This window comes from Pantoea sp. USHLN256, from assembly GCF_037149875.1.
In the GTDB taxonomy this organism is placed as follows: Bacteria; Pseudomonadota; Gammaproteobacteria; order Enterobacterales; family Enterobacteriaceae; genus Pantoea; species Pantoea nemavictus.
Genome location: NZ_JBBCQO010000007.1, coordinates 1 through 213,488, shown reverse-complemented (window position 1 = coordinate 213,488; position 213,488 = coordinate 1). Strand labels below are relative to the sequence as shown.

At 55.2% G+C, this 213,488-nt stretch carries 222 protein-coding genes and 1 riboswitch; of the genes, 74 read left to right on the top strand and 148 right to left on the bottom strand.

The features are described 5' to 3' along the window. The first annotated feature begins 310 nt into the window (after positions 1 to 310). The gene (locus WFL93_RS17965; protein ID WP_007891703.1) at positions 311 to 865 is read left to right on the top strand and encodes a gamma carbonic anhydrase family protein; all 555 of its coding nucleotides are present in this window, start codon (positions 311 to 313) and stop codon (positions 863 to 865) included. Between the two features lie 9 nt (positions 866 to 874). On the opposite strand, the gene aroE is transcribed toward WFL93_RS17965, so the two are convergent. The 5 genes from aroE to dprA are packed head-to-tail and all read right to left on the bottom strand — an operon-like array spanning position 875 to position 4,423. After that, a complete protein-coding gene (gene aroE / locus WFL93_RS17960) occupies positions 875 to 1,696 on the bottom strand; it encodes a shikimate dehydrogenase (RefSeq protein WP_049850728.1) in 822 nt (273 codons plus the stop codon). A gap of 3 nt (positions 1,697 to 1,699) precedes the next feature. Next, on the bottom strand, positions 1,700 to 2,275 hold the full coding sequence (tsaC, locus tag WFL93_RS17955) for an L-threonylcarbamoyladenylate synthase type 1 TsaC (protein ID WP_007891701.1): 576 nt from the start codon (positions 2,273 to 2,275) through the stop codon (positions 1,700 to 1,702). Beyond that, positions 2,272 to 2,826, bottom strand: coding sequence for a DNA topoisomerase family protein (locus WFL93_RS17950; RefSeq protein WP_072093385.1), 555 nt, complete (start codon positions 2,824 to 2,826; stop codon positions 2,272 to 2,274). The genes tsaC and WFL93_RS17950 overlap by 4 nt, the downstream gene beginning before the upstream one ends. 27 nt (positions 2,827 to 2,853) lie before the next feature. Next, complete coding sequence (gene smg, locus WFL93_RS17945; RefSeq protein WP_007891699.1) at positions 2,854 to 3,327, bottom strand: DUF494 family protein Smg; 474 nt, start codon at positions 3,325 to 3,327, stop codon at positions 2,854 to 2,856. Continuing rightward, positions 3,299 to 4,423 (bottom strand): DNA-protecting protein DprA, encoded by a 1,125-nt coding sequence (gene dprA / locus WFL93_RS17940; protein ID WP_336778698.1) that lies wholly within the window; start codon positions 4,421 to 4,423, stop codon positions 3,299 to 3,301. The genes smg and dprA overlap by 29 nt, the downstream gene beginning before the upstream one ends. A 115-nt stretch (positions 4,424 to 4,538) precedes the next feature. Between dprA and def the strand changes: the two genes are divergently transcribed. The 5 genes from def (at position 4,539) to mscL (ending at position 9,281) form a co-directional block, all read left to right on the top strand. Next, positions 4,539 to 5,051 (top strand): peptide deformylase, encoded by a 513-nt coding sequence (gene def / locus WFL93_RS17935; protein ID WP_007891697.1) that lies wholly within the window; start codon positions 4,539 to 4,541, stop codon positions 5,049 to 5,051. A 21-nt stretch (positions 5,052 to 5,072) separates the two neighbouring features. Continuing rightward, complete coding sequence (gene fmt, locus WFL93_RS17930) at positions 5,073 to 6,017, top strand: methionyl-tRNA formyltransferase (RefSeq protein WP_336778697.1); 945 nt, start codon at positions 5,073 to 5,075, stop codon at positions 6,015 to 6,017. 45 nt (positions 6,018 to 6,062) lie between these two features. Continuing rightward, positions 6,063 to 7,349: a 16S rRNA (cytosine(967)-C(5))-methyltransferase RsmB gene (gene rsmB, locus WFL93_RS17925; RefSeq protein ID WP_336778696.1), complete on the top strand. Its 1,287-nt coding sequence runs from the start codon at positions 6,063 to 6,065 to the stop codon at positions 7,347 to 7,349. 31 nt (positions 7,350 to 7,380) lie between these two features. Further along, entirely contained in the window at positions 7,381 to 8,757 is a 1,377-nt protein-coding gene (gene trkA / locus WFL93_RS17920; RefSeq protein WP_007891694.1) for a Trk system potassium transporter TrkA, read from the top strand. Between the two features lie 110 nt (positions 8,758 to 8,867). Beyond that, positions 8,868 to 9,281 (top strand): large-conductance mechanosensitive channel protein MscL, encoded by a 414-nt coding sequence (gene mscL, locus WFL93_RS17915; protein ID WP_007891693.1) that lies wholly within the window; start codon positions 8,868 to 8,870, stop codon positions 9,279 to 9,281. On the opposite strand, the gene WFL93_RS17910 is transcribed toward mscL, so the two are convergent. From WFL93_RS17910 to fkpA, 42 genes are all read right to left on the bottom strand, one after another. Then, complete coding sequence (locus WFL93_RS17910; protein ID WP_007891692.1) at positions 9,266 to 9,517, bottom strand: alternative ribosome-rescue factor A; 252 nt, start codon at positions 9,515 to 9,517, stop codon at positions 9,266 to 9,268. The genes mscL and WFL93_RS17910 overlap by 16 nt on opposite strands. Before the next feature lie 50 nt (positions 9,518 to 9,567). Then, positions 9,568 to 10,005, bottom strand: coding sequence for a Zn(2+)-responsive transcriptional regulator (gene zntR / locus WFL93_RS17905; protein ID WP_336778695.1), 438 nt, complete (start codon positions 10,003 to 10,005; stop codon positions 9,568 to 9,570). A 1-nt stretch (position 10,006) separates the two neighbouring features. Then, positions 10,007 to 10,378 (bottom strand): DnaJ family domain-containing protein, encoded by a 372-nt coding sequence (locus tag WFL93_RS17900; protein ID WP_180822596.1) that lies wholly within the window; start codon positions 10,376 to 10,378, stop codon positions 10,007 to 10,009. A 113-nt stretch (positions 10,379 to 10,491) separates the two neighbouring features. Then, positions 10,492 to 10,878 (bottom strand): 50S ribosomal protein L17, encoded by a 387-nt coding sequence (rplQ, locus tag WFL93_RS17895; RefSeq protein WP_007891689.1) that lies wholly within the window; start codon positions 10,876 to 10,878, stop codon positions 10,492 to 10,494. A gap of 40 nt (positions 10,879 to 10,918) precedes the next feature. Continuing rightward, a complete protein-coding gene (locus tag WFL93_RS17890) occupies positions 10,919 to 11,908 on the bottom strand; it encodes a DNA-directed RNA polymerase subunit alpha (RefSeq protein ID WP_007891688.1) in 990 nt (329 codons plus the stop codon). 25 nt (positions 11,909 to 11,933) lie between these two features. Continuing rightward, positions 11,934 to 12,554 (bottom strand): 30S ribosomal protein S4, encoded by a 621-nt coding sequence (rpsD, locus tag WFL93_RS17885; RefSeq protein ID WP_007891687.1) that lies wholly within the window; start codon positions 12,552 to 12,554, stop codon positions 11,934 to 11,936. A 31-nt stretch (positions 12,555 to 12,585) separates the two neighbouring features. Then, complete coding sequence (gene rpsK, locus WFL93_RS17880; protein ID WP_004160563.1) at positions 12,586 to 12,975, bottom strand: 30S ribosomal protein S11; 390 nt, start codon at positions 12,973 to 12,975, stop codon at positions 12,586 to 12,588. Positions 12,976 to 12,991: 16 nt separating this feature from the next. Beyond that, a complete protein-coding gene (rpsM, locus tag WFL93_RS17875) occupies positions 12,992 to 13,348 on the bottom strand; it encodes a 30S ribosomal protein S13 (RefSeq protein ID WP_034830736.1) in 357 nt (118 codons plus the stop codon). A 146-nt stretch (positions 13,349 to 13,494) separates the two neighbouring features. After that, positions 13,495 to 13,611, bottom strand: coding sequence for a 50S ribosomal protein L36 (gene rpmJ, locus WFL93_RS17870; protein ID WP_004160566.1), 117 nt, complete (start codon positions 13,609 to 13,611; stop codon positions 13,495 to 13,497). Between the two features lie 32 nt (positions 13,612 to 13,643). Further along, positions 13,644 to 14,975: a preprotein translocase subunit SecY gene (gene secY, locus WFL93_RS17865; RefSeq protein WP_007891686.1), complete on the bottom strand. Its 1,332-nt coding sequence runs from the start codon at positions 14,973 to 14,975 to the stop codon at positions 13,644 to 13,646. A 7-nt stretch (positions 14,976 to 14,982) separates the two neighbouring features. Beyond that, positions 14,983 to 15,417 (bottom strand): 50S ribosomal protein L15, encoded by a 435-nt coding sequence (rplO, locus tag WFL93_RS17860; protein ID WP_007891684.1) that lies wholly within the window; start codon positions 15,415 to 15,417, stop codon positions 14,983 to 14,985. A gap of 3 nt (positions 15,418 to 15,420) precedes the next feature. Then, complete coding sequence (rpmD, locus tag WFL93_RS17855) at positions 15,421 to 15,600, bottom strand: 50S ribosomal protein L30 (protein ID WP_007891681.1); 180 nt, start codon at positions 15,598 to 15,600, stop codon at positions 15,421 to 15,423. Positions 15,601 to 15,605: 5 nt separating this feature from the next. Next, positions 15,606 to 16,106: a 30S ribosomal protein S5 gene (gene rpsE, locus WFL93_RS17850; RefSeq protein WP_007891679.1), complete on the bottom strand. Its 501-nt coding sequence runs from the start codon at positions 16,104 to 16,106 to the stop codon at positions 15,606 to 15,608. A gap of 14 nt (positions 16,107 to 16,120) precedes the next feature. Beyond that, complete coding sequence (gene rplR / locus WFL93_RS17845) at positions 16,121 to 16,474, bottom strand: 50S ribosomal protein L18 (protein ID WP_336778694.1); 354 nt, start codon at positions 16,472 to 16,474, stop codon at positions 16,121 to 16,123. A gap of 9 nt (positions 16,475 to 16,483) precedes the next feature. Next, positions 16,484 to 17,017: a 50S ribosomal protein L6 gene (rplF, locus tag WFL93_RS17840; protein WP_007891676.1), complete on the bottom strand. Its 534-nt coding sequence runs from the start codon at positions 17,015 to 17,017 to the stop codon at positions 16,484 to 16,486. 12 nt (positions 17,018 to 17,029) lie between these two features. Next, a complete protein-coding gene (gene rpsH, locus WFL93_RS17835; protein WP_007891668.1) occupies positions 17,030 to 17,422 on the bottom strand; it encodes a 30S ribosomal protein S8 in 393 nt (130 codons plus the stop codon). A gap of 32 nt (positions 17,423 to 17,454) precedes the next feature. Then, positions 17,455 to 17,760, bottom strand: a complete 306-nt coding sequence (gene rpsN, locus WFL93_RS17830; RefSeq protein WP_007891666.1) for a 30S ribosomal protein S14 — start codon at positions 17,758 to 17,760, stop codon at positions 17,455 to 17,457. Positions 17,761 to 17,774: 14 nt separating this feature from the next. After that, the gene (gene rplE, locus WFL93_RS17825) at positions 17,775 to 18,314 is read right to left on the bottom strand and encodes a 50S ribosomal protein L5 (protein ID WP_007891665.1); all 540 of its coding nucleotides are present in this window, start codon (positions 18,312 to 18,314) and stop codon (positions 17,775 to 17,777) included. Positions 18,315 to 18,328: 14 nt separating this feature from the next. Next, positions 18,329 to 18,643, bottom strand: a complete 315-nt coding sequence (rplX, locus tag WFL93_RS17820; RefSeq protein WP_007891664.1) for a 50S ribosomal protein L24 — start codon at positions 18,641 to 18,643, stop codon at positions 18,329 to 18,331. 10 nt (positions 18,644 to 18,653) lie between these two features. Next, entirely contained in the window at positions 18,654 to 19,025 is a 372-nt protein-coding gene (gene rplN / locus WFL93_RS17815) for a 50S ribosomal protein L14 (protein WP_006120590.1), read from the bottom strand. A gap of 169 nt (positions 19,026 to 19,194) precedes the next feature. Then, positions 19,195 to 19,449: a 30S ribosomal protein S17 gene (rpsQ, locus tag WFL93_RS17810; RefSeq protein WP_007891663.1), complete on the bottom strand. Its 255-nt coding sequence runs from the start codon at positions 19,447 to 19,449 to the stop codon at positions 19,195 to 19,197. Continuing rightward, positions 19,449 to 19,637 (bottom strand): 50S ribosomal protein L29, encoded by a 189-nt coding sequence (gene rpmC, locus WFL93_RS17805; RefSeq protein ID WP_007891662.1) that lies wholly within the window; start codon positions 19,635 to 19,637, stop codon positions 19,449 to 19,451. Before rpmC ends, rpsQ begins: the two co-directional genes overlap by 1 nt. Beyond that, positions 19,637 to 20,047, bottom strand: coding sequence for a 50S ribosomal protein L16 (rplP, locus tag WFL93_RS17800; protein ID WP_002438716.1), 411 nt, complete (start codon positions 20,045 to 20,047; stop codon positions 19,637 to 19,639). The genes rpmC and rplP overlap by 1 nt, the downstream gene beginning before the upstream one ends. A gap of 12 nt (positions 20,048 to 20,059) precedes the next feature. Continuing rightward, positions 20,060 to 20,758 (bottom strand): 30S ribosomal protein S3, encoded by a 699-nt coding sequence (gene rpsC / locus WFL93_RS17795; RefSeq protein WP_007891660.1) that lies wholly within the window; start codon positions 20,756 to 20,758, stop codon positions 20,060 to 20,062. Between the two features lie 17 nt (positions 20,759 to 20,775). After that, a complete protein-coding gene (gene rplV / locus WFL93_RS17790; RefSeq protein WP_007891659.1) occupies positions 20,776 to 21,108 on the bottom strand; it encodes a 50S ribosomal protein L22 in 333 nt (110 codons plus the stop codon). A gap of 13 nt (positions 21,109 to 21,121) precedes the next feature. Further along, the gene (rpsS, locus tag WFL93_RS17785) at positions 21,122 to 21,400 is read right to left on the bottom strand and encodes a 30S ribosomal protein S19 (RefSeq protein ID WP_001138115.1); all 279 of its coding nucleotides are present in this window, start codon (positions 21,398 to 21,400) and stop codon (positions 21,122 to 21,124) included. A 16-nt stretch (positions 21,401 to 21,416) separates the two neighbouring features. Further along, the gene (gene rplB, locus WFL93_RS17780) at positions 21,417 to 22,238 is read right to left on the bottom strand and encodes a 50S ribosomal protein L2 (RefSeq protein WP_007891654.1); all 822 of its coding nucleotides are present in this window, start codon (positions 22,236 to 22,238) and stop codon (positions 21,417 to 21,419) included. A gap of 17 nt (positions 22,239 to 22,255) precedes the next feature. Continuing rightward, a complete protein-coding gene (gene rplW, locus WFL93_RS17775) occupies positions 22,256 to 22,558 on the bottom strand; it encodes a 50S ribosomal protein L23 (RefSeq protein WP_007891652.1) in 303 nt (100 codons plus the stop codon). Next, positions 22,555 to 23,160: a 50S ribosomal protein L4 gene (rplD, locus tag WFL93_RS17770; RefSeq protein ID WP_007891650.1), complete on the bottom strand. Its 606-nt coding sequence runs from the start codon at positions 23,158 to 23,160 to the stop codon at positions 22,555 to 22,557. The genes rplW and rplD overlap by 4 nt, the downstream gene beginning before the upstream one ends. A gap of 10 nt (positions 23,161 to 23,170) precedes the next feature. Further along, on the bottom strand, positions 23,171 to 23,797 hold the full coding sequence (gene rplC / locus WFL93_RS17765) for a 50S ribosomal protein L3 (RefSeq protein WP_007891647.1): 627 nt from the start codon (positions 23,795 to 23,797) through the stop codon (positions 23,171 to 23,173). A gap of 32 nt (positions 23,798 to 23,829) precedes the next feature. Then, positions 23,830 to 24,141 (bottom strand): 30S ribosomal protein S10, encoded by a 312-nt coding sequence (gene rpsJ, locus WFL93_RS17760; RefSeq protein WP_006120582.1) that lies wholly within the window; start codon positions 24,139 to 24,141, stop codon positions 23,830 to 23,832. A gap of 322 nt (positions 24,142 to 24,463) precedes the next feature. Continuing rightward, positions 24,464 to 24,946: a bacterioferritin gene (gene bfr, locus WFL93_RS17755; protein WP_007891646.1), complete on the bottom strand. Its 483-nt coding sequence runs from the start codon at positions 24,944 to 24,946 to the stop codon at positions 24,464 to 24,466. 103 nt (positions 24,947 to 25,049) lie between these two features. Next, a complete protein-coding gene (gene bfd, locus WFL93_RS17750; protein WP_007891645.1) occupies positions 25,050 to 25,244 on the bottom strand; it encodes a bacterioferritin-associated ferredoxin in 195 nt (64 codons plus the stop codon). Positions 25,245 to 25,422: 178 nt separating this feature from the next. Further along, positions 25,423 to 26,607: an elongation factor Tu gene (tuf, locus tag WFL93_RS17745; protein ID WP_180822597.1), complete on the bottom strand. Its 1,185-nt coding sequence runs from the start codon at positions 26,605 to 26,607 to the stop codon at positions 25,423 to 25,425. Between the two features lie 69 nt (positions 26,608 to 26,676). Next, positions 26,677 to 28,791 carry an elongation factor G gene (fusA, locus tag WFL93_RS17740; protein WP_007886247.1) on the bottom strand — a complete coding sequence of 705 codons (2,115 nt, stop codon included), beginning with the start codon at positions 28,789 to 28,791 and terminating at the stop codon, positions 26,677 to 26,679. A 93-nt stretch (positions 28,792 to 28,884) separates the two neighbouring features. Next, entirely contained in the window at positions 28,885 to 29,355 is a 471-nt protein-coding gene (rpsG, locus tag WFL93_RS17735; RefSeq protein WP_007886246.1) for a 30S ribosomal protein S7, read from the bottom strand. A 96-nt stretch (positions 29,356 to 29,451) separates the two neighbouring features. Further along, positions 29,452 to 29,826 carry a 30S ribosomal protein S12 gene (rpsL, locus tag WFL93_RS17730; protein WP_006120575.1) on the bottom strand — a complete coding sequence of 125 codons (375 nt, stop codon included), beginning with the start codon at positions 29,824 to 29,826 and terminating at the stop codon, positions 29,452 to 29,454. 126 nt (positions 29,827 to 29,952) lie between these two features. Continuing rightward, positions 29,953 to 30,240 (bottom strand): sulfurtransferase complex subunit TusB, encoded by a 288-nt coding sequence (gene tusB, locus WFL93_RS17725; RefSeq protein WP_007886244.1) that lies wholly within the window; start codon positions 30,238 to 30,240, stop codon positions 29,953 to 29,955. A gap of 9 nt (positions 30,241 to 30,249) precedes the next feature. Beyond that, on the bottom strand, positions 30,250 to 30,609 hold the full coding sequence (gene tusC / locus WFL93_RS17720) for a sulfurtransferase complex subunit TusC (protein ID WP_007886242.1): 360 nt from the start codon (positions 30,607 to 30,609) through the stop codon (positions 30,250 to 30,252). Continuing rightward, positions 30,609 to 30,995 carry a sulfurtransferase complex subunit TusD gene (gene tusD / locus WFL93_RS17715; protein WP_007886241.1) on the bottom strand — a complete coding sequence of 129 codons (387 nt, stop codon included), beginning with the start codon at positions 30,993 to 30,995 and terminating at the stop codon, positions 30,609 to 30,611. Before tusD ends, tusC begins: the two co-directional genes overlap by 1 nt. After that, positions 30,995 to 31,717 carry a helix-turn-helix transcriptional regulator gene (locus tag WFL93_RS17710; protein WP_007886240.1) on the bottom strand — a complete coding sequence of 241 codons (723 nt, stop codon included), beginning with the start codon at positions 31,715 to 31,717 and terminating at the stop codon, positions 30,995 to 30,997. The genes tusD and WFL93_RS17710 overlap by 1 nt, the downstream gene beginning before the upstream one ends. A 174-nt stretch (positions 31,718 to 31,891) precedes the next feature. After that, positions 31,892 to 32,722: an FKBP-type peptidyl-prolyl cis-trans isomerase gene (gene fkpA, locus WFL93_RS17705; protein WP_007886239.1), complete on the bottom strand. Its 831-nt coding sequence runs from the start codon at positions 32,720 to 32,722 to the stop codon at positions 31,892 to 31,894. Between the two features lie 280 nt (positions 32,723 to 33,002). On the opposite strand from fkpA, the gene WFL93_RS17700 reads away from it, so the two are divergent. Then, the gene (locus WFL93_RS17700) at positions 33,003 to 33,221 is read left to right on the top strand and encodes a protein SlyX (RefSeq protein ID WP_007886237.1); all 219 of its coding nucleotides are present in this window, start codon (positions 33,003 to 33,005) and stop codon (positions 33,219 to 33,221) included. A 45-nt stretch (positions 33,222 to 33,266) separates the two neighbouring features. Here WFL93_RS17700 and slyD read toward each other — a convergent pair whose 3' ends face one another. The 4 genes from slyD to kefG all read right to left on the bottom strand — a co-directional run bounded on the left by slyD (position 33,267) and on the right by kefG (position 36,614). Next, on the bottom strand, positions 33,267 to 33,827 hold the full coding sequence (gene slyD / locus WFL93_RS17695; protein WP_336778693.1) for a peptidylprolyl isomerase: 561 nt from the start codon (positions 33,825 to 33,827) through the stop codon (positions 33,267 to 33,269). 193 nt (positions 33,828 to 34,020) lie between these two features. Continuing rightward, positions 34,021 to 34,215 (bottom strand): YheV family putative zinc ribbon protein, encoded by a 195-nt coding sequence (locus tag WFL93_RS17690; protein ID WP_007892203.1) that lies wholly within the window; start codon positions 34,213 to 34,215, stop codon positions 34,021 to 34,023. Positions 34,216 to 34,260: 45 nt separating this feature from the next. Further along, positions 34,261 to 36,063: a glutathione-regulated potassium-efflux system protein KefB gene (gene kefB, locus WFL93_RS17685; protein WP_007892204.1), complete on the bottom strand. Its 1,803-nt coding sequence runs from the start codon at positions 36,061 to 36,063 to the stop codon at positions 34,261 to 34,263. Then, the gene (gene kefG / locus WFL93_RS17680) at positions 36,063 to 36,614 is read right to left on the bottom strand and encodes a glutathione-regulated potassium-efflux system ancillary protein KefG (protein WP_007892205.1); all 552 of its coding nucleotides are present in this window, start codon (positions 36,612 to 36,614) and stop codon (positions 36,063 to 36,065) included. The genes kefB and kefG overlap by 1 nt, the downstream gene beginning before the upstream one ends. A 115-nt stretch (positions 36,615 to 36,729) precedes the next feature. Here kefG and WFL93_RS17675 point away from each other — a divergent pair, with 115 nt between their 5' ends. Beyond that, positions 36,730 to 38,634: an ABC transporter ATP-binding protein gene (locus WFL93_RS17675; protein ID WP_180822601.1), complete on the top strand. Its 1,905-nt coding sequence runs from the start codon at positions 36,730 to 36,732 to the stop codon at positions 38,632 to 38,634. Between the two features lie 150 nt (positions 38,635 to 38,784). Here WFL93_RS17675 and tauD read toward each other — a convergent pair whose 3' ends face one another. From tauD to tauA, 4 genes are read right to left on the bottom strand one after another with little or no spacing between them, the layout of a single operon-like run. Continuing rightward, positions 38,785 to 39,624: a taurine dioxygenase gene (gene tauD / locus WFL93_RS17670; protein WP_049851960.1), complete on the bottom strand. Its 840-nt coding sequence runs from the start codon at positions 39,622 to 39,624 to the stop codon at positions 38,785 to 38,787. After that, on the bottom strand, positions 39,621 to 40,448 hold the full coding sequence (tauC, locus tag WFL93_RS17665; protein WP_336778692.1) for a taurine ABC transporter permease TauC: 828 nt from the start codon (positions 40,446 to 40,448) through the stop codon (positions 39,621 to 39,623). Before tauC ends, tauD begins: the two co-directional genes overlap by 4 nt. After that, complete coding sequence (tauB, locus tag WFL93_RS17660; RefSeq protein ID WP_336778691.1) at positions 40,445 to 41,212, bottom strand: taurine ABC transporter ATP-binding subunit; 768 nt, start codon at positions 41,210 to 41,212, stop codon at positions 40,445 to 40,447. Before tauB ends, tauC begins: the two co-directional genes overlap by 4 nt. 11 nt (positions 41,213 to 41,223) lie before the next feature. Next, positions 41,224 to 42,204 carry a taurine ABC transporter substrate-binding protein gene (gene tauA, locus WFL93_RS17655; RefSeq protein WP_442955893.1) on the bottom strand — a complete coding sequence of 327 codons (981 nt, stop codon included), beginning with the start codon at positions 42,202 to 42,204 and terminating at the stop codon, positions 41,224 to 41,226. Between the two features lie 234 nt (positions 42,205 to 42,438). On the opposite strand from tauA, the gene WFL93_RS17650 reads away from it, so the two are divergent. Then, positions 42,439 to 43,419 (top strand): LacI family DNA-binding transcriptional regulator, encoded by a 981-nt coding sequence (locus WFL93_RS17650; protein WP_049851957.1) that lies wholly within the window; start codon positions 42,439 to 42,441, stop codon positions 43,417 to 43,419. 1 nt (position 43,420) lies between these two features. Here WFL93_RS17650 and WFL93_RS17645 read toward each other — a convergent pair whose 3' ends face one another. Beyond that, entirely contained in the window at positions 43,421 to 44,023 is a 603-nt protein-coding gene (locus tag WFL93_RS17645; RefSeq protein WP_336778690.1) for a LysE family translocator, read from the bottom strand. Between the two features lie 60 nt (positions 44,024 to 44,083). Between WFL93_RS17645 and WFL93_RS17640 the strand changes: the two genes are divergently transcribed. From WFL93_RS17640 to WFL93_RS17630, 3 genes are all read left to right on the top strand, one after another. Beyond that, positions 44,084 to 45,100: a hydrolase gene (locus WFL93_RS17640; protein WP_336778689.1), complete on the top strand. Its 1,017-nt coding sequence runs from the start codon at positions 44,084 to 44,086 to the stop codon at positions 45,098 to 45,100. Positions 45,101 to 45,102: 2 nt separating this feature from the next. Next, the gene (locus tag WFL93_RS17635) at positions 45,103 to 45,321 is read left to right on the top strand and encodes a YheU family protein (protein WP_007892223.1); all 219 of its coding nucleotides are present in this window, start codon (positions 45,103 to 45,105) and stop codon (positions 45,319 to 45,321) included. 61 nt (positions 45,322 to 45,382) lie between these two features. Continuing rightward, a complete protein-coding gene (locus WFL93_RS17630) occupies positions 45,383 to 46,252 on the top strand; it encodes a phosphoribulokinase (RefSeq protein ID WP_049851955.1) in 870 nt (289 codons plus the stop codon). A 96-nt stretch (positions 46,253 to 46,348) separates the two neighbouring features. On the opposite strand, the gene WFL93_RS17625 is transcribed toward WFL93_RS17630, so the two are convergent. Continuing rightward, positions 46,349 to 46,753, bottom strand: a complete 405-nt coding sequence (locus tag WFL93_RS17625) for an OsmC family protein (protein ID WP_049851954.1) — start codon at positions 46,751 to 46,753, stop codon at positions 46,349 to 46,351. A 304-nt stretch (positions 46,754 to 47,057) separates the two neighbouring features. Here WFL93_RS17625 and crp point away from each other — a divergent pair, with 304 nt between their 5' ends. Next, entirely contained in the window at positions 47,058 to 47,690 is a 633-nt protein-coding gene (crp, locus tag WFL93_RS17620; protein WP_003852956.1) for a cAMP-activated global transcriptional regulator CRP, read from the top strand. 58 nt (positions 47,691 to 47,748) lie between these two features. Beyond that, on the top strand, positions 47,749 to 49,827 hold the full coding sequence (locus tag WFL93_RS17615; RefSeq protein ID WP_007892235.1) for a YccS/YhfK family putative transporter: 2,079 nt from the start codon (positions 47,749 to 47,751) through the stop codon (positions 49,825 to 49,827). Here WFL93_RS17615 and argD read toward each other — a convergent pair. Both argD and WFL93_RS17605 read right to left on the bottom strand, forming a co-directional pair. Continuing rightward, on the bottom strand, positions 49,824 to 51,044 hold the full coding sequence (gene argD, locus WFL93_RS17610) for a bifunctional acetylornithine/succinyldiaminopimelate transaminase (protein WP_336778688.1): 1,221 nt from the start codon (positions 51,042 to 51,044) through the stop codon (positions 49,824 to 49,826). The genes WFL93_RS17615 and argD overlap by 4 nt on opposite strands. An 87-nt stretch (positions 51,045 to 51,131) precedes the next feature. Beyond that, the gene (locus tag WFL93_RS17605) at positions 51,132 to 51,707 is read right to left on the bottom strand and encodes an aminodeoxychorismate synthase component II (protein ID WP_049851951.1); all 576 of its coding nucleotides are present in this window, start codon (positions 51,705 to 51,707) and stop codon (positions 51,132 to 51,134) included. Positions 51,708 to 51,856: 149 nt separating this feature from the next. On the opposite strand from WFL93_RS17605, the gene WFL93_RS17600 reads away from it, so the two are divergent. Further along, on the top strand, positions 51,857 to 52,228 hold the full coding sequence (locus WFL93_RS17600; RefSeq protein WP_336778687.1) for a type II toxin-antitoxin system RelE/ParE family toxin: 372 nt from the start codon (positions 51,857 to 51,859) through the stop codon (positions 52,226 to 52,228). Further along, entirely contained in the window at positions 52,212 to 52,535 is a 324-nt protein-coding gene (locus WFL93_RS17595) for a helix-turn-helix domain-containing protein (RefSeq protein WP_049851949.1), read from the top strand. Before WFL93_RS17600 ends, WFL93_RS17595 begins: the two co-directional genes overlap by 17 nt. Here the strand turns inward: WFL93_RS17595 and WFL93_RS17590 are convergent. The 3 genes from WFL93_RS17590 to ppiA form a co-directional block, all read right to left on the bottom strand. Further along, complete coding sequence (locus WFL93_RS17590) at positions 52,530 to 53,129, bottom strand: putative adenosine monophosphate-protein transferase Fic (protein WP_336778686.1); 600 nt, start codon at positions 53,127 to 53,129, stop codon at positions 52,530 to 52,532. The genes WFL93_RS17595 and WFL93_RS17590 overlap by 6 nt on opposite strands. Further along, on the bottom strand, positions 53,119 to 53,289 hold the full coding sequence (locus tag WFL93_RS17585) for a YhfG family protein (protein WP_007892241.1): 171 nt from the start codon (positions 53,287 to 53,289) through the stop codon (positions 53,119 to 53,121). The genes WFL93_RS17590 and WFL93_RS17585 overlap by 11 nt, the downstream gene beginning before the upstream one ends. Positions 53,290 to 53,387: 98 nt before the next feature. Then, positions 53,388 to 53,960 carry a peptidylprolyl isomerase A gene (ppiA, locus tag WFL93_RS17580; protein WP_007892242.1) on the bottom strand — a complete coding sequence of 191 codons (573 nt, stop codon included), beginning with the start codon at positions 53,958 to 53,960 and terminating at the stop codon, positions 53,388 to 53,390. 263 nt (positions 53,961 to 54,223) lie between these two features. On the opposite strand from ppiA, the gene tsgA reads away from it, so the two are divergent. Continuing rightward, positions 54,224 to 55,402: an MFS transporter TsgA gene (gene tsgA / locus WFL93_RS17575; RefSeq protein ID WP_007892246.1), complete on the top strand. Its 1,179-nt coding sequence runs from the start codon at positions 54,224 to 54,226 to the stop codon at positions 55,400 to 55,402. A gap of 33 nt (positions 55,403 to 55,435) precedes the next feature. Here tsgA and WFL93_RS17570 read toward each other — a convergent pair whose 3' ends face one another. Beyond that, a complete protein-coding gene (locus WFL93_RS17570) occupies positions 55,436 to 56,719 on the bottom strand; it encodes a cytosine deaminase (protein ID WP_336778685.1) in 1,284 nt (427 codons plus the stop codon). 243 nt (positions 56,720 to 56,962) lie between these two features. On the opposite strand from WFL93_RS17570, the gene nirB reads away from it, so the two are divergent. From nirB to WFL93_RS17545, 5 genes are all read left to right on the top strand, one after another. Continuing rightward, positions 56,963 to 59,503, top strand: coding sequence for a nitrite reductase large subunit NirB (nirB, locus tag WFL93_RS17565; RefSeq protein ID WP_336778684.1), 2,541 nt, complete (start codon positions 56,963 to 56,965; stop codon positions 59,501 to 59,503). Continuing rightward, positions 59,500 to 59,826, top strand: coding sequence for a nitrite reductase small subunit NirD (gene nirD, locus WFL93_RS17560; protein WP_336778683.1), 327 nt, complete (start codon positions 59,500 to 59,502; stop codon positions 59,824 to 59,826). The genes nirB and nirD overlap by 4 nt, the downstream gene beginning before the upstream one ends. A gap of 30 nt (positions 59,827 to 59,856) precedes the next feature. Further along, the gene (gene nirC, locus WFL93_RS17555; RefSeq protein ID WP_336778682.1) at positions 59,857 to 60,660 is read left to right on the top strand and encodes a nitrite transporter NirC; all 804 of its coding nucleotides are present in this window, start codon (positions 59,857 to 59,859) and stop codon (positions 60,658 to 60,660) included. 44 nt (positions 60,661 to 60,704) lie between these two features. Further along, positions 60,705 to 62,069: a siroheme synthase CysG gene (cysG, locus tag WFL93_RS17550; protein WP_336778681.1), complete on the top strand. Its 1,365-nt coding sequence runs from the start codon at positions 60,705 to 60,707 to the stop codon at positions 62,067 to 62,069. 75 nt (positions 62,070 to 62,144) lie between these two features. Beyond that, positions 62,145 to 62,591 (top strand): hypothetical protein, encoded by a 447-nt coding sequence (locus WFL93_RS17545; RefSeq protein ID WP_007892259.1) that lies wholly within the window; start codon positions 62,145 to 62,147, stop codon positions 62,589 to 62,591. A gap of 49 nt (positions 62,592 to 62,640) precedes the next feature. Here the strand turns inward: WFL93_RS17545 and trpS are convergent, their stop codons facing one another. The 12 genes from trpS to pilM all read right to left on the bottom strand — a co-directional run bounded on the left by trpS (position 62,641) and on the right by pilM (position 72,625). After that, positions 62,641 to 63,645: a tryptophan--tRNA ligase gene (gene trpS, locus WFL93_RS17540; RefSeq protein WP_007892261.1), complete on the bottom strand. Its 1,005-nt coding sequence runs from the start codon at positions 63,643 to 63,645 to the stop codon at positions 62,641 to 62,643. 15 nt (positions 63,646 to 63,660) lie between these two features. Continuing rightward, a complete protein-coding gene (locus WFL93_RS17535) occupies positions 63,661 to 64,338 on the bottom strand; it encodes a phosphoglycolate phosphatase (RefSeq protein WP_007892264.1) in 678 nt (225 codons plus the stop codon). Next, positions 64,322 to 65,005: a ribulose-phosphate 3-epimerase gene (rpe, locus tag WFL93_RS17530; RefSeq protein ID WP_007892266.1), complete on the bottom strand. Its 684-nt coding sequence runs from the start codon at positions 65,003 to 65,005 to the stop codon at positions 64,322 to 64,324. Before rpe ends, WFL93_RS17535 begins: the two co-directional genes overlap by 17 nt. Positions 65,006 to 65,070: 65 nt before the next feature. Further along, positions 65,071 to 65,883 (bottom strand): adenine-specific DNA-methyltransferase, encoded by an 813-nt coding sequence (gene dam / locus WFL93_RS17525; RefSeq protein ID WP_336778680.1) that lies wholly within the window; start codon positions 65,881 to 65,883, stop codon positions 65,071 to 65,073. 96 nt (positions 65,884 to 65,979) lie between these two features. Then, a complete protein-coding gene (locus tag WFL93_RS17520; RefSeq protein ID WP_336778679.1) occupies positions 65,980 to 67,020 on the bottom strand; it encodes an SPOR domain-containing protein in 1,041 nt (346 codons plus the stop codon). 64 nt (positions 67,021 to 67,084) lie between these two features. Beyond that, the gene (aroB, locus tag WFL93_RS17515; protein WP_049851940.1) at positions 67,085 to 68,173 is read right to left on the bottom strand and encodes a 3-dehydroquinate synthase; all 1,089 of its coding nucleotides are present in this window, start codon (positions 68,171 to 68,173) and stop codon (positions 67,085 to 67,087) included. Positions 68,174 to 68,212: 39 nt separating this feature from the next. Then, the gene (gene aroK / locus WFL93_RS17510; protein ID WP_008107887.1) at positions 68,213 to 68,734 is read right to left on the bottom strand and encodes a shikimate kinase AroK; all 522 of its coding nucleotides are present in this window, start codon (positions 68,732 to 68,734) and stop codon (positions 68,213 to 68,215) included. A 481-nt stretch (positions 68,735 to 69,215) separates the two neighbouring features. Continuing rightward, positions 69,216 to 70,475, bottom strand: coding sequence for a DNA uptake porin HofQ (hofQ, locus tag WFL93_RS17505; RefSeq protein ID WP_072093422.1), 1,260 nt, complete (start codon positions 70,473 to 70,475; stop codon positions 69,216 to 69,218). After that, on the bottom strand, positions 70,417 to 70,797 hold the full coding sequence (locus WFL93_RS17500) for a HofP DNA utilization family protein (protein ID WP_336778678.1): 381 nt from the start codon (positions 70,795 to 70,797) through the stop codon (positions 70,417 to 70,419). The genes hofQ and WFL93_RS17500 overlap by 59 nt, the downstream gene beginning before the upstream one ends. After that, positions 70,787 to 71,281, bottom strand: a complete 495-nt coding sequence (locus WFL93_RS17495) for a HofO family protein (RefSeq protein WP_336778677.1) — start codon at positions 71,279 to 71,281, stop codon at positions 70,787 to 70,789. Before WFL93_RS17495 ends, WFL93_RS17500 begins: the two co-directional genes overlap by 11 nt. Then, a complete protein-coding gene (locus WFL93_RS17490) occupies positions 71,274 to 71,816 on the bottom strand; it encodes a PilN domain-containing protein (RefSeq protein WP_336778676.1) in 543 nt (180 codons plus the stop codon). The genes WFL93_RS17495 and WFL93_RS17490 overlap by 8 nt, the downstream gene beginning before the upstream one ends. Further along, positions 71,816 to 72,625 carry a pilus assembly protein PilM gene (gene pilM, locus WFL93_RS17485; RefSeq protein ID WP_049851936.1) on the bottom strand — a complete coding sequence of 270 codons (810 nt, stop codon included), beginning with the start codon at positions 72,623 to 72,625 and terminating at the stop codon, positions 71,816 to 71,818. The genes WFL93_RS17490 and pilM overlap by 1 nt, the downstream gene beginning before the upstream one ends. 248 nt (positions 72,626 to 72,873) lie before the next feature. Between pilM and mrcA the strand changes: the two genes are divergently transcribed. Next, a complete protein-coding gene (mrcA, locus tag WFL93_RS17480; RefSeq protein ID WP_180822615.1) occupies positions 72,874 to 75,420 on the top strand; it encodes a peptidoglycan glycosyltransferase/peptidoglycan DD-transpeptidase MrcA in 2,547 nt (848 codons plus the stop codon). 52 nt (positions 75,421 to 75,472) lie between these two features. Here the strand turns inward: mrcA and nudE are convergent, their stop codons facing one another. Beyond that, complete coding sequence (gene nudE, locus WFL93_RS17475; protein WP_007892292.1) at positions 75,473 to 76,039, bottom strand: ADP compounds hydrolase NudE; 567 nt, start codon at positions 76,037 to 76,039, stop codon at positions 75,473 to 75,475. A gap of 397 nt (positions 76,040 to 76,436) precedes the next feature. Between nudE and WFL93_RS17470 the strand changes: the two genes are divergently transcribed. The 5 genes from WFL93_RS17470 (at position 76,437) to pckA (ending at position 82,508) form a co-directional block, all read left to right on the top strand. Next, positions 76,437 to 78,578: an intracellular growth attenuator family protein gene (locus tag WFL93_RS17470; RefSeq protein ID WP_007892294.1), complete on the top strand. Its 2,142-nt coding sequence runs from the start codon at positions 76,437 to 76,439 to the stop codon at positions 78,576 to 78,578. A gap of 53 nt (positions 78,579 to 78,631) precedes the next feature. Beyond that, positions 78,632 to 79,300 carry a GMP/IMP nucleotidase gene (gene yrfG / locus WFL93_RS17465; protein ID WP_007892297.1) on the top strand — a complete coding sequence of 223 codons (669 nt, stop codon included), beginning with the start codon at positions 78,632 to 78,634 and terminating at the stop codon, positions 79,298 to 79,300. Between the two features lie 13 nt (positions 79,301 to 79,313). Beyond that, positions 79,314 to 79,715, top strand: coding sequence for a ribosome-associated heat shock protein Hsp15 (gene hslR, locus WFL93_RS17460; protein WP_007892299.1), 402 nt, complete (start codon positions 79,314 to 79,316; stop codon positions 79,713 to 79,715). Between the two features lie 24 nt (positions 79,716 to 79,739). Continuing rightward, entirely contained in the window at positions 79,740 to 80,612 is an 873-nt protein-coding gene (gene hslO / locus WFL93_RS17455) for an Hsp33 family molecular chaperone HslO (protein ID WP_007892300.1), read from the top strand. 276 nt (positions 80,613 to 80,888) lie between these two features. Beyond that, positions 80,889 to 82,508 (top strand): phosphoenolpyruvate carboxykinase (ATP), encoded by a 1,620-nt coding sequence (gene pckA / locus WFL93_RS17450; protein WP_336778675.1) that lies wholly within the window; start codon positions 80,889 to 80,891, stop codon positions 82,506 to 82,508. Positions 82,509 to 82,614: 106 nt separating this feature from the next. Here pckA and envZ read toward each other — a convergent pair whose 3' ends face one another. Then, positions 82,615 to 83,979, bottom strand: a complete 1,365-nt coding sequence (envZ, locus tag WFL93_RS17445) for a two-component system sensor histidine kinase EnvZ (RefSeq protein ID WP_007892307.1) — start codon at positions 83,977 to 83,979, stop codon at positions 82,615 to 82,617. Next, positions 83,976 to 84,695, bottom strand: a complete 720-nt coding sequence (gene ompR, locus WFL93_RS17440) for an osmolarity response regulator transcription factor OmpR (protein ID WP_001157751.1) — start codon at positions 84,693 to 84,695, stop codon at positions 83,976 to 83,978. The genes envZ and ompR overlap by 4 nt, the downstream gene beginning before the upstream one ends. 512 nt (positions 84,696 to 85,207) lie before the next feature. Between ompR and yjbE the strand changes: the two genes are divergently transcribed. Beyond that, positions 85,208 to 85,450, top strand: a complete 243-nt coding sequence (yjbE, locus tag WFL93_RS17435) for an exopolysaccharide production protein YjbE (RefSeq protein WP_007892310.1) — start codon at positions 85,208 to 85,210, stop codon at positions 85,448 to 85,450. A gap of 124 nt (positions 85,451 to 85,574) precedes the next feature. On the opposite strand, the gene greB is transcribed toward yjbE, so the two are convergent. Further along, complete coding sequence (gene greB, locus WFL93_RS17430; protein WP_007892311.1) at positions 85,575 to 86,063, bottom strand: transcription elongation factor GreB; 489 nt, start codon at positions 86,061 to 86,063, stop codon at positions 85,575 to 85,577. Between the two features lie 203 nt (positions 86,064 to 86,266). Here greB and WFL93_RS17425 point away from each other — a divergent pair, with 203 nt between their 5' ends. Both WFL93_RS17425 and WFL93_RS17420 read left to right on the top strand, forming a co-directional pair. Then, positions 86,267 to 88,594, top strand: coding sequence for a Tex family protein (locus WFL93_RS17425; protein WP_442955894.1), 2,328 nt, complete (start codon positions 86,267 to 86,269; stop codon positions 88,592 to 88,594). Positions 88,595 to 88,722: 128 nt separating this feature from the next. Next, complete coding sequence (locus WFL93_RS17420) at positions 88,723 to 90,450, top strand: alpha-amylase family glycosyl hydrolase (protein ID WP_336778674.1); 1,728 nt, start codon at positions 88,723 to 88,725, stop codon at positions 90,448 to 90,450. Here WFL93_RS17420 and bioH read toward each other — a convergent pair. Further along, a complete protein-coding gene (bioH, locus tag WFL93_RS17415; protein ID WP_336778673.1) occupies positions 90,389 to 91,162 on the bottom strand; it encodes a pimeloyl-ACP methyl ester esterase BioH in 774 nt (257 codons plus the stop codon). The genes WFL93_RS17420 and bioH overlap by 62 nt on opposite strands. Before the next feature lie 35 nt (positions 91,163 to 91,197). On the opposite strand from bioH, the gene gntX reads away from it, so the two are divergent. Continuing rightward, positions 91,198 to 91,875, top strand: coding sequence for a DNA utilization protein GntX (gene gntX / locus WFL93_RS17410; RefSeq protein ID WP_336778672.1), 678 nt, complete (start codon positions 91,198 to 91,200; stop codon positions 91,873 to 91,875). A 58-nt stretch (positions 91,876 to 91,933) separates the two neighbouring features. Further along, positions 91,934 to 92,509 (top strand): Fe-S biogenesis protein NfuA, encoded by a 576-nt coding sequence (nfuA, locus tag WFL93_RS17405; protein ID WP_007892316.1) that lies wholly within the window; start codon positions 91,934 to 91,936, stop codon positions 92,507 to 92,509. A gap of 41 nt (positions 92,510 to 92,550) precedes the next feature. Here the strand turns inward: nfuA and malQ are convergent, their stop codons facing one another. The 5 genes from malQ to glpE form a co-directional block, all read right to left on the bottom strand. Continuing rightward, positions 92,551 to 94,605: a 4-alpha-glucanotransferase gene (gene malQ / locus WFL93_RS17400; RefSeq protein ID WP_336778671.1), complete on the bottom strand. Its 2,055-nt coding sequence runs from the start codon at positions 94,603 to 94,605 to the stop codon at positions 92,551 to 92,553. 133 nt (positions 94,606 to 94,738) lie between these two features. Next, on the bottom strand, positions 94,739 to 97,144 hold the full coding sequence (malP, locus tag WFL93_RS17395; protein WP_336778670.1) for a maltodextrin phosphorylase: 2,406 nt from the start codon (positions 97,142 to 97,144) through the stop codon (positions 94,739 to 94,741). A 183-nt stretch (positions 97,145 to 97,327) separates the two neighbouring features. Beyond that, complete coding sequence (locus WFL93_RS17390) at positions 97,328 to 98,086, bottom strand: DeoR/GlpR family transcriptional regulator (RefSeq protein WP_007892319.1); 759 nt, start codon at positions 98,084 to 98,086, stop codon at positions 97,328 to 97,330. 41 nt (positions 98,087 to 98,127) lie between these two features. Next, positions 98,128 to 98,952 (bottom strand): rhomboid family intramembrane serine protease GlpG, encoded by an 825-nt coding sequence (gene glpG / locus WFL93_RS17385; protein ID WP_049851968.1) that lies wholly within the window; start codon positions 98,950 to 98,952, stop codon positions 98,128 to 98,130. 32 nt (positions 98,953 to 98,984) lie between these two features. After that, positions 98,985 to 99,311: a thiosulfate sulfurtransferase GlpE gene (gene glpE, locus WFL93_RS17380; RefSeq protein ID WP_336778669.1), complete on the bottom strand. Its 327-nt coding sequence runs from the start codon at positions 99,309 to 99,311 to the stop codon at positions 98,985 to 98,987. 228 nt (positions 99,312 to 99,539) lie between these two features. Between glpE and glpD the strand changes: the two genes are divergently transcribed. Then, complete coding sequence (gene glpD / locus WFL93_RS17375; protein ID WP_007892322.1) at positions 99,540 to 101,048, top strand: glycerol-3-phosphate dehydrogenase; 1,509 nt, start codon at positions 99,540 to 99,542, stop codon at positions 101,046 to 101,048. A gap of 131 nt (positions 101,049 to 101,179) precedes the next feature. Here glpD and iolE read toward each other — a convergent pair whose 3' ends face one another. The 3 genes from iolE to iolD form a co-directional block, all read right to left on the bottom strand. Continuing rightward, positions 101,180 to 102,076, bottom strand: coding sequence for a myo-inosose-2 dehydratase (gene iolE / locus WFL93_RS17370; protein ID WP_049851926.1), 897 nt, complete (start codon positions 102,074 to 102,076; stop codon positions 101,180 to 101,182). A 62-nt stretch (positions 102,077 to 102,138) separates the two neighbouring features. Then, on the bottom strand, positions 102,139 to 103,152 hold the full coding sequence (locus WFL93_RS17365) for a Gfo/Idh/MocA family protein (protein ID WP_007892325.1): 1,014 nt from the start codon (positions 103,150 to 103,152) through the stop codon (positions 102,139 to 102,141). Between the two features lie 132 nt (positions 103,153 to 103,284). Then, the gene (gene iolD / locus WFL93_RS17360; protein ID WP_336778668.1) at positions 103,285 to 105,219 is read right to left on the bottom strand and encodes a 3D-(3,5/4)-trihydroxycyclohexane-1,2-dione acylhydrolase (decyclizing); all 1,935 of its coding nucleotides are present in this window, start codon (positions 105,217 to 105,219) and stop codon (positions 103,285 to 103,287) included. A 549-nt stretch (positions 105,220 to 105,768) separates the two neighbouring features. Here iolD and WFL93_RS17355 point away from each other — a divergent pair. Together WFL93_RS17355 and WFL93_RS17350 are read left to right on the top strand one after the other, a co-directional pair. Continuing rightward, the gene (locus WFL93_RS17355) at positions 105,769 to 107,682 is read left to right on the top strand and encodes a bifunctional 5-dehydro-2-deoxygluconokinase/5-dehydro-2-deoxyphosphogluconate aldolase (RefSeq protein WP_007892328.1); all 1,914 of its coding nucleotides are present in this window, start codon (positions 105,769 to 105,771) and stop codon (positions 107,680 to 107,682) included. A gap of 461 nt (positions 107,683 to 108,143) precedes the next feature. Continuing rightward, the gene (locus WFL93_RS17350; protein ID WP_007892332.1) at positions 108,144 to 108,989 is read left to right on the top strand and encodes a MurR/RpiR family transcriptional regulator; all 846 of its coding nucleotides are present in this window, start codon (positions 108,144 to 108,146) and stop codon (positions 108,987 to 108,989) included. An 80-nt stretch (positions 108,990 to 109,069) separates the two neighbouring features. On the opposite strand, the gene iolB is transcribed toward WFL93_RS17350, so the two are convergent. Beyond that, positions 109,070 to 109,888, bottom strand: a complete 819-nt coding sequence (iolB, locus tag WFL93_RS17345; protein WP_336778667.1) for a 5-deoxy-glucuronate isomerase — start codon at positions 109,886 to 109,888, stop codon at positions 109,070 to 109,072. A gap of 24 nt (positions 109,889 to 109,912) precedes the next feature. Continuing rightward, the gene (locus WFL93_RS17340) at positions 109,913 to 111,418 is read right to left on the bottom strand and encodes a CoA-acylating methylmalonate-semialdehyde dehydrogenase (protein ID WP_049851924.1); all 1,506 of its coding nucleotides are present in this window, start codon (positions 111,416 to 111,418) and stop codon (positions 109,913 to 109,915) included. A 423-nt stretch (positions 111,419 to 111,841) separates the two neighbouring features. Here WFL93_RS17340 and WFL93_RS17335 point away from each other — a divergent pair, with 423 nt between their 5' ends. Next, positions 111,842 to 112,657 carry a TIM barrel protein gene (locus WFL93_RS17335; protein ID WP_336778666.1) on the top strand — a complete coding sequence of 272 codons (816 nt, stop codon included), beginning with the start codon at positions 111,842 to 111,844 and terminating at the stop codon, positions 112,655 to 112,657. A gap of 226 nt (positions 112,658 to 112,883) precedes the next feature. Here WFL93_RS17335 and WFL93_RS17330 read toward each other — a convergent pair whose 3' ends face one another. Beyond that, a complete protein-coding gene (locus WFL93_RS17330) occupies positions 112,884 to 114,107 on the bottom strand; it encodes an MFS transporter (protein ID WP_336778665.1) in 1,224 nt (407 codons plus the stop codon). 229 nt (positions 114,108 to 114,336) lie between these two features. Here WFL93_RS17330 and WFL93_RS17325 point away from each other — a divergent pair, with 229 nt between their 5' ends. The 4 genes from WFL93_RS17325 to WFL93_RS17310 all read left to right on the top strand — a co-directional run bounded on the left by WFL93_RS17325 (position 114,337) and on the right by WFL93_RS17310 (position 118,905). Then, positions 114,337 to 115,050: an ABC transporter ATP-binding protein gene (locus WFL93_RS17325; protein ID WP_336778664.1), complete on the top strand. Its 714-nt coding sequence runs from the start codon at positions 114,337 to 114,339 to the stop codon at positions 115,048 to 115,050. Continuing rightward, positions 115,028 to 116,014, top strand: coding sequence for an ABC transporter substrate-binding protein (locus WFL93_RS17320; RefSeq protein ID WP_161804878.1), 987 nt, complete (start codon positions 115,028 to 115,030; stop codon positions 116,012 to 116,014). Before WFL93_RS17325 ends, WFL93_RS17320 begins: the two co-directional genes overlap by 23 nt. Before the next feature lie 2 nt (positions 116,015 to 116,016). Beyond that, positions 116,017 to 117,666, top strand: a complete 1,650-nt coding sequence (locus WFL93_RS17315; RefSeq protein ID WP_336778663.1) for an ABC transporter permease — start codon at positions 116,017 to 116,019, stop codon at positions 117,664 to 117,666. 192 nt (positions 117,667 to 117,858) lie between these two features. Continuing rightward, positions 117,859 to 118,905, top strand: a complete 1,047-nt coding sequence (locus WFL93_RS17310) for an AI-2E family transporter (RefSeq protein WP_049851918.1) — start codon at positions 117,859 to 117,861, stop codon at positions 118,903 to 118,905. Positions 118,906 to 118,996: 91 nt separating this feature from the next. On the opposite strand, the gene WFL93_RS17305 is transcribed toward WFL93_RS17310, so the two are convergent. Both WFL93_RS17305 and WFL93_RS17300 read right to left on the bottom strand, forming a co-directional pair. After that, positions 118,997 to 119,947, bottom strand: coding sequence for an ABC transporter substrate-binding protein (locus tag WFL93_RS17305; RefSeq protein WP_336778662.1), 951 nt, complete (start codon positions 119,945 to 119,947; stop codon positions 118,997 to 118,999). An 11-nt stretch (positions 119,948 to 119,958) separates the two neighbouring features. Continuing rightward, complete coding sequence (locus WFL93_RS17300; protein ID WP_336778661.1) at positions 119,959 to 120,723, bottom strand: class II aldolase/adducin family protein; 765 nt, start codon at positions 120,721 to 120,723, stop codon at positions 119,959 to 119,961. A gap of 239 nt (positions 120,724 to 120,962) precedes the next feature. On the opposite strand from WFL93_RS17300, the gene WFL93_RS17295 reads away from it, so the two are divergent. Beyond that, complete coding sequence (locus WFL93_RS17295; protein ID WP_180822634.1) at positions 120,963 to 122,567, top strand: EAL domain-containing protein; 1,605 nt, start codon at positions 120,963 to 120,965, stop codon at positions 122,565 to 122,567. After that, positions 122,542 to 123,501, top strand: coding sequence for a D-2-hydroxyacid dehydrogenase family protein (locus tag WFL93_RS17290; protein WP_336778660.1), 960 nt, complete (start codon positions 122,542 to 122,544; stop codon positions 123,499 to 123,501). Before WFL93_RS17295 ends, WFL93_RS17290 begins: the two co-directional genes overlap by 26 nt. Here the strand turns inward: WFL93_RS17290 and WFL93_RS17285 are convergent. From WFL93_RS17285 to WFL93_RS17275, 3 genes are all read right to left on the bottom strand, one after another. Further along, a complete protein-coding gene (locus WFL93_RS17285) occupies positions 123,490 to 123,972 on the bottom strand; it encodes a hypothetical protein (protein ID WP_336778659.1) in 483 nt (160 codons plus the stop codon). The two genes, WFL93_RS17290 and WFL93_RS17285, sit on opposite strands and share 12 nt — an antisense overlap. Positions 123,973 to 124,083: 111 nt before the next feature. Further along, on the bottom strand, positions 124,084 to 124,554 hold the full coding sequence (locus tag WFL93_RS17280; protein WP_049851912.1) for a hypothetical protein: 471 nt from the start codon (positions 124,552 to 124,554) through the stop codon (positions 124,084 to 124,086). Beyond that, complete coding sequence (locus WFL93_RS17275) at positions 124,547 to 125,347, bottom strand: hypothetical protein (RefSeq protein WP_336778658.1); 801 nt, start codon at positions 125,345 to 125,347, stop codon at positions 124,547 to 124,549. The genes WFL93_RS17280 and WFL93_RS17275 overlap by 8 nt, the downstream gene beginning before the upstream one ends. 357 nt (positions 125,348 to 125,704) lie before the next feature. Between WFL93_RS17275 and proP the strand changes: the two genes are divergently transcribed. The 3 genes from proP (at position 125,705) to WFL93_RS17260 (ending at position 129,387) form a co-directional block, all read left to right on the top strand. Further along, the gene (gene proP, locus WFL93_RS17270) at positions 125,705 to 127,210 is read left to right on the top strand and encodes a glycine betaine/L-proline transporter ProP (RefSeq protein ID WP_049851910.1); all 1,506 of its coding nucleotides are present in this window, start codon (positions 125,705 to 125,707) and stop codon (positions 127,208 to 127,210) included. Positions 127,211 to 127,326: 116 nt separating this feature from the next. After that, on the top strand, positions 127,327 to 128,304 hold the full coding sequence (gene hemB, locus WFL93_RS17265) for a porphobilinogen synthase (RefSeq protein ID WP_336778657.1): 978 nt from the start codon (positions 127,327 to 127,329) through the stop codon (positions 128,302 to 128,304). Between the two features lie 108 nt (positions 128,305 to 128,412). After that, entirely contained in the window at positions 128,413 to 129,387 is a 975-nt protein-coding gene (locus WFL93_RS17260; protein ID WP_007889869.1) for a sensor domain-containing diguanylate cyclase, read from the top strand. Positions 129,388 to 129,435: 48 nt separating this feature from the next. Here the strand turns inward: WFL93_RS17260 and WFL93_RS17255 are convergent, their stop codons facing one another. Further along, positions 129,436 to 130,458: an alpha/beta fold hydrolase gene (locus WFL93_RS17255; RefSeq protein WP_007889870.1), complete on the bottom strand. Its 1,023-nt coding sequence runs from the start codon at positions 130,456 to 130,458 to the stop codon at positions 129,436 to 129,438. A 316-nt stretch (positions 130,459 to 130,774) separates the two neighbouring features. Between WFL93_RS17255 and WFL93_RS17250 the strand changes: the two genes are divergently transcribed. Then, entirely contained in the window at positions 130,775 to 131,266 is a 492-nt protein-coding gene (locus WFL93_RS17250) for a helix-turn-helix domain-containing protein (RefSeq protein WP_007889871.1), read from the top strand. A gap of 123 nt (positions 131,267 to 131,389) precedes the next feature. Here WFL93_RS17250 and yfaU read toward each other — a convergent pair whose 3' ends face one another. The 6 genes from yfaU to WFL93_RS17220 all read right to left on the bottom strand — a co-directional run bounded on the left by yfaU (position 131,390) and on the right by WFL93_RS17220 (position 137,418). After that, entirely contained in the window at positions 131,390 to 132,190 is an 801-nt protein-coding gene (gene yfaU / locus WFL93_RS17245; protein WP_180822638.1) for a 2-keto-3-deoxy-L-rhamnonate aldolase, read from the bottom strand. Between the two features lie 13 nt (positions 132,191 to 132,203). Next, positions 132,204 to 133,490 carry an MFS transporter gene (locus WFL93_RS17240; RefSeq protein ID WP_007889876.1) on the bottom strand — a complete coding sequence of 429 codons (1,287 nt, stop codon included), beginning with the start codon at positions 133,488 to 133,490 and terminating at the stop codon, positions 132,204 to 132,206. Positions 133,491 to 133,539: 49 nt separating this feature from the next. Continuing rightward, positions 133,540 to 134,742 (bottom strand): L-rhamnonate dehydratase, encoded by a 1,203-nt coding sequence (gene rhmD, locus WFL93_RS17235; protein WP_336778656.1) that lies wholly within the window; start codon positions 134,740 to 134,742, stop codon positions 133,540 to 133,542. 13 nt (positions 134,743 to 134,755) lie between these two features. Continuing rightward, on the bottom strand, positions 134,756 to 135,538 hold the full coding sequence (locus tag WFL93_RS17230; protein ID WP_007889878.1) for an IclR family transcriptional regulator: 783 nt from the start codon (positions 135,536 to 135,538) through the stop codon (positions 134,756 to 134,758). A gap of 178 nt (positions 135,539 to 135,716) precedes the next feature. After that, entirely contained in the window at positions 135,717 to 136,253 is a 537-nt protein-coding gene (locus WFL93_RS17225; protein WP_336778655.1) for a DUF1640 domain-containing protein, read from the bottom strand. A 163-nt stretch (positions 136,254 to 136,416) separates the two neighbouring features. After that, positions 136,417 to 137,418 carry a GlxA family transcriptional regulator gene (locus WFL93_RS17220; RefSeq protein WP_007889880.1) on the bottom strand — a complete coding sequence of 334 codons (1,002 nt, stop codon included), beginning with the start codon at positions 137,416 to 137,418 and terminating at the stop codon, positions 136,417 to 136,419. 100 nt (positions 137,419 to 137,518) lie between these two features. Here WFL93_RS17220 and WFL93_RS17215 point away from each other — a divergent pair, with 100 nt between their 5' ends. Beyond that, positions 137,519 to 138,214, top strand: coding sequence for a cysteine hydrolase family protein (locus WFL93_RS17215; RefSeq protein ID WP_007889883.1), 696 nt, complete (start codon positions 137,519 to 137,521; stop codon positions 138,212 to 138,214). Here the strand turns inward: WFL93_RS17215 and WFL93_RS17210 are convergent, their stop codons facing one another. Both WFL93_RS17210 and WFL93_RS17205 read right to left on the bottom strand, forming a co-directional pair. After that, a complete protein-coding gene (locus tag WFL93_RS17210) occupies positions 138,215 to 138,562 on the bottom strand; it encodes a hypothetical protein (RefSeq protein WP_007889885.1) in 348 nt (115 codons plus the stop codon). A 74-nt stretch (positions 138,563 to 138,636) separates the two neighbouring features. Continuing rightward, entirely contained in the window at positions 138,637 to 139,821 is a 1,185-nt protein-coding gene (locus tag WFL93_RS17205) for an NAD(P)/FAD-dependent oxidoreductase (protein WP_071531058.1), read from the bottom strand. 241 nt (positions 139,822 to 140,062) lie between these two features. On the opposite strand from WFL93_RS17205, the gene pitA reads away from it, so the two are divergent. Then, positions 140,063 to 141,562 carry an inorganic phosphate transporter PitA gene (pitA, locus tag WFL93_RS17200; RefSeq protein WP_152929126.1) on the top strand — a complete coding sequence of 500 codons (1,500 nt, stop codon included), beginning with the start codon at positions 140,063 to 140,065 and terminating at the stop codon, positions 141,560 to 141,562. A 69-nt stretch (positions 141,563 to 141,631) separates the two neighbouring features. Here the strand turns inward: pitA and uspB are convergent, their stop codons facing one another. Next, entirely contained in the window at positions 141,632 to 141,967 is a 336-nt protein-coding gene (gene uspB / locus WFL93_RS17195) for a universal stress protein UspB (protein ID WP_007889890.1), read from the bottom strand. A 417-nt stretch (positions 141,968 to 142,384) separates the two neighbouring features. On the opposite strand from uspB, the gene uspA reads away from it, so the two are divergent. Beyond that, on the top strand, positions 142,385 to 142,822 hold the full coding sequence (gene uspA / locus WFL93_RS17190) for a universal stress protein UspA (RefSeq protein ID WP_007889892.1): 438 nt from the start codon (positions 142,385 to 142,387) through the stop codon (positions 142,820 to 142,822). Between the two features lie 79 nt (positions 142,823 to 142,901). Here uspA and rsmJ read toward each other — a convergent pair whose 3' ends face one another. From rsmJ to WFL93_RS17170, 4 genes are all read right to left on the bottom strand, one after another. Beyond that, on the bottom strand, positions 142,902 to 143,651 hold the full coding sequence (gene rsmJ, locus WFL93_RS17185; protein WP_336778654.1) for a 16S rRNA (guanine(1516)-N(2))-methyltransferase RsmJ: 750 nt from the start codon (positions 143,649 to 143,651) through the stop codon (positions 142,902 to 142,904). A gap of 8 nt (positions 143,652 to 143,659) precedes the next feature. Next, entirely contained in the window at positions 143,660 to 145,702 is a 2,043-nt protein-coding gene (gene prlC, locus WFL93_RS17180; protein ID WP_336778653.1) for an oligopeptidase A, read from the bottom strand. A 140-nt stretch (positions 145,703 to 145,842) separates the two neighbouring features. Further along, the gene (locus tag WFL93_RS17175) at positions 145,843 to 146,733 is read right to left on the bottom strand and encodes a hypothetical protein (protein ID WP_336778652.1); all 891 of its coding nucleotides are present in this window, start codon (positions 146,731 to 146,733) and stop codon (positions 145,843 to 145,845) included. A gap of 127 nt (positions 146,734 to 146,860) precedes the next feature. Beyond that, the gene (locus tag WFL93_RS17170) at positions 146,861 to 147,310 is read right to left on the bottom strand and encodes a hypothetical protein (RefSeq protein ID WP_007889901.1); all 450 of its coding nucleotides are present in this window, start codon (positions 147,308 to 147,310) and stop codon (positions 146,861 to 146,863) included. Positions 147,311 to 147,640: 330 nt separating this feature from the next. Between WFL93_RS17170 and WFL93_RS17165 the strand changes: the two genes are divergently transcribed. Both WFL93_RS17165 and WFL93_RS17160 read left to right on the top strand, forming a co-directional pair. Then, on the top strand, positions 147,641 to 148,483 hold the full coding sequence (locus WFL93_RS17165) for a 23S rRNA (adenine(2030)-N(6))-methyltransferase RlmJ (RefSeq protein WP_007889903.1): 843 nt from the start codon (positions 147,641 to 147,643) through the stop codon (positions 148,481 to 148,483). Positions 148,484 to 148,522: 39 nt separating this feature from the next. After that, on the top strand, positions 148,523 to 149,335 hold the full coding sequence (locus tag WFL93_RS17160) for a CPBP family intramembrane glutamic endopeptidase (RefSeq protein WP_007889905.1): 813 nt from the start codon (positions 148,523 to 148,525) through the stop codon (positions 149,333 to 149,335). Here the strand turns inward: WFL93_RS17160 and rnz are convergent. Beyond that, positions 149,332 to 150,243 carry a ribonuclease Z gene (gene rnz, locus WFL93_RS17155; RefSeq protein ID WP_336778651.1) on the bottom strand — a complete coding sequence of 304 codons (912 nt, stop codon included), beginning with the start codon at positions 150,241 to 150,243 and terminating at the stop codon, positions 149,332 to 149,334. The two genes, WFL93_RS17160 and rnz, sit on opposite strands and share 4 nt — an antisense overlap. A gap of 249 nt (positions 150,244 to 150,492) precedes the next feature. Here rnz and gorA point away from each other — a divergent pair, with 249 nt between their 5' ends. Further along, positions 150,493 to 151,845 (top strand): glutathione-disulfide reductase, encoded by a 1,353-nt coding sequence (gene gorA / locus WFL93_RS17150; RefSeq protein WP_336778650.1) that lies wholly within the window; start codon positions 150,493 to 150,495, stop codon positions 151,843 to 151,845. A gap of 72 nt (positions 151,846 to 151,917) precedes the next feature. Here the strand turns inward: gorA and dinD are convergent, their stop codons facing one another. Continuing rightward, positions 151,918 to 152,778, bottom strand: coding sequence for a DNA damage-inducible protein D (dinD, locus tag WFL93_RS17145; RefSeq protein ID WP_336778649.1), 861 nt, complete (start codon positions 152,776 to 152,778; stop codon positions 151,918 to 151,920). A 372-nt stretch (positions 152,779 to 153,150) separates the two neighbouring features. On the opposite strand from dinD, the gene WFL93_RS17140 reads away from it, so the two are divergent. After that, positions 153,151 to 154,083: a nucleoside recognition domain-containing protein gene (locus WFL93_RS17140; RefSeq protein WP_336778648.1), complete on the top strand. Its 933-nt coding sequence runs from the start codon at positions 153,151 to 153,153 to the stop codon at positions 154,081 to 154,083. Between the two features lie 260 nt (positions 154,084 to 154,343). Beyond that, a complete protein-coding gene (locus WFL93_RS17135) occupies positions 154,344 to 155,123 on the top strand; it encodes an L-threonylcarbamoyladenylate synthase (RefSeq protein ID WP_007889920.1) in 780 nt (259 codons plus the stop codon). A 42-nt stretch (positions 155,124 to 155,165) separates the two neighbouring features. On the opposite strand, the gene WFL93_RS17130 is transcribed toward WFL93_RS17135, so the two are convergent. Further along, complete coding sequence (locus WFL93_RS17130) at positions 155,166 to 156,182, bottom strand: zinc-dependent alcohol dehydrogenase family protein (protein WP_336778647.1); 1,017 nt, start codon at positions 156,180 to 156,182, stop codon at positions 155,166 to 155,168. Positions 156,183 to 156,345: 163 nt separating this feature from the next. After that, the gene (locus tag WFL93_RS17125) at positions 156,346 to 157,167 is read right to left on the bottom strand and encodes an SDR family oxidoreductase (protein WP_336778646.1); all 822 of its coding nucleotides are present in this window, start codon (positions 157,165 to 157,167) and stop codon (positions 156,346 to 156,348) included. A 95-nt stretch (positions 157,168 to 157,262) separates the two neighbouring features. Here WFL93_RS17125 and WFL93_RS17120 point away from each other — a divergent pair, with 95 nt between their 5' ends. Then, the gene (locus tag WFL93_RS17120) at positions 157,263 to 158,165 is read left to right on the top strand and encodes a LysR family transcriptional regulator (RefSeq protein ID WP_336778645.1); all 903 of its coding nucleotides are present in this window, start codon (positions 157,263 to 157,265) and stop codon (positions 158,163 to 158,165) included. Between the two features lies 1 nt (position 158,166). Here the strand turns inward: WFL93_RS17120 and WFL93_RS17115 are convergent, their stop codons facing one another. Further along, the gene (locus tag WFL93_RS17115) at positions 158,167 to 158,808 is read right to left on the bottom strand and encodes a hydrolase (protein WP_007889925.1); all 642 of its coding nucleotides are present in this window, start codon (positions 158,806 to 158,808) and stop codon (positions 158,167 to 158,169) included. 253 nt (positions 158,809 to 159,061) lie between these two features. Between WFL93_RS17115 and WFL93_RS17110 the strand changes: the two genes are divergently transcribed. Next, on the top strand, positions 159,062 to 159,979 hold the full coding sequence (locus tag WFL93_RS17110) for a bestrophin family protein (RefSeq protein ID WP_336778644.1): 918 nt from the start codon (positions 159,062 to 159,064) through the stop codon (positions 159,977 to 159,979). Between the two features lie 124 nt (positions 159,980 to 160,103). Here WFL93_RS17110 and WFL93_RS17105 read toward each other — a convergent pair whose 3' ends face one another. The 4 genes from WFL93_RS17105 to WFL93_RS17090 all read right to left on the bottom strand — a co-directional run bounded on the left by WFL93_RS17105 (position 160,104) and on the right by WFL93_RS17090 (position 164,175). After that, positions 160,104 to 161,000, bottom strand: coding sequence for an alpha/beta hydrolase (locus tag WFL93_RS17105; protein ID WP_336778643.1), 897 nt, complete (start codon positions 160,998 to 161,000; stop codon positions 160,104 to 160,106). Between the two features lie 191 nt (positions 161,001 to 161,191). Next, complete coding sequence (locus WFL93_RS17100) at positions 161,192 to 161,539, bottom strand: hypothetical protein (protein ID WP_049851888.1); 348 nt, start codon at positions 161,537 to 161,539, stop codon at positions 161,192 to 161,194. Positions 161,540 to 161,565: 26 nt separating this feature from the next. Further along, positions 161,566 to 162,915 carry a cation:proton antiporter gene (locus WFL93_RS17095; protein WP_336778642.1) on the bottom strand — a complete coding sequence of 450 codons (1,350 nt, stop codon included), beginning with the start codon at positions 162,913 to 162,915 and terminating at the stop codon, positions 161,566 to 161,568. A 54-nt stretch (positions 162,916 to 162,969) separates the two neighbouring features. Beyond that, positions 162,970 to 164,175, bottom strand: coding sequence for an MFS transporter (locus WFL93_RS17090; protein WP_007889935.1), 1,206 nt, complete (start codon positions 164,173 to 164,175; stop codon positions 162,970 to 162,972). Positions 164,176 to 164,267: 92 nt separating this feature from the next. Here WFL93_RS17090 and WFL93_RS17085 point away from each other — a divergent pair, with 92 nt between their 5' ends. Then, positions 164,268 to 165,200 (top strand): LysR family transcriptional regulator, encoded by a 933-nt coding sequence (locus WFL93_RS17085; protein WP_336778641.1) that lies wholly within the window; start codon positions 164,268 to 164,270, stop codon positions 165,198 to 165,200. 119 nt (positions 165,201 to 165,319) lie between these two features. Here the strand turns inward: WFL93_RS17085 and WFL93_RS17080 are convergent, their stop codons facing one another. The 10 genes from WFL93_RS17080 to WFL93_RS17035 all read right to left on the bottom strand — a co-directional run bounded on the left by WFL93_RS17080 (position 165,320) and on the right by WFL93_RS17035 (position 176,660). After that, a complete protein-coding gene (locus tag WFL93_RS17080; protein ID WP_007889937.1) occupies positions 165,320 to 165,829 on the bottom strand; it encodes a TIGR00645 family protein in 510 nt (169 codons plus the stop codon). 54 nt (positions 165,830 to 165,883) lie between these two features. Beyond that, on the bottom strand, positions 165,884 to 168,556 hold the full coding sequence (gene kdpD / locus WFL93_RS17075) for a two-component system sensor histidine kinase KdpD (protein WP_336778640.1): 2,673 nt from the start codon (positions 168,554 to 168,556) through the stop codon (positions 165,884 to 165,886). Between the two features lie 89 nt (positions 168,557 to 168,645). Beyond that, a complete protein-coding gene (kdpC, locus tag WFL93_RS17070; protein ID WP_336778639.1) occupies positions 168,646 to 169,218 on the bottom strand; it encodes a potassium-transporting ATPase subunit KdpC in 573 nt (190 codons plus the stop codon). Positions 169,219 to 169,229: 11 nt separating this feature from the next. Beyond that, the gene (gene kdpB / locus WFL93_RS17065) at positions 169,230 to 171,278 is read right to left on the bottom strand and encodes a potassium-transporting ATPase subunit KdpB (protein WP_007889940.1); all 2,049 of its coding nucleotides are present in this window, start codon (positions 171,276 to 171,278) and stop codon (positions 169,230 to 169,232) included. Positions 171,279 to 171,285: 7 nt separating this feature from the next. Continuing rightward, positions 171,286 to 172,965 carry a potassium-transporting ATPase subunit KdpA gene (gene kdpA, locus WFL93_RS17060; protein WP_007889941.1) on the bottom strand — a complete coding sequence of 560 codons (1,680 nt, stop codon included), beginning with the start codon at positions 172,963 to 172,965 and terminating at the stop codon, positions 171,286 to 171,288. After that, positions 172,965 to 173,054 carry a K(+)-transporting ATPase subunit F gene (gene kdpF, locus WFL93_RS17055; protein ID WP_180822654.1) on the bottom strand — a complete coding sequence of 30 codons (90 nt, stop codon included), beginning with the start codon at positions 173,052 to 173,054 and terminating at the stop codon, positions 172,965 to 172,967. The genes kdpA and kdpF overlap by 1 nt, the downstream gene beginning before the upstream one ends. Positions 173,055 to 173,162: 108 nt before the next feature. Next, a complete protein-coding gene (locus WFL93_RS17050) occupies positions 173,163 to 174,326 on the bottom strand; it encodes an HD-GYP domain-containing protein (protein WP_336778638.1) in 1,164 nt (387 codons plus the stop codon). Positions 174,327 to 174,460: 134 nt separating this feature from the next. Then, positions 174,461 to 174,793: a HigA family addiction module antitoxin gene (locus tag WFL93_RS17045; protein WP_336778637.1), complete on the bottom strand. Its 333-nt coding sequence runs from the start codon at positions 174,791 to 174,793 to the stop codon at positions 174,461 to 174,463. A 43-nt stretch (positions 174,794 to 174,836) separates the two neighbouring features. Continuing rightward, complete coding sequence (locus tag WFL93_RS17040) at positions 174,837 to 175,145, bottom strand: type II toxin-antitoxin system RelE/ParE family toxin (RefSeq protein WP_071531057.1); 309 nt, start codon at positions 175,143 to 175,145, stop codon at positions 174,837 to 174,839. 123 nt (positions 175,146 to 175,268) lie between these two features. Beyond that, on the bottom strand, positions 175,269 to 176,660 hold the full coding sequence (locus WFL93_RS17035; protein ID WP_336778636.1) for an MFS transporter: 1,392 nt from the start codon (positions 176,658 to 176,660) through the stop codon (positions 175,269 to 175,271). A gap of 423 nt (positions 176,661 to 177,083) precedes the next feature. Between WFL93_RS17035 and WFL93_RS17030 the strand changes: the two genes are divergently transcribed. Next, positions 177,084 to 177,998, top strand: coding sequence for a sugar ABC transporter substrate-binding protein (locus WFL93_RS17030; protein ID WP_336778635.1), 915 nt, complete (start codon positions 177,084 to 177,086; stop codon positions 177,996 to 177,998). 77 nt (positions 177,999 to 178,075) lie between these two features. On the opposite strand, the gene WFL93_RS17025 is transcribed toward WFL93_RS17030, so the two are convergent. Next, the gene (locus WFL93_RS17025) at positions 178,076 to 178,573 is read right to left on the bottom strand and encodes a GNAT family N-acetyltransferase (RefSeq protein WP_007889956.1); all 498 of its coding nucleotides are present in this window, start codon (positions 178,571 to 178,573) and stop codon (positions 178,076 to 178,078) included. Between the two features lie 64 nt (positions 178,574 to 178,637). Between WFL93_RS17025 and WFL93_RS17020 the strand changes: the two genes are divergently transcribed. Next, a complete protein-coding gene (locus WFL93_RS17020; RefSeq protein WP_007889957.1) occupies positions 178,638 to 180,470 on the top strand; it encodes an ABC transporter ATP-binding protein in 1,833 nt (610 codons plus the stop codon). On the opposite strand, the gene WFL93_RS17015 is transcribed toward WFL93_RS17020, so the two are convergent. Beyond that, positions 180,467 to 181,591 carry a GNAT family N-acetyltransferase gene (locus tag WFL93_RS17015; protein WP_336778634.1) on the bottom strand — a complete coding sequence of 375 codons (1,125 nt, stop codon included), beginning with the start codon at positions 181,589 to 181,591 and terminating at the stop codon, positions 180,467 to 180,469. The genes WFL93_RS17020 and WFL93_RS17015 overlap by 4 nt on opposite strands. A gap of 226 nt (positions 181,592 to 181,817) precedes the next feature. Here WFL93_RS17015 and WFL93_RS17010 point away from each other — a divergent pair, with 226 nt between their 5' ends. Together WFL93_RS17010 and WFL93_RS17005 are read left to right on the top strand one after the other, a co-directional pair. Further along, on the top strand, positions 181,818 to 182,759 hold the full coding sequence (locus tag WFL93_RS17010) for a glutathione S-transferase family protein (RefSeq protein ID WP_336778633.1): 942 nt from the start codon (positions 181,818 to 181,820) through the stop codon (positions 182,757 to 182,759). Positions 182,760 to 182,770: 11 nt separating this feature from the next. Continuing rightward, positions 182,771 to 183,376 carry an alpha/beta hydrolase gene (locus WFL93_RS17005; RefSeq protein ID WP_336778632.1) on the top strand — a complete coding sequence of 202 codons (606 nt, stop codon included), beginning with the start codon at positions 182,771 to 182,773 and terminating at the stop codon, positions 183,374 to 183,376. Here WFL93_RS17005 and WFL93_RS17000 read toward each other — a convergent pair. The 5 genes from WFL93_RS17000 to WFL93_RS16980 all read right to left on the bottom strand — a co-directional run bounded on the left by WFL93_RS17000 (position 183,373) and on the right by WFL93_RS16980 (position 186,638). Beyond that, a complete protein-coding gene (locus tag WFL93_RS17000) occupies positions 183,373 to 184,170 on the bottom strand; it encodes a sugar phosphate isomerase/epimerase family protein (protein ID WP_336778631.1) in 798 nt (265 codons plus the stop codon). The genes WFL93_RS17005 and WFL93_RS17000 overlap by 4 nt on opposite strands. 106 nt (positions 184,171 to 184,276) lie before the next feature. Beyond that, the gene (crcB, locus tag WFL93_RS16995; protein ID WP_007889962.1) at positions 184,277 to 184,654 is read right to left on the bottom strand and encodes a fluoride efflux transporter CrcB; all 378 of its coding nucleotides are present in this window, start codon (positions 184,652 to 184,654) and stop codon (positions 184,277 to 184,279) included. Between the two features lie 90 nt (positions 184,655 to 184,744). Further along, positions 184,745 to 184,820: riboswitch (Fluoride riboswitch) on the bottom strand. Positions 184,821 to 184,862: 42 nt separating this feature from the next. Beyond that, on the bottom strand, positions 184,863 to 185,204 hold the full coding sequence (locus WFL93_RS16990; protein ID WP_007889963.1) for a hypothetical protein: 342 nt from the start codon (positions 185,202 to 185,204) through the stop codon (positions 184,863 to 184,865). 9 nt (positions 185,205 to 185,213) lie between these two features. Continuing rightward, positions 185,214 to 185,441, bottom strand: a complete 228-nt coding sequence (locus WFL93_RS16985; RefSeq protein WP_007889964.1) for a type II toxin-antitoxin system Phd/YefM family antitoxin — start codon at positions 185,439 to 185,441, stop codon at positions 185,214 to 185,216. Between the two features lie 168 nt (positions 185,442 to 185,609). Beyond that, a complete protein-coding gene (locus WFL93_RS16980) occupies positions 185,610 to 186,638 on the bottom strand; it encodes a zinc-binding alcohol dehydrogenase family protein (RefSeq protein ID WP_049851990.1) in 1,029 nt (342 codons plus the stop codon). 135 nt (positions 186,639 to 186,773) lie between these two features. Between WFL93_RS16980 and WFL93_RS16975 the strand changes: the two genes are divergently transcribed. Further along, positions 186,774 to 187,676, top strand: coding sequence for a GntR family transcriptional regulator (locus WFL93_RS16975; RefSeq protein ID WP_336778630.1), 903 nt, complete (start codon positions 186,774 to 186,776; stop codon positions 187,674 to 187,676). A gap of 174 nt (positions 187,677 to 187,850) precedes the next feature. After that, a complete protein-coding gene (locus WFL93_RS16970) occupies positions 187,851 to 189,203 on the top strand; it encodes an MFS transporter (protein ID WP_336778629.1) in 1,353 nt (450 codons plus the stop codon). Between the two features lie 105 nt (positions 189,204 to 189,308). On the opposite strand, the gene WFL93_RS16965 is transcribed toward WFL93_RS16970, so the two are convergent. After that, on the bottom strand, positions 189,309 to 190,217 hold the full coding sequence (locus WFL93_RS16965) for a LysR family transcriptional regulator (protein ID WP_007893746.1): 909 nt from the start codon (positions 190,215 to 190,217) through the stop codon (positions 189,309 to 189,311). A 2-nt stretch (positions 190,218 to 190,219) separates the two neighbouring features. After that, on the bottom strand, positions 190,220 to 191,275 hold the full coding sequence (locus WFL93_RS16960) for a dipeptidase (RefSeq protein WP_336778628.1): 1,056 nt from the start codon (positions 191,273 to 191,275) through the stop codon (positions 190,220 to 190,222). A 198-nt stretch (positions 191,276 to 191,473) separates the two neighbouring features. Here WFL93_RS16960 and WFL93_RS16955 point away from each other — a divergent pair, with 198 nt between their 5' ends. From WFL93_RS16955 to WFL93_RS16930, 6 genes are all read left to right on the top strand, one after another. Then, positions 191,474 to 193,069: an ABC transporter substrate-binding protein gene (locus WFL93_RS16955; RefSeq protein WP_336778627.1), complete on the top strand. Its 1,596-nt coding sequence runs from the start codon at positions 191,474 to 191,476 to the stop codon at positions 193,067 to 193,069. After that, the gene (locus tag WFL93_RS16950; RefSeq protein ID WP_007893733.1) at positions 193,069 to 194,079 is read left to right on the top strand and encodes an ABC transporter permease; all 1,011 of its coding nucleotides are present in this window, start codon (positions 193,069 to 193,071) and stop codon (positions 194,077 to 194,079) included. Before WFL93_RS16955 ends, WFL93_RS16950 begins: the two co-directional genes overlap by 1 nt. Beyond that, positions 194,076 to 194,975 (top strand): ABC transporter permease, encoded by a 900-nt coding sequence (locus tag WFL93_RS16945; RefSeq protein ID WP_007893731.1) that lies wholly within the window; start codon positions 194,076 to 194,078, stop codon positions 194,973 to 194,975. The genes WFL93_RS16950 and WFL93_RS16945 overlap by 4 nt, the downstream gene beginning before the upstream one ends. Then, on the top strand, positions 194,976 to 195,803 hold the full coding sequence (locus tag WFL93_RS16940; RefSeq protein WP_180822665.1) for an ABC transporter ATP-binding protein: 828 nt from the start codon (positions 194,976 to 194,978) through the stop codon (positions 195,801 to 195,803). Between the two features lie 136 nt (positions 195,804 to 195,939). Continuing rightward, the gene (locus WFL93_RS16935) at positions 195,940 to 196,680 is read left to right on the top strand and encodes an ABC transporter ATP-binding protein (protein ID WP_336778626.1); all 741 of its coding nucleotides are present in this window, start codon (positions 195,940 to 195,942) and stop codon (positions 196,678 to 196,680) included. After that, positions 196,677 to 198,188 (top strand): serine hydrolase domain-containing protein, encoded by a 1,512-nt coding sequence (locus WFL93_RS16930; protein WP_336778625.1) that lies wholly within the window; start codon positions 196,677 to 196,679, stop codon positions 198,186 to 198,188. The genes WFL93_RS16935 and WFL93_RS16930 overlap by 4 nt, the downstream gene beginning before the upstream one ends. 68 nt (positions 198,189 to 198,256) lie before the next feature. Here the strand turns inward: WFL93_RS16930 and WFL93_RS16925 are convergent, their stop codons facing one another. From WFL93_RS16925 to mntP, 10 genes are all read right to left on the bottom strand, one after another. Continuing rightward, positions 198,257 to 199,093: a fumarylacetoacetate hydrolase family protein gene (locus WFL93_RS16925; RefSeq protein WP_336778624.1), complete on the bottom strand. Its 837-nt coding sequence runs from the start codon at positions 199,091 to 199,093 to the stop codon at positions 198,257 to 198,259. A gap of 163 nt (positions 199,094 to 199,256) precedes the next feature. Beyond that, positions 199,257 to 200,078: a M55 family metallopeptidase gene (locus tag WFL93_RS16920; protein ID WP_336778623.1), complete on the bottom strand. Its 822-nt coding sequence runs from the start codon at positions 200,076 to 200,078 to the stop codon at positions 199,257 to 199,259. Positions 200,079 to 200,181: 103 nt separating this feature from the next. Continuing rightward, positions 200,182 to 201,240: a DmpA family aminopeptidase gene (locus WFL93_RS16915; protein WP_336778622.1), complete on the bottom strand. Its 1,059-nt coding sequence runs from the start codon at positions 201,238 to 201,240 to the stop codon at positions 200,182 to 200,184. Between the two features lie 2 nt (positions 201,241 to 201,242). Beyond that, a complete protein-coding gene (locus WFL93_RS16910) occupies positions 201,243 to 202,127 on the bottom strand; it encodes an ABC transporter permease subunit (RefSeq protein WP_007891891.1) in 885 nt (294 codons plus the stop codon). Further along, positions 202,127 to 203,056 carry an ABC transporter permease gene (locus tag WFL93_RS16905; RefSeq protein WP_007891892.1) on the bottom strand — a complete coding sequence of 310 codons (930 nt, stop codon included), beginning with the start codon at positions 203,054 to 203,056 and terminating at the stop codon, positions 202,127 to 202,129. The genes WFL93_RS16910 and WFL93_RS16905 overlap by 1 nt, the downstream gene beginning before the upstream one ends. A 282-nt stretch (positions 203,057 to 203,338) precedes the next feature. Then, entirely contained in the window at positions 203,339 to 204,880 is a 1,542-nt protein-coding gene (locus WFL93_RS16900; protein WP_336778621.1) for a glutathione ABC transporter substrate-binding protein, read from the bottom strand. Positions 204,881 to 204,901: 21 nt separating this feature from the next. After that, entirely contained in the window at positions 204,902 to 206,764 is a 1,863-nt protein-coding gene (locus WFL93_RS16895; RefSeq protein ID WP_336778620.1) for an ABC transporter ATP-binding protein, read from the bottom strand. An 18-nt stretch (positions 206,765 to 206,782) separates the two neighbouring features. Next, positions 206,783 to 207,748: an N-acetyl-D-Glu racemase DgcA gene (gene dgcA / locus WFL93_RS16890; protein ID WP_336778619.1), complete on the bottom strand. Its 966-nt coding sequence runs from the start codon at positions 207,746 to 207,748 to the stop codon at positions 206,783 to 206,785. Position 207,749: 1 nt separating this feature from the next. Then, positions 207,750 to 208,757 carry an N-acetyltransferase DgcN gene (dgcN, locus tag WFL93_RS16885; RefSeq protein WP_007891896.1) on the bottom strand — a complete coding sequence of 336 codons (1,008 nt, stop codon included), beginning with the start codon at positions 208,755 to 208,757 and terminating at the stop codon, positions 207,750 to 207,752. Between the two features lie 525 nt (positions 208,758 to 209,282). Then, positions 209,283 to 209,855: a manganese efflux pump MntP gene (mntP, locus tag WFL93_RS16880; RefSeq protein WP_007891897.1), complete on the bottom strand. Its 573-nt coding sequence runs from the start codon at positions 209,853 to 209,855 to the stop codon at positions 209,283 to 209,285. Positions 209,856 to 210,140: 285 nt separating this feature from the next. On the opposite strand from mntP, the gene WFL93_RS16875 reads away from it, so the two are divergent. The 4 genes from WFL93_RS16875 to WFL93_RS16860 all read left to right on the top strand — a co-directional run bounded on the left by WFL93_RS16875 (position 210,141) and on the right by WFL93_RS16860 (position 213,325). Beyond that, positions 210,141 to 210,380 carry a DUF1158 domain-containing protein gene (locus tag WFL93_RS16875; RefSeq protein ID WP_007891898.1) on the top strand — a complete coding sequence of 80 codons (240 nt, stop codon included), beginning with the start codon at positions 210,141 to 210,143 and terminating at the stop codon, positions 210,378 to 210,380. A 535-nt stretch (positions 210,381 to 210,915) separates the two neighbouring features. Further along, positions 210,916 to 212,526 carry a malate dehydrogenase (quinone) gene (mqo, locus tag WFL93_RS16870; protein ID WP_007891899.1) on the top strand — a complete coding sequence of 537 codons (1,611 nt, stop codon included), beginning with the start codon at positions 210,916 to 210,918 and terminating at the stop codon, positions 212,524 to 212,526. Positions 212,527 to 212,657: 131 nt separating this feature from the next. Beyond that, on the top strand, positions 212,658 to 212,960 hold the full coding sequence (locus WFL93_RS16865) for a type II toxin-antitoxin system HigB family toxin (RefSeq protein WP_336778618.1): 303 nt from the start codon (positions 212,658 to 212,660) through the stop codon (positions 212,958 to 212,960). Beyond that, positions 212,960 to 213,325 carry a helix-turn-helix domain-containing protein gene (locus WFL93_RS16860; RefSeq protein WP_336778617.1) on the top strand — a complete coding sequence of 122 codons (366 nt, stop codon included), beginning with the start codon at positions 212,960 to 212,962 and terminating at the stop codon, positions 213,323 to 213,325. Before WFL93_RS16865 ends, WFL93_RS16860 begins: the two co-directional genes overlap by 1 nt. The last annotated feature ends 163 nt before the right edge of the window (positions 213,326 to 213,488 follow it).

Here is a 213,488-nt window from a genome sequence, read left to right as displayed (position 1 = left end):
AACCGCCTGTCGCGAGGTGGCGTATATTACGCTTTCCTCCTTCAGAGTCAAACACTTTTTTCAGCGCTTTCATCCGGCGGGATGAATTTCTTCACTCCCTGCTGAGCCGCCCGCGTTGCCGCTTTGCCGTCTCAGTGGTGGCGCATTATAGGGATCCGAATTTTTTGCACAACCCCTTTTTTCGATCTTTTTAATCGACTGGCGAGTTTTCATTCTTTTCGCTGCGATCGCGAGCGATCTGTTCAAAAATCATCTTGTTTATCCGGCTTTTAAACCGCAGGCTTGGGTACAAATGTAAAAGGAGAAGATCATGTCTATAGCCCTACGACCTTACAAGAACCATTTTCCGCAAACCGGCGATCGCGTCATGATCGATAGCAGCAGCGTGGTGGTCGGTGAAGTACAACTTGCTGATGACGTCAGCATTTGGCCGCTGGTCGCGATTCGCGGTGACGTGAATAAAGTGATGATTGGTAAAAGAAGTAATATCCAGGACGGCAGCGTACTGCACGTCACGCATAAATCCACCAGCAATCCGGAAGGTTTCCCACTCATCATTGGCGAAGACGTGACGGTGGGTCATAAAGCCATGCTACACGGTTGTACCATTGGCGATCGTGTGCTGGTTGGTATGGGATCGATTCTGCTGGACGGCGTAATTATTGAAGATGACGTGATGATTGGCGCTGGCAGTTTGGTGCCGCCGGGCAAACGTCTGGAGAGTGGCTATCTCTATTTAGGCAGCCCGGTTAAACAAGTACGACCGCTAAGTGAAGCTGAAATCGCCGGGCTGCTCTATTCATCCAACAATTACGTTGGTTGGAAGAATGAATATCTCGATCAAGAAAGCAAAGCTCCTTCCTGATCGTCAAACTCACTCCTGTTGCATTGCCTGCTTTAGTTTAGTAATCACTGGCGTGATCTCTGGCATCACGCCATGCCACAGTTGGAAAGCATGAGCGGCTTGCCCCACCAGCATGCCAACACCATCTGCCAGCTGCTGCGCACCCTGCTGCTGGCACCACAGCAGAAATGGCGTTAAACCTTGTTGATAAAACATGTCATAGCAACGCGTTTGCTGGTTAATAAGAGAGGCGGTTAGTGCAGGCACCTTGCCATCGACACCACTCGAAGTGGCATTAATGATCAGATCAAACTCCTGATCCTCTAATTGCCCGAAGCCACTAGCTTGAATATCTCCGCTCTGGTGGAAAATTTCTGCCAGCATTGCTGCTCGTTCAACGGTGCGATTGACCACAACCAGTGAACATCCAAAAGAAAGAAGCGGCAGGATCACACCACGCGCTGCTCCGCCGGCACCCACCAGCAGCACACGATCGCCGGGATGGATCAGCTGCAGTCGCTCCAGATCGCTGAGTAAACCAATGCCATCCGTGTTATCGCCGAAGATCTTGCCCTGCGCATCTTTCTTTAAGGTATTAACAGCGCCGGAGAGTGCCGCTCGCTCGCTGAGCTCATCAGCAAACTCCCACGCTTGCTGCTTAAAAGGCAACGTTACGTTGGCGCCTTTACCACCCTTAGCAAAAAAATCCGCTATTGCCTGAGGAAACCCTTCTAATGGCGCACACTCTCTACCATATTGATGCTCAATACCGGTTTGCTCAGCAAACAGAGAATGAATAAAAGGTGATTTGCTATGCGCGATGGGATTACCAAAAACAGCAAAGTTTTCCATACATTAACCCTGACGAATAAGTTCACCGCTAATAACGTCGCGGATTTCAGAAGGATTCAGGCGTCCACCGGTTTCAGCGTGTAACACTGGAAACTGAGCACCAAATTGCTGAACAACTTCTTCCGCATTACGGCAAGGCGGTTCACCAGAAAGATTGGCGCTGGTCGAAACCAGGGGTTTTCCAAAACCACGGCATAGCGCCTGCACTTCAGGGTGATCGCTAACGCGAATTGCTAAAGAATCAAAACGTCCAGTGAGCCAGCGCGGTGTGTGTGGCGAAGCTGGAACCACATAGGTCACCGGGCCAGGCCAGCTGGCAAACATGCGCTCGCGCTGTAGTACAGTCAGCTCACGGTCAGCGATATAAGGTTCAAGCTGCGCGTAATCAGCTGCAATAAGAATAAGACCTTTGTCGACTGGACGCTGCTTGAGCGCAAGAAGCGCCATTACGGCATTTTCGCTATCAGGATCGCAACCCAAGCCGAATACGGCTTCAGTTGGGTAGGCGATAACTTCCTGCTGCTGAAGTTGCTCAATACAAAAATCGAGGCTTCCTGCTGAATACTGACTTGGTTTCATGATAACTCTTCGTCCTGAACAATAGGCTTACCGCAGCGTTTGCTGGCGCAGAAGCGCTTCATGCCCTGTGCGGTTTTCTTCTCTATTAATAAAGGGAACTGACAATGTGGGCAAACACCTTCAACCGGCGTTGCATTGATTGCAAACTGACACTCTGGATAGCGGTCGCAAGAGTGGAAGGTTTTGCCATAACGCGAGCGCCGTTGTACGAGTTTGCCGTTCTGACATTGCGGACAGCTGATAGCTGTTTCGTCAGGTTTGTCGATGGTTTCTGTGTAATCACACTCTGGATAATGGCTACACCCCACGAACATGCCAAATCGTCCCTGGCGCAGAACTTTATCTGCTCCACATTTTGGGCATGCGTGGCCTTCCAGTACTTTTACGACGTGACCATCGCCCTGACTCTTCAGCGGGCGGATATAGTCACAGGTTGGATAGTTGATACATCCAAGAAAGGGACCGTGTTTGCCGGAGCGTATAACTAATTCTGCCCCGCAAGCGGGGCAGGGATCGTGTTTAGGCACGGAGAATAGTGCTGGTTTACTCATATTACCGGTTGCATCAAGCGCAGATTATTAATGCAGCATACCTTCATTGACGTCGAATAGCAGTTCTTCCATTTGCTGATAGGCATTTTCACATCCTGGAATGTTAAACAACACCATCAACACCACCCATTTGAGATCTTCAAGATCGAATTCCAGGGTATCAAGGGCCATTACGCGTTCAATAACCATCTCGCGTGTTTCCATATTCAGCACCTGGACCTGTTCCAGGAACAAAATAAAACCGCGACATTCGGCATCTAAACGCTGGTTTTCCTCTTCCGTGTAGATTCGCATGGAGAGCGGATCGTTTGCCATGAGTACAGGCGCAACCAAGCCTTCCTGGTAATCCGCTAACCGTTCAAGCCAATTCAACGCATTGTAGATATCTTCACGATGGAAACCGGCATCGGTTAAATCATCTGTCAATTTATCCTGATCAACGCGCATTTCGGCTTCGTTGTGGATATACGTCTCAAACAAGTACATAAGTACGTCGAACATGGCATGCCCTCCTCAATCGGACATAGCCGCCGGGTACAGCTGCGATCCATCCTGCTAACTCCAGCTCCAGCAAGTGAGCTGCGATAACTGGCACAGGTTGGCCGGCACGTTCAGCGACGACGTCAACAGGTGTAACCTCATCACCTACGTTAGCCAACACAGTTGCAAATGGCAATGGAACATCGTCACTGTCTTGTGAATATATTGTTTCTGAAGTGCTATCAGGCAGCCATTGCAACGTTGAATGTAAATCTTCAAGAATATTGTTGGGATGCGCCACCAGCAGCGCCCCTTGCTGGATAAGCCAGTGCGTTCCTTCACTACCAGGATTACCTAAAGCACCGGGTAAGGCATAAACGTTGCGATTTTGTTCCAAAGCATAGCGTGCAGTAACTAGCGAACCGCTTTTGAGCGTGGCTTCTATCACCAACACACCCAGGCTTAAACCACTAATGATACGATTACGTCGAGGAAAGTTAACCGGATGCGGGGCCATATCAAGTGGGAACTCAGAGACCAGCGCGCCGCCACTGTTCATGATTTCGCGCGCCAGGGATTGATGGTTTTTCGGGTAGATATATTGCAGGCCACTGCCTAACACTGCCACGGTTTTGCCCTGTACTTCTAACGCGGCGCGATGTGCCACACCATCTATCCCGCGCGCTAAACCACTGGTAATAGTTAAACCACTTAGTGCCAATTGCTGCGTAAACCAGCTTCCCCATTGTTTGCCGTAATGGGTGCAATGGCGGCTGCCCACCACGCCCAGTTGGGGTGTTTGTAGAGCATCCAAACTTCCGGCGACATACAGTAATGACGGACGTCGGCTAATTTCCGCTAACGCCGTAGGATAATGTTCATCTATACATGCCACTAAATGATGCTGTTCATGCGCCAGCCATGCATGCGTTCTCTCTAATTGGCGCGGGCACAGCTCCCTGAACTGCTGTCGCTGTATTTCGCTCAATCCGTGATCCAGCAAAAGGTCATCATCAATATGAGCGTTATCCTGCAGTGTTACCGCTAAATGTCTGACAAGCCGACTGCTTAATCCTTTCACGTTTGCCAACCTGAGCATCCATTCAATTCTCTCCATGCCGCACTCCTTGTCAGCCGCGCTATCATGCGGTGCAATGCTGTCAATCGGGCATCAGAAAGTCTACAATATGCGGCAATAATCTTTTCTTTAACGCATACAGATCTGGATATTTATGTCAGTTTTGCAGGTATTACATTTCCCTGATGATCGCCTCCGCAAAATCGCTGCGCCGGTGGCAACCGTAAACGCAGACGTTCAGCGTATTGTCGACGACATGTTCGAAACCATGTACGCCGAAGAAGGTATTGGCTTAGCGGCGACTCAGGTCGATATTCATCAACGCATCATTGTCATTGATGTTTCAGAAAATCGTGACGAGCGTTTAGTACTGATCAATCCGGAATTGCTGGAAAAAAGTGGTGAAACCGGTATTGAAGAAGGATGCCTTTCCATTCCTGAACAACGTGCTTTTGTGCCGCGTGCAGAATGGGTCAAAGTGCGTGCACAGGATCGCGATGGCAACAGCTTTGAGCTGGAAACTGACGGTCTGCTGGCGATTTGTATCCAGCATGAAATCGATCATCTCGATGGCAAACTTTTCATTGATTATCTGTCGCCACTTAAACGTCAGCGTATTAAACAGAAACTGGAAAAATTGGCCCGCCTTAACGCACGCGAAGATTAAGCGCTAATAGAAGGTTAAACTGTGTCTGCACCGCTCAAAATTATCTTTGCCGGTACACCTGACTTTGCAGCGCGTCATCTTGATGCGCTGCTTGCTTCTCAGCATCAGGTAGTTGGCGTCTTTACCCAGCCCGATCGTCCCGCTGGACGCGGTAATAAACTTACGCCAAGCCCGGTAAAAGTTCTGGCGCAGGCACATGATATTCCCGTGTTTCAGCCGAAATCCCTGAAGCCTGAAGAGAACCAGCATCTGGTTGCCGAATTGCAGGCCGATATTATGGTGGTCGTAGCTTATGGCTTGATACTGCCGAAAGCCGTGTTGGCGATGCCGCGTCTGGGTTGTATTAATGTGCATGGTTCGCTGTTGCCTCGCTGGCGCGGCGCGGCGCCGATTCAACGCGCGCTCTGGGCTGGCGATAGCGAAACTGGCGTGACCATCATGCAAATGGATGTTGGTCTTGATACGGGTGACATGCTGCATAAGCTTTCATGCCCAATTACGCCTGAAGACACCAGCGCGTCTCTGTATGAAAAACTGGCGCAACTTGGTCCCCAAGGCATGTTGCTAACGCTGGATCTGCTGGCAAGTGGTCATGCCAAGCCAGAAGTTCAGGATGAAGCATTGGTCTCTTATGCCGAGAAACTGAGTAAAGAAGAAGCGCGTCTCGATTGGTCGCTTTCTGCTGTGCAGTTGGAGCGTTGTATCCGCGCCTTCAATCCATGGCCAACGAGCTATTTCATGGTAGATGAGCAACCGGTTAAAGTCTGGCAGGCAAGCGTTTTACCGCACCAAAATAAGCATCCCGGTGAAATCGTGCATGTTGATAAACAAGGCATTCAGATCGCTACAGCCGATGGCGTACTAAATCTGGAGTCACTGCAACCTGCTGGTAAAAAAGCCATGTCTGCGCAGGACCTGCTCAATTCGCGTCGCGAATGGTTCGCTCCTGGAACCGTTCTGGCCTGATCCTCCAAGCCCGGTTTAACCGGGCTTTTTGTTTGATAAAAGAAAATGAAAAAAAACACCAATTTGCGTAGCCTGGCTGCGCAACTCATTGAACGTGTTGTGGATAAGGGCGAATCACTGAGCGCCATTCTGCCTGCTGCACAAAAAGCGTTATCGGATAAAGATGGCGCACTGCTGCAAGAGTTGTGCTTTGGCGTGATGCGCACGTTGCCACAGCTGGAAGCCTTGATTGGCAAATTGATGGAACGTACGTTAACGGGTAAGCAGCGAGTGCTGCATTATCTGTTGATGGTTGGGCTTTATCAGCTGCTCTACACCCGCGTGCCAGCACATGCCGCACTGGCGGAAACTGTCGCAGGTGCCGAGGTACTGAAACGCGCAAATTTGAAAGGTCTATTAAACGGTGTGCTTCGCCAGTTCCTGCGCCAACAAGAAGCGCTTTTAGCGGAAGTTGATCAAGGTACGCAACGTTACTGGCATCCCGGTTGGTTACTCAAACGTCTGCAAGCCGCATGGCCAGAACAGTGGCAGCACATTGTAGAAGCCAATAATCAGCGCCCGCCGATGTGGCTGCGCGTCAATCGCCAGCATCATAGCCGGGATGCATGGTTAGCATTATTGCAGGCAGCAGAGAAACAGGCTTTCCCGGGCGATGCACCCGATGCTTTGCGTTTGGACTCCCCCGCTCCCGTGAGTCATCTGCCTGGTTTCGAACATGGTTGGGTAACGGTTCAGGATCTCTCCGCACAGCGCTGCGCGTTACTGCTTGAACCGCAGAATGGCGAATCCATTCTCGATCTTTGCGCAGCACCCGGCGGTAAAACCACGCATATCCTTGAAATTGCCCCGCAGGCCAAGGTATTAGCCGTCGATATTGACCAGCAACGCCTGCTTCGCGTACACGAAAATCTACAACGCCTGGATATGCAGGCTGAAGTACGTCAGGGTGATGGTCGTACACCGGCAGAATGGTGTGGCGAAATGCAATTTGATCGTATCCTGCTAGATGCTCCCTGCTCAGCGACTGGAGTGATTCGCCGCCATCCAGACATCAAGTGGCTGCGTCGCGATCGTGATATTGCCGAGCTGGCTATTTTGCAGCGTGAAATTCTTGAGGCTGTTTGGCCGCGTCTGAAGTCTGGCGGGACAATGATTTATGCAACCTGCTCAATTCTGCCTGAAGAGAATCATCAACAAATCAGTACCTTTTTGGCGGCGCACAATGATGCAGTGGCGGAGACAATACCGCAGGGACAGGCCAATGGCTGGCAGGTTTTCCCGACCGTCGATGGCGGTGACGGTTTCTTCTACGCTAAGCTGATGAAAAAATAGTGCAGCGCAATCTGACAAGAGCATCTAAGCCATGAAAATCATTATCCTCGGCGCCGGTCAGGTCGGCGGAACCCTGGCAGAGAATCTGGTGGGGGAAAATAACGATATTACGGTCGTCGATAGCGATGCCACCCGTTTACGCGTGCTGCAGGACAAATTTGATCTGCGCGTTGTGCATGGCCATGGATCACATCCACGCATCTTGCGTGAAGCCGGTGCTGAAGACGCCGATATGTTGGTGGCGGTGACCAACTCCGACGAAACCAATATGGTAGCGTGTCAGATTGCCTATTCACTTTTCAATACGCCAAACCGCATCGCCCGTATCCGCGCCGCCGAGTATTTACGCGATGCGGAGAAACTGTTTGTGCCGGAAGCCGTACCGATTGACCACCTGATATCACCGGAACAGTTGGTGATAGACAATATTTATCGGCTGATCCAATATCCAGGCGCTCTTCAGGTAGTGAATTTTGCCGAAGGAAAAGTGAGCCTCGCGGTGGTTAAAGCCTATTATGGCGGCCCACTGGTAGGCAATCCGTTATCGATTATGCGCGAACATATGCCACACATCGATACACGTGTAGCCGCGATTTTTCGTCAGGATCGTCCCATTCGCCCGCAGGGTTCCACAATTGTCGAAGCCGGTGATGAAGTCTTCTTTATTGCAGCGAGTCAGCATATTCGCGCGGTAATGAGCGAGATGCAACGCCTGGAAAAACCGTATAAACGTATCATGCTGGTTGGCGGCGGCAATATTGGCTTTGGCCTGGCGCAGCGTCTGGAAAAACAGTACAGCGTGAAGTTGATTGAACGTAATCAACAGCGCGCGGCCGAACTCGCTGAACGCCTGCACGACACCATTGTGTTTTACGGGGACGCTTCAGATCAGGAGTTGCTAGCAGAAGAGCACGTGGATCAAGTCGATCTCTTTATCGCAGTAACTAACGACGATGAAGCCAACATTATGTCGGCCATGCTGGCTAAAAAGATGGGGGCCAAAAAGGTGATGGTGCTGATCCAGCGCCGTGCCTATGTTGATCTTGTACAAGGCAGCGTGATCGACATTGCTATCTCACCACAACAGGCCACGATATCGGCCCTGCTGAGCCACGTACGTAAAGCTGATATTGTTGGCGTTTCATCGTTACGCCGCGGTATCGCAGAAGCCATCGAAGCTATCGCACATGGCGATGAAACAACTTCGCGCGTTGTTGGCCGTTTAATCGAAGATATTAAGCTCCCCCCAGGAACCATTATCGGCGCCGTTGTACGCGGTGACGAAGTGATCATCGCGAATGACAATGTGCGCGTCGAACAAGGCGATCACGTAATTATGTTCCTGACAGATAAGAAGTTTGTCCCGGATGTTGAACGCCTGTTCCAGCCTAGTCCTTTCTTCCTGTAATTGCTGCGGGCGATAGCCCGCCGTGAAAGTTTTGCTTAATCCATTGTTATAATGGCAATTGCACAAAGGTTTGTTAGACTTTAGCCATTGGCCAAGGCAAGGAGATAACAATGAGTTTATTCAAAGAGTTTCGTGATTTTGCAATGCGTGGGAACGTGGTTGACCTGGCAGTCGGTGTCATCATCGGTGCTGCTTTTGGTAAGATTGTTTCTTCACTGGTCGCGAATATCATCATGCCACCACTTGGCTTGTTGATTGGCGGCGTTGATTTCAAGCAGTTTAAATGGATACTTAAACCAGCAGAAGGTGATATTCCTGCAGTGGTAATGGAGTACGGTAATTTTATTCAGACTGTTTTCGATTTCGTTATTGTTGCTTTCGCTATCTTCCTGGCAATTAAAGTAATGAATAAGCTGTACCAGAAAAAAGAAGTCGAAAAAGCAGCACCTAAACCAACGAATGAAGAGTTACTGCTGACTGAAATTCGTGACCTTTTAAAACAACAAAATCACGATAAATTATGATGAAAAAGCCGCCCGAATAAGGCGGCTTTTTTTACTTTAGAGCTGAAGGCCAGTGATAAACTTTTCTGCTTATCACTGGCCTCCCAGTTACGTCCTTTCGCATGTTTTTCTTTACGCTGATAGCTACCCTTACCTTTCTGATTCTTCTCAATACGCTGTCGAAACAGTGGATCATGCAGTAATGCTTCGAGTGCATTATCGTTTATTTTACCTTTTTGATGCTGATAGCGGCTCATCTTGTCCTCCAGTTAGTTACGGCGCAACTATAGTCCTTACAGTGCAAAATTCAATCTTTGCTACAACAAATTTCAGGATGCGGCTCTTCACCTTTTTCTAGCGCCTCGAGAATTGAGCAGCAAGTGCTGCTATGTATATCACCGCAGCAGGTTTCGGCGAGACGATGCAATGAATGCTGGATGGTCTGTAGCTCAGCGATCATGCCATTAACTTCTTCCAGGCGTTTCGCCACAATCGCCTTTGATTCCTGACAGGTATGATGTTCAGGATCGATGCGGATCGACAATAGTCCGCGGATAGAATTTAAGCTGAAGCCCAGTTGCCGTCCGTAGCGAATAAAACGTAAGCGTTGTAAATCATCTTCGCTATAAAGACGAAAACCGCCCTCAGTACGTACCTCATGATTCATCATCTGCTGTTTTTCATAAAAGCGGATGGTATCAGGCGTAACATCCGCCATCTTTGCGAGCTTGCCTATCTTGTACATACTATTTTTCCTGCTGCAAACGCTGATGAATGACGTCGCTGTAATCGCCACGCAAAAAGTCGGTGCTAATTCCTGCCTGTTGCAGTTTTAACTGCAGCAACGCTAAACGTTTCGAGAACTCGCGCGCTTTTTCATCATTTGGATCTAACTCTTGCAACAAATCATTGAGTGCTAATGCTTCGCGGCGCATCTCCAGTTCTGGTGGCAAATAGCCGGCGTTTTTTAACAGACGATAAGCAGTGCGCAGTTCGACCGGTACTCCGCTATCGTCTTCGATGTGTAAAGGTGCACCTTCACCAGGTAGGTTACTCAGTTCACCTTTTTCTTGAGCCTCACGGATATGCTGCTCAACAAGTTGATCAATTAGCCACATCAAGGAGCTCCTGACAAATGTATCTGCCATCAGCATAGCGAAAGGGGAGGAAATGGGAAGAAATTACGGACAATAAAAAACCCGCCGAAGCGGGTTTTCTACGATACTACAAATTACTCTGCAGTAACTTCTGCTTGAGCTTCTGGACGATCAACCAGCTCGATGTAAGCCATCGGAGCGTTGTCACCAGCACGGAAGCCACACTTCAAAATGCGAGTGTAACCACCGGCACGGCTCGCGAAACGCGGGCCCAGCTCGTTAAACAGTTTTGCCACGATCTCGTTATCACGAGTGCGGGCGAATGCCAGACGACGATTAGCTACGCTGTCGGTCTTGGCAAGAGTAATCAGCGGCTCAACTACGCGGCGCAGCTCTTTGGCTTTCGGCAGAGTCGTCTTAATGATCTCATGACGAACCAGAGAACCAGCCATGTTGCGGAACATAGCCTGACGATGGCTGCTGTTGCGGTTCAGTTGACGACCACTCTTACGATGGCGCATGACCTTATCCTTCTCAGTGAAACCTTAACCTGTGATCGGGTTATTCATCAGCAATGCTTGCTGGTGGCCAGTTTTCCAGGCGCATGCCCAGAGACAAACCACGTGAAGCAAGCACATCTTTAATCTCGGTAAGAGATTTTTTACCCAAGTTAGGCGTTTTAAGCAGCTCAACCTCGGTACGCTGTACCAGATCACCGATGTAGTGGATAGCTTCTGCCTTAAGGCAGTTAGCAGAGCGGACAGTCAATTCCAGATCGTCAACAGGGCGCAGCAGGATCGGATCGAATTCTGGTTTCTCTTCTTTCACTTCCGGCTGACGTACATCACGTAAGTCAACGAAAGCTTCCAGTTGTTCTGCCAGGATGGTTGCCGCACGACGAATCGCCTCTTCAGGATCGATTGTGCCGTTGGTTTCCATTTCGATGACCAGCTTGTCCAGGTCGGTACGCTGTTCTACACGCGCTGCTTCAACATTGTAGGCGATACGGTCTACAGGGCTGTAGCAAGCGTCAACCAACAGACGGCCGATTGGGCGCTCATCTTCTTCCGAATGAATTCGGGCAGAAGCCGGCACATAACCACGACCACGTTGAACTTTGATACGCATACTAATAGATGCGTTTTCATCGGTCAGGTGGCAGATCACATGCTGCGGCTTGACGATTTCAACATCACCGTCGTGGGTGATGTCGGCTGCAGTCACAGGGCCAATGCCAGATTTATTCAGAGTAAGGATGACTTCATCTTTACCTTGAACTCTTACCGCCAACCCTTTCAGGTTAAGCAGGATTTCCAGGATATCTTCCTGTACGCCCTCTTTGGTGGAGTACTCATGAAGCACACCATCAATCTCAACCTCGGTCACCGCGCAACCCGGCATGGAAGAAAGCAGAATACGGCGCAGTGCGTTACCAAGAGTATGGCCAAAGCCACGCTCTAACGGCTCAAGGGTCACCTTGGCGTGCGTCGAACTCACTTGCTCGATATCTACCAGGCGCGGTTTTAGAAACTCTGTCACAGAACCCTGCATTGTGTCCTCTCTTTGGTACTAAGCTTTACTTGGAGTAAAGCTCGACGATCAGGTGTTCGTTAATGTCCGCAGACAGATCGGTACGCTCAGGAATACGCTTGAACACACCTTCCATCTTAGTAGCATCAACTTCCAGCCAGGTTGGCTTTTCACGCTGCTCAGCCAGCTCCAGAGCGGCCTTCACGCGAGATTGCTGTTTGGCTTTCTCACGGATGCTTACGACATCATTCGGAGATACCTGATAAGAAGCGATGTTAACAACGCGACCGTTCACCAGGATAGATTTATGGCTAACCAACTGGCGTGCTTCTGCACGAGTTGCACCAAAGCCCATACGGTAAACAACGTTATCCAGACGACCTTCCAGCAGAGCCAGCAGGTTTTCACCTGTGTTGCCTTTCAGACGTGCTGCTTCTTTATAGTAGTTACGGAACTGACGCTCCAGCACGCCGTACATACGACGAACTTTCTGCTTTTCACGCAACTGGCCGCCGTAGTCAGACAGACGCGGTTTACGCGCACCATGCTGACCAGGTGGTTGTTCAATTTTGCACTTGGTATCGATCGCGCGAACGCCAGACTTAAGGAATAAGTCGGTACCCTCACGACGGCTCAGCTTGAGCTTAGGACCCAAATATCTTGCCATTTTCTTTCTCCAACTAACCTAAAAACGGGCGTTAAACGCGACGTTTTTTCGGCGGACGACAACCGTTGTGAGGGATTGGAGTCACATCAGTAATATTAGTGATGCGGAAACCAGCAGCGTTCAGAGCACGAATTGTTGATTCGCGACCTGGACCTGGACCCTTAACCATAACTTCCAGATTCTTAATACCGTAATCTTTCACTGCTTCTGCACAGCGCTCTGCAGCTACCTGAGCAGCAAACGGAGTAGATTTACGTGAACCGCGGAAACCGGAACCACCGGCGGTTGCCCAACCCAGTGCGTTACCCTGACGATCAGTAATGGTAACGATGGTGTTGTTAAAAGATGCATGGACATGAGCCACGCCATCTGAGACTTGTTTTCTTACACGCTTACGTGCACGAACTGGTGCCTTTGCCATTATTTACTCACCCCGATTATTTCTTGATCGGTTTACGCGGACCCTTACGGGTACGTGCATTGGTCTTAGTACGCTGACCGCGAACTGGCAGACCACGACGATGGCGTAAACCACGATAGCAACCAAGGTCCATCAGACGCTTGATGCTCAGGGTGATTTCACGGCGCAGATCACCTTCAACAACGAATTTACCAACTGCTTCACGCAGCTGTTCAATTTGTTCTTCAGACAGCTCTCTGATCTTAACATTTTCAGCAATACCCGTTGAAGCGCAGATGGCTTTAGAACGAGTTTTACCGATACCGAAAATCGAAGTTAATGCGATAACGGTATGTTTTTGATCAGGAATGTTAATGCCTGCTATACGGGCCACTATGCACTCCTATAATTAAACAAATGCGTCCCATGCTGAAAAGCCCGTTTTCAGGATACTCAAATGGTAACGCATCGACATACAAAAGATTGGCTGGCTAATCTAGCCAGCTCAACCCGACTTTGCAAGAAAAATATGTGACAATATCAGCCTTGGCGCTGTTTATGCTTTGGCTCGGCGCTGCAGATCACACGCACGACACCGTCGCGACGAATGATTTTGCAGTTACGACATAATTTCTTGACGGAAGCACGAACTTTCATTTTTACTCTCCGTAACTTCTCAAGCACCCAAATTAACGGCCATAGCCCTTCAGGTTTGCTTTCTTCAATGCAGACTCGTACTGACTCGACATCATCAGAGTTTGCACTTGAGCCATAAAGTCCATGATGACGACCACTACGATGAGCAGCGATGTACCGCCAAAGTAGAATGGAACTTTCATAGCATCACGCATGAACTCCGGGATCAGGCAGATAAAAGTAATATACAGTGCGCCGATTAAGGTCAGACGTGTCATTACTTTATCGATGTACTTCGCCGTTTGCTCTCCCGGACGAATTCCCGGTACGAATGCACCAGACTTCTTCAGGTTATCTGCTGTTTCACGTGGGTTGAATACCAACGCCGTGTAGAAGAAACAGAAGAAGATGATTGCAGTCGCATAGAGTAGCACATAAAGCGGCTGTCCTGGTTGCAAATACAGCGAAATTGTTGTCAGCCAGTTCCAACCGGTTCCGCCCCCGAACCATGATGCTATGGTCGCTGGGAACAGAATAATGCTGGAAGCAAAAATAGCTGGGATTACGCCCGCCATGTTCACTTTCAACGGTAAATGTGTGCTCTGTGCAGCATATACACGACGACCTTGCTGACGTTTAGCGTAGTTGACCACGATGCGGCGCTGGCCACGCTCAACGAAAATAACAAAGAACGTCACTGCAAATACTAGAACTGCAACCAACAGCAACAGAAGGAAGTGCAGGTCACCTTGCCGCGCTTGCTCAATGGTATGGCCAATGGCCGGCGGGAGACCCGCAACGATACCAGCGAAGATAATGATCGAGATACCGTTACCGATACCTCGTTCAGTAATCTGTTCGCCCAGCCACATCAGGAACATTGTCCCGGTAACCAGACTTACAACAGCGGTAAAGTAGAATGCAAAGCCTGGATTCATAACCAGCCCCTGCATTCCAGGCATATTCGGTAAACCGGTAGCTATACCGATCGACTGGAATACAGCCAGAACCAGTGTGCCGTAGCGAGTGTACTGGCTAATCTTACGACGACCAGCTTCACCCTCTTTCTTAATCTCAGCTAACGCTGGATGAACCACCGTCAGCAGCTGGATAATAATAGATGCCGAAATGTACGGCATAATTCCCAGCGCGAAGATTGAGGCACGACTGAGAGCACCACCAGAGAACATGTTAAACATTTCAATGATGGTGCCACGCTGTTGCTCAAGCAGTTTGGCAAGTACAGTGGCATCGATACCGGGGATTGGAATAAAAGAGCCAATGCGGAAGACAATGAGTGCACCGATTACAAACAACAGTCTGCGCTTCAGTTCACCAAAGCCACCTTTGGCACTTTGAAAATCTAATCCCGGTTGCTTTGCCATCTGCTACTTATTCCTCGATTTTACCGCCAGCAGCTTCGATTGCAGCACGAGCACCTTTGGTGACACGCAGACCGCGAACCGTTACCGGTGCAGAAACTTCACCAGAAAGAATCACTTTCGCGAATTCAATCTGAACACCGATAATATTGGCCGCTTTCAGCGTATTCAGGTCAACAATACCGCCTTCAACTTTCGCCAGATCAGACAGACGAACTTCTGTAGTGATCATTGCTTTGCGAGAGGTGAAACCGAATTTCGGCAGACGACGATACAGAGGCATCTGACCACCCTCGAAACCGCGACGTACGCCACCGCCAGAACGAGAGTTCTGACCTTTGTGACCACGACCACCAGTTTTACCGAGGCCAGAACCGATACCACGACCCAGACGCTTAGAAGCGTGTTTAGACCCTTCGGCCGGAGACAGAGTGTTTAAACGCATCTCTTACTCCTCCACTTTCAGCATGTAGGAAATCGCGTTAATCATACCGCGTACTGCTGGCGTATCTTCACGCTCAACGGTGTGATTGATGCGACGCAGACCCAAGCCAACCAGAGTCGCTTTATGCTTAGGCAAGCGGCCGATTGAACTACGAGTTTGTGTAATTTTAATTGTCTTAGCCATCGTGATTACCCCAGAATTTCTTCAACGGATTTACCACGCTTGGCAGCGACCATTTCCGGAGAATTCATATTGCCCAGGCCATCGATAGTTGCACGAACCACGTTAATCGGGTTAGTAGAACCATACGCTTTAGCCAGAACGTTATGTACTCCAGCGACTTCTAAAACGGCGCGCATTGCACCGCCGGCAATGATACCGGTACCTTCAGAAGCCGGCTGCATGAACACACGAGAACCTGTGTGCGCACCTTTAACAGGGTGCTGCAGGGTGCCGTGAGTCAGCGCGACGTTAATCATATTGCGACGGGCTTTCTCCATCGCTTTCTGGATCGCTGCTGGAACTTCACGCGCTTTACCGTAACCAAAACCAACGCGGCCGTTACCATCACCCACTACAGTCAGTGCGGTGAAGGAGAAAATACGACCACCTTTTACAGTTTTAGATACACGGTTTACCGCGATCAGTTTTTCCTGCAGTTCGCCAGCTTGTTTCTCGATGTTTGACATCTTAGACCTCTACCTTAGAACTGAAGGCCAGCATCACGGGCAGCATCTGCCAGTGCCTGGACACGACCATGATATTGGAACCCGGAACGGTCGAAAGAGACATTTTTGATGCCTTTCTCAACAGCGCGCTCAGCCAGAGCTTTACCTACAGCTGCAGCGGCGTCTTTGTTACCGGTATACTTCAGTTGTTCGGCAATAGCTTTTTCTACAGTAGAAGCAGCAACCAGAACTTCGGAACCGTTCGGGGCGATCACCTGTGCGTAGATATGACGCGGGGTACGATGTACCACCAGGCGAGTAGCACCCAGCTCTTTGAGCTTGCGACGTGCACGGGTCGCACGACGGATACGAGCAGATTTCTTATCCATAGTGTTACCTTACTTCTTCTTAGCCTCTTTGGTACGCACGACTTCGTCGGCGTAACGAACACCCTTGCCTTTATAAGGCTCAGGACGACGGTAGGCGCGCAGATCAGCTGCAACCTGACCAATCAGCTGTTTATCAGCGCCTTTCAGCACGATCTCAGTCTGAGTTGGACATTCAGCAGTGATGCCGGCCGGCAGTGCATGGTCAACAGGGTGAGAGAAGCCCAGGGCCAAGCTCACAGAGTTGCCTTTAACAGCTGCACGATAACCAACACCAACCAGTTGCAGCTTCTTGGTGAAGCCTTCGGTAACACCGATAACCATGCCGTTCAGCAGCGCACGAGCAGTACCTGCTTGTGCCCAACCATCCGCATAACCTTCGCGCGGGGCGAAAGTCAGGGCGTTGTCTGCATGCTTAACTTCTACAGCACTGTTGATAGTACGAGTCAGCTCGCCGTTTTTGCCTTTAATCGAAACTTCCTGACCGTTGAGTTTTACCTCTACGCCCGCAGGAACAACGACAGGTGCTTTTGCAACACGAGACATTTTATCCTCCGATTACGCTACGTAGCAGATAATTTCGCCACCAAGACCAGCTTGGCGCGCTGCACGATCAGTCATGACACCTTTAGAGGTAGAGATTACAGCGATGCCCAGACCAGCCATTACTTTTGGCAGCTCATCTTTTTTCTTATAGATGCGCAGACCTGGACGGCTAACACGCTGAATGCTCTCTACCACAGCCTTGCCCTGGAAATACTTAAGTGTTACTTCCAGTTCAGACTTGATGTCGCCTTCGATTTTAAAATCTTCAATATAGCCTTCTTCCTTCAGCACGTTGGCAATTGCCACTTTCAGCTTGGAGGAAGGCATAGAGACCGCAACTTTGTTCGCGGCCTGACCGTTACGGATACGGGTCAGCATATCCGCGATCGGATCTTGCATGCTCATCTGTGTTACTCCCGTGATTCAAATGGTGACAATTACCAGCTAGCCTTTTTAAGACCCGGGATTTCACCGCGCATTGCGGCTTCACGGACCTTGATACGGCTCAACCCAAACTTCCGCAGGAAACCGTGCGGACGACCTGTCTGACGGCAGCGGTTACGCTGACGTGAAGGGCTGGAATCACGCGGCAGACTCTGCAGCTTGAGAACGGCATCCCAACGGTCTTCGTCGGAAGCGTTCACATCAGAAATGATCGCTTTCAGTTCAACACGTTTAGCGAAGAACTTGTCTGCTAATTTCACACGCTTAACTTCGCGTGCTTTCATAGATTGCTTAGCCATTAAGTAACCCTGCCTTACTTGCGGAACGGGAATTCAAAGGCAGCCAGCAGAGCACGGCCTTCATCATCAGATTTCGCAGTAGTGGTAATGGTGATATCCAAACCACGAACGCGATCGACTTTGTCATAATCGATTTCTGGGAAGATGATCTGCTCACGAACGCCCATGCTGTAGTTACCACGACCGTCGAAAGACTTCGCAGATAAACCACGGAAGTCACGGATACGAGGTACAGCAATAGTGATCAGACGCTCAAAGAACTCCCACATGCGCTCGCCGCGCAGAGTTACTTTACAGCCGATCGGATAGCCCTGACGGATTTTGAAGCCTGCAACTGATTTGCGTGCTTTGGTGATCAGCGGTTTTTGACCGGAGATTGCTGCCAGGTCAGCTGCTGCGTTATCCAGCAGTTTCTTGTCAGCGATCGCTTCACCAACACCCATGTTCAGGGTGATCTTCTCGACCCGAGGGACTTGCATGACAGAATTGTAGCCGAACTCTGTCATGAGTTTCTGGACTACTTCGTCTTTGTAGTAATCATGCAGTTTCGCCATCGTACTACTCCAAATTACTTGATAGTTTCGCTATTAGACTTGAAGAAACGGACTTTTTTGCCGTCTTCGAATCTAAAGCCTACACGGTCAGCCTTGCCGGTTGCCGCATTGAAGAGTGCAACGTTGGAAGCCTGAATAGCTGCTTCTTTTTCAACGATGCCACCTGGTTGGTTCAGGGCCGGGACCGGCTTCTGATGTTTCTTAACCAGGTTGATACCTTCAACGATGACCTTACCAGAAGTCAGGACATTCTTTACTTTACCGCGTTTACCTTTGTCTTTGCCGGTAAGCACGATAACTTCGTCGTTACGACGGATTTTCGCTGCCATTGCTCGCTCCTTAGAGTACTTCTGGTGCCAGAGAGATAATTTTCATGAACTTTTCAGTACGAAGTTCACGAGTTACCGGCCCAAAAATACGCGTACCGATAGGTTGCTCGCTGTTATTGTTTAAAATAACGCATGCATTACCATCGAAGCGAATGACAGAACCGTCCGGGCGACGAACACCCTTCCTGGTGCGCACCACTACCGCTTTCAGGACATCACCTTTTTTCACCTTGCCACGAGGAATTGCTTCCTTGATGGTCACTTTGATGATATCGCCGACGCCTGCGTAGCGACGGTGCGAGCCACCCAGAACCTTGATACACATTACGCGACGTGCACCGGAGTTGTCGGCGACGTTCAGCATAGTCTGTTCTTGGATCATTTTAGTGCTCCGCTAATGTCAACTACTACTTCGGGACCCAAACCTCAGGTCGTTAAAAAGCCCCATAATTGAGGGCGCGGCATTATAACACCGGTTCTCGCACATGGGTAGAAAAAATGAACGGCTCAGACGAGCCGTTCATTTTATTTTTTAGAGGAAGCGGATTCTATTACAGAACCGCTTTCTCTACAACGCGAACCAACGTCCAAGACTTAGTCTTAGACAGCGGACGAGTTTCGCGGATTTCAACCACGTCACCAATACCGCATTCGTTGTTCTCGTCATGGATGTGCAGCTTAGTCGTACGCTTGATGAATTTACCGTAGATCGGGTGTTTCACGACACGTTCGATAGCAACAACTGCAGATTTCTGCATTTTGTCACTAATAACACGACCCTGCAGAGTACGGATTTTATCGGTCATTACGCCGCCTTCTCAGTCAGTAAAGTCTTAACACGTGCAACATTACGACGCACTTCTTTCAGCAGATGGGTTTGCTGAAGTTGGCCGGATGCTGCTTGCATGCGCAGGTTAAACTGCTCACGCAGCAGGTTAAGTAGCTCAGTGTTCAGCTCTTCAACGCTTTTTTCACGCAGCTCATTTGCTTTCATTACATCACCGTCTTAGTAACAAAGGTGGTTTTGATAGGCAGTTTTGCTGCTGCCAGCTTGAAGGCTTCACGGGCCAGCTCTTCCGGAACGCCGTCCATTTCATACAGGACTTTACCCGGTTGAATGAGGGCAACCCAATACTCCACGTTACCCTTACCTTTACCCATACGCACTTCCAGCGGCTTCTCGGTAATTGGTTTGTCCGGGAATACACGGATCCAAATTTTACCTTGACGCTTAACTGCACGGGTCATAGCACGACGTGCTGCTTCGATCTGACGAGCAGTCAGACGACCACGGCCAACAGCTTTCAGACCGAAAGTACCGAAGCTGACATCCGTACCTTGCGCCAGACCACGGTTGCGGCCTTTGTGCACTTTACGGAATTTCGTACGCTTTGGTTGTAACATCAGCGACTCTCCTTACTTACGGCCTTTACGCTGCTGCTTTTTAGGTTGAGCAGCCGGTTCCGGTTGTTCAACAGCAGCCATACCACCCAGGATCTCGCCTTTGAAGATCCATACCTTAACGCCGATTACACCATAAGTGGTGTGCGCTTCAGAGGTGTTGTAGTCAATGTCTGCACGCAGTGTGTGCAACGGTACGCGACCTTCACGGTACCATTCGGTACGTGCGATCTCGGCTCCGCCCAAACGGCCGCTGACTTCAACTTTAATACCCTTCGCGCCCAGACGCATTGCGTTCTGTACAGCACGCTTCATAGCACGACGGAACATCACACGACGCTCCAGCTGTGAAGTGATGCTATCAGCAACCAATTTAGCGTCCAGTTCCGGCTTACGGACTTCGGCGATGTTGATCTGTGCAGGAACGCCAGCGATTTTCGCGACGACCGTACGCAGTTTTTCTACGTCTTCACCTTTCTTACCGATAACGATACCCGGGCGAGCAGTGTGAATAGTCACACGGATGCTCTTAGCCGGACGCTCGATAACGATACGAGATACAGACGCTTTAGACAGTTCCTTAGTCAGGAACTGACGGACTTTAAAATCGCTGTCCAGGTTGTCAGCGAATTCTTTGGTGTTCGCAAACCAGGTAGAGTTCCATGGTTTTACAATACCCAGGCGAATACCATTAGGATGTACTTTCTGACCCATTGCTAGTCTCCAGAGTCTCAGCGATCGGACACAACCACAGTAATGTGGCTGGTGCGCTTCAGGATGCGATCTGCACGACCTTTCGCACGCGGCATAATGCGCTTCATGCTTGGGCCTTCGTCTACGAAGATTTTCGCGACTTTCAGATCGTCGATATCAGCGCCATCGTTGTGTTCGGCGTTCGCAATGGCAGATTCCAGGACTTTCTTAACCAACACAGCAGCTTTCTTGTTGGTGTAGGTCAGAATATCCAGAGCCTGCGACACTTTCTTACCGCGAATCAGGTCTGCCACCAGGCGAACCTTCTGAGCAGAAGAACGAGCATGGCGATGTTGAGCAATAGTTTCCATCTCTTCCTCCTACTTATTTCTTCTTGGCTTTCTTATCTGCAGCATGGCCGCGATAAGTACGTGTCGGTGCAAATTCACCCAGTTTGTGGCCGACCATTTCGTCGGAAACAAAGACAGGAACGTGCTGACGACCATTATGGACAGCGATGGTCAAACCGATCATGTTAGGGAAGATCGTTGAACGACGGGACCAAGTGCGCAGGGGCTTCTTGTCACCGCTTTCCACCGCTTTCTCTACCTTCTTCAGCAAGTGCAGGTCAATAAAAGGACCTTTCTTGAGAGAACGTGGCATGGCTTATCCTCTAAAATTATTTGCTACGGCGACGTACGATAAATTTATCAGTACGCTTGTTGCTACGGGTCTTCTTACCTTTGGTCTGAACGCCCCACGGAGTTACCGGGTGCTTACCAAAGTTACGACCTTCACCACCACCGTGCGGGTGATCGACTGGGTTCATCGCAGTACCGCGAACGGTAGGACGAACACCACGCCAACGGGTTGCACCAGCTTTACCCAGCACGCGCAGCATGTGCTCAGAGTTGCCGACTTCGCCGAGAGTTGCACGACATTCGGATTCAACTTTGCGCATTTCGCCTGAACGCAGACGCAGGGTTACGTAGGAACCTTCACGCGCAACGATCTGCACGTAAGTACCAGCTGAGCGAGCAATCTGACCGCCTTTGCCTGGTTTCATTTCTACGTTATGAACGGTAGAACCCACCGGGATGTTACGCATCGGCAGAGTGTTACCTGCTTTAATCGCAGCATCAACGCCAGATTGAATCTGGTCGCCGGCTTTCAGGCCTTTAGGGGCCAGGATGTAACGGCGTTCGCCATCTTTGTACAGAACCAGTGCGATGTTCGCAGAACGGTTCGGATCGTACTCAAGACGCTCAACAACTGCTGGGATACCATCTTTGTTGCGTTTGAAGTCAACAATACGGTAAGCCTGCTTGTGACCACCACCGATATGACGGGTAGTGATACGACCATTGTTGTTACGACCACCGGATTTGCTGTTTTTTTCTACCAGCGGGGCAAATGGTTTGCCCTTGTGCAGCTCTGGGTTCACCACTTTAACTACGTGACGACGACCCGGAGATGTCGGTTTACATTTAACAACTGCCATTGTCTTTCTCCTCCGACTTACTCAGCGCCGCCGACGAAGTCCAGATTCTGGCCTTCCTTCAGGGTGACGTAAGCTTTTTTCCAGTCGCTACGACGACCGATACGCTGTCCGTGACGCTTAACTTTCCCTTTAACTACCAGGGTGTTTACGTCTTTAACTTCTACTTCGAACAGTTTCTCAACAGCAGCAACGATCTCTGCTTTGGTCGCGTCTTTAGCAACTTTGAGAACGATGGTATTGGTTTTTTCCATCGCAGTAGATGCTTTTTCTGATACGTGCGGTGCACGCACTACTTTCAGCAGACGTTCTTCACGGATCATGCCAGCATCTCCTCAACTTGCTTAACTGCTTCCGCAGTCATAACGACTTTGTCGAAGGCGATCAGGCTAACTGGGTCGATACCCGCTGCATCACGCACGTCAACCTTGTACAGGTTACGCGCAGCCAGGAACAGATTCTCATCCAGTTCACCGGTGATGATCAGCACATCTTGCAGCGCCATGTCTTTCAGTTTCTGTACCAGCAGCTTAGTTTTAGGCGCTTCTACAGAGAACGTCTCGACAACGATCAGACGGTCCTGACGTACCAGTTCGGACAGAATGCTTTTCAGCGCGCCGCGGTACATCTTTTTGTTAACTTTTTGACTGTGGTCCTGTGGACGCGCAGCGAAGGTCACGCCACCTGAACGCCAGATCGGGCTCTTAACAGAACCTGAACGCGCACGGCCGGTACCTTTCTGGCGCCAAGGCTTTTTGCCTGAACCAGTTACTTCAGCACGAGTTTTCTGCGCACGAGTACCCTGACGAGCACCAGCGGCATAAGCAACAACAACCTGGTGAACCAGCGCTTCGTTGAAATCACGACCGAAGGTAGTTTCGGAAACAGTCAGCGCGCTCTGCGCGTCTTTCAGTACTAATTCCATTGCTATCCCCTTACGCCTTCACAGCTGGTTTAACAATCAGATCGCACCCAGTTGCACCCGGGACGCCACCTTTGACCAGCAGCAGGTTGCGCTCAGCGTCAACACGTACTACTTCCAGGCTCTGAACGGTTACACGCTCATTACCCAGCTGACCAGCCATTTTCTTGCCTTTGAACACTTTGCCCGGAGTCTGGTTCTGACCGATAGAACCCGGAACGCGGTGTGACAAGGAGTTACCGTGTGTAGCGTCCTGGGTACGGAAGTTCCAGCGCTTAACGGTACCTGCGAAACCTTTACCTTTAGAGGTACCGGTAACGTCTACTTTTTTAACGTCAGCGAAAATTTCAACACTGATGCTCTGGCCAACAGAGAAATCTTCACCTTCGGTGCGGAATTCCCACAGACCACGGCCAGCGTCAACGCCAGCTTTAGCAAAATGACCTGCTTCAGGCTTGCTCACACGGCTTGCTTTTTTAGCACCGGTGGTAACCTGGATAGCTTGGTAACCATCGTTGTCCAGGCCTTTGACCTGAGTAACGCGGTTTGCTTCAACTTCGATAACGGTTACTGGGATTGAAACGCCATCTTCAGTGAAGATGCGGGTCATACCCACTTTTTTACCGATTAAACCAATCATTGTATCAACCTCTCAATCGCTCGATGACCTGATTAACCCAGGCTGATCTGCACGTCAACACCGGCAGCCAGGTCCAGACGCATCAGAGCATCAACGGTTTTTTCAGTTGGCTCAACGATGTCTACCAGACGCTTGTGAGTGCGGATTTCGTACTGATCACGCGCGTCTTTGTTAACGTGCGGAGAGATCAGAACGGTAAAACGCTCTTTGCGGGTTGGCAGCGGGATCGGACCACGTACCTGCGCACCAGTGCGCTTGGCAGTCTCAACGATTTCCGCGGTTGATTGATCGATCAGGCGATGATCAAACGCTTTAAGACGGATACGGATTCTTTGGTTCGACATGAGACCAAGGCTCCAAACATTTTATAAACGAAAAGAATTACTACCCGCATCCATTACGATTGATGGAGGAGTGTAATCGTTCAGCATATAACTCCACAATTGGGAGTATTGTTAGGCGATACATCAACTGCTATCCCCTGCGATTCTGCTCGAATCGCGCCGCACCAATATCGGCAGGCCCGCGCATTATACTTAGATCTGTTTAGGAAGCAACCCGTGTTGTGTTTTTAACCACATCAATCTGGCTTTTGACCTAAAAAAGCCCGCGACATTCCATTTTGATTGTGGCGGGCTTGCACGAGATTGCATGTTGGTCATAAGGCTAATGTTCGTTCTGCTCTTTTAGTTGAGACTGAAGATAATTTTGCAGACCGAGCTTTTGCACCAGGTCGAGTTCAGTTTCCAACCAATCTATGTGCCCCTCCTCTTCCGCAAGAATCTCAATCATCATGTCTCTGCTGACGTAATCATGCACCCTGTCGGCATAGGCTATCGCTTCGCGTAAATCCTTTGCGCCTTCCAGTTCTAATGCAAGGTCAGACTGCAGCATTTCCGGTACATCTTCACCAATACGTAATCGACCGAGGTCTTGCAGATTAGGAATCCCTTCGAGAAAAAGAATGCGTTCAATGTACTTATCCGCATGCTTCATCTCATCGATCGACTCATGATATTCAACGTCATTGAGTCGAGTCAGTCCCCAATTTTTGAACATACGCGCATGAAGGAAGTACTGATTAATTGCAACCAGTTCATTCCCCAGCAATTTATTGAGATGACTTATGATTTTACCATCGCCCTTCATTTTGCTTCCTCCGCTTCCAACTAAATAGAGCGTAGATGCGGATGAAAGGAAGTCAAAAAAACGCGACAGTTATTGTGGTTATTGCAGACGTACAATTAGGCGGTCATGCAATTTCTTTGTAGAGAGGCACCTGCTGTAATTCATCTTCCATAATTTCTCGTGCAAAGCGCACACATTTCCCGCACTGCTTGCCAATGGGAACCAGCTGGCGCAGCTGCTGAATTGATTTAGGTTGATAGCGGCGTACCACTTCGCGGAGGGTTTTATCACTCACGGCATTACACAAGCAGACGTACATTTACTGCGGACCTCCGTACAATTTATGATCAAATTGTAAATGAGAATGGTTTTTATTTCAAACGCAGCTTTTATGTGGGATTAATCGAAACGGCAGGATTCAGACATAAAAAAAGAGCACCGAAGTGCTCTCTTTTGTGCTGCGGAGGCTACCTTGGCAGCCTCCGACATTAACGCAATTAAGCGATAATTGTAGCAACAACACCCGCACCAACAGTACGGCCGCCTTCACGGATAGCGAAGCGCAAGCCTTCATCCATCGCGATTGGGTGGATCAGCTCAACGGTCATCTGAACGTTGTCGCCTGGCATTACCATCTCAACGCCTTCTGGCAGCTCAACGTTGCCGGTCACGTCAGTAGTACGGAAGTAGAATTGTGGACGGTAGCCTTTGAAGAACGGAGTATGACGGCCGCCTTCATCTTTAGACAGAACGTACACTTCTGAAGTGAACTTGGTATGCGGCTTGATTGAAGCCGGCTTAGCCAGAACCTGACCACGCTGGATATCTTCACGCTTAATACCACGCAGCAGAACACCACAGTTCTCGCCAGCCTGACCCTGGTCCAGCAGTTTGCGGAACATTTCAACGCCGGTACAGGTAGACTTAACAGTCGCCTTGATACCCACGATTTCAACTTCGTCGCCCACTTTAACGATACCGCGCTCAACACGACCGGTAACAACAGTACCACGGCCTGAGATTGAGAATACGTCTTCGATTGGCAGCAGGAACGGCAGGTCGATTGCACGTACTGGCTCTGGGATGTAGGTATCCAGATGCTCAGCCAGTTCAATGATCTTAGCTTCCCACTCAGCTTCGCCTTCCAGCGCTTTCAGAGCAGAACCGCGTACGATTGGAGTGTCGTCGCCCGGGAAGTCATATGCTGACAGCAGGTCACGTACTTCCATCTCAACCAGTTCCAGCAGCTCTTCATCATCAACCATGTCGCACTTGTTCAGGAACACGATGATGTAAGGAACGCCAACCTGACGACCCAGCAGGATGTGCTCACGGGTCTGAGGCATTGGGCCGTCAGTCGCAGCAACAACCAGGATCGCGCCGTCCATCTGCGCAGCACCGGTGATCATGTTTTTCACATAGTCGGCGTGGCCTGGGCAGTCAACGTGCGCATAGTGGCGAGTCGGGGTTTCATATTCAACGTGAGAAGTGTTGATGGTGATACCACGCGCTTTCTCTTCTGGCGCTTTATCGATCTCATCGAACTTGCTTGCTTTACCACCGTAGGTTTTAGCCAGAACGGTAGTGATTGCTGCAGTCAGGGTGGTTTTACCGTGGTCGACGTGACCGATGGTGCCCACGTTTACGTGCAGTTTGTTACGCTGAAATTGCTCTTTCGCCATGGCGATAATTCCTTACGTTGTGCCTTCATGAGTCATGAAGGCATCAGTTCACAATTTTTAAACCGTAGCTTATTTGCTACGAGCTTCAATAACGGCCTGAGCGACGTTGTTCGGCGCATCATCGTACTTCAGGAACTCCATGGAGTAAGAAGCACGGCCTTTGGTCAGAGAACGCAGCTGGGTTGCATATCCGAACATTTCAGACAGCGGAACTTCAGCATGGATCTGAACGCCAGTAGCGTTAGATTCCTGTCCTTTGAGCATACCACGACGACGGCTAAGGTCACCGATAACGTCACCGGTGTTCTCTTCCGGAGTCTCTACTTCAACCTTCATGATTGGCTCAAGCAGCACAGGTTGTGCTTTCTTAAAGCCATCTTTAAAGGCCAAAGAAGCAGCCAGTTTAAACGCCAGCTCAGAGGAGTCGACATCATGGTATGAACCGAAGTGCAGACGAACACCCAGGTCTACTACCGGATAACCGGCCAGAGGACCTGACTTCAGCTGCTCCTGGAGGCCTTTATCAACCGCAGGGATGTATTCAGTTGGAATCACACCGCCTTTGATATCGTTGACAAATTCGTAGCCTTTCGGGTTAACGCCCGGCTCCAGTGGGTACATGTCGATAACAACATGACCGTACTGACCACGACCACCAGACTGCTTGGCGTGTTTACCTTCGATATCGGTAACTTTCGCGCGAATTGCTTCACGGTAAGCAACCTGAGGTTTACCGACGTTCGCTTCAACGTTGAATTCACGCTTCATGCGGTCAACGATGATGTCGAGGTGCAGCTCACCCATACCAGCGATGATGGTCTGGTTGGTTTCTTCATCAGTCCAAACACGGAATGATGGATCTTCTTTCGCCAGACGACCCAGAGCCAGACCCATTTTTTCCTGGTCAGCTTTGGTTTTCGGCTCAACGGCGATAGAGATTACCGGCTCAGGGAATTCCATACGCTCAAGAATGATGACGTTGTCTGGGTCACACAGGGTGTCACCAGTAGTCACGTCTTTCAAACCGATCGCTGCGGCGATATCGCCCGCACGAACTTCTTTAATCTCTTCACGTTTGTTAGCGTGCATCTGAACGATACGGCCCAGACGCTCACGGTTTGACTTAACCGGGTTGAACACGGTGTCACCAGTGTTAACAACACCAGAGTAAACGCGGAAGAAGGTCAGGTTACCAACAAACGGGTCGGTAGCAATTTTGAACGCCAGTGCAGCAAACGGCTCTTTGTCATCGGAATGACGCTCAGCCGGGGTGTCTTTACCGTCGTCCAGCATACCGTTAATCGCGGTAACGTCAGTCGGTGCTGGCAGGTATTCAACTACCGCATCCAGCATCGCCTGAACACCTTTGTTCTTAAATGCAGAACCACAGGTAACCAGGATGATTTCGTTTTTCAGAACGCGCTTACGCAGAGAAGTTTTGATCTCTTCTTCTGTCAGCTCTTCACCGCCGAAGAATTTCTCCATCAGCTCGTCAGAACCTTCAGCTGCGGCTTCAACCAGATTCGCACGCCACTCTTCAGCCAGTTCCTGCATATCAGCTGGGATATCTTCGTAAACGAAGGTAACGCCCTGATCGGCATCGTTCCAGTTGATCGCTTTCATTTTCACCAGGTCAACAACACCGGTGAAGCCTTCTTCTGCGCCGATAGCCAGCTGAAGTGGAACTGGGTTTGCACCCAAGCGCACTTTCATCTGGTCAACAACTTTCAGGAAGTTAGCACCCATGCGGTCCATTTTGTTAACGAACGCGATGCGTGGAACTTTATATTTGTTAGCCTGGCGCCATACGGTTTCAGACTGTGGCTGAACACCACCAACTGCACAGTAAACCATTACTGCGCCATCAAGCACACGCATAGAACGCTCAACTTCGATGGTGAAGTCAACGTGTCCCGGGGTGTCGATGATGTTTACGTGGTGTGGTTCAAACTGCTTAGCCATACCAGACCAGAAACAGGTAGTTGCAGCAGACGTGATGGTAATACCACGTTCCTGCTCCTGCTCCATCCAGTCCATGGTTGCTGCGCCGTCATGTACTTCACCGATTTTGTGGTTTACACCGGTGTAGAACAGAACACGTTCGGTAGTTGTAGTCTTACCGGCGTCGATGTGGGCACTGATACCAATGTTACGGTAGCGCTCAATGGGTGTTTTACGAGCCATTTGATTCCTCTGATTCTTAGACGTTCTAAGTTAAAAAAGCCCAGCAGGTGAGTCACTGGGACGCCCGCTGGGTTAATAACAACTACGTTGCTGTTACCAGCGGTAGTGTGCGAACGCCTTGTTGGCTTCAGCCATGCGGTGAACGTCTTCACGTTTCTTAACTGCAGTACCTTTGTTTTCTGCAGCATCAGAAAGTTCGTTCGCCAGGCGGAGAGCCATAGATTTATCACCGCGTTTACGAGCAGCTTCTACGATCCAACGCATTGCCAGGGCATTACGACGAACCGGACGGACTTCAACTGGAACCTGGTAGGTAGAACCACCAACGCGACGTGACTTAACTTCGACAGTCGGACGTACGTTTTCGAGAGCAACCTCGAACGCTTCCAGGCCATCTTTACCAGCGCGTTGAGCCAGGGTATCAAGCGCGGTATAGACGATAGATTCAGCAGTAGATTTTTTACCATCTACCATCAGGATATTTACAAATTTAGCCAGCAGCTCTGATCCGAACTTAGGATCCGGCAGAATTTTACGCTGACCAATGACGCGACGACGTGGCATGGAAATACTCCGTTGTTAATTCAGGATTGTCCAAAACTCTACGAGTTTAGTTTGACATTTAAGTTAAAACGTTTGGCCTTACTTAACGGAGAACCATTAAGCCTTTGGCTTCTTCACGCCGTACTTGGAGCGTGACTGCTTACGGTCTTTAACACCTGAGCAGTCCAGCGCGCCACGAACGGTGTGGTAACGCACACCTGGCAAGTCTTTAACACGACCGCCACGAATCAGGATCACTGAGTGCTCCTGCAGGTTATGACCTTCACCGCCGATGTAGGAGGTAACTTCAAAACCGTTAGTCAAACGCACACGGCAAACTTTACGCAGTGCTGAGTTTGGTTTTTTAGGGGTAGTGGTGTACACACGAGTACATACACCACGTTTCTGCGGGCAAGCTTCCAGCGCAGGCACGTTGCTCTTTGCAACTTTGCGTACGCGTGGTTTGCGAACCAGCTGGTTAACTGTTGCCATTAAATAGCTCCTGGGATTTAGCTTTTTGCTTCGTAAACACGTAATAAATCGCCTCGTATTACTACGAGGAGGCAGAATTTTAGGGCTGTGTCAAAAGGGTGTCAAGAAATAACCAGGTTTTCGCTCTTACCAGGCCACTTGTTGTTGATGCTTCGCCGTCAACGCAACGAAACCAGTATAGTCCAAACGTGCTACTTTGGTTGAAATTTGCTCAACCAGGCCGCGCGCCGCCACATCTTCTTCTAATACCCAAAGCGTGGCCGGCGATGCGCTCAGCTTAACTAACATCTGGCTGCCGGCCAGTGCCGCGGTCACGCCATCCTGTAATAAAAGCAGGTCGTCGCCTTCCTGTAATAGCAGCAGCAGGCTATCAATGTCGCATTGCCAGGGAGATTGCAGCAGCGTGTAGAGCATGATCGGTTCTCAGAATCGTATAATACGATGGTAGCTGGCTAGCTTCTCACGAAGCGACGAGGCATCAAGCACTTCTGCTGCCATCACGCGTTCGGCAGTCAGACTTTGCCCGCGCGCTAATAGGGAATCAGCACAAACAAAACACTGATCGATGTCGTAGAGTGCCAGCACGCCGAAGGTGGCGATATAGTTGCGCGCCAGGATCTTCTCGGGCTGTTGGTCACGATTAAGTTGCAGCACGCCATCACCAATAAAGAACAGACCGATATCTTCGCTTAACGCACCGGTCGCGAGAACCGCATCCAGCCCTTCCCTGCCCGCGCTGCTGCCGTGCGGAGCCTGAGTAAACAGAAAAGCTACGCGATTCATCAGAATTGCACCAGACGATCGCAGCTGAGCGCGGCTTCCGCCAGTGCGCCCAAGCCGCTAAGTTCAAAACCCGGCTGCAAATTGCTACCCGCCAGTTGTAGACGCGTCGCTTCCTGTGCATCCGTTACGCCACGCCGTAACGCAGCGGCTACGCAGATGTTCAGTGCGGTGCCGCTCTCATCGCGCAGCCGCTGCCATTCACGCACCATATCGACTTCATCACTGGCCGGCGCGCTCAGTTGGTTAGCATTCAACACGCCTTCGCGATAAAAGAATACGCTTTCAAGCTGATGCCCCGCCTGCACTAGCGCACGGGCAAACAGCAGCGCGCTGCTGGCATGTTGGGTGCCATATGCCGGTCCGGTGACCAGCAAGCTGTAGCGCATTAGCGATCCTGCCCCTGAAAATCGCCGCTTTTAAACTGGCGAATGTAGAGGTAAACCGTGTGCTTAGAGATATTGAGACGATCGGCCACCTGGTTGATAGCGTCTTTAATATCGAAAATACCTTTCTCGTACATATTGAGGACGATCTGACGATTCTTGGCATTATTAGAAACGTTACGGTCAGCGCTCACTTCTTCTATTGCGAACTCTAACGTCTGCATCACCAGATCTTCCACCGAGCTGGCAAAGTTAACGTTGGAGTCAACCTGCTGCATTTCTGGCGGCATAAAGGTCGACATAATCTGCGAGAACGGCACGTCGAGGTTCATGTTGATGCACAGCAAGCCAATGACGCGCTGCTGGCGATTACGAATCGCGATGGTGACAGATTTCATCAGCACGCCACTTTTCGCGCGCGTGAAGTAGGCCCTGGAAACATTGCTATCGGCGCCATGCATATCGTGCAGCATGCGCAGTGCCAAATCGGTAATCGGTGAACCCACTTTACGTCCGGTATGTTCGCCGTTAGCGATGCGCACCGCGGAACATTTCAAATCTTCCAGCGAGTGCAGCACGATTTCGCAGTGCGAGCCGATAAGCATCGCCAGACCATCAACGACAGCTTCGTAGGATTTGAGAATATCGTAATCAGCTTGTTCGAACGGACGTTGCTCCAGTAAATCGAAGTCAGTCAGTTCACCGGGATTGAATGGATTAGACATCGAAGACATTACCCTAAATGGCTGGAGCCTGTCTCGACAGCATTGGGGCAGACTCATATTGTGATAATTGTGCAGGCGCTAGTCTGGCAAATGTCATGGTCTTTAGCCAGACCTTTACTCTGTTCTCAGAAATAAAAACGCCGCCCGGAGGCGGCGTAATACAGCAAGTGCAAATTACTGCGCTTTCTGATCGGCAGCGACTGGCGCCTGCGCTTTCTCATCGGCTTTAGGCGCGGGTTTGATGTCGAGCAGTTCAACATCGAACACCAGCGTAGAGTTAGCTGGAATACCCGGAACGCCATTTTTGCCGTAAGCCAGGTTTGGTGGAATCACCAGCTTGATCTTACCGCCTTTCTTCACGTGCTTCAGACCTTCAGTCCAGCCAGGAATCACACCGTCAAGACGGAATGACAGCGGCTCGCCACGGGTATAAGAGTTATCGAACTCAGTACCGTCGATCAGCGTACCTTTGTAGTTTACTACCACAGTGTCGCTGTCTTTAGGCGCGCTACCGGTACCTTCTTTCTCTACCTGATACAGCAGACCCGATTCGGTTTTCTTCACGCCTTTTTCTTTAGCGAATTTGTCGGCGTAAGCTGAACCCTTATCGGAGTTCTCTTTCGCGTCTTTTTCCATCTTCGCCTGAGCGGCGCCTTTTACGCGGCCTTCAAAGGCCTGCAGAGTTTGCTCAATCTCTTGATCGGACAGTTTGCTCTTACCGCCAAATGCGTCCTGAACACCTGCGATCAACTGATCTTTATCCAGTTTGATGCCCAGCTTCTCTTGTTCTTTCAGAGAGTTGTCCATGTAGCGACCAAGGGACGCACCAAGCGCATAAGCTGATTGCTGGTCTTCGTTTTTGAAAGCAGCATTCTTCGGTGCTTGCGGCGCGGCCTGAGCAGCGTCTGCTGGAGCAGCGGTAGTTTCTGCTGCCATTGCCAGCGGTGCATTCAGCGCGAAGGCCATGGTGGTAGCTAACAATGTGACTTTAAACAGTGAATTCATCCTTTCTCCAAAACCGAAGCCTCTCACCTCGGGAATCATTGCGGACTGAGGCCCACACTATAACTTTACGTGGCAGCGGCGAACACTCCCACAATGTAATTACCCGGTCAACCTCCGACCTTTTTTGCTTCAGGAAGTTTCATCAGAGATATAGGCGTTATGCGCCATTTCAATGTAGCGTGCCGCGTAAAGGTAAAATATCAGGTGATTCTGAAGCGAAAGGCCGTAGAATCACGCCCGAAACAGATTAACGCGCCGCACCGGAAGATGAGGAAAGATCATGCAGCAAACAGAATGGGAACAACGCCTTGAGGCGCTGGAGAGCAAGCTGGCTTTTCAGGAATACACCATCGATCAGCTCAATCAAACGGTGGTTCAGCATGAGCTGGAGATGATCAGACTGCGTGAGCAGGTCCGTCTGTTAGTGGATAAAGTGAAAGATAGTGCGCCGTCGATGATCGCCTCGCAATCAGAAGAAACACCCCCGCCGCATTATTAAAAAAGAAAGGCCACCCGAAGGTGGCCTTGCCAGACATCACACCGCTTAGTGGCTGCAGCCGCAACCGCCAGTGCCACAGCCGCCCTGACCGTGATCGTGATCGTGACCATGGTCGTGGTCATGATCGTGATGATGACCATCCGCGCCATGCACGTGACCGTGCGCCAGCTCTTCTTCGGTCGCTGCGCGAATCGCGACAACTTCCACGTTGAAGTTCAGGTTCTGACCCGCCAGCATGTGGTTACCATCAACCACGACGTGCTCATCTTCAACTTCGGTGATTTCTACCGGTACTGGACCCTGATCGGTTTCTGCCAGGAAGCGCATGCCAACCTGCAGTTCGTCAACGCCCATAAACACGTCTTTTGGTACGCGCTGTACCAGGTTGTCATCGTACTGACCGTAAGCGTCATTTGCCGGAATATGCACGTCAAACTTATCGCCTACATCATGATTTTCCAGCGCTTTTTCCAGACCAGAAATCAGGGAACCATGACCGTGCAGATAGTCCAACGGTGCACTCACCGGTGACTCGTCAACCAACACACCGTCTTCGGTACGAACCTGATACGCCAGGCTCACCACCAGGTCTTTTGCTACTTTCATGATATCTCCTAACCGTTGAGAACTAAGATCCCGTCCCATTGGTCAATTTTGCGAGCAATAACCAACCAGAAAGGTTCAAGACTGAGGATGCCAACAAATGTGTTGCTGCATACTGCTCAGCGTTAATGGCGCCGATTGTAGCGGAATTCAATCCCGCTGTAAGTTCAAGCTTAAAAAAAGCTGAGCCATTGCGCTACTCAGGATGAAAAATGCCGATCACTTGCTCATTGCTGCGCACCTGATCGCGCACCTGCTTATCCGCTTCGCGCATTTGATGGCCGCACTCGACGCATTCCACCACATCAACATTGTTTTCACGCCACAACGCTAACGTGTCTTTCTCCTGGCAGTGTGGGCAAACCGCACCGGCAATAAATTGTTTACGCATACTGTTTCCTGCCGTCGTTAATGAACGGATATCTTAAGTGTAGCCCTACTCGTCATCCCAGCCGTCAATCTGGCGTTTTTCGTGCTGCATCTCGCGCTGGAAGATATCCTCCAGCTCACGTCGCGCCTCACGCACACGCGAAGCCTGCGCGTTGTCATCATGGCTTGGCACCAGTTCGCGCAGCATGCGCATATCCAGACGGCGGAAGTGTTGCTGTGCACGCTGCGCCTGGTGCGGATGCATCCCCAGCGTAATGAGCGCCTTGCGGCCCAACTCCAGCGCACTGGAGAAGGTCTCACGTGAGAACAGCGTAACGCCTGCCTGCAACAGTTCGTGTGCTTCAACACGGCCTCGGGCACGCGCAAGGATTTCCAGCTGCGGGAAGTGCTGCTGACACAGATGTACGATGGTCATCGAATCTTCCGGGTCATTACAGGTGATCACGATGGATTGCGCATTCTCCGCACCCGCCGCTCGCAGCAGCTCCAGTTCGGTGGCATCACCATAGTAAACCTTGTAGCCATATTTACGCATCAGGCTCACCGCAGAGATATCGCGCTCCAGCACCGTAATGCGCTTGTTGTTCGCCATCAGCAAACGACCGACCACCTGACCAAAACGACCAAAGCCCACCACAATTACCTGCGGCCGATCGTCCTCAACAAAATGCTTCTCGGCATTCTCATCGGGCTCATTAAAGCGACGCGCCAGTAAACGGTCGATACCGTTCATCAGCAGCGGCGTGGTCATCATCGACAGTGTTACCGTCACCAGCAACAGCGGCATTTGGTCACCGCTAAACATTTTCGCCGATGACGCCGCAGAGAACAGCACAAAGGCAAATTCCCCGCCCTGGCTTAACACCCCGGCAAACTGCTGCCGCTCTGAACTGCGCAGGCCGTAAATACGACCCAGCACATACAGCACCAGCGTTTTCACCGTGACCAGAATCACCACGCCCAGCAAAATTTCAACAATGTGGGTGTAAAGTACGCCGAGATTCAGCGCCATACCTACCGAGATAAAGAACAGCCCAAGCAGCAGCCCTTTAAACGGTTCGATGGCCACTTCCAGCTCGTGACGATACTCACTTTCCGCCAGCAGAATACCGGCGATAAAGGTACCCAGCGCCATCGACAGGCCCAGCGCGTCCATAAACAGTGCCGAACCCAGCACCAGCAGCAGTGACGCCGCAGTAAACACCTCACGCACGCCAGATGCGGCGATAAAGCGCAGAATGGGACGCAGCAGATAGCGCCCACCCACCAGCATCCCGGCAAACGCCAGCACTTTCATGCCAATTTTCAACCAGTCAACGTGACCGCTGTCGCCGCCCGCCAGCAGTGGCACCAGCGCCAACGCGGGAATCACCGCTAAATCCTGGAATAACAGCACCGAGAAGCCGAGCTGGCCAGATTCACTGCGGTTCATGCCTTTATCACGCATCAGCTGCAGCGCCATCGCCGTCGACGACATCGCCAGGCCAATCCCGCCAATCACCGCTGCCTGCCAGCTAAAGTCGGTTAGCCACAGTAATCCGCCCAGAATCGCCGCGGAAATCAGCACCTGGGCCGCGCCCACACCAAATATTGAACGGCGCAGCGACCAGAGTTTCGACGGGTTAAGTTCCAGGCCGATGATAAACATCAGGAACACCACGCCAAGTTCAGAGAAGTGTAGAATCTCCTCAACGTCGCTGATGAAACCCAAACCCCACGGGCCAATCGCGATACCCGCCAGCAAGTAGCCCAGCACCGCGCCAATGCCCAGTCGCGCCGCAATCGGCACAATTAGCACCGCCGCGACCAGATAAATGACGCCGGCCGTCAGTAACGTTTCCCCCTCCATCACACCCCTCCTTGCGGCAGCGGTGAAGCCAGCCAGTCGCCGTACGCCCGCGCAAAATTGCGCATCACTTCCGGCGTCTGCCGACGCGCCCAGTGAATCACCATCGGCGTCATCCAGTGCATGCGGCACATCTGCGCCGTGAGCTCAAACGGCCGCATGATGTCACTCATCGGATAGCGATTCAGGCCGCTATGGTGATAAGCCGCTTCCGGCTCACCGGTGGTCACCACGCTGCGCCAGTATTTGCCTTCCAGCGCATTACCATCAGGACCGCTGGCAAAACCGCGCGACAGCACGCGATCCAGCCACTCTTTCAGGAGCGCCGGGCAACTGTAGGTATAAAGCGGATGTTGGAATACGATGATTTGGTGCTCGCGCAGCAGCTGCTGCTCATAGTGAATATCAATAAAAAAATCCGGATAGTGGGCGTATAAATCGTGCACCGTGACGTGGTCAAGTTCCATAGCCGACTGCAGCAAAACCCGATTAGCAATCGAATCCTGTGATTCCGGATGGGCGTAAAGCAGCAATATTTTAGGTGGCTGCGACATCGTTCCCCTCCAAAGCGTCGTCACGGCACAGGAATTCCGCTACCATGCTCGACGCAACAAATCATTCTCGAATTATGTTGCCGATAAATTAACATATTCTGACGATACGGCGCTTATGATTGTCTTTTCAGCATTACAAATTCGCCGCGGCACTAACGTGCTGCTGGATAACGCAACGGCTACCATTAACCCCGGCCAGAAAGTTGGCTTAGTGGGTAAAAACGGCTGCGGTAAATCGACGCTGCTGTCATTGCTGAAGGGCGAAATCAGCAGCGATGCAGGCAATGCCACTTTCCCCAGTAACTGGGCGCTGGCATGGGTCAATCAGGAAACCCCGGCGCTGAGTAAACCCGCGCTGGAGTATGTTATCGACGGCGACCGCGAATATCGTCAGCTTGAATCTGAATTAGCCGACGCCAATGCGCGCAACGATGGCAACGCCATCGCGCTGCTGCACGGCAGGCTGGATGCGATTCAGGCGTGGAGCATACCCGCTCGCGCCTCCAGTTTGTTGCACGGTTTGGGCTTTAGCCAGGAACAATTAATGCGGCCGGTAAGTGATTTTTCCGGTGGCTGGCGCATGCGCCTCAACCTTGCCCAGGCGCTGGTGTGCCGTTCCGACCTATTGCTGCTGGATGAACCCACCAACCACCTCGATCTTGACGCGGTAATCTGGCTGGAGCGCTGGCTGAAAAGCTACGAAGGCACGCTGGTGCTGATTTCGCACGACCGCGACTTCCTCGATCCGGTGGTCGATAAGATCATCCACATCGAACAACAGACGATGTTCGAATACACCGGCAACTACAGCTCGTTCGAACGTCAGCGCGGTGCCAAGCTGGCGCAGCAGCAAGCACTGTTCCAGAGCCAGCAAGAAAAAGTCGCACACCTGCAGAAGTATATCGATCGCTTCCGCGCTCAGGCGACCAAAGCTAAGCAGGCACAGAGCCGCATTAAAATGCTGGAGCGCATGGAGCTGATTGCGCCCGCACACGTCGATAATCCGTTCAGCTTTAGCTTCCGCGCGCCGGAAAGCTTGCCCAATCCGTTGCTGAAAATGGAAAGGGTTACTGCGGGTTATGGCGAACGCATCATTCTCGACGCCATCAAACTCAATCTGGTGCCGGGTTCGCGCATCGGTTTGCTCGGCCGTAACGGCGCGGGTAAATCTACGCTGATTAAACTGTTAGCCGGTGAGCTTGAGGCGCTGGATGGCAAAGTCGGCCTGGCGAAAGGCATTAAACTCGGTTACTTCGCTCAGCATCAGCTGGAGTACCTGCGCGCTGATGAATCGCCACTGCAGCATTTGTCACGCATTGCGCCAAAAGTGCTCGAACAGCAGCTGCGCGACTATCTGGGTGGCTTCGGCTTCCAGGGCGATAAAGTTAGCGAAATCACTGAACGTTTTTCCGGTGGTGAGAAAGCGCGGCTGGTGCTGGCCCTGATTGTCTGGCAGCGCCCCAACCTGCTGCTGCTTGATGAACCGACTAACCATCTCGATCTCGATATGCGTCAGGCGCTGACCGAAGCGTTGATAGATTTCGAAGGCGCGCTGGTGGTGGTCTCGCACGATCGCCATTTATTGCGTGCCACCACCGACGATCTCTATCTGGTGCATGACGGCAAGGTCGATGTGTTTGAGGGCGATCTGGAGGATTACCAGCAGTGGCTGAGCGATCTACAGAAGCAGCAAGCCCAACAGGATGCCGCGCCGAAGCAGGATAACGGCAACAGCGCGCAGTCGCGCAAAGATCAGAAGCGCCGCGACGCCGAACTGCGTGCGCAAACTCAGCCGCTGCGTAAAGAGATCGAGAAGCTTGAGAAGCAGATGGCGAAGTGGCAGAGCCAGTTGAGCGATGCTGAAGCGCAATTGGCCGACAGCGCGATTTACGATCAGAGCCGCAAAGCCGATTTGAATGTGGCATTACAGCGCCAGGCGGAGAGTAAGGCCGCGCTGGAAGAGGTCGAAATGGCGTGGCTGGATGCGCAGGAACAGCTGGAGCAGATGCTGGCGGGTTGAGTGTGCGCGCTGTCCCCCATCCCGGCCTTCCCCCGCAAGCGAGGGAAGGAGACTCTGCCACATGCAGCTTCATCACTGACATGTGGCAGCATCTTCCTCCCCCATTTATGGGGGAGGAACGTGGAGGGGGAATGCGAGCACTATTCCAAATCAAACCGGCTTATCCCCCAACACCGTCGCGCGATGCATCACCCGCCGCGCCGGATAATAATCTGCATTCGCATAGTGCTGCGTTACGCGGTTATCCCAGATCGCCACATCATTCTCCTGCCAGCGCCAGCGCACCTGAAACTCCGGCTTCGCGGTGTGCCAGAACAGGAAGTTCAGAATCGCATCGCTCTCTTTCTCGCTCAGTCCCAGCAAGCGCGTGGTAAAACCTTCGTTCACAAACAACGCCTTGCGTCCACTGACCGGATGCGTACGAATCACCGGATGCTGCACCGGCGGATTCTTCGCAACCGCCTGCTGCCAGCGCTGATGCTCTTCCTCAGTTTTGCGGTATTTGTACTCCTGGAACGACTTCTTAAAGTCGTGCTCCGCCTGCAGCCCGTTCAACAGCTGTTTAAACGGCGCGGACAGCGCCTCATACGCCGCAATTCCGCTTGACCACAAAGTATCACCGCCGCTTGCTGGCAGCAGTTTCGAAGCCAGAATGGCAATCGCCGGCGGTGTTTCAATAAAGGTGACGTCGGTGTGCCAGTTGTCGTTGTCCGGCGGATTGTCCTGATGCGTATCCAGCACGATGATCTCCTCCACACCTTCCGCATGCGGATAGACCGGGTGAATATGCAGATCGCCAAAGCGAATCGCCAGTGCACGCTGCTGCTCCGGAGTAATCACCTGATTACGCAGGAAAAGCACCTGATGGCGCAGCAGGCCATGATAGAGCTGTTCAAACTGAGCATCGCTCAGCGGACGGCTGAGATCGACATCGCTGACCTGCGCCCCGATATTCGGGCCCAGAGCGGTAAAAGTAAGACGTTCGTTCATTGCTGTTCTCCATTCCAGGGCGTCAGTCGGCGCTGCAAGGCGCGCAGACCCAGTTCTAAGCTAAAGGCAATCAGGGCAATGACGGCGATCCCGGCCAGCACGACGTCGGTGGCAAGAAACTCACCGGCCGACTGCACCATAAAGCCCAGTCCACGCGTAGCGGCAATCAGTTCCGCTGCCACCAGCGTTGACCAACCGACACCCAGACCAATACGCAAGCCGGTGAGGATTTCCGGCAGCGCGCCAGGCAAAATCACAAAGCGCAGTAGCTGCCAGCGCGAGGCGCCTAACGCCTGCGCGGCACGAATCCGCACCTGCTGCGCATTCTTCACGCCAGCCAGCGTCGATAAGGTCACCGGTGCGAAAATCGCCAGATAAATCAGTAAAATTTTTGAGGTTTCGCCGATGCCAAACCAAATCACCATCAACGGTAGATAGGCCAGCGGTGGCACCGGGCGGTAGAGTTCAATGAGGGGATCAAGCAGGCCGCGAATCGCCGGGCTTAAGCCCATCGCAATGCCAACCGGAATGCCAATCAGCGCAGCAAAGAATAGCGCGACCAGCATACGCGCCAGGCTGGCAGCTAAGTGCTGCCATAAAGTGGCATCCATAAAGCCTTGCGGGCTGGCGATCAAGATCAGCTTTTGCAGTACCACCTGCGGCGGCGGTAAAAACAGCGGCGCAATTAAGCCCAGCGCCGTGATACCCCACCACAACAGCAGCAGTAAGCCAACGCTCAGCAAGCTGAGTGAGAACTGGCGGGAGAACGGCCAGCGCATTCCACGACGACGCGTTTGGGTTTTCTCATCCATTACCTCACTCATATAAATGCCTCACGCTGGGAAAAGACCTGATTCAGAACATATTCACGCCGTTCAATAAACGCCGGATCGGATTTAATACTGCGACACGGTTCTCCGGCAGCATAGCGCTGACCAAAATCGAGATTCAGGCGTTCGACTACGCGGCCCGGCCCCGGCGATAGCAGCACCAGTTCGCTGGCGAGGAACACCGCCTCTTCAATGTCATGGGTGATCAGCAGAATCTGTTTGCCGGTATCACGCCACAGCGTCAACAGCAGGGTTTGCATCTGTTCACGGGTAAACGCATCCAGCGCGCCAAACGGCTCATCTAACAGCAGCAACTGAGGATCAGCCGCCAGCGCACGCGCTATGCCCACGCGCTGACGTTGACCCCCAGAGAGCTGCCAGATAAAACGCTGCTCTGCACCTTCCAGTCCTACTTTGCGGATTAAACGACGTGCAATGGTATGGCGTTCCGCTTTCGCCATGCCCGCCAGTTGCAAACCGAACGCAACGTTATCAATCACGTTGCGCCACGGCAGCAATCCTTCATGTTGAAATACTACGCCGCGCTCAGCGCCCGGCCCTTGCACCGCTTTGCCATCCAGCGTGATGCTGCCGGATTCCAGCGGCAGAAAGCCGGCGATTAAGTTCAGCAGCGTGGTTTTGCCACAGCCGGATGGCCCCAACACCACCAGCAGATCGCGGCTGCCCAGCTGCAAGTTAATGTCCTGCAGCGCGGGTTGACCGGCGTAACGCGCATTGAGGTTGGTGATGTTGAGCATACGGCCTCCGGTTATTTCGCTAAGGGTGCAACGAATCGCGTGGTGACGAAGCTGCTGTAATCGTTGTCCGCTTCCGGCACTTTTCCCTGTTCTTTCAGGAAGTTAGCGGTATCAACAATCGCTTTGTTCACTGGCTTGCCGAGCTGCTCGACCTGCTGTTGCGCCGTCAGGTAAGTGTTGCCTTTCACCAGCACTGGCACATCCGCTTCCGGCACACCGCTCAGGCGCGCCAGCTTGCTCAGATTATCTGACTGCTTCAGCCATTGATCAGGATTGGCGATATAAGCCTGCTGCGCTTCTACGGCGCTGCGGGCAAACGCGGTGACAATTTCCGGATGCTGCTGCGCGAAGTCTTTACGCACGACCCATACGTCCAGCGTCGGCGCGCCCCATTTACCCACCTGCGAGGAGTCGGTCAGAACGTTGCCGTCTTTCTCCAGCTCATTCACTGCCGGAGACCAAACGTAGGCGCCGTCAATATCGCCACGCTTCCAGGCAGCAATAATCGCCGGTGGCTGCAGGTTAACTAGCGTCACCTGGGAAGGTTTGATGCCCCAATGCTTCAGCGCCGCGAGGAAACTGTAATGGGTGGTAGAGATGAACGGCACAGCGATGCGCTTGCCGATCAGGTCTTTAGGATCCTTGATGGTTTTCTTCACCACCAGCGCTTCAGAGTTGCCTAGCTGCGAGGCGAGCAGGAAAGCTTCAATCGGCAGCTTTTGCGTGGCGGCCACGGCCAGCGGACTGGAACCGATATTACCGATCTGGACGTCGCCCGACGCCAGTGCACGCAGCACGCTGGCACCGCTATCGAATTTACGCCAGTCCACGGTGGCACCGCTCTCTTTGGCGAAGGTGTTATCCGCCTGCGCCACTTTGGCCGGTTCAGCCGAGGTTTGATACGCCACGGTCACGTTGACCGCCTGCGCCTGGAACGCCATCAGGGCCAGAGCCGCTGCGACCGCCGTTATTGTTTTTTTCACTGCCATCATCGTTCACCCCAATGTGTTTTTGTGGTGGCAGTTTCTCCAGCAGCAGTAATTTCATAAAGGAATTAAAAATTATCCCTAATGACGATCCGTTCTTAGATCAACATCGGGCAAGGCTATGCAAAAAGTGCAAATGGAAAGAACCGGTAAATCGGTAAATATGTCACGCGCTCACAATAGGACTGTGATATTGATAGACTTCTCATTTTTCACCCCTCTACTAACGGTCCCAAATCCATGTCGATTGAGAAAGTCGCGCATTTAGCTGGCGTGTCAAAAGCCACAGTTTCACGGGTTTTGAATCACAATCCGGGCGTGCGTCCGGATACGCGTGCCAAAGTGCTGGCGGCGATCGACATCTGCGACTATCAACCCAATTTGCTGGCGCGTCAGTTACGTACTGCTCAAAGCCATATGCTGCTGGTGCTGATTCCTGACATCACCAATCCGTTCTGCTCGCGCGTGGTTCAGGGCATTGAGGCAGAAGCTGAAGCGCAGGGTTATCACATTCTGCTGTGTAACTCAGGATCACAGCTGCGGCGCGAAGCGGCCTATATTGCGCTGCTCACCGGTAAAGTCGTGGATGGCGTGATCACCATGGATGCCGCTGGCTGTTTGCAGGAATTGAAGGAGCTGATTGGCGACGCGCCTTGGGTGCAATGTGCCGAATACGATCCGTCAATCGAGGCCTCCAGCGTGGCGATTGATAATAAAGAAGCGGCGTTTGAAACCGTGCGTTATCTGGCGGGCAAAGGTCGTCGCCGCATTGCGCTGGTCAACTGTGATATGCGCTACCTCTATTCACATCAGCGCGAAGAAGGTTATCGCGATGCGCTGGAACAGCTGGAACTAAACTGGGGCAGCGTAGCGTACGCCGAGAATATTACCTGCGAGGCCGGCAGCGCGGCGTTGCGCGAACTGCTGGCGCAGTCAGAACCGCCCGATGCGGTGTTTGCGGTATCGGATGTATTGGCAGTGGGCGTAATACACGCAGCGCTGGAAGCGGGTTTGCGCGTCCCGGAAGATTTAGCGGTAGTAGGATTTGATGGCATTAACTTTACCAGCAGCCTGAATCCACCGCTGACAACCATTGAGCAGCCGATGAATCGCATGGGCGCGCGTAGCGTACAACTGCTGCTGCAGCGCATTCGTCAGCCAAACTCAGCGATGGTGCATGAAGTATTGCCCTGGAAGCGCGTCGAGCGCGCTTCCAGTTAACTCAGTGCCAGATCAGCAACACGCAGGCTGCAGTAAGCAAGCCCATCGCCAGATTGAAGATTTTCCATGCGCGTGGGCTGCGCAGCAAACGTCCAATCATTGAGCCAAAGCCCATCCAGATCACGCCGGAAACCACGTTCACCATCAACATGCCGAGACTAATCGCCACCACCGAATGAAGATAGTCCGTGCCCGCCAGGCTGAAGCTGGCCACAGCACCGAGCGCCATTAGCCAGGCTTTCGGGTTGATCAGCTGCAGCAAACCGCCTTGCCAGAATGGCATCTGCTTCACCGTGACATCGTCAGTTTCCAGCTTTTCATACGCGGCGGTAGCGATTTTCCACGCCAGCCACAGCAGATAGAGGCTACCGGCAATCTTGAGGATCAGATGTAGTGAGGGATAAAGCAGGATAAGACTGCCGATACCAAATGCCACCATCAGCAACATGACTTGCATACCAATCATGATACCAATGAGCAGCGGAATGGTGCGCAGGAAGCCAAAATTAGCACCAGAGGCGGTAAGTAACATATTATTGGGCCCGGGCGTGATGGCTGCGACCCAAAGAAAACCTAACATTGATAAAAAAAGACTCAGTTCCATGTATATTCGGGTGCTCCTCACCCAGTAAAGCGAACAACCCATCGAAGCTATCAGCGACTTATGCATCAGACAAGCCTTTACCCAAGCTATTTTGATCGCCCCAGCGGCGAGCGCTTTAAACCACTGCGCGGATTCACTAACGCGCACCTGCAAACGCTGCTGCCGCGCATTCTGCGCCGCCGCGTCACCTTACGTCCGCACTGGCAGCGTCTTGACTTGCCGGACGGCGATTTTGTTGATTTAGCGTGGAGCGAAGATCCGGCGCAGGCGCGTCACAAGCCGCGCATGGTGATGTTTCATGGCCTGGAAGGCAGCTTTCGCAGCCCCTACGCGCACGGCTTGATGCAGGCGTGTCAGGCACGTGGCTGGCTGGCGGTAGTGATGCACTTCCGCGGCTGCAGCGGCGAACCGAACCGCCGGGAGCGCATCTATCACTCCGGTGAGACCGAAGATGCCACCTTTTTCCTGCACTGGCTGCAGCGTGAATGGGGCACGGTGCCGACGGCTGCGGTGGGTGTTTCGCTCGGCGGCAACATGCTGGCCTGCCTGCTGGGATTGCAAGGTAACGATGCGCCCATTGATGCCGCCATCGCCATCTCAGCACCGCTGGCGCTCGAGCCGTGCAGCACCAAACTGGATGTCGGCTTCTCGCGTTTCTATCAGCACTATTTGCTGACGCGGCTGAAGAAGAACGCCACGCGTAAATTACACGCCTGGCCCGGCACGTTGCCGGTCGATCTCAGCCAACTGCGCGCTTTTCGCCGCTTACGCGAATTTGATGATGCGATAACCGCACGTGCGCACGGTTTTATTGACGCGAACGACTATTATCAACGTGCTAGCGCCATGCCGCTGCTGACCGGCGTGCGCAAACCGTTATTGATCATCCATGCGCAAGACGATCCTTTTATGACCGATGCCGTGATCCCGCGCCCCGAACAGCTGTCAGCCTCCACGCAGTATCAGCTGACGCAGCACGGTGGCCACGTTGGCTTCGTCGGCGGCAGCTTGCTTAAACCAAAAATGTGGCTGGAACAGCGCGTACCCGATTGGCTCTCAACGTATCTGGATGTGTAATTGTGATTATTCCCTGGCAAGAACTCGAAGCGGACACGCTGGAAAATCTGATTGAAACCTTTGTGTTACGCGAAGGCACCGATTACGGCGAGCAGGAGCGCAGTCTGCTGCAAAAAGTTGCCGATGTGCGGCGTCAGCTGGAGCGCGGTGACGTCGTGTTAGTGTGGTCAGAACTGCATGAATCCATCAATATCATGCCGAAGGGTGAATTCCGCGGCTGATGCACCCAAGCGCAATTCGTGGTAACAATGCTCATCGCCGGACCTCACAGGGAGCTCTGTTATGTCAGCCAGGCATCCAATTATTGCCGTCACCGGTTCCAGCGGTGCCGGAACCACCACCACCAGCCTCGCCTTCCGCAAGATTTTCCAGCAGCTTAATCTGCATGCGGCGGAATTAGAGGGCGACAGTTTCCATCGCTTCACGCGCCCGGAAATGGACATGGCGATCCGCAAAGCGCGCGATCTCGGCCGCCACATCAGCTATTTCGGCCCGGAAGCCAACGACTTTGGCTTACTGGAGCAGACGTTCAAGCATTACGGTAAAACCGGCCTGGGCGAATCGCGGAAATATCTGCACACCTACGATGAAGCCGTGCCGTGGAATCAGGTGCCCGGCACCTTCACGCCGTGGCAACCGCTGCCGGAAAACACCGATGTGCTGTTCTATGAAGGCTTACACGGCGGCGTGGTCACACAGCAGCAGAATGTGGCGGAGCATGTTGATCTGCTGGTGGGCGTGGTGCCGATTGTTAACCTTGAGTGGATTCAGAAGCTGGTGCGCGACACCGGCGAGCGCGGCCATTCACGTGAAGCGGTGATGGATTCGGTGGTGCGTTCGATGGAGGATTACATCAACTTCATCACGCCACAGTTTTCACGCACGCATATCAACTTCCAGCGCGTGCCAACCGTTGATACCTCAAACCCGTTTGCCGCACGTGAAATTCCGTCACTCGATGAAAGCTTCGTAGTGATTCACTTCCGCGGTCTGGAAGGTATCGCCTTCCCCTATTTGCTGGCGATGATTCAGGGATCGTTTATTTCCCACATTAATACGCTGGTGGTGCCGGGCGGCAAAATGGGATTGGCGATGGAGCTGATAATGCTACCGCTGGTTCAGCGACTAATTGAAGGAAAACGGATTGAGTGAGGGTTACTCGCCGGTATGGAACCGGTCGCCATGAATGGCGACTCTACAAAAACGCGATGATTTCGTAGGGTGCGCATTGATGCGCACCTGGAAGCATTAAAGCTCGATCACTTCATAGCTGTGGGTGATTTCCACGCCCTTGCCCAGCATGATCGCCACCGAACAGTATTTTTCCGCAGAGAGATCAACCGCGCGCGCTACAGCTTTGTCACTCAACGCTTTGCCGCTGACGATAAAATGCAGGTTGATATGGGTAAAAATGCGTGGTGCTTCTTCGCGGCGTTCTGACGTCAGTTTGACTTCGCAATCGGCGACATCGCTGCGCCCTTTTTGCAGAATCGACACCACATCAATGGCGCTACAACCGCCGGCGGCCATGAGCACCATCTCCATAGGACTTGGCGCTTTATCACCGGAATTACCGTCCATTAATACCTGATGACCGGATGAGGATTCTCCGAGAAAGGTAAGACCTTCCACCCATTTCACTCGTGCCTGCATGATTCTTTCTCCTGAAGCGGCGGTTTTGCCGCCAGATTACGCTTTCACCTGATAAACAGCAATCCAGACTATTCCCCCGTTTGCTGAAGCGAGACAACACAAGACAGCTCGCAAAAGCTGTGCTACAAACAGTGCTGAAAATATTTTCGTCGTTACAGACGAAGGCGGGAAGAATCAAAAGCGTAGCTTAAGAATGACCCGGAATAATTTTTCCATTACTGGAAACGCTCGACGATTAAACCGCCTGACAGGGAAAAAATGCCCCCTGTATTTTGGGCACGATTACAACAGAGGATAATAGCGAATGGTTCTCGGCAAACCGCAAACAGACCCTACACTCGAATGGTTCCTGTCCCATTGCCATATTCACAAATATCCATCCAAAAGCACGCTCATCCATCAGGGTGAGAAAGCGGAAACGCTGTACTACATCGTTAAAGGTTCCGTAGCGGTACTGATTAAAGATGAAGAAGGCAAAGAGATGATTCTCTCCTACCTCAATCAGGGAGATTTCATCGGCGAACTCGGTCTTTTCGAAGAAGGCCAGGAACGTAGTGCCTGGGTGCGTGCGAAGTCTGCCTGCGAAGTGGCTGAAATTTCATACAAAAAATTCCGTCAGCTGATTCAGGTAAACCCGGATATTTTAATGCGACTTTCGTCGCAAATGGCGCGTCGTCTGCAAGTGACATCGGAGAAAGTGGGCAACCTCGCTTTCCTTGATGTGACAGGACGTATTGCGCAAACGCTGCTTAATCTGGCTAAACAGCCAGATGCGATGACTCACCCAGACGGCATGCAAATCAAAATCACCCGTCAGGAGATTGGTCAGATCGTGGGCTGCTCACGCGAAACTGTGGGCCGTATCCTGAAAATGCTGGAAGATCAGAATCTGATCTCCGCACACGGTAAAACCATCGTCGTTTACGGCACCCGCTAATTTCTTCTCACCCACGGCGTGATGGCAACATCGCGCCGTTTCTATTTGCGATGAGCTGATGTGGCGCCGAATCATCTATCATCCTGAAGTTAACTATGCGCTGCGGCAAACGCTGGTGCTGTGCCTGCCTGTGGCTCTCGGCTGGCTGTTTGGCGATCTGCAAAAAGGTCTGCTGTTCTCGTTAGTGCCTGCCTGCTGCAATATGGCGGGTCTGGATACGCCGCATAAACGCTTCTTCAAACGCCTGATTGTCGGTGGTTCGCTGTTTGCCACCGGCAGTTTCCTGATGCAAATTTTGACCGCTTACCAGATTCCGCTGCCGCTGATCCTGCTGGCGCTGCCGCTGCTGATCGGCGTAACCGGCGAAATCGGCCCGCTGCATGCGCGGCTGCTGCCCGCCACTTTAATCGCCGCCATCTTTACGCTCAGCCTGGTTGGGCGTATGCCGATATGGGTGCCGCCGCTGCTCTATATTGGCGGCACGCTGTGGTACGGCTTATTCAACTGGTTCTGGTTCTGGCTGTGGAAAGAGCAGCCGATGCGCGAATCACTCAGCCTGCTGTTCCGCGAACTGGCCGATTATTGCGATGCCAAGTACACCTTATTGACGCAGCTAACCGATCCGGAAAAAGCGCTGCCACCGCTGCTAGCACGTCAGCAAAAGGCGGTCGATCTCATTACCACCTGCTACCAGCAAATGCATATGCTGTCGGCCAGCCGCGATAACAGCCACAAGCGCCTGACGCGCGCCTTCCAGGTAGCGCTGGATTTACAGGAACACATCTCGGTCAGCCTGCATCAGCCTGAAGAGGTGCAGAAGCTGGTGGAGGAGAGTCACGCTGAAGCGGTGATTCGCTGGAACGCCAAAATTATCTCCGCACGGTTACGCGTGCTGGCCGATGCCATTCTCTATCATCAACTGCCGGATCGCTTTCATATGGAGAAACAGCTCGGCGCACTAGAGAAAATTGCCCGCCAGCATCCGGATAATCCGGTCGGCAATTTCTGCCTCTACCACTTCAGCCGCATCGCCCGCGTATTGCGCACGCAGAAACCGCTCTACACGCGCGACCTGATGGCCGATCGTCAACGTCGTTTGCCACTGCTGCCAGCACTGCGCAGTTATCTGTCGTTCAAATCCACCGCCTTACGCACTGCGGCCCGCTTCGCCGTGATGCTGATGTTTGGCAGCTCGCTGGCACTGTTCTTTAATATCCCTAAACCGTACTGGATTTTGATGACGATAATGTTCGTCAGCCAGAACGGCTATAGCGCCACGCGCGTGCGTATCCAGCACCGTGCGCTGGGCACCTTTGCCGGTTTATTGATTGCCGCGGCCTCGCTGCAGCTGGCGGTGCCAGAATCGATCACCTTGCTGTTTATGCTGGGCATCACGCTGGCGAGCTATCTGATCACGCGGAAATATTATGGCTGGTCGATGATTGGCTTCACCGTCACTGCGGTGTATTCGCTGCAGCTGCTGTCGCTCAACGGCGCGCAGTTCTTGTTGCCGCGCATGATGGATACCTTGATGGGCTGCCTGATTGCTTTCGCCGGCATGATTTGGCTGTGGCCGCAGTGGCAAAGCGGACTGCTGCGCAAGAATGCGCACGATGCGCTGGAAGCATATCAGGAAGCGTTGCAGCTGCTGCTTGGCCCGGAGCAGTCGCCGGAGAAGCTGGCGTATCAGCGTATCAAGGTTAACCAGGCACACAATGCGCTGTTCAACTCATTGAACCAGGCGTCGAGCGAGCCGGGCTTTAACCTGAAATATCTGCAAGATATGCGCATGTGGGTGACCCACAGCCAGTTTATCGTTGAGCACATTAACGCCATGACGATTCTGGCGCGCGAGCACACCATGTTGACGGCGAAGCTAGCGGAACGATATCTGCAATCTTGTGAAATTGCGCTGCAGCGTTGTCAGCAGCGGCTGGCGTATGACGGGCCGGGCAACGACAGCAATATTCTGGAAGCGCCGGAGAATCTTAACGAAGGGCCGGTTACGATTGTCGAACAGCACGTGAAGCGGATTTTGCAGCACCTTAACGTCATGCACACCATCTCTTCACTGGCGTGGAGCCAGCGACCGCATCATGGCCGCTGGCTCAAGGTGTTACGTCCGAAAGCGGATTAAGCGGCCAGCACCTTTTCAATCGCCGTCGCGAAACGCGTCATGCCTTCGGCAATATCGGTTGGCTCAATTACCAGCGACGGCACAAAACGAATCACATCGGTGCCAGCGGTGAGAATCATCAGCCCTTCCGCTGCAGAAGCATTGAGGATGTCGCGCGCCTTGCTGGCGAACTGCGGCTTCAGCGCGGCACCTATCAGCAGGCCTTTGCCGCGAATCTCGCTGAAGATATCGAATTTTCTGTCGATGGCTTGCAGCGCTTCAACAAATTGCTGACGGCGCGCTTCCACACCCTCCAGTACTTCCGGTGTGTTGATGATATCCAGCGCGGTTTCAGCAATCGCACAGGCCAGCGGATTGCCGCCGTAGGTGGTGCCATGTACGCCTGGCGCCATCACCGATGCAATGTCGTTGGTGGTTAACATCGCGCTCACCGGGAATCCGCCGCCCAGCGCTTTTGCGCTGGTGAGAATATCGGGCTTGATGCCGTAATGCTCGTAGCTAAACAGTTTGCCACTGCGGCCCATGCCGCTCTGCACTTCATCCAGCACCAGCAGCGCGTTATGTTCATCGCACAATGCGCGTAAACCCTGCATAAACGCCTGCGTAGCGGGCACTACGCCGCCTTCGCCCTGAATCGGCTCCACCACGATGGCGCAGGTGTGATCGTCAATCACCGCTTTTACTGCGTCGAGATCGTTGAAGGGCACATGCACGATATCCGCCGGTTTTGGCCCAAAGCCATCGGAATATTTCGGCTGCCCGCCAACCGAGACCGTGAACAGCGTGCGACCGTGGAAGGCGTTATGGAAGGCGATGATTTTGCTCTTAAACGGGCTGTGTTTTTTACAGGCGTAATAACGTGCCAGCTTGAAGGCTGCTTCGTTGGCTTCTGCGCCGGAGTTACCAAAAAACACGCGGTCGGCAAAAGTGGCAGCAATAAGTTTGCTGGCCAGACGCAGCGCCGGTTCGTTGGTGAACACATTGCTGGTATGCCACAGTGTTTCGCCCTGGGTTTTCAGCGTCTCCACCAGCGCCGGATGACAATGGCCCAATGCAGTTACCGCGATACCGCCTGAGAAATCGATATACTCTTTGCTCTGCTGATCCCACACTCGGCTGCCTTTGCCCTTAACCGGCACAAACTGCGCAGGTGCATAAACAGGCAAAATAACGTTATCGAACGTTTCCCGGGTTACCGCTAGTTTTTCCGCTGCCATTGATGACCTCATCGGGTTATATGTTGAGCTAATGTGAAAATATAATCACAAAATATGCATAAAAAATCATACGAAGGCAAACATAAGTTACGCGCTGAGGAAATTAGCCAGCAGTTGGTGGCCTTGTTCACTGAGGATGCTTTCCGGATGGAACTGCACGCCTTCCAGCGGCAAGGTGCGATGGCGGAAGCCCATAATCTCATCCGGCTCGCCGTCGCGCAGGCTCCACGCGGTGATTTCAAACTCAGCGGGCAGCGTATCACGCGCCACAATCAGCGAATGATAGCGCGTTACGGTAAGCGGGTTATTCAGGTTGCGGAACACACCTTGATTGCTGTGTTGTATGCGCGAGGTTTTACCGTGCATCACCTGCCGCGCACGTACCACCTGCGCACCGTACGCTTGGGCGATGGCCTGATGCCCAAGGCAAACGCCGAGAATCGGTACGCGCCCGGCAAAGTGGCGAATGGCGGCAAGCGAGATGCCGGATTGATCTGGCGTGCACGGGCCTGGCGAAATCACCAGATGCGTTAGCGGCAACGCTTCAATCTCTTGCAGCGTAATGGCATCGTTGCGCACCACGCGCACATCCGCGCCAAGTTCGCAGAAGTATTGGTAAAGATTCCAGGTGAAGGAGTCGTAGTTATCGATTAGCAGCAGCATAGTAGATCGTAGCACTGAGTCATTACGGGCAACCGGTGCAAGAAAGGTCGCAAAAAAACCATGTTAACACCTCCAAACTTAATACCCGCTAGCTGATAAAAAAGATTCTGATTACTCTCACACCCAGTGCTATATTTTGGAGAGTTGCTATGCCAGCTACAACACGAGTATTCAAAACCAAATGGTTCAGTAAGCAAGCTCGTCGTCATTTGATTGGCGATGATGAACTTTGTCAGGCTATTGCAGCAGTAAAGCTCGGTCATGCTGATAACTTAGGTGGTGGCGTTTTTAAAAAACGTCTGCAGCAAAATCGTGAGCGCGCCATTATTCTGGCGAAAGGGGGAAAGAATTGGATTTATACCTTTTTATTCGCCAAACAGGATCAGGCCAACCTCAGTGAAAGCGAGCTTGAGGGCTTCCGTGACCTGGCAAAGCATTACTCGCGAATTTCAAACGAGACGCTAAATCGGTTAATAACCGTTCAAGAATTGGTGGAGATATGTCATGACCAAAGCGCATAAATTTAACAGCCCGGCTTTTGCAGCCATCCATAGCGCAGCGTCGGGTCTGTTTGAAGCGGGTGCACTTAGCAAACAGAGCATGCGTGACTTTGATGAACGTTGCCTGAGTGAAGTAACAGCCTTGGATGCGCAGGCAATAAAAAACCTGCGCGAGAATTTAAATGTGAGTCAGCCTGTCTTTGCCCGCTATCTCAACACCAGCGTGTCAACCGTGCAAAAGTGGGAAACTGGCGCTAAACGGCCAGGTGGTATTTCTCTCAAGCTGTTGTCGGTGGTGCAAAAACATGGGCTGCAAATCCTGCTATAAAATTTTTGCCGGGCTCACCACTTTCGCAAACTGGGCAGTAAGCGGATCCAGATCGCCCGCAACGCCAGCCGAGATCGCGGCGCGCCACGCCTCGCGTTCAAGTGTTTCCCACGACAGCTGATAACCGGCGTGCAACGCCAGCTGTTCGAAGAAGATGCGCTGCGCGCGTCCGTTGCCAGCGCGGAACGGATGCAGGACGAAAATCTCACAATAGTAATGGGCGATGCGCGCCGTGAACGTTTCCACTGGCAGGTCGGCTAAACCGCGCTCCTCTTCCAGCGCCTGCATCAGCGTATTGCCCTCTTTCTCGATGTATTCGCAGTGGCAATAGGGCGTTTCATCACGCCAGATATCGATAGTGCGCAGCTCTCCCGCCCAGCTGTAGAGATCCTGAAACAGCGTGCGATGAATATGGCACAACCGCGGCAAGCCGATGCTGCGCGGCCCCAGTTCTAACGTCGCCAGACGCGCGCTGCTGAAGGCCAGTTCGGCTTTACGCAGCTGCGCTTCGTCGTGAATGTCGAGGCGATTCTTCAGCACGCTGTCGTTATGCCACAGGTAGGGATCGCGCACCGCTAAGCTGTTATCCGCCATATTGTCTCCTCAGCGACGCCAGTCGTTCTTCGGCGTGTTCTGCATCGATTAAAGGTTCACTCGACGTGTAACCGGCCAGGCGACAGCTGGCTTGATAGCTCGCAGCACGGCGCTGCTGCCACAACGTGGCTTTCTGTTTCTCGGTGAGTTTGCTGGTCATAGCGCCTCCGGCAAGCAATGAGCCCTAAGTATAAGCAGCAATTTTTTGCTTTGCCGGAGATGAAATGACGCGCCAATAGAATATGGCGCGTTACGCGATTAAGGCAGGACTTTGGCGGAGAGGATAACAATCGGTTTTGACGGCACATTTTGGTACGGGCCCACATCTTTGGTCGGCACCTGAGCTATCTTATCGACCACATCCTGGCCTTTCACAACTTTACCAAACACCGCATAACCAAAATCACGCTGACCGTGATCGAGGAACGCGTTATCTGCCACGTTGAGGAAGAATTGGCTGGTGGCGCTATCTTTATCTGCGGTACGCGCCATTGAAATGGTGCCGCGCAGATTACGCAAGCCGTTATCGGCTTCGTTTTTGATTGGTGCAACAGTTTGCTTCTGCTGCATATCCGTCGTGAATCCGCCGCCCTGAATCATAAAGCCAGGAATAACGCGGTGGAAAATGGTGTTGTTGTAGAAACCATTGTTGACGTAATCGACGAAGTTTTTCACCGAAACCGGGGCTTTCTGGTTGTTCAGTTCGAGTTCAATATTGCCCGCAGACGTGGTGAGCAGCACATGTGTATCCCCTTTGGCTGCCAGAGCGGCAGAAGATACAGAAGAGAGCGCTAACAGGGCAACGGCCGCTGTCAAAGTACGTTTAAGCATGAAAGATTCCTTACCATGGAGAGCTAGCTCAAAAACGAGATTGATTGTAAAGAGCATGTGATCCAAGAGCCAGCGTTTTACCGATATTTACGTGGATGTTGCGATTGTCATACTTTTGCCGCCACGCAATCATTTGCGTGATTAAAATCACACTCTTAGTGAAATAGTTCCTGCTTGTTTCACTCGTTGTTTATTAAGATCACAGTTGCACTTACAATTCATGACACTTTTTTGCCAATCTCGGCGCTTCACAGGTTCAGAACATGACAAACCGTAATCGGCTCGGCCTTACCTGGATTAGCTATTTCTCCTATGCGCTCACCGGCGCACTGGTGATCGTAACCGGTATGGTGCTGGACAATATCGCGCAGTACTTCCAACGCCCTATCTCAGAAATGAGCAACACCTTTACTTTCCTTAATGCGGGCATTTTGGTGTCAGTGTTTCTGAACGCCTGGCTGATGGTGATTGTGCCGCTGAAGCGTCAGTTGATTTTTGGCTTCGTGCTGATGATCCTCGCCGTCGCTGGCCTGATGACCAGCCACGATCTCACCGTCTTCTCGCTGTGCATGTTCGTACTCGGCGTGGTCAGCGGAATTACCATGTCGATCGGCACCTTCCTGATCACCCATCTGTACGACGGTCGTCAACGCGGCGCACGTCTGCTGTTCACCGATTCATTCTTCAGCATGGCGGGCACCATTTTCCCGATTATCGCCGGTATCCTGCTAGCGCGTGCGCTGCCATGGTATTGGGTCTATGCCTGCATCGGCGTGATTTATGTCGCGATCTTTGTGCTAACGCTGTTCATCGAGTTCCCGGTATTGAAAAGCGAGGCGGCTAAGCCAGGCGTGGAGAAAGAGAAGTGGGGCATTGGCGTACTGTTCCTGTCGATTGCGGCGCTGTGCTACATCCTTGGCCAGCTCGGCTTCATCTCCTGGGTACCGGAATACGCCACCAAATCAATGGGCATGGATATTGCCGCTGCCGGTCAACTGGTCGGTAATTTCTGGACCGCGTATATGGTCGGCATGTGGGTGTTTAGCTTCGTGCTGCGCTTCTTCGATCTGCAACGCATTCTGATGGTGCTGGCAGCACTGGCAACGGGTTTGATGTATTGGTTCGTCACGTCCAAAGATGCTGGCATGCTGCACTGGATCATCATGACGCTGGGCTTCAGCTCTAGCGCCATTTACACCACCATCATCACGCTGGGCTCGCTGCAAACCAAGGTCTCTTCACCGAAGCTGGTGAACTTCATCCTGACCTGCGGCACCGTCGGCACCATGCTGACGTTCGTGGTGACCGGCCCAATCGTGGCAACCGGTGGCGCACATGCGGCGCTCTCTACCGCCAACGGTTTGTACGCCGTGGTGTTTGTGATGTGTGTTCTGCTGGGCTTTGTGACCAAACATCGCCAGCATGGCCACGTTACTCACTAAGTTTGACGGGCGGACTTCGGTCCGCCCTGCTCTTCACCGCTTAAACGTTACCGCTTCTTTTTCCGCTAAATAGATTTCACTGCTGGCTGGCTGCGTCGCTGCCACTAATACCCCTTTGCGCAGCGAATAACGCACCGGCACCTGACGCCGCACGGCATCAAATCCGCTCTCCGCCGGCAGAATAATCAAACTGGCCTCGTGGCCCGGTTGAATACCGTAATTCGCCAGCTGCAGGGTTTTGGCGCTGTTCGCTGTAATCAGCTGTAATCCGTTATCGATCTGCTCGTAACCCATCAGCTGACAGACGTGCAGTCCCATATGCAACACCTGCAGCATGCTGGCGGTGCCAAGCGGATACCAGGGATCGAACACGTCATCGTGCCCGAAACAGACGTTGATATTGGTCTCCAGCAGCTCTTTCACCCGCGTGATGCCGCGACGTTTGGGATAGCTATCAAAGCGCCCTTGCAGATGGATATTCACCAGCGGATTGGCGATGAAATTGATATTGGAAAGCTTGAGCAGGCGAAACAGCCGCGACGTGTAAGCATTGTTGTATGAGTGCATCGCCGTGGTGTGGCTGGCGGTGACGCGTTCGCCGTTGCCATCGCGATGCGCCAGCGCCGCCACCGTTTCGACAAAGCGCGACTGCTCATCATCAATCTCATCACAATGCACATCCACCAGCCGATCGTAGCGATTGGCCAGCGCAAACGTCTTATGCAGCGACTCGACGCCATATTCGCGGGTAAATTCGTAATGCGGAATCGCGCCAACCACATCCGCGCCCATGCGCAGCGCCTCTTCCAGCAAGGCTTCACCGTTGGGATAAGAGAGAATGCCCTCCTGCGGAAATGCCACAATCTGGATATCGATCCACGGTGCCATTTCCGCTTTCACTTCCAGCATCGCTTTTAACGCGGTAAGCGTGGGATCGGAGACATCAACATGCGTGCGCACGTGCTGAATGCCGTTGGCGATTTGCCACTTTAGCGTTTGCTGCGCGCGCTGTTTAACATCCTCATGGCTGAGCAACGCTTTGCGCTCCGCCCAGCGTTCAATGCCTTCAAACAGCGTGCCGGATTGGTTCCACGACGGTTGACCGGCGGTTTGCGTGGTGTCGAGGTGTATGTGCGGCTCGATAAACGGTGCGCTCGCCAGTCCGCCCTCAGCATCCAACGTGTCAGGCTGTGCTGCGGTTTGCGACGGCTGCGGGCGAAGGTGCGCAATTTTGCCGTTGTCGATTTCGATTTGCCACAAGCCTTGCTGTCCTGCTAAGCGCAGGTTGTTAATCCACTTCAGTGACGGGTTTGCCATGCCGTTCTCCGCTAAAACACAAAATCTAAAGCTAGCATGAAAACCAATGTCACCGCGGGCACATTCCGTAGCGGCGAAGAAAATGATTGGGTAATTATCAACCAAATAAGCCACTTAACTTATTTGTTCAAAATCAGTTACATACCTCTAAATAGGTATATAAGGGCGCGCTTGATGTATATCAATAAGCGCCTAAAGCGGGGCGTTAAGGTAGCCGCAGATACCGCAATTTTTGAGGCAAGCATGAGCAAGCACAGTGTCGTTATTATTGGCAACGGCATGGTCGGCCACCGCTTTATAGAAGAACTTATCGACAAAGATGTTTCGAATCAGTTTTCGATAACCGTTTTCTGTGAAGAACCCCGGGTCGCCTATGATCGCGTCCACCTTTCCGCCTATTTCTCCCATCACACCGCTGAAGAACTTTCACTGGTTCGCGAAGGTTATTACCAGAAGCATCAGGTGAATGTATTGCTTGGCGAACGCGCCATCACCATTAACCGCGACGAAAAACTGATTCACTCCAATACCGGTCGCGCGGTGCATTATGACACGCTGATTTTCGCCACCGGATCCTACCCATGGATTCCCCCCATCAAAGGTGCGGAAGGCAGCGACTGCTTTGTCTATCGCACCATTGAAGATCTGAACGCCATTGAAGCCTGTTCCCGTCGCAGCAAACGCGGCGCGGTAATTGGTGGCGGCTTGCTGGGGCTCGAAGCTGCAGGCGCGCTGAAAAACCTCGGCATTGAAACCCACGTGATTGAGTTCGCACCCGTGCTGATGGCGGAGCAGCTCGATCCGCAAGGCGGCGAGCAGCTGCGACGCAAAATCGAGCAGATGGGCGTGCGCGTCCACACCGGCAAAAACACCCAGCAAATCGTTCATCATGCCAAAGGCGGTAAAACGCTGGAGTTTGCCGACGGCAGCGCGCTGGATGTGGATTTCATCGTCTTCTCTACCGGCATTCGTCCACAGGACAAACTGGCTAAGCAGTGCGGTCTGACGCTAGGTCAGCGCGGCGGCATCGCCATTAACGATCATTGCCAAACCAGCGACGCGGCCATCTACGCTATCGGCGAATGCGCCGCCTGGCAGAACCGTATTTATGGCTTAGTTGCGCCGGGCTATAAAATGGCACAGGTCGCCAGCGATAGGCTGTTGGGCCGCAATAATGCCTTTGCCGGTGCAGACATGAGCGCCAAGCTGAAACTGCTGGGCGTGGATGTCGGGGGCATTGGTGATGCACATGGCCGCACGCCGGGCGCGCGCAGCTACCTGTGGCTCGACGAACAGAAAAATATCTATAAGCGGCTGATTGTCAGCGAAGATAACCGCACATTGCTGGGCGCGGTACTGGTGGGTGACACCAGCGATTACGGCAATCTGCTGCAACTGGCGCTGAATAACATCACGTTACCCGAAAATCCCGAATTGCTGATCCTGCCTGCAGGCAGCGGCGAGAAACCGGCAATGGGCGTTGATTCGCTGCCGGATAGCGCACAGATCTGCTCCTGCTTCGACGTGAGTAAAGGCGATATCGTCAAGGCCGTGCAGGGCGGTTGCCACACCGTAGCGGCGCTGAAAGCCGAAACCCGCGCCGGAACCGGCTGCGGCGGCTGCATTCCCTTGATTACGCAGGTACTGAACGGTGAACTGAGCCGTCAGGGCATCGAAATCAACAATCATCTGTGTGAGCACTTCCCTTACTCGCGTCAGGAGCTGTATCACCTGATTCGCGTAGAAGAGATCAAATCGTTTGACGCGCTGCTGGCCAAATATGGTCAGGGCTACGGCTGCGAAGTGTGTAAGCCCACCGTGGGTTCGCTGCTGGCCTCGTGCTGGAACGAGTACGTACTGAAGCCACAGCTGGCACCGCTGCAGGACAGCAACGATCTGTTCCTCGGCAATATTCAGAAAGATGGCACTTACTCGGTGATCCCGCGCTCAGCCGGAGGTGAAATTACCCCGGAAGGGTTGATGACAATTGGCGCCGTGGCGCGCCAGTACAATCTCTACACCAAAATCACCGGCTCGCAGCGTATTGGCCTGTTTGGCGCGCAGCGTGACGATCTGCCTGCCATCTGGACACAGCTGATTGAAGCCGGTTTTGAAACCGGACAGGCGTATGCCAAAGCGCTGCGCATGGCGAAAACCTGCGTCGGCAGCGTCTGGTGCCGCTTTGGCGTTGGCGACAGCCTTGGCTTCGGCATCGAGCTGGAGAATCGCTACAAAGGCATTCGTACCCCGCACAAGATGAAGTTTGGCGTCTCCGGCTGCACCCGTGAATGCGCGGAAGCTCAGGGCAAAGACGTAGGCATTATCGCCACCGAAAAAGGCTGGAACCTATATGTGTGCGGCAATGGCGGCATGAAACCTCGTCACGCCGATCTGCTGGCTGCCGATCTCGATCGCGACACGCTGCTGCACTATCTGGATCGCTTCATGATGTTCTACATCCGCACCGGCGACCGCCTGCAGCGAACTTCGCTGTGGCTGGAAAGCATGGATGGCGGTATCGACTATCTGCGCAGCGTCATTGTTGACGACAAGCTTGGCCTCAATGCGCAGCTTGAAAGCGAGCTGACTCGCCTGCGCGGCGAAGTTGAGTGCGAATGGACCGCAACGGTGCAACATCCGCAGCAGCACAATCACTTCAACACCTTTATCAACAGCGATCAGCGCGATCCGCTGGTGCAGCATATTAACCAACGCGATCAGCATCGCCCGGCGCGTCCCGACGAGCGCATTGCGATCACCCTGATTGAGGAGATCGACGCATGAGCCAGTGGCATCCGGTGTGTGAACTCAACCAAATTCTCCCGGCGACCGGCGTTTGCGCCCTCGTCAAAGGCCAGCAGATTGCCATTTTCCGACCGCGCGATGATGAGCAACTCTACGCATTAAGCAATATTGATCCTTTCGCCCAGGCCAGCGTGTTATCACGCGGTTTGATTGCTGAGCACCAGCAAGCGCTGTGGGTGGCAAGCCCACTGAAAAAGCAGCGCTTCCGCCTGAGTGATGGCTTTTGTCTGGAAGACGAAGCGCGTTCCGTGGCGAGCTATCCGGTGCGCGTCAGCGCAGGCAAGGTTGAGATAGGTGCCTGACCGCATTCCTTCACTTTATGAGACGTCACTATGTTTACTGACACCCTTAATAAATGCGCCGCCAATGCGGCGCGCATTGTGCGTACTGCACAGCACAGTCCGCTGGCTTTTTGGATCGGTTCAGCAATGGCCGGCGCCTATGTGGGCCTGGCAATTATCCTGATCTTCACGCTCGGTAATCTGGTCGAAGCGGCATATCGTCCACTGCTGATGGGAGCGACCTTTGGGATTGCGCTGACGCTGGTGATCATCGCCGGTTCCGAGCTGTTCACCGGTCATACCATGTTCCTCACCATTGGCGTGAAAGCCGGCACCATCAAACAAGGTCAGATGTGGTGCGTGTTGCCGCAAACCTGGTTAGGAAATTTGGTCGGCTCGGTGCTGGTGGCACTGATTTATTACTATGCCGCGGGTCCGCTGCTGCCAAATGCTGGCTCGCTGATCCACAGCGCAGCGCTGGCGAAAACCACGCAGCCGGCCATGGCGCTGTTCTTTAAAGGCGCACTGTGTAACTGGCTGGTGTGCCTGGCGATTTGGATGGCGGTGCGTACGGAAGGGACGGCGAAGTTTATCGCCATCTGGTGGTGTTTACTGGCGTTTATCGCTTCCGGCTATGAGCACTCGATTGCCAACATGACGGTCTTTGCGCTGTCGTGGTTTGGTCAGCATAATGCAGACCTCACAATGAGCGGTATCGGCCACAATTTGCTGTGGGTGACGCTGGGCAATATGTTCTCTGGCATGGTGCTGATGGGCCTTGGCTACTGGTATGCCACGCCGCAGGCGCAACGCCCGCAGCCCGAAGCGCAAGCCGCGCCGCTCAAAGCGGTATAACACTTTTTTAGCCCGCCCCGTGCGGGCTTTTTTCAGGATGAGCTATGGACTACTTTCCGCTGTTTTGCCGCCTGCAGGGCAAACGTTGTTTATTGGTTGGCGGTGGTGATGTGGCAGAGCGCAAAGCGCGTTTGCTGCTGGATGCCGGTGCCGATCTGCACGTGGGCGCGCTGGATTTCTCCCCTGCCTTCCAGCAGTGGGCACAACAGGGAAAGTTGACTTTACTACCCGGCGCGTTTGATGAGCGCTGGCTCGACGGCTGCTGGCTGGTGATTGCCGCCACCGACGATGACGCGGTCAATCAGCAGGTTGGCGATGTGGCTGAGCAGCGTCGCATCTTCTGTAATCTGGTGGATGCACCACAGGAAGCCAGCGCCATTATGCCATCGATAATTGACCGCTCACCGCTGATGATTGCGGTGTCATCCGGTGGTCGTGCGCCGGTGCTGGCGCGTTTACTGCGGGAAAAACTCGAAGCAATGCTGCCACAGCATCTCGGTGAGCTGGCTGCACTAGCCGGTTCGTTGCGTAGTCGTGTGAAGCGCACCTTCGCCAGCATGGCGCAGCGCCGCGCGTTCTGGGAACGTTTTTTTGTTAGCGATCGTCTGGCACAAACCCTGGCAAATAATGATCGGCCGCGCGCGGAGCATATCGTCGAGACCTTATTCGATGCACCGCTGTCGCAGCAAGGCGAAGTGGTGCTGGTGGGCGCCGGGCCGGGCGATGCCGGATTGCTGACGCTGAAAGGCCTGCAGCATATTCAGCAGGCCGATGTTGTGGTGTATGACCGCTTAGTCTCCGAGCCGATTCTCAATCTGGTGCGCCGCGATGCTGAGCGTATCTTCGTCGGCAAACAGGCGGGCCATCACTGCGTGCCGCAAGCGCAGATCAATCAGGTTTTGCTTGAGCAGGCGCAGAGCGGCAAGCGCGTAGTGCGACTGAAAGGCGGCGATCCCTTTATCTTTGGTCGCGGCGGCGAAGAGCTTGAACTGTTGGCGCAGCACCATATTCCGTTTAGCGTGGTGCCGGGCATTACTGCCGCATCGGGCTGTGCTGCCTACAGCGGCATTCCGCTTACGCATCGCGACCACGCGCAAAGCGTGCGCTTCGTGACCGGCCATTTGCAGCAGCACGGGGAAATCGAATGGCGCAAGCTGGCCGCCGAGCAGCAAACGCTGGTGTTCTATATGGGACTGGCGCAGGCGCCTGAGATCCAGCAGCAGCTGTTGCAGCACGGCATGGATGCGACCATGCCAGTCGCGATTGTGCAGAATGGCACCACGCCGCAGCAGCGGGTCGAAACCGCAACCCTGGCTGATCTGGCGACGTTAGCGCAGCAGTTTGTCAGTCCAGCTCTGATTATTGTTGGTCGCGTTGTGGAACTGCGCTCACAGTTACGCTGGTTCTGAAGCGGCAAAAAACTGTACAGCGCTGCGCTTTGTCGCCAGACTAATAGCCATCTTTCTCATTGATAAGGAGTTTCCATGCGCGTTGCTTCACTGGTTTGCGCGTTGCTATTGCCGCTAAGCGCGGTTGCCGCTGCTGCACCCGTTACCTGGTCGAACGTCGTCGGCGAATGGCAGGTGGTGGCGGTAACACCTAAGAAGGAGATGGGTCAGATCTACATTAAGAATGACCCGCAGTTTATGGGTGCGCGCGTGGCGTTTAAGCCGAATGCGATCAACTGGACGCGCGGTACCGCCGAACGCAGCATCAATCCTTCGGTCGATAACTGCGCAACTAAACCGCGTCTCACTGCCGCCAATGGCGCGGGGCAAGATCGTGATTTCACTTTCCGCTACGGTTTCAACGTGAGCTGTGGCAATAAGTCGTGGGGACCAGCACCGGGTGCCGTGCTGAGCGTGCTGGCTGACGGCAATGCCCGTCTGTTCTGGGATGGCGCCGAACTGGCGTTACATCGCATCAAATAAAAACGGCGGGTCATGATGACCCGCCGTTCTGCTCTATGCTGCAAGCCGTTTATGGCTGTGCGACAAAACCTACCGCTTCGTACACTTTCTTTAGCGTTTCCTGCGCATGCGCTCGGGCTTTCGCTGCGCCATCGCGCATCACCTGATTGAGCAGCTCTTCATCGTTGCGGAAACGATGATAACGCTCCTGCAAATCGGTCAGCATGCCTGAAACTGCATCCGCAACCGCGCCTTTCAGATGGCCATACATTTTGCCTTCAAACTCCTGCTCCAGCTCGGCAATGGTTTTGCCTGTGACGCCAGCGAGAATGTCCAGCAGGTTAGAAACACCGGCTTTCTCTTTGATGTCGTAGCGCACCACGGGCGGCTCGGCAGAGTCAGTCACTGCGCGTTTGATCTTCTTCACCACCGCTTTGGTGTCTTCCAGCAGACCAATCACGTTGTTACGGTTGTCGTCTGACTTGGACATCTTTTTTGTTGGCTCAAGCAGCGACATCACACGCGCGCCCGATTTCGGAATGAACGGCTCAGGCACTTTGAACACGTCGCCATACAGCGCATTGAAGCGCTGCGCGATATCGCGGCTCAGTTCCAGATGCTGCTTCTGATCTTCGCCCACCGGCACCTGATTGGTTTGATACAACAGGATGTCTGCCGCCATCAGCACCGGATAATCAAACAGGCCGGCAGTGATGTTTTCCGAGTAACGCGCTGATTTATCTTTGAATTGCGTCATGCGGCTCAGCTCGCCGAAATAGGCGTAGCAGTTCAGCACCCAGCTCAGCTGCGCATGCTCTGGCACATGCGACTGAACAAAGATGGTACTTTTGGCCGGGTCGATGCCGCAGGCAAGGTACAGCGCTAAGGTATCCAGCGTGGCTTTACGCAGCGCAACCGGATCCTGACGTACGGTTATGGCGTGCAGATCGACGATGCAGTAAATGCAGTGGAAATCATCCTGCATCTGCACCCACTGACGCAGCGCACCCATATAGTTGCCAATGGTCAGTTCACCGGAAGGCTGGGCGCCGCTGAAAACGATGGGTTTGCTCATGTTATGTCCTGATAATCACAGCCCGATAGCGGGCAAAAGTTCGTCAAAAGAGTCGAGAGTTAAATCGGGTTGGCTTGTCGCAATCGGCTCGCCGTAGTTGTAGCCAAATGTCATGCCGATATTCGGCACGCCTGCTGCCTGGGCCGCGAGAATATCATTGCGCGAATCGCCGACAAACAGCAATTGTCCGGGAAGCACGCCAAAATGGCCAAGCACGAGGAAGATAGCCGCCGGGTGGGGTTTTTTCACCACCACATCATCGCCGCCGATAATCTGCGTAAAGTAATCAGCAATACCGAGTGACTTAAGCAGCGGCGCAACAAACGGCGTCGGTTTGTTGGTGACGATCGCCAGCGGCAGGCCTTGCGCCTGCAGCGCTGCCAACGTCTCTTTCACCTGCGGGAACAGCGTGCTGCCCGCTTCCACCGTTTGGGCGTAATATTTATCGAACAGTGCACGCGCATCACGTTGCTCTTCGGCATGCGGTTCGCGTCCCAGCGCCCACGTCAGCGCGCGGGTCATCATCACGTCGGCACCGTTACCAATCCAGGTGGAGGCTAATGCCAAACCCGGCGGCGGCAATTGCAGATCGGCCAGCGCATGATCGATGGCCTGCGCCAAACCCGGCGCGCTATCGACCAGCGTACCGTCAAGATCGAACGCCAGCGCGCGGATATCAGTGAAATGAGCCATTAACTTTCTCCAGTTCGCCACGCATCTCGTCGATTACTTTCTTGTAATCCGGATGACCAAAGATCGCAGAGCCCGCGACAAACATGTCTGCACCGGCAGCAGCAATCTGGCCGATGTTGTCGATTTTCACGCCACCATCCACTTCCAGACGAATGTTATAGCCGCTTTGATCGATCAGGCGACGCGCTTCGCGCAGTTTGTCGAGCGTACCGGGAATGAAGGATTGACCACCAAAACCAGGGTTCACCGACATCAGCAGAATGATATCCAGCTTATCCATTACGTAGTCGAGGTAGTCGAGCGGTGTCGCGGGGTTGAATACCAGACCCGCTTTGCAACCGTGCTCTTTGATCAGCTGCAGCGTGCGATCAACATGCTCGCTGGCTTCCGGGTGAAAAGTAATAAAGGTAGCGCCCGCTTTAGCGAATTCCGGGATCAATGCATCCACTGGTTTTACCATCAGATGCACATCAATAGGTGCAGTGATGCCGTAATCGCGCAGCGCTTTCAGCACCATCGGCCCCATGGTCAGATTAGGAACGTAGTGGTTATCCATTACATCGAAATGGACCACATCACCACCTGCCGCCAGCGCTTTGGCTGTGTCTTCGCCCAGACGAGCGAAATCAGCAGCAAGAATTGAAGGGGCCAGTAAAAATTGTTTCATCCGAATCTCCCAATTTTGTGCGCCAGCCGGAGCTGGCGTAATGCGTTGGTCGCGGACGAAACAGACTAGCGGAAAAGCGCCAGCAGTTCGTCGACCTGAGTGCGACCACTTATGCTTCGGCTGATGGAACGCCGGGCTTTGACTACGTGTAAATCCGCATTCTGATACCACTCGCGCGTGAGCACTGTATCGTGGTTAGAAATCAGTACCGGGATGCGATTTTGCTGCGCCAGCTTATTGGCCAGTTCCGCCAGATGCTGCTGCTCGCGCAGGCTAAAACTGTTGGTGTGATACGCGGTAAAATTCGCCGTTGCCGAGAGCGGCGCATACGGCGGATCGCAATAAACCACTGAGCCTTCAGCGGCGTTGTTCAGAGTAACATCGTAAGATTCACAGACAAAGGTCGCTTTTTGCGCCCGTTCGGCGAACCACAGCAGCTCCGCTTCCGGGAAATAGGGCTTACGATAGCGACCAAAAGGGACGTTAAACTCCCCACGCAGATTGTAGCGGCACAGCCCGTTGTAACCATGGCGATTGAGATACAGGAACAGTACCGCGCGCTGATATTCATCTCTGCTGGCATTGAATGCGATACGCTGCGCGTAGTAGGTTTCCGCCGTGTTACCGTCGGCGTTGAAAAGCTGGCGCGCGTCTTCAATGAACGCTGCGGTACGCGTTTTGACGATGTTATAGAGATTGATGAGATCACCGTTGATGTCCGCCAGGTGATAGCGGTCATAATCGGTATTGAGGAATACTGAACCGGCGCCGACAAAGGGTTCGATTAGACAATCACCTTGTGGCAAATGACGACGGATGTCATCAAGGAGCGGGTATTTCCCTCCGGCCCATTTCAGGAAAGCGCGATTTTTTTTCATGCTGTCGTGGTTATTACATCTTAATTATTGGCTGTGGTGAAACCGACAGCAGCTCTGCGCTTTAAACGGGGCCACATCTGCGCAGCCCCACATCAATTACTGACTTTCTTTCTTCACCTGACTAAGCGGTTTCACCCAAGGATTCGCCGCACGCACTTCTGCTGGCAGCGATGCCACCGCGCGTTTCGCATCGGCTGGCGTGGCGTAAGCACCACTCACCAACACGTACCATGGCTGACCGTTGCGCGTGGTTTTATACACGTGATAACCGCTCAGGTTCTGTTTTCTCGCCCAGGCGTTCAGGCTCTCTTCTTTCGACGCACCGCTCAACTGCAGCGTGTAGTTGCCGCCCGATGGCAACGATTTGCTGGCGCTGCTGCTCGCAGGCGCCGCATTACGCGCTGGCGTAGTGTGCGTGTTGTTCTCTTTCACCGGCGTCGATTTAGTCGCTGCCGGAGCTTTGTGCGTGGTGGTGCTAGCAGCGTGCGTCTCGCGTGCACCGTTGCTGGCATTACGCGGTGGGGTTTCCGCACGCATCGCTGGCGGCGTCATCGCCTTACCGTTGCCACTCACCGTTGCCGGTGCGGTTGGCAGCGAACTGTTACCCTGTGCGCCTTGTGCCGCAGCATCAACAGAACCCTGCTGATTGTTCAGCGCGGTGTTGAGATCGCCCGGCAGCGTGACACGCTGTTGGTTTGCTGGAGTATCAACGGTTTCGGCCTGAGTGGGCGTTGAGGATACCGGTGGCATCGAGATGGACTGGGCGTCGTTGCCCGCAGGTGCAGCCGCTCCCGCTGTAGTTTGCGCAGCGCCGCCATCAGCAGACTGTGTGGCATTTTGCTGGCCGCTCATGGACGTCGAACCTGAAAGGTCGATGTTCTTTTCGCTGCCACCGGCTGAAGGTGCCGCGCCATTATTTGCGGTATTGGTTGCTGGTTTCTTCTCATCTGGACCGGTTAACGCCGAACCAATTCCCAGCACCACCAACAGCAGAACTAAAATACCAATGCCCATCATCATATGCTGACGAGAAACCGGTACTTTCACTTTCGGCGCAGAAGACGATTTGCGTGACCGCGTCGGACGGCGGTCACTGGCGTCAGGTTTTAACTCGTCTTCCGGTTTGAACTCATCCATTTAGCCTCCTCCGTAAAACGACGCGCTTCCCACACGCCGCATCACCACTCATCACTTCTAATAATCAGGGTTTCTGGCAATCATTGATTGCTGCCAGCACCATATCATGAGCCACACCTGCACGCACTTCAGAGCGGCCAATAGCGAGAGGCAGCACCAGACGCAACTCGCCGGCCAGCACTTTTTTATCGCGCATCATGTGAGGCAGATAATCTTCCGCCGCCATGCTCGCCGGGCCATGCACCGGTAAACCGGCGCGCAATAGCAGCGCGATAATGCGATCGGTTTCAGCTGAAGTGAACTGCCCCAAACGCTCGGCGGTACGCGCGGCCATCACCATGCCAGCCGACACCGCTTCGCCGTGCAGCCAGTTGCCGTAACCCATATGCGCTTCAATCGCATGACCAAAAGTATGGCCCAGATTAAGCAGTGCACGCACACCGGTTTCGCGCTCATCAGCCGCGACCACTTCGGCTTTAAGCTCGCAGCAGCGACGAATGCAGTAAGCCATGGCTTTTTCATCCAGTGCCAGCAGAGCATCAAGATTCTGCTCCAGCCACAGGAAAAATTCGCCATCAAGAATAATGCCGTATTTGATCACTTCCGCCAGACCCGACGCGAGTTCGCGCGGCGGCAGAGTGGCCAGGCAATGGGTATCCACAACCACAGACGCGGGCTGGTAAAACGCCCCAATCATGTTTTTGCCAAGAGGATGGTTTACCGCGGTTTTGCCACCCACGGAGGAGTCAACCTGAGACAGCAACGTGGTCGGCACCTGAATAAAGCGCACACCGCGCTGATAGCTGGCCGCAGCAAATCCGGTCAGATCACCAATCACTCCACCGCCCAGTGCAATCAGCGTGGTATCACGACCGTGCGGCTTTTTCAGCAGCGCGGTGAACACCTCGTCCATTACAGCCAACGTTTTGTACTGCTCACCATCAGGCAAAATGACCTGATCTACCTTCACTCCAGCCTTGCTGAGTAGCGCTGCCAGGGGTTCCAGATAGATCGGCGCCAGTGTCTGGTTTGTTACCAGCATGGCATTGTCGCCTGCTTTGAGCGGCCAAAAAGAAGCCGGATCGTTAAACAGTCCGGCAGCGATGGTGATGGGGTAACTGCGATCCCCGAGTGAGACAGTGATCTTCTCCATGATGACCGATACCTATTACTGAGCCCTCAGGGCGCTGGATTAGTTCTTTTCCAGCATGTTGATAATCTGATTGGCCACCACTTTTGCACTCTGATCGTCAGTGCGAATAGTGACATCAGCGATCTCTTCATAAAGCGGATTACGTTCACCTGCTAGCGCTTCCAGTACTTCGCGCGGCGGTGATTCAACCTGCAACAGCGGACGCTTTTTATCACGCTGGGTACGAGCAAGCTGCTTTTCGATGGTGGTTTCTAGGTATACGACCACACCACGGGCGGAGAGACGATTACGGGTCTCGCGGGATTTGACGGAGCCACCACCGGTCGCCAGGACAATGCCCTGCTTCTCGGTCAGCTCATTAATGATCTTTTCTTCACGATCGCGGAAGCCTTCTTCGCCTTCCACATCAAATACCCAGCCTACATCCGCTCCGGTGCGTCGCTCAATTTCCTGATCGGAATCGAAAAATTCCATATTGAGTTGCTGAGCCAACTGACGACCAATAGTGCTTTTGCCGGCACCCATCGGCCCAACCAGAAAGATATTGCGTTTCTCTGCCATTTTATCGGTATTACTAAGAATTCGTTGATGATACCCCGCGTTCAGCATAGCTGGCGGGACAGGAACTGAGACCTCATGAGCGTTAACAAGAGTCAGACGGAAAATTATCTCAACACTCATGGCCGTTTGGCAACCGAATAAATTGCCCCCGGCGACCTCTTAACAGGACCGGTCTGTGGTTCGCGAGACGGTAACGCACCTCCGCTAATCCGCTATATTTCGTGCTACAGGCACGCTGGCCGGGGTCATCCACCGTAATCGCTTACCAATGTAAGCACAGTGAATTCACTCATTTAACGTCCTACTGGAGCTCGAATTATTTTGGAGATATTTCTTTTGACGTCAGTATCGCTTGTGACCGACGTCATTCGGAAGGTTATTCTGCCGCGTTCCGTTACACCGTTTTGAAAATCGCTAAACCTTGTAAGCTAATTCCAGCCCTGCGTCAACGCAGTTGGCCTCACAGAACGAATTTTCCGCTTTATCCGGCAGTAAGCGCTGCTTCCCTGACCAGTCTGGGGGTAATAAAGATAACCAGCTCCTTTTTTTTCTGCTCGTCGGTCTGCTGACGGAACAAATTCCCCAGCAGCGGCAATTCACCCAGCCAGGGAACGCGTTTTTCGCTCTGCGTACGCTGCTGCTGAAAAATGCCGCCGAGCGCTAAAGTTTCGCCATCTCGAAGCGTTACCTGAGTTTCAATCTCCTGCTTGTCAATACTCAGTACCTGATTATCGCCAATGTTAACGCTCCTTCCCGGCAGGTTCTGACTCAATCTGAGTTTTAGCTGGATGCGTCCATTACCTAACACCACGGGTGTAACCTCCATGCCCAGCACCGCTTCTTTAAATTCAATCGCCGTCGCCCCGCTATTACCTGACTTCACCTCATAGGGGATTTCCGTTCCCTGCTTGATAGTGGCGGTCTGTTGATGCGCGGTAAACAGGCGCGGGCTGGCGATAATTTCGATTTGGTTCTCCTGCTCCAATGCGCTTAATTCGAGGTTCAACAATTCGCCACTCACCTGGCCCAGCGTCACGCCGGCACGAAACGCCGGATTGCCCACCGCCAGGGGAATATCCAGCAGTGGATTACGCAGCGCCTGGGTCACGACTTCTGCGGGTGAAGTGCCCCAGTTAACGCCCAGCTCGCGCAGATGCTCTTCATTGATGGTGACGATGTGTGCAGCCAGCTCAACCTGCTCCAGCGGTAAATCTAATGCTTTTAACCAGCGCTCAGTGTCACGCAGCGCCTCGGTCGTATCGCGCAACAGCAGACTGTTGGTGCGACTGTCCACCGTCACGCTGCCACGTGGCGTCATCAAGGATCGCTCGGCTTGTAAGCTACGATAAATATCGCTGGCGCTGGCGTAATGCAGCGTCACGGTTCGTTGTTCCAGAGGCGTTTGCTGTTTTTCCTCCTCACGCTCTGCCTGCGCTTGTTGCGCCTGCAACTGTTGCCAGCTTTCTGGGTAGACCAACAGCACGCCCTCTTCCTGTACCACGGTAAGTTTTGCCAGCTGTGTCACCAGGGCGAGCGCGCGCTCCCAACCCACATTATCTAAGCGCAGCGAGAGGCGGCCCTCAACACCCGGTGCAATCAGCAGGTTGGTCTGCTGATAATCCGCCAGCGCCTGTAAAATGCGTTCAACCGGCGCATCATCAAACGTCAGGCTCAGGCGATCGTCACTGGCGCGCAGCGGGGCGCTCAGAGACAGCAGTATCAGTAACGTCATCCATTTCATAAAAACCTCCTTTTATTACCCATGTGATTTGCTGGGGCGAACAACTTTGTGCCGCGTTCAGCACCAGCGTGCGTGCCGTAAGCTGCACGACTTGCCAGGGCGGCAGCGGAAAGGGTGTTTGCTCGGTCAGCCGATGACTTTTTCCCTGCGGAGAAACCAGCCACGCCACATAGTGCGGCGCTGCACCAATGATGCCCTGCAAACGCCAGCCTTGCGGCGCGGCAACCTGTGCCTGGCAAAGCGTTTCTGTCAGCGGCTGGAAAGGATCGCGCGCTAGCGCAAGGGAGCTGCAGAGCAGCAACAGCAGCGCGCTACTCCGCATCGTCACTCTCCAGCCAAAGTTGCGTGTTCAGCACGCCCTGCTCGGCTTGCAGCTGAAAACGCTGTGGCACGGCTAAGCGGGTCGTGGCGAGCTCGCTAAACAGCGGCAGAAACTGTGGCCAGATGAGCCGCAGCTGTAGCTGTTGCGGCTGGCTGTCCGGATGCCAGGCTTCCAGCTGGCTACCCCGTGCAGCAACAATTGTCTCCAGCGTTTGCTGCGCCGCCATGTCCGGCTCAGGTTGCTGCAGCGTGGCGATCTCATCTTGCAACAGCTCAATGGTTGGAAAGAGTGCCAGCTGTTGCAAACGCTGTTGCTGTTGTTGCCTCATTTTTCCCAGCTGTTGCTGTTGCGCTTCATGCATCTGCTGCTGCGGACGAAGCACTACCCACCACATCAGCGCGAACAGCAGCAGCGATAACAACAGTAATGCTACGATGCGTAGCGGTAGCGTTAACATCAGCCAGCGTTGCAGCAGATCATTCATCGGCCAACTCCTGTATGCGCGCATGCAGGGCGAAGCGATAATCGCCGCCGGACTGGCGCTGCACACCGCCCTGCTTCACGCTGCTGAACAACGGCTGCGTTATCAATTGATGACGAAAATCACTCACTGCCGCCATGCTCTGCGCCTGCCCCTCCAGCACCAACTGCCCCTGCCGCCGCTCAAGGCGATGTAGCCATAAGGTTTCAGGCATTAGTTCCGGCAATTGCTGCCAGAAATGCTGCCAGCGATGGTGCTGATCTTGCCGCTGTTGCTGGGCGCGCTGCGCCTGAAGAAGTGACTCACGCAACTGCAGCAGCGATTGCTGCTGCTCAAGCTGCTGTTGCAGTGTGTTGAGGATGAAGGTGATATCCATCAGGGCTTCCGCCTGTAGCTGCCGTGCGATTGCGCCACGCCACCACAGCGCTGAAAGGATCAGCAAGGTGCAAACCAACGTCAGTGCCAGCAGCGTGATGCTCTGCTGGCGCCGCCGCTGCCATTGCTGGATGCGCCAGGGAAGCAAGTTGACCGCCAGCATCAGGCATCCTCCGGGCGCAGTGCCAACCCAAGCGCGATAGCAAACTCACCCTCCTGCTCGGGCAAAGGCGGTTGCAGATAGTGCAGCAGCGTAAACGGCTTGCAACGTTTCACCTGCTCCTCAGGCAAGACCTGGGGTGACGTGCAGAGTACGCTCTCCATCTGTGGAAAGGTGTCACGCAGTTGCGCGAGAGTGAGGGGTTCGGTGGCTGCGCCTGAGGTGGTGCTTTCACCTGCCAGCGTCCATAGCCAGTGATCGCTAAGCGGATGAATCAACAGCTGGTTGTGGCGTAAAGGCATACGCATGCCGATTTGCGTCAGCGCCAGGCTACTCAGCTCAAATACGTCAGGTCTCAGACCCGCCTGTTTGAGCGGCGTCAGCCATTGGCCGATCACCTCGCGCCGCGCCGCAGTGACGCAAAGCTGCGAAGCCTTACCCGGCGATCGATAATCCAGCGATAGCGAAGCCGGCTCAACCGGGAAAAGACGCTGTGCGGAAGCCGCCACATAACGCCCTAATGCTGGTTCACGCAACGAGGTTTCCGGCAAGGGTAAGGTTCGTTGCAACACCAGCTGTGGCGGCAGACCAACACGCAGCGAATAACGTTTCGGCAGATGGCGCTGCCAGCGTCCTAACATATCCAGTAACGCAGGCGTGGTTTGCAGCACACCGTTTCTTAACGTATCTTGCGGCAGCGTTTGTTGCCACCAGTGTCGCAACTGCCAACCATGACGACGGCGTTCAATGCCAAGGGCACAGATCTGCCCATTTTGGATGTCCAGTCCGATTTGCCAGCGCTCAAAAGCCATGCGCGCGATCTCCTTATCATTACCATTGAAGGGAATTAGGCCAATACTCGAAAGAATTGGCGTTGCAGGAAGTCGGCAAGTGCATGAATCTCCAGCCGCTTACATGAGTTAGTGACTAAGGTGAGTACACCTGGCCAACGCACCGGCAACTTCAAGTCTGACGGGTATATCAAAGCGTCAGGCTTGTCTTTATACTACCGCGCGGTTGCTTATAAACTGCTCAAACGACAACAGATGGGAATTCTCAGGTGAAGTTCGTAAAGTATTTATTGATCCTTGCAGTGTGTTGCATTTTGCTGGGAGCCGGCACGGTTTATGGTTTGTACAAATACATAGAGCCGCAGCTGCCCGATGTGAACACATTGAAAGATGTGCGCCTGCAAACGCCTATGCAGGTTTACAGCGCGGATGGCGATCTAATCGCCCAATACGGTGAGAAGCGCCGTGTGCCGCTGACCCTAAAGCAGATGCCGCCTGAGTTAATCAAAGCGTTTATTGCCACCGAAGACAGCCGTTTCTACGAGCATCACGGTGTCGATCCGGTGGGGATTTTCCGTGCTGCCAGCATTGCACTGATGTCGGGTCACGCATCGCAGGGTGCCAGTACCATCACCCAGCAGCTGGCGCGTAACTTCTTCCTCAGTCCAGAGCGCACCTTAATGCGTAAAATTAAGGAAGCGTTCCTGGCAATCCGCATTGAGCAGCTGTTAAGCAAAGATGAAATTCTTGAGCTGTACCTCAACAAGATTTATCTCGGCTATCGCGCGTACGGTGTGGGCGCTGCGGCGCAGGTCTACTTTGGAAAATCCATTGATCAGCTGTCGCTGAGCGAAATGGCGGTGATTGCCGGGTTGCCAAAAGCGCCTTCCACCTTCAACCCGCTCTATTCTCATACGCGTGCACTGTCGCGTCGTAATGTGGTGCTGGCACGTATGCTGGATCAAAACTACATCACGCAGCAGCAATATAACGAAGCGCGTAATGCACCGTTGACGGCCAGCTATCACGGCCCGGAAATCGCCTTCTCCGCACCTTATTTAAGTGAAATGGTGCGACAGGAGATGGTGAAGCGTTACGGCGATAAAGCGTATGAAGATGGCTATAAGGTTTACACCACCGTGACCCGCCACCTGCAGGAAGCCGCACAGCAGGCGGTGCGTAACAATGTGATGGCCTACGATATGCGTCACGGCTATCGCGGTCCGACTAACGTGCTGTGGAAAGTGGGTGAAGCTAGCTGGGATCAAACCCGCATCCAGAGCGCGCTGAAAAACTTGCCAACTTATGGCCCGTTGAATGCCGCAGTGATCACCAGTGCCAGCGCCGATCAGGCCACGGCTATGCTGAAAGATGGCAGTAGCGTCTCATTGAGCATGGCGGGCGTGCGCTGGGCGCGCCCTTACAAATCTGACACGCTGCAAGGCCCAACGCCGCGTAGCGTGACGCAGGTGCTGCAAGCCGGTCAGCAGATTTGGGTGCGTAAAGTGAATGATGATTGGTGGCTCGGCCAGGTTCCCTTGGTGAACTCCGCGCTGGTGTCTCTCAATCCTGAAGATGGTGCCGTACGCGCCCTGGTCGGCGGTTTCGACTTCAACCAGAGCATGTTTAACCGCGCTACCCAGGCGCTGCGTCAGGTCGGCTCCAATATCAAACCGTTCCTGTACACCGCAGCGATGGATCGCGGTTTAACGCTGGCATCGATTCTCAATGACGTGCCGATTTCGCGCTGGGATGCGGGTGCAGGCGCCGACTGGCGTCCGAAGAACTCGCCACCTACCTATGCCGGTCCTATCCGTTTACGTCAGGGCTTGGGCGAATCGAAAAACGTGGTGATGGTGCGTGCGATGCGTGCAATGGGCGTAGATTACGCGGCGGAATACCTGCAACGTTTCGGCTTCCCGGCGCAGAACATCGTACATACCGAATCGTTAGCGTTAGGCGCGGCTTCGTTCACGCCAATGCAGGTGGTGCGCGGTTACGCGGTGATGGCAAACGGCGGCTTCCTGGTCGATCCGTACTTCATCACCAGAATTGAGAACGAACAAGGCGGCGTAATCTTTGAAGAGAAACCGAAAATTGCCTGCCCGCAGTGCAACTTGCCGGTGATCTATGGCGATACCAAAAAGTCGGTGGCGCTGAACGAAGAGAGCATTGAGAATGTCGCCACTTCCGAGCAATCGCAGAACCAAACCGTGCCGCAACCGGAGCTGGAGCAAGTCCCCGCGCAGCCGCAGCCGGGTGGCGATCAGCAATATGCACCGCACGTGATCAACACGCCACTGTCATTCCTGATCAAGAGCGCGCTAAACACCAACATCTTCGGCGAACCCGGCTGGATGGGAACCGGTTGGCGTGCAGGTCGTGACTTAAAACGTAACGATATCGGCGGTAAAACCGGTACCACCAACAGCTCGAAAGATGCGTGGTTCTCCGGTTACGGTCCGGGCGTAGTGACCTCAGTGTGGATTGGCTTCGATGATTCACGTGCGCTCGGTCGTTCAACGATGTCAGGCGCGATTCCGGACCAAATCTCCGGTTACGAAGGCGGTGCCAAGAGTGCTCAGCCAGCGTGGGATGATTATATGAAATCCGCGCTGGAAGGCGTGCCGGTTCAGCCGCTGACACCGCCAGATGGCGTAGTCACCGTTAATATCGATCGCGGTACCGGTAAACTGGCCAACGGCGGCAACTCGCGTCAGGAGTACTTCATCAACGGCACGCAGCCAACGGAATATTCGGTGCATGATGTAGGAACCACCATCATGGACAATGGCCAAAGCCACGAACTGTTCTGATCAAAAAAGCCGGCAACTCTGCCGGCTTTCTTTTTTAAGCGATACTCAAAGATTAGTAGCTTAAACGTCCCTGCTTCACCAACCATTCGCGCACCATAAACAGGGCGCTGACGTTACGCGCTTCGCGGAAATCAGGTTCCTCCAGCAGCGCCAACAGGTTATTTAACGGCCAGCGATGAACAATCAGCGGCTCCGGCTCATCACCTTCCAGCTTCTCTTCGTACAAACCTTCCGCGACCACAATGTTCATCTTGCTGGAGAAGTAAGAGGGCGCCATGGTCAGCTTGCCGAGCGCTTCCAGTTTAGTGGCACCAAATCCCGCCTCCTCTTTCAGCTCGCGGTCGGCGGCTTCAAAGGCACTTTCACCGGGATCGATCAGCCCTTTCGGGAAACCGAGTTCATAGCTTTCCAGACCCACGGCGTACTCCTGTATCAGGATCACGTCATCGCCGATAATCGGCACAATCATCACCGCTTCCCGATCGGAAGGCTTCATGCGTTCATAGACGCGACGCGCGCCATTGCTGAAAGCGAGATCGACCGCTTCTATGGTGAACAAACGGGAGCGGGCAACCGCTTCCACATTGAGGATGTCAGGTTTTTTCATTGGGGTTTTCATATCAGCCTCAAACTTAGCACAACCCTGTGAAACGTGATGACGCCAGCATACCGAAGCCCGAACTATTGTGCGAGACGCGGTGTAGGTAAACTATGGTGACATACATTCACTCACTGCCGCTAACAACTTCTTGTTATCTATGCAGTTAAAAATTCACAATAAGTCAACGATGTTGTGCACAATTCAGATAATGCCGATATTTAATTGAGTTTTATCTGGTTAACATCCCGTTAAGGAATAATCTACCAAACTATAATCAAATGATTTTGCGCGTTATTTTATCTGACTTTTCCCTTGTCAGAATCACTTCTGCTCGCCAAAATTGACTTGTATTGATGGATTCACCGGGAGTACATCGTTAACGTGAAGGCAGTTTTTTGGCTGGATTGAGCAAAGCATGAGCACTTACATTGTCATTCTGGCAGTCATGCTCGCCTGTTCGTTACTCGCAGGTATCGGCTATTGGTACGCTATGCGGCATCGTCCGCCGTTGGCGAAACCTCTGCCGTTTATCAGTCCGCCTCATCGCAAGCTTACTGACGAAGAACGTGATGCCGTTGAAAAGTACATTGCGTTGCTGGCCAAACAGCAGCAACACAGCAGTACCCGTTCTGCAAAGAAGTCACGCGAACCCGAAGCGCTGACGCTCACCGCGCAAAGCAGTAACGTTTATCCTGTCACTCGTTCCATCACCCGCTATGGCCTCTCCACCGACGATCCGCAGAAATGGCGCTACTATCTCGACGAAGTCGAGGTGCATCTGCCGCCGCTGTGGGAGCAGTACATCGCCGATGAAAACTATGTTGAGTTGATCCGTACGCAAACGCTGCCGCTGGTGATTTCGCTCAACGGTCATTCACTGGTGAGCTACGCCGTTGAACAACCGGCGCTGCCGCCGCTGGTACGACCGATGTCAACCAACGCCTCTATTCGTAAAGAAGAGAGCGAGAACGTTGAACTGCTGCAGGTGCGCAAAGAGACCTCGGAAGAGTATCAACTGTCACGCGCCGACGGCACGCGTGAAGCGGTCGCCATCTGTTTCGCTTTCCTCTTGTTCTTCCTTAGCCTGGTGCTGCCCGGCAGCCTGATGGTATGGATTGCCCTGCTCGGCTGCCTGATGATTGCCGTCAGCCTGTGGTTCCTCTACCGCTTCCCGGGTGCGAATGGTTTGCGTGACGTCCACTGCCTGCGCGGTGCGCCCAAGCGCTGGGGATTGTTCGGCGAATCAAATCAGGAGCAGAGCAACATCTCGCTTGGCATTATTGATCTGATCTACCCTGCACACTGGCAGCCTTATGTGGCGCATGATCTAGGCCAGATCACCGATGTTGAGATGTACCTCAATCGTCAGGTGGTGCGTCAGGGCCGCTTCCTGTCGCTGCAGGACGAAGTGCGTAACTTCCCGGTGCAGCGCTGGCGTAAAAACCTGGTGCTGGCGTGTGGTTCGCTGCTGGTGCTGGTAATGCTGTTCACCTGGATTCCGCTCAGCATGCCGATCAAACTCAGCCTCGCGTGGGTAAAAGGCACCGAGAGCATCGAAGTGAACAGCGTTGATAAGCTGAATGCGCTGCCACTACACATCGGCGACAGCCTGAAAGTGGGCGGCACCGGCATGTGTTCGGTGCCAGGCAACTACCAAAGCAATCGCAGTTACGCCTACATGCCGTTTGACTGCTCAGCCATTTACTGGAACAACGCCGCGCCGCTGCCACAGCCGCAATCGGATATCATCGATAAAGCTTCCGCGTTGCTCGACACCACCACGCGCCAGCTGCATCCGGAAACCAACACCGATCCGAAGCTCAACCCGCAGCTGGCCTCGGCGATTCAAAAATCCGGCATGATTCTGCTGGATGACTTCTCCGATCTGGTGCTGAAAACCCAGGAGCTGTGCAGCCAGCAGCAGGATTGTGTGCGCCTGAAAAATGCGCTGGTAAATCTGGGCAACGCCAAAGATTGGGATTCGCTGATCCATCGCGCAGATTCCGGCAAGCTGAATGGCATGAATGTGCTGCTGCGCCCGGTTAGCGCTGAAGCGCTGGAAAATCTGGTCAACACTGCTACTTCTACTTTCTTCGCACGCGAGACCCGTCGCGCGGCAGAAAACCTCAATAGTCCGCCGCCGGGTGGTTTCCTGATCATCAGTGATGAAGGTCGCCAGATGGTGACGCAGCCGCAGCCGTCAGTTTCGCTGTTTGATCTCGATGCCCCTTCGCAATGGCGTGAGCTACAGCGCATGTCTGAAATGCTGCTGCATACGCCGTTCGCCGCCAGCGGCATCATCACCAGTATTACCACTGATGCTAACGGTACCCGTCATATCGCGCTGCATAACGAGCCAGATGCGATGGCGCAATGGCGCTATCTAGGCACCGCGTTGCTGATGCTGGTACTGATTGCCAGCGCGGTGATCAACGGCTTGCTGGCGCTGCGTCGTATTCACCGTAATCGTCTGCGTATGGCGGAAATTCAGCAATATTACGACAAGTGCTTCAACCACAATCTGAACACTATGCAGAGCGTGCGCTCGCTGTTCTGAGCCCTTCCCTTCTGTGCTACCCTGTCGCCCACTTTTTTGCGGCGAGAAAGAAAATGCAGGTTACGCTTAACTGGTCAGAGATTGATACCGTGCTGCTGGATATGGACGGCACGCTGCTCGACCTCGCCTTTGATCGCCACTTCTGGCTGGAACACGTTCCTGAAACCTTAAGCCGTGAACGCGCGATCACGCTGGGTGAAGCCCATCAGCTGATTGAGCAGAAGTATCAGGCCGTGATGCATACGCTAAACTGGTATTGTCTCGATTACTGGTCGCAGGAACTGGCGCTGGATATTCGCGCCATGACGTGGGAAAAGCGCCATCGCGCCGCAATGCGTGAAGATACGCTGCCGTTATTGCAGGCGCTACGCGCCGCAGGCAAACGCACCATTCTGCTGACCAATGCGCATCCTTATAATCTGGATGTCAAACTGGAGCAGACCGGATTAGCTGCCCACCTTGATTTATTACTTTCCACCCATACCTTTGGGTATCCGAAAGAGGATCCGCGTCTCTGGCAGGCTGTTCAGCAGCACACTGCGTTTGAGCGTTCGCGCACGCTATTCATTGATGACAGCGAAGCGATTCTGGATGCAGCGACAAGCTGGGGCATTCGCTGGTGTTTAGGCGTCAGCAATCCGGATTCCGGTCGGCCCGATCAATCTTTCCAGCGTCATCCGGCGGTACGAGATTATCGTCAGCTGTGTGAGACGCTGCGTTAAAGCAGGAGCCGCAATGAAAGAGAAAATCAGCGAAGGCGTCCGCCTCGACAAATGGCTGTGGGCCGCGCGCTTCTATAAAACCCGTGCGCTGGCTCGCGAGATGGTGGAAGGCGGCAAAGTGCATTACAACGGTCAGCGCAGCAAGCCCAGTAAACTGGTGGAGCTGAACGCCGAGCTGACGCTGCGTCAGGGCAATGATGAGCGCACCGTGGTGATCACCGCGGTCACCGATCAGCGTCGTCCCGCCACCGAAGCGCAAGCGCTGTATGCCGAAACCGACGCCAGTATCGAAAAGCGTGAGAAAACCGCGCTGGCGCGCAAGATGAATGCGTTAACCATGCCGCACCCCGATCGTCGCCCGGATAAGAAAGAGCGCCGCGATCTGATGAAATTTAAATTGTCGGGCGATAAATAACGCGCCCCCAACGAGAGAAACACTATGTCTGCAAACGATCAACTGCACCGCTACCTATTCGAAAATGTCGCCGTGCGCGGTGAGCTGGTTAACGTGACGGAAACCTGGCGTGAAATTGTCAAAAATCACGACTACGTTGAGCCGGTAAAAACCTTGCTTGGCGAGCTGCTGGTGGCCACCAGTCTGCTGACGGCAACGCTGAAGTTTGACGGTGATATCACCGTACAGTTGCAGGGCGATGGTCCGCTGACGCTGGCGGTGATCAACGGTAACAACCGCCAGGAGCTGCGTGGCGTGGCGCGCGTCAAAGAAGATGCCGAGATCGCACCGGGCAGCAGCCTGAAAGAGATGGTCGGTAACGGCTATCTGGTGATCACCATCTCGCCAGAGAAAGGCGAGCGTTATCAAGGCGTGGTGGGCCTGGAAGCGGATACGCTGGCGGGTTGCCTGGAAGATTACTTCATGCGCTCTGAGCAGCTGCCAACGCGCCTGTTTATCCGCACCAGCGAAAAAGGCGCGGCGGGCATTCTGCTGCAGGTGCTGCCAGCGCAAGAGCCGAGCCCGGATGATTTCAATCATCTCGCCACGTTGACCGAAACCGTGAAGAGCGAAGAGCTGATCGAACTGCCCGCCACCGACGTGCTGTGGCGTCTGTATCATCAGGAAGAAGCCACGGTGTTTGATCCGTCGCCGGTTAGCTTCAAATGCACCTGCTCACGCGAACGTTGCGGCGAAGTCCTGAGTACGCTGCCGATTGAAGAGGTGGACGAAATCCTCGCAGAGGATGGCAAAATCGATATGCATTGCGACTACTGCAATTCGCACTATGTGTACGATGCGGTGGATATTGCCGCCATTCGTAACGCGCCAACCAACAACAGCGATCAAGTGCATTAATTTCCTGCCGGGCGGTTCAGCCGCCCGCATTTCCCTCTGAACGTATCCCTATCATTTATCACGGTTATTAGCTAAATAACGCTGACTTTAATTACATAAGTGGCAGATTTCTCTACTTGTCACGTTCCAGCTCGCATTTCTGACTATCTTCTCTTTTCCGCTGTGCTCATAAGAGTACACTGCGCGCGATCTGCCCTGTGTGGCTATGCACGGCAGGCAGCAGAATCCCCCCATAAAAAATACGCAGTAACAGATACCGATTAAAGGAGCAGTCACATGCGCGTTAACGGCCTGACATCGCAAGACCTCGCCTCTATGGGCATCAGCGGCACCACCGAAGTGGTGTACAACCCTGACTTCGACACGCTATTTCAGGAAGAGACCCGCCCAGAGCTGGAAGGTTATGCGCGAGGCATTCTGACGCAGAGCGGCGCCATTGCCGTGGATACCGGCATCTTTACGGGTCGCTCGCCCAAAGATAAATACATCGTTCGCGATGACACCACGCGCGACACGCTGTGGTGGAACGATGTTGGCAACGGCAAAAATGATAACCAGCCGCTGTCGCAGGAAACCTGGCAGGCGTTGAAAGATCGCTGCACCCAGCAGCTTTCCGGCAAACGTCTGTTTGTGGTTGATGCGTTCTGCGGTGCCAATCCCGACACGCGCCTGAGCGTGCGCTTCGTGATGGAAGTGGCCTGGCAGGCGCACTTCGTCAAAAACATGTTTATCCGTCCGAGCGAGAGCGAGCTAGCTGACTTCAAGCCAGATTTCGTGGTGATGAACGCCGCGCAGTGCACCAATCCGGACTGGCAGGCGCAGGGTCTGCACTCTGAGAACTTCGTCGCCTTCAACCTGACTGAGCGCATGCAGTTGATTGGCGGCACCTGGTACGGCGGCGAGATGAAGAAAGGCCTGTTTGCCATCATGAACTACCTGCTGCCGCTGAAAGGTATTGCGTCGATGCACTGCTCGGCTAACGTCGGCAAAGCGGGCGATGTGGCAGTGTTCTTCGGCCTCTCCGGCACCGGCAAAACCACCTTATCCACCGATCCGGATCGCCAGCTGATCGGTGATGACGAACACGGCTGGGATGACGATGGCGTGTTCAACTTTGAAGGCGGCTGCTACGCCAAAACCATTAATCTGTCTGAGCAGGCAGAGCCGGAAATCTACCGCGCTATCCGCCGCGATGCACTGCTGGAAAACGTGGTGGTGCGCGCCGATGGCAGCGTGGATTACGCCGACGGCAGCAAAACCGAAAACACCCGCGTCTCCTATCCTATTGAGCATATCGAAAACATCGTGCAGCCGGTTTCCAAGGCGGGCCATGCGAAGCGGGTGATTTTCCTCACCGCCGATGCTTTTGGTGTGCTGCCGCCGGTTTCGCGCTTAACGCCGGAACAGACGCAGTATCACTTCCTGTCGGGCTTTACCGCCAAGCTGGCCGGCACCGAGCGCGGCGTAACCCAGCCGACGCCAACCTTCTCCGCCTGTTTTGGCGCGGCGTTCCTGACGCTGCATCCCACGCAATATTCCGACGTGCTGGTGAAGCGCATGGAAGCGGCGGGTGCGCAGGCCTATCTGGTCAATACCGGCTGGAACGGCAGCGGCAAGCGCATCTCACTGAAAGACACACGGGCCATCATCAACGCGATTCTGGCCGGTGAACTGGATAACGTGGAAACCGAACAGCTGCCGGTGTTTAACCTGCAGATGCCAAAGCATTTACCGCAGGTGGATAGCGCGATTCTCGATCCGCGCCGCAGCTGGCCAACGGAAGCGGCCTGGCAGCAAGCCGCGCAGGATCTGGCGCAGCGCTTTATCACTAACTTTGAGAAGTATACCGATAACGACGCCGGGAAGGCGCTGGTGCAGGCCGGTCCGCAGCTGTGATGTGACGTGGTTGAGGCCATAAAAAAGCCGCTATCCTGCGAGGGATAGCGGCTTTGTTGTTTCTGCATCGACGGGTTTTGTAAGGTGATTTGTGCCCACATGGCCATCACGCGCTGTGGTTAATGCTCACCACTGCGCTGCTACTGCTGCCTTCGGGGATCGGCAGCCACGCGCGAATACGCAATCCGCCGCGATCGCTCTCACCAATCTCCAGCGAACCTTCATGGGCATCGATAATACGCTGCACAATCGCCAGGCCCAGGCCGGTTCCGCTGGTGCTGCGAGCGCTGTCGCCACGCACAAACGGCTGGAACAGATGTTGCAGCTGATCCGGTTTGATGCCGGGACCATCATCTTCCACCTGGAACCACGCGCGGTTCAGCTCTTTGCCGCTGCTAACCTTAATCCAACCGTTGCCGTAACGCGCCGCATTGACCACCAGATTCGCCAGCGCGCGCTTAATCGATAACGGGTTGATATCCAGCATCACATCTTCGGACATCACCGCATTCTCAATCTCGCGCTCGTAGCCGCTTTCAGCCGCCACCACTTCGCCCAGCACGCTGTTCAGGTCGGCACGTTCGGTCTGCATCTCCTGTCCGGTGCGCAGATAATCGATGAACTGCTCGATAATGGCGTTGCACTCTTCGATATCTTTGTTGATCGACTCCGCCAGATAACCATCCTGCTCACCCATCATTTCGGTGGCAAGGCGGATACGCGTCAGCGGCGTACGTAAGTCGTGGCTGACACCGGCCATCAACAAGGTACGATCGTCGGCCAGCTGCTTCACCCCGGCCGCCATTTGGTTAAAGGCGCGCGTCACTGAACGCACTTCAGACGCACCGTATTCGCGCAGCGGCGGCGGAATGATGCCTTTACCCACCTGCAATGCCGCATGTTCCAAATCCACCAAGGGTCGGTTTTGGATGCGGATAAACAGCCAGGCGCCGCCTATCGCCAGCAGCATAATCGCGAGCGTGTAGCGGAACAGCGGTGAGAAGTCGCCCTGATGGATTTCGGTGAGCGGTACGCGCACCCAGATATCCGGCGACAGCCAGGTTTTCAGCCACACCACCGGCGAGTTTTTATTCACCTCGACCCGGACATCGGTGGGGCCGCCCAGCTGTTGGCCCATCTGTTCACTGAGGAATTCGTAATGCTGCGCCCAGCGCAAACCGCTCTCTTCCGCCGCCGCGTTGGTATACAACGAGATGCCCAGCTCACGATAAATTTCGCGTCGGAAGGCCGGCGGCACTTCCAACTGTGTTCCATCTTCCAGCTGCAGCCGGTCAGTCATCAACATACGCACTTCGTACGCGAGGACCTTATTGAACTGCTGCAAACTGGGAAGAATGGCGAAATTGAGCACCACCAAATAGGTCGTTACCAGGCTGACGAACAGCAAGGTAACGATCAATAACAAGGTGCGGGCAAACGAACTGCGGGGTGAGAAGCGCAATCGCCTCATGCTTTGCTGCCGTCCGGAACGAATACGTAGCCAAGGCCCCAAACGGTCTGGATATAGCGCGGATGCGCCGGATCTTCTTCCACCATGCGACGCAGACGGGAAATCTGCACGTCGATGGAGCGTTCCATGGCGCTGTATTCACGACCACGCGCCAGGTTCATCAGCTTATCGCGCGACAGCGGCTCACGCGGATGGCTCACCAGCGCTTTCAGCACGGCAAACTCACCGCTGGTCAGCGGCATCGGCTCATCTTCACGGAACATTTCGCGAGTGCCGAGGTTCAGCTTAAATTTACCGAAGGCGATAACCGCTTCTTCCTGCGAAGGTGCGCCTGGCAGTTCATTGGCCTGACGACGCAGCACGGCACGAATTCGCGCCAGCAGCTCACGCGGGTTGAACGGTTTTGGAATGTAGTCATCCGCGCCGATCTCCAGACCAACGATACGATCCACTTCTTCACCCTTGGCGGTGACCATAATGATCGGCATCGGGTTACTTTGACTGCGCAGACGACGGCAGATAGATAAACCATCTTCGCCCGGCAACATCAAGTCGAGCACCATCAGATGGAAAGATTCGCGGGTTAACAGTCGATCCATTTGCTCGGCGTTGGCAACGCTACGCACCTGAAAGCCCTGCTCGGTGAGATAGCGCTCCAGCAACGCACGCAGACGCATATCGTCATCGACGACCAGAATTTTGTAGTTCTCTTGCATGTTCAACTCCCAAAGGCGCCATTGCCTGAGCCAATATTGTTAAAAAAAGAGGCCTCAGTGTGACAGTCATTAATGGTTTATATTCTAGCCGAAATTGTTACAAAGCATATTAAACAGCAGCTTATATTTATTTTTAGCCCCGAAATGCGCTTCGCTTCGCGTTTTTTATCTGTGCTTTCAAGCCGCTTAGCGCTTATCTGAAAATTTGGCGCATATTCTTTCTGTTACTGGAACATTACACATTAAATCGCGGCCAGGAAGGCGCTCAGCGCGATTTGGCTTAAGGTAACGGTGCAGAATATGCCAGTACCAGCTGAAGGGCAGCATAAAATATTGTGCTTTCGCCATCAGCCGCGTATCTGCTCTCGGAACAATTCCACGCCAGGAAAAAACAAGGCCAGCATTAAATAAAGGCTGATAAATCAGGCAATAAACACGTCTTTCTTATCGCAGCGCGATCTCCGACACTGCATGCGTACCTGCTGTTATTGAGTTCATGTGGAGAGAGAAAGATGAAAAAAACCGTAATTCTGCTGGGCGCACTGGTACTGACCAGCATCACTCAGGTTCAGGCGGCCACCAGCGCGGGCGAAGCGGCTGGCGCACAGGCGTCCACCACGGCGAAAGGAAACTCTGACGCTATCGGTATTGGCGCGGTTGGTGCGTTGCTGGGTGTTGCACTGGCGACCATGAGCGGCGGCGACAAAGGTGGCAACAGTACCTCAACCACCACCGCGACCACGCCAGGCAAATAATTCATACTATTGATGCGCGGCAAGGCTGCGGCGCTTTCCCCTCTTTTACTGTCAGCCCATTTCGCCACCGGAGAATAAGTTGCGCCCCGGCCTCGTTATCCAGGCCATTATTCTCCGACTCTTTTTAGGGCGTCTCTTTTACATAGTCGATGCTGTTCACAAACCAGATTTTCTGGCCTTCCGGCGTGTTCACCACCACTTCGTCATCCACTTCTTTCTTGATCAGCGCGCGCGCCATCGGCGAATCAATCGAAATGTACTCTTTCATCGTCTCGCCATAGATTTCATCCGGGCCGACAATGCGAAACCGCTTCACGTCGCCCTGCTCGTTCTCCACCTGCACCCACGCGCCAAAAAACACTTTGCCTTCCTGCTGCGGTGCGTAATCGACAATTTTCAGGTCGGCGAGGCATTTACGCAGATAGCGTACGCGGCGATCGATCTGGCGCAGCAGACGTTTGTTGTAGGTGTAATCGGCGTTTTCCGAACGATCGCCGAGGCTGGCCGCCCAGGAGACAATTTTGGTCACTTCGGGACGCTTTTCGTTCCACAAATGGTCGTGTTCGGCGCGCAGCTTGTTATAGCCTTCGCGGGTAATCAGTTGGGTTTTCATGACATCAACTCGTGGTAACGGCGTTTCTTCGCAGCAAAGAGGCTAACAATAAGCGACCGATTCGCCATCAGCAAGAAGCAGACTTTAAAGCGCGCGCTGCATTCAGAAAAAGACGGATTCACTGGCCCCCGGCTGGCAATTTTCGCCCTCAGCCCGTATAACTGTCCCCTATTTCTAACCCTGTGTAAGCATTGTTAATGATGATGAAAGATTCGCTGAGCCAGATTATCGCAAGTGAGCTAAAGGCACGCGCCGACCAGGTTGATGCCGCCGTGCGCTTACTTGATGAAGGGAACACCGTGCCGTTTATCGCACGTTATCGTAAGGAAGTGACCGGAGGCCTGGACGACACCCAGCTGCGTTTACTGGAGAGCCGTTTAGGTTACCTGCGCGAGCTGGACGATCGTCGCCAGTCGATTCTTAAATCTATCGACGAACAGGGCAAACTTACCCCTGAACTCGCTACCGCCATCAACAGCACGCTGAACAAAACCGAGCTGGAAGACCTGTACCTGCCGTACAAACAGAAGCGCCGCACACGTGGACAGATCGCGATTGAAGCCGGTCTCGAGCCGCTGGCCGAGACGCTGTGGCAGGATGCGTCGCAGGATCCCGAGCAGCTGGCCGCGGGCTACGTTGACGCCGACAAAGGCGTTGCCGACGTACGCGCCGCGCTGGATGGCGCACGCTACATTCTGATGGAGCGCTTTGCAGAAGACGCCTCGCTGCTGGCGAAAGTGCGTGAGTATCTGTGGAAGAACGCGCATGTGGTTTCTCGCGTGGTGGAAGGCAAAGAGGAAGAAGGCGCGAAATTCCGCGACTACTTCGATCATCACGAAGCGCTGAGCGGCGTGCCATCGCACCGCGCGCTGGCGATGTTCCGCGGCCGTAACGAAGGCGTGCTGCAGCTGTTGCTAAATGCCGATCCCCAGTTTGAAGAAGCCCCGCGTGAAAGCTATGGCGAAACGCTGATCGCCGAACACCTCAACCTGCGCCTGAATAACGCCCCGGCGGACAGCTGGCGCAAGGCGGTGGTGAGCTGGACCTGGCGCATCAAAGTGCTGCTGCACCTCGAAACCGAATTGATGGGCACCATTCGTGAACGCGCCGAAGATGAAGCCATCAATGTGTTTGCCCGCAACCTGCACGATCTGCTGATGGCCGCACCGGCGGGAATGCGCGCCACTATGGGTCTCGATCCCGGTTTGCGTACCGGTGTAAAAGTCGCGGTGGTGGATGCCACCGGCAAACTGGTCGCCACCGACACCATTTATCCGCACACCGGTCAGGCAGCGAAAGCGGCCGCGGCCGTCGCGGCACTGTGCACCAAACATCAGGTTGAACTGGTGGCGATTGGTAACGGCACCGCTTCGCGCGAGACCGAACGCTTCTTCCTCGACGTGCAGAAGCAGTTCCCCCACGTTAACGCGCAGAAAGTGATTGTGAGTGAAGCGGGCGCATCGGTTTACTCTGCGTCGGAATTGGCGGCGCTGGAGTTCCCGGATCTCGACGTCTCGATTCGTGGTGCAGTTTCCATCGCGCGCCGCCTGCAGGATCCGCTTGCCGAATTAGTGAAAATCGATCCGAAATCCATCGGCGTGGGCCAATATCAGCATGATGTCAGCCAAAGCCAGCTGGCGAAGAAACTGGATGCGGTGGTAGAAGACTGCGTAAACGCCGTGGGTGTTGATCTCAACACCGCATCGGTAGCGCTGTTAACCCGCGTAGCCGGTTTAACCCGCATGATGGCGCAGAATATTGTCAGCTGGCGCGATGAGAATGGACGTTTCCAGAATCGTCAGCAGTTATTGAAAGTCAGCCGCCTGGGACCGAAAGCCTTTGAACAGTGCGCCGGCTTCCTGCGTATTAACCACGGCGATAACCCGCTGGATGCCTCAACCGTGCACCCGGAAGCTTACCCGCTGGTCGAGCGCATTCTGGCCGCCACCGAGCAGGCGCTGAATGAGTTGATGGGCAATCCGGGCAGCCTGCGCGATCTCAACGCACGTGAATTCACCGATGAGCGCTTCGGCTTGCCAACGGTGACGGACATCATCAAAGAGCTGGAAAAACCGGGTCGCGATCCGCGCCCTGAGTTTAAAACCGCGCAGTTTGCTGAAGGTGTGGAAACGCTCAACGATCTGTTTCCGGGCATGGTGCTGGAAGGCGCGGTGACCAACGTCACCAACTTCGGCGCGTTCGTTGATATCGGCGTGCATCAGGACGGTTTAGTGCACATCTCTTCCCTTTCCGACAAGTTCGTCGAGGATCCCCATCAGGTGGTGAAAGCCGGCGATATCGTCAAAGTGAAGGTGATGGAAGTGGATATGCAGCGTAAACGTATTGCGCTCACCATGCGTCTGGATGAGCAGCCAGGTGAAAGCAATGCGCGCGGGAACAACCGCAGCGCGGGCAAAGAAGCAGCGCGTCCGGCGGCCAATAACAAAGGCCGTGGCAAACCGGCCAGCGCTTCCGCCGGCAACAGCGCGATGGGCGATGCGCTTGCCGCAGCCTTCGGTAAAAAACGTTAAGATCCTGCCCTAAAAACGCGCGGAGATAACGCTATCTCCGCGCGTATAAGCCTTGATAAATCTCCTCGCCCAACTACGCTAAAAATTCTGTGTGAAAAAATGACGCTTCCGCGTGGCCCAGCGATCCAATGGATATTATCAACGCCTTAATCGATGAGATTTATCACGGCAGCTTTCCTGCCCCAGCGCGTGAACGCCTGCTTTCACACATTCGAGCCGCGCGCGATACGGTTAAACTGCCGCGCAAGGCGCACTGGGATGAGAAAGATGTGGTGCTGATCAGCTACGCAGATCAGTTTCGCGAACCGGAACAACCCACCCTCGCCAGCTTTTCACGCTTTTATCAGCAGCATCTGCAATCCACTTTCAGCCTGGTGCATCTGCTACCGTTCTTTCCTTATTCATCCGATGATGGCTTCTCGGTTATCGACTATCACCAGGTCAATCCGATCTGCGGCGAGTGGCAACATATCAGCGCGCTACATACTGAAACCCGCCTGATGTTCGATTTTGTCTGCAATCACATGTCGGCGCACAGCGCGTGGTTTCGCCATTTTTTGGCGCAGGATCCCGGCTGGGATGATTTCTTTATCAGCATGCCGCCCGCTACCGATCTCAGCGCGGTCACGCGCCCACGCACTTCACCCTTATTAACACCGTTTGAGATGGCCAACGGCGAGACGCGCTACATCTGGACCACCTTCAGCGCCGACCAAATCGACCTCAACTTCGCCAACCCGGAAGTGTTGATTCGCATGGTCGACGTGCTGCTGGATTACCTGATCAAAGGCGCGGATTATGTGCGGCTCGACGCCGTGGGCTACATGTGGAAAACGCCCGGCACCCACTGCATTCATCTGCCGAAAACCCATCAGCTGGTGAAACTGTTTCGCGCCATCGCCAATGAAGCGGCGCCCGGCACGGTGATCGTCACCGAAACCAATGTGCCACACAAAGACAACATCAGCTATTTCGGCAACGGCAAAGATGAAGCGCAGATGGTGTACCAGTTTTCACTGCCGCCGCTGGTGCTGCACGCCATACACTCCGGTTCGGCGCGTGCGCTGCGTCAATGGGCCAGCACGCTGGATTTAGGCGGCGGCACCACCACCTTCTTTAACTTTCTCGCCTCGCACGACGGCATTGGGCTGAATCCGGCGCGCGGTATTTTGTCGGAAGTGGAGATTGTGGCGCTGGTACGTGATTTAGCGCTGGAGGGCGCGCTGGTCTCCTACAAGAACAATGCCGACGGCACCACCAGCCCTTACGAAATTAACGTCACCTATTTCGATGCGCTGAATCAGCAGAACGACGACGATGACACGCGTTTGCGCCGCTTCCTGCTGGCACATGCAATTCTGCTGTCGTTTCCCGGCGTGCCCGCCATCTACATTCAAAGCATTCTCGGCTCACGCAACGATAACGAAGGCGTGCGTGCCGCTGGCCACAACCGCGCCATCAACCGTGAGAAGTACAGCCTGCGCGAGATGGAGGCGTGGATTAGCGGCGGCAATCCGCTGCGACAGCAGGTGTATGAACGTCTCAGCGCGCTGATTCAGCTGCGCACGCGCCAGTCCGCGTTTCATCCGGACAATCCGATGACGCTGCTGGAGAGCGAGAATACCTTGCTGGTATTGCGTCGCCATAAACCGGATAGCGAAGGCTTACTGTGCGTGTTTAATCTCAGCAACCATGATGTAACCACACAGCTGCCGCTGGCGGGCCAGGTGCAGGATCTCATTAGCGGGGAGAAGCTGGATGGCAGCCAGCCAATAACGCTGGCTGCGTGGCAGTTTATGTGGCTGCGCGGACAAAATTCAGCACCTGCTGACAGAAAGCATCCGGATGGGAAATAAATGGCGCATGCGCCGCTTTCTCCATCACCACCGATGAAGAAGATGGCCAGCGCGTATCCAGCTCCTGTGCGATACCACGCGGCACCAGCCCATCAAGATAACCATAAATGCGTAGAAACGGCAGAGTGAGGTCGTCGAGCGAAGCCCGCAAATCGTCCTGACGCAGAATCTCCAGCCCGCCTTCTAATACCTCGACCGATGGCATCGGCTGCGACAACACCACCTCTTTCAGCTGACGTGCATCTTGTCGCGCATGCTCGGTGCCCATGGTTTGCAGCGCCAGAAAACGCTCCACGGTGCGTTGGAAATCTGTGCTCAGCTGTTGCTGGAAACTCTGTAGCGTCTCGGGCTTGATGCCCGGCCACGCATCACGTGCGGTAAAGCACGGCGATGATGCCACGGAGATCAGTGCTGTAACACGACCGGGCTGGGTTAAAGCCAATTGGCTGGCGACTAATCCGCCCAGCGACCAGCCGAGCAGCACCGCGCGCGGCGGTAACTGCGGTAACAGTTGCTGCGCCATTTCCGCTAAGGTCAGCGGGCCAAAACCCTGGCTGCGACCAAAGCCCGGCAGATCCACCAGGTGCAGGCGAAAATGCGAGCTGAGTCGAGGAACAATGTTTTGCCACACTTCGGCGTTCAGACCCCAGCCGTGCAGCAGCACAAGATCGCAATCGCCCGTGCCTGTGGTGTGCCAGTAAAGCGAACTCATCGGTTACACTCCCGAAAAGTGAAAAGGAGGTCGCTATGCTACCAATCCCGGCACTGTGTTGGCTATGCCGCCTGCCGCTGCAGATTGCCGGCCACGGTTTGTGCAGTCGCTGCGTGCAACAAATTCCACGGCTGCCGGCGCTATGCCCATGCTGCGGTTTACCGGCCAGTGGCGCCCAACCCTGCGGGCGCTGCATCCGCCATCCGCCGCCGTGGCAAAGTCTAACCTGCGTCAGTGATTATCTGCCGCCGCTGAGTGATTGGGTGCAGCAGCTGAAGTTTTCTCGCATTACCGCACTCAGGGTGATGCTGGCGCGGCTGATTTTGTTAAAATTATTAACAATGCGTCGTGATTACCGGCTGCCGCGTGTAGATTTGGTGCTGAGCGTGCCGCTGCATCGTCGGCGCGCCTGGCAACGCGGCTATAATCAGGCGGCGCTGCTGGCAAAACCGCTGGCACGCTGGCTGGGCTGCGACTATCGCGAAGGGGTAAAACGCGTGCGGCACGGCGCAGTGCAGCATTCATTAAGCGCTAGCGCACGTAAAAAGAACCTGCGCGGTGCCTTTCGCCTTGAAATGCCGGTGCGCGGGCGCCATATCCTGCTTATCGACGATGTTGTGACTACCGGAAGTACCGTGGCGGAAATTAGCCGCATCCTGCTGGCGCAAGGCGCGGCCAGCGTACACATTGGTTGCCTGTGCCGTACCTTGTAGAGCGTCGGTGTTGGGCGTATTATAACCAAGTAATTTAGTCAACTATTGAGCAATCGCCATGATCGTTATTACTGATGCTGCGCAAGAGCACTTCTCAAAATTGCTGTCCAAACAAGAAGATGGCACTCAGATTCGCGTATTCGTCATTAATCCGGGTACGCCAACCGCTGAATGCGGTGTTTCTTACTGCCCACCCGATGCAGTAGAAGCTTCCGATACCGAATTTAAGTTCGAAAAACTGTCAGCCTTTGTTGATGAGCTGAGCGCACCGTACCTTGATGACGCGGAAATCGACTTTGTAACCGACAACCTCGGTTCGCAGCTGACGCTGAAAGCGCCCAACGCCAAAATGCGTAAGGTCTCTGACGATGCGCCAATGGTTGAGCGCGTGGAATATCTGCTGCAAGCGCAGATTAACCCGCAGCTGGCTGGCCACGGCGGTCGCGTATCGCTGATGGAAATCACCGATGACGGCATCGCCATTCTGCAATTTGGCGGCGGCTGTAACGGTTGTTCGATGATCGACGTCACCCTGAAAGATGGTATCGAGAAAGAGCTGCTGGCAGCCTTCCCTGAGCTGAAAGGCGTGCGTGATTTAACCGAGCACCAGCGCGGTGAGCACTCGTACTACTGATTCAGCACGCGGCAGCAACCCGATGCTGCCGCGCGTTTTAACTACGCTTTCCGCCCTTCATTTACTGCTTTTAATACCTTCTGCACCTCAGGCGTGAACATCGTTTCCAGCGTGACATTCAACTTGCGACGCCAGTTAGGATATTCATTGACCGTGCCCGGTACATTGACCGGCGAAGAGATACCGAGCCAATCTTCCGGCTGCAGCCCAAGTAGTGCGCTATGAGTGCGCGCCAAATAACGGTGAAACGCCAACGTCAGCGCAGGAGATAAAGCCATGCCATCAGCTCGTTTGCCGCTACGTGCAGGCAGCGCACCGGCCTGATGCAGTGCATCCAGCAGCGCTTGTTTTTGTTTCACCCGCTGTTGCTGGAGAGATTGCAGCACGCCGTCGCGAGCATAGATGCCCAGCTTGTCACCCAGCGTTAAGTCATCCGCATGCCAGAATCCGCTCAACGTCGGTAGATCATGCGTGCTGGCACTGGCAATCGACTGGCGCGGATACGCGTGCGGCTGGTGATAGCTGCCGTCGCCGTGCTGCTCGAAGAACAGCACTTTCCACGAGAAAATGCCGCTGTTGCGCAGCAGGCTGACGATCTCTTGCGGTACCGTACCGAGATCTTCGCCGATCACCATGCAGCGATGGCGCTGACTCTCCAGCGCGAGGATCGCCAGCAGATCGTGCACCGGATACGCCACGTAAGCCCCTTTATCGGCACTTTCGCCGTAGGGAATCCACCATAAACGCAGCAGCGCCATCACGTGATCGATGCGCAGTGCGCCGCAGTCGCGCATGTTGGCGCGCAGCAGATCGATAAACGGCTGATAACCGCGCGCGCGCATCACATGCGGATCGAGCGGCGGTAACGCCCAGTTTTGTCCCTGCGGACCGAGGCGATCCGGCGGTGCGCCGACTGATGCGCCAAGCTTATAAAGTTCCGGATCTTGCCAGGTTTCGGCACTGCCCTGCGCCACGCCGACCGCCAAATCGCGGTATAACCCTACCGCCATGCCCAGCTGCTGACTGTATTGCCAGCAGGCCGCAAACTGCTGCTGCGCCAGGTACTGCAACCAGCTCCAGAACTGAATCTCCTCTTCGTGTGCAGCACACCATTGCTGCACTTCCGGCAACAAGGCGTTACGCCAGCCTTCCGGCCAGTTTGCCCAACCCCACTCATCGGGATGTTGCTGGCTGCGCTCGGCGAGAATGCCGTCAAAGGCGGCCTGATAACGCAGATGCTCGGCACCGTCGGCGATAAATTGCTGGAATTCGACGTCGGCTGCCGCGCGTGGCTGATAGTTTTGCCAGGCAAAACGCAGCGCGGCTAATTTCAGTTCAGCCACCGCGCTGTAATCGACAAACTCGCTGGCGCGCACTTGCTGCAGAGCCTTGCGCGTTTTAGCGCTTTTCCACCAGCGCTGGCCGTCCTGACTGTGCTGGAAATCCGCCACCTGATTGATGTCGAGATACAGCACATTGAGCCAGCGACGCGACGTGGGGCTATAAGGGCTGGCATGTTCTGGCAGCGCCGGATAGAGCGCATGCAGCGGATTAAGGCCAACAAAATCGCCGCCATGTTTAGCAATCTGTTCCAGCATCAGCCTCAAATCACCGAAATCGCCAATGCCCCAGTTGCTTTCTGAACGCAGCGTGTAGAGCTGCACTAATGCACCCCAGCGTTTTTCGCCCTGTTCCAGCGGCGCTGGCAGATAGCAACTGCGCGGGGCAATGATGATGCGCGTTTGCCACTGCTGGCGACCTTTGCGCAGAGTCAGCTGATGATAGCCCTGCGGCAGACGCGGCGGCAGCGTGAGCGGTTCGCCGGCCTGCACCTCGCCGCTGAAGCTTTTGCCCTGTTCGCTGTGCAACTGCCAGGAAAAGCTGCCGCTGCCTTGCGGCGTCAGTTGGCGTTTGGCGCGGGCGGCAAACACCTGCACCGGCGGTAGCGGTGGAGCCTTGCCGACTGGGGTTTCCATCACCGCCAGCAATGCGCGTTTGGTGGCATCACTGATCGTTTCCGGCTCGCCATGGGCATTGATAAAGCGCAGCGCGATGCCGGCATCCTGTGCCGCCTGATCCAACTTATTGAGCGTCATCCTTTCTCCTGATCATGAAATTTGCACTTACCGTAGCGGCGCGATTTATCGCGCGTTTTGATGGCAGCACCGCGCCCCTCCAGGCGTTGCGCAATAAATTGCGCCGCTACACAGCGCTGACGGATGTAATACATCAACGCGCCGCCTGCCAAATCAACTGCTGATAATCACGAATCGATCGGTCAGAGCTAAAACGGCCGGTGTGCGCGGTATTCAGGATTGCCGCGCGCGTCCAGGCTTCCGGGTTTTTCCACAGCGCTTCAACCTGCTGCTGGGCCGCGATGTAGGCATCGAAATCGGCCAGCACCAGCCAGGGATCGCCACTCTTCGTCAGGCTGTGCAGCATCAGATTAAACGCGTGTTTATCACCCTCGCTGAACTTGCCCTTCTCCAGCTCCTTCAGCAAACCATCGAGGTAAGGATGGTGCTTACGTAGCTTTTTCGGGCTGTAACCGCCCGCCTTCAGCGCTTTAACCTCGTCCACGCTATTGCCGAAGATAAAGATATTCTTCTCGCCCACCGCTTGCGCAATCTCCACGTTGGCGCCGTCCAGCGTGCCAATGGTCAGCGCACCGTTTAGCGCCAGTTTCATGTTGCCGGTACCGGAGGCTTCATAACCGGCGGTTGAGATCTGCTCAGAGAGATCGGCGGCCGGGATCATTAATTCGGCGGCGGTAATGCGGTAATCCGGAATAAACACCACTTTCAGGCGATCGCCGATCCGCGGATCGTTGTTGATCACCTCCGCCACTTTGTTAATCGCATAGATGATGTTTTTGGCAAGGTAGTAGCCGGGCGCGGCTTTGGCGCCAAACAGAAATACACGCGGCACGAAGTCGGGATTATCCGGATTATCGCGCAGCTGACGATAGCAGTGCAGCATATGCAGCAAGCTCAAATGCTGACGTTTGTACTCGTGCAGACGCTTGATCTGCACGTCAAACAGCGCATCCGGATTGATATCAATACCGGTCACGCGTTTGACGTAAAGCGTCAGCCGCTGCTTATTTTGCTGTTTGATGGCGCGAAACTGCTGGCGGAACGCTTTCTTGCGCGCGAACGGCGCCAGCCATGCCAGCGCATCGAGATCGTTAGCCCATTCCACCTGCAGACTGTCATCAATCAGCGTCGACAGCAGCGGGTTACACTGCTTTAACCACCGGCGCGGCGTAATGCCGTTGGTGACGTTATGGAATTTGTTCGGCCACAGCTGGTGATATTCCGGAAACAGATCTTTCACCACCAGCTCGGAGTGCAGCGCCGCCACGCCGTTCACCGCGAAGCAGCTCACCACGCACAGATTCGCCATCCGCACCTGGCCTTCAGCTACCACCGCCAGCTTGTGCCACATCGCCTTATCGCCCGGCCACTGCTGTTTCACCCGCTTTTTAAACCGGCGATTAATTTCGCGGATGATCAGCCAGTGGCGCGGCAGCAAGTCGCGCACCAGCCGTTCGTCCCAGCGCTCCAGCGCTTCCGGCATCAGCGTGTGATTGGTGTAGGCAAAGGTGCGGCTGGTGATGTGCCACGCGTCGTCCCAACTCAACTGATGTTCATCCAGCAGCACGCGCAGCATTTCCGGAATGGCGATGGTGGGATGCGTGTCATTGAGCTGAATCACTTCGAAATCAGGCAAGCTGCGAATGGCGCGCCCGGCGAGATGATGACGGCGCAGAATATCGCCCACCGCGCATGCGCACTGGAAATATTGCTGCATCAGGCGCAGGCGCTTACCTTCCGCATGATTATCATTGGGATAGAGCACCTTAGTCAGCTTGTCGGCCTCGATGCCTTGCTGCTCGGCCTGCAGGAATAGGCCGTTGTTAAACGCGGTGAGATCGAACGGCTGCGCGCTGCTGGCTTTCCACAATCGCAGCGGCAGCGTGATGCCATTGCGATAACCCACCACCGGTAAATCCCAGGCTTCTCCTTTCAGCAGGATGTTGGGACGCCACTGAAGGCTGCCATCGTGATTCTCTTTTACCTTGCCGCCGATGCCGACCTGCACATCCAGCGCCGCGTTGTAACGGAACCATGGATAGCGATCGCGCTGCCAGTCGTCCGGCGCTTCCTGCTGCTGCCCGTCGGCAAACGTCTGACGAAACAGACCATATTGATAGTTGAGGCCGTGGCCCATCGCAGCCTGGCCGACGGTTGCCATCGAATCCATATAGCAGGCGGCTAAGCGCCCCAACCCGCCGTTGCCGAGTGCCGGATCCACTTCCTCCTCCAGCAGTTCGCTCAGCTCAACCTGATGTTCCGCTAGCGCGGCTTGCACGTCGTTGTACCAACCAAGGTTGAGCAAGTTATTGCCGGTCAGGCGACCAATCAAAAACTCCATCGACAGATAATTGACGTGGCGCTGCCCTTGCTTCGGCGGTGCCGGTGGCTGGGTCGCCAGCATTTCGGCCAGCACGCTGCTCAGCGCTTGCCACCATTGATGCGGTGTCATTTGCTGGGCGGAAGTGAGTCCAAGGTGCTGCCATTGGCGGGTGAGAGCGGCGTCGAAACGTGTTTTATTGAATTTTTGCTGCGACATATCAATCCCTTCGTGTCCGTTAACGGTAAAGCCGGGGCGAGCGCAAGAGGTGAATGGATAAGTAAAGCTGCGGGTGCAGAAAAAAGCGACAGGGAAATGCGCGTGTTAAGAAAAAAAACGGTGCGTATAAATGCGCACGCTACATCGTAGGGTCGCCATTCATGGCGACCTGGCTATGCAACATCAACAGAGCTCGAGATGAACTTCGTGCTGTTCAATCACTTTCAGCACGCTGGCCGGCGGGCTTTGATCGGTATACATGTAATCAATCAGGCTCATATTGCCGAGGTTAACCATCGCATTACGGCCGAACTTCGAGTGATCCACCACCAGCATCACGCAGCGCGAGTTTTCGATAATCGCGCGTTTGGTGCGCACTTCGTGATAGTCGAACTCCAGCAGCGAACCGTCCATATCGATGCCGCTGATACCGAGAATGCCGTAATCAAGCCGGAACTGCGAGATGAAGTCCAGCGTCGCTTCGCCCATGATGCCGCCATCGCGTGTGCGTACTTCACCACCGGCGATGATCACGCGAAAATCCGGTTTCGCCATCAACAGAATCGCCACGTTGAGGTTGTTGGTGACCACGCGCAGATTGTTGTGATTAAGCAGCGCGTGCGCCACCGCTTCCGGCGTGGTGCCGATATCGATAAACAGCGTGGCGCCATCCGGGATCTGGCTTGCCACACGCTCGGCGATGCGCGCTTTCTCCGCTGACCACATCATCTTACGATCCTGCCAGGCGGTGTTCTCGGAACTGGACGGCAACGCCGCCCCGCCGTGATGGCGCATGATTTTATTCTGATCGGCCAGGTCGTTGAGATCGCGCCGAATGGTTTGCGGGCTGACCTCGAAGTGCTCTACCAGCTCTTCGGTACTGACATATCCCTGACGCCGGACCAGATCGATAATGGCGTCATGACGTTGCGTCTGCTTCACATCTCTCTCCTCGGCTCGAAGCCGCTGTTTTATTCGCGCTGCTAACGACGCGCGATGTTGCGCGTATCAACAAATGCCATCGCTAAACCGACCAGCAAGCCGGTAACGTGCGCCGCGTTGGCAATCGCCAGGCCAAACGCGCCGTAAAAACCAATCACCAACCACACCACCGCGAAGCCAATCAGGCCACGCTCCAGATAAATACCACTTTCGGGATCGCGCTCACCGCGTAACCAGCAATATCCCATCAGCGCGTACACTACGCCCGACAAACCACCAAACAGCACGCCGCTAAACTTCGCCTGCATCCAGCCGGTGAGCAGCGCCGAGATCAACATAATCACAAACAGTTTGCCGGTGCCGAGACGTTTCTCGACCGCACCGCCGAGGTACCACCACCACATCAGGTTAAACAGGATATGCAGCAGCGAGAAGTGCAGCAGCGCATGACTGAACCAGCGCCACACCTGGAAATATTGCGACGCATCCGCCGGCCACGCCAGCCAGTCCAGCGCCACGTCATCGCCGACGATCTGCATCACGATAAACACCGCGATACAGGCAATCATGATGCTCATGGTGAGCGGACCGGCGCGCTGGCGAATGTTCGCCCAAATGTGGGTGCGCTCATAGCGCAGGCCGCTGGCGGTATTACCGCTATGCCAGCTGGCAGCTTGATAACGCGGATGGTTGGGATCGCGCACGAACTGCGCGAGTTCGTTTTCGACCATCTCCAGCTTACTTTCATCATCCAACATAATGACAAAGTGGCTTTCGCGCTCAATACGTAACTTCACGCCGCGCGTCGCCATGTAGTCGACAAACGCCTGCGCCATGCGCGGATTATTAAACTGGGTGATGCGCATCATGCGGTGCTCTCCTTCCTTATGCGATGGGCTTAGGCGTCGCCGGTGGCAACCTGCGCCGGGAATGCCGCGCGCCAGGCGTCAAAGCCGCCGTCAATGCTATAGGCCGCGTTAAATCCCTGTGCAAGCAGGAACTGCGCCGCGCCTTTACTGCTGTTGCCGTGATAGCACATCACCAGTACCGGTAAATCCTGATTGGCCTTGGCGATGAAGTCCGCCAGGTTATCGTTGGTCAGATGCTGCGCGCCCGCGGCGTGGCCCATCATGAAACTTTGCGGATCGCGGATATCCACCAGCTGCGCACCTTGTGCCAGATGCTCTTGCGCCTGCAGGACATTAATACACTCGAAGGTTTCCATGGTGTCTCTCATTACTTCGTCACAATTAGCGCCTAGTTTACCCTGAGAATCGGTCGCGATAACCTGACAAGTCCTGTGGTTATGTGATTTTTTTCCTGTCGGAATGTTAGCTATATCACGCAAAAATGTTTTTATTCAGTTAACCGCTGGCGTCGATGTTGGTTTCCGATTATTATTACGCTCGAAAACGAACATTTTAGAACTATTCCGAACATCGGAGGAGATGACGTGGAAACCAAAGACCTGATCGTGATCGGCGGCGGCATTAACGGAGCCGGCATTGCAGTGGACGCTGCAGGACGCGGACTGTCGGTGCTGATGCTGGAGGCGCGGGATTTGGCCTGTGCAACCTCCTCCAACAGCTCGAAGCTGATTCACGGTGGCCTGCGCTACCTTGAACACTATGAATTCCGCCTGGTTGGCGAAGCCTTAGCCGAGCGTGAAGTGCTGCTGAAAATGGCACCGCATATCGCTTTCCCGATGCGCTTCCGTCTGCCGCACCGCCCGCACCTGCGTCCGGCGTGGATGATCCGCATGGGCCTATTTATGTACGATCGCCTCGGCAAACGCACCACGCTGCCGGGCAGTAAAAGCCTGCGTTTTGGCGCGGATTCGGCCCTCAAGCCGGAAATCACGCGCGGTTTCGAATATTCCGACTGCTGGGTTGATGATGCACGCATGGTCGTGCTCAACGCGCAGGAAGTGGAAAAACAGGGCGGCGAAGTGCGCACCCGTACTCGTGTGACCCGCGCCTGGCGTGAAGCTGGTTTGTGGATGGTGGAAGCCGAAGATATTGATAGCGGCAAAACCTATACCTGGCGCGCCAAAGGTCTGGTCAACGCGGCTGGTCCATGGGTAAAAGAGTTCTTCGACGACGGCCTGAAGCTGAAATCGCCGTACGGCATTCGTCTGATCAAAGGCAGCCACATCGTGGTGCCGCGCGTCCATCGCGAAAAGCAGGCGTATATCCTGCAAAACGAAGATAACCGTATCGTATTTGTCATTCCGTGGATGGATGAGTTCTCCATCATCGGCACCACCGACGTGGAGTACAAAGGCGATCCAAAAGACGTGAAGATTGATGACAACGAAATCAGCTACCTGCTGAAGGTGTTCAACGGACACTTCAAACAGCAGCTGAGTAAAGATGACATCGTCTGGACTTACTCGGGCGTGCGTCCGCTGTGCGATGACGAATCGGATTCGCCGCAGGCCATCACCCGCGATTACACGCTGGATGTGCATGATGACAACGGCCAGGCACCGCTGCTGTCGGTGTTCGGTGGCAAGCTAACCACCTATCGTAAGCTGGCGGAACACGCGCTGGAAAAACTGACTAAGTACTACCCGAATATCGGCCCAGCCTGGACCAAAAGCGCGGTATTGCCGGGGGGTGATTTCTCCGGTACGCGTGAAGATTACGCTGCGGGCCTGCGTCGTCGCTATCCGTTTATCAGCGAAGGTATGGCGCGCCACTTTGCCCGTACCTACGGCAGCCGTACCGAAGTGCTGCTGGAAGGTGCGAAGAGCATTGATGATTTGGGTGAGAACTTCGGTCACGAGTTCTACGAAGCCGAGCTGCGCTACCTGGTGAAAAACGAATGGGTGCGCGAGCTGGATGATGCGATTTGGCGTCGTACCAAACAAGGTATGTGGCTGAGCGAAGCTGAACAGGCGCGCATTCGTGAGTGGCTGGCGGTCAACGCACAGAAACCGGCGCTGTCGTTAGCATCGTAATCCGAGCCAATTAAAAGGCCGTTATTCCAAATTGGATAACGGCCTTTTTTATGGAAAAACGCGCGATGAATCGCGCCGCTACGAATGTGTGCACATACTGTAGCGGCGCAATTTATTGCGCGTCGTTAAGCTTACAGCCCCGCATTCTCACGGATGTACTTACGCGCTTTCACCGCATATTCGAACGGATTGGCCAGCGCCGGATCCTGCTCCGCTTCCACCACCATCCAGCCTTTATAGCCGTAATCGTCGAGAATTTTGAACACCGGTTTGAAATCGATCACGCCATCGCCAGGCACGGTGAAGGTGCCCTTCTTCACGCCATCCAGGAACGACAACGATTTTTCGCGCACTTCCGCTACCACGCTGTCGCGCACGTCTTTCAGATGCACGTGGAAAATACGCGGCAGATATTTAGTCAGCACGTCCAGCATCGCCTGCTGTGACCCTTCGGAGTAGTAGATGTGGCCGGTGTCATACAGCAGGCCGACATTGTCATTGGTCGATTCCATAAAGCGATCAATCTCGGCGGGCGTCTGGATGCCGGTGCCCATGTGATGATGCAGCGTTAAACGCATGCCCTTTTTCGCGGCGATCTCGGCCAGCTCGTTGTAGCCTTCCGCCGTCAAGCGCCACTCTTCATCACTGAAGATTGGCTTCTGCTCCAGCACCGCCAGCGTGGTGCCCTGAATACTTTTGCTCTGCTCAGAGCAGCCAATCACGCGCGCACCCATGGCATGCAGGAAGTTCATGTGATTGGTGAATTCGTCGATGGTTTTCGCTTTGTCGCCGTTGGCGAAGAAGGTGCTGAACCACGCGTTGCAGATCTGAATACCACGGATATCCAGCATCGGCTTGAGAATCGCCGGGTCGCGCGGGTATTTGCTGCCCACTTCACTGCCGGTAAAGCCGGCCAGTGCCATCTCACTGACGGTTTGCTGGAAGGTGTTTTCGCTGCCCAGCTCCGGCATGTCATCGTTGGTCCAGCCGATTGGCGCAATCGCCAGTTTTACGTTGTCTTGGTTCATCTTCAGTTCCCTGATTCACAGAGGCGGCCGCTGAGCCGCCGAGGAGTTAGCGCACAGCTCAGTTATTTGGCGTAGAAATCCGGACGCGGCGGCATGGTTACCGGCTCAATCGCGCCGCTGTTCTGCGCTTTCTGGCAGGCATCGGCGGCCACGGAGGCAGCAAAGCCATCCCAGGCCGAAGGACCGGTCAACTCGCCGCTTTTTACGTCATTAATGAACGCCTGCAGCTCAACGTCGTAGGCATCAATGAAACGGTCTTTCCAATCGGTCAACAGCGGAACGCCGAGACGCGCGTTTTTGCGCGTTTGAATAGCAGAAGGTTCAGGCAGTTTCGCGATGCCCTCTTCACCCACCACTTCACACTGGATGTCGTAGCCGTACGCGCAGTTAACGAAAATCTCTACATCAATACGGATGCCTTTCTGCGTTTCGAACAGCACGATTTGCGGATCTTTCAGTTTGGCATGAGACTTCGACGTGGTACGCGGGAACACCACCTGCACGGTTTTATAATCGTCTTCCGTCAGCCAGCGCAGCACGTCCAGCTCGTGAATCAGGGTGTTGGTGATCGCCATATCGGTGGTGTAATTCTCGCCGACGCTCTGGTTGCGGTGCGCGCAGTGCAGCATCAGCGGTTCGCCGATTTCACCGTCGGTAATCACTTTTTTCAGCGCGCGATAGCCGGAATCATACGGGCGCATAAAGCCCACCTGCACCAGACGTTTGCCGTGTTTGATCTCGGCATCGACGATGCGACGGCAGCCTTCGGCGCTCAGTGCCAGCGGCTTTTCACAGAACACCGGTTTGCCCGCTGCGATGGCCGCCAGCGTGAACTCTTCGTGGGTCGGATCCCAGGATGTCACCAGCACGGCATCGACTTCTGGCGAGTTGATCACCTGATGGCCATCCTGATACACCTCGGCGTCGATATTCAGGCGTTGCAGCGCGGCACGCGCTCCTTCAACGTTGATATCAGAAACTGCCACCACTTTCGCACCCTGCAAGACGTTATTGCAGCGGCGAATGTGTTCCTGACCAATTGCACCGGTACCAATTACACCGAGTTTGAGCGTCATAATTACACCTGTAGAGTCGGATAAGTATCCCCTTCATACTTGAGGATGCAGGTACGTTGCCGCCTTCCTGCATCTCGAATTATGTTGGGAATAGGGTTAAACAAAGCCGGAGAAGCCGGCCTAAAAGAGGATTTAGTACTTACGCGCCTGTTCGATATGCACGTTAAGGTTGTCAGCCACTTCCTGCGTACGGGACGAAGTTGAGGTCTGCGCCACGCCCACGTGCCACCAGCTGAAGTACTTATGCACCATGGTTTTTGGCAGCACTTTGATGTCGAACAGCGTCGAAACGGTCTGCTGCTGCGCGTCAATCAGCGCGGCCTCCAGCTGCTCCAGCGTGGTGATGCGGTAAGTTTTGCAGCCGTAGCCGCCAGCAATCGCCGCGAAGTCCACCGGCACAAAGCCGCCATCCAGTTTGCCGCCTTCCGGATTACGGAAGCGGAACTCGGTGGTGAAACTGTCCATGCCGTGTTCCATCTGCAGATTGTTGATACAACCGTTAGTCATGTTATCCAGCAGCACCACGTTGATTTTGGCCCCTTCCTGAATCGAGGTAACCAGCTCGGAGTGCAGCATCATGAACGAACCGTCGCCGACCATGACGTAGACTTCACGCTGCGGCTGCGCCAGCTTGACGCCCAGCGCGGCATTCACTTCATAGCCCATACAGGAGTAGCCGTACTCAACGTGGTACGAGTTGTAATCTTTGGTGCGCCACACGCGCTGCAGGTCGCCCGGCAGGCTGCCCGCTGCCGCGACAATCACCGCATCCTTTGGGAGCTGCTCGTTTAAGGTGCCCAGCACGCTGCTCTGCGTCAGCACCGATTGTGTCAGGCGCTCAAATTCGGCGAATAGCGCTTCACGATCGGCGTGGTCGGCGATTTCTGGAATGAAGTCGTCGGTGTTATAGGTCGCCGCGTACACGCGCTGCGTCTCTTTCAGCAGCTTGCTTTGCGACAGCTCAATCTGGCCGCCCCACTGATTTTCGAAACCTTTCAAGCCGCTTTCCAGCGCCGTCAGGCCTTCACGCGCATCCGCCAGCAGCTGCACCGCATCCAGCTTGTAACTGTCGAAGTTGCTGACGTTGAGGTTCAGATAGCTGACGTCCGGATTCTGGAAAATCCATTTCGACGCGGTGGTGAAATCGGTGTAGCGCGTACCAATGCCAATCACCAGATCGGCCTCTTTCGCCAGCAGGTTAGCCGCCAGACAGCCGGTTTCGCCCACGCCGCCGACGTTCAGCGGGTGGTCGGAAACGATGGTGCCTTTACCGGCCTGGGTTTCAGCAAACGGAATATTGAAGCGCTCGGCAAACTTCAGCAGCGCATCACCGGCGTCGGAATATTTCAGACCGCCGCCGACAATGATCAGCGGTTTGTGTTTACGCGCAATCAGCGCCAGCGCATCGTCTAACTGCGCAGCGGTTGGCAGGCGACGATCCAGACGATGCACACGCTTCTGGAAGAAGTACTCCGGGAAGTCCCAGGCTTCAGCCTGCACATCCTGCGGCAACGCGATGGTTACTGCACCGGTTTCTGCCGGATCGGTCAGTACGCGCAGGGCGTTAATGCAGGCGGTCATCAGCTGCTCTGGGCGGCTGACGCGGTCCCAGTATTTGCTCACCGCACGGAACGCGTCGTTGGTGCTGATGCTGAGATCGTGACTCTGTTCGATTTGCTGCAATACCGGATCCGGCTGGCGCGTAGCGAACACATCGCCCGGCAGCAGCAATAACGGAATGCGGTTAGCGGTTGCCGTCGCAGCGGCCGTGATCATGTTGGCCGCGCCAGGTCCAACAGAGGAGGTACAGGCAATGATCTGACGACGCAGCGACTGTTTGGCAAAACCAATGGCAGCATGCGCCATGCCCTGCTCGTTACGGCCCTGATGCACTACCAGATCGCCGCTGTCCTGCTCCAGCGCCTGTCCCAATCCCAGCACGTTACCGTGACCGAAAATGGCAAAAATGCCCTTCACGAATTTGGTTTCCACGCCGTCAACGTTCAGGTACTGATTATCAAGGAATTTTACCAGCGCCTGTGCTGTGGTGAGTCTGATTGTGCCCATATGCTTCTTCCTTTACATGCTGGTACCTGCGGTGAGGTACATCGCGGTTCGGGTAAAAACTGCCGTTCACGGCGCCCGCGGATTAAGTGAAACGTGAGGCGATTATAAACAAATATTTTTTTCATTAAATACGATTACAGAAGAAACATTTCATTTTGCGATGGAGATCAAATTCAGCGATGAAACGTGCGCTGCCTGAGCGCCGAAAGGCGGGAAAGTGGAACAATAAAAGGTCATTTGCCGGTCATAACGAAATTTCATTTCACTTCAGTAGCTTCCTTGATTCATCGCCACTTTCCTGAGACCTGGCTCACAAGCCTGACTATCACTGAAACGCCCGGTTTATGCGATGCCACATTGCGCCCTGGCCAGAGTTTTACCTGGCTCACAAAATCGTGATGGATGTTTCATTTCATATTGAAATTGGAATTTTTATTCCTCATACTGCGACCAAAGCCAATCAGGCACCTTGAGAACCCGGAAGCAAAGCGCTCGATGTTGGGCGGCAGCGCTCGCAGTGTCTGCTTATCACAGAAGGAAACAACAGGTATGAGTACACAACAGAAGCGGCTTGATGTGATTTGTATCGGACGCATCGCCGTCGACCTTTACGGTCAGCAAATTGGATCACGTCTGGAAGATATGACCAGCTTCAATAAGTATCTGGGCGGTTCTTCCGGTAACGTGGCTTACGGCACAGCCATTCAGGGCCTGAAATCTGCCATGCTGGCACGCGTTGGTGACGAACATAATGGCCGCTTTTTGCGTGAAGAACTGCAGCGTGCAGGCTGCAATACCGAAGGGCTGATCACCGATAAACATCGCCTCACCGGCCTGGTGATCCTCGGTATCAAAGATGAAGAGACTTTCCCGCTGATTTTCTACCGCGACAACTGCGCGGATATGGGCCTGGTGCCGGAAGATATCAACGAAGCGTTTATTACCTCTTCACGGGCGGTGGCGGTCACCGGCACGCATCTTTCGCATCCGCAAACCCGCGCGGCAGTGCTGAAAGCGCTGGATATCGCCAAACGTAACGGGCTACGCACCGCGCTGGATATCGATTATCGCCCGGTGCTGTGGGGTCTGACTTCACTCGGCGACGGCGAAACGCGTTTCATTGAATCGGGCGAAGTGACGCAACAGCTGCAGGAAGTGCTGCACTATTTCGATTTGGTGGTCGGGACGGAAGAAGAGTTCCATATCGCCGGCGGCAGCACCGATACGCTGACTGCGCTGAAAAATGTGCGTAAAGCGAGCCAGGCCACGCTGGTGTGCAAACGCGGTCCGATGGGTTGCGTGGTATTTGAAGGTGATATCCCGGATAGCTGGGAACAGACCAAATTGCAGAGCGGCGTGCGCGTTGAAGTCCTGAACGTCTTGGGCGCGGGCGATGCCTTTATGTCTGGCCTGCTGCGCGGCTGGCTGAATGACGAAAGCTGGGAGCAGGCGTGCCGTTACGCGAACGCCTGTGGCGCACTGGTGGTTTCCCGCCACGGCTGTGCACCGGCGATGCCAACCAAAGAAGAGCTGGATGATTTCCTCAGTCGCGATAAAGAGGTGCAACGCCCGGATCTGGATGCGCGTCTGAACCATCTGCATCGCGTCACCACGCGTAAACAGCAGTGGCCAGAGCTGAATGTGTTTGCCTTCGACCACCGTAAGCAGCTGGCCGATATGGCGCGCGAAGCGGGCGTTAGCGAAGAGCGCATTCCGCAACTGAAACTGCTGCTGCTGCGCGCGGCAGAAGAAGCGGCGAATGAAGCCGGTTTGAATGAGAAGAGCGGCATCCTCGCGGATACCACTTACGGCCAAAAAGCCCTCAACGCGATTACCGGTAAAAACTGGTGGATTGGGCGTCCGATTGAACTGCCCAGCTCACGCCCACTGCGCCTTGAGCACGGCAACATTGGCTCGCAGCTGGTCGACTGGCCTGCCGAGCACGTGGTGAAATGCCTGGTGTTTTACCATCCGCACGACAGCGCTGAACTGCGTAAAGAGCAGGATGATCTGGTTCTTGATGTGTGGAATGGCTGTAACAAAAGTGGACATGAACTGCTGCTGGAGCTGATTCTGCCGGAGAGCAATCCGGACCGTAATGAATCCTACTATTACGAGATGCTGAGCCATTTCTACAGCCTCGGTATTCAGCCAGACTGGTGGAAACTGCCGCCGCTGTCAGCGGAGAGCTGGCAGGCCATTAGCGGATTGATCGAACAGAACGATCCGCACTGCCGCGGCATTCTGCTATTGGGTCTGGATGCGCCAGAAGAGACGCTGAAAGCCGGTTTCGCGGCAGCAGCACAAGCGCCGTGGGTGAAAGGTTTTGCCGTGGGCCGCACCATCTTCGGCCAGCCGTCACGTCAGTGGCTGCAGGGCGAACTGGACGACAAAGCGCTGATCGAAACCGTGAAAGGTAATTATCTACGCCTGATCGGCTACTGGCGTGCGGTGCGCGGTTGAGTTGTTGAATTAGCCTGAGAGAAGCGGCCGATGGCCGCTTTTTTTTGGCACTGTGCGCGCTGGCCCTCATCCTAACCTTCTCCCGCAAGCGGGAGAAGGAACTGCCCTCTGCGACCTGATGCCCTCACCCCGGCCCTCTCCCACGGGAGAGGGAGACACTGCCACATGTGAGTGATAGATAAAACGTTCACTCGATCGGTTCCCTCGCCCGCTTGCGGGAGAAGGAACTGTCCTCTGCAATTTTGCAGAACGAATGCTCTCTTCCACCGACTCTGGATCGGTTCCCTCGCCCGCTTGCGGGAGAGGGTTAGGGTGAGGGGAAAACATGCACATTCTGTGAGGCATTTCATAAACCGATGAAATAACCGTCACGAAGATGTCAAACGAATGAAATTTTCCATCCATCTGGTACTATAGCGCTCATTATCCAGCCATATTTTCTTTTTTAGCGGGCCGAAGTAATGACCAATAATCCAACACAACTTACCCTGTTACAGGACGATATCCGTCGTCGCTATGAGACGCTGAGTAAACGCCTGAAGCAGGTGGCTCGTTATATTCTTGATAACAGCAACAGCATTGCGTTCGATACCGTTGCCTCCATCGCGCAACATGCCGATGTACCGCCTTCAACGCTGATCCGCTTTGCCAACGCCTTTGGCTTTAGCGGCTTCAACGAAATGAAACAGGTTTTCCGTCAGCACCTGATGGAAGAGACGGTTAACTACACCGAGCGCGCACGTCTGTTCCGTCAAACCGCCACCGACGACAGCGCAACCTCACCCGAGAGCCCGGCCGAGATCCTCAACGTCTTCACCATGGTGAACAGCCAGGCGCTGCAACAGCTGGCGATGCAGGTGAATCCGGACCAGCTCAACCGCGCGGTGAAAATGCTCGATGAAGCCGAGAACATCTACATTATCGGCCTGCGCCGCTCGTTCAGCGTGGCCTCCTATCTGGTCTATGCGCTGCGCCATCTGGAGCGCCGGGCATTCCTGATTGACGGCCTCGGCGGCATGTTCACCGAGCAGCTCAGTATGGTAAATCCCAAAGACGTAGTGATTGCCATCAGCTATTCGCCTTACGCGCGTGAAGCGGTGGAGTTGGTTGAATTGGGTGCTAAGCGTGGCGCGCATCTGATCGCCATCACCGATAGCCAGGTGAGCCCGCTGGCCGCCTTCAGCGATGTGTGCTTTGTGGTACGTGAAGCGCAGGTGGATGGCTTCCGTTCGCAGGTGGCGTCGCTGTGCCTGGCACAGACGCTCGCCGTGTCGCTGGCGCTGAATAACAACGTTATTAGCGAATAAATACCTCGTAGAGTCGCCATTGATGGCGACCAGCCAGCAAAAAGGGCAGCCACATGGCTGCCCTTTTGCATTGGTGCGGCTTACTTGCTGCGCGGATACTTATCGCTGTTCACCCAGGCGTGATCTTGCTCCCAGGTAAATTTCCATAGACGTTTTGGACCCGCCATCACGTTCAGATAGTAGTTATCGTAACCGGCAATCGTTGCCACCGGATGATAACCACGCGGCACCGTCACCACATCGCGATTGTACGGCGCCATGCACTCGTCGAGCGAACGATCGTCGGTATAAACGCGCTGCATGGCGAAGCCTGGCTCAGGATCGAAACGGTGATAGTACGTCTCTTCCAGATAGGTTTCGTCCGGGCTGTTTTTCTGGTCGTGCTTGTGGCTTGGATATGAACTGGTCGCGCCTTCGTCGGTATACACTTCCACCACCAGCAGGCTGTCGGCCTCTTTGTCATCCGGCAGAATGTTGTGCACCAGACGCTGGTTGCGGCCTTTGCCACGCTGCTCAACGCCAACATCTTCCGGCGCAATCAGGCGCGCCGGCAGGTTACCGCTGCTCGGTGCATTACACACCGCCAGCTCCAGATCGCTATCCGCATACACTTCAATGTCATCGTTATGCGGCACATACACCGAGTAAGGCGGAGTGCGTTCAAACGGCGAGAGACGCTTACCGAGATTCGGGAACTCGGCGTGGCGGGTTTTCACCGACGCAAAGCCCGCCACCAGCACCAGACACAACTCTTTGTCGCCGCTGCTCAGTTTCAGGCTCTGCCCTTTTTTCAGCAGATAGGCATCAAAGCCAACATATTCCCAGCCCGCGCTGTCAGGCGTGACGTGTTGAATTCGACCGTTGCTGTCGGGTTTTTGCGCTTTCGAAATCAGAGACATCCTGTTCCTCCTTGTTGAGCGAAATTAGCCCAGCGTCGGCATGCTGAACTCAGATACGGTTTGCTGACCGCTCGGCCAACGCACGGTTGCGGTTTTCATGCGGGTGTAGAAACGCACGCCGTCTGGACCGTGCACGTTCAACGCACCAAACACCGAACGCTTCCAACCGCCGAAGCTGTGGAACGCCATTGGCACCGGAACCGGTACGTTCACGCCAACCATGCCAGCTTCGACGTTCTGCACGAATTCACGCGCGGTGTGGCCATTGCTGGTGAAGATGGCGCTGCCGTTACCGAATTCGTGGCTGTTAACCAGTTGCAGTGCGCTGTCGAAATCAGTGGAACGCATGATGCTCAGCACCGGTCCGAAGATCTCTTCGCGCCAGATGGTCATCTCTGACGTCACGTTGTCGAACAGCGTGCCGCCCACGTAGTAACCTTCGGCATGGCCGGCCACCTGGATGCCGCGACCATCAACCACCAGCTTCGCGCCTTCCTGCTCGCCTTTGTCGATGTAGCCCAGCACTTTCTTCTGGTGCGCAGCAGACACCACCGGCCCCATTTCATTCTCTTCGGCACCTTTCTGAATACCAGGACCGACGCGCAGCGCTTTGATCAGCGGCGTTAAACGGGCAATCAGTTTGTCGGCCGTGTCGTCGCCGACCGCAACCACCACCGGCAGCGCCATGCAGCGTTCACCGGCAGAACCAAACGCGCCGCCCATAATGGCGTTCACGGTGGCATCGAGGTCGGCATCTGGCATCACGATGGCGTGGTTTTTCGCCGCGCCGAATGCCTGCACACGTTTGCCGTGGGCGCTGGCGGTTTTGTAGATGTGCTCAGCCACACCGGAAGAACCGACGAAGCTGACTGCCGCGATACGCGGATCTTTGTACAACTGCTCGGCATCTTCATTAGACGAGTGCACCACGTTGAATACGCCATCTGGCAGGCCCGCTTCTTTCAGCAGTTCGGCCATGCGCACCGAGGCTGACGGATCCAGCGCCGGTGGCTTGAGGATAAAGGTGTTGCCGCACGCCAGCGCGATCGGGAACATCCACAGTGGCACCATCGCCGGGAAGTTGAATGGCGTGATGCCCGCCACCACGCCGACCGGCTGCATCAGCGAGTAGCTATCTACGCCGGTGCCCACGCTTGGTGAGTTTTCACCTTTAATCAGATGCGGAATACCGCAAGCAAATTCAATCACTTCAATACCGCGCGTCAGTTCACCCAGCGCATCCGACCACACTTTACCGTGCTCAGAAACAATCAGCGCTGCCAGCTCTTCGCGATGCTTTTCCATCAAGGCTTTAAAGTTGAACATCACACGGGCACGACGTAACGGAGCGGTTTTCGACCATTCCGGGAACGCAGCGTGAGCGACTTCAATCGCCTTCTCCACTTCAGCAGAGGTGCTCTGCGTCAGTTCACGCACAACTTTGCCGGTCGCCGGATCGTACACGGGAATGGTTTCATTGCTGGCGCTGTGGGTAATTTTGCCGCCGATAAAGTTTCCTACGATAGTCATGTCGTTGCCTCTTAGATGTGAAGTTCCCTGCAGACAGCCGGTTCAAACCGCAACGCTGCGTGTGCAGGCAATACTTAAAGCGTGCTATGAAGCTATAGCAATGAAATAAATTTTTCAAATACTTCTTTTTGGAAAATTTCCTTTTAGCGGCATGGATCGCATTTTTTCCCTGTACGCTGACAGCCAGGTAAAAATCAGCCAGTAGCGCTTCCCTGCGGGCGATAAGCCCTTATCAAATCACACCGTCGCTAAGCCGTTGTGAGCAGAGAAATTGTGTCTGAAATCCTGCATCCACATGTAACGCGAAACGAAATATGAAATTTTTGCGAGGCAGATCCAATATCTGATATTTCATAATTCAACAATTATGAAATAAATGTTCTCTTTGCAGCACCTTATCCGTACCCTTTACAGGAGCCGCAAATGGCCATCGATCCAACCCGTTTCTGTATTAACCGTAAAATCGCGCCTCAGCTGTCGCTGGAAGCCTTCTTTCAGCTGGTGCAACGCTTAGGATTAAGCAAGGTTGAACTGCGTAATGATATGCCGAGCGGCAAGGTAACCGATGATCTCAGCGTAACCGAGCTGCGGGCGCTGACGGATAAGTATCATATTGAGATCGTGACGATTAACGCGCTTTACCCGTTCAATCGTGCCGATGACACGCTGCTGGCCAAAGCCGATGCGCTGCTTGAAGAAGCGCACGCCATTGGTGCGCAGGCGCTGGTGATGTGTCCGCTCAATGAAGGCGTTGAGGTTACGCCCGAGCAGACGCTGGAAGCGCTGCAGGTGCTCGCACCGCGCTTTGAGAAGTATGGCATTCAGGGATTGGTGGAACCGCTGGGTTTCCCGGTGAGTTCACTGCGCTCGGCGGTGCAGACGCAAAAGCTGATTCAGCAGGCAAACGTCCCGTTCAACGTGCTGCTCGATACCTTCCATCACCACCTGTATGAGAACGCCGAGCACGAGTTCCCGCAGGAGATTGATATTAATTACATTGGCCTGGTGCATCTTTCCGGCGTGGAAGACACCCGCCCAACGGCGCAGTTGACCGATGAAGAACGCATCATGCTCAGCGACCACGACGTACTCAACAGCGTGGCGCAGGTGAAACGTCTGGAGATACTCGGCTACAAAGGGATCTACGCGTTTGAGCCGTTTTCGTCGGAACTGGAGACGTGGAACACCGCAGAGATTGAGCGCCAGATTCGCCACAGCATCGAATTGCTGCAAGCCTGAAAGAACCCTTATCTGTGTCTTTTAGACACTTTTGCTAGTGTTAGGCCTCGGTCGGAGGCCCTTTTTTATCCCCGTCATAATTTACGTGATAGCTGCGTTGGCTGCGCGTGCTCACCCCAGTCACTTACGGGCGTAAGCTCCTGGGGATTCTCACGCTTGCCGCCTTGCTCTGACGTAAATTATTTAAGGGATACCTGAGTTATTGTGCCTGAGTTATATAGAACATTTACGCACTCTCTTTAATCTCTGCTGCGGCGGTTTCCGGCATTCTTTTGATCATGCGCAGCGTGCAGAACAGCGCTAAACACACCAGCAGCGCGGTGAGGAAATAGACCAGCGACACGCCGGCATAGCTCATGATGAAACCGGCGATTGGCCCGGTGATGCCGAGGGATAAATCCATAAACGCGGTATAGGTGGCGAGCGCGCTGCCCTGATTCTGCTGTGGCACCACTTTCACCGCCACCACGCCAATCGCCGGGAACACCAGCGAGAAACCCGCGCCGGTGAGGAATGCGCCCATCTTCGCCATCCACGGATCGAACGAACCGGCCACCAGAAACAGACCAATCGCCTCCACCACAAAGCAGATACTCGCCACGCTTAATCCGCCCAGCTTATTAATGGCATTGGGAAACAGCAGGCGCGTGCCAACGAACGCGGCGCTGAACATGGTCAGCGCGAAGGCGGCACCATCCCAACCTTTATCCTGATAGAACAGCGTGATAAAGGTGGCGATGACACCAAAACCGGCGGACCCCATCGCCAGAATCAGGCCAAAACCGTACACCTTGCTCAGCACGTCCCGGAACGGCAGCGGCTTGGCTTTGCTGCCTTTTACCGGCGCACGCGGCAGCGCCAGCGCAATCGCCAGCAGACAAATGGCGATGATAATGCTGGAGAGCAGCAGCAAACCGCCGCTGCGGAAAATCACCACGCCGAGCGGCGCGCCGATCGCCATCGCGCCATAAGTGACAATGCCGTTCCACGAAATTACCCGACCAATATGCAGCGAACCGACGCGCGCCACGCCCCACAGCGAAGTGCCGGTGCCGGAGAAGCTCTGCCCTACGCCCAGAATTACGCGGCCCAGACACAGCAATACCAGACTCAGCACGCCCTGCCCTTCACTCAGCGCTGATAGCAGAATACAGATGCCGCTCAGCAAGCAGCCCACCAGCCCCAGCACCACCACTTTTTTCGGTCCCCACAGATCGGCGAAGCGCCCTGCGTGCGGACGACTCAGCAGCGTGGCGATGTATTGCAGGCTGATCACTAATCCGGCCCAGAAAGCGTTGTAACCCAGCCCGTCATGGACAAAACCCGGCAGCACCGCCAGCGGCAAGCCGATGGTGAGATAGCTGGCAAAGTTGAACTTCACGATGGAGAGGATCAGTAAATTAAGGCGGAAACGGCCATTTTCAGGTGCGGCGGCGGGCAGGTCAGGCATGAGTGATTGCGCTCGTGGGTGACGGAATTTTTATAACACAAGGATAACTATACGTCATTTGGCGTACAGCGCATCAGTGAAATGCCCAGTTTTACGGTCATCATTTCGTCATATCGCGCTCGTAGACTCGCCCCCTATCAAATCCCAAAGAGGATAAAAATCTGATGACGCTCCTGATTTCACCTCAGGCGCGCGTGCGCAACGCCTACTCTCTTGCCGGAGGTGGCCGATGATGCATGCGGCGCTGCCTATTGAACTGAAAAATCTCAGATGGTCGGTGGGTAACCTGACTATTCTGCACGATCTCTCCCTGACGATTCCCGCCGGTGAAATCCTGGCGCTACTCGGCCCGAGCGGCTGTGGCAAAAGCACGCTGCTGAAACTGCTGGCAGGCTTACTGCAACCGACAGAGGGCGAGCTGTGGATCGGTGAGCGCTGTGTGGCGTCGGCGCACCACTGTGACGCGCCAGAGAAGCGTAACCTTGGCATGGTGTTCCAGGATTACGCGCTGTGGCCGCATATGTCGGTGGCACAGAACGTCGCCTTCCCGCTGCGCATGCGCGGCATAAAAAAAGCCGCCGCACATCAACAGGCCGATGCCGCCCTGGCGCAGGTTGGCCTTGCTGATTTTGGCGCTCGTAAACCGGCGCTGCTCTCCGGCGGCCAGCAGCAGCGCGTGGCGCTGGCGCGCGCGTTGGTCGCGAAACCGGCGATTCTGCTGTTCGACGAACCCCTTTCCAACCTTGACCGCGACCTGCGTGAAACGCTGGTTCACACCATGGCCGATCTGCTGCGCACGGCGGGCATCACCGCCGTTTACGTTACGCACGATCGCGAGGAAGCCAACACCCTCGCGGACCGTATCATTCACCTGGCGCAGGGCCAGATTGTTTCCGTTACTCACCTCTCAGGGGACCGCAATGCCATCTCTCAAGTCAGTTAAACGAGCCATTAGCCAGAAAGGAGCCATCAGCGCGATGATTTTGACTTCCGCCATGATGATGAACGATGCCCAGGCGTTAACGGTGTATACCGCCGGTCCGGGATCGCTGTCGAAAAGCCTCGCCGCCGGGTTTGAAAAGCAAACCGGCATCAAAGTGAATATCTTCCAGGCCACCACCGGTAAAGTGATGGCGCGCCTGGAAGCCGAACAGGCCAATCCGCAGGCCGATGTGCTGATCTCAGCCTCGTGGGATACCGCCGAAGATCTGCAACAGCGCGGTTGGCTGCTGCCGTTCCACAGCGCCAACGCGGCGAACGTACCGGCTCAGTTCAAAACCGCCCACTACGTGGCGCAGGGCATCTCCGCGCTGGGCATCGTGTGGAATACGCAAAGCAACACGCCAGAGCCAAAAACCTGGCAGGATCTCACCGCACCCGCCTTCAAAGACAAGGTCACCACGCCGGATCCGGCGCTGTCAGGTGCGTCACTCGATCTGCTGATTGGCCTGCAAAATAGCGAAGGCGAAAAAGCCTGGCAGCTGTTTGACCAGCTAAAAGCTAACGGCATGGTCATGAGCGGTCCGAATGCGCAGGCGGTAACGCCGGTGCTGCAAGGCGCCAAGGCGGCGGTGTTTGGCGCGGTCGATTACGTCACCTATAACAACATTGCGCAGGGCGAGAGCGTGAAGGTGATCTTCCCGGAGAACGGCACCGTGGTGGCACCGCGTCCGATGATGATTCTGAAAAGCAGCCAGCACGCCGCAGACGCCAAAGCCTTCGTTGATTACGTGCTGTCGGATGAAGGCCAGCAGCAGGTGGCGAAAGCCTGGCTGATGCCAGCGCGTACCGATATCAAAGCCCAGCGTCCGCTGATTACCGAGATTAAGCTATTGCCGACCCAGCAGGACGGCAGCAGCGAGCGCTCGGCAGTCCTGAAGCGCTTCGGCGCGCTGTTCGGGCAATAACAATGTCCCGTGCCTTGAACGGATTGATTCTGCTGGCGTTACTGCTGCTGGTGGCGCTCCCGCTGCTGTTTATCGTGCTGCAGGCGCTGTTTCCACACTTTAGTGAAGGCAGCTGGCATGGCGCTCTGAGTACCTTACCGGCGCTGCTGGACGATCCGCAGCTACTCTCCATGTGGCTGGGCACGCTGAAAATCGGCGGCGGCGTGGCGCTGTGCAGTTTACTGCTGGGCTTACCGCTCGGCGCACTGCGCGGCCTGTTCCGCCTGCCGGGCGCGGCGCTGTGGGATCTGCTGTTCCTGATCCCCTTCCTCACGCCGCCCTATATCGTGGCGCTGTCATGGACGCTGGCGCTGCAACGCAACGGCTACATTGAACAACTTACCGGTATTCATTTCGTCAGCCTGCTGTTTAGCAGCAGCGGTATGATTCTGGTGATGACCCTGAACATCTTCCCGGTAGTCTATTTCGCGGTGTCACGTTCGCTGCTGGCGAGCGGACAGCGCCTCGCCTGGGTGGCGCGGGTACACGGCGCATCGGCGTGGCGCAGCTTCTGGCATATCACGCTGCCGCTGACGTTACCGGCGCTGGCGGGCGGCGTGCTGCTGGCGTTCACCCTGGCGATTGAGGAGTACGGCGTGCCCGCCGCGCTCGGCGCGCAGGCGAAGCTGACGCTGATGACCGTTGGCATTGAAACCAAACTCGCCGATTGGCCTATCGATCTGCCCGGCGCGGCGTCATTGTCGCTGATGCTGAGTGTGGTAGCGCTCGCGGCGTGGTTGCTGCAGCGCAAACTGACCGGCAGCAGCGATGTGACGGCGGTGAGCGGCAAACCGGTGAATCAGGAACTGGCGCATGCCGGTCGCTGGCAGATATTGCTGCTGCTGCCGTTTGTGCTCACGCTGCTGCTGGCGGTGGTGCTGCCGCTGGGTGCTATGGCGTTGAGCGGCCTGCTAAATACTCTCTCCGGCGGATTACGGCTCAATAACCTGACGCTGCGCCACTTTAGCGCACTGTTTAGCCAACAAGGCGATGCGCTGGCCGCCTTCTCCACCAGCATCGGACTGGCGCTCGGCGCGGCGTTGCTGACCGGCGCGCTAGGGTTTCTCATCGCCTGGCGCGTATCGGAAGGTAAAACCCGCATGCTGGCGATGATGGATGGACTGGCGTTGCTGCCTGCCGCGATGCCCGGCGTGGTGGTTGGCGTGGGGTTGATTCTGCTGTGGAATCGCGGTTTCTGGCCAGTTTCGCCCTATAACACGATGTTTATTCTGCTGTTATCGTACAGCTGTTTGCTGCTGCCGTGGCCGGTGCGCTATGTCAGCAGCGCATTGCGCCAGCTGGCCCCGACGCTGGAACCGGCTGCGCGCGTGCATGGCGCCTCACGCCTGCAGGCGCTGCGCCTGATTGTGCTGCCGCTGGTGGCACCCAGCCTGCTGGCGGCAATGATGATGGTGTTCGCGGTGGCCTCACGCGAGTTGGTCACCTCGCTGCTGCTGGCACCGGCCGGCACACAAACCGTGGCGATCTTTATCTGGCGCCAATTCGAGCAGGGCTCTGTGGGGCAAGGCATGGCGATGGCGACCTTAACGCTGCTCGCCAGTTTGAGTTTGATGTTAGCGGCCACCGCATTGCTGAGGCGTCAGGGAAAATGAATAGCTGCAGATACCGTAGCGGCGCGATTTATCGCGCACATCAATGCAGGCACCACGCCCAACTAAGTAATGCGCAATAAATTGCGCCGCTACGAATGTTACGAAATGGATGCTTTCTCTTTATCTTAAAATACAGAGAGTTAATTTTAATCAGCTACACTTGCCTGAGCAAAATATGTCTCAGGAGAGAGAATGAATAACCTGCTACAGGAAAAAATTGGCCAGAACATCCTGGTAAAACTGGCGATGCTGGTGATTATTCTGGCGGGCATTCGCGCCGCCTCGGACATCCTGGTGCCCTTCTTATTAGCCAGCTTCCTGGCGATTGTGTTGAATCCGCTGGTGACGATGTTGATGCGCCGCGGCGTCAAGCGCAGCCTGGCGATTACGCTGGTGATCACAGTGATTTTCATTGTGTTACTGCTGCTGGTCGCGGTGCTCGCCAGCTCGGCGAGTGATTTCAGCGATACCTATCCGCAAATTCGTACCATGCTGGAACAGAAGCTCGCTGTGGTTCAGCACTTCGCCGGACGTTTTCACATCAACATCTCTACCGATGCGCTGGCGGCACGCCTCGATCCCAACGTAGTAATGAATATGGCCACCACCATATTAACGCAGCTATCAGGCGCGATGACCAACGTGCTGCTGCTGATTCTGACGGTGGTGTTTATGCTGTTTGAAGTGCGCCATCTGCCCTACAAAATGCGTAACGCGATGGTCAATCCGCAGATCCGTATTGCCGGTTTACACCGCGCGCTAAAAGGGGTGACGCACTACCTGGCCCTGAAAACCCTGGTGAGCTTGATTACCGGCGTGGCCGTTTGGCTGTCGCTGCTGCTGCTCGGCGTGAAGTTTGCGCTGTTCTGGGGCGTGGTGGCGTTCATCCTCAACTTTATCCCTAACATCGGGCCGATCATCGCCGGCATTCCACCGTTTATTCAGGCGCTGGTGCTGAACAACATTTATGACGCCATGCTGGTGGCCGCGCTGTTCAGTGCAATTCATATGGTGTTTGGCAATATGCTCGAGCCGCGACTGATGGGGCGCGGGCTGGGACTCTCAACGTTGGTGGTGTTTCTGTCGTTGATTTTCTGGGGTTGGCTGCTGGGCCCGGTTGGCATGTTGCTGTCGGTGCCGCTCACCAGCGTGACCAAGATTTTGATGGAGACCACGCCGGGCGGTAGCCGGTTAGCGATTATGTTGGGTAATGGGCGGCCGGGTAAACGGGCGCGATAACGCCTTTTTACAACACATCGCGCAATAAATTGCGCCGCTACAAATGGTTGCACAGGTTCCGTAGCGGCGCGATTTATCGCGCGGTTTTCGATCAGTGCGTTTGGAACACGCTGTTATCGGTAATCGCCTGGACATCGACTTTGTTTGGCAAGATTTTCAACTCGCTGAACAGATCCGATACCTTCTGCACTTTCGCCACATCATCCGCCGTTACGCCGCGCACGCCGTGTGAAATTCGCGCGGTAATCTGCTGCGCATCCGCCGGTTGCAGCCGCGTTAGCTGCGCATACACCGCGTTATACTGCTGCGGATGGGCCAGCGCCCATGCGCGCGCTTTGGCCAGACGATGCGTAAAATCGGCAATCGCCGCCCGCTTGCCAGGATCGTCAAGCGAGCTTTGCGTCGCGGTAACAAACGACAGCGCGGTGGTGAGCCCTTTGCCGTCACGCAGCAGGCGCGCACCGTGCTGCTCAGCAATGCCCAGATAAGGATCGAAGGTCGCCCACGCAGCAATCTGCCCAGAATTGAACGCTGCGCTGGCGTCGGTTGGCAACACAAAGCGCACCGGCACCGTATCGCGCGGCACCTGTGCCTCTTCCAGCGCTTCATACAACAAGTGCTGCGAGATACTACCGCGCGCCGATGACACCACCACCTGCTTGCCCGCCAGATCCTTCACGCTGTGGATCGGCGAATCGGCGGGGACGATCAAGCCATTCGAACCACCATCGCCGACATTGGTGGCGATGATTTTGAGCGGCACGCCGCCCGATGCGGCCATCAATACCGGCAAATCTCCGGCGTAGGAGGTATCTACCGCGCCGGCACGCTGCGCTTCAAACAGCGGTGCAGCGCCCTGGAAGTTCGCCCAGCGATATTGATAGGGCGCATCTTTCATCACATCCGCCGCTTCGATCAGCGAGCGCAGATTGCGCGCCTGATCGCCCAGCACAAGCGTGACCTTACTCAAATCAGGCGCGGCCTGGCTGCCAAACGCCGCGCACAGCAGCAGCGCAGTAACCACCGGTTTCATCCATTTCATCAGGTCAGCTCTCAGAGTGCGTTGCGGTTGAGCTGGCGGATGTAAGCATCCCAGTGCAGCTGATATTTGTGATGACGGATGCTGTTATCAAATGCCTGGGCGGCTTTCTCGGCGACCGCATCCGGCAGGATGATCAGCTGCGCGCCGCCGGATTGCGCCGCCAACTGGGCTTGGCAGGCACGCTCGAGATAATAGAGGTTGTAGAACGCCTCTTCGATACTGCCGCCGCTGGTCAGCAAACCGTGATTACGCAGAATCAGCGCGTTGCGATCGCCGAGATCGGCGACGATGCGCTGCTGCTCATCAAGATCCAGCGCGATGCCTTCATAATCATGATAACCAAGGCGATTATGAAAACGGGTGCTGTGCTGCGAAATCATCAGCAGGCCATTTTTCTGCGCCGAAACGCCAATGCCTGCGGCCGTGTGCGTATGCAGCACCGCATGCGCATCGGGACGCGCGCGATGAATCGCGCTGTGAATCACAAATCCAGCAAGGTTAATTCCCAGCCCGGTTGGGTCGTCAATAATGTTGCCGTCGATGTCGATCTTCACCAGCGTTTCCGCCTGAATTTCATCGAAGGTTTGGCCAAAAGCATTGATGAGAAAGTGCGGCTTATCGCCCGGCACGCGCAGGGAAAAATGGGTGTAGATATGATCGGTCCAGCGCAGTTTCGCCGCCAGATGATAGGCCTGAGCCAGCTTCACGCGCGCCTGCCATTCGCCTTCGCTAATACGCTGCCGTAATGACGCGACATCCAGTGTTTCAGTGCTCATTTCCGTTCCTCATTTCAGGTCAATATGCTTGCCTAACATCGTGGCATAGCGATTTTGCCGCTGGGAAATGCCAATAACGGCAAAACATTGTCATTAAACGCAAAGTGAGGTTGATAATTGACCTATATCAGATCGGTTAATTCTTAAATCGCTAACATGCAGCGCCCGATGAAAGTGGTATGCTGCTGACGCCGCTGTTTGCCTGCTTTCAACTGCTTTAACCGACCGAGGAATGCCTGGTGCCTCCGCAAAAACGAAATCGCGATTTTGGCTGGCTATTAATTATCTGCGCCGGATTATTACCGCTGGTGCTCGGCATCCTTTGTACCGCCATCGAAGCACGCCATACCGTCAGCCAGCAGCAGATTTCCACCGCCAATGCGTTGCTCACCCAGGCCGAAAAGATGAGCGACACTGCGTGGGATATGATTACCGAATTGCGCCAGTATCATTACCAATCCTGTGCGCAGATTGAGGACAAATTGCAGCGCGCCGGCACCCTCAATCCCTATTTTCGCTCGATTGGCATGCTGAAAGGCGATGATATCAGCTGCTCTTCCGCCTTCGGCCTGGCGCCCGGCACGCTGACCGAAATGATGATGCAGCCGCCGCCGATTACCGGCAAAGCCTGGTGGAGCATCTCGGTGCGCGGCACGGTGGGCGTGCCCAATCGTCCGGCGGTAGTCTTTGTCCGTCAGCTGCCGGATACCACCGGTTTTTGGGCGGTGATTGATGGCCAATATCTGCTGGACTTTATGCACGCGATTGGCGAATCGCGCGATTATCAAATGAGCCTGCAGTTTAGCGGCGGCACGGTGATCAGCAGCGGACCAAACGACAACACGCCTGAGCTGTATCTGCAAAGCGAGACCTTCCAGACCGAATCCAGCCGCTATCCTATTAGCGTTACTGTTACGGCGCCCGCCTCCGAATTGCTCAAAGCCTGGCGTCAGGCGCTGTTCATCTTCCTGCCCATGGCGGCAATTTTCTCGATTCTGCTGATGATCCTCACCGCTAACTGGCTGCGTCGCCGCATCTCCTGGCACGATGAGATTGCCCGCGCCATCCGTGCCCGCCAGTTTTCAGTGCACTATCAACCGGTTTACAGCAATAAGTTACAGGCCTGTTCCGGTGCAGAAGCTCTGCTGCGCTGGCAACTGCCGAACGGTGAGATGATTCGTCCTGATATCTTTATCAGCGCTGCCGAAACTGAAGGAATGATTGTGCCGTTGACGCAGCATTTGCTGGAGCTGATGGCCGAAGATATTCAGAGCTGGCAGGTAAAACCCGGTTTTCATATCGGGCTGAACCTGGCAGCGGAACACCTGCAGCATGCTGATTTTGTGGCAGATATCGAGCTATTTGCGGCGCGCATTAAAGATAAACAGATGTCCATTACGCTAGAGCTGACCGAACGTAGCCTGATTGAAGATGGCGAAATGGTGGCCGAGAAACTGCGCCATTTGCGCGCGCAGGGCATGAAAGTGGCGATCGATGATTTCGGTACCGGCCACTGTTCCTTAACGTATCTGATGAAGTTCCCGCTGGATTACCTGAAGATCGATCGCGGCTTTATCAACGCCATCGAAGGTCTCGAGATTGAGACGCCGGTGCTGGATGCCATTATTAATCTGTGCCACAAGCTGGAGCTGGATGTGCTCGGTGAAGGCGTCGAAACCGCGACACAATTTGAGTACTTACGCCGGCGTGGTGTGATATTTATTCAGGGCTTCTATTATGCCCGTCCATTGGATAATGACCGGCTACGTGCCTGGCTCAATGAGCATGGGCACCAGCCGATTCTCGTTGAGGAACATCATGAACCTGAACTGCATCATTCTTGATGATTATCAGAACGTCGCCCTAACGCTTGCCGATTGGGCGTCTCTCGAACCGCTGGTTCACACCACTTCCCTCACTGAACATTATGCCGACCAGGATGAACTGGTTAAGAAAATCGCCCATGCTGACATTTTGGTGGTGATGCGTGAGCGCACGCCGCTCAGCGCCGAGCTCATTGGCCGCCTGCCTGATCTGAAAATGGTGGTCACCTCCGGCATGCGCAACGCTTCAATTGATTTGGATGCCTGCGCCGAACGCTATATCGCGGTATGCGGCACCGCCAGCAGCAGCGCCGCGCCGATGGAGCTCAGCTGGGGATTGCTGCTTGGACTGGCGCGTCACATCGTGCCGGAGAACCAGGCGCTGCGCAGCAACGGGCCGTGGCAGCACACCTTAGGGATGAGCCTGCATGGCAAAACGCTGGGCTTACTCGGCTTGGGTAAAATTGGCGGCGAAATGGCCAAAGTGGCGCAGGCGTTTGGCATGCAGGTGTGCGCATGGAGCCAAAATTTAACCGCGCAACGTGCGGCAGAGTGCGGCGTGAAACGCATGCCGTCGCTGACTGCGCTGCTGAATACAAGTGATGTGGTGTCGATCCATCTGGTGCTCAGCGATCGTACGCGCCATTTGCTGGACGAAGCTGCGCTGGCGCAGATGAAGCCGGACGCGCTGCTGATTAACACCTCACGCGCGGGTATTGTCGATCAAGCCGCGATGATCGCCGCGCTGCAATCCGGACAGTTGGCCGGTGCGGGATTAGATGTGTTTGAACAGGAGCCGCTGCCCGCGGATCATCCATTGCGCCAGCTACCTAATGTGCTGGCCACGCCGCATCTCGGCTATGTTGCCGACAGTAACTATCACAGCTACTTTACTCAGGCGGTGGAGGATATTCAGGGATGGTTAACGGGTGCGCCGCTGCGCTCACTGCTCTGAGCGGCCCGCGCGACGTTTTTCGGCGATGCGTAGTGCCACTTCAAGGCTGTCTTCCGCCAGTGCGCTGGCCGGCAGATCGCGCTGCGCGTTAAGACGTTGGTTGATGCGTTCCAGCGTGGGCGTTAATTGCCCTACCAGCTGTTGATATTCATCAAGCTGCGTGATGGGTTGGTTGCGTGCGATGCTGGTTTGCGTCAGCCGTTGTAGCTGGCGCACGCTTTCCAGCGCCTGACTGGAGAGTAATCCCGCCTGGCGCCAGCTTTTCAGGCGCAGCAACAGCTCATCCGGTTGTTGCGCCAGTAATGCCAGCTGCGCATCCGCACGCTCACCACAGTTTATCCATTCGATCGAGGCAGCAGGAACGGCAGCCGTACGCGGTGCCGCAGGCACAAGATTGATAAGATTCCTTTCTACACTGTCAATCATCGACAGCCAGGGATTATCAAAAAGCTGGGCGTTTTTCCTCGACATGAACACTCCACCAAAGCAAGGCGGCAGAGTATTACTGAATGTTTTAGAGCTGGCAAGCAGTGGTTACCGCCTCGCTTAATGGTAAGTTTTTCTTATTTATTTGCGCAACAATCAGGTATGGCAATAAAGCCGCGGCATACCAGCATAATTGATTATTTGGTCACCATTCGGCAGTTGATACATCTGATAAAAATCATTATTTGCTTCACGGGCCGAGGTGAAAAGGATGATGGGTGCGAGGGCCGCAGGTAAGGTATCGTCGCCCATGACCTGGACTTTTTGCGTATAGACCCGCATGAAATCCCCCTGGCGATGCCATGTGCCGCTGGAGATGCGGTGCAGCCGATAGTGGCTATCGCTTGAAGTTACCGTGCCAAGCAGCATGGCACTGCCGCTGCCATCAGCTTTATAGCGATTACGTGAAGTCGCCTCAATCGTTCCTGCTGGCTTTCCTTCATTATCAATGCGGTAGGGAAACTCACACCATTCCGGCACCGGCTCAGCGGGACGAATGAGCAATACCAGCGCCCACGGCAAGATAAAGGCGACAAAAATAGCGCTGCCCAGCAAAGATTTACGCATCCGGTAACTCCTGGAAAAAAACCATCCACGACATGCATTCGTTATTCTTTTGCGCCATCGGTTTAGCGCAGAGGAAGGCGCTGGTAAATACGCGGGTGCGCGAGCGGTTGATATACAACAACTGCGGGACGGAGCCATCGGGCAAATGCGGTTTTAAGGCACGGAACCGGGTGAGTGCATCTTTCACCACGTACGAATCTGCGGAGAGGCTTTCGGTAATAAACACCTGCGTCTGCTGCTCCTGCCCATAAGATTTGTAGCGCGTACCTTCATGGTCGGTTGGCACAAACTCCTGTCGTGCCATCAATGCCAGGCCTGCATTGAGCAGCAGCGCTGCCGCCAGCACGCCGCGCAGCCGCCAGGATTTTTTCTTTACTAGCGGCGGTTTCGTCAGCGGTTCGGGCGACGCCACTGGCGTTGTTTCTGCGGCCGGAAGAGAAGGCGCATCGTCATCGACAGGCACAACATCCACCTGCTCCGCCAGCACGCAGCCGATTAACGGCACATGATGAATCAACGGACCCGGAGCAAGCGCCAGCTGCGCCAGACGATTGATCTCAGTGATGGCAACGGTAAGCCGCTCGGCAAAGGGAGCATCCGAGGTTTCACGCTGGAACAGCACATGCAGCGCCTGATTGCGCACCAGCTTCCCCTGCGCGTTAACCACACGATGCAACATGGCGCTTTGCAAAGGCGTCAGCGCCACGCGCTGGGCGGGAGAATTCAGCGGATATAACACCTGTTGTTTGGCATCAAAACAGAGACTTTTGGCAAACAAAACAAAGCGCGCCATGCGGATCCTGATTTCCAAAAAGCAATTGGCGCAAGTATAAGTAGTTTCAGCGTTTGGCGCACGCTTACCGCAAATTACTACGAGATTTAGCTGGTTTTTTTGACGCGTTTAAACACGCTATAAGCCACAGCATTAGCTAAAAAATAGACAGTTAATGGCGGAAACATGACAAATATCACACAAAATCGGTATACTCTGTCGCGGTTGGCAATCATTACCCCCCTAATAATTGCCAGGCAGGCCAGGGAAAATCGTTATTTCACGGCTATGCTTTAATTTTCTCAACGCCGCGGACTGTTAGCATTCTTTGAGTCCGCAGCGTTGAGGATTTTTCGAATTCCAATACAGGGTAACTGCATGAAACTACGTAGGAAGCGTGTAAAACCTATCGGGATTGATGATGTCACAATTATCGACGACTCCCGTTTACGTAAAGCCATTACCGCGGCTTCGCTGGGCAACGCGATGGAGTGGTTTGATTTTGGTGTTTATGGCTTTGTGGCGTATGCGCTGGGTAAAGTGTTTTTCCCGGACGTAACGCCAGGTATTCAGATGATTGCCGCACTGGCAACTTTCTCGGTGCCATTCCTGATCCGTCCGCTGGGCGGCCTGTTCTTCGGTATGCTGGGCGACAAATACGGTCGTCAAAAAATCCTCTCCATTACCATTGTCATTATGTCGATCAGTACCTTCTGTATCGGCCTGATACCCTCTTATGCCTCGATTGGCATCTGGGCACCGGTGCTGCTGCTGTTGGCGAAAATGGCGCAGGGCTTCTCGGTCGGCGGTGAATACACCGGCGCCTCAATCTTCGTCGCCGAATACTCGCCAGACCGTAAGCGCGGCTTTATGGGCAGCTGGCTTGATTTCGGCTCCATTGCCGGCTTCGTGCTGGGTGCGGGCGTCGTAGTACTAATTTCCACCATCATTGGTGAAGAGAAGTTCCTCGAATGGGGCTGGCGTCTGCCGTTCTTCCTCGCGCTGCCGCTGGGTATTATCGGTCTGTATCTGCGTCATGCGCTGGAAGAGACCCCGGCGTTCCAGCAGCACGTTGAGAAGCTGGAACAGGGTGACCGCGAAGGTCTGCGCGATGGCCCGAAAGTCTCGTTCAAAGAGATTGCGACTAAACACTGGAAAAGCCTGCTGGCCTGTATCGGTCTGGTGATCGCCACCAACGTGACCTACTACATGTTGCTGACCTACATGCCGAGCTACCTGTCGCATAACCTGCACTACTCGGAAGATCACGGTGTGCTGATTATTATCGCCATCATGATGGGTATGCTGTTTGTACAGCCGGTAATGGGGATGCTGAGTGACCGCTTTGGTCGTCGTCCGTTTGTTATCATCGGCAGCATCGCGTTGTTCATCTTCGCGATTCCGGCCTTCATGTTGATCAATAGCGGCGTGCTGGGCCTGATTTTTGCTGGTCTGCTGCTGATGGCGGTGATCCTCAACGCCTTTACCGGTGTGATGGCTTCGTCGCTGCCTGCGATGTTCCCGACGCACATCCGCTACAGTGCGCTGGCGAGTGCGTTCAACATTTCGGTATTGGTTGCCGGTTTAACGCCAACGCTGACTGCCTATCTGGTTGAAGCCACCAACAATCTGTATATGCCGGCTTACTACCTGATGGTGGTGGCAGTGATTGGCTTAATCACCGGTATCTACATGAAAGAGACCGCCAACAAGCCGCTGCGCGGCGCAACACCGGCGGCCTCGGACATGGAAGAGGCGCGTGAAATCCTGCAGGAGCATCACGACAACATCGAGCAGAAAATCGAAGATATTGATGGTGAGATCGCCAAGCTTGAGGCGAAACGTAAAAACCTGGTGCAGCAGCACCCGGACATCAACGAGTAATCTTCCCCACTCCCGCCGCCCGGCGGGAGTTTTCGTTTCCGCACACAATCCTTCATCCGCAGCCGTGAAAAGGGGTAAACTATTGCCACTTTTTTAACCTGCAAAAGTTGTCGAGCATGTCTGAATTTAATCTTATCCAGCGCCCAAGAAGGCTGCGTAAAAGCGCGTCAATGCGCGAAATGTTCCAGGAATCCAACCTGAGCCTGAACGATCTGGCGCTGCCGATCTTCGTCGAAGAGGGCGTAGATGACTACGTGCCTATTAACGCCATGCCGGGCGTGATGCGTATTCCTGAGAAACGACTGGCGTATGAGATCGAGCGTATTGCCAAAGCGGGCATCCGTTCTGTGATGACCTTTGGCATTTCACACCACACCGACGCCACCGGCAGCGATGCCTGGAATGAAAATGGCCTGGTGGCGCGTATGTCGCGTATTTGCAAAGACACCGTGCCGGAAATGATCGTGATGTCCGATACCTGCTTCTGCGAATACACCAGCCACGGCCATTGCGGCGTACTGTGCGATCACGGCGTCGATAACGACCAAACGCTGATCAACCTCGGTAAGCAAGCGGTGGTGGCGGCACAGGCCGGCGCGGACTTTATCGCACCTTCTGCCGCGATGGATGGTCAGGTAAAAGCGATCCGTCAGGCGCTGGACGCTGCCGGCTTCAACGATACCGCTATCATGTCGTACTCCACCAAGTTCGCTTCTTCCTTCTACGGTCCGTTCCGTGAAGCGGCAGGTACCGCGCTGAAAGGCGACCGTAAGACTTATCAGATGAATCCCATGAACCGCCGCGAAGCGATTCGTGAGTCGCTGATTGATGAAGCGGAAGGCGCTGATTCCCTGATGGTCAAACCGGCCGGAGCCTACCTCGATATCCTGCGTGACATCCGCGAGCGCACCACGCTGCCGCTGGCTGCGTACCAGGTTAGCGGTGAATACGCAATGATTAAATTCGCCGCGCAGGCCGGTGCCATCGACGAACGCAATGTGGTTCTGGAAAGCCTCGGTGCGATTAAACGTGCCGGCGCCGATCTCATTTTCAGCTATTTTGCCCTTGATCTCGCCGAGCAAAAAATGCTCTGATCCTCGTTACGCTTGGCAGTGGTTATCGCAGCCGCTGCCCGGCGCTTTCTGCCTGTGTGGCAAAAACACCAGTGTTGTCGTAATTCCATAATTAATAAGAGTAACGCGATGAAAGCACCTGCACTGCCTGCGGACGAGTCACATCGTCTGGCCCAGTTACGTGCGCTCAACATTCTGCATACGCCGGCAGAAGAGCGTTTCGACCGTTTAACCCGCCTTGCCCGTCGTCTGTTTGGCGTGCCGGTGGCGCTCGTGAGCTTAATGGAAGAGGACCATCAGTGGTTCAAATCCATCGCTGGACCGAGTGCTGCCACCGCGCCGCGCAATACCTCCTTCTGCGGCCATGCCATTCTGCAAGACGATGTGATGGTGGTGGAAAATCCCTTAGAAGATGAGCGTTTCTGCGACAACCCGCTGGTGAAAGATAACGACAATCCGATACGTTTTTACGCCGGTTGTCCGCTGCGCACGCCCGCTGGCGCTAAAGTCGGCACGCTGTGTCTGATTGACCATCATGTGCGCGAGTTTGACGCTGACGATATCCATACCCTGCGCGATCTGGCTGCCATGGCGGAAGCGGAATTGGTCGCATTTCAGACCGCCACCTCCGATGAGCTGACGCAAATCACCAACCGCCGCGGCTTTATGACGCTCGGCCAGCTGGCGCTGAATGAGTGCCAGGTGAAGCAGTTACCTGCCAGCCTGACCTTCCTCGATCTCGATCGCTTTAAAGCCATCAATGATACGCTCGGCCACCGCGAAGGCGACCGCGCGCTCATGGATTTTGCTGATGCCATGAAGGTGAGCTTCCGCCATGCGGATATCTTTGCCCGCCTGGGCGGTGATGAGTTTGTGGTGCTGTTTAACGGCTTGCAGCAAGCCGATGCCGAAGGCGTGCTGGCGCGCTTTGATCGGTTCCTGCAGCAGCAAACCCAGGATTTGGATCGCCGCTACGTTCTGCACTTCTCATCGGGAATTGTTGAGTTTGATCCCGACCATCCGCAATCGCTGGAGCAGCTGCTGGAAGGCAGCGATGAGCGTATGTACGCCGCTAAAAACGGCAAAAAGCAGCAGAGCGTATAACAAGCGGGTCGCCAACCGTGGCGACCTCATAATCAATGCGTTTGGCCGCTATTTACGCGTCAGCGCCTCAATCAATTGCTGATTAAATTTCTGCGGCTCTTCCATTTGCGGCGCATGTCCCATGCCCGGGAATTCGATTAAACGGGCACCGGGAATCATCTGCGCCACCTGCTTACCCAGGACGTTGTAATGCCCCAGCTTCGCTTTCACTTCCGGTGGCGCAATATCACTGCCAATCGCCGTGGTATCGGCGGTGCCAATCATCAGGGTGGTTGGGACGCGTAAATCTTTAAACTCGTAATAGACCGGCTGAGTGAAAATCATGTCGTAGATTAATGCCGAGTTCCACGCCACTTTCTTGTGCCCCGGCCCGCCGTTCAAACCTGCCAGCATATCGACCCATTTGTCATATTCCGGCTTCCACTGGCCGCTGTAATAGGTCTGTTGCTCGTACTTCTTGATGCCCGCCGCGTCCAGTTTGAGTTCACGCTGATACCACTGATCGACCGAGCGCCACGGCGCGCCTTTGGCTTTCCAGTCCTCTAAACCAATAGGGTTCACCAGCACCAGCTGCTGCGTTTGCCTGGGATACATCAGCGCGTAGCGCGTTGCCAGCATGCCGCCGGTTGAGTGCCCAATGATGATGGCGTTTTCGACGCCGAGCTGCTGCAACAGTTGATGGGTGTTCTGCGCCAGCTGCTGGAAGGTGTATTGATAGTTGGCCGGTTTGGTTGAACTGCAGAAGCCAATCTGATCCGGCGCAATCACACGATAGCCTTTCTGGCTCAGCGCTTTGATGGTGTCGTCCCAGGTGGCGCCGCAGAAGTTTTTGCCGTGCATCAGTACTACGGTGGCTCCATTGGCCTGCTGCTCAGGCTTAACGTCCATATAGCCCATGCTCAGCGTTTGCTGCTGCGAAGAGAAGGAAAAGTGCTGCAGTGGATAGGGATAGCGGAAGCCTTCCAGCTGTTCGCCATACACATTGGCGGCGAACGCAGGTGCAGTACTGGCTATCGCCACCGTGGCCAGAATAACGGCAAGTGACTGTTTTGTCTTAAAACGAAAACCCATATTGCCCTTCCTTAACAGAGAAAACCTTCAGTCTGACACGTTAATCCGTTTTACGTATTGATGGCGTGTGCCGCAGAGGGATGTAAATTTTACATTTAGCCCATCAACACTATGAAAAATTTGAGTTAATAATAACGTCCGTTATTACGATAAATATTCAACATCAGAACAACACGCAAACGGTTTTGCGCACGGAAAACAAGACCAGTCTTGATGACAAATAATAAATAAGCCAAATAATCAGAAAACTTTACATTAATTGCAGATTGGAAAGATTAATTAAATTACACTCTCTAAGTGTTTATGGAGGACTACAATGACACAGCAAAAATATAATGAAGGGGTGATTGATTCGGTGACCGAATGGATTATGTCTAATTTGGATCAACGTTTAAGCATTGATGATATCGCATTAAAATCGGGCTATTCAAAATGGTATTTGCAGAAACTTTTTGCCCGCTATCACAATGAAACCCTGGCACGCTACATTCGTAAAAAGAAACTGATTCACTGCATCAATGATTTGAAAAACAGCAACGCGCCGATAATTAGCCTGGCCGTAAAATACCACTTTGAAAGTCAGCAATCTTTCACGCGATCGTTTAAACACGTACTCGGCTGCACGCCACTCTTCTGTCGCAAAAGGCAGCTCGATAAGGAAACCCAACAAGCACTGCACGAAAGTAATGATCCCTGCGTACTTTGTCGACAGGCCGGATTTGATGTTACAGAACGCACGCGAGAAATTGTTGCTCCTAAAGTACGCAGTAATGAATTTTTACCACGTATCAGCTGCGTGATGCGCTAACGAATCCATCACGCTTTTATTAACGCCTTTGCACTCATTTCTGACGCTAATAGACTTATTCATGTCACATTTAAAGGCTATATCAACGCTGAAAAACGGATGGCGCACCATCCGTTTTTTCATTTAATAGCTGGCTTTATTCAGCGCGATTGCACTGTTTTTAAAATGCGCTAAACGATTATCCAGCGCGGCGGTATAAAGCATGGTATCTACCCCGACGGCGACAAAATTTGCCCCCCAATCGAGAGCACGTTCCGCCATGGCCAGATTAACCGCCAGAAAACCAGCGGCTTTTCCCGCACTGCGGATGCGTTTAATACTGTGTTCAATGATCTTCTGCACCTCGGGATGATCGGCATTATCGGGAAAACCTAATGAAGCTGACAGATCCGCTGGGCCAATAAATATCCCGTCAACACCCTCAACCTCTAGCAGCGCATCCAGATTCTCAATGGCGGTTTTGCTCTCGGCCTGTATCAGCAAACAGAGTTCGTCATTGGCACGCGCCATGTAATTTTCCACCCGCCCCCACCGCGCCGCACGCGCTACTCCAGCACCTACCCCGCGCGTGCCATAAGGTGGATAGCGTGTCGCCCGTACCAGCGCCTGTGCCTGCTCGGCAGTATCAATCATCGGCACCAGCAAAGTACGTGCACCGATATCCAGCACCTGCTTAATCAACGCCGTCTGGAACTCTATCGGACGAATCACCGGCTGGCTGCGATAAGGCGCAATAGCCTGCAGCTGATGATAGAGATCCTGCACGGTATTCGGTGCATGTTCGCCATCAATCAATAACCAGTCGTAGCCGCTGGTGGCGGCAATCTCGGCCAGATACGACGATGTGCTGCTGAGCCATAAACCAATCTGCGTTTCACCGTTGGCCAGGCCGGCTTTAAAGGCATTTTTTAATGGATCCTGCATACCCACTCCTTCTTTAATGCGACGCCTGCTGAGATTGTGGCAATTGACGCTCCACTTTCAGGCTGAGAATAATCAGTGAACCGATGGCAGCGATCAGCGCCAGCGCCAGCAACCCGGCGCTGCTGCTGTTAAACTGCGCCTCGGCATTGACGCGAATCAGCGGGGCGAGGAAGCCACCGACGGCACCAAACAGATTGACGAAGCCGATGCCCGCCGCCAGCGCGGTGCCGGACAGCAGCTGAGTTGGCATGGTCCAGAACACCGGCTGCACGGCAATAAAGCCTACCGCCGCCACGCTAAGTGCGAGGATGGCCAGCAGCGGCGACACCAATCCGGATAGCCCAATCCCCAGCGCCGCCGCTAGCAAGGTAAACGCCGCCACCCGACGCCGTTCGCCGCTGCGATCGGAATAACGCGGAATCAACCAGGTGCCAAACAGCGCGGCAACCCACGGAATCGCCGCCACCAGCGAAGCGAGAAATCCGACTTTGGTGCCGATCAGCGCCGCCACCTGCGAAGGCAGGAAGAAGATCAGGCCATATACTGCAATCTGAATGGTCATGTAGATAATGGCGAGCTGCCAGACGCGACCGTTACGCAGCGCATCACGCAGTTGTGCGGTGGGCTTTTGCTGCTCCTCGCTCTCCAGCTGGCGCTGCAACGCTTGTTTCTCATCAGCGCTGAGAAAACGCGCGGTTGCCGGCGTGTCGTCGATATAGCTGAAGGTGAAAAACCCGGCGGCTACCGCTAATAATCCCTCAATAATGAACATCCAGAACCAACCCGGATGTCCCAGCACGCCATGCATTTCCAGCAGCGCGCCCGAAAGCGGCGAGCCTAACGTCAACGCCAGCGGTGCGCCCATGTAGAACAAACCCATTACGCTGGCACGCTGCTGCTGCGGGAACCACAGCGATGTCAGATAGATCATGCCAGGAAAGAATCCCGCCTCAGCGGCACCGAGCAGTGTGCGTACCAGCAGAAATTTGGCCTCGGTGTCGGCAAATGCCATCGCCGCCGAAAGAAATCCCCACAGCAGCGTGGTGCCGCCAATCCAGCTGCGTGCGCCAAAACGTCGCATCAGCAAATTGGCCGGCACGCCGAGCAATGCGTACACCACAAAGAAAATCCCGGCACCGAGCGCGTAAGCCTCGTTACTTAAGCCGGTATCGAGTTGATACGCCTCTTTGGCAAAGCCGATGTTGGCGCGGTCAAGAAACGCCAGCACGTAGAGCATCAACATGAAAGGAATGAGGCGGGCACGGTTTTTCTTCACCGCGCTGTGCACCAGATTATCCATTGGGAAAGCCCTCACAAAGGGCTGCGACCATCAGCCGCAGCCCGCGCGGTTAATGGTGATAAGGACGTTTCAGACCTTCGCGATTCAGCTCTACGCCAAAGCCCGGTTTATCCAGTACCGATTTGTGTATGCGGCCATTGACTGGCACCGGCTCATTGATGAGCAGCGGATCAAACTGCGGGCGTAGCGTGCTGCAATCCGGGCTGGTCATCAGGAATTCACTGAATGGCGTATTGGTGAACGTGATTACCGCATGATGCGAGTAAACCGAAGAGCCGTGCGGCACCACCAATTGACCGCGTGATTTTGCCAGCGCGGCCACTTCAACCAACGTAGTCAGGCCGCCGCACCAACCGACATCGGGTTGCAAAATATCGATGCCGGTTTCTGCCAGGGTGCGGAAGGATTGCAGCGTGCCGTGATGCTCGCCGCTGGTGATTAACATGCCCTGCGGCGCCTGCTTTTTCAGCTGGGCGTAGCCTTCAAATTGTTGTGGCGGCAAACACTCTTCCAGCCACTTGACGTTATAAGGTGCGCAGGCGTGTGCCAGTTTGGTGGCAAAATTCACGTCCTGGCTCATCCAGCAATCCAGCATCAGCCAGAAATCTGCGCCACAGGTTTCACGATAGTGGGCAATGCGCGCCACCTCTTTACGGATGCCTTCGTCACCATCGTGTGGTCCCCACTGCACCGCCATCTTGCCACCGATAAACCCCATTTTTTGCGCCAGATCTGGACGAGCGCCGGTAGCATAGAACTGCAGTTCATCACGCACCGCGCCACCCAACAGCTTGTATACCGGCAGCTCGGTAACTTTGCCGAACAGATCCCACAGCGCCAAATCGACGCACGAAATAGTATTCATCACCACGCCACCGGAACCGGCGTAGTACATGGTGGCATTCATCATCTGGTCGTGAATCAGTTTGATATCGCTAACGCAGCGCCCTTCGATGAAGCGATTCAGATGCTTTTCAACGATAAAGCAGCCCATTTCACCGCCGGTGGTGATGGCAAACCCGGTTTGCCCGTTATCGGCTTCAACTTCAACAATCAGCGTACCTAGCACGTTGATGCCTAAGGATTGTCGCGACTGCTCATACTGTTTGTATTTGCTCATCGGCGTGGCGACATGGTCATCAATCCAGTGATTAGCACCCTGATCGTGGTAATCGCCGCCAGCCGCCGCTTTATCGGCCGTTGCGCCACCGGCAAAGTAGGCGCGGACAGTTTTAATTTTTGGTAGGGACATGAGCTTCTCCGGGTTACGAGGCGTGTTTTTCCGCCGGGCTACGCCAGCCCAGCAGACGGGAAATATCGCGGGCGCAGGCTATCGCCAGGCCGGCAAGGTAATCGCGCTTATCGTCATCAATTTCCAGCCGGGTACCCACCAGCGAAATGGCGGCGACTAACTGCTCGCGAGCATTAAAAATTGGGGCGGCCACACAGCGCACATCGGGATAATCCTCGCCGTTATCAAAGCTCCAGCCCTGACGGCGAATGCGCGCCAGCTCAGTACGCAAGGCATCGGCGCTACGCAGCGACGTGGGCGTTACCGCCACAAAGCGCATGTCGTTGATGATGCGTTCCTGCTCTTCGGGGCGTTGCCAGGCAAGCAAACACTTACCAATGCCGGAGCGATACAGCGACAGGCTTTTACCTTCGTGCGAGCGCACGCTGATAGTGGCAGCCGATTCGAGTTTGAGGATGTAACAGGCATGACCGCCATCAAGGATGCCGAGATGACACAACAGGTTGGTTTGCTGCATTAACCGCGTAAGACGCGGGCGCGCGATATCGCGGATGTCCATGTGCTGCAGTGCGTGACCGGCGAACTCCACCAGTCGCGTCCACAGGCAGTAGTTGTTATTGCGATCGATGGTGATCAGACGCTGTTTTTTCAGTTCGGCGAACAGCAGATAGGCACTGCTTTTAGGCAGCGCGAGCGTTTCTATAATCTCAGCGGCGCTGCACGGTCCGTGCTGCGCAATAAAGTCGAGAATAGCAATCGCGCGCGTCAGTGCGGGGACAGGTGTGACTTCCAACATGCTGGACTCCAGTCTGATTATCTGGAGGGCAGTGTTGTGGTTTTAGTTGGGTATAAGTGTGCGCCGTATCAAATTCCCTTAGGGAGAGCGCTTCATACAGCAGCGTGTGTGCGGGAATGTGAATCGTGCCGCGCTGAAAGTACAGCCGATTGTACTCAACACCCCAGCGCGCAAGAATTTACGAGAAGATATATTTAACAGCCGCAATCACCATGGTGGTGGCCATCACCATCAGTAAGCGTTTAATCCAGCGCATGTCAGTTTTTAATGCAGAGACGTCTGCTTTCAGTTGTTTGACATCAGCTTTAAGTTCGCCAATATCTTTTTCCACCGCGTCGAGGCGCGTTTCAACTGCGAACAGGCGCGTGTTCAGTTCCTGTATAGAGCCACTTAGTCGAGAATCCAGTTCTTTAATCGCACCGCTCAGCCGATCATCTAGCTCTTTAATTGCCCCACTTAGCCGAACGTCCAGTTCTTTAATCGCACAGCCCAGCCGATCATCCAGTTCTTTAATTGCTCCACTAAGGCGAAGATCCAGCTCTTTAATACTCCCGGAAATCCCTTCTCCAGCCTTCATCAAATCCGCACGTGACAGCGCATTGTCCTGCTGCATTTCAGTAAAGATTTCTACCATCGCTTCGGCTTGTTGATCGCTGACACCAGCCAGCTGCAACGCTTTAAAAGCTTTGTGAGTATTCATCATCGCGAGTGTCATCCGTGAAGCTCCTGAGTTGATGTGACGCGTCTGTCAAACATCATGCCCAGCGAGCAATTATTGCACCATGTGACTGTTTGCATTTTGCGCTACACGGCGAAAAATATCAATTAGTACAACAAGTAACGTGCAATGGGATGCGAGAGCGCTCGCAAAATGTGCGTTAGGATCTGCCTCGAAAGGTTTTACGATATTGCAGTGGGGAGGTGTTCAGCTGCTTCTTAAAATGACGGCGCAGCATCAGCGGCGATGAGAATCCGGCTTTTTCAGCAATCAACTCCACCGGTTGATCGGTTTTCTCCAGAAAACGCTGCGCCAGTGCCAGGCGTTGATTCACTAACCAATCGCTAAAACAGCTGCCGGTGGTTTGGTTAAAGCGGCGGGTGAAGCTGCGGCGGCTCATCAGCGCTTTCTCAGCCAGCTGCTCCAGCGTGAGCGCCTGCTGCAGGTTTTCTGTCGCCCAGCTCAGCGCCGACATAAAGCGATCGTTGCCTGCCGAATGATAAACCGGCTGCTCAATGTACTGCGCCTGTCCGCCCTGTCGATGCGGCGGCACCACCAGCATACGCGCGACGCTATTGGCCACATCAACACCACACTGCTCGCGCACCAGATGCAGACAGCAATCAATACTCGCGGCGGTACCTGCCGACGTGACGATCTGCCCTTCGTCGATGTACAGCACGTCGCGATCAATCGCCACATCCTGATACAGGCGTTCAAAATCCGCCATCCAACGCCAATGTGTGGTTGCACGGCGCTGGTTCAGTAAGCCGGCGGCGCCGAGTACAAACGCACCGAGACACAAACCCACGACTTTCGCTCCGCGCTGCGCCGCCTGCTGAAGCGCCTGCAGCAGCTCAGCGGGTGGCGGCACCGAGGGATCGCTCCAGCTTGGCACCACCACCATATCGGCATCGGCCAGCTGTGCTAATCCATGCTCAGCAATGATCGAAAAACCGCTGTTGGTTTTTAATGGGCCGGGATGCGTAGCGCAAATCATTAACTGATAGCACAGGGTGCCGTCGTCCTGAGCCGCCTTTTCAAATACCGCGCAGGGCACTGAAAGGTGGAACGGGATGATGTCGTCGAACACCACGACACCGACTTTGATGGGCGAAGCCTTACCTGGCGTTTTTGGCGCAAACTGAACGTTATTTGTCATCCGTTGTACTCCTTCACTCACGGCGAAATCGCCATACTGCACCCCATCGGAAGCCGTGCTGGCCTCCTCTCTACGCTAAACCATCAAAGGATTATTACGTATGAAAAATATTTTTGCTTCAGGAACTCTGGCACTGGCCATGGCAATTTCAGGCAATGCTTTCGCCGCTGAGACTAAGCCTGAGAAAGCGCCGACTATTCGTACCATGAGCGGTGCTACTGCTACTACTTCACTCAATGCGAAGCAAACTGCTGTGATCGTCATTGATATTCAAAACGAATATTTCCCTGGCGGTAAAATGCCGATCCCGGATGGCATGCAAGCGCTGAAAAATAGCAAACGCATCGTCGAGTTCGCTCACAAAAACAAGATGCCGGTCTTCTTCGTCCAGCATTTAGGTGATGCCGATGGTCCGCTGTTTGCGAAAGGCAGCCGTTTTGCTGAGTTCCATAAGGATTTGCAGCCAGCCAAGGGTGATCGCGTAATCAGCAAAGCCACGCCAAGCTCATTTGTCGGCACCGACCTGCAGAAGCAGCTGGACTCACTGGGCATTAAACAGCTGATCATTACCGGTCTGATGACGCACATGTGTGTGTCATCCACCGCGCGTGATGCGGTGCCGCTCGGCTACTCCGTCATTATTCCGGAAGATGCGACAGCAACACGTGATCTGGCAACCTGGGACAACAAGGTGGTGGATCATAAAGTCTTGCAGCAAGCGGCACTGACCGGCGTCGCAGATGTGTTCGCTGAAATTAAAACCACCGATGCTGTGCTGGCGATGCCCGTTAAATAATTACTGAACCGGCTGGCCGGGTAACAGTTTGTCAGACATCAAACGGCGGCAGGAGAGACTCTCCTGCCGCGCTTGTTGCTGTTGCTCCGGTGACAAATCCTGCCAAATGCTTTGCAGATGATCTGCAAGCCCTGGCTTGAAATGAATCTTCTGCAGCGCGTAATCGGAATTGCTGCCTTCAATGATGTGCTGCATATCCTGTGATGTATTGCCGCGCCCATCATGAGTGAGGGTACAGAACGTGGCGATGTAGTAGGCTTTATCCTCGTCGCTGTAGTGCGGCATCAGCCACCAGACAACGGCGCTCAGCACAATCAGCAACGGCAGAAGAAATTTGATTTTTAACATGAAGGGCGTCACCCGCTGAAGAGTAAAGCGCGCGATAGTAGCAGATTGCGCGCGTGCGGCCTATTCAGCACGCACTACAGCGCCTGCGCGCACGCCCAGGCTGAGCTCCACGCCCACTGGAAGTTATAGCCACCCAGCCAGCCGGTGACATCCACCACTTCACCAATAAAGAACAGCCCCGGCACATCGCGTGCTTCCATGGTTTTCGACGACAGCTGCGTGGTATCCACGCCACCCAGCGTCACCTCAGCGGTACGATAACCTTCGGTGCCGTTCGGCTGCACACGCCAATGATGCAATGTGTTAACCAGCTCGCTCTGCTGCTTGCTATTCAGCTGCTTCAGCGTGACGTCGGGAATCTGTTTCAGCTCCTGCAGCACTTCCACCAGCCGTTTCGGCAGGATCTTCGCCAGGCTGTTTTTCAGGCTGAGATTAGGATGAGCCTCGCGCTGCACATTAATGAAATCATCCAGCGAGGTGGCCGGCGACAAATCAATGGTGACGAATTCGCCAGGCTGCCAATAGCTGGAGATTTGCAACACGGCCGGGCCAGACAGGCCGCGATGGGTGAACAGCATCGCTTCTTTAAATAAGGTGCCGTCCTGCGCGGTGATGGTAGTAGGCAACGCCACGCCCGACAGCGTATTGAGCTGTTCAAGTAGCGGTTTATGCAGCGTGAAAGGCACCAATGCCGCGCGCGTGGGGAACACTTTCAGGCCGAACTGCTCGGCCACTTTGTAGCCGAACGGCGTCGCACCCAAGCCCGGCATCGAGAGTCCACCGCTGGCGATGACCAGTTTTTCCGCCTGCACCGCTGTGCCGTTAAGCTGCAAGGTGTAACCGCTGTCGTCACGATCCACGCTCATCACTTCGCTGCGCAAACGCACGGTAACCTGGCCAGCCTCACACTCTTTTAATAACAGATCGACAATCTGCTGCGCCGAGTCATCGCAGAATAACTGTCCCAGCGTTTTCTCGTGATACGCAATGCCATGGCGATTCACCAGGTCGATGAAATCCCACTGGTTGTAACGCGCCAGCGCCGATTTACAGAAATGCGGGTTATGCGACAGATACGCCGCAGGCTCGGTGAACATGTTGGTGAAGTTGCAGCGGCCGCCACCCGACATCAAAATTTTGCGTCCGGCTTTTTTGCCGTTATCCAGCAGCAGCACGCGACGACCCAATTGCCCTGCCTGCGCCGCACAGAACATGCCGGCTGCGCCTGCACCAATAATGATAACGTCAAACTTTTCCACTGCTTTATCCGCCTTGCCCGAAAGGCGCTGATTGTAGGGATTTGCGGCTTTTAGCGCTAGCGTCAAAAAATTGCCGTAAATATGTCATAATGTAACTCACTAATTTTTAGCTATTTTTAGCTAAATCTATACGCTGCATTACAATTTTAAGACAAGAAAGAGCTATATTTTTCTTTCATATCGCGCACGTTGTCGCAGATAATGCGCCGCGTTCATGTCCTCCCAAAATGGCGTAACGTTTATGCTACATCTGTTTGCTGGTCTCGACCTCAGTACCAGCCTGTTACTGATTCTTGCTCTGCTGTTTGTATTGTTTTATGAAGCAATCAACGGTTTTCACGACACTGCTAACGCGGTCGCGACTGTCATTTATACCCGTGCGATGCGGGCGCAACTGGCGGTTGTCATGGCGGGTGTCTTCAACTTTCTGGGTGTTTTGCTTGGTGGATTGAGCGTGGCGTATGCCATCGTTCACATGCTTCCGACCGATTTACTGTTGAATGTCGGTTCGGCCCACGGCCTCGCAATGGTCTTCTCCATGCTGCTGGCCGCGATTATCTGGAACCTTGGCACCTGGTATTTAGGTTTGCCGGCGTCCAGTTCTCATACTTTGATTGGCGCCATCATCGGTATTGGTCTCACCAACGCCCTGATGACCGGCACCTCGGTGGTTGACGCGCTCAACTTGCCGAAAGTCATCAATATCTTCATGTCCCTGATTCTTTCGCCGATTGTTGGTCTGGTGATAGCAGGCGGGCTGATCTTTATCCTGCGTCGCTACTGGAGCGGAACCACTAAGCGTTCACGCATCCACATGACGCCTGCCGATCGTGAAAAGATTGATGGCAAGAAAAAGCCGCCGTTCTGGACGCGCATCGCCCTGATCGTTTCGGCGATTGGCGTGAGCTATTCACACGGCGCAAACGATGGTCAGAAAGGCATTGGCCTGATTATGCTGGTGCTGATCGGCGTCGCGCCAGCCGGGTTTGTGGTTAACCTGAATGCGTCGGGTTATGACATCACCCGCACACGCGATGCTGTTAATCATCTGGAACAGTATTATCAGCAGCATAACGAGTCGCTGGCGCATATGGTGCAGCTTGCACCGCCGGTGGTACCAACGCCGGAAGAGTCAGTCGGCGGCCCGCAGGAGTTCCATTGCGATAGCAGCCGTGCGCTGCAAGCCATCGATCGTGCGCAGCTGCTGCTGAACAACCTGCAGAGCTATGACCAGCTGTCGGTTGATCAACGCGGACAGATGCGTCGTCTGCTGCTGTGTGTCTCCGATACCGTGGATAAAGTGGCTAAGCTGCCGGAAACCAGTGCGGAAGATAAGCGCTTCCTCAACAAGCTGAAAAGCGATTTGCTGGGCACCGTTGAGTACGCACCGATCTGGATTATTGTTGCTGTGGCGCTGGCGCTGGGCATCGGTACCATGATTGGCTGGCGTCGCGTTGCCACCACCATCGGTGAGAAAATCGGTAAGAAAGGCATGACCTATGCGCAGGGTATGTCGGCGCAGGTGACGGCTGCGGTATCGATTGGCGTCGCCAGTTATACCGGTATGCCGGTTTCCACAACGCACATTCTGTCATCGTCGGTAGCCGGTACTATGCTGGTGGATGGCGGTGGATTGCAGAGTCGCACCATCAAAAATATCGCCATGGCGTGGGTATTCACCCTGCCGGTGTGTATTTTGCTGTCGGGTTCGCTTTACTGGATCGCGTTGAAGCTCATCTAAGCAAACCGCAGAAATATCAGAGGGCGACAGCGATGTCGCCCTTTTTTATGGCACTTTTTAAGCGCAGTTTTATTGCCAGATTGCCATCGCAATCAGGCTGACCACCACCAAAAAACAGAGCCCGCTGGTCAGCACGAACTGACCGCGCACGCGCTCACAGCGGCGAATGAATTCGTCGTCATGATGATCGTGATAGCGCTTATCCCAGATATAGCGCACCAGCCGCACCTGCTTGCTCGGCTGCCCGTGCGAGGTGAAGAACCCCGCGCCATCCACGTATTGATATAACAGCGGATCGCAACCGCGCAAAACGGCCAATAGTGAGCGCAAAGAAGAGAAGTAGCGCGCCATATTCACCAGACAAACCACACACAGAGCCCAAAAAAGCGCGATAGTGCTGATCATGTTCCCCTCCCGGCTGGAGCCGCAACGACGTCGAACGCAGCGGGGAATTGCTGTAGACGCCGCACGGGAAATAAACCAGCCACTGAATGATTCCGATTGCATTGTTGTTATGCGAACCTGAGTGCGCGACTCATACGGCAGTGGCACTTATTTTCAGTGTAGGAGATCTGTTCAATTTTTTTCCAGCGATGATTTTCGTTCGGGGCGAGTGAAAAAGCCGATAACGCTTGATCTTCCTCACAAGCGGACTTTCGCTTGCAGCATTTGTTAACAACTCTGGCTATACTCAGGGCATAACAAAAACCGCCTGCAAGGCTGAAATAGTGGTTGGTGGCGCTTCATCGCCGTCTCGCGCAAAGGAACCGCCTACCGTGAAAGCAGGAAGATTGCCCCGAATCTTGAGAAAGGAGTTTTATCATGGCTTATAAACACATCCTGATTGCAGTAGACCTTTCCCCGGAAAGCCAGTTGCTGGTTGATAAAGCCGTTTCGCTGGCCCGCCCTTACGACGCGAAAATCTCGCTGATCCACGTTGATGTGAACTATTCAGACCTCTACACCGGGCTGATTGACGTTAATCTGGGTGACATGCAGAAGCGTATTTCTGAAGAGACGCACACCGCGCTGAAAGAGCTTTCGATCAATGCCGGCTATCCGATCAGTGAAACCCTGAGTGGCAGCGGCGATCTCGGCCAGGTGCTGGTGGATGCGATTAAGAAATATGACGTGGATTTAGTGGTATGTGGCCACCATCAGGACTTCTGGAGCAAACTGATGTCCTCAGCACGCCAGTTGATTAATACCGTGCATATCGACATGTTAATCGTGCCGCTGCGCGATGAAGACGAAGAATAATTGATCAGGTCAGCGTGAATGCTGACCTGACAATTCGTAAGGTCGGCATTCATGCCGACCTTTTTCATGCCCGCACGACCTACGCCAGCGGCGGATAAATATCAAAACGATGGCTTTTAGTCACCACCGCATCTTGTGTCACCACGCCCGCTAGCGGCGGCGCGTAGTCCGGACGCTTCACCACGATACGCTTCTTCGCCAGTCGGCGCGCCGGTTCCAGCAGCGCATCGGCATCTTGATCGGGCCCCACCAGCGACTGAAACACGCGCATCTCTTTCTTTACCATCGCGCTTTTCTGCCGATGCGGATACATCGGATCGAGATACACCACATCCGGTGCGGGAGTGATCTCGCTAAGCGCCTGTTGGCTAGCGACATGCAGTAGCGTAAGGCGATCGCGCAGCCAGCCGCCAATCTCTGCATCCTCGTAGCCACGACGCAAACCATCCTCCAGCAACGCCGCCACCACCGGATGCCGCTCTAGCATACGCACACGACAACCGAGCGCCGCCAGCACAAAGGCATCGCGCCCTAATCCGGCCGTCGCATCAATCACCTCAGGCAGATAACCACTTTTGATGCCGACTGCTTTCGCCACTGCTTCGCCGCGACCGCCACCAAACTTACGCCGATGCGCCATCGCACCCGACACGAAATCCACAAAGATGCCGCCCAGTTTCGGCTCATCCAGCTTACGCAGTTCAAGGTGCTGCGGCGTTAACACCAGCGCCATGGTTGCCTGATCGTCCTGCTGCAGGCCCCAGCGCTCAGCCAAATGTAATAAGGCGCCGTCTCCGGCGCCTGATTCATCGATTAAACCAATTTTCACAAGCCGGCTTATCCCTGAATTCCGTAGTGTCCCAGCATCGCATCGAGCTGTGGTTCACGGCCACGGAAGCGTTTGAACAGCTCCATTGGCTCTTCAGAACCGCCACGCGTCAGGATGTTGTCGAGGAACGACTGGCCAGTCTGACGGTTGAAAATGCCCTCTTCTTCGAAGCGCGAATAGGCATCGGCAGCCAGCACATCGGCCCACAGATAGCTGTAGTAACCCGCCGCATAACCGCCGGCGAACACGTGGCTGAAGGCGTGCGGGAAGCGGCCCCACTCCGGGCTTGGCACCACGGCAACCTGCTTCTTCACTTCACGCAGGGTTTCGAGGATTTGCGCGCCTTTCGCCGGATCGAACTCGGTATGCAAACGGAAATCGAACAGGCCGAACTCCAGCTGACGCAGGATAAACAGCGCCGCTTGATAGTTTTTCGCCGCCAGCATTTTATCCAGCAGCTCCTTCGGCAGCGGTTCGCCGGTTTCATAGTGGCCGGAGATAAACGCCAGCGCTTCCGGCTCCCAGCACCAATTCTCCATAAACTGGCTCGGCAGCTCCACGGCATCCCACGGCACACCGCTGATACCGGATACGCCCGGCGTTTCGATGCGCGTCAGCATGTGATGCAGACCGTGACCAAATTCGTGGAACAGCGTGATCACTTCATCATGCGTGAACAGCGCCGGTTTGCCCTGCAGCGGACGGTTGAAATTACAGGTGAGATACGCCACCGGCTTCTGCAGGCTGCCATCGGCTTTACGCATCTGGCCCACACAATCGTCCATCCACGCGCCGCCGCGCTTGTGTTCGCGCGCATACAGGTCGAGATAGAAGCTGCCGCGCAGTTCGCCGCTTTCGTCGAACAGATCGAAGAAGCGTACGTCCGGATGGTAAACATCCACGTCTTTGCGCTCTTTGGCAGTAATGCCGTAGATGCGTTTTACCACCTCAAACAGGCCGCTTACCGCGCGCGCTTCCGGGAAGTACGGACGTAGCTGCTCATCGCTGATGGTGTAGAGATGCTGTTTCTGCTTTTCGCCGTAGTAGGTCAAATCCCACGGATTCATCTCGTCGATGCCAAACTCTTTTTTGGCGAAGGCGCGCAGCTGAGCCAGCTCTTTTTCGCCCTGCGGACGCGCACGTTTCGCCAGATCGGTGAGGAACTCAATAACCTGCGCCGGATTTTCCGCCATTTTAGTGGCCAGCGATTTGTCAGCGTAGGAGTCGAAGCCCAGCAGCTGAGCCAGTTCGTGGCGCAGCGCCAGCTCTTCCGCCATCACCGGACCATTGTCCCATTTGCCGGCATTCGGGCCCTGCTCGGACGCACGCGTTGAATAGGCGCGATACAGCTCTTCACGTAGCGCGGCGTTATCGCAATAGGTCATGACCGGCAGATAGCTTGGGATATCCAGCGTCAGCAGCCAGCCCTGTTGCTCTTTGGCTTCGGCCTGCGCTTTGGCTGCGGCCAGCGCGCTCTCCGGCATGCCCGCCAGATCGGCTTCATCGGTCACCAGCTTGCTCCAGCCCATGGTGGCATCAAGCACGTTGTTGCTATACGTCGAGCCCAGCTCAGACAGACGCGCAGCGATTTCGCCATAGCGCTTCTGTTTCGCTTTATCGAGGCCGATACCGGACAACTCGAAATCACGCAGGCTGTTATCCACCGCTTTCTGCTGCGCAGTATCGAGGCCCGCGTAGCTATCGCCCTCTTTCAGGTTGCGATATGCCTGATACAAACCTTCGTGCTGGCCAACCCAGGTGCTGTACTCGGAGAGCAGCGGCAGCGTTTGCTCGTAAGCTTCACGCAGTTCCGGGCTATTTTTCACTGAATTGAGGTGGCTGACCGGCGAGAACAGGCGACCTAAGCGATCGTCCACTTCAGCCAGCGGCTGAACCAGATTATTCCATGTGTAGGGCGCGCCTTGCGCCACTACGCGTTCCACCGCTGCACGGCAGTCGTTCAGCGCTTCGGTAACCGCTGGAACCACATGTTCAGGTTTGATGGCAGAAAACGGGGGAAGCGAAAAAGGCGTGAGTAACGGATTGGTCATAAGCGCAGTCCTTTCATGATGAAGTTGCACGCGAACTCTCGCGCGACACAATTTTACTAACATGCGGCTTGATGGCATGAAAATCAATGCCACTAAGGATGGACTAGCGAAGAAAAGCCCGCCAGAAGGCAGGCTGAAGATTATTTAATCGCGAGCTGATAATGGATGACATCGTAGGGCGCCACCCACGGCGGCAAAGGTTCACGCTCAAAGATATCTTTGGCCAGCGCCCAGCCTTCCACTTCGCCCCCTTTACCGGTGAGCGACATGCCGTCATGCATCAGCGGCGGCAGATGATTATCAAAGGGCACGTTGTCATCCGCAAAATTGTTAATGACTTTGCCGCTCAAGGTGCTGACTTTTACGTTAAGTTCTACCGGCTGGTCAGGAATGAGCTTCGATTGCACCGATTTCACCGCAAACCAGTGCATACCGTTTTCTGCCCGCAGCGCCTTGCGCTTCTCTAGCTGCTGATTCAGCTGCGCATAGCCTTTGGCAATTAGCGCACTCATCCCTTTATTGATCGACGCCTGCATCGTGGCATAACGCTGCGCCATCTCTTTACTGCTTAGCGCCGAGGTGCCGGTTTTCAACTGCGTGGTTACGCCAGCGATCAACTGATCCATGCTGATGTCGAGACCGACATCTTTTACCATTTGCAGCTGCGCGACGGCATTGCTGGCGATGGATTGGCCCAGCGTATAGCCATCACGTTCGGCATCACTTTGCGGTGCCGCGATCGTGCTGGCGTCACTCCTGGTCTGCCTGGCCGCCAATTGCTTTTCCAGCTCGCTGATGCGGGCGCGCAATTGCTTCACTTCTCTCTGATCGGCTGCATGGACGACAGGCCTGTCGACCGGTTTTGCTACCGGCGGTAACTGCGGTTTTGGCTTTTGGACTGGTACAGGAGGCAGCGTGCGTGCGGCATCGCCAAAGGCGTGCAGCATCTCCTCTTCAGAAGCCGCGCAAGCCAGCGCCGGGAATAATAGTGCGGTGATGAAAAGGACAACGGGCAGATGACGCTGTGTCATCACAATCTCCTGAGGCAGCCTTAAGAACACAAAAGGCTTCATCTCTATGGATAAAATAGAGATGAAGCCCATCCTGCGCGCGAAATATCACGCTGCTACTTCGCGGGTATGATTAAGAACGCGCGTGTTAACCGGCCTGGCGAATAATCAGCTGTGACAGACGAGTCTTAATACGGAAACACAACTCACGAATCTGGAACTGATAACGTGGCATCACTAAATCGTTAATATCCGCGCCAATTGAATCTTTAATTTGCAGATATTTATTGGTCTGGGCGCCGATTTTCTGGAATTCGGCTTGATAGCTGTCATACGAGGCCTGGCTATAAAGGCGCATCGCGTCGAGCTCTTTGCGGCACTGCTGAATGTTGCTGGCACGGTCATCACTAAATGAGGCGCTTGCTGGCTGAGCCGGTGCGGAAGCCACAAAAGGAGTACCTTGCTGCTCTGGCGCATTTTGCGCAGCAGGCTGCTCGTCCGCAGTTGGCGGTGTGACCAAACTATGAACGGGTTGTTGTTTCGCGCAGCCCGTCAGTACCAACAGGCTTGCCACCGCGATACCAGTCATTTTTTTCATTATTTTCACCAGGAGTTGTTAGAGATGCTTGAAGCAAAAAATTATACGGCCTTAACCGGAAAGTTTCCTGCCAGACTCTCTGGCATTTGGCTTATGACCGCTTGGTTTAGCGCAGACTAACTTACTTAATCTATGGATGAAATTCGAGTAAGGAATTTTCCTTAGGAATATTCGCTGATAACCAGGCAAGTCGCAACCCGCTATAGCGACGCTTTGTCGCAAAACTTAAGCGTCTCGCAAAACGTCAGCAATTTTTACCTAGCACGGCTATAATCGCGCCACACACGATGTATTGATTCCCTTTGATCCAACCGCGGACCCCTCTCTTTTATGCTGAGTTATCGCCACAGTTTTCATGCCGGCAACCATGCCGACGTGCTGAAACACACCGTTGAAAGCCTGATCCTCACCGCCCTGATGGAGAAGGAGAAACCTTTCCTCTATCTGGATACCCATGCCGGTGCCGGACGTTACCTGCTGAGCGGTGAGCACGCCGAGCGTACCGGTGAATATCTGGAAGGCATCGGCCGTATCTGGCAGCAGCCGGATGTGCCTGAGCTGCTGAAGCCGTATCTTTCGGCGGTGCGTAACCTCAACCCACACGGCACCTTAAAGTATTATCCCGGTTCACCGCTGATTGCCCGCTTCCTGCTGCGTGAAGAGGACAAGATGGAGCTGACCGAGCTGCACTCCAGCGATTATCCGCTGCTGCGCACCGAGTTCAGCAAAGATTCGCGCGCGCGCGTGGCGCGTGGCGATGGCTATCAGCAGCTGAAAGCCAAACTTCCGCCGCTGAGCCGTCGCGGTCTGATTCTGATCGATCCGCCATATGAGATGAAAAGCGATTATCAGGATGTGGTGAAAGGCATTCAGGAAGGCCACAAGCGCTTCGCCACCGGCGTGTTCGCGCTGTGGTATCCAGTGGTGATGCGTCAGCAGATCAAGCACATGGTTAAAGATCTGCAGGCCACTAATATCCGCAACATTCTGCAGATTGAGCTGGCGGTACGTCCGGACAGCGATCAGCGCGGCATGACCGCCTCCGGCATGATCGTTATTAACCCGCCGTGGAAGCTCAAAGCGCAGATGGAAGAGCTGCTGCCGTGGCTACATCAGAAGCTGGTGCCAGCCGGCACCGGTCACTTCAGCGTCACGCAGATCGTGCCAGAGTAAGTTCGCTCACGGCGTTGCCAGCCAAATAGGATAATTATCATGTGGATCATTCTGGCTGGCGCGCTCGCTGTGCTGTCGCCCGCCAAACGTTTTTCGGTACTGCTGCTTACGCTGGCCACGATTCTCGGCCTGTTTCAGGATGTGCTGGATTGGCCGGCGATGCTGCTGCTCGGCGCAATAGCCATTATCGCGTGGGTTCGCGTCGAAAACAGCGCGCGCTGGATTCAGCTGGTCAGTGAAGCCGCGCTGGTCGCCATCGCCATTGGCCTGTTTATGCACTTCTTCCCGGGCTTCAAAAATCCGCGCCAGGTTGAAGATGTGCAGGCCGGGCCGCTCAGCCTGCCGTTCAGCTTCTCCTACAACTTCGATAAAGCGCTGATTCCGTTTGTGTTGCTCATCTGCTTGCCGCAGCTGTTTCGCACCAAGGCCGCTCCGCCGCGTTACAAAATTTTGTGGCTGGCGCTGCTGGCGGCGATTCCGCTGCTGCTCTACGTGGCGGTGCAGTTAGGTGGTTTGGCCGTTGAGCCGCACTGGCCGGAGTGGCTGGGCAGTTTTATGCTGGCGAACCTGTTCTTCGTTTCACTGGCGGAAGAAGCGTTCTTTCGCGGCTATCTGCAGCAGCGCCTGCGCCAGCACATCGGCGCCGTGGCGGCACTGCTGCTGACGTCGCTGCTGTTTGGTTTAGCGCATTTTCCCGGCGGGCCGCTGCTGATGATCTTCGCCACGCTGGCCGGGCTGATTTACGGTCTGGCGTGGCACTGGAGTGGACGCCTGTGGGTTGCCACCGGCGTGCATTTCATTTTCAACATGACGCACCTGCTGTTCTTCACCTATCCGGCGCTACAGCACTAAACCTCGAACACCGCGAAATCATGTGCCAGCTCGGTCGCAGCAAACACCGACTGGCACTCCGCAAGCAGTTTTTCCCGATCCTTCGATAAATAGCGCGAGCTGAAATGCGTGGCGATCAAGCGCTTAGCGCCTGATTGTTTGGCCACTTCGGCTGCCTGAATCGTGGTTGAGTGACCGCGACCGTTGGCTTTCTCCTGCAGCGCCGCTTCCAGCGTGGTTTCGTGCACCATCACATCGGCATTGGCGGCCAGCTGCAGCGCAACATCGGTGGGCGCGGTGTCGCCAAATATCGCCAGCACTTTGCCTTTGGTGGCAGGCCCAAGATACTCCGCGCCGTTGATCTCCCGACCATCCTCCAGCTGGATGCGCTTGCCTGCTTTTAAATCCTGATACCACGGACCGCGCGGTACGCCTTCTGCTTTCAAACGCGGCGCATCAAGGAAGCCCGGCTTGTCGTGCTGCTCAATGCGATAGCCAAAGCACTCAATCACATGATTCATCGGCCAGGCGGTAACACGAAACTCGCCATCATCCAGCACCAAACCGGCTTCGATTTCGACAATTTCCAGCGGATAGGAGGTGTAAGAGCCGCTTAAACTGAGCGCCGTTTCGATAAACTGGCGAATACCTGTTGGACCGTAAATGGTCATCGGTTCGGGGATGCCCGCCATCGAACGGCTGGTGAGCAATCCCGGCAGCCCGAAGATGTGGTCGCCATGCAGATGGGTGATGAAGATTTTTTCCAGCTTGCCCGGCTTGAGCGCTGAGCGCATGTATTGATGCTGTGTTGCTTCGCCGCAGTCGAACAGCCAGGTTTCACCGCGTTTCGACAGCGTCAGCGCAATCGCGGTGACATTACGTTGCAGGCTGGGCGCACCGCCGCCGGTGCCGAGAAAAGTCAGTTGCATATTCATTTCCTTTTGACGAGTAGCACCCGTCATAATTCATGTTGCAGGAAGGCGGCAAATCCTTTAATCCCCAGGAGCATAGTTCACTATGTGACTGGGGTTAAAGGATGCAGCCAACGCGTCTGCGGCTTGAAGTATGGCGGGTTTCGGGATTCAACCCTATTACATTTATAGGTGCAATCTTTGCGCGCCTCACGCCTCAAGCGTTAAACTCTATGCCAATTTTCTTCCAACAGATGGACATAACGGATGACCAGACATTTTGACTACCTCGCCATCGGCGGCGGCAGCGGCGGTATCGCCTCGATTAACCGCGCTGCGATGCACGGCCAGAAATGCGCGCTGATTGAAGCCAAAGAGCTGGGCGGCACCTGCGTCAACGTCGGCTGCGTACCGAAAAAGGTGATGTGGCACGCGGCGCAAATCGCTGAAGCGATTCATCTTTATGGGCCGGATTATGGCTTCGATACCACGGTAAACCGTTTTGACTGGTCAATTCTGGTGAAAAATCGTAGCGCCTACATCGATCGCATTCACAGCTCGTATGACAACGTGCTGGGCAAAAATAAGGTGGAAGTGATCAAAGGCTTCGCGCGCTTTATCGATGCCAATACCGTTGAAGTGAACGGTGAAACACTCACCGCCGACCACATTCTGATCGCCACCGGCGGTCGTCCAAGCCACCCAGACGTACCGGGCGCGGAGTACGGTATCGACTCAGACGGCTTCTTCGAGCTGGATGCGTTGCCAAAGCGCGTGGCGGTGGTGGGTGCAGGTTATATCGCGGTAGAACTGGCCGGCGTGGTTAATGCGCTGGGCGCAGAAACGCACCTGTTCGTGCGTAAGCATGCGCCGCTGCGCAGCTTCGATCCGCTGATCGTCGATACGCTGGTAGAAGTGATGCAGGCGGAAGGGCCAACGCTGCACACCGAATCGATTCCGAAAGCCGTGATTAAAAACGCTGACGGTAGCCTGACGCTGCAGCTGGAGAGCGGCCACGAGCAAACCGTGGATTGCCTGGTGTGGGCGATTGGCCGTGAACCGGCGACCGATAACCTCAATCTGGCGGCAACCGGCGTTAAGCTGAATGAAAAAGGCTATATCAGCGTCGATAAATTCCAGAACACCAATGTGAAAGGCATTTATGCGGTAGGTGATAACACCGGCGCGGTTGAGCTCACGCCAGTCGCGGTAGCGGCCGGTCGTCGTCTCTCCGAGCGTCTGTTTAACAACAAGCCGGACGAGCATCTGGATTTCAGCAACGTGCCAACCGTCGTGTTCAGCCATCCGCCGATTGGCACCGTTGGCCTGAGCGAACCGCAGGCGCGCGAGCAGTACGGCGACGATCAGGTGAAAGTGTACACCTCCTCCTTCACCGCGATGTACACCGCGGTAACGCAACATCGCCAGCCGTGCCGCATGAAGCTGGTGTGCGTCGGTCCGGAAGAGAAGATTGTCGGCATCCACGGTATCGGCAACGGTATGGATGAAATGCTGCAAGGCTTCGCGGTGGCGCTAAAAATGGGCGCAACCAAAAAAGACTTCGATAACACCGTGGCGATCCACCCCACCGCGGCCGAAGAATTTGTGACAATGCGTTAATATCGGTTTGATTAATAAACCGCTAATCTCGTAAATAACATCAGGATGCTTATGCATCCTGATGTTGGTTTATTAAAGTTCATCGCTATCTTTTTCCAGTTTCGCTGGTTTAACAAGTGACTTCTTTTCTGCTGAAGCCAATCTCCGCTCAACTTTTTTTACATCTTCAGCAGCCGATAAACTTTCAGGTCTAATTCCTCGACTGAGTAATGTTTCTCTTACCGCCTGGTTATTATTAACGTGCTCGCCGGATATCTGCAGCTCACTTTGCATTTGTAGCGTACGAGCATTATGAATAGTAATTTCTGTGGCGAAATCTTTGGCTTTTAAAATTATGGTTGGCGCGAAATCAGCTAATGGGCGACTTTCTGGCACAGCCCACTGTGCTTTCATAACCTGAGTAGTACGATTAAACAGGGCAAAATCACCTTTACTGCGAATAAGTGCGAAGTTCTGACTTCCACCCGTTTGTTCGTAGATTACGTTTGAAAGCTCTTTTTCGGTTCCGCTCAGTTTTTTCCTTGCCTGCACCCGCTCAGTTTCTAGCAGCCTTAATTCGATAAGCTCCGCTTTACGCGTCTGCATGGCGAAGTAAGTCTGCGCAAAGGCAATCTCCTGCTTTCTGGGATCGCCGTTTTGAGCAATCAGATAACATGCATACCGCGTAAGCATGACATCATCAATTTTGCGCTGCCCACCTTTGCCAAGTTCGATCATTTTCCCGACGTCGGCAAAATGATCCAACACCTCATGCCCTGAAATCTCGCAAGCCGTTTTGGCTTTCAAAACCACACTTTGAAAGTTGTCCCATTTGCCATATCCCAGCAGAAGTTGCACATCTCGCGCTAACCAGAACTCCACACCACTATCAGTTTGTTGAGAACAGCGTTGAAAAGCATCGGTCAGCATCTGAATATGTTTGTTTTCCATCATTCCCCCTAAAATGCGTGTCCACACATCACTCGGGGATCAAACTGCCCAGCCTTCCTCTACATCGATAGCAGGTCCGTCTTATTTTTCGTTATCGCTTATTGGAACTTAACCGCAATCAGTCCTGGAAAATAGTTCGGTATACTTCATTTCCTGAAATACAAAACCCATTTTCTTCACTACTCAACAGTCCACGTAACGGATAAGATTTATTTCTTTGCGGATGCTGAATTATTCGGCCGCCATTAATGACAAAACAACAACGCGTTACCGCGATGTTGTAGGGTGCGCATTAATGCGCACCGCAAACTTAATGGCATTGCCGGTTTATATTTTTTTCGGGGAGAACGGTGTGAAAACAGGTCGTAATCGGGCATGAATATTATCGATATCATCATGTCCGCTGGCAAAGCTTCGGTGGACGTGGCGCTCTACACCTTAATTCCAATTATGGTGGTGATGTTATTCATCATGAAATATCTGGAAGTCAAAGGTCTGTTGGACTTCGTCGTACGTCATGCCACGCCGTTATTAAAACCCTTCGGTATTACCGGGCTGGCTTTTTTTGCCATGATTCAGCTTAATTTCGTCAGCTTTGCGGCACCGCTGGCGGCGCTGGCGATTATGGAAAAGCGCGGTACCTCCGATCGTCATATGGCGGCCACCCTGGCGATGCTGTTTGCCATGGGTCAGGCCAGCACCTTTTATCCGCTGATTCCGGCGGGATTACACTGGAGCAGCGCGCTATTTATCTCGGTCTGCGGCGGAGTCGTAGCGGCGGCGGCCACCTATCACTTCTTTGGTCGCAAACTTTCGGACGCAGCCCTGCTGAACGAAGATGACGCCGTCACCAGCAACGAAAGCAAAATGGGGCTGATTGGCATTATTAACAGCGCCGGTTCCGATGCGATTCGTCTGGCGCTCGGGTCGCTGCCGATGCTGATAATTTCGTTATCGGTGGTTGGCGTTTTAAAAGAAGCTGGCGGCATAGATATGCTGACGCGCCTGATATCGCCGCTGCTCGACAAGCTGCACATTTCCGAGGTCTACATTCTTCCGGCGCTAACCAAATGTCTGGCGGGCGGCACCGCTTATTACGGCGTGGTGGCAGGATTGGTGGAGAAAGGCTTGTACAGCGCGCACAACATCAACGCCTCGGCGGGATTACTGATTCAAACCTTCGATCTGCCCGGCATCGGTATTTATCTTGGCCTGTCGAGCCGCTTCCCGCGCCTGTTCCGCTTCGCCGTGCCCGGCATTCTGCTCGGCATCGCGCTGCGTGCAGTGGCGCACGCCATCCTATTCTGATTATTTCTGGCGCTGAATAATATTTTCAGCGCCCTTTTATCAATAACACTACAATTCACAGGCGTTATTTATTATTACCCCTATTTAATTCATCGTTATTTTCAGCAGTTGCACCGTCATTAATTTTAGTACTATTATCGCAAGAGATACTTCGATAATGTAATTAACCCTGATTAAATAACGGGTTAATTAATAAAGCCCTTTTTTTCATCGCAGGTAATATTCCTGCTCACTCTCTTTTACATCGATAGGGTAACTCCATGAGCGGTAAGCAAATAAGCTGGAATGGCGGTTTACAACCTGAGGCCATTGATATTCTCGCCAAAGATGGCGGCATGATTGTTAGTCCCACCAAAGTGGGTTACATCATCATGACATCCGACAAAGCCGGGCTGGAACGTAAGTTCGAAGCTAAACAGCGCAAGCGCAACAAACCGGGCGTAGTGCTGTGTGGCTCGCTGGAACAGCTGCGTTCGCTGGCGCAACTGACGCCAGAAATCGACCAGCTTTATCAGCGCCATTGGGATGAAGATATTCTGCTGGGCTGTATTTTGCCGTGGCGCGACGATGCGCTGGCGCGTATTCCCGCTGATGGCTCAAAAGAGTTGATGATGGATGGCCGTCAAACCAGCTGCTTCGTGATTAAATTTGGCAAGCCAGGCGAAAATATTGCAAAAGCATTGTGGGAGCAGCACGGTAAATTCTCCTTTGCCAGTTCGGCAAATCCGTCCGGCCAGGGTAATCGCGGTTTGGTCGAGGGTATTGGCGAGCGCATTGAAGCCCGCGCCGATTTAATTATCGAAGCCAATGCTTACGTGAAGTCCATCCAGCCTAACGACACCAATAAAGTGCGCTATGAACAGGGTGTGATGGTGTCGATGGTAGATAGCGAAGGTCGTCTGATTCCACAGCAAAACGGCGAACGTAAAATCACGCCGTGCCCGGTGCTGATCCGTAAAGGGTTAGATGTGGATAAAATTATGGCGCTGCTATCTGACATCTTCCCTTCATGGGATTATCGCCACGGCGACTACTACTGACTTTTATAGGTCTGTTTCCGCTATGGAAACAGACTCTGCGTTTTACCACTCCACCGTAATCTTGCCAAAATGCCCCGCGCTCTGCTGATGCTTAAACGCCGCTGGCAGATCGCTCAGCGCACCATAGCTATCGCTAATCACCGGCCGAGCATCGGTTTGCTCCAGCGCGCGTACAAACGCCTGTTGTTGACGACGATGGCCGACAATCAGCCCCTGAATTCGCGCCTGTTTCGCCATCAATAAGGATGTGGGGATCACGCCTTCGCGACCGGTGAGCACACCGATTAACGCAATATGTCCGCCAACGCGCACCGCCTCAATTGACTGCGCCATGGTACCGGGACCGCCGAGCTCAATCACCACATCTGCGCCTTGCCCATCGGTCAGTTGCTGTACCGCTTTGCCCCACGCCGGTGTAGTGCGATAGTTGATGCCGGCATCGGCACCCAGCTCACGCGCGCGCGCCAGTTTTTCGTCAGAAGACGAGGTTACAATCACGCGTGCGCCCATTGATTTGGCGATCTGCAACGCCGTGATCGACACACCCCCGGTACCCAGCGTAACGATGGTGTCACCCGCTTTAATCTGTGCATCACCCACCAGCGCACGCCAGGCGGTGAGGCCTGATGTAGTAATGGTCGCCGCCTCCGCATGGCGCCAGCCGCGCGGTGCCAGCGTAAAATGTTGCGCCGGACGCACCACCACGTCGGCAGCAAAGCCGTGCGCACCATCGCCCGGTGTTTGTGCGAAATTACCCACCTGGCTAAACGGCAAGCCGTCCTGCCACTGAGGGAAGAAGCACGACACCACATGGTCGCCCGGCTTAAATTCGCTGACGCCTGCCCCCACTTCCTCCACCACGCCCGCGCCGTCCGCCATCATAATGCGGCCATCGGCGGTGGGGATCGATCCATCCGCCACCAGCAGATCGTGGAAATTGAGTGACGTCGCGTGGATCGCTACACGGATCTCACCTGCGCCAGGTTTACCGGGATCGGGGAGATCCGCCAGTTGCAGATTCTCTAATCCACCGGGATTCTTCAGGATCATCGCTTGCATGTTGGAACGTCTCCTTGGCTCATAAGATTGCTTGCGGATGGGTCGCCATCAATGGCGCCCCTACTCTGACCGTTGTAGGGTGCGCATCCATGCGCACCAGGCAAAAATGCACAATGGCTGAGTTTGGCAGCTATCTGCGGATTGCGCCTAACATCCTATGCGGTTACCCATCCGCGCCAAAGGCCACATCACGCTGCGCACGCAGTTCCGCCAGCCGGCTCTCCAGCGCCGCTTCGATATGCTGATACGCGGTGCTACCGAGCGCCAGGCGCAGCGGCATGCTGGCCTGATCGAGCGTGGCGATCATCGCCACTACACATTTCCCGGCATCGCCCGCGATAGTGAAATCACCCGAGAGAATCGCCTGGCGCAGCTGGCCTGAAGCGTTATCGCGATAAACATCCAGCGCCGTGGCCACATCCAGGCCGGCAGCGAAATGCGTTGCGGTTGGGCCGGGTTCGACCAGTAAGAAGTCGATGCCGAAGCTGGCAACTTCCTGACGCACCGCCTCGACAAATCCTTCAATACCCCATTTGCTGGCGTGATACAGACTGAAGTTGGGATATGCCACCTGCCCGCCTTCTGAAGAGATCTGCGCAATACGCCCACCGCCCTGCTGGCGCAGAAAAGGAATCACCGCGCGAATCAGCTGGATGGAGCCGGTAAGATTGGTGGCGATCTGGCGATCGATCTGCGCATCGCTCAACTCTTCTGCCGCACCAAACAGGCCGTAAGCGGCATTGCTTACTACCACATCAATGCGATCGACGGCGGCAAAAGCGCGGGCTATGACCGGCGCGATGCTGGCAGTTTGTGCCAGATCCAGCGCCATCACCTGCAGCCGTTCGCCGTAGCTTTGCTGCAGATCGACCATTGCCTGCTCACGGCGTACACATGCCAGCACGCGATCGCCGCGCGCCAGTAAACGTTCACTCATCAAACGCCCCAGCCCGCTGCTGGCGCCGGTAATTAACCAGGTTTTCATCTTGTGCTCCTCTTCTTGAAAACCTGATGGTAGAACGCTTTACTGGTGGTGATAATCCACCTAATTACGCATGACCCGGTGAGGAAAAACCACCAATGAGACGTCCTTCATGGCACGAGTTGCAGGCCATTAAAACGCTCGGTGAAGCGCGCAGCTTTCGCCGCGCCGCCGAACTGCTCGGCTTGAAGCGCTCCTCGCTCAGCCATCTGGTGAAAACGCTGGAGCACAATCTTGGCGTGCAGCTGTTTCAGCGCACCACGCGCAGCGTATCGCTCACCGATGCCGGGCAACAGCTGCTGGATCGGCTCTCGCCGCTGCTGAATCAGATGGATGATGTGCTGCACGACATCTCCGCCAGCCGCCATCAGCATTACGGCACCTTGCGCATCAGCGCCAGCGATGCCTCGATCGGTTTGCTGTTGCAGCACGTCGTGGCGGACTTTAGCGCGCGCTATCCCGATATCCAGCTCGATTTCGCTGCGCAAGGCGCGTTGGTGGATATCACTGCCGCGGGTTTTGATGCCGGCATTCGGCTGATTGAGGATGTGCCGCAGGATATGGTGGCGGTGCCGATCGGCGGTGCGCTGACCTTTGTCACCGTGGCAGCGCCGGCATATCTGGCGCGACGTGCTGCGATTGTTCATCCGCGCGACCTGCTGCAACAGCAATGTATTCGCCAGCGCTTACCGAGTGGTAAACGTTATCAATGGGAATATGCACAGGCCGCTGAAACGCACCAGATTGATGTTCCCGGCACCCTCACGCTGGACAGCAACGCGCTGATGGCCCGGGCGGCGCTCGCCGGTTTAGGCATTGCTTATGTGCCGTCGCTGTATGTGGAGCAGGAATTGCGCAGCGGCCAGCTGGTGGAGTTGCTGGCCGATTGGCGGGTGCAATCGGCGGGGATTGCGCTGTGGTTCCCGCCCAACCGACATCAGTCGATGGCGCTGCGGCTGTTTATTGATGCGCTGAAAGTCAGCCTGCCGCGCCCATCGTGATTCAAGCGGTGCGCTGCGGGGCTTTGTGCACCATGGTGTAGGCGTAATCAACGCCCATGCCGTAAGCACCGCTGTGTTCACGCACCAGATCCATCACCGCATCGTAGGTCTCTTTGCGTGACCAGTCGCGCTGGTACTCGAGCAGCACTTGCTGCCAGGTGACCGGCACCGCGCCTGCCTGCACCATACGCTGAATCGAGCGTTCATGCGCATCAACGCTGGTACCGCCCGAGGTATCGGTCACCACATACACTTCATAACCCTCTTTCAATGCCATCAAAGCAGGGAATGTCAGGCACACTTCAGTCCACAGCGCGGAGATAATCAACTTCTTACGGCCCGTTTTCTCCACCGCTTCAACGAATTTCGCGTCTTCCCATGAGTTCATCGAGGTACGTTCGATCGGCTTCGCTTCCGGGTGTACCGCCAGCAGTTCAGGCCAGATGTAGCCGCTGAAGCTTTCGGTTTCTACCGAGGTGTAAATCACCGGCACGTCGAAAATTTTGCCGGTTTTCGCCAGGGCGACGGTATTATTTTTGAGCTGCTGGCGATCGATGTTCGCCACACCAAAAGACATCTGCGGCTGGTGGTCGATGAAAATCAGCGTGGAGTTCTGTGGGTCGAGCAGATCGAATTTAGACATGATGTGTTCCTCTAAAGTGGTTTTAAATTTGTCTGTTGTGCTGCTGGAATGAACTTTAGAGAAGGTGAACAGAAAGAGATAACGCAAAGAATTTCACAACTTGTTCAAAGCGTTTATAGAAGATTGATTTAACTATAAAAAAATAGCTAATCGCTATGCCATTGGCCTTAAAAATGCTGAGAATGGGCGTTGTTCAAGCGCACTGAGCGGCGTAACCTGTTGCCACAAAATCAAAAAAATACACCATCGCAAAATGATCGTACGTCCTCATCAACACTGGTTTATGCGCTTGTTTGACTGGCACGGCTCGGTGCTCAGCAACATCGTGTTCCGCCTGTCGCTCAACCTGTTAATGTCGCTGATCGCCATCTTTGGCTATCCGTGGTACTCCACCTTCGGCATTCACCTCACCACCGCACCCTTTAGCCTGGTCGGCGTGTCGATCGCTATCTTCCTCGGCTTTCGCAACAACGCCAGCTATGCGCGTTTTCTCGAAGCGCGTAATTTGTGGGGCAGCCTGCACATCACCCAGCGATCGCTGCTGCGGCAAATTAAAAGCATTCGCGGCGTCAGCGAAGAGCAGATACGGGAATTTACCGGCTTGCAGCTGGCGTTTTGCTGGTGTCTGAAGCACCGGCTGCGTAAAACAGAGGTGCAGACGGATTTGCAGCGCTTGCTGCCCGCGCGCTGGCACAGCGCGGTGCTCGATCATCCGCTGCCGACCTCACAGATTTTATTGTGCCTCAGCGAATGGCTGGCGCAGCGCCGTGATGAAGGGTTGGTGTCGGATATCGTCTGGCAGAGCATTGATGAGAATCTTAATCAGCTGTCGACCATTCTGGGCGGTTGCGATCGCATCGCCAGCACGCCCATTCCGTTTGCCTACAGCCTGATTCTGCATCGCACCGTTTATCTGTTCTGTACGCTGCTGCCGTTCGCGCTGGTGGCGGATTTGCATCTGATGACGCCGCTGGTGTCGATGTTTATCTCCTACACCTTTTTGTCGCTCGAGGCGCTAGCGGAAGAGCTGGAACATCCGTTTGGCACCGCGCCGAACCATCTGCCGCTCGATGCGCTGTGCGTCAACATCGAACGCAATTTGAAAGCGATGAATGGCGATATGCCGCTGCCCGAACCGTTACGGCCGGATGCGCATTTTAATCTGACGTGATATTTATGGGGCATGCCTGGTCGCCATGAATGGCGACCCTACGCCGGTTCTGTAGGGTCACCATTCATGGTGACCACCCCAATGGGCGCACCAACCGTGATGACGCTATTTATGGCTAACGTGATTACCCCAGATTATCCAGCCAGCGCACATAAGCCTGATCCCACAGCGCGGCAGGCGTGCCCGCTTTGCCGAGACCAAAACCGTGGCCGCCGCTGCTAAGCTCAATCAACTCAACCGGCACACGCATGCGGCGACAGGTATCGCGCATGATTTCGGTATTGTGGGGATTTGAGGTGCGATCGTCTTCGGCCTGCGCGAGGAAGGTGGGCGGATATTGCCGCGTGACGTAGTTTTGCACCGACCAGTTGGCTTCCTGGGTTGGCGTGGCGTTATGGCCCACCAGCATCAGGTGCGTGTTGGTGTGCTGATACGGCGCTTCGAGGGTGATCACCGGATAGATCAGGCCAACGCTATCCACGCTCGGTCTGACCTGATCCAGCGGGTCCTGCGCCGGATAGGATGCGAAATCCGGTCGCGCGGCGGCCATGCCGAGCAGATGTCCGCCGGCGGAAAAGCCCAGCACATGCACCTTGCGCTCCATGGAGCGCACCAGACGAATCGCCCGTTGCGCATCCTGCAGCGGCGCCAGATTGCCCGCCTGCCACTTCTCACCCGGCAAACGGTAGCTGAGCACATACACGGTGTAGCCGTTTGCATTGAGCCAGCGCGCGACCGGCCAGGCTTCGCGCCCCATACCAATAAAACGATAGCCGCCGCCCGCTGCGACAATCACCGCTTCGCCGTTGGGATTTTCCGGGCGAAAACGCTGAATGGCGGGAGAAACGATGTTGGTCCAGGAGCCGTATTTGTTAACTTTAAGCAAACCCGAAGGGCCGCCGCCGCCAGGCGGATCGTCGGGCCACAGCGGAATGACGTCGTCGCGAGCAAATAACTTGCCCGTGGTCATCGAGAGAGCGGTTGCTCCGGTTGCCAACAAAAAGTGACGACGTGTAATCATCTTGCCCAGTGCCAGTATGCAAAAAATGCCAGCTTTAACAGCTGAATCTCATTATGTGACGCATGTCTGATTTCGACGTTGGCGATTATGTACGTAAATCGTACAAAAAAGCCATAAAAAAACGCGCCTAAAAAGGCGCGAGTTCTTTCGAATACCTTAAATAATTCGAGCGGCAGAAAGTATGACGGGTATTAATCCTGTTGCTGGAACTGGGTCATCACCGTTTGTTCACATTGCTGCTGATCTTTACGCAGTTTGCCGCGCTCATCTTCGCCCAGCTCCAGCCACGCGCTAATCACTTCCTGCGCGATCTCTTCATTGAATTCAGGCTGCTGCATCGCCGATGAAGACTGGCTAGCCGCCAGTTGGGACTTCAGCTTCTCGGTGTAGCCATCCAAATCGCTGGTGCTCTTCTCGCTGCTCACCAGATGACACAACTGGCTGGCATAGACATTCTCTTCCTGATTATTGTCACCCTCGGCAGCAAACACACCGGCCGAAAGAGACAGCCCAACGAGGGCGAGTAATAACGCTTTCATAACAGGCTCCAATAATTTCCAATAAATCAGTTTTCGTTGCGCTCCGCGCGTGCGGCCTGACGGGCGGCACGCCAGTTTAACAACGGCGTTACCGTGATGCCGTGCAGCACAATACTGCACACCACTAACGTCAACGCCATATCCACCATCTGCTCCGCCTCGGGTCCACGCATGCCGTGCACCCATGCATAGGCAATATAATTGATACTGCCGATGCCGCGAATACCCAACCAGCCAATCAGCAGCCGTCGCATTAACGGAATATCGCAACGCCACGTCGTGATCCACACCGCCAACGGACGCACCACCACAAACAGCAATAGCGCCAGGCCGATGCCGGTAAGATTCCAGTGCTGCGCCAGCGTAATGCCGAGCACCACCATCATGCCTGCGGCGAGCAAGCGCTCGATAGTATCACCAAAGGAGAGCGCATCGCCGATCACCAAACCGACCGATTTCACCATGCCGCTACTGCCTTGCGCCATACGTTGACCGGTATTCACCCGCGCTTCCGCCGGTAAGAAACGCTCCTCTTCTGACATCTCATCCTGCGGATAGTGCTTCACTACGCGTAATTCCGCACGACGCAAACCGACGCCAGCGGCGAAAGTCGCGAGAAAGCCGGAAGCATCAACCGACTGCGCAGCGGCGTAGCTGAGCGCAATCAGCGCAAGAGCAAACAGATCGTTCGGCGCTACATCCTGATTAGCGGTGCGTAGATGCGTCGCCAGTTGGCCAATCAGCCAGCCCAGCGCAAAACCTATCCCCAACCCGCCGCCGATCGCCCACAGCGCGTCTTTGGCGAACCATTCGCCGAATGAAGCCATGTTCAACGCGCCCGGCTGCAGCAGCAACATGGCCAGCATCAGCAGCGGCAGCGCCGAGCCGTCGTTCATGCCGGCTTCGCTGGAGAGCGCCACACGCAGCGCATCGTCATCGCGCGCATCATTGACGGAAATCAGGCTGGCGAGCACCGGATCGGTCGGCGCCACAATGGCACCAAATGCCAGCGACAGCGCCCAGTCAAAGCCGGTAATCCAGTGCACCAGCACCGTCATACTGCCTACCGTCAGCAGCATCGCCGGAAACGCCAGCCGCACGCCGATGCGCCACGCATGCGCATTGAGCGGCAAACGTAGCTTGAGCCCGGTGATAAACAGCGAGGCGGCCATGGTAATTTCAGTGATGTGCGCAGCGAGATTGGCGTGACCGATAATATCGACTTGCAGCAGATTGAGCATCCACGGGCCACAGAGGATACCCGCGAACAGATAGAGACCAAATGAGGTCACTGGCCCGCGGTGAATCCAGCCGGAAGCCAGTGACATAAGAAGTAGCAGACCGCCGGTGGCGGCGGTCCAGGCCAGGAAATTCATAACGCTCCGTTTTTAAATAATATTCTTCCTTTAAGCCTGGCACATGTTACGCGGTTAGTTTTTCAGATGACGGCTTGCCAGGCGAATCATCAAGGCAAGCGCAGCGGCTAAAGTGGAAAGTGCCACCACACCGGTCCAGCCCCAATGCGCCAGCGCCAGGCTACCCAGCGCCGCACCGGTTGCCATGCCGATAAAGACCACGGTAAACATCAAGGCGTTAAGACGACTGCGCGCTTCCGGTGCCAGGCTGTAAACCAGCGTCTGATGCGCCACCAGCGTGGCCTGCACACCCAAATCAAAACCGATGGTGCTGAGGATAATCAGACCAAGCTGCGCCGGCATCGGCAACAGCGGCAGCAGGAACATCAATGCGAACGACACCATCACCAATGTGGCACCGTACTGCGTGACACGTGCGGGACCGATACGATCCGCCACGCTACCGGCTAACGGTGCCGCTAACGCCCCTGCCGCACCGGCCAGGCCGAACGCACCGGCAACGGCGCTATCCAGATGGAATTTGTCGCTTAGCATTAACGCCAGCGTTGACCAGAAGGCGCTAAAGCCCACCGATAGCAGGCCCTGCGCCAACGCCGCGCGCCGCAAAGTTTGATGGTGCTGCCACAGATGCGCCAGCGACAACAGCAGACGCGGATAGCTCACCGAGGTGCCTGGCGTAAAGCGCGGTAACACGCGCCACAGCGCACCGCTAATCAGCAACACCGCTACCGCCGCTATCAGGTACATGGTGCGCCAGCCGAAATACTCCGCCACCACGCCGCTCACCACACGAGACAGCAAAATCCCCACCAGCAAGCCCGTCATCACCGTGCCGACGATTTTGCCGCGACTGCGCTCCGGCGCTAACGCCGCCGAAGCCGGTACGATGTCCTGCGCCACGGTGGCGGTTAAGCCGGTGACGAAGCTGGCGATCAGCAACGCGTTCAACCCGCCCGAAAAGCCACACAGCAGCAGCGCGGCAACCAGCAGCAAGCCTTTGATCAGGATGATGGTGCGTCGATCGTGGCGGTCGCCGAGCGGAGCCAGCAGCAGAATGCCAAGCGCGTAGCCGGCTTGCGTCAGCATCGGCACCATGCCTACGCTACCAATCCCGACGTTGAACTGTTTGCTGATGATATCCAGCATCGGCTGGCTGTAGTAAATCGATGCAACGCTGAGTCCAGCACCGGCGGCGAGCGTAAACACCAGCGGCGCGGGCAGTTTCTCAGCGGGCATGGCTGAAGATGAGATGGCTGACATAATGGATTCCCCCGTGAAAGTGCGCTTATTAAAGCGCGTTGCCGCCATACGCGGTAGACTGCTCAAACACAGAACTGTTATGCGTGGTACGTATGAACACGGTTTCCAGCGTTGATCGCATCGAACTGATGCAGACCTTTATCCGCATCGTCGAGAGTGGATCGCTTTCGGCAGCAGCAAGCCAGCTCGGCACCACGCAGCCCACTATCAGCCGTCGGCTGCAGGCACTTGAGCAGCGGCTCGGTCTCAAACTGATTATGCGCACCACGCATGCTCTGAAGCTCACCGATGATGGCGAGCGCTGCTATGCGCAGGCGCGTCAGCTGGTGGCGACCTGGCATGCGCTGGAAGATGATCTGACCGGGGCCAGCGACGATCCGATTGGCATCCTGCGCGTGCGCGCACCGCACGCCTTTGGTCAGGATCAGCTGATTGAGCCGCTGATTGATTATCTGCACCGCTACCCGCGCTTAACGGTAGAGTGGATGCTGAATGACCGCACGCCGGACTTTATCAGCGAAAACATCGATTGCGCGATCCAGGTCGGTGCGCCGAGCGACTCATCCATCGTGGCGATATTGCTGGCTGAAGTGCCGCGCTTTGTGGTGGCCGCGCCATCGCTGCTGGCGGCCTATCCGCCGGTGACCGAAGTAACGCAGCTCAACAACCTGCCGTGGCTGGCGTTGACCAGTTTTTATCGTAACGAAATCGCCTTACAGCGTATCAGCGACGGCCAGCCGGTGAATCTGGCGATTGCGCCACGTCTCGCCAGCGACAGTTTGTACGCAGTACGCAAAGCCGCCGTGGCGGGGATGGGCGCAGCAGTGGTGTCATCCTGGGTGGTGCAGGAAGATTTGGCTAAAGGGGATCTGATTCAGTTAATGCCGGAGTGGCAAGCGCCGCCGCTGCCGGTGTGGCTGACTTATCCGTGGGCCAGCTATTATCCGGCGCGGCTACGGCAGTTTTTCGAAATGATTCGTGAAGTGATGCCTAAGCTGGCGGGCGCGCAGCCAGCGACGCGGTAGCGGTTTTTCCCTCACCCCAGCCCTCTCCCGCAAGCGGGCGAGGGGGCGGACCGTGCATCAATCGGTTCCCTCTCCCACCTGTGGGAGAGGGTTAGGGTGAGGGAACAGCGCACACCACCCTACATCTTCGCAGCGTTCTTATCCGCCTTCGACATATTATCCAGCCAGCCCATCACAAACGCCGACAGCACAAACGTCAGGTGGATAATCACGTACCACATCAGCTTTTCGTTTTCGACGTTGCGGGCGTCCATAAAGATGCGCAGCAGGTGAATTGACGAAATCGCCACAATCGAGGCCGCGACTTTGTTTTTCAACGAGCCGGAGTCCATTTTACCGAGCCAGCTCAGCTTCTCTCTGTGCTCATCAATATCCAGCTTGGAGACAAAGTTCTCGTAGCCCGAGAGCATCACCATCACCAGCAAGCCGCCGACCAGCGTCATATCCACCAGCGACAGCAGCAGCAGAATCAGATCGTTTTCGGCAATGCTGAAAACGTGCGGCAACAGGTGAAAAATCTCCTGAAAAAATTTGATAGTCAGCGCCAGCAGGCCCAACGAAAGTCCCATGTAAACCGGAGCCAGCAGCCAGCGCGATGAATACATCAGGTTTTCGATAAAACGTTCCATAAGTTCCCATTAATCAACAGACAAGTGGGCGAGTATAACCGAACTTATGTGAAGTTATTTCAGCCCTTCTTCAGAAATTTCTGGCGCTGCCGGCAGCGGCAGGGACAAACGGAACACCGCGCCGCCTTCCGGTCGGTTCTCCGCCCAGATGCGCCCACGGTGGGATTCAATAATGGTTTTGCCAATCGCCAATCCCAGCCCCACGCCCGGTACCGCCGACTCTTTATCGCCGCGCGCGAACTTGTCAAAAATGCGCGTCAGGTTCTCCGGCGCAATACCCGGCCCGCTGTCCCACACCGCAATCTCCAGCCGATCGCGCTCGCACCAGGCGCGAATACCATGCTGCGCGGCGTTGCCCGCGTATTTCAGGCTATTTTCGACAAGATTGGTAAACACCCGCTCCAGCATGGCGCTGTCGCCTTTAATCAGCACCATCTCTGGCAAATCGAGCGTAAATTCGTGGCCTTTCAACGACGGCCCCATACTGCTCAGCGCCCCGCCGATCACCTCATCCAGCGCCACCCACTCTTCGCGCAGATTGAGTCCACCGGATTGAATGCGCGCCATATCCAGCATGTTGCTCACCAGGCGAATGGTGCTCAGCGTCTGCTCACGAATCTGATTGGCCTGGCCGACATATTTTGACTCTTCGCTGGCCAGATCGAGCATTAGCATCTCCGCCTGACCAAACAGCACCGTCAGTGGCGTACGCAGATCGTGTGACAGCGCTGACAGCAGCGCATTACGCAGTTGCTCGCGCTCGGCGGCAAGGCGCGATGCCGCTTCACTGTGCGACAGCGCCATACGTTCCAGCGCGTTGGCGATCAGCACGGTGAAGGTTTCCAGCAGGCGCTGCTGCTCGGGGATCATCAGCTGGCGCAGGTTTTCCGGTTCAACCACCAGCAAACCGCGACAGTGATGGCCACTTTTCAGTGGCAGAATCTGGTACGGCACCGCCGGTAAGGTATCGGTGCCAGCGCCCGCTGGCTGGCCTTTGCTGTAGCTCCATTTGGCGATGGCGAGATCCGGCGGCGTGCCCATTGCGCTATCGCCAATAGTTTGCAGCTCGCCCTGCTCATCGGGCAGCAGCAGCAAACTGCGCGCCTGCAGGGTGACATCAATGATGCGCTGGCTGGTGGTGGCGATATCCTGCGGCGTGAGGTCGCTGCCGAGGGCTTTCGCCATCTCATACAGATGGCGCGCACGCTGTTCGCGATAGCGCGCCACTTTGGCCTGGTAGCGCACGCCCGCCGTCAGATTCCCGACAATCACCCCCACCGCCAGCATCACCGCAAAGGTCACCAGATACTGCAAATCCGACACCGCCACGGTGCCGGTCGGCGCGACGAAAAACAGGTCGAAGGCAATGATGTTGATCACCGTGGCGAACACCGACGGCCAGCGACCATAGCGCAGCGCCACCAACACCACCGCCAGCAGATAAATCATCACGCTGTTAGCCGGATCAAACGCCACCAGCAGCCAGCGGCCCACCGTCGTGACCAAAATACACAGCAGCAGCGCCATCAAACAGCCGCGCAGATAGAGCCGCCATTTTTCGCTGCTACCGCGCTGGCCGCTGAGCGGATGCGGCGCGTCGCGCACCGGTTCATCCAGCGCGACCACCAGTAAATCAACATCCGGGCCGAGTTCGCCCAGGCGCTGAGCAAAACTGTCGCGCCGCCAGCGTCGCTGTGGCTGTCGTCCGATGACGATTTTGCCGAGATTGTGCTCGCGCGCATAACGCAACACCGCACGCGCTTCATCAGGATCGGAGAGCGTGGCGGTTTCCGCGCCGAGCTCCTGCGCCAGCTGCAGCGTGCGCAGAATGGCACGACGCCGTGCTTCCGGCAGGCGATTCAGGCGCGGCGTTTCCACATACACCGCGTGCCATGCGCTGCCGAGCCGTGCCGCCAATCGCGCGGCGGTGCGGACCAGCTTTTCGCTGCCGGTATCATCACCAATGCACAGCAGAATGGCATCGCGCGTGTGCCACACTTTGTCGCGCCCCTGCTGGTCGCGCCAGGCGCGCATCTGGTCATCCACGCGATCGGCGGTACGACGCAGCGCCAGCTCGCGTAGCGCGAACAGATTGCCTTTGCGGAAGAAGTTTTCGATGGCGCGTTCGGCGCGATCGCCGACGTAGACTTTGCCCTCTTTCAGCCGCTGACGCAGATCGTCCGGCGGCAGATCCACCAGCACCACTTCGTCGGCGCTATCGAAGAAGGGATCGGGCACGGTTTCACGTACCTGGATGCCGGTGACGCCGCCGACCACATCATTCAGGCTTTCCAGATGCTGCACGTTAACGGTAGTGATGACGTCAATGCCCGCCTCGAGCAACTCCTCAATATCCTGCCAGCGTTTCGGATGGCGCGAACCCTGCACGTTGGTGTGCGCCAGCTCATCCATTAGAATCACCGCCGGATGGCGTGCCAGCGCGGCATCAAGATCGAATTCAGCATGGCGCGAACGCCCGGAGGTACGACGTGGCAACACCGCCAGCCCGTTAATCAGCGCGGCGGTCTCTTCACGGCCGTGGGTTTCCACCACGCCGGCTAACACGTCGAGCCCCTGCGCGCGCAGACGCTGCGCCTCCTGCAGCATGGCGAAGGTTTTTCCCACGCCCGCGCAGGCGCCGAAGTAGATTTTCAGTTTACCGCGATGGCTGTCGCTGTGATTGAGCAGCAGCGCATCGGGATTGGGGCGGGAAATGTCGTCGTTCATCGATCGTCCATTGTAAAAACCGCGCGATAAATCGCGCCGCTACGATGACGTGCTCATACCGTAGCGGCGCAATTCATTGCGCAATCGGTTTAACCTTGCAAATCATCCAGCGCCAGATTCAGGCGCAGCACGTTTACCGTCTCTTCGCCAATAAACGGCAACAGCGGGCGCTCGGTGTGGCGGGCAATCAATGCTTCCACATCCTTCAACGCCATGTTGCGTGCGGCGGCAATGCGCGGCGCTTGCCACAAGGCGGCTTCGGGCGAAATATCCGGATCCAGGCCACTCGCCGACGCGGTCACTAACTCTACCGGCACCGCTTTGGGCGCCTGCGGATTGGCCGCACGCAGCGCGGCGACACGCTCCGCCACCGCTTTATCCAGCGCCGGATTGCTGCCCGCCAGATTGCTGCCGCTCGAGGCCAGCGCATTATAAGGCGCATCACCGGTGGCGGAAGGACGCCCCCAAAAGTGGCCCGGCTGAGTAAACACCTGACCCATCTGCTCGGAGCCGCGCATCGCGCCATCCTGCTCAATCAGCGAACCGTTGGCCTGCGACGGAAACCACCATTGGGCCAGACCGGTGGTCAGCAGCGGATAGACCGCGCCGGTGAGCAACGTAAGCACCATTAACAATACAATAGCCGGACGTAACTGACTCATTTCTCTTCTCCTCAAGCCAGACCAAGCAGCGTCAGCAGCAGGTCGATAGCTTTAATCCCGATAAACGGCACCACTAAACCGCCCGCGCCATAAATCCACAGGTTGCGACGCAGCAGCGCCGCAGCGCTCAGCGGACGATAACTCACGCCTTTCAGCGCCAGCGGAATCAGGAACACAATCACCAGCGCGTTGAAAATCACCGCCGACAGAATCGCCGAATTGGGCGAATGCAGCCCCATCACGTTCAGCATATTGAGCTGCGGATAGGTGGCGGCAAACGCGGCCGGAATAATGGCGAAATACTTCGCCACGTCGTTGGCGATACTGAAGGTGGTGAGCGAACCGCGCGTCATCAGCATCTGTTTACCGATGTGCACCACTTCCAGCAGCTTGGTCGGGTTGGAGTCGAGATCGACCATGTTGCCGGCCTCTTTCGCCGCCTGGGTTCCCGAGTTCATCGCCACCGCCACGTCGGCCTGCGCCAGCGCCGGGGCGTCGTTGGTGCCGTCGCCGGTCATCGCCACTAAGCGTCCTTCGGCCTGATACTGGCGAATCAGCGCCAGCTTGGCTTCCGGCGTAGCTTCCGACAGGAAATCATCAACGCCCGCTTCGGCCGCAATCGCCGCCGCAGTTAATGGGTTATCTCCGGTAATCATCACCGTTTTGATGCCCATCTTGCGCAGCTCGGCAAAGCGCTCTTTGATGCCGCCTTTAACGATATCTTTCAGCGCCACCACGCCCAGCACCTGCGCGCCTTCGGCTACCACCAGCGGTGTGCCGCCAGCACGCGCCACCTCTTCAACTGCAGCGTTCACTTCCATTGGGAAGCGGCCATGATTGGCTTCAATGTGGCGACGCACCGCATCGACCGCGCCTTTGCGGATCAGCCGATCCTGCACGTTCACACCGCTCATGCGCGTTTGCGCCGAGAATGGAATAAAGCTGGCACCCATGCTGCTCAGGTCGCGTTCGCGCAGGTTAAATTTCTGCTTCGCCAATACCACGATGCTGCGCCCTTCCGGCGTCTCATCGGCCAACGATGCCAGCTGCGCCGCATCGGCCAACTGCTGCTCGCTGACGCCCGGCGCGGGCAAGAACTGCGTCGCCTGACGGTTACCGAGCGTGATGGTGCCGGTTTTATCCAGCATCAGCACATCGACGTCACCCGCCGCTTCCACCGCACGGCCGCTGGTGGCGATAACGTTGGCGCCGAGCATACGGCTCATCCCCGCCACACCGATGGCCGACAGCAGGCCGCCGATGGTGGTCGGAATTAAACACACCAGCAGCGCCACCAGCACCGTGATGCTCACTGGCGTGCCGCCATAAGCGGAGAACGGCCACAGCGTAACGGTTGCCAGCAGGAACACGATCGTCAGGGACACCAGCAGAATGGTCAGCGCCACTTCGTTCGGCGTTTTACGACGTTTGGCGCCTTCCACCATCGCAATCATGCGGTCGAGGAAGGTTTCACCCGGATTGACGCTGCACTGCACCACCAGCCAGTCAGAGAGAATGCGCGTACCGCCGGTTACCGATGAGAAATCCCCGCCCGATTCACGGATCACCGGTGCGGATTCACCGGTGATCGCGCTCTCATCCACCGATGCGCCGCCCTCCAGCACTTCGCCGTCGCAGGGGATGATGTCGCCGGCTTCCACCAGCACCACATCGCCCTTGCGCAGCGTATCGGCGGCCACGTTATGCCACGCTGCGCCGTAACGCGCTTCCGCCAGTTTTTTCGCATCGCTGGTTTTGCTGATGCCTTTCAGGCTGTTGGCTTGCGCCTTACTGCGCCCTTCCGCCAGCGCTTCGGCGAAGTTGGCAAACAGCACGGTAAACCACAGCCAGATGGCGACGCTGGCGGTAAAGCCCGCGCTGCCGCTGAGCGAGCCGGTTGCCATGCCGACCGCCAATACCGAGGTCAGCACGCTGCCGATCCACACCAAAAACATCACCGGATTGCGGAACTGCACGCGCGGATCGAGTTTTTTCAGCGCATCCAGCATGGCAACGCGAGTGAGCGCCGCATCAAACAGCGCCAGTTGTTGACGACTCATGATTCCGTTATCCCTGAATTAATTGCAGATGTTCCGCGACCGGGCCAAGTGCCAGTGCGGGGATGAACGTCAATGCGCCCACCAGCAAGACGGTGCCAATCAGCAGCGCGATAAACAGCGGGCCGTGCGTTGGCAGCGTGCCGTTGCCCACCGGCTGAATTTTCTTCGCCGCCAGCGAACCGGCAATCGCCAGCACCGGAATGATGATGCCGAAACGCCCCACCAACATGATCGAGCCCAGCAGCAGGTTCCAGAACGGCGTGTTGGCGCTGAGTCCCGCAAAGGCGCTGCCGTTGTTGTTGGCCGCCGATGACACCGCGTACAGCACTTCGCTAAAGCCATGAATACCCGGATTGGCCATGCCCGCGCGTCCGGCGTCGGTCATCATTGCCAGCGCGCTCCCGAGCAGCACCAGCGTTGGCGTCACCAGAATCGCCAGCGCGGTCATCTTCATCTCCCACACGTCGATCTTTTTGCCCATGTATTCCGGCGTGCGACCGATCATCAACCCGGCGATAAACACGCCGAGCAGCACGAACAGCAGCATGCCGTACAGGCCCGCACCGACGCCGCCAAACACCACTTCGCCTAGCTGCATCAACCACATCGGCACCATGCCGCCAAGCGCCGTAAAGGAGTCATGCATCGCGTTGACCGCTCCGCACGACGCGGCGGTGGTGATCACCGCGAACAGGCTGGAGTTGAGAATGCCGAAGCGCGTCTCCTTGCCTTCCATGTTGATGGCGCTGTCCGCGCCAAGCGCGAGAAAGTGCGGATTACCGCGCAGTTCGGCCCACATCACGGTGATCACCGCGAGCACGAACATGATGGTCATCGCCCACAGCAGCATGTGGCCCTGACGACGATCGCCAAGATGCTGACCAAAGGTGAAACAGAGCGCCGCTGGAATCAGGAAGATGCTCAGCATCTGCACGAAGTTAGTCAGCGCCGTCGGGTTTTCGAACGGATGTGCTGAGTTAACGTTGAAGAAACCGCCGCCGTTGGTGCCAAGCATTTTGATCGCTTCCTGCGACGCCACCGGACCGAGCGGCAGCGTCTGCCGCGCCCCTTCCAGCGTGGTGAGCGCGTGGTAAGGTTCGAAGGTTTGAATGCTGCCCTGGCTGACGAAGAACAGCGCCATCGCTAAGCTGATCGGCAGCAGCACATAAACGGTGATGCGCGTCAGGTCGCGCCAGGCGTTGCCGAGCGTCGCCAGCGAACGGTTAGCGAAACCACGAATCAGCGCAAACGCCACCGCGATACCGGTCGCCGCCGACAGGAAGTTCTGCACCGTCAGGCCCGCCATCTGACTGAAATAGCTCAGCGTGCTTTCGCCCGCGTAGGATTGCCAGTTGGTGTTAGTGACAAAGCTGATGGCGGTATTCAGCGCCAAATCCCAACTCAGATTGGGCAGATGCTGCGGGTTAAGCGGCAGCGCCGCCTGCGACATCAACATCAGCAGTAACACAGCAAAACCGAGTGCGTTAAACAGCAGAATCGCCAGCAGATAATGCGGCCAGCGCATGGCGGCGCCATCCGCACCGGCCAGCCGCCACAGCGCGCGTTCGGTGCGCGGCAGCAGCGGCTTGTCGGCGACAAAGTGCGCGAGGAGACGTCCCAGCGGTTGTGCCAGCACCATCAGCACCAGCAGGAACACCGCAATCAGCAAGAATGCATTCGCAGCCATCAGAACGCCTCCGCATTAAGCAGGGCATAAATCAGGTAGCCCAGAAGAACAAATACCAGCACGATGCCGGTTATCACGCCCACGCTCACAGCAACCTCCAGAGGATTTGGTAGTGCTGCAAGCATGCGCGGCGCGGCATAAAGAAGAGGTAAAAAGGCGGGAATCAGGCGTAAATAAAGTATAAAAATGGTGCGAAATTAAGCGGTTTCCAGTGCCCAGATGCGATTCAAATCGATGTTCTGCCACAGACCGCTGTCTTCCGCGCCGGTGATGCTGTCGGTGCAGAAGCTGTCGCCGAGATCGAGCTCCTCCGGTTTAACCTCGCGCTGGGCGTGCAAAGACCAGAACACGTGCACTTTGGGTTTCAGCAGCGATTTCTCTCCGGCCTGCACCACCAGCGCTACGCGCCCGGAAGCCAGACGTACCAGCGATCCCACCGGATAAATGCCGATAGTGCGTACAAAAGCGTGCAGCAGCGTGTTGTCGAAGTGACCGCGCCAGCTCAGCATGTTGTGCATCGCCTCAGCAGGCGTCCAGCCTTTGCGATACGGCCGATTCGACGTCACGGCATCGTAGACGTCACACACCGACGCCATACGCGCATACAGCGAGATTTCGTCCCCTTTCAGGCCATGTGGATAACCATTGCCGTCATACTTTTCATGATGATGCAGCGCAATATCCAGCAGATCTTCGCCGGCATCGGCTTCCATCAGCATCTGCGCGCCAACAATTGGGTGCTGCCGCATCACGGTGAACTCTTCATCGCTCAGCTTGCCGGGCTTGTTGAGGATCTCCAGCGGTACCGCCGCTTTTCCGACATCGTGCAGCAAGCCGCCCATACCAACGCGACGCAGCTGGTGCTCATCAAGGCCCATTTTTTTGCCGAGCGAAATCATCAAGCCGCACACCGCCATCGAGTGCAGGTAAGTGTAATCGTCGTGATTTTTCAGCCGCGCCACGCTGAGTAGCGCCGTCGGTTCGCGGGTGATCGAACCGGCAATTTGATCGACCAGATCAAGGGTGTAATCGAGGTCGAGGCCTTGCCCCATGCGCGCCTCGTTAAACATCGCCAGCACCTGCGGTTTACCCTGATTGAAGATGCTCTGCGCCTGATCCATCTCCTGAAAAAAAGGCGTTTGCGGAATATCTTTTTTTGGCACCGGCGCCACCGGCGCCTGAACCGATTTGTCGAGATCGATCCACAGTTGCAGGATCCCTTCATTGCGGATCATCGCGATCTGGCGTTTATCAGTGATCAGCATTTGGTTGCGAATGCGCTTATCTTTGACCCACCAAACCTCCAGTTTGTGGATAAACATTCCCTGCCGCAGTTCGTCAACGTTAATCAGCTTTATCACGATATCGCTCCTTAATATCAGTGGGTGGTAAGGAGATATCGGCAGCTGAGCAAAAAATCTTCAGAGTGGATTTGTGCGATCGGGGAGGATTGTGAGGGAGGTGCGCATCGATGCGCACCCTACGGGAACAATGTTTACGCCACCGCGGCAGCGCGCTGCGCTAAAAAGACATTCAACGACGTTACGCGGCTCAATTCTTCCTGAGTTCTGGCATCGTTTTCCACTTCCCATAGATCCAGATGGCGCTGCAAATTCAGCCACAAGTCGACAGAGGTATCGAAAACAGCTGCCAGACGATACGCCATTTCGGTGGTCAGTTTTCGGTTGTTATTGACTAACGCGCTGACGGTATTGCGGTGCACATTCAGCATTTCTGCCAGGTCATTCACCTTGAGGTTAAGCGGCTCAAGAAATTCGTACTGCAGAACATCGCCAACGCTGGTCGGTTTACGCATCGCCTGTTTCATGGTTGTTTCTCTTTAACTGTTAGTACTTTGCCACAAGTGGCTGCTAGCGGTGTTTACGGTAAGTATGTGGGTCAAGATAAAGATCTCTTGCCTCGCCATTCGTCCACTGAAAAATGAGTCGATACTGCTCATTGATCCGAATTGAGTAGTAACCGAGCAGCGGAGGTTTCAATGCCTCAAAGCGATTACCCGGTGGTGATCGCAAATCATGATGCGATGTTGCCGCATGGATGATGTCGAGTTTGCGCGCCAGTGCAGACTCTATAATGACCGGAATATGCTTATGCGGCGTTGCATAAACAAAAAATAAATGCAGCCAATCATCCCTGAAACTGTGAATTGAACCCTTCATTTGCCGCCGTACCAAGGTGTAAACATGGCAGGCAATTTATTGCACTTACGCACTGTGCTCAAGTGCAACATTTAACATCATAGCGAATTTCAGATCGAGATTCCAAAAAATAATCAGAAGTCATTAAACCGCTTTAACGCCGCTCTCTTTCGCCCGGTTTTGATAAGCGTCTGCGGAATTATGCTCCTCGCCAACACGCTCTATCGGCCCCATCACCAGCAGGAACAACAGTGCGGCGACCACACAGTGCGCACCGACGAACACCAACCCGATGCTGTAGCTGCCGGTTAGGCCGACGATGATGCCAAACAGCAGCGGCGTGATGAAACCAGCCATATTGCCGATGCCGTTAAATATCGATCCCGCCAAACCGACCGCCTCTTTCGGCGCGGTATCGCTGACAATTGTCCAGGTACCCGCGCCCGCCGCCACGCCTTTGCCAAAGAAGGCGAATGACATGATGGCGATAATGCCGACGTTGCTGGGAATCACCGCCGCCAGAATCAGCGACGCCGCCATCAACATGCCGACGATATACGGCGTTTTGCGCGCCCACGACAGGCTCCAGCCGTTCGCCAGCAGTTTGTCAGAGATATAGCCACCGCTGATGCCGCCGAGGAAGCCGAAGAGTGCCGGCGCGATGGTGGCGAAGCCGGCATCCAGAATGTTCATGCCGCGCGCCTGCACCAGATAGATCGGGAACCAGGTAATAAAGAAGTAGCTCAGCGCAATGGTGCAATATTGTCCGATATAGGCGCACCACAGCATGCGGTTGCTCAGCAGCTTTTTAAACATGGCTTTGCTCAGCGGCGGGCGGGCTTTTAAGGTGTGCGCCTCATCAATATCAACCAGCGCGCCACCCTGTTCGATATAGCGCAGCTCGGCATCCGAAACCTGCGGATGGTGGCGCGGGCTGCGCATAAAGCCCATCCAGACAAATACCGCCAGCACACCAATGCCGCCCAGCACGAAGAACGGCCATTCCCAGCCAAAGCGCGACACCAGCCAGCCGGAGAGCGGCGAAAAGATAGCCACGGCAAAATATTGCGCCGAGGCGAAGAGTGAAGAGGCGCGGCCCCTTTCGGCGCTCGGGAACCACATGATCACCGCGCGCGCATTGGCGGGAAAACTCGGCGCTTCAATCAAACCCAACGCGAAACGCAGCGCAAACATCAGCGTCAGCGCCATGGTCATGCCGCTGGAGAACTCGCCGACAAAGCCCATCAGCAGCGTGGCGATCGACCACAGCGCCAGCGTCACGCCATAGACCTTTTTGGTGCCGAAGCGATCGAGAAACAGGCCGCCGGGGATCTGGCCGATCACGTAGGCCCAGCTAAACGCTGAGAGGATCAGGCCAAGCTGGATCGCCGAAAGTCCAAACTCCTCTTTGATCGCCGATCCGGAGATCGACAGGATCGAACGGTCGGCGTATGCCACCACGGAAAGAAACAGGATCAAACATAAGATCCCGACGCGTACGTGGCTGTTCTGCCTGCGATTATTGGCTTGTTGCATAGGCTGAATTCCTCAATTGAAGCGCGCGATGTCTTGCCGGAATACCGCTTTATTTCCCATGTTCAGCAACTATAGAGAGCCGGTTCAGCCGCGGTCATTGTGCGAATGGAGGAATCGCGCGGGCAAAATGGCGTCGGATTTGGCATCTGCCACAAAGTGAGGTGCGGCGCCGCACAGAACCTTAAAAAACAGCGTGCTGTTGCACGGGAATGTGCGCTAACGCCAGGAAAATAGTTCGCATCGAAACTATGAGCGCGCAAAGAGATGGCGCACCCGAGATCAAAGTGTGCGCTTAGCAGCAAAATCCATCCATGCCGATTGTCAGCCTTCGGGCGGACTCGTAGTCTGAAAATGATTTCATTGAGCCATTTTCATCATCAATGGAACATTTATTCTAATAACCAGCTTACTCTGGAGTCTGCGATGAAAACCCTCAAGGCAATAGTGTTACTCGGCCTACTCACTACTTCAGCCTCGGCACTGGCGGAAAAAATTGGCGTATCAATGGCCTACTTCGATCAGAACTTCCTGACGATTATTCGCCAGTCGATCGATAAAGAAGCCAAAGCGCGCGGACTCGACATTCAGTTTGAAGATGCACGCGGTGACGTTGGCCGCCAAACCGATCAGGTGCAGAGTTTTATCGGTTCAGGTGTGGACGCCATCATCGTCGATCCGGTTGATTCCGCCAGCACGTCGCAGCTGACCAAACTGGCGCAGCAGGCCAAAATTCCGCTGGTGTACGTTAACCGCACGCCGGGTGATAAATCGCTGCCGCCAGGCGTGGTGTTTGTCGGTTCCGACGAGCGTGAATCCGGCACCTTGCAGATGGAAGCGCTGGCAAAAATGGCCAATTACCAAGGCAACGTGGCGATCATGATCGGTAACCTGTCTGATGCCGGTGCGCTGCAACGTACCAAAGACGTTGAGCAGGTGGTGGCGAAATATCCCGGCATGAAAGTGGTGCAGAAGCAGCCCGCCAACTATGCGCGTAATGAAGGCATGGATCTGATGAACAACTGGCTGGGCAACGATGAAGCGATTGATATTGTGGCGGCCAATAACGATGAGATGGCGATTGGCGCGGCAATGGCGCTCGCCAAAGGCAACAAGAAAGTGCTGGTTGGCGGCATCGATGCCACGCCAGATGGCCTGAAAGCGCTGTCGCAGGACAAAATTCAGGTCACGGTGTTCCAGGATGCGGTCGGCCAGGGCAAAGCGTCGGTGGATGTGGCGCAGAAGCTGATTAAAGGCGAGAAAGTCGATTCACACGTGTGGATCCCGTTCGAGCTGGTGACCAAAGAGAATATGCAGAAATACGTGGATAAGAGTCAGTAACAGGTCAAATTCTCGCGATAAATCGCGCCGCTACAAAAATGTGCACAACCCGTAGCGGCGCAATTTATTGCGCAAAATCAATCAGTTTTTAGTTTAGCCATCTGCACAATATCGTGATATTCACCATCGCGCAGGCAGGCTTTGCGCTTCACGCCTTCGCGCTCGAAGCCCAATTTTTGATACAGGCCAAGCGCACGTTCGTTGTCGTGGAACACTTCCAGCTCGATGCGCATAATCCCCAGCCAGTTATAGGCGTAATCGATAGCGTTACGAATCAGCTTTTCGCCAATGCCGCGTCCGCCAAAGGCCGGATCGACGCCGATACCAAAACTGATGCTGTGGCGGGTACGCGGGCGCTGTTCCACAAATAGCGTCAGCTCGCCGACCATCGCGCCATCAATCTCCGCCACAAAGCCGATATACCCCAGCTCATCCATCTTCTCGAACTTCTTCTGCCATGTGGCCACGCTAGGACACGGCAGCTGCGTGGTCCAGCGATAAACCTCAGGATGGCTGTAAAGGCGTTGGTAGGCGGCGGCATCGCCCGGTTCGCGACCGCGAATGAGTAAATCCATGTCGGTAATCCCTTTTCACTTGCACTAAGCTGTTAACTCTCACCAATTCGGGAAGAGTGACTCTATGTTGTATCGCCGTTTTGAACGTTTTATCAATATTTTCCAGGATGCGCCAACCGATTCCCCGCCTTCCAGCGTCTGGCCATTTTACTTTTACTATCTGCGTCAGGTATGGCCGAGCTTTGTCGCCCTGCTGATTGTTGGCTTAGCGCAGGCGCTGATTGAAGTGGCGCTGTTTAGCTATCTCAGCCGCATCATTGACCTCGTCAATCACTCCACGCCCGCCACGCTGTTCAGCGATAACTGGCCGACATTGTTGTGGATGGGAGTGGTGGCACTGATTCTGCGGCCACTGGTGATTGCCGCGCACGACATGCTGGTGCACCAAAGCATTAACCCGAGCATGACCAGCATGATCCGCTGGCAGCATCACAACTACGTGCTGCGCCAAAGCCTGAACTTCTTCCAGAACGATTTTGCCGGGCGCATCGCCCAGCGCATCATGCAAACCGGTAACTCGCTGCGGGATTCCGCGGTACAGCTGGTGGATGCGATCTGGCACGTGGTGATTTATGCGGTGACCTCGCTGGTGCTGTTTGCCGAAGCCGACTGGCGCCTGATGATTCCGCTGGTGATCTGGATTGTCGCCTACAGCGTGTCGCTGAGCTTCTTCGTGCCGCGCGTCAAGCAGCGTTCGGTGGTGTCATCGGAAGCACGCTCCAAATTGATGGGCACCATCGTCGATGGCTACACCAATATCGCCACCATCAAGCTGTTCTCGCATAACGATCTGGAGAAGCGTTACGCGCGCGAGGCGATTCAGGAGCAAACCGACAAAACTCAGCATGCCAGCCGCATGGTGACCACCATGGATATCACGCTCTCTACGCTGAATGGCCTGCTAATTGTCAGCACCTCCGCGCTGGCGTTGTGGCTGTGGAGCCAGTCGCTGATTAGCGTGGGTGCGATTGCGCTGGCGACCGGTTTGGTGATCCGTCTGGTGAACATGTCCGGCTGGATTATGTGGGTAGTCAACGGCATCTTCGAAAATATCGGCATGGTGCAGGATGGCCTGAATACCATTGCCCAGCCGCTGAGCGTGCAGGATGAACCGCACGCCAAAAAGATGCAGGTGACGCGCGGCCAGATCCGCTTTGAGGATGTACGTTTCGATTACGGTGGCAGCCGCCAGGTGATTAACCGCCTCAATCTCAACATCAAGCCGGGCGAGAAGATCGGTTTGATTGGGCCATCCGGCGCCGGCAAATCCACCATGGTGAATCTGCTGCTGCGGCTGTATGACATCAACAGCGGACGCATTGTGATTGACGATCAGAACATCGCCGAAGTGACGCAAGAGAGCCTGCGCGGGCAAATCGGCATGATCACCCAGGATACCTCGCTGCTGCACCGCTCGATTCGCGACAACCTGCTGTATGGTCGTCCGGATGCGACGGAAGCGGAGCTGCAGGCGGCGATTATCCGCGCACGCGCCGACGAGTTCATTCCGCTGCTCTCCGACCCGCAAGGCCGTACCGGGCTGGATGCGCACGTTGGCGAGCGCGGCGTGAAACTGTCGGGCGGCCAGCGTCAGCGTATCGCTATCGCCCGCGTATTGCTGAAAGATGCGCCGATTCTGATCATGGATGAAGCCACCTCCGCGCTCGACTCCGAGGTAGAAGCGGCGATTCAGGAGAGTCTGGAAACGCTGATGCAGGGCAAAACGGTGATTGCCATCGCGCACCGTCTCTCTACCATCGCCAAAATGGATCGCCTGGTGGTGCTGGAGAAAGGTGAGATTGTCGAGATGGGCAATCACCGCGAACTGCTGGCACAAGGCGGCTTGTACGCGCGCCTGTGGCAGCATCAAACCGGTGGTTTTGTCGGCGCGGATTAATCGCCGCGTCGATACGGCAGGGCGTCGCGCGCCTCAAGCGCCCAGGCGTGCACGCCCTGCCGCTCCTGTAGCAGAAAATCAGCTACCGCATCCCGCAAACCCGGATGACACAGATAGTGCCAGGAATGGGTGATCTGCGGTTCAAAGCCGCGTACCAGCTTGTGCTCGCCCTGCGCACCGGCATCAAAACGCTGCAAACCTTCCGCAATGGCGAAATCCATGCCCTGATAAAAACAGGTTTCAAAATGCAGCCGATCAAACTCCGCCAGGCAGCCCCAGTAGCGGCCATACAGCGTATTGCCATCCACTAAACAGAAGGCCATCGCCGCCGGTTGGCCTTGCAGCGTCGAAATCACCACGCGAATCGAACGCGGCATCCGTTCTGCCAGCAAGCTAAAAAACTGACGCGTCAGATAGGGTCGCTGACCGCGCACCGCATAAGTGTTGGCGTAACAGGTGTAGATGAAATCCCACTGATCTTCGCGCAGCTCATCGCCGCGATACCAGGTGAAGTCGAAACCGCTGCTCATCACCTGCTCACGCTCTTTGCGCAGCTGTTTGCGTTTGCGCGACATCAGCGTGTCGAGGAAATCCTGAAAATCACGATAGCCTTTGTTGTGCCAGTGATACTGCAAGCCAAGGCGCTCCAGCCAGTCCGGCTGTTGCTGCATCAATGCGTTGGCGAACGGCGTGGTGAAGTTGATATGTGCACCGCTGAGGCCATGTTCAAACAGGTGATCCGGCAGCGCGCCGAGCAGTTGCAGCACCGCGTTTTCATCGCCCAGCAGACGTCCGCCGGTCACCGGGCTGAACGGAATCGCGCCCAGCCATTTCGGATAATAAGCAATGCCAGCGCGCTGACAGGCATCCGCCCACGCATGGTCAAACACATATTCACCGCGCGAATGGCGTTTGCGATAGCCCGGCAGCGCCGCGCGCAGCGTGCCGTTCTCGCGCCACAGCAGATGCTCGGGCTGCCAGCCGTTTTCCGGCCGCACGCTGCCGCTCTGCTCTAATGTCAGAAGAAAGGCGTGGCGTAAAAAAGGTTGATCGTCAGGTAACAGCGCATCCCATTCGACAGCGGAGATCTCCGCCAGCGACGACAGATGAAGCAAAGACATTCACGGCTCCCGGCCAGGTGAAAGCGAAAGTCTAGTTCAACAGGTTTTTCCGCGCGGGAAAAGGTGCAGCGCACTGAATGCGTAGTCGCGGGGCTATCTGGCAAAAGTACGTGCTTCACACCGTTCAACTGATTCCAAAATGGAAATAATAAAAGCCATCTTGCCCGGATTATCATGCATTCAGCAGGACTGTATGCTCTCTTTATCAACGTAGAGGAGCAAGATTATGCTGGTAAACGGTAAGTGGAGTGCAGAGTGGCATCCGGTGCAAGCCACCGACAAACAGGGCGGATTTGTGCGTCAGACTTCCAGTTTTCGTCACTGGATTACCGCAGATGGCTCCAGCGAATTTGCCGCCGAGCCGGATCGTTATCATCTTTATGTGGCGCTGATTTGTCCGTGGGCTTCACGTACGCTGCTGGCGCGCAGCCTGAAGGGGCTGAATGACGTGATTAGCGTGTCGGTGGTTGAGCCGCAGCTCGGCGCACAAGGCTGGCACTTCGGCGATTACCCCGGCGCGGATCGCGACTGGCTTAACCACGCTGAATATCTTCACGAGCTTTACACCCGCGCCGATGCCGATTTTACCGGGCGCGCCACCGTGCCGGTGCTGTGGGATAAGAAGACGCAAACCATCGTTAATAACGAATCAGCGGATATCCTGCGCATGTTGAACAGCGGCTTTGGCGCGCTGGCGGACGATCGCCTCGATCTTTATCCCGAGGATCTGCGTGCAGAGATCGACGCGCTGAATGAATCGATCTATCCGCGCCTGAATAACGGCGTTTATCGCACCGGCTTCGCCACCACGCAAGTGAGCTATCAGCAGGCGTTTAACGACGTGTTCAGCCAGCTGGATGAGCTGGAGCTGCGTTTGCAGGATGGCCGCACTTTCCTGCTTGGCGAGCGCTTAACCGAAGCGGATATTCGCCTGTTCGTCACGCTGGTGCGCTTTGACGCCGCCTATCACGGCCTGTTTAAATGCAACCTGCGCCGCCTGCGCGACTATCCGCTGCTCGATCGTTATCTGAAGAGTATGCTGTCGGTCTCTGGCGTGCGTCAGACGGTGAATATCGACCATATCAAGCAGGGCTATTATTCGATTAAAGCGCTGAATCCCAACGGCATTGTGCCGGCTGGCCCGGATCTGGCGGCCTACGGTTTATAAGGAGCAGTGCGATGGCAAAAGCGTTAGTGATTTTTTTACACGGTGTCGGCAGTAACGGCGACGATCTGGCGGTACTCGGTGAGCATTGGGCGCGTCTGCTGCCGGATGTGGCATTTGCCTCGCCAAATGCGCCCTTTCCGTTTGAACATGCGATGGGTTATCAGTGGTTTAGCCTGACCGGCATCACGCCGGAAAACCGTCCGGCGCGGGTGCGCGAAGCACGCGCCGCCTTTGATGACACGCTGCAGCAGCTGATGGCGCAACACGACATAGCAGACGCGTGGGACAAAGTGATTCTGGTGGGCTTTTCGCAGGGTTCGATTATGGCATTGGATGCGCTGGCCTCTGGCCGTTATCCGCTGGCGGGCGTGGTGGCATTTTCCGGTCGTCTGGCGTTTGAAGGCGCTTTAACGCCGCAGCCGTATACGCCCGCGCTGCTGATTCACGGCAAAGCCGATGATGTGATTCCGTTTAGCGAAAGCGAATCGGCGTTGCAGCGTTTGCAACAGGCGGGCGTGACGGTGGAAGCGCGTTATGAAGCCGCGACCGGCCACACCATTTCATCGCAGGGCGCGATGGATGCAGCCGGTTTTATCGCCCAATGTTTGCAGGATTAAGGCCAGTAACAGTTTAATGCCTGCCACGCCTTGTGCGCAGCCACATCTGCTGGCTGCGCTTTCAGCTCATCATTGAATACTTCAATGCCGACCGGACCGCTATAGCCGGCACTTTTCAGCTTATCGACAAAGCGTTCCACTTCGATGATGCCATCGCCCGGCAACAGGCGCTGATGACGCGCATACTCGCTGAGCGGCTGCTTCTCCTGTGGCGGCATCTCTGCCATGTCGCACAGCTGCACTTCATAGATGCGATCGGCGGGAATGCCATCCAGCTGTGACGCATCGCCGCCCAACGCACAGATGTGGAACAGATCGACCACCAGCCCAATATTCGGCTGATCCAGCCGCTGCAGCCGTTCCCACGCCAGCGGCAGCGTGTTATCTACGCTGCACCATGCCATCGGCTCATACATGATGCGCATATTGAAGCGCGCCGCTTCCGACGCCAGCCAACGCAAATCTTCATCAATTCGCGCCGCCACGCAATCTTCGCGCGTGCTGGCGGGTGCCTGAATGGTGTCGCAGCCGATGGTTTGGGCAATCTGGATAAACTGGCGCAGCTCTTCGCGTTTTTGCTGACGTTCGCGATCCGGCGCGCCGGTGAAATCACGCAGCACCTGCACATTGGTGAAACCCAGCTGCAACTGCTTTGCGAGCTGCGGCGTACTGGCCTGCACATCTTCGCGCCAGATCTCAACCTGGTCGAAACCGGCGGCGCGTGCAGCGCGCAGCTTCTCCTCAGGTTCACCGTTTAACAACACCAGGTTAAGGAATTTGGGGTTACGGCTCATTCATTCGCTCCTTAATCGTCCGGATAATCGGTGACAAATTCTGTCCGTCACGCGGACAGAACGGCGTTCAGTATCTACCTCTTAGTGGTTATTTCAAGCGTGGCGGTCATCCCAGCAGATTTACCACGGCAAAACCGGCGAAGGTCATCAGCAGAGAACCGATAACATGCACCATGACACTCGACATCGCCCAAAGGTATTTTCCTGATTGTAGCAGTCCGACAATTTCCGCCGAAAAGGTTGAAAACGTGGTTAAACCGCCACACAAACCGGTGACAATCAGTAATTTCCAGAAAGGGTCGATGTGGGGATTACGGACAAAAAACGCCAGCGCGGCGCCAATGATAAAACCGCCCACCAGGTTCACCATCAAGGTGCCTGGCGGCAGATTGGGGAACAGCGCATTGAAACGCAATGAAATTAACCAGCGCAGCGAACAGCCCACCGCACCGCCAACGACAACCGCGAGTAATGACTTCAACATAGTGTGTAGCTCCTGAAAAGAATTACGCGCAGGGCCGCGGCAGGACAGAATAACACCTGACACACCGCCGTCTCCCGCGCAGGGATACGAGTGTTGTCAGGCGTCATCAGCCGTCTGTGACCAGAACGGCGGTTGGGGAAGGTGGCACGCCATCACCTTAGGCGGGAGATAATACGCTGGCTGGGATGGGGTGACAATATGATGCCAGTTAATGCACAAGCAAGCGTTTGAAAAGCAACTGCTGAATACTTTGGCGTTGTGATAACAGCACGTGGGCAAAAACGGTTTGTTTTTCAACTGAGAATAAAATTCGATAGCTTTCACTGCTATTGAATTCTCTATAACGCGTGACGCCAAGATCGGCTAATTCTGAACACACCGCACAACTTAAAGGAAATTGGCTCACTCGTGCTTCGAACTCATCAAGAACGCGCGCGATAATTGCGTTGTAATCATTCCCCAGGCGACGATGGAAGGCGACGATCTCTTGCAGACTCAATCGGACCGTGGATAGGTAGATGATAGTGAATGACTCTTCCTTGTGCTGCATACTTTGTCCTTAGAGATCCTCTAACAACTGTTGTCGTGTCATTCCTTTGCCAGCTGCTTTGTCCTCTTCCGACAATGCAAGCAGCTTGAGTAACGCCAGGGTTTCATCTCGCTGCTGGCGCGCTTCCCATGACTCAATAACGTAAGCAGGGTTACCGTTTTGTGTCACAAGAATTGGCTCAGAGAGATCGAGAGCAGCGGCGTTTTTTTTGATGTAGCTTATAGTTTCGATTTTCATAGACTCCTCCGAATCAGTCCAAATTTAGACTTTTTATGGATGTTACGCAATGAGTCTTTGGTTTGTTGCCGTGCACCGACTTGATGTTAAGTTGCATGCCCTATGAAAACCAAACGACTTAATCGTAGGGTCGCCATTTATGGCGACCGAACATGCTGGAGGAAGAGATTAACGCTCGAAGTGAATCACGCCCTTAATCAGTTCGCGATTATTGATAACTTCAGATTCAAAGGTCTCCGCCAGCGTAGAGAAATCATAATGGCGATTCAGCATCATGTCGGCACGAAGCTGACCGTTCGCCATCAGTTCGCCGACTTTAGCGAAATCTTCCAGCGTGGCGTTGCGGCTGCCCATCAAGGTGGTTTCCTTTTTATGGAACTCGATGTCGGGAATCACCAAATCCCCTTTATGCAGGCCAACAAACACGATGGTGCCGCCGTGACGAATCAGTTTTACCGCACCGTTCATTGCCGCCGGGCTGCCGGTAGCATCGATCACTTTGGCGGCTAAGCGTCCGCCAAACTCCGCTTTCAGCTGCGTTTCAAAATCCTCTTCTAACGGATTTACTGTCGCCAAACCCAGCTTCTGCGCCACGTGTGCACGCCGCTGCTCGCTGGTATCCGCCACCACCACATTAGCGCCAGCCGCTGCGGCAATTGCCGCCACGCCGAGCCCAATCGGCCCAGCGCCGACCACCAGCACCTGCTCATCCGCCGCCACCGCTGCACGGCGTACCGCATGAGCGCTGATGGCAAAGGGTTCAATCAGCGCCGCGGCTTCCGGATCAACCTCATCCACCGCCAGCAAATTGCTGGCAGGCACGCTAAGGAATTCGCAGAATCCGCCATCCTGATGCACGCCAATCACCGAGATTTTTTCACAGCAGTTAGTTTTGCCGCTCAGACAGGCATCGCACTGCTGGCAGGCCACATAGGGAATCAGCGCCACGCGCTGGCCCAACCGGAAACCGCTGACCGCGCTGCCGAGTTCCACCACTTCGCCGCACAGCTCATGCCCCAGCACGCGTGGATAGCTGAAGAACGGCTGATTGCCGGCCCAGGCATGAATATCGGTGCCGCAAATCCCGGCGGCGATCGGTTTAATCAGAACATCATGGGCGGCGGGCGTCGGTTTCGCGCGCTGCTGCCACACCATCTGGCGCGGCTCGGCGACTACCAGCGTTTTCATTGTTGTCATTGGCTTCTCCTGTGCTGTTGTCGCAGTTATGGCGAAAATCGTCGACGACGACTTTTTGCGTTAGGGGAAGTGTGAAGCCAGGCGCTTTTTTTGGGCTTTGTATGGTTTTTAATAGATAAAAAACCGGAGACGCGCATGAGCCGCAGCCAGAACCTTCGCCAAAACGTCATTAACCAAATGCTGGAGGGCATCGCCAAACGGCACATCCGTTCGCCGCTGCCACCGCAGGCGGCGCTGGCCGAAATGTTCAACATCAGCCGCACCACGGTGCGCCACACGCTGCAGCATCTGCATGATCGCGGTGTGCTGGAGAAGGTGGATGAAACCTACGTGATTGTGCGCGATCCCAGCGATGAAGACGGTTTTAACGCCCTGACGCCGCCGATCGATCAGCAGGCGCTACAGTTCGAACAGACCTTTTTCAATTTGATTAATCAGCGCCAGCTGATGCCGGGCGACACCTTTAGCGAGCTGCAGCTGGCGCAGCAGGTGAAAGTCAGTCCGATTGTGGTGCGCGAATTTCTGCTGCGTTTTATGCGCTATGACCTACTGGAGCCGGTCAAACGCGGCCAGTGGTGCATGAAGAAGTTTGATCAGACTTATGCCGAAAACCTGTTTGAGCTGCGCGAAATGCTGGAAACCCACGCGCTGACCCGCTTCCTCAATCTCCCTTCGCAGGATGAGCGCTGGATGCAGGCGCGTGACCTGCTCGATCGTCACCGTTCGATGCGCGACACCATCGCCAGCAATTACCGCCACTTCGCCGCGCTGGATAAAGAGATGCACACGCTGATTCTCTCGGCCGCCAACAATCCGTTTTTTAATCAATCGCTGGAGATCATTTCAGTGATTTTTCACTCGCATTATCAGTGGGATGAAACCGATCTTAAGCAGCGCAATATCGTGGCACTTGAGGAGCATATGGCGATTCTCACCGCGCTGATTAGCCGCCAGGATGTGGAAGCGTTGTGTGCCCTGCACAACCATCTCGGCACCGCCAAAACCTCGATGATCCGATCGATCCGTCAGTACAATTAAAAACCGATTAAAAACCACAAAGCATTAGCTCCCGCACGAATCTGAAACAACTCCGCAACATCCCGATCTGAATGCTTCTAGTCTCGAAGTCAATCCGTTGGGGCAGCACCGTTTCGCTGCCACAGGATCCCATACCAACGCATAACGATAAGTACCCAGATCCGGGAGGTCGCAATGGAAAATACTTCGGCTCGTGGCCGCGAAAACGCGCCACAACCCGCTGCAGACGGGCAAGATTTTATCCCGGCACGCAGTGACGTGGTGCGCTCGCCGCGCCTCAAAAAGATTCAAATTACCGCCATGTTGCTGCTGCTGTTTGCCGCCATGATTAACTATCTTGACCGCAGTTCACTCTCCGTCGCCAACATGACGATTCGCGGCGAACTGGGTTTATCCGCGACCGAAATTGGTTTACTGCTCTCGGCGTTCTCACTGGCCTACGGCTTAGCGCAGCTCCCCTGCGGCGCGCTGCTGGATCGCAAAGGGCCGCGCATCATGCTGGCGATTGGCATGTTCTTCTGGTCGCTGTTCCAGGCTGCTGCCGGTTTAGTGCATAACTTCACGCAGTTTATTGTGGTGCGTATCGGGTTGGGTATCGGTGAAGCGCCGATGAATCCGTGCGGCGTCAAGGTGATTAACGACTGGTTCAACATCAAAGATCGCGGCATGCCGATGGGCATGTTTAACGCCGCCTCGATGATTGGTTTATCCATCGCGCCACCGATTCTGGCGGCAATGATGATGGTAATGGGCTGGCGCGGCATGTTTATCACCATCGGCGTGCTGGGCATGTTCCTCGCTGTTGGCTGGTATCTGATGTATCGCGACCGCGATAACAACACACTGAGCGGTGAAGAGATTCACTATCTGCAAGCGGGTAGCGTGGCATCACGCAAGGAGCCGCTGAGTTTTGCCGAGTGGCGCGGGCTGTTCAAGCAGCGCACCATGTGGGGCATGATGATTGGCTTCAGCGGCATCAACTACACCGCATGGCTGTATATCGCCTGGCTGCCGGGCTACCTGCAATCGACTTACAACCTGGATCTGAAAAGCACCGGTTTACTGGCGGCGATTCCGTTCCTGTTCGGCGCGGCGGGCATGCTGCTGAACGGTTATGTGGTCGATGCGCTGGTACGTCGTGGTCATGATGCGGTGAAGGTGCGTAAAATTTCCATCGTCAGCGGCATGTTGCTGTCCGCCGCGTTTACCGCGTTTGTGACTCGCGCCACCGACACCACCAGCGCGGTGACGCTAATTGGTATGGCGCTGTTCTGCATCCACTTTGCCGGGACGTCCTGCTGGGGTTTGATTCACGCCAACGTTACGGCGCGCATGACGGCGTCAGTCGGCAGCATCCAGAACTTCGCCAGCTTTGTCTTCGCCTCGTTCGCGCCGGTGATTACCGGCTGGGTGCTGGATACCACCAAGTCATTTAGCCTGGCATTGATGATTTGCGCCGCCGTCACGGTGGTGGGTGCGCTGGCCTATTTGCTGCTGGTGCGTAAACCGATTACGGATGGGATTTGATTTAGCAAAGCGCCGCACATGCCGTAGCGGCGCGATTTATCGCGCATGTCGATGACGGCAAAATGCCCATTCGGGCAATGCGCAATAAATTGCGCCGCTACAGATTCAGCGCGTGAAAAACTGCGATTCACACTGGCGCGCGATCTCCCACAGCTTGTTGCGAATCACCTGTTTTAGCTGCAGCGTCGATTGCGACTGCGGCTGATCGCGGCGACTGATTAACATCACCTCAAACGGCAGCGGCTGCGCCACCGGCAGCAGCTTGAGCTGGTTGGCATAACGGCAGGCGGTAAACAGATCGACAATCCCCACGCCGCCGCCCGCCAGCACCATATCGGCAATCACCGAATAGGTTTTGATCGACAGCGATACCGCAGGATTCAGCCCCTTATCACGCAGCGCGCGGTGCAGCACCCGGCCGAGCGGATCCTGATTCTGCATCATCAGCAGATTATTGGCGCACAGCCACTCCAGCGTTACCGGCTCATGATGCGTGTGATCGCGCGGTAGCAACGCTACCATCGATGACTGAAACAGCGGCTCTGCCAGTAAATCGGCTTCAACCTGCTGGCCGAATACCAGCGCGAAATCGAGCTGATTCTCCATGATCATGCGGCATAAGGTGCTGAAGTGCTCGGTAACCAACTCGACGCTGACCGACGCCGCCTGCTGCCGCCAGTTCACCAGCGCCGGTGCCAGTACCATCTGACCAAACGCGTGCGCAGCCCCGACGCGCACCGTTTGTCCTTCGCCGCGCCGCAGCTGTTCGGTTAGTTGGGTAATTGCCTGTAAACGTTGGTAGATATCTTCCACTTCCGGCAGTAAGCGCCGCCCTTCTGCGGTGACGATCATGCCCTGCGCGCGCCGTTCAAACAGCGCAAAACCGAGCTGCTGCTCGGCGTGATTCAGCACGCGGCTGACATTCGGCTGCGATACATTAAGCAGGCGCGCCGCCGCACTGATGCTGCCGGTCTGCACAATCGCCTGAAACACTTCAATATGCCGCAGCCGCATGATTATTCGCCCCAAGTGGCTTCAAGTACGCGCAGCCAGTTGCCGTGGCAAATCTTCTCCAGCAGCGCGCGCGAATAGCCGCGCGCCGCCAGCGCCTGCACCAGCAGCGGGAATCCGGCTACGTCTTTCAGGTCGCCCGGCATGGTTGCGCCATCAAGGTCCGAACCAAATCCGACGCCATCTTCCCCCACTTTTTCCAGCAGATACTCAACATGACGCACGATGGCATCAACGCCGGTTGGCGCATGGCGATCGCCATCTTCACGCAGGAATGGCACTGCAAAGTTAACCCCGACAAAGCCGTTGGTTTCGGCAATCGCTGCCAGCTGACGATCGGTGAGATTACGCGACTGCGCGCTTAGCACATGCGCGTTGGAGTGGCTCGCCACCAGCGGTGCATCGCTGATCTCTGCGGTGTGCCAGAAGCCTTTCTCATCCATATGCGACAGATCGACAATGATGCGGCGGCGATTACAGTCGCGCACCAGCTGCTTGCCCGCTGCCGTCAGACCGTTGCCGACATCCGGCGACGAGGGATAGAGGAACGGCACGCCGTCGCCGAACTGATTCGGACGACTCCACAGCGGCCCCAGCGTGCGTAACCCGCTGGCGTACAAGATATCGAGCAGCTCGCCGTTGCTATCCAGCGCTTCCGCGCCTTCCACGTGCATCACCACCGCTAACACCTTGTTTTCCATGCAGTGGCGGATATCGCGCACGCTGCGGCAAATCTTCACCTGCCCGTTAGATGCCTGCTCAATACGCAGCAGCAGCGCCAGCATGGAAAAGGTGGCGTCACGCGCTGAATTGATAATTTCCTGAGGAAAATCTGCGAGGTCTGGCGCACTTCTTGCAATCAGAGGATGGGACGGCACCCAGGTGGCGAAAATGCCACCTAACATATTTCCCTGACGGATACGCGGGAAGTCCATTTGGCCGCTTTTGCTGCCAGTGAAAAAGACATTAACCGCGTCCGGCTGATGGTGCTGCCACAGCTTATTCAGCACATCGTTATGGCCGTCAAAGACCGGAATATCGAGGGTAATCGAGTCAGACATGTTGGTCAGTTCCCTGTTCGTGGCAAAGCGCGGTACTGCCTGCTGGCGGAGCAAATTGCACCAAAAAAGGGCGAGCATCGACGCGTGAAACAAAAGGCTTAGAGCCGGTATTAATCCTCCCGCACAGGAGGAAAGTCAAGACAAAAAACAATCAAATAACAATTTTTTATTTTAATTATCAATCAGTTGGGAGTTTACATGGTTACCAGAAGACGTTTTCTTGCAGGATGCACTGCTGTACCTGTTGTTTCCTACCTCAGCCTGAATTCCACCTTTGCCGCCACGCCACCCAGCATGCTGGTCATCGCGATGCAGCTCGATAACATTACCAGCCTCGATCCGCATGAAAGCTTCGAAGCCACCGGCGGCCAGATCTGCGGCAACCTGTATCAACGTTTAGTCACGCCCGATCCGCAACAAGCCGACAAAGTGATTGGTCAGCTGGCGCAAAGCTGGGACGTCAGCAGCGATAACGGCACTTATACCTTCCATCTCGATCCGGCAGCGACGTTCGCCGATGGTTCGCCGCTCACCGCGGAAGACGTGGCGTTCTCGATTGAACGTATCGTCAAGCTGGATAAGAGCCCGGCGTTCATTATCAACCAGTTTGGTTTTACCAAGGACAACGTGACGCAGCGGGTCACCGCCAAAGATGCACACACCGTGGAGATGAAACTCGGTGCGCCAGCGGCAGAAACCTTCCTGCTGTATTGCCTATCCGCCACCGTCGGCAGCATCGTGTCGAAGAAAGCCTGCCTGGCGAATCAGCAGAACAACGATTTTGGCAACGGCTGGCTGAAGCAGCACAGCGCCGGATCCGGGGCTTTCACCCTGCGCACCTGGAATGCCAGCGAAACGGTGATTCTGGAACTCAGCCCGCAATATGCCGCGCAGAGCAAAATCAAACGCGTGATCCTCAAACATATCGCTGACCCGGCGGCGCAGGCGCTGATGCTGAAAAAAGGCGATGTCGATGCGGCGTATGACCTCACCACCGAACAGTTGCTGCAGGTGAAAAACGACAGCAGCGTGGCGCTGGTGAATCAATCGTTGTCGGCCATCATGCTGATGTCGTGCAACACCAATAATCAGTACCTGAAAAAGCCGCAGGTGTGGCAGGCGCTGAAGTGGGCACTGGATTACGACAGCATTCAGAAAAACATTCTGTCGATGAGTTTTGTCACCCATCAGAGTTTCCTGCCGAGCGGTTTCCCGGCGGCGCTGGACGATACGCCATTCCACAAAGATCTGGCAAAAGCCAAAGCGCTGCTGGCCGAAGCCGGTTATCCGGACGGCTTCGAAATCACCCTCGATCACTACTCGATGCAGCCGTATCCGGACATTGCGCAGGCAATTCAAACCCAGCTGGGCGCGATTGGCATCAAAGTGTCATTGATTGCCGCCGAAAACCGTCAGGTGCTGACCAAAATGCGTGCGCGTCAGCATCAGCTGGCGTTGACCGTGTGGGGCGCCGATTACTTTGATCCCAACTCCAACACCGAAGCCTTCTGCGTCAACACCGATAACAGCGATAACGCGCGTGCGCGTACCCTGGCATGGCGCTGCAGCTGGTCAGATGAAGCGTTCAACAAACTGACCGAGCAGGCGCTGCACGAGCCCGATCCGGCTAAACGTATTGCCCTCTACCAGCAAATTCAGCAACTGGGGCGTGAAAAAAGTCCGTTCATTTTCATGATGCAGAAGACCAAAAATGTGGCCACCAGCAAAGCGCTGGCTGATGTACACATGACCGTGCTGGAGCAGTGGCCGTATGCGCAGGTGAAAAAAGCCTGATGCCGTTACTGAAGAGAATCGTCAGCACCCTGGGAAGCCTGGTGCTGACGCTGTTTGGCCTGTCGGTTTTGACCTTTTTCATCGGCCGCGTCATGCCCACCGATCCGGTGCTGGCGGCGGTCGGCGATAACGCACCGCAATCGGTCGTGGAGCGCGTACGGGTGGAAATGGGGCTGGATCAGCCCCTTTACGTGCAGTTTGGTCACTACCTCAATCAACTGCTGCATGGCGATCTCGGTAAATCGATCCTCACCTCCAATCCGGTGAGCACCGATATCGCGCGTTTCTTCCCTGCCACCATGGAGCTGGCAACAGCCGCCATCATCATCGCGGCGCTGATTGGCATTCCGCTCGGCGTGTGGGCGGCGGTACGCCAGAGTTCGTGGATCGACCAAACCATTCGCGTGATCTGTCTTGCTGGCCATTCGCTGCCGGTGTTCGTGCTGGCGCTGCTGAGCCTGCTGGTGTTCTACGCGGTGCTCGGCATTGCGCCCGGCCCCGGACGGCAGGACATCATCTGGCAGGATATGGTGCCGCAGGTTACCGGTTTCCTCACCATCGACTCGCTGCTGGCGGGTGAAGTTGACGCCTTTTGGGATGCGCTGGCGCACATGGCGCAGCCGGTGCTGATCCTGGCCTATTTCAGCATGGCCTACATCACGCGTATGACGCGCACCTTTATGCTCAACGCGTTGAGCGGCGAGTTCGTGATCACTGCGCGCGCCAAAGGGTTGTCGTCACGCCGGGTCATCTGGCGCCATGCGTTTCCCACCGTGGCGGTGCAGCTGGTGACGGTGCTGGCGCTGACCTACGCCGGCTTGCTCGAAGGCGCGGTGGTGACGGAAAACGTCTTCGCCTGGCCTGGCCTCGGCCAATATCTCACCACCTCATTGATGAACGCCGACATGAATCCGGTGGTTGGCGCAACGTTGCTGGTCGGCACCGTGTATGTGCTGCTCAACCAGCTGGCTGACCTTCTCTATCGACTTTGGGACCCACGCGTAAAATGATCTTCTTCTCTCGTGACTGGCTGCTCGACGACACGCCAGCCAACCGTCGCCAGGCGGTGTGGGGCCGGCGTTATCGCCTGTGGCTGAGCCTGCGCAGCAATCCCCTGGCGATGGCTGGCCTGCTGGTGATTAGCGTGATGCTGTTTCTGGCGCTGTTTGCGCCGTGGCTGACGTCGTTCGATCCCGGCGCGCAGCATCTGGAAAACCGCCTCGCTGCGCCTTCTGCCGCGCACTGGCTCGGCACCGATGAGCTGGGGCGCGATGTCTGGACGCGTATTATCTACGGCGGCCGCACCACGCTCGGCATGGTAATCGCTGTGGTGCTGCTCACCGCGCCGCTCGGCCTGCTGATTGGCTGCATCGCCGGTTACGCCGGCGGCTTCATCGATAAAGCACTGATGCGCATCACCGATATCTTCCTCGCCTTCCCGCGTTTGATTTTGGCGCTGGCCTTTGTTGCCGCACTGAAACCGGGCGTGGAGAGTGCGATTCTGGCGATTGCCCTCACCTCGTGGCCGCCGTATGCGCGCCTGGCGCGCGCCGAAACCCTGCAGTTCCGCCACAGCGACTTTATCGCTGCCAGCCGTCTGACTGGCGCCTCGCCGCTGCGCATCATTCTGCGCCATATCATGCCGCTGTGCGTGCCAAGCCTGATTGTACGCATCACGCTGGATATGAGTTCCATCATCATTACCGCCGCCAGCCTGGGCTTTCTCGGCATGGGCGCGCAGCCGCCCTCACCGGAATGGGGCACGATGATCGCCACTGCGCGTCGCTTCCTGTTCAGCGAATGGTGGGTGCCCTTAATGCCCTGTATCGCGATTTTCCTGACGTCGCTGGCGTTCAACTTTCTCGGCGACGGTCTGCGCGACGTGCTGGATCCTAAGGAGCGCTAAATGTTGGTGGAAATTGAAAATCTGCGCATCGCCTTCCGTTCACGCACCGAGACCTTTGAAGCGGTGCGCGGCGTGAGTTTTAGCGTGGGCCGCGAGAAGTTCGCCATCGTTGGCGAAAGTGGCTCTGGCAAATCGTTGACCGCGCGCAGCCTGATGCAGTTGCTGCCGGGCAATGCCGAGGTCAGCGCCGACGTACTGCGCTTTGATGGCATCGATCTGCGCGGTGCCAGCGAAAAAGTGCTGCGTAAAATTCGCGGCAAGCGCGTCGGTTTTATCCTGCAGGACCCGAAATATTCGCTCAATCCGGTGATGACCATTGGCCAGCAGATTGCCGAAGCCTGGCGCGAGCACAAAGGCGGCAGCCATAAAGCAGCGATGCAGGCAGCGATCGCGCTGCTGGAACAGGTGAAGATTCGCGATCCGGCCGCCGTGGCGAAACGCTATCCGCATGAAGTGTCTGGCGGCATGGGGCAGCGCGTGATGATTGCCATGATGCTGGCGCCCGATCCGGAACTGCTGATCGCCGATGAACCCACCAGCGCGCTGGATGCCACGGTGCAAGCCGAGATCCTCAAGCTGATTGACGAGCTGGTGTCAGCGCGCGGCATGGGGCTGATCCTGATTAGCCACGATCTGCCGCTGGTGTCGCACTTCTGCGATCGCGTGGCGGTGATGTACGCCGGTCGCATCGTCGAGCTGTTAGATGCCGGGCAACTGCAGCAGGCACAGCATCCGTATACGCGTGGTTTGCTGGCCTGTTTGCCCTCGCTGCGCCATCCGCGTGAGCGTTTGCCCGTATTGCAGCGCGATGCCGCATGGCGGGACTAGAACATTTAAAGCCGCACATATCCGTAGCGGCGCGATTTATCGCGCATTTTGATGGCGACACCGTGCCCCATCCCGACATTGCGCAATAAATTGCGCCGCTACGGAATGGTGTATGTAAAACGAATACAGGCATCCCATGATTCAAATCAATAACCTGCGCATCAACTTTGGTGCGCACACGGCGGTGAAAGACGTCAGCTTTGCAGTTGGCAATGGCGAAAGCTTTGGCCTGGTCGGTGAAAGCGGCTCGGGCAAATCCACTATTCTGCGCGCCCTCGCCGGACTGAATGCTGACTGGCAAGGCAGCATGCTGTTTGGCGGCATGCAGCTCAGCGCCAAACGCAGCCGCGCCTTCTATCGTCAGGTGCAAATGGTGTTTCAGGATCCGTTTGGTTCGCTGCATCCGCGTCAAACCATCGATCGTATCCTGCACGAACCGCTGCTGGTGCATCAGCTCGATCGCGCCGAACAGCGCATCAGCCAGGCATTAAGCGAAGTCGGTTTACCGGCGGCAGTACGTTTTCGCTATCCGCATCAGCTGTCGGGTGGCCAGCGTCAGCGCGTAGCGATTGCCCGCGCACTGATCGCCGAACCGGAAGTGCTGCTGCTGGATGAGCCGACTTCAGCGCTGGATGTGTCGGTGCAGGCCGAAATTCTCAATTTACTCAGCGATCTACGCAGCGAGCGCAAACTCACCTACATTATGGTGACGCATAACCTCGCGGTGGTAACGCACCTGTGTCAGCGCATTGGCGTGATGCAGAATGGTGAGATGGTGGAGCAGCTGAGTGCCGACGATTTGCGTGCGCGGCGCATCCAGCATCCGCATACCGCCCAACTTTTCGATCTCAGCATGACGCTGGAGGAACCGGCATGACCGCTAACTGGCAACACGCCGCGCAGATCGCACAACAGATCACTGAAAGCTGGCAACAGCCTGGCGCACCGGGCGGCGCAATCGTGCTGTTTGATGCGCAGCAGATTCACTCAACCCACTGCGCCGGCTTGGCCGATTTGGCGCAGCAAACGCCGTTTAGCGCCGACAGCGTGGTGCGTTTCGCCTCCATCACCAAACATATCTTTGCCGCTTTAGTGACGGGACCCGGCCGCCGTTATCTGCAGCTTGATGACACGCTGGCGCAGCATCTGCCGCAGCTCAGCGGCGCCAACGGGCAGATTACCGTTGGTCAGGCGCTGGATATGAGCAGCGGCTTGCCGGACGTGCGCGAAACCTTATCGCTGCTGGGATTGTCGGTGTACAACGCGACGAGCGCCGCCGACCTGTTGGATTTTATCGCGCGTGAAGGCGAACTCAACTATGCGCCCGGCAGCGAAATCTCTTACACCAACACCGGCTATCGGCTGGTGGAAGAAGCGTTAAAGGCCAAAGGCGTGGGCTTCAACGATCTGCTGCAGCAGTACCTCTGCGATCCGCTGGATATCAACCTGATTGCGCCGGAAAGCTGGTTTGATGTCGTGCCAGGTTTAGTGCCGGGTTACTGGCAAAACGGCGCACGCTGGCAGCTTGCCAGCGCCGGTTTACATCTTTCTGCTTCGGGTAGCGTGACCGGCAGTCTGAACCATTTGACGCGCTGGCTGCAGAGCCTGCTGGCCGATAGCGGACCGGGCGCGGGCGTGCTGCAGCGCCTGACTGCGCCGCGCAATCTCAACGATGGCCGCACCAGCGGTTACGGTTTGGGCATCACCAGCTCGACGCTTGGCAGCCAGACGCTGTTTGGCCACGGCGGTTCGCACGCCGGCTATAAGAGCTATTTCCTGCTGCATCCGGAGTTAAAACTTGGCGTGGCGCTGGTCGCCAATCGCGAAGATGTCACCACCTCGGAAAGCGTGTTGCGCGTGATGGCGGCGCTGCTTAAGCGCGAATTGCCGGAGAAAGGACACGATTTAACGCCGGGGCTGTACGTGGCGGAAAACGCGGCCGACTGGCTGGAGATCAACGGCGTGACGGCCACCTGGCTCGGCGCCGGTGAAACGTTGTGGCGTGACGATGCGCATGGCGATGCGGTGTCGCTCTCCAGCACCTTCCCGCTGCAGTTACGCCATGATGGCGCGGCGATTGTGGGTGAAATCGGCCATGCCGCACGACGTTTTGTGCCGGTGCAGGCCGATCGGGCCAGCCTCGATAATCTGCAAGGCCGCTGGTTGGCGCCTCAGTGGCGCAGCGAGTTGGTGATTGAGGACGACAGCCTAATTATGGGCATCGGCCCGGCAGCCATTCGTGCCCGGTTGCAGTCGCTGGGCGGCGATCGCGTACTGGCCACCGCGCAGGATGGGCCGTGGGAGAAGCGTTTTGTGATTGCGCGTGAAGGCGATTCGCTGCGGTTAATGTTGAACCGCAGCCGCGTGGTGAAGTTTAGGCGTTAAACACCGCGCGATGAATCGCGCCGCTACGGTATGTGCACGTATTGGTAGCGGCGCAATCTATTGCGCATTCAGGCCACGCGGTGACGCAATCGTCCGATTTTCTCGATTTCCACTTCAATCTCATCGCCGGGGAACATAAACAACGGTGGCGTGCGTTTTTTACCGACGCCGCCCGGAGAGCCGGTGATGATCACATCGCCCGGCGACAGCGGGCTGAACGCTGAAATGTACTCAATGATCTTCGCCACCGGATGCACCATGCTGGCGGTGGTATCGTTCTGCACTTCGCGCTGATTGAGCCAGGTTTTAATCGCCAGCTGCTGCGGATCGGGGATCTCGTCGGCGGTGGTCATCCACGGCCCGAATCCACCGGTTTGCTGCCAGTTTTTACCGGCGGTGAACCAGGTAAACTGCATATCGCGTACCGTGGCGTCCATAAAGCAGCTGTAGCCAGCAACGTGTTGCAGCGCATCGGCGGCCTTCACCTGATAGGCGGCGTTGCCGATGATCACCGCCAATTCGCCTTCGTAATCAAACTCCTGCGTGGTAGCCGGTTTCAGCAGCGGCTGTTCGTGCGCCGCCAGCGAATCTGCGAAACGTACAAACAGCGTTGGCGCTTCAATCGTCTCGGCAAACTCTTTGCGTTTATCGGCGTAGTTCATGCCAACGCAGAACACTTTGCCAGGATTTTCCACCACCGGCAGGAAGCGAATAGCGCTAAACGGATGATCAACTGGCTGTGAAAGGTAGGCATCGAGATCGCTCAACGCGCCGCGTTGCAGCAAAGTTTTCAGATCCGGACAGTCAGCGCCGAGGCGCGCGCCGATATCAATTACGCCCTCTTGCTGCACAATACCGTAACTTTTTCTTTGCTGGTCAATAAGATAAAAACTGCAGAGCTGCATGACTGCCTCGTTGTTATATATAAATTGCGCGCAGGTTAGCAAAATTCAGCAGGAAATGCGGACCGACCTGCTGATGCAATAATCAAAATCGCGCAATAAATTGCGCCGCTACGGTACGTGCACATATATGTAGCGGCGCAATTTATTGCGCAAATTATTTCAATTAAGACTGCGTGCTCGCCAGATAGGAGAAGGCGCTCAGCAGGCTAATCAGCGTATTCATATCATCCGCGCGATAGCCGACGGTAACCGCGTCGATGCGCGTCACGCCGGGAATCAGGCTGAACAGATCCGCCAGCACCGGTTTGCTGGCCTGCAGCTGCATATCATAAGGCGCGCTCAGGCGCGTGGTGCTGACCTGCCGTTTACGCTGCACGGCGGCGGTCGCCGCTGCGCGAATGGCGTTTTGCGCCGCCTGCGGACTGATAGATTCCGCGCAGGTGTGCGAAATCGCGCGTTTCACGCAGACGTAATCCACCGATGGATAGTGTTCAGCCATCCAGCCTTTAAGCTGATCGTCACCGCTCACCAGCCACAGCGGCGTGCCCTGTTCAGCCGCCGCTGCTGCATAAATGTCGCTTTCGCCCATCACCTTGCCGTTGATGTAAATACGCCAGAACGCGCGGCCGTTAATGGTGTGCGCCAGCACGCCAGGCTCGCCCGCCGCGCTGTGATAGCCAATAAAGAACAGGCCATCAAACGGCTGCTGCTCGATGCCTTCCACCATTGATAAACCGCGCGGTTTGCCCTGCACCATGCGCGCACGCGGATCGATATTTTCCGCACGCAGGTTGGTCATCTGCGCGTGGCTGTCAGCCACCACCACTTCGGTGGCACCACCGGCAAATGCGCCATCGATAGCGGCGTTGACTTCCTGTTCCATCAATCCACGCGCCAGTTGGTACTCCGCGTGGCCGGGTGAACACTGTTCCGGGCGCATCACGCCCGCAATGCCTTCGATATCGGCTGAGATGAATATTTTCATGAGGTTATCTTGGGTTCCGTGCAATTTTTAACACGGTCGCCATGAATGGCGACCCTACGAAGCGATATGTCTGCACCGGTCATGTGTTTTGTAGGGGCGGCATTTATGCCGACCGGGACGACAGCGCCAATCGATCCAAAACGTCGCTTAACGATGGGCGATGATGGCCGCGGAAACCGGTGACGGCTTCGGCGCTCAGCAAGGCATCCAGCACCGCGTGTTCGGTGGCATCAGCAGCGGCGGCGAGCAGCGGTTCCAGCGCCGATTCTTCCGGCGGTTGCGGTTGCGGCTGGGTGGAGAACGCCACAGCAATATCGCCCGAACCGTGGCCCCAATAGCTGCCCAAACGTCCTAAACCGGCACCGGCGCGTTTGGCGACGCGCTTGAGTTGCCGTGCATCAAGCGGCGCATCGGTCGCCATAATAATGATGATGGAGCCGGCATCACGCTGTGGCGTCAGTTCCGGTAGTAGCGGCGCAATCATCTCGCCGAGGCGCACGCCATCCAGCGTCAGCGCGGTTAAGGCACCAAAGTTGGCCAGCACGAATACGCCAAGCGTGGCATTGAGCGACGGAATCAGGCGCGATGCCGTGCCAATGCCACCTTTTAAACTGAAGCAGCTCATACCGCGCCCGGCACCGACGCTGCCGCGCGCAAAATCGCCGGTGGCGTTATCCAGTGCCTGTTGCGCCATGGCTTCCGTGATTGCCAGCGCCTGAATATCGTTGAGCCAGCCATCGTTGCACTCCAGCGCCAGCGGATTGACCGTCGGCAAGCTGCGGCCCAACTCGTGGTTGCGGCTGATGGCATCGCGCACCAGCGTGGTAAATAGCGTGCCCACCGCCAGCGTGTTGCTGAGCAAAATCGGCGTCTGCAGCACGCCCAACTCTTCAACCTGCACCAGGCCAACCGGCTTTGCGAAACCGTTGAACACCGCAGCCGCACAGGGCAGCGGCTGAGTAAACAGATTGTCGCCCGGCGGCACAATCGCGGTGACGCCGGTTTGCCGCTCGCCATCGGCCAGCGTGTAATGTCCGACGCGCACGCCCGGCACATCGCTTAGGCGATTGTTGGCACCACTAACGATGCGCGGTTGTCCCAGTTGACGCTCGCTGCGCCAGCGTTGCAGCAGCAGGTCGCGCTGCAGTTGTTGAAAGTCCATGCTTAGCTCTTTAGTTTGGGATCGAGCGTGTCGCGCAGCGCGTCACCCAGCAGGTTAAACGCCAGTACGGTAATAAATATCGCCAGCCCCGGAAACACGCTGACGTGCCACAAGCCGGCCATCATCATGCTGCGGCTCATCGCCAGAATATTGCCCCACTCCGGCACATCGGGTTCCGGGCCAAGGCCGATAAAACTCAGCCCGGCAGCAGTGAGAATACTGGTGCCGATACGCATGGTGAAATAGACAATCACGTTAGAGAGCGTGCCCGGCAGAATATGGCGCAGCAGAATCACGCGATCCGGCGCACCGGCACAGCGCACCGCTTCGACGTACGCCGCCTGCTTCAGCGACAAGGTAGAAGCACGCACGATACGCGCAAATACCGGCACGCTGAAGATCGCCACCGCGATGATGACGTTATTCAGCCCCGGGCCGAGAATCGCTACCACCGCGATCGCCAGTAGCATGCCAGGAAAGGCAAACAGCACGTCGGAGCCGCGCATGATCAGCATATCGATCCAGCGGCCATAATAGCCCGCCAGCAGACCCAGTAGCACGCCGACCACCATGCCGAGCGTGACCGACAGCACGCCGACGTACAGCGAGATGCGCGCGCCAAAGATGATGCGGCTGAAGAGATCGCGGCCCAATTCGTCGGTGCCCATCCAGTGCGTGCTGGACGGCGGCGAGGACAGCGCCATCCAGTCCGGCGCCATCGGGTCCCAGGGCGCGAGCCACGGCGCGAAAATAGCCACCAGCACCAGCAGCAGTACAAAGCCACCGGAGACCAGCGCCAGCGGATTACGCACCAGCGCGTGCAGGAAATCACGCCACGGCGAACGGATCGCCTCCTGCGCGTGGGCAGGCAGAGATTGCAGACTCATTACGGCTCCTGTCGCAGGCGAATCGCTGGGTTGACCACGGCATACAGCAGATCGACCAGCAGATTAATCACAATAAATTCAAACACGAACAGCATCACTAACGCCTGGATCACCGGCTGATCCTGCGCCTTGATCGACTCGATCAACAGCCAACCTAATCCCGGCCAGTTGAAGACGCTTTCGACCACGATCGATCCGCCGAGCAGAAAACCAAACTGCAAGCCGAGCATGGTGATCACCGGGATCAATGCGTTACGCATCACATGTTTCCACGTCACCAGCCGATTGCGCAGCCCTTTGGCTTTGGCGGTGCGCACGTAATCTTCCTGCGCCACTTCGAGAAACGCCGAGCGGGTGAAGCGCGCCATCACCGCCGCCACCGACGAACCGAGCGTGATAGCCGGTAATACGATGTCGCTGGGTTGATTGAAGCCGCTGACCGAAAACAGGCCAAACGGCATGGCGACGAACTGGATCAGCAACAGACCCAGCCAGAAGGTCGGCATCGAGATGCCGCCGACGGCGACGCTCATCAACGTCCAGTCCTGCCATTTACCGCGTTTCAGAGCGGCAAAGACGCCGAGGAATAAGCCGAGAATCACCGACCAGGCAAACCCCGCCAGCGCTAGCCACATCGTCGGCATAAAGCCTTGTTTGATGACGTCCAGCACCGGCTGTTGGGTGCGGTAAGTGACGCCAAGATCGCCGCGCAGCAGGCCGCCGATCCAGTTGATATATTGCTGCGGCAGCGGATCGTTGAGCCCGAGATGTTGACGCGCGGCTTCCACCGCAGCCAAAGGCGCATCCGGCCCAGCGTAGATGCGCGCCGGATCGCCAGGCAGCAGCTTGATGAAGCCGAAGACCAGCAGCGAGACCACCAGCAGAACGGGGATCATCTCCAGCAGTCGGCGAATGATGTATGCGAACATGCGGTTCCTTTATATTTGGCATGGTGCTGGGTGTAACAGATTGTGCTGGGTGCCCCAGATCGTGCTGGCTGTCCCCCATCCCGGCCTTCCCCCGCTTGCGGGGGAAGGAGACGCTGCCACATGCAGCTACAGCACTCACATGTGGCAGCATCTTCCTCCCCCATTGCAGCTACAGCACTCACATGTGGCAGCATCTTCCTCCCCCATTTATGGGGGAGGACCGAGGAGGGGGGAGGGGGACAGCAAGCACATTCGTAGGGGCAGCCCGCACCCACCCAACCTTTACTTAAACGCCGCCTGATTAAACAGGAAGTTACCATCCGGCAGCATCGACACACCGCTCAGCGTGCTGCGCTTGCCAACCAGATTGTCTGGCGTGCCGAGGAAAGCCACCGGTGCCTCTTTCCACAACACTTTCTGCGCTTCAGCGTACGCCTCGCCACGTTTGGCCGGATCGGCGGTGGCTAAGCCACCGGCAATCGCTTTGTCGGCTTCGGCATTGCTGAAGTACGAAACGTTGTACGAGGTTGGCACCCAGGATTCGGTGGCATAAAGCGGACGCAGTGCCCAGTCGGCATCACCGGTTGAGGTCGACCAGCCGCCGTAATAGAGGTCAAATTCCGCCTCTTTCGGATCCTTCACGCCCCACAGTTTGGCGTTACGCGTGCCGGAATCCATCGGCGTGACCGTGGCGCGAATGCCGACCGTTGCCAGCTGCGCTTTCAGCACCTGCGCGGCACGCACGCTGGCGGTGGCGTTGGTGACCCACAGTTTCAGGTCGAGGCCGTTCGGATAACCGGCGGCTTTCAGCAGCGCTTTGGCTTCATCCGGTGCATAGCGATAGTTCGGCGCGCTCTGCTTCTGATAGAACTGCACGCCTTGCGGAATCGCCGAGCTGGCCGGTTTACCCATGCCGGCAAACGCCACTTTCAGCCACAGATCGCGGTCGATGGCGTAGTTGATCGCCTGACGCACGCGGACATCATTCAGCGGCTTGTGCTGGGTGTTGATCGCCATGTAGTAGAGGTAAATGCTCGGATCGCGCTGGATCGCCAGTTTGCTATCGCTCTGCACGGTGGCGATCAGATCCGACGGTAGCGGCCAGATCGCATCAACCTGGCCCGACTTCAGTGCCGCGACGCGCGTAGCATCTTCCGGGCTTGGCGAGAAGATCACGTTATCCACCTTCGGCCAGCCCTTTTGCCAGTAGCCATCATACTTTGCCAGCGTCACCGCTTTACCCGGCTGCCATGTGACGAATTTGAAGGGACCGGTCCCCACCGGATGCAGACGCAGCTGCGCTTCTTCCGGATATTGCTTGAGGATTGCCGGGCTCCACATCACCGCCGACGGATGCGCCAGCGTGTTGATGAAGGCACCAAACGATTGGTTAAGCTCGATTTTTACCTGATCCGGCGCCAGCACCGTCACCTTCTCAATCATCTTGTACAGGCTGTTGCGCTTGAGGCCTTTTTTCTGGTCGGCGAGGCGATCGAGGTTGGCTTTTACCGCTTCGGCATCAAACGGCGTACCGTCCTGGAAAGTGACGTCTTTACGCAGCGTCAGGGTAAATTCGGTGGCGCTGTCGTTGCTGGTGTAGTGGGTGGCCAGCCATGGCTGCAGCTTCATCTGTGCATCGAACTGGAACAGGCGTTCAAAGATGCCGCTCTGCACCGAGTAGCTAACGTTGTCTGAGGTATCGTGCGGATCGAGGCCGGTGATGTCGGCATACATCGAAATGCGCAGATCCTGTGCCTGAGCCGCGGCGGCCAGCGAGAGGGTCAATCCGAGCGCAAGCGCCGTACGGCGGAAAATCGGGTTCATGAAATCTCCTGGTATTGAGGGTTAGCGCGAAACAAAGTCAGCGACCCAGTGTTGCGGAGCAACCTGGCGATAACGCGGTTTAATGACCGTTTCTCCCACCTTGCGCAGCGGCGAAGGAATTTCGCTCTCTTCGAAAGTGCGGGGTTGACGGTTCTGGGGATCGGCTACCGGCACCGAGGCCAGCAGACGTTGGGTATAAGGATGTTGTGGCTGGTTAAACACCGACTGGCGCGGCCCGAGCTCGACAATCTGGCCGAGATACATCACCGCCACGCGGTTGGCGATGCGCTCTACCACCGCCATATCGTGCGAGATAAAGATCCACGCCACGCCGGTTTGCTGCTGCAGATCCATCATCAGATTGACTACCTGTGCCTGAATCGACACGTCGAGCGCCGAGACCGCTTCATCGGCGATGATCACTTTGGGTTTCAACGCCATAGCGCGTGCGATGGCGATGCGTTGACGCTGGCCACCGGAAAACTCGTGCGGATAGCGCTGCGCATGTTCCGGCAGCAGTCCCACGCTTTTTAGCAGCGCATCGACCTGCGGCGAGGCTTCTTCCAGCGACTTCACCATGCCGTGCAGCAGCAGCGGTTCAGCAATGGTGAAACCAACCGTCAAACGTGGATTGAGCGAGGCGTAGGGATCCTGGAACACCATCTGGATTTCACGGCGCAGCGGCTGGAACTGCGCCTCTTTAAGATTGGCAATTTCATTACCCTGGAAATGGATGCTGTCGGCGTCGCTGTTGATCAGCCGCATCAGCGCACGACCGGTGGTAGATTTACCGCAGCCGCTTTCGCCGACAATCGCCAGGGTTTCGCCCGGCCACAGGCTGAAATCAATCTGCTCCACCGCGTGCACCTGGTGGGTTAACGCCGAGAAAATCCCGCTGCGAATCGGGTAGTACACTTTCAGACCGCGCACATCCAGCAGCGGCGTTTCGTCGTAGCGCGCGGTGCGCTGCTCGCTGCGATCGTTGGCCTCGCTGCCCAACAGCGGAAAACGCTGCGGCCACGCGTGTTCGCGCATATCGCCCAGCTTCGGCACCGCGGCGAGTAGCGCTTTGGTATAAGGATGCTGCGGCGCATTGAAAATGTCGCTGACCGTGCCCTGCTCAACCACTTCGCCTCGCAGCATCACCACCACGCGATCGGCGATTTCGGCCACCACACCCATGTCGTGGGTGATAAACAGCACCGCCATTTGCTTCTCGCGTTGCAGATCACGCAGGATGTGCAGAATGCGCGCCTGCACGGTAACGTCCAGCGCGGTGGTCGGCTCATCGGCAATTAACAGCTGCGGATCGCAGGCCAGCGCCTGGGCAATCATCACGCGCTGGCGCATGCCGCCCGACAGCGAATGCGGATAGCTTTTCATAACGCGATCCACATCGGCGATGCGCACCTGACGCAGTAATTCGCGCGCGCGCGCCTCGGCCTGGCTTTTGTCACAAATCTGGTGGTCACGCAGCGCTTCGGTCAGCTGATCGCCAACGCGTAATACCGGATTGAGCGAGGTCATCGGCTCCTGAAAAATCATCGCCATCTCGCGGCCACGCAGGGCGCGGCGCTGAGGTTCATTCAGGCTGGCCAGTTGATGGGCTTTGCCCTGACGATCGCGAAACTGCATGCTGCCGCGATCGATGCGGCCAGAGGCGGCGAGTAAGCCCATCACCGCCAGCGAGGTGACCGATTTACCCGAGCCACTTTCGCCCACCACGGCGACGATTTCGCCCTGATGAATATTAAAACTAATGCCCTTCAGCGCCTGATTTTCGCCGCTGCGGCCGCGAAAGCTGACGCTGAGGTCCTGAATCGCGAGCACCGGTGGTGAACCGGCAACGCTGGCGGCGTTGGGGGTAAGTAAAGTGTCCGTCATCGTTGCTCCGCGTGCGGGTTACAGCCAGATTTGGCCTTGAGCGTAAGAAAGGAACGGCGAGCTGTCAGCGGCCAACCAGATCGGGCCATCGAGGTCGACGTGTTCCGCGCCAATCGCCACCGGCAACGCCGCCTCCATCGCCAGTGATGAGCCGAGCATGCAGCCCACCATCAGCCGCATATCCAGCTTCTGCGCCTCTTCCACCATCGCCAGCGCTTCGGTTAAACCGCCGCACTTATCCAGCTTGATGTTGATCATTTCGTAGCGATTGCGCAGCGGCGCGATGTCTTCCCGCGTGTGGCAGCTCTCATCGGCACAGATTGGAATCGGGTGCGCAAAACGCTGCAGCGCCTGATCCTGACCCGCCGGCAGCGGCTGCTCGACCATCGCAATGTTAAAGCTGACCAGCGCGTTGAGCAGGCTGGGCAAATCCACGCCTGACCAGGCTTCGTTAGCATCAATGATTAACGTGGCGCGCGGCGCGGCCTGACGAATCGCGGCGACTTTCTCCAGAATTTCGTCGCGATTGAGTTTGATTTTCAGCAGGATGGCACCACGTGATACCGCATCGGCAGCAGCGGCGGCCATGTTCGCGATGGAATCGAGGCTGAGGGTTTCGGCGGTGATCACCGAGGGCGGCTGAAGGCGTTCGCACTGTTGCCACAGCGTGTGTTTCGCCAGTGCAGCATCCAGGCGCCACAACGCACAGTCCAGCGCATTACGCGCTGAACCCGCAGACAAACGGCTTTGCAGATCGAGGCGGCTCAAACCCGCTTCAATGTCGGCGCGCAGCGCGTCCAGTTCGGCGTTGACGCTTTCCGGCGTTTCATCGTAGCGTGGCGTTGGCGTACATTCGCCACGGCCAATAAAGCCGTTTTGCTCCAGCGTCACGCGAATTACCGTAACCGCCGTACGCGTGCCACGCGAGATGGCAAACGGACGCGCCAGCGGCAGCTCCAGCACTTCAATCTGCATGCGCCGCATGTTAGCCGCGCTCCTGCAGCAGCGCGGCGATATCCGCAATGCCGAAGCGCACCGGATCGGTGGCAGGCACGCCGAATTCAGCGCTGACCTCTGCACAATAGGCGCGCGCTTCCTCTTCGCTGTAGTTCGAGGTGTTGATGGCGAAACCGGCCAGCTGCACGGCATCACTGGTGACATGCGCCGCGCGCAGGTTGGCTTCGACACAATCTTTCAGGCTGACCATCGGCTGATGCGGCAGATGGCGCATATGCGGACGGCCCATTTCGTGGCACATCACCAGCCAGTGCGGCTGCGCACCGTGAATCAGGCCCATGCTGACGCCAGCATAGGAAGGATGGAACAGCGAACCCTGACCTTCAACGATATCCCAGTGATCGGCGTCATTGGCGGGCGACAGCGCTTCAACGGCACCGGCGATGAAGTCGGCAATCACCGCATCAATCGCAATCCCTTCGCCTGCCACTAAAATGCCGGTCTGACCGGTAGCGCGGAAATCGGCTTTCATGCCGCGTTCGCGCATCGCCGCTTCCAGCGCCAGCGAGGTGTACATTTTGCCCACTGAGCAGTCAGTGCCAACAGTAAGCACTCGCTTACCTGTACGCTTTTTACCGCTGCCGACGTTCAGTTTTGGACGCATATGGCGCAGGTCGAACAGCTCCACGCCGAACTCTTTGGCCAATGCCACCAGCTCAGGCTCATCCACCAAACGATGATGTAAACCGCTGGCAACGTTCATACCAGCAGAAATGGCGCTTTTTACCGTGTCGAGCCAGTGTGTTGGCAGGTAACCACCGGCATTGGCGGTACCGAGCACCAGCGTTTTGGCCCCGCGCGCTTTAGCAGCGTTAATATCGAGCTCGTCGAGGCCAAGGCTGACGGTGCAGCCCGGCAATTTGATTTCGCCAACGCACTGCTCCGGTCGCCAGACCTGAATACCGCGTGCTGTTTTAGCGGCCAGTGGATCGGTTACGTCGCCGAGGAAGAGTAAATAAGGTTGTGGGATCAGCATGATGTTTCTCGTTTCAGACGGTTTATAGGGCCTGAGCTGACTATTTCATGCAGAAGAAAGGGTGACGAATGCTTGTTTAGTTGCGGGGTATAACCTGCGGCTATAGCCAGATCGAAATGTGATGGCTGAAGGGATAAATCAATCTATTAGCGGGGAAATGGCAGGGAAAGCGGTTGGAGAGATAAGAAAACAGTTGATAACCACAGGTCGATCCCTGACCGCGATTATCGAGGGTATTCTGGGGAGATCTTAATTAAGAGCACCCGGCGGTACGTGTTTGAAGGTTTCTACATAAGAACGGAACACGTAGCGGAAAAAGCGTTTCATAAAGCACCTGATTCAAAAATTGTTGAAGAAATACGCAAAAAGTATAGCGTCTGAGCGTTTTTACCGCAATTATTTTTGAAGTAGATCACAGAATAGGATTTATTGCAGGTTTGCGGTGGTCGCCATGAATGGCGACCCTACGGTAGGCGCAGTTGAAGTTGTAGGGTGCGCATTTATGCGCACCAGGCAGCAGCATCGTTAGTTAAACCAACCCATGTGCTGGCTTAAAATGGTGCAGCCAATACTGATCAGTACCACGCCGCCAAGCACTTCAGCCCATTTGCCCATTACCGGGCCGATAAAACGTCCAACCAGCACGCCGGTGGTCGCCATCACGGTGGTGGCGGCGCCGATGGTGACGGCGGTCATGATGATATTGACCTGCAGAAATGCCAAACCCACACCCACCGCCAGCGCATCCAGACTGGTGGCGACAGCGGTTAATGCCAGCACCATAAAACCGTGACGCTGCGGCGCTTCGCAGGGCTCATCAGCCGTTTGACGGAAGCCTTCCATGATCATACGGCCGCCCAGCACGCTTAATAGACCGAAAGCGACCCAGTGATCCCATGCCATAACATAGCGACTGGCCGCCAGGCCAATTGCCCAGCCAATCAGCGGCGTCAGCATTTCAATGACGCCAAAGATCAAGCCCGTACGCAGCGCTTCTTTGAAATTCGGGCGATGCAATGATGCGCCTTTGCCCAGTGCTGCAGCGAAAGCGTCCATCGACATACCAAAGGCCAGAATCAGGGTTGCGATAAATGTCATGGGTTTTCAATCAATGCCGCGGAACAGGCCCTGAAGCCGCTACTTCTCCGCATTTATTGTTCAGTAATGAAAAAGTGCGCGCAGTCTAACACGCAAAAACACCAAAAAAAAGACAGTAAAATCAGGGCTTTAAGTATAGCAAAGGCTATAACTCTTAACTTTCGCTATTTTTGACGCTAAGTGAATGGAATAGAAGAAATTTCTTAGCGCGATCCGGCACGGGGATTGCACCCCAGCGCCATTTTATGCGCTAATGCCCGCGCTAACTGATTTGGAAAAATGACCATGAATAACCCGTTCGAAACGCTGATTATCCCGGGTGGCATTCTGCTGCTGGGCTTTCTCTCTGCACTGCTGCTGCCCGCGCCCTCGTTTGGCATTGAGCTGGCAAAACAGCTGCAAGAAAGTTTGCACCTGATGGATGTTAATCAGCTGTATACGATTGTCTTTAGCCTGTGGTTTTTGCTGCTGGGCGCGATTGAGTTCTTCGTGATTCGCTTCCTGTGGCGACGTCGCTCGCGCTGATCGCTTTTCCTGCAAGGTGATGCATTTTTCTTCTGCATGGCATGCCTGCTCACGCCTAAATTCATCACCACAAAAATGTAACATTACTTTTACACGGCATGGCGAAATATCACGCAACATAAATTCCGCATAAATAGTCAATTTACGTAAATCACTTAAAATTCATACAGTTAAATTGTGACACACCTCACTACCTATTAACGCACCCGCCAATAACACCCACAAACCCATAACATTCACATTACTATAAGCGTCTGATTAAGAGATAAAAATCCCTTATGGCAGCGGGGTTGAGCTGATTAATTCTTATGCTGAATCATTTCCGCCTTTAAAAAATAAACAAACGTTTAATTCCGATACGAGAATGTTATATTCGAATGCATATGCATAACGTGCAGTTAACCGTTATCGTCCCCATGACTTATACCTGAGTCTTAACCTTTGAGAAGTAGCGCCACGCGCTCGAAAGAAGCGCGGCTATTTCGCCTGCGAACCTGTTGAGCTTCAGGTCAACAGAGAGAGGAGATGTCGCCTCATGAGTACTACTGCGGTAAATCTGGCGCTCGCCGCCGCTGGCAAGGAAAGCGCAAACCTTCAGGAACGAAAAGACGTCGACGTACTGCTGATTGGCGCAGGCGTGATGAGTGCGACCCTCGGCACATGGCTGCAGGATCTCGAGCCTGACTGGTCGATTGAGATGGTTGAACGCCTTGATGACGTGGCGGTTGAATCCTCGAATGGCTGGAACAACGCTGGCACCGGCCACGCCGCGCTGGCCGAGCTGAACTATACGCCGCAGAAGGCAGATGGCAGCATCGACATCGCTAAAGCGGTGGCGATTAACGAATCGTTCCAGATTTCGCGCCAGTTCTGGGCTTATCACGTTCAGAAAGGCAACCTGCGCAATCCCAAAAGCTTTATCCACAGTACGCCGCACATGAGTTTCGTCTGGGGCGACGATAACGTTGAATTCCTGCGCAAGCGCTTCAATGCGTTGCAGAAAAGTACGCTGTTCCGCGGCATGAGCTATTCAGAAGACCGCGATCAAATCACCCAGTGGATTCCGCTGGTGATGAACGGGCGTGACAGCAAGCAGAAAGTCGCCGCCACCTGGACCGAGATGGGTACCGACGTGAACTTCGGTGAAGTGACGCGTCAGCTGATTGCTGCTTTAGAGAAGAAAGCCAATTTCCGTCTGCGTCTGCGCCAGGAAGTGCGTGATATCAAGCGCCTGAGCGATGGCCGCTGGCAGGTAAGCCTGCATAATCTGGTCAGCGGCGAAGATCGCGTGCTGACCACGCGCCAGCTGTTTATTGGTGCCGGCGGCGCGGCGTTGCCGCTGCTGCAGAAATCAGGCATTCCGGAAGTGAAAGGCTACGCCGGTTTCCCGGTGGGCGGCTCTTTCCTGGTGACGGAAAATCCGGAGGTGGTGAAACAGCACATGGCGAAGGTGTATGGCAAAGCCAGCGTCGGCGCCCCGCCGATGTCGGTGCCGCATGTCGATACGCGCGTGCTGGATGGCAAACAAGTGCTGCTGTTTGGCCCGTTCGCCACCTTCTCCACCAAATTCCTCAAGCAAGGTTCGCTGCTGGATATGTTCGGTGCGATGAATGGCAGTAACCTGAAACCGATGGTGCAGGTTGGCCTGAAGAGTTTCGACCTGGTGAAATATCTGGTTGATCAGGTGCTGCAAAGCGACAGCGATCGTATGGAAGCCTTACGTGCTTACGTACCGCAGGCACAGCAGGAAGATTGGCGTTTGGTGACGGCAGGCCAGCGCGTGCAGATCATCAAAAATGATGCCAAAGAGGGCGGCGTCCTGCGTCTGGGCACTGAAGTGGTGACCTCGGAAGACGGTACAATTTCGGCGCTGCTCGGCGCATCGCCTGGTGCATCAACCGCGGCACCGATTATGCTCGAGCTGATGGCGAAAGCCTTCCCAGAGCAGATGCGTTCACCGGAATGGCAGACCAAAATCCGCATGGTGATCCCATCGTGGGGCCGCAAGTTGAATGGCGATGTGGCGCTGACCGAGAAAGTGCTGGCCGATACCAGCCGCGTGCTGCAGCTCGATTACGAGCCCGTTGTTACACCGGATGCCGCCAACGATGAAGCGCGCGAAACGGCGCATGTGGTGGGGAAGTAACAAGGTAGCATTGTTTGCTGCAGAGATGAGAGGCCGCGCAAGCAGCCTCTTTTTTTATGCCTAACGCAAGAAATGTCCCAAATTGGGATTCAGGTTTGTTATAGTCCCAAAACGGGATTAAGATGCGCTGCATGAGAATTATATCGGTAAGGTCATTAAGGGAGTTTATGACGGCGAACCCCGACTCTTCGCAGCCGTTGAGAGCCTGGATTGATGAAGCACAAAAGGCCGACTGGTCAAGCCCGGCAGACATCAAGGAACAATACCGCCACGCCAGCATTCTTAAAGGTAGCCGAGTGGTATTCAACATCAAAGGAAACGATTATCGACTGATAGCGGCCATCGCGTATCCACAGAAGCTGATATTTATAACGTTTATCGGCACACATCGGGAATATGACGCGATTGACGCTAATACGGTGGAGCAACGCTAATGACACTAACCATTAAACCCATTCATTCCGAACAGGATTACGAAGCCGCTCTTGAGGCTATCTCGCCGCTCTTTGAAAATGTGCCTGAGCTCGGCACGCCAGAGAGCGATTATATGATCGTGATGAGCATGCTCATTGAGGCATGGGAAAAAAAGCATTATCCCATAGAGGCGGCAGATCCGATTGAAGCCATTAAATTCCGCATGGAGCAACAAGGGCTGACAGCCAAAGATTTGGAGCCTGCCATCGGTCGTCGTAATCGCGTTTATGAAGTGCTCAATGGGAAACGTTCTTTATCACTGGAAATGATCCGTAATCTGCATAAGCAGTTTGGTATTCCATTAGAGAGTTTGGTTGGATTGTGAGTGGTTGCGGTCGCCATAAAGGTACAAACCGGGCACATGGGTAACACTTTAGACCGGGCACATGGGTAACACTTTAGACCGGGCACATGGGTAACAGTTATAAATGGCATAGCAGAGGAGACTCACTATGCCCTGGACTGAGACCGTTACCATGCAACGCCTT

Bases quoted from the DNA above. Each gene is read 5' to 3' on its own strand.
- fkpA (WP_007886239.1), bottom strand. From the start codon at position 32,722: ATGAATTCACTGTTTAAAGTCACATTGTTAGCTACCACCATGGCCTTC.
- WFL93_RS17125 (WP_336778646.1), bottom strand. From the start codon at position 157,167: ATGAAAACCTGGTTAATTACCGGCGCCAGCAGCGGGCTGGGGCGTTTG.
- WFL93_RS17165 (WP_007889903.1), top strand. From the start codon at position 147,641: ATGCTGAGTTATCGCCACAGTTTTCATGCCGGCAACCATGCCGACGTG.
- WFL93_RS16910 (WP_007891891.1), bottom strand. From the start codon at position 202,127: ATGAGTCTGCAATCTCTGCCTGCCCACGCGCAGGAGGCGATCCGTTCG.
- crcB (WP_007889962.1), bottom strand. From the start codon at position 184,654: ATGTTGAAGTCATTACTCGCGGTTGTCGTTGGCGGTGCGGTGGGCTGT.
- rpsC (WP_007891660.1), bottom strand. From the start codon at position 20,758: ATGGGTCAGAAAGTACATCCTAATGGTATTCGCCTGGGTATTGTAAAA.
- WFL93_RS17420 (WP_336778674.1), top strand. From the start codon at position 88,723: ATGGATATTATCAACGCCTTAATCGATGAGATTTATCACGGCAGCTTT.
- WFL93_RS17120 (WP_336778645.1), top strand. From the start codon at position 157,263: ATGAGACGTCCTTCATGGCACGAGTTGCAGGCCATTAAAACGCTCGGT.
- rpmC (WP_007891662.1), bottom strand. From the start codon at position 19,637: ATGAAAGCAAATGAGCTGCGTGAAAAAAGCGTTGAAGAGCTGAACACT.
- WFL93_RS17175 (WP_336778652.1), bottom strand. From the start codon at position 146,733: ATGACACAGCGTCATCTGCCCGTTGTCCTTTTCATCACCGCACTATTA.
- tauC (WP_336778692.1), bottom strand. From the start codon at position 40,448: ATGAGTGAGGTAATGGATGAGAAAACCCAAACGCGTCGTCGTGGAATG.
- rplC (WP_007891647.1), bottom strand. From the start codon at position 23,797: ATGATTGGTTTAATCGGTAAAAAAGTGGGTATGACCCGCATCTTCACT.
- WFL93_RS17285 (WP_336778659.1), bottom strand. From the start codon at position 123,972: ATGTCGAGGAAAAACGCCCAGCTTTTTGATAATCCCTGGCTGTCGATG.
- WFL93_RS17315 (WP_336778663.1), top strand. From the start codon at position 116,017: ATGTCCCGTGCCTTGAACGGATTGATTCTGCTGGCGTTACTGCTGCTG.
- yjbE (WP_007892310.1), top strand. From the start codon at position 85,208: ATGAAAAAAACCGTAATTCTGCTGGGCGCACTGGTACTGACCAGCATC.
- smg (WP_007891699.1), bottom strand. From the start codon at position 3,327: ATGTTCGACGTACTTATGTACTTGTTTGAGACGTATATCCACAACGAA.
- WFL93_RS17240 (WP_007889876.1), bottom strand. From the start codon at position 133,490: ATGGATAATCTGGTGCACAGCGCGGTGAAGAAAAACCGTGCCCGCCTC.
- def (WP_007891697.1), top strand. From the start codon at position 4,539: ATGTCAGTTTTGCAGGTATTACATTTCCCTGATGATCGCCTCCGCAAA.
- bfd (WP_007891645.1), bottom strand. From the start codon at position 25,244: ATGTACGTCTGCTTGTGTAATGCCGTGAGTGATAAAACCCTCCGCGAA.
- WFL93_RS16955 (WP_336778627.1), top strand. From the start codon at position 191,474: ATGGTTACCAGAAGACGTTTTCTTGCAGGATGCACTGCTGTACCTGTT.
- prlC (WP_336778653.1), bottom strand. From the start codon at position 145,702: ATGACCAATCCGTTACTCACGCCTTTTTCGCTTCCCCCGTTTTCTGCC.
- WFL93_RS17365 (WP_007892325.1), bottom strand. From the start codon at position 103,152: ATGACGCTCAAACTCGGTGTAATTGGTACCGGTGCAATTGGTCAGGAA.
- WFL93_RS17535 (WP_007892264.1), bottom strand. From the start codon at position 64,338: ATGGCTCATTTCACTGATATCCGCGCGCTGGCGTTCGATCTTGACGGT.
- pitA (WP_152929126.1), top strand. From the start codon at position 140,063: ATGCTACATCTGTTTGCTGGTCTCGACCTCAGTACCAGCCTGTTACTG.
- WFL93_RS17230 (WP_007889878.1), bottom strand. From the start codon at position 135,538: ATGTTGGAAGTCACACCTGTCCCCGCACTGACGCGCGCGATTGCTATT.
- WFL93_RS17690 (WP_007892203.1), bottom strand. From the start codon at position 34,215: ATGCGTAAACAATTTATTGCCGGTGCGGTTTGCCCACACTGCCAGGAG.
- mqo (WP_007891899.1), top strand. From the start codon at position 210,916: ATGAGTACTACTGCGGTAAATCTGGCGCTCGCCGCCGCTGGCAAGGAA.
- WFL93_RS17160 (WP_007889905.1), top strand. From the start codon at position 148,523: ATGTGGATCATTCTGGCTGGCGCGCTCGCTGTGCTGTCGCCCGCCAAA.
- tauB (WP_336778691.1), bottom strand. From the start codon at position 41,212: ATGCTCAACATCACCAACCTCAATGCGCGTTACGCCGGTCAACCCGCG.
- rpsK (WP_004160563.1), bottom strand. From the start codon at position 12,975: ATGGCAAAGGCACCAGTTCGTGCACGTAAGCGTGTAAGAAAACAAGTC.
- kdpA (WP_007889941.1), bottom strand. From the start codon at position 172,965: ATGGCTGCGAATGCATTCTTGCTGATTGCGGTGTTCCTGCTGGTGCTG.
- WFL93_RS16895 (WP_336778620.1), bottom strand. From the start codon at position 206,764: ATGACGGACACTTTACTTACCCCCAACGCCGCCAGCGTTGCCGGTTCA.
- WFL93_RS17255 (WP_007889870.1), bottom strand. From the start codon at position 130,458: ATGGGTTTTCGTTTTAAGACAAAACAGTCACTTGCCGTTATTCTGGCC.
- rsmB (WP_336778696.1), top strand. From the start codon at position 6,063: ATGAAAAAAAACACCAATTTGCGTAGCCTGGCTGCGCAACTCATTGAA.
- dgcA (WP_336778619.1), bottom strand. From the start codon at position 207,748: ATGCGGCGCATGCAGATTGAAGTGCTGGAGCTGCCGCTGGCGCGTCCG.
- kdpD (WP_336778640.1), bottom strand. From the start codon at position 168,556: ATGAACGACGACATTTCCCGCCCCAATCCCGATGCGCTGCTGCTCAAT.
- malQ (WP_336778671.1), bottom strand. From the start codon at position 94,605: ATGACGCTCAATAAGTTGGATCAGGCGGCACAGGATGCCGGCATCGCG.
- nirC (WP_336778682.1), top strand. From the start codon at position 59,857: ATGTTTACTGACACCCTTAATAAATGCGCCGCCAATGCGGCGCGCATT.
- WFL93_RS17595 (WP_049851949.1), top strand. From the start codon at position 52,212: ATGACCAAAGCGCATAAATTTAACAGCCCGGCTTTTGCAGCCATCCAT.
- WFL93_RS16905 (WP_007891892.1), bottom strand. From the start codon at position 203,056: ATGTTCGCATACATCATTCGCCGACTGCTGGAGATGATCCCCGTTCTG.
- WFL93_RS17140 (WP_336778648.1), top strand. From the start codon at position 153,151: ATGAATATTATCGATATCATCATGTCCGCTGGCAAAGCTTCGGTGGAC.
- rnz (WP_336778651.1), bottom strand. From the start codon at position 150,243: ATGCAACTGACTTTTCTCGGCACCGGCGGCGGTGCGCCCAGCCTGCAA.
- proP (WP_049851910.1), top strand. From the start codon at position 125,705: ATGAAACTACGTAGGAAGCGTGTAAAACCTATCGGGATTGATGATGTC.
- WFL93_RS16965 (WP_007893746.1), bottom strand. From the start codon at position 190,217: ATGCGGCTGCGGCATATTGAAGTGTTTCAGGCGATTGTGCAGACCGGC.
- WFL93_RS17080 (WP_007889937.1), bottom strand. From the start codon at position 165,829: ATGGAACGTTTTATCGAAAACCTGATGTATTCATCGCGCTGGCTGCTG.
- rpmD (WP_007891681.1), bottom strand. From the start codon at position 15,600: ATGGCTAAGACAATTAAAATTACACAAACTCGTAGTTCAATCGGCCGC.
- WFL93_RS17600 (WP_336778687.1), top strand. From the start codon at position 51,857: ATGCCAGCTACAACACGAGTATTCAAAACCAAATGGTTCAGTAAGCAA.
- tusD (WP_007886241.1), bottom strand. From the start codon at position 30,995: ATGCGCTACAGCTTGCTGGTCACCGGACCGGCATATGGCACCCAACAT.
- WFL93_RS17000 (WP_336778631.1), bottom strand. From the start codon at position 184,170: ATGAGCCGTAACCCCAAATTCCTTAACCTGGTGTTGTTAAACGGTGAA.
- WFL93_RS17320 (WP_161804878.1), top strand. From the start codon at position 115,028: ATGCCATCTCTCAAGTCAGTTAAACGAGCCATTAGCCAGAAAGGAGCC.
- dam (WP_336778680.1), bottom strand. From the start codon at position 65,883: ATGAAAAAAAATCGCGCTTTCCTGAAATGGGCCGGAGGGAAATACCCG.
- WFL93_RS17330 (WP_336778665.1), bottom strand. From the start codon at position 114,107: ATGCCTGACCTGCCCGCCGCCGCACCTGAAAATGGCCGTTTCCGCCTT.
- tsaC (WP_007891701.1), bottom strand. From the start codon at position 2,275: ATGAAACCAAGTCAGTATTCAGCAGGAAGCCTCGATTTTTGTATTGAG.
- WFL93_RS17015 (WP_336778634.1), bottom strand. From the start codon at position 181,591: ATGTCTTTGCTTCATCTGTCGTCGCTGGCGGAGATCTCCGCTGTCGAA.
- hslO (WP_007892300.1), top strand. From the start codon at position 79,740: ATGTCTGCAAACGATCAACTGCACCGCTACCTATTCGAAAATGTCGCC.
- glpE (WP_336778669.1), bottom strand. From the start codon at position 99,311: ATGGAAACCTTCGAGTGTATTAATGTCCTGCAGGCGCAAGAGCATCTG.
- WFL93_RS17325 (WP_336778664.1), top strand. From the start codon at position 114,337: ATGATGCATGCGGCGCTGCCTATTGAACTGAAAAATCTCAGATGGTCG.
- envZ (WP_007892307.1), bottom strand. From the start codon at position 83,979: ATGAGGCGATTGCGCTTCTCACCCCGCAGTTCGTTTGCCCGCACCTTG.
- WFL93_RS17965 (WP_007891703.1), top strand. From the start codon at position 311: ATGTCTATAGCCCTACGACCTTACAAGAACCATTTTCCGCAAACCGGC.
- aroE (WP_049850728.1), bottom strand. From the start codon at position 1,696: ATGGAAAACTTTGCTGTTTTTGGTAATCCCATCGCGCATAGCAAATCA.
- gntX (WP_336778672.1), top strand. From the start codon at position 91,198: ATGCTACCAATCCCGGCACTGTGTTGGCTATGCCGCCTGCCGCTGCAG.
- WFL93_RS16860 (WP_336778617.1), top strand. From the start codon at position 212,960: ATGACACTAACCATTAAACCCATTCATTCCGAACAGGATTACGAAGCC.
- WFL93_RS17545 (WP_007892259.1), top strand. From the start codon at position 62,145: ATGCGCGTTGCTTCACTGGTTTGCGCGTTGCTATTGCCGCTAAGCGCG.
- aroB (WP_049851940.1), bottom strand. From the start codon at position 68,173: ATGGAGAAGATCACTGTCTCACTCGGGGATCGCAGTTACCCCATCACC.
- argD (WP_336778688.1), bottom strand. From the start codon at position 51,044: ATGGCAGCGGAAAAACTAGCGGTAACCCGGGAAACGTTCGATAACGTT.
- WFL93_RS16980 (WP_049851990.1), bottom strand. From the start codon at position 186,638: ATGACAACAATGAAAACGCTGGTAGTCGCCGAGCCGCGCCAGATGGTG.
- WFL93_RS17300 (WP_336778661.1), bottom strand. From the start codon at position 120,723: ATGAGCACTGAAACACTGGATGTCGCGTCATTACGGCAGCGTATTAGC.
- trpS (WP_007892261.1), bottom strand. From the start codon at position 63,645: ATGAGCAAACCCATCGTTTTCAGCGGCGCCCAGCCTTCCGGTGAACTG.
- pilM (WP_049851936.1), bottom strand. From the start codon at position 72,625: ATGGCTTTTGAGCGCTGGCAAATCGGACTGGACATCCAAAATGGGCAG.
- uspA (WP_007889892.1), top strand. From the start codon at position 142,385: ATGGCTTATAAACACATCCTGATTGCAGTAGACCTTTCCCCGGAAAGC.
- WFL93_RS16985 (WP_007889964.1), bottom strand. From the start codon at position 185,441: ATGAAAATCGAAACTATAAGCTACATCAAAAAAAACGCCGCTGCTCTC.
- tsgA (WP_007892246.1), top strand. From the start codon at position 54,224: ATGACAAACCGTAATCGGCTCGGCCTTACCTGGATTAGCTATTTCTCC.
- WFL93_RS17100 (WP_049851888.1), bottom strand. From the start codon at position 161,539: ATGAAAGCGTTATTACTCGCCCTCGTTGGGCTGTCTCTTTCGGCCGGT.
- rpsJ (WP_006120582.1), bottom strand. From the start codon at position 24,141: ATGTCGAACCAAAGAATCCGTATCCGTCTTAAAGCGTTTGATCATCGC.
- WFL93_RS17030 (WP_336778635.1), top strand. From the start codon at position 177,084: ATGAAAACCCTCAAGGCAATAGTGTTACTCGGCCTACTCACTACTTCA.
- iolE (WP_049851926.1), bottom strand. From the start codon at position 102,076: ATGAACCAAGACAACGTAAAACTGGCGATTGCGCCAATCGGCTGGACC.
- WFL93_RS16925 (WP_336778624.1), bottom strand. From the start codon at position 199,093: ATGCAGCTCTGCAGTTTTTATCTTATTGACCAGCAAAGAAAAAGTTAC.
- WFL93_RS17210 (WP_007889885.1), bottom strand. From the start codon at position 138,562: ATGTTAAAAATCAAATTTCTTCTGCCGTTGCTGATTGTGCTGAGCGCC.
- rpsS (WP_001138115.1), bottom strand. From the start codon at position 21,400: ATGCCACGTTCTCTCAAGAAAGGTCCTTTTATTGACCTGCACTTGCTG.
- WFL93_RS16900 (WP_336778621.1), bottom strand. From the start codon at position 204,880: ATGAACCCGATTTTCCGCCGTACGGCGCTTGCGCTCGGATTGACCCTC.
- WFL93_RS16960 (WP_336778628.1), bottom strand. From the start codon at position 191,275: ATGTCTGACTCGATTACCCTCGATATTCCGGTCTTTGACGGCCATAAC.
- glpG (WP_049851968.1), bottom strand. From the start codon at position 98,952: ATGCGCATCACCCAGTTTAATAATCCGCGCATGGCGCAGGCGTTTGTC.
- mntP (WP_007891897.1), bottom strand. From the start codon at position 209,855: ATGACATTTATCGCAACCCTGATTCTGGCCTTTGGTATGTCGATGGAC.
- WFL93_RS16940 (WP_180822665.1), top strand. From the start codon at position 194,976: ATGTTGGTGGAAATTGAAAATCTGCGCATCGCCTTCCGTTCACGCACC.
- WFL93_RS16920 (WP_336778623.1), bottom strand. From the start codon at position 200,078: ATGAAAATATTCATCTCAGCCGATATCGAAGGCATTGCGGGCGTGATG.
- WFL93_RS17425 (WP_442955894.1), top strand. From the start codon at position 86,267: ATGAAAGATTCGCTGAGCCAGATTATCGCAAGTGAGCTAAAGGCACGC.
- rpe (WP_007892266.1), bottom strand. From the start codon at position 65,005: ATGAAACAATTTTTACTGGCCCCTTCAATTCTTGCTGCTGATTTCGCT.
- WFL93_RS17625 (WP_049851954.1), bottom strand. From the start codon at position 46,753: ATGCAGGCACGAGTGAAATGGGTGGAAGGTCTTACCTTTCTCGGAGAA.
- tusB (WP_007886244.1), bottom strand. From the start codon at position 30,240: ATGCTCTACACGCTGCTGCAATCTCCCTGGCAATGCGACATTGATAGC.
- yfaU (WP_180822638.1), bottom strand. From the start codon at position 132,190: ATGCAGGATCCATTAAAAAATGCCTTTAAAGCCGGCCTGGCCAACGGT.
- rpsE (WP_007891679.1), bottom strand. From the start codon at position 16,106: ATGTCAAACATCGAGAAACAAGCTGGCGAACTGCAGGAAAAACTGATC.
- WFL93_RS17250 (WP_007889871.1), top strand. From the start codon at position 130,775: ATGACACAGCAAAAATATAATGAAGGGGTGATTGATTCGGTGACCGAA.
- WFL93_RS17585 (WP_007892241.1), bottom strand. From the start codon at position 53,289: ATGACCAGCAAACTCACCGAGAAACAGAAAGCCACGTTGTGGCAGCAG.
- WFL93_RS17110 (WP_336778644.1), top strand. From the start codon at position 159,062: ATGATCGTACGTCCTCATCAACACTGGTTTATGCGCTTGTTTGACTGG.
- kdpB (WP_007889940.1), bottom strand. From the start codon at position 171,278: ATGAGTCGTCAACAACTGGCGCTGTTTGATGCGGCGCTCACTCGCGTT.
- kefB (WP_007892204.1), bottom strand. From the start codon at position 36,063: ATGGAGGGGGAAACGTTACTGACGGCCGGCGTCATTTATCTGGTCGCG.
- WFL93_RS17700 (WP_007886237.1), top strand. From the start codon at position 33,003: ATGCAGCAAACAGAATGGGAACAACGCCTTGAGGCGCTGGAGAGCAAG.
- WFL93_RS17260 (WP_007889869.1), top strand. From the start codon at position 128,413: ATGAAAGCACCTGCACTGCCTGCGGACGAGTCACATCGTCTGGCCCAG.
- rplD (WP_007891650.1), bottom strand. From the start codon at position 23,160: ATGGAATTAGTACTGAAAGACGCGCAGAGCGCGCTGACTGTTTCCGAA.
- WFL93_RS17215 (WP_007889883.1), top strand. From the start codon at position 137,519: ATGAAAAATATTTTTGCTTCAGGAACTCTGGCACTGGCCATGGCAATT.
- secY (WP_007891686.1), bottom strand. From the start codon at position 14,975: ATGGCAAAGCAACCGGGATTAGATTTTCAAAGTGCCAAAGGTGGCTTT.
- aroK (WP_008107887.1), bottom strand. From the start codon at position 68,734: ATGGCAGAGAAACGCAATATCTTTCTGGTTGGGCCGATGGGTGCCGGC.
- WFL93_RS17490 (WP_336778676.1), bottom strand. From the start codon at position 71,816: ATGCTGGCGGTCAACTTGCTTCCCTGGCGCATCCAGCAATGGCAGCGG.
- WFL93_RS17890 (WP_007891688.1), bottom strand. From the start codon at position 11,908: ATGCAGGGTTCTGTGACAGAGTTTCTAAAACCGCGCCTGGTAGATATC.
- WFL93_RS17090 (WP_007889935.1), bottom strand. From the start codon at position 164,175: ATGTCAGCCATCTCATCTTCAGCCATGCCCGCTGAGAAACTGCCCGCG.
- WFL93_RS17590 (WP_336778686.1), bottom strand. From the start codon at position 53,129: ATGGCGGATAACAGCTTAGCGGTGCGCGATCCCTACCTGTGGCATAAC.
- tauD (WP_049851960.1), bottom strand. From the start codon at position 39,624: ATGAACGAACGTCTTACTTTTACCGCTCTGGGCCCGAATATCGGGGCG.
- WFL93_RS16915 (WP_336778622.1), bottom strand. From the start codon at position 201,240: ATGGACTTTCAACAACTGCAGCGCGACCTGCTGCTGCAACGCTGGCGC.
- rhmD (WP_336778656.1), bottom strand. From the start codon at position 134,742: ATGTCCCTACCAAAAATTAAAACTGTCCGCGCCTACTTTGCCGGTGGC.
- rplX (WP_007891664.1), bottom strand. From the start codon at position 18,643: ATGGCAGCGAAAATCCGTCGTAACGACGAAGTTATCGTGCTTACCGGC.
- bioH (WP_336778673.1), bottom strand. From the start codon at position 91,162: ATGAGTTCGCTTTACTGGCACACCACAGGCACGGGCGATTGCGATCTT.
- ompR (WP_001157751.1), bottom strand. From the start codon at position 84,695: ATGCAAGAGAACTACAAAATTCTGGTCGTCGATGACGATATGCGTCTG.
- WFL93_RS17085 (WP_336778641.1), top strand. From the start codon at position 164,268: ATGAACACGGTTTCCAGCGTTGATCGCATCGAACTGATGCAGACCTTT.
- rplN (WP_006120590.1), bottom strand. From the start codon at position 19,025: ATGATCCAAGAACAGACTATGCTGAACGTCGCCGACAACTCCGGTGCA.
- rpsL (WP_006120575.1), bottom strand. From the start codon at position 29,826: ATGGCAACAGTTAACCAGCTGGTTCGCAAACCACGCGTACGCAAAGTT.
- rpsD (WP_007891687.1), bottom strand. From the start codon at position 12,554: ATGGCAAGATATTTGGGTCCTAAGCTCAAGCTGAGCCGTCGTGAGGGT.
- nirD (WP_336778683.1), top strand. From the start codon at position 59,500: ATGAGCCAGTGGCATCCGGTGTGTGAACTCAACCAAATTCTCCCGGCG.
- rplE (WP_007891665.1), bottom strand. From the start codon at position 18,314: ATGGCGAAACTGCATGATTACTACAAAGACGAAGTAGTCCAGAAACTC.
- WFL93_RS17950 (WP_072093385.1), bottom strand. From the start codon at position 2,826: ATGAGTAAACCAGCACTATTCTCCGTGCCTAAACACGATCCCTGCCCC.
- WFL93_RS17105 (WP_336778643.1), bottom strand. From the start codon at position 161,000: ATGATTACACGTCGTCACTTTTTGTTGGCAACCGGAGCAACCGCTCTC.
- tusC (WP_007886242.1), bottom strand. From the start codon at position 30,609: ATGAATCGCGTAGCTTTTCTGTTTACTCAGGCTCCGCACGGCAGCAGC.
- WFL93_RS17520 (WP_336778679.1), bottom strand. From the start codon at position 67,020: ATGGATGAGTTCAAACCGGAAGACGAGTTAAAACCTGACGCCAGTGAC.
- WFL93_RS17170 (WP_007889901.1), bottom strand. From the start codon at position 147,310: ATGAAAAAAATGACTGGTATCGCGGTGGCAAGCCTGTTGGTACTGACG.
- WFL93_RS16950 (WP_007893733.1), top strand. From the start codon at position 193,069: ATGCCGTTACTGAAGAGAATCGTCAGCACCCTGGGAAGCCTGGTGCTG.
- hemB (WP_336778657.1), top strand. From the start codon at position 127,327: ATGTCTGAATTTAATCTTATCCAGCGCCCAAGAAGGCTGCGTAAAAGC.
- kdpC (WP_336778639.1), bottom strand. From the start codon at position 169,218: ATGAGTCAGTTACGTCCGGCTATTGTATTGTTAATGGTGCTTACGTTG.
- rplW (WP_007891652.1), bottom strand. From the start codon at position 22,558: ATGATCCGTGAAGAACGTCTGCTGAAAGTAGTGCGTGCACCGCACGTA.
- WFL93_RS17615 (WP_007892235.1), top strand. From the start codon at position 47,749: ATGTGGCGCCGAATCATCTATCATCCTGAAGTTAACTATGCGCTGCGG.
- dgcN (WP_007891896.1), bottom strand. From the start codon at position 208,757: ATGCTGATCCCACAACCTTATTTACTCTTCCTCGGCGACGTAACCGAT.
- rplB (WP_007891654.1), bottom strand. From the start codon at position 22,238: ATGGCAGTTGTTAAATGTAAACCGACATCTCCGGGTCGTCGTCACGTA.
- cysG (WP_336778681.1), top strand. From the start codon at position 60,705: ATGGACTACTTTCCGCTGTTTTGCCGCCTGCAGGGCAAACGTTGTTTA.
- hslR (WP_007892299.1), top strand. From the start codon at position 79,314: ATGAAAGAGAAAATCAGCGAAGGCGTCCGCCTCGACAAATGGCTGTGG.
- yrfG (WP_007892297.1), top strand. From the start codon at position 78,632: ATGCAGGTTACGCTTAACTGGTCAGAGATTGATACCGTGCTGCTGGAT.
- nfuA (WP_007892316.1), top strand. From the start codon at position 91,934: ATGATCGTTATTACTGATGCTGCGCAAGAGCACTTCTCAAAATTGCTG.
- WFL93_RS17040 (WP_071531057.1), bottom strand. From the start codon at position 175,145: ATGAAGGGTTCAATTCACAGTTTCAGGGATGATTGGCTGCATTTATTT.
- crp (WP_003852956.1), top strand. From the start codon at position 47,058: ATGGTTCTCGGCAAACCGCAAACAGACCCTACACTCGAATGGTTCCTG.
- greB (WP_007892311.1), bottom strand. From the start codon at position 86,063: ATGAAAACCCAACTGATTACCCGCGAAGGCTATAACAAGCTGCGCGCC.
- WFL93_RS17355 (WP_007892328.1), top strand. From the start codon at position 105,769: ATGAGTACACAACAGAAGCGGCTTGATGTGATTTGTATCGGACGCATC.
- trkA (WP_007891694.1), top strand. From the start codon at position 7,381: ATGAAAATCATTATCCTCGGCGCCGGTCAGGTCGGCGGAACCCTGGCA.
- ppiA (WP_007892242.1), bottom strand. From the start codon at position 53,960: ATGCTTAAACGTACTTTGACAGCGGCCGTTGCCCTGTTAGCGCTCTCT.
- nudE (WP_007892292.1), bottom strand. From the start codon at position 76,039: ATGAAAACCCCAATGAAAAAACCTGACATCCTCAATGTGGAAGCGGTT.
- WFL93_RS17900 (WP_180822596.1), bottom strand. From the start codon at position 10,378: ATGTGGCTAATTGATCAACTTGTTGAGCAGCATATCCGTGAGGCTCAA.
- WFL93_RS17500 (WP_336778678.1), bottom strand. From the start codon at position 70,797: ATGCGGAGTAGCGCGCTGCTGTTGCTGCTCTGCAGCTCCCTTGCGCTA.
- WFL93_RS17710 (WP_007886240.1), bottom strand. From the start codon at position 31,717: ATGTCTAATCCATTCAATCCCGGTGAACTGACTGACTTCGATTTACTG.
- rplQ (WP_007891689.1), bottom strand. From the start codon at position 10,878: ATGCGCCATCGTAAGAGTGGTCGTCAACTGAACCGCAACAGCAGCCAT.
- WFL93_RS17910 (WP_007891692.1), bottom strand. From the start codon at position 9,517: ATGAGCCGCTATCAGCATCAAAAAGGTAAAATAAACGATAATGCACTC.
- WFL93_RS17470 (WP_007892294.1), top strand. From the start codon at position 76,437: ATGAGCACTTACATTGTCATTCTGGCAGTCATGCTCGCCTGTTCGTTA.
- WFL93_RS17045 (WP_336778637.1), bottom strand. From the start codon at position 174,793: ATGAAACAGGCGATGCGTAAACCGACCAGCGTTGGCGATGTTCTGCAG.
- iolD (WP_336778668.1), bottom strand. From the start codon at position 105,219: ATGGGCACAATCAGACTCACCACAGCACAGGCGCTGGTAAAATTCCTT.
- tuf (WP_180822597.1), bottom strand. From the start codon at position 26,607: ATGGCGAAAGAGCAATTTCAGCGTAACAAACTGCACGTAAACGTGGGC.
- pckA (WP_336778675.1), top strand. From the start codon at position 80,889: ATGCGCGTTAACGGCCTGACATCGCAAGACCTCGCCTCTATGGGCATC.
- WFL93_RS17135 (WP_007889920.1), top strand. From the start codon at position 154,344: ATGAGCGGTAAGCAAATAAGCTGGAATGGCGGTTTACAACCTGAGGCC.
- WFL93_RS16975 (WP_336778630.1), top strand. From the start codon at position 186,774: ATGAGCCGCAGCCAGAACCTTCGCCAAAACGTCATTAACCAAATGCTG.
- WFL93_RS16875 (WP_007891898.1), top strand. From the start codon at position 210,141: ATGAATAACCCGTTCGAAACGCTGATTATCCCGGGTGGCATTCTGCTG.
- dprA (WP_336778698.1), bottom strand. From the start codon at position 4,423: ATGGAGAGAATTGAATGGATGCTCAGGTTGGCAAACGTGAAAGGATTA.
- iolB (WP_336778667.1), bottom strand. From the start codon at position 109,888: ATGTCTCTGATTTCGAAAGCGCAAAAACCCGACAGCAACGGTCGAATT.
- WFL93_RS17005 (WP_336778632.1), top strand. From the start codon at position 182,771: ATGGCAAAAGCGTTAGTGATTTTTTTACACGGTGTCGGCAGTAACGGC.
- WFL93_RS17645 (WP_336778690.1), bottom strand. From the start codon at position 44,023: ATGGAACTGAGTCTTTTTTTATCAATGTTAGGTTTTCTTTGGGTCGCA.
- WFL93_RS17290 (WP_336778660.1), top strand. From the start codon at position 122,542: ATGAACCTGAACTGCATCATTCTTGATGATTATCAGAACGTCGCCCTA.
- WFL93_RS17570 (WP_336778685.1), bottom strand. From the start codon at position 56,719: ATGGCAAACCCGTCACTGAAGTGGATTAACAACCTGCGCTTAGCAGGA.
- WFL93_RS16935 (WP_336778626.1), top strand. From the start codon at position 195,940: ATGATTCAAATCAATAACCTGCGCATCAACTTTGGTGCGCACACGGCG.
- WFL93_RS17225 (WP_336778655.1), bottom strand. From the start codon at position 136,253: ATGACACTCGCGATGATGAATACTCACAAAGCTTTTAAAGCGTTGCAG.
- slyD (WP_336778693.1), bottom strand. From the start codon at position 33,827: ATGAAAGTAGCAAAAGACCTGGTGGTGAGCCTGGCGTATCAGGTTCGT.
- rpsG (WP_007886246.1), bottom strand. From the start codon at position 29,355: ATGCCACGTCGTCGCGTCATTGGTCAGCGTAAAATTCTGCCGGATCCT.
- uspB (WP_007889890.1), bottom strand. From the start codon at position 141,967: ATGATCAGCACTATCGCGCTTTTTTGGGCTCTGTGTGTGGTTTGTCTG.
- WFL93_RS16990 (WP_007889963.1), bottom strand. From the start codon at position 185,204: ATGCAGCACAAGGAAGAGTCATTCACTATCATCTACCTATCCACGGTC.
- tauA (WP_442955893.1), bottom strand. From the start codon at position 42,204: ATGATGGCAGTGAAAAAAACAATAACGGCGGTCGCAGCGGCTCTGGCC.
- WFL93_RS17630 (WP_049851955.1), top strand. From the start codon at position 45,383: ATGTCAGCCAGGCATCCAATTATTGCCGTCACCGGTTCCAGCGGTGCC.
- WFL93_RS17275 (WP_336778658.1), bottom strand. From the start codon at position 125,347: ATGGCGCGCTTTGTTTTGTTTGCCAAAAGTCTCTGTTTTGATGCCAAA.
- nirB (WP_336778684.1), top strand. From the start codon at position 56,963: ATGAGCAAGCACAGTGTCGTTATTATTGGCAACGGCATGGTCGGCCAC.
- fusA (WP_007886247.1), bottom strand. From the start codon at position 28,791: ATGGCTCGTAAAACACCCATTGAGCGCTACCGTAACATTGGTATCAGT.
- WFL93_RS17675 (WP_180822601.1), top strand. From the start codon at position 36,730: ATGATTGTCTTTTCAGCATTACAAATTCGCCGCGGCACTAACGTGCTG.
- rpsH (WP_007891668.1), bottom strand. From the start codon at position 17,422: ATGAGCATGCAAGATCCGATCGCGGATATGCTGACCCGTATCCGTAAC.
- gorA (WP_336778650.1), top strand. From the start codon at position 150,493: ATGACCAGACATTTTGACTACCTCGCCATCGGCGGCGGCAGCGGCGGT.
- rplR (WP_336778694.1), bottom strand. From the start codon at position 16,474: ATGGATAAGAAATCTGCTCGTATCCGTCGTGCGACCCGTGCACGTCGC.
- WFL93_RS17305 (WP_336778662.1), bottom strand. From the start codon at position 119,947: ATGAAATGGATGAAACCGGTGGTTACTGCGCTGCTGCTGTGCGCGGCG.
- WFL93_RS17650 (WP_049851957.1), top strand. From the start codon at position 42,439: ATGTCGATTGAGAAAGTCGCGCATTTAGCTGGCGTGTCAAAAGCCACA.
- WFL93_RS17220 (WP_007889880.1), bottom strand. From the start codon at position 137,418: ATGACAAATAACGTTCAGTTTGCGCCAAAAACGCCAGGTAAGGCTTCG.
- malP (WP_336778670.1), bottom strand. From the start codon at position 97,144: ATGTCGCAGCAAAAATTCAATAAAACACGTTTCGACGCCGCTCTCACC.
- WFL93_RS17020 (WP_007889957.1), top strand. From the start codon at position 178,638: ATGTTGTATCGCCGTTTTGAACGTTTTATCAATATTTTCCAGGATGCG.
- rpmJ (WP_004160566.1), bottom strand. From the start codon at position 13,611: ATGAAAGTTCGTGCTTCCGTCAAGAAATTATGTCGTAACTGCAAAATC.
- hofQ (WP_072093422.1), bottom strand. From the start codon at position 70,475: ATGAAATGGATGACGTTACTGATACTGCTGTCTCTGAGCGCCCCGCTG.
- WFL93_RS17025 (WP_007889956.1), bottom strand. From the start codon at position 178,573: ATGGATTTACTCATTCGCGGTCGCGAACCGGGCGATGCCGCCGCCTAC.
- WFL93_RS17095 (WP_336778642.1), bottom strand. From the start codon at position 162,915: ATGAATTTCCTGGCCTGGACCGCCGCCACCGGCGGTCTGCTACTTCTT.
- rplF (WP_007891676.1), bottom strand. From the start codon at position 17,017: ATGTCTCGTGTTGCAAAAGCACCTGTCGTTGTTCCTGCGGGCGTAGAG.
- WFL93_RS17280 (WP_049851912.1), bottom strand. From the start codon at position 124,554: ATGCGTAAATCTTTGCTGGGCAGCGCTATTTTTGTCGCCTTTATCTTG.
- WFL93_RS16865 (WP_336778618.1), top strand. From the start codon at position 212,658: ATGAGAATTATATCGGTAAGGTCATTAAGGGAGTTTATGACGGCGAAC.
- rpsQ (WP_007891663.1), bottom strand. From the start codon at position 19,449: ATGACCGATAAAATCCGTACTCTGCAGGGTCGTGTTATTAGTGACAAA.
- WFL93_RS17115 (WP_007889925.1), bottom strand. From the start codon at position 158,808: ATGTCTAAATTCGATCTGCTCGACCCACAGAACTCCACGCTGATTTTC.
- WFL93_RS17340 (WP_049851924.1), bottom strand. From the start codon at position 111,418: ATGACTATCGTAGGAAACTTTATCGGCGGCAAAATTACCCACAGCGCC.
- rplO (WP_007891684.1), bottom strand. From the start codon at position 15,417: ATGCGTTTAAACACTCTGTCTCCGGCCGAAGGGTCTAAACACGCTTCT.
- WFL93_RS16930 (WP_336778625.1), top strand. From the start codon at position 196,677: ATGACCGCTAACTGGCAACACGCCGCGCAGATCGCACAACAGATCACT.
- bfr (WP_007891646.1), bottom strand. From the start codon at position 24,946: ATGAAGGGCGATGGTAAAATCATAAGTCATCTCAATAAATTGCTGGGG.
- zntR (WP_336778695.1), bottom strand. From the start codon at position 10,005: ATGTACAAGATAGGCAAGCTCGCAAAGATGGCGGATGTTACGCCTGAT.
- WFL93_RS17495 (WP_336778677.1), bottom strand. From the start codon at position 71,281: ATGAATGATCTGCTGCAACGCTGGCTGATGTTAACGCTACCGCTACGC.
- kefG (WP_007892205.1), bottom strand. From the start codon at position 36,614: ATGTCGCAGCCACCTAAAATATTGCTGCTTTACGCCCATCCGGAATCA.
- mscL (WP_007891693.1), top strand. From the start codon at position 8,868: ATGAGTTTATTCAAAGAGTTTCGTGATTTTGCAATGCGTGGGAACGTG.
- WFL93_RS17310 (WP_049851918.1), top strand. From the start codon at position 117,859: ATGAATAACCTGCTACAGGAAAAAATTGGCCAGAACATCCTGGTAAAA.
- WFL93_RS17350 (WP_007892332.1), top strand. From the start codon at position 108,144: ATGACCAATAATCCAACACAACTTACCCTGTTACAGGACGATATCCGT.
- WFL93_RS17640 (WP_336778689.1), top strand. From the start codon at position 44,084: ATGCATCAGACAAGCCTTTACCCAAGCTATTTTGATCGCCCCAGCGGC.
- WFL93_RS17335 (WP_336778666.1), top strand. From the start codon at position 111,842: ATGGCCATCGATCCAACCCGTTTCTGTATTAACCGTAAAATCGCGCCT.
- WFL93_RS16970 (WP_336778629.1), top strand. From the start codon at position 187,851: ATGGAAAATACTTCGGCTCGTGGCCGCGAAAACGCGCCACAACCCGCT.
- WFL93_RS16945 (WP_007893731.1), top strand. From the start codon at position 194,076: ATGATCTTCTTCTCTCGTGACTGGCTGCTCGACGACACGCCAGCCAAC.
- rpsN (WP_007891666.1), bottom strand. From the start codon at position 17,760: ATGGCTAAGCAATCTATGAAAGCACGCGAAGTTAAGCGTGTGAAATTA.
- rplV (WP_007891659.1), bottom strand. From the start codon at position 21,108: ATGGAAACTATTGCTCAACATCGCCATGCTCGTTCTTCTGCTCAGAAG.
- dinD (WP_336778649.1), bottom strand. From the start codon at position 152,778: ATGATGGAAAACAAACATATTCAGATGCTGACCGATGCTTTTCAACGC.
- WFL93_RS17035 (WP_336778636.1), bottom strand. From the start codon at position 176,660: ATGCAACAAGCCAATAATCGCAGGCAGAACAGCCACGTACGCGTCGGG.
- WFL93_RS17605 (WP_049851951.1), bottom strand. From the start codon at position 51,707: ATGCTGCTGCTAATCGATAACTACGACTCCTTCACCTGGAATCTTTAC.
- rplP (WP_002438716.1), bottom strand. From the start codon at position 20,047: ATGTTACAACCAAAGCGTACGAAATTCCGTAAAGTGCACAAAGGCCGC.
- WFL93_RS17010 (WP_336778633.1), top strand. From the start codon at position 181,818: ATGCTGGTAAACGGTAAGTGGAGTGCAGAGTGGCATCCGGTGCAAGCC.
- WFL93_RS17130 (WP_336778647.1), bottom strand. From the start codon at position 156,182: ATGCAAGCGATGATCCTGAAGAATCCCGGTGGATTAGAGAATCTGCAA.